228 protein-coding genes, 2 pseudogenes and 1 CRISPR repeat array (2 of these 231 only partly in view) are annotated in these 228,101 nt (G+C 47.8%); of the genes and pseudogenes, 116 read left to right on the forward strand and 114 right to left on the reverse strand.

Annotated elements, in window-relative coordinates; genetic code table 11:
• Nucleotides 1–695, reverse strand: partial view of a baseplate J/gp47 family protein gene (locus AC3B6P_RS03605; RefSeq protein WP_489804766.1) — the 5' portion only. The gene continues 403 nt to the left of window position 1, outside the view; the window shows 695 of its 1,098 coding nt (coding positions 1–695); it begins with the start codon at nt 693–695; its stop codon lies off the left edge, out of view.
• A complete protein-coding gene (locus tag AC3B6P_RS03610) occupies nt 692–1,180 on the reverse strand; it encodes a phage GP46 family protein (RefSeq protein ID WP_489804767.1) in 489 nt (162 codons plus the stop codon). The genes AC3B6P_RS03605 and AC3B6P_RS03610 overlap by 4 nt, the downstream gene beginning before the upstream one ends.
• A 463-nt stretch (nt 1,181–1,643) precedes the next feature.
• Here AC3B6P_RS03610 and AC3B6P_RS03615 point away from each other — a divergent pair, with 463 nt between their 5' ends.
• On the forward strand, nt 1,644–2,927 hold the full coding sequence (locus AC3B6P_RS03615; protein WP_489804768.1) for a phosphoethanolamine transferase: 1,284 nt from the start codon (nt 1,644–1,646) through the stop codon (nt 2,925–2,927).
• A 125-nt stretch (nt 2,928–3,052) separates the two neighbouring features.
• Here the strand turns inward: AC3B6P_RS03615 and AC3B6P_RS03620 are convergent, their stop codons facing one another.
• On the reverse strand, nt 3,053–3,760 hold the full coding sequence (locus AC3B6P_RS03620) for a hypothetical protein (protein WP_489804769.1): 708 nt from the start codon (nt 3,758–3,760) through the stop codon (nt 3,053–3,055).
• Between the two features lie 265 nt (nt 3,761–4,025).
• Here AC3B6P_RS03620 and AC3B6P_RS03625 point away from each other — a divergent pair, with 265 nt between their 5' ends.
• Nucleotides 4,026–4,688, forward strand: a complete 663-nt coding sequence (locus AC3B6P_RS03625; protein ID WP_489804770.1) for a hypothetical protein — start codon at nt 4,026–4,028, stop codon at nt 4,686–4,688.
• On the opposite strand, the gene AC3B6P_RS03630 is transcribed toward AC3B6P_RS03625, so the two are convergent.
• Nucleotides 4,685–4,945, reverse strand: a complete 261-nt coding sequence (locus AC3B6P_RS03630) for a hypothetical protein (RefSeq protein ID WP_489804771.1) — start codon at nt 4,943–4,945, stop codon at nt 4,685–4,687. The two genes, AC3B6P_RS03625 and AC3B6P_RS03630, sit on opposite strands and share 4 nt — an antisense overlap.
• A gap of 190 nt (nt 4,946–5,135) precedes the next feature.
• Between AC3B6P_RS03630 and AC3B6P_RS03635 the strand changes: the two genes are divergently transcribed.
• Nucleotides 5,136–5,798 carry a hypothetical protein gene (locus tag AC3B6P_RS03635; protein WP_489804772.1) on the forward strand — a complete coding sequence of 221 codons (663 nt, stop codon included), beginning with the start codon at nt 5,136–5,138 and terminating at the stop codon, nt 5,796–5,798.
• Here the strand turns inward: AC3B6P_RS03635 and AC3B6P_RS03640 are convergent.
• Genes AC3B6P_RS03640 through AC3B6P_RS03650 form a run of 3 tightly spaced genes read right to left on the reverse strand, consistent with a single transcriptional unit; the run spans nt 5,795 to nt 8,126 of the window.
• Nucleotides 5,795–6,343: a phage baseplate assembly protein domain-containing protein gene (locus tag AC3B6P_RS03640; protein WP_489804773.1), complete on the reverse strand. Its 549-nt coding sequence runs from the start codon at nt 6,341–6,343 to the stop codon at nt 5,795–5,797. The genes AC3B6P_RS03635 and AC3B6P_RS03640 overlap by 4 nt on opposite strands.
• Before the next feature lie 57 nt (nt 6,344–6,400).
• Complete coding sequence (locus AC3B6P_RS03645) at nt 6,401–7,735, reverse strand: phage baseplate assembly protein (protein WP_489804774.1); 1,335 nt, start codon at nt 7,733–7,735, stop codon at nt 6,401–6,403.
• Entirely contained in the window at nt 7,725–8,126 is a 402-nt protein-coding gene (locus AC3B6P_RS03650) for a hypothetical protein (RefSeq protein WP_489804775.1), read from the reverse strand. The genes AC3B6P_RS03645 and AC3B6P_RS03650 overlap by 11 nt, the downstream gene beginning before the upstream one ends.
• A gap of 256 nt (nt 8,127–8,382) precedes the next feature.
• On the opposite strand from AC3B6P_RS03650, the gene AC3B6P_RS03655 reads away from it, so the two are divergent.
• Nucleotides 8,383–9,048 (forward strand): hypothetical protein, encoded by a 666-nt coding sequence (locus AC3B6P_RS03655; RefSeq protein WP_489804776.1) that lies wholly within the window; start codon nt 8,383–8,385, stop codon nt 9,046–9,048.
• Nucleotides 9,049–9,080: 32 nt separating this feature from the next.
• On the opposite strand, the gene AC3B6P_RS03660 is transcribed toward AC3B6P_RS03655, so the two are convergent.
• The gene (locus AC3B6P_RS03660; RefSeq protein WP_489804777.1) at nt 9,081–9,629 is read right to left on the reverse strand and encodes a phage baseplate assembly protein domain-containing protein; all 549 of its coding nucleotides are present in this window, start codon (nt 9,627–9,629) and stop codon (nt 9,081–9,083) included.
• A 428-nt stretch (nt 9,630–10,057) separates the two neighbouring features.
• Between AC3B6P_RS03660 and AC3B6P_RS03665 the strand changes: the two genes are divergently transcribed.
• Together AC3B6P_RS03665 and AC3B6P_RS03670 are read left to right on the forward strand one after the other, a co-directional pair.
• Nucleotides 10,058–10,471 carry a hypothetical protein gene (locus AC3B6P_RS03665; RefSeq protein WP_489804778.1) on the forward strand — a complete coding sequence of 138 codons (414 nt, stop codon included), beginning with the start codon at nt 10,058–10,060 and terminating at the stop codon, nt 10,469–10,471.
• Nucleotides 10,461–10,706 carry a hypothetical protein gene (locus AC3B6P_RS03670; protein ID WP_489804779.1) on the forward strand — a complete coding sequence of 82 codons (246 nt, stop codon included), beginning with the start codon at nt 10,461–10,463 and terminating at the stop codon, nt 10,704–10,706. The genes AC3B6P_RS03665 and AC3B6P_RS03670 overlap by 11 nt, the downstream gene beginning before the upstream one ends.
• Here the strand turns inward: AC3B6P_RS03670 and AC3B6P_RS03675 are convergent.
• From AC3B6P_RS03675 to AC3B6P_RS03685, 3 genes are read right to left on the reverse strand one after another with little or no spacing between them, the layout of a single operon-like run.
• A complete protein-coding gene (locus AC3B6P_RS03675) occupies nt 10,703–11,251 on the reverse strand; it encodes a phage baseplate assembly protein domain-containing protein (protein WP_489804780.1) in 549 nt (182 codons plus the stop codon). The genes AC3B6P_RS03670 and AC3B6P_RS03675 overlap by 4 nt on opposite strands.
• Nucleotides 11,248–12,564, reverse strand: coding sequence for a phage baseplate assembly protein (locus AC3B6P_RS03680; RefSeq protein WP_489804781.1), 1,317 nt, complete (start codon nt 12,562–12,564; stop codon nt 11,248–11,250). The genes AC3B6P_RS03675 and AC3B6P_RS03680 overlap by 4 nt, the downstream gene beginning before the upstream one ends.
• A complete protein-coding gene (locus AC3B6P_RS03685; RefSeq protein WP_489804775.1) occupies nt 12,554–12,955 on the reverse strand; it encodes a hypothetical protein in 402 nt (133 codons plus the stop codon). The genes AC3B6P_RS03680 and AC3B6P_RS03685 overlap by 11 nt, the downstream gene beginning before the upstream one ends.
• Before the next feature lie 298 nt (nt 12,956–13,253).
• On the opposite strand from AC3B6P_RS03685, the gene AC3B6P_RS03690 reads away from it, so the two are divergent.
• Both AC3B6P_RS03690 and AC3B6P_RS03695 read left to right on the forward strand, forming a co-directional pair.
• The gene (locus AC3B6P_RS03690; protein WP_489804782.1) at nt 13,254–13,829 is read left to right on the forward strand and encodes a hypothetical protein; all 576 of its coding nucleotides are present in this window, start codon (nt 13,254–13,256) and stop codon (nt 13,827–13,829) included.
• Nucleotides 13,830–13,917: 88 nt separating this feature from the next.
• Complete coding sequence (locus AC3B6P_RS03695; protein ID WP_489804783.1) at nt 13,918–14,538, forward strand: hypothetical protein; 621 nt, start codon at nt 13,918–13,920, stop codon at nt 14,536–14,538.
• A gap of 33 nt (nt 14,539–14,571) precedes the next feature.
• Here AC3B6P_RS03695 and AC3B6P_RS03700 read toward each other — a convergent pair whose 3' ends face one another.
• The gene (locus AC3B6P_RS03700) at nt 14,572–14,661 is read right to left on the reverse strand and encodes a hypothetical protein (protein WP_489804784.1); all 90 of its coding nucleotides are present in this window, start codon (nt 14,659–14,661) and stop codon (nt 14,572–14,574) included.
• Between the two features lie 143 nt (nt 14,662–14,804).
• Between AC3B6P_RS03700 and AC3B6P_RS03705 the strand changes: the two genes are divergently transcribed.
• On the forward strand, nt 14,805–15,386 hold the full coding sequence (locus AC3B6P_RS03705; RefSeq protein ID WP_489804785.1) for a hypothetical protein: 582 nt from the start codon (nt 14,805–14,807) through the stop codon (nt 15,384–15,386).
• A 32-nt stretch (nt 15,387–15,418) separates the two neighbouring features.
• On the opposite strand, the gene AC3B6P_RS03710 is transcribed toward AC3B6P_RS03705, so the two are convergent.
• From AC3B6P_RS03710 to AC3B6P_RS03720, 3 genes are read right to left on the reverse strand one after another with little or no spacing between them, the layout of a single operon-like run.
• A complete protein-coding gene (locus tag AC3B6P_RS03710) occupies nt 15,419–15,967 on the reverse strand; it encodes a phage baseplate assembly protein domain-containing protein (RefSeq protein ID WP_489804773.1) in 549 nt (182 codons plus the stop codon).
• Between the two features lie 57 nt (nt 15,968–16,024).
• Complete coding sequence (locus tag AC3B6P_RS03715; RefSeq protein ID WP_489804774.1) at nt 16,025–17,359, reverse strand: phage baseplate assembly protein; 1,335 nt, start codon at nt 17,357–17,359, stop codon at nt 16,025–16,027.
• Entirely contained in the window at nt 17,349–17,750 is a 402-nt protein-coding gene (locus tag AC3B6P_RS03720; protein ID WP_489804786.1) for a hypothetical protein, read from the reverse strand. The genes AC3B6P_RS03715 and AC3B6P_RS03720 overlap by 11 nt, the downstream gene beginning before the upstream one ends.
• A 256-nt stretch (nt 17,751–18,006) precedes the next feature.
• Between AC3B6P_RS03720 and AC3B6P_RS03725 the strand changes: the two genes are divergently transcribed.
• Nucleotides 18,007–18,417 carry a hypothetical protein gene (locus tag AC3B6P_RS03725; protein WP_489804787.1) on the forward strand — a complete coding sequence of 137 codons (411 nt, stop codon included), beginning with the start codon at nt 18,007–18,009 and terminating at the stop codon, nt 18,415–18,417.
• Nucleotides 18,395–18,652 (forward strand): hypothetical protein, encoded by a 258-nt coding sequence (locus tag AC3B6P_RS03730; protein ID WP_489804788.1) that lies wholly within the window; start codon nt 18,395–18,397, stop codon nt 18,650–18,652. Before AC3B6P_RS03725 ends, AC3B6P_RS03730 begins: the two co-directional genes overlap by 23 nt.
• A gap of 33 nt (nt 18,653–18,685) precedes the next feature.
• Here the strand turns inward: AC3B6P_RS03730 and AC3B6P_RS03735 are convergent, their stop codons facing one another.
• Nucleotides 18,686–18,946 carry a hypothetical protein gene (locus tag AC3B6P_RS03735; RefSeq protein ID WP_489804789.1) on the reverse strand — a complete coding sequence of 87 codons (261 nt, stop codon included), beginning with the start codon at nt 18,944–18,946 and terminating at the stop codon, nt 18,686–18,688.
• 190 nt (nt 18,947–19,136) lie between these two features.
• Here AC3B6P_RS03735 and AC3B6P_RS03740 point away from each other — a divergent pair, with 190 nt between their 5' ends.
• Nucleotides 19,137–19,547: a hypothetical protein gene (locus AC3B6P_RS03740; RefSeq protein ID WP_489804790.1), complete on the forward strand. Its 411-nt coding sequence runs from the start codon at nt 19,137–19,139 to the stop codon at nt 19,545–19,547.
• Entirely contained in the window at nt 19,525–19,782 is a 258-nt protein-coding gene (locus AC3B6P_RS03745; RefSeq protein WP_489804791.1) for a hypothetical protein, read from the forward strand. Before AC3B6P_RS03740 ends, AC3B6P_RS03745 begins: the two co-directional genes overlap by 23 nt.
• Here AC3B6P_RS03745 and AC3B6P_RS03750 read toward each other — a convergent pair.
• From AC3B6P_RS03750 to AC3B6P_RS03815, 14 genes are all read right to left on the reverse strand, one after another.
• Nucleotides 19,779–20,327 (reverse strand): phage baseplate assembly protein domain-containing protein, encoded by a 549-nt coding sequence (locus AC3B6P_RS03750; protein ID WP_489804792.1) that lies wholly within the window; start codon nt 20,325–20,327, stop codon nt 19,779–19,781. The genes AC3B6P_RS03745 and AC3B6P_RS03750 overlap by 4 nt on opposite strands.
• A gap of 57 nt (nt 20,328–20,384) precedes the next feature.
• Nucleotides 20,385–21,719 (reverse strand): phage baseplate assembly protein, encoded by a 1,335-nt coding sequence (locus AC3B6P_RS03755; RefSeq protein WP_489804774.1) that lies wholly within the window; start codon nt 21,717–21,719, stop codon nt 20,385–20,387.
• Nucleotides 21,709–23,100, reverse strand: a complete 1,392-nt coding sequence (locus AC3B6P_RS03760; RefSeq protein WP_489804793.1) for a DNA circularization N-terminal domain-containing protein — start codon at nt 23,098–23,100, stop codon at nt 21,709–21,711. Before AC3B6P_RS03760 ends, AC3B6P_RS03755 begins: the two co-directional genes overlap by 11 nt.
• A complete protein-coding gene (locus AC3B6P_RS03765; protein ID WP_489804794.1) occupies nt 23,100–25,118 on the reverse strand; it encodes a phage tail tape measure protein in 2,019 nt (672 codons plus the stop codon). The genes AC3B6P_RS03760 and AC3B6P_RS03765 overlap by 1 nt, the downstream gene beginning before the upstream one ends.
• Nucleotides 25,119–25,252: 134 nt before the next feature.
• Nucleotides 25,253–25,582 (reverse strand): phage tail assembly protein, encoded by a 330-nt coding sequence (locus AC3B6P_RS03770; RefSeq protein WP_489804795.1) that lies wholly within the window; start codon nt 25,580–25,582, stop codon nt 25,253–25,255.
• Nucleotides 25,583–25,942, reverse strand: a complete 360-nt coding sequence (locus tag AC3B6P_RS03775) for a phage tail tube protein (RefSeq protein ID WP_489804796.1) — start codon at nt 25,940–25,942, stop codon at nt 25,583–25,585.
• A 2-nt stretch (nt 25,943–25,944) separates the two neighbouring features.
• Entirely contained in the window at nt 25,945–27,429 is a 1,485-nt protein-coding gene (locus AC3B6P_RS03780; RefSeq protein ID WP_489804797.1) for a phage tail sheath subtilisin-like domain-containing protein, read from the reverse strand.
• The gene (locus AC3B6P_RS03785; protein WP_489804798.1) at nt 27,429–27,638 is read right to left on the reverse strand and encodes a hypothetical protein; all 210 of its coding nucleotides are present in this window, start codon (nt 27,636–27,638) and stop codon (nt 27,429–27,431) included. The genes AC3B6P_RS03780 and AC3B6P_RS03785 overlap by 1 nt, the downstream gene beginning before the upstream one ends.
• A gap of 15 nt (nt 27,639–27,653) precedes the next feature.
• On the reverse strand, nt 27,654–28,259 hold the full coding sequence (locus AC3B6P_RS03790; protein WP_489804799.1) for a hypothetical protein: 606 nt from the start codon (nt 28,257–28,259) through the stop codon (nt 27,654–27,656).
• On the reverse strand, nt 28,253–28,675 hold the full coding sequence (locus AC3B6P_RS03795) for a gp436 family protein (RefSeq protein ID WP_489804800.1): 423 nt from the start codon (nt 28,673–28,675) through the stop codon (nt 28,253–28,255). The genes AC3B6P_RS03790 and AC3B6P_RS03795 overlap by 7 nt, the downstream gene beginning before the upstream one ends.
• A gap of 2 nt (nt 28,676–28,677) precedes the next feature.
• Complete coding sequence (locus AC3B6P_RS03800) at nt 28,678–28,908, reverse strand: HI1506-related protein (protein ID WP_489805535.1); 231 nt, start codon at nt 28,906–28,908, stop codon at nt 28,678–28,680.
• Nucleotides 28,908–29,864, reverse strand: a complete 957-nt coding sequence (locus AC3B6P_RS03805) for a Mu-like prophage major head subunit gpT family protein (protein WP_489804801.1) — start codon at nt 29,862–29,864, stop codon at nt 28,908–28,910. Before AC3B6P_RS03805 ends, AC3B6P_RS03800 begins: the two co-directional genes overlap by 1 nt.
• 13 nt (nt 29,865–29,877) lie before the next feature.
• Nucleotides 29,878–30,309, reverse strand: a complete 432-nt coding sequence (locus tag AC3B6P_RS03810) for a hypothetical protein (protein ID WP_489804802.1) — start codon at nt 30,307–30,309, stop codon at nt 29,878–29,880.
• Nucleotides 30,309–31,298, reverse strand: coding sequence for a phage protease (locus tag AC3B6P_RS03815; protein WP_489804803.1), 990 nt, complete (start codon nt 31,296–31,298; stop codon nt 30,309–30,311). The genes AC3B6P_RS03810 and AC3B6P_RS03815 overlap by 1 nt, the downstream gene beginning before the upstream one ends.
• Nucleotides 31,299–32,063: 765 nt before the next feature.
• On the opposite strand from AC3B6P_RS03815, the gene AC3B6P_RS03820 reads away from it, so the two are divergent.
• The 3 genes from AC3B6P_RS03820 (at nt 32,064) to AC3B6P_RS03830 (ending at nt 34,424) form a co-directional block, all read left to right on the forward strand.
• Entirely contained in the window at nt 32,064–32,300 is a 237-nt protein-coding gene (locus AC3B6P_RS03820) for a phospholipase D-like domain-containing protein (protein ID WP_489804804.1), read from the forward strand.
• Nucleotides 32,301–32,670: 370 nt separating this feature from the next.
• Nucleotides 32,671–32,826 carry a hypothetical protein gene (locus AC3B6P_RS03825; protein WP_489804805.1) on the forward strand — a complete coding sequence of 52 codons (156 nt, stop codon included), beginning with the start codon at nt 32,671–32,673 and terminating at the stop codon, nt 32,824–32,826.
• A 1,058-nt stretch (nt 32,827–33,884) separates the two neighbouring features.
• Complete coding sequence (locus AC3B6P_RS03830; RefSeq protein ID WP_489804806.1) at nt 33,885–34,424, forward strand: type III toxin-antitoxin system ToxN/AbiQ family toxin; 540 nt, start codon at nt 33,885–33,887, stop codon at nt 34,422–34,424.
• Here the strand turns inward: AC3B6P_RS03830 and AC3B6P_RS03835 are convergent.
• The 12 genes from AC3B6P_RS03835 to AC3B6P_RS03890 form a co-directional block, all read right to left on the reverse strand.
• Nucleotides 34,392–34,556: a MobA/MobL family protein gene (locus AC3B6P_RS03835; protein WP_489804807.1), complete on the reverse strand. Its 165-nt coding sequence runs from the start codon at nt 34,554–34,556 to the stop codon at nt 34,392–34,394. The two genes, AC3B6P_RS03830 and AC3B6P_RS03835, sit on opposite strands and share 33 nt — an antisense overlap.
• A gap of 151 nt (nt 34,557–34,707) precedes the next feature.
• On the reverse strand, nt 34,708–34,917 hold the full coding sequence (locus AC3B6P_RS03840; protein ID WP_489804808.1) for a hypothetical protein: 210 nt from the start codon (nt 34,915–34,917) through the stop codon (nt 34,708–34,710).
• 36 nt (nt 34,918–34,953) lie between these two features.
• Nucleotides 34,954–35,287: a CRISPR direct-repeat array (repeat unit 29 nt; unit sequence CGGTTCATCCCCGCGTGTGCGGGGAACAC).
• A gap of 145 nt (nt 35,288–35,432) precedes the next feature.
• The gene (locus tag AC3B6P_RS03845; protein ID WP_489804809.1) at nt 35,433–36,704 is read right to left on the reverse strand and encodes a DUF935 domain-containing protein; all 1,272 of its coding nucleotides are present in this window, start codon (nt 36,702–36,704) and stop codon (nt 35,433–35,435) included.
• Between the two features lie 41 nt (nt 36,705–36,745).
• The gene (locus AC3B6P_RS03850) at nt 36,746–36,985 is read right to left on the reverse strand and encodes a hypothetical protein (protein ID WP_489804810.1); all 240 of its coding nucleotides are present in this window, start codon (nt 36,983–36,985) and stop codon (nt 36,746–36,748) included.
• Complete coding sequence (locus tag AC3B6P_RS03855) at nt 36,972–37,190, reverse strand: hypothetical protein (RefSeq protein WP_489804811.1); 219 nt, start codon at nt 37,188–37,190, stop codon at nt 36,972–36,974. Before AC3B6P_RS03855 ends, AC3B6P_RS03850 begins: the two co-directional genes overlap by 14 nt.
• Nucleotides 37,191–37,197: 7 nt before the next feature.
• Nucleotides 37,198–38,781, reverse strand: a complete 1,584-nt coding sequence (locus AC3B6P_RS03860; RefSeq protein ID WP_489804812.1) for a terminase large subunit domain-containing protein — start codon at nt 38,779–38,781, stop codon at nt 37,198–37,200.
• The gene (locus tag AC3B6P_RS03865) at nt 38,778–39,407 is read right to left on the reverse strand and encodes a phage protein Gp27 family protein (RefSeq protein ID WP_489804813.1); all 630 of its coding nucleotides are present in this window, start codon (nt 39,405–39,407) and stop codon (nt 38,778–38,780) included. Before AC3B6P_RS03865 ends, AC3B6P_RS03860 begins: the two co-directional genes overlap by 4 nt.
• The gene (locus tag AC3B6P_RS03870) at nt 39,364–39,672 is read right to left on the reverse strand and encodes a hypothetical protein (protein WP_489804814.1); all 309 of its coding nucleotides are present in this window, start codon (nt 39,670–39,672) and stop codon (nt 39,364–39,366) included. Before AC3B6P_RS03870 ends, AC3B6P_RS03865 begins: the two co-directional genes overlap by 44 nt.
• A gap of 309 nt (nt 39,673–39,981) precedes the next feature.
• A complete protein-coding gene (locus AC3B6P_RS03875; protein ID WP_489804815.1) occupies nt 39,982–40,341 on the reverse strand; it encodes a hypothetical protein in 360 nt (119 codons plus the stop codon).
• Nucleotides 40,342–40,418: 77 nt separating this feature from the next.
• Nucleotides 40,419–41,141, reverse strand: a complete 723-nt coding sequence (locus AC3B6P_RS03880) for a glycosyl hydrolase 108 family protein (protein WP_489804816.1) — start codon at nt 41,139–41,141, stop codon at nt 40,419–40,421.
• A 139-nt stretch (nt 41,142–41,280) separates the two neighbouring features.
• Complete coding sequence (locus tag AC3B6P_RS03885) at nt 41,281–41,670, reverse strand: hypothetical protein (RefSeq protein ID WP_489804817.1); 390 nt, start codon at nt 41,668–41,670, stop codon at nt 41,281–41,283.
• A 396-nt stretch (nt 41,671–42,066) separates the two neighbouring features.
• On the reverse strand, nt 42,067–42,501 hold the full coding sequence (locus AC3B6P_RS03890) for a hypothetical protein (protein WP_489804818.1): 435 nt from the start codon (nt 42,499–42,501) through the stop codon (nt 42,067–42,069).
• A gap of 132 nt (nt 42,502–42,633) precedes the next feature.
• On the opposite strand from AC3B6P_RS03890, the gene AC3B6P_RS03895 reads away from it, so the two are divergent.
• On the forward strand, nt 42,634–42,777 hold the full coding sequence (locus AC3B6P_RS03895) for a hypothetical protein (protein WP_489804819.1): 144 nt from the start codon (nt 42,634–42,636) through the stop codon (nt 42,775–42,777).
• A 787-nt stretch (nt 42,778–43,564) separates the two neighbouring features.
• Here AC3B6P_RS03895 and AC3B6P_RS03900 read toward each other — a convergent pair.
• From AC3B6P_RS03900 to AC3B6P_RS03920, 5 genes and pseudogenes are all read right to left on the reverse strand, one after another.
• Nucleotides 43,565–43,873 (reverse strand): annotated as a pseudogene (locus tag AC3B6P_RS03900) (hypothetical protein); the annotation flags it as partial.
• Between the two features lie 306 nt (nt 43,874–44,179).
• Nucleotides 44,180–44,432: pseudogene (locus tag AC3B6P_RS03905) on the reverse strand (IS5/IS1182 family transposase); the annotation flags it as partial.
• 287 nt (nt 44,433–44,719) lie between these two features.
• Nucleotides 44,720–45,118: a hypothetical protein gene (locus AC3B6P_RS03910; protein ID WP_489804820.1), complete on the reverse strand. Its 399-nt coding sequence runs from the start codon at nt 45,116–45,118 to the stop codon at nt 44,720–44,722.
• 136 nt (nt 45,119–45,254) lie between these two features.
• Nucleotides 45,255–45,809, reverse strand: coding sequence for a DNA-binding domain-containing protein (locus tag AC3B6P_RS03915; protein ID WP_489804821.1), 555 nt, complete (start codon nt 45,807–45,809; stop codon nt 45,255–45,257).
• 2 nt (nt 45,810–45,811) lie between these two features.
• Nucleotides 45,812–46,120: a helix-turn-helix domain-containing protein gene (locus tag AC3B6P_RS03920; RefSeq protein ID WP_489804822.1), complete on the reverse strand. Its 309-nt coding sequence runs from the start codon at nt 46,118–46,120 to the stop codon at nt 45,812–45,814.
• A gap of 572 nt (nt 46,121–46,692) precedes the next feature.
• Here AC3B6P_RS03920 and AC3B6P_RS03925 point away from each other — a divergent pair.
• Complete coding sequence (locus AC3B6P_RS03925; protein ID WP_489804823.1) at nt 46,693–47,769, forward strand: S24 family peptidase; 1,077 nt, start codon at nt 46,693–46,695, stop codon at nt 47,767–47,769.
• Between the two features lie 27 nt (nt 47,770–47,796).
• On the opposite strand, the gene cysE is transcribed toward AC3B6P_RS03925, so the two are convergent.
• Both cysE and AC3B6P_RS03935 read right to left on the reverse strand, forming a co-directional pair.
• Nucleotides 47,797–48,570, reverse strand: coding sequence for a serine O-acetyltransferase (gene cysE / locus AC3B6P_RS03930; protein WP_489804824.1), 774 nt, complete (start codon nt 48,568–48,570; stop codon nt 47,797–47,799).
• 12 nt (nt 48,571–48,582) lie between these two features.
• The gene (locus AC3B6P_RS03935; RefSeq protein WP_489804825.1) at nt 48,583–49,794 is read right to left on the reverse strand and encodes an FAD-dependent monooxygenase; all 1,212 of its coding nucleotides are present in this window, start codon (nt 49,792–49,794) and stop codon (nt 48,583–48,585) included.
• Between the two features lie 151 nt (nt 49,795–49,945).
• On the opposite strand from AC3B6P_RS03935, the gene AC3B6P_RS03940 reads away from it, so the two are divergent.
• The 4 genes from AC3B6P_RS03940 to AC3B6P_RS03955 all read left to right on the forward strand — a co-directional run bounded on the left by AC3B6P_RS03940 (nt 49,946) and on the right by AC3B6P_RS03955 (nt 52,512).
• The gene (locus AC3B6P_RS03940; RefSeq protein ID WP_489804826.1) at nt 49,946–50,284 is read left to right on the forward strand and encodes a P-II family nitrogen regulator; all 339 of its coding nucleotides are present in this window, start codon (nt 49,946–49,948) and stop codon (nt 50,282–50,284) included.
• On the forward strand, nt 50,281–51,555 hold the full coding sequence (locus tag AC3B6P_RS03945; protein WP_489804827.1) for an ammonium transporter: 1,275 nt from the start codon (nt 50,281–50,283) through the stop codon (nt 51,553–51,555). Before AC3B6P_RS03940 ends, AC3B6P_RS03945 begins: the two co-directional genes overlap by 4 nt.
• A gap of 17 nt (nt 51,556–51,572) precedes the next feature.
• On the forward strand, nt 51,573–51,914 hold the full coding sequence (locus tag AC3B6P_RS03950) for a YnfA family protein (RefSeq protein WP_489804828.1): 342 nt from the start codon (nt 51,573–51,575) through the stop codon (nt 51,912–51,914).
• 109 nt (nt 51,915–52,023) lie between these two features.
• Nucleotides 52,024–52,512 (forward strand): hypothetical protein, encoded by a 489-nt coding sequence (locus AC3B6P_RS03955; RefSeq protein ID WP_489804829.1) that lies wholly within the window; start codon nt 52,024–52,026, stop codon nt 52,510–52,512.
• A gap of 84 nt (nt 52,513–52,596) precedes the next feature.
• On the opposite strand, the gene AC3B6P_RS03960 is transcribed toward AC3B6P_RS03955, so the two are convergent.
• The gene (locus AC3B6P_RS03960; RefSeq protein WP_489804830.1) at nt 52,597–53,505 is read right to left on the reverse strand and encodes a 4-(cytidine 5'-diphospho)-2-C-methyl-D-erythritol kinase; all 909 of its coding nucleotides are present in this window, start codon (nt 53,503–53,505) and stop codon (nt 52,597–52,599) included.
• Nucleotides 53,506–53,655: 150 nt separating this feature from the next.
• On the opposite strand from AC3B6P_RS03960, the gene AC3B6P_RS03965 reads away from it, so the two are divergent.
• The 7 genes from AC3B6P_RS03965 (at nt 53,656) to AC3B6P_RS03995 (ending at nt 63,516) form a co-directional block, all read left to right on the forward strand.
• Nucleotides 53,656–54,459 carry a uracil-DNA glycosylase gene (locus AC3B6P_RS03965; RefSeq protein ID WP_489805536.1) on the forward strand — a complete coding sequence of 268 codons (804 nt, stop codon included), beginning with the start codon at nt 53,656–53,658 and terminating at the stop codon, nt 54,457–54,459.
• Between the two features lie 303 nt (nt 54,460–54,762).
• The gene (locus AC3B6P_RS03970) at nt 54,763–56,559 is read left to right on the forward strand and encodes a transglycosylase SLT domain-containing protein (RefSeq protein ID WP_489804831.1); all 1,797 of its coding nucleotides are present in this window, start codon (nt 54,763–54,765) and stop codon (nt 56,557–56,559) included.
• A 653-nt stretch (nt 56,560–57,212) separates the two neighbouring features.
• Complete coding sequence (locus AC3B6P_RS03975; protein WP_489804832.1) at nt 57,213–58,805, forward strand: MFS transporter; 1,593 nt, start codon at nt 57,213–57,215, stop codon at nt 58,803–58,805.
• A 25-nt stretch (nt 58,806–58,830) separates the two neighbouring features.
• On the forward strand, nt 58,831–59,916 hold the full coding sequence (locus tag AC3B6P_RS03980) for an HlyD family secretion protein (protein WP_489804833.1): 1,086 nt from the start codon (nt 58,831–58,833) through the stop codon (nt 59,914–59,916).
• The gene (locus AC3B6P_RS03985) at nt 59,913–61,448 is read left to right on the forward strand and encodes an efflux transporter outer membrane subunit (RefSeq protein ID WP_489804834.1); all 1,536 of its coding nucleotides are present in this window, start codon (nt 59,913–59,915) and stop codon (nt 61,446–61,448) included. The genes AC3B6P_RS03980 and AC3B6P_RS03985 overlap by 4 nt, the downstream gene beginning before the upstream one ends.
• 82 nt (nt 61,449–61,530) lie before the next feature.
• On the forward strand, nt 61,531–63,123 hold the full coding sequence (purH, locus tag AC3B6P_RS03990; RefSeq protein ID WP_489804835.1) for a bifunctional phosphoribosylaminoimidazolecarboxamide formyltransferase/IMP cyclohydrolase: 1,593 nt from the start codon (nt 61,531–61,533) through the stop codon (nt 63,121–63,123).
• Nucleotides 63,124–63,129: 6 nt separating this feature from the next.
• Complete coding sequence (locus tag AC3B6P_RS03995) at nt 63,130–63,516, forward strand: hypothetical protein (protein ID WP_489804836.1); 387 nt, start codon at nt 63,130–63,132, stop codon at nt 63,514–63,516.
• Between the two features lie 114 nt (nt 63,517–63,630).
• Here the strand turns inward: AC3B6P_RS03995 and AC3B6P_RS04000 are convergent, their stop codons facing one another.
• Nucleotides 63,631–63,972: a hypothetical protein gene (locus AC3B6P_RS04000; protein ID WP_489804837.1), complete on the reverse strand. Its 342-nt coding sequence runs from the start codon at nt 63,970–63,972 to the stop codon at nt 63,631–63,633.
• A 171-nt stretch (nt 63,973–64,143) separates the two neighbouring features.
• Between AC3B6P_RS04000 and AC3B6P_RS04005 the strand changes: the two genes are divergently transcribed.
• Nucleotides 64,144–64,905: an NAD kinase gene (locus AC3B6P_RS04005; RefSeq protein WP_489804838.1), complete on the forward strand. Its 762-nt coding sequence runs from the start codon at nt 64,144–64,146 to the stop codon at nt 64,903–64,905.
• Between the two features lie 52 nt (nt 64,906–64,957).
• Here AC3B6P_RS04005 and AC3B6P_RS04010 read toward each other — a convergent pair whose 3' ends face one another.
• Together AC3B6P_RS04010 and AC3B6P_RS04015 are read right to left on the reverse strand one after the other, a co-directional pair.
• On the reverse strand, nt 64,958–65,893 hold the full coding sequence (locus AC3B6P_RS04010; RefSeq protein WP_489804839.1) for a 2-hydroxyacid dehydrogenase: 936 nt from the start codon (nt 65,891–65,893) through the stop codon (nt 64,958–64,960).
• Nucleotides 65,894–65,926: 33 nt separating this feature from the next.
• Entirely contained in the window at nt 65,927–66,391 is a 465-nt protein-coding gene (locus AC3B6P_RS04015; protein WP_489804840.1) for a low molecular weight protein-tyrosine-phosphatase, read from the reverse strand.
• Between the two features lie 731 nt (nt 66,392–67,122).
• Between AC3B6P_RS04015 and AC3B6P_RS04020 the strand changes: the two genes are divergently transcribed.
• The 5 genes from AC3B6P_RS04020 to AC3B6P_RS04040 all read left to right on the forward strand — a co-directional run bounded on the left by AC3B6P_RS04020 (nt 67,123) and on the right by AC3B6P_RS04040 (nt 72,782).
• The gene (locus AC3B6P_RS04020) at nt 67,123–67,617 is read left to right on the forward strand and encodes a DUF3576 domain-containing protein (RefSeq protein WP_489805537.1); all 495 of its coding nucleotides are present in this window, start codon (nt 67,123–67,125) and stop codon (nt 67,615–67,617) included.
• 6 nt (nt 67,618–67,623) lie between these two features.
• Entirely contained in the window at nt 67,624–70,239 is a 2,616-nt protein-coding gene (gene leuS, locus AC3B6P_RS04025) for a leucine--tRNA ligase (RefSeq protein WP_489804841.1), read from the forward strand.
• Between the two features lie 29 nt (nt 70,240–70,268).
• Complete coding sequence (locus AC3B6P_RS04030; RefSeq protein WP_489804842.1) at nt 70,269–70,964, forward strand: hypothetical protein; 696 nt, start codon at nt 70,269–70,271, stop codon at nt 70,962–70,964.
• On the forward strand, nt 70,961–71,959 hold the full coding sequence (gene holA / locus AC3B6P_RS04035) for a DNA polymerase III subunit delta (RefSeq protein ID WP_489804843.1): 999 nt from the start codon (nt 70,961–70,963) through the stop codon (nt 71,957–71,959). Before AC3B6P_RS04030 ends, holA begins: the two co-directional genes overlap by 4 nt.
• Before the next feature lie 139 nt (nt 71,960–72,098).
• Nucleotides 72,099–72,782 (forward strand): Fe2+-dependent dioxygenase, encoded by a 684-nt coding sequence (locus AC3B6P_RS04040; RefSeq protein ID WP_489804844.1) that lies wholly within the window; start codon nt 72,099–72,101, stop codon nt 72,780–72,782.
• Nucleotides 72,783–72,847: 65 nt separating this feature from the next.
• Here AC3B6P_RS04040 and minE read toward each other — a convergent pair whose 3' ends face one another.
• The 3 genes from minE to minC all read right to left on the reverse strand — a co-directional run bounded on the left by minE (nt 72,848) and on the right by minC (nt 74,872).
• Nucleotides 72,848–73,141 carry a cell division topological specificity factor MinE gene (minE, locus tag AC3B6P_RS04045; protein WP_489804845.1) on the reverse strand — a complete coding sequence of 98 codons (294 nt, stop codon included), beginning with the start codon at nt 73,139–73,141 and terminating at the stop codon, nt 72,848–72,850.
• The gene (gene minD / locus AC3B6P_RS04050) at nt 73,138–73,953 is read right to left on the reverse strand and encodes a septum site-determining protein MinD (protein ID WP_489804846.1); all 816 of its coding nucleotides are present in this window, start codon (nt 73,951–73,953) and stop codon (nt 73,138–73,140) included. The genes minE and minD overlap by 4 nt, the downstream gene beginning before the upstream one ends.
• 130 nt (nt 73,954–74,083) lie before the next feature.
• Nucleotides 74,084–74,872 carry a septum site-determining protein MinC gene (gene minC, locus AC3B6P_RS04055; RefSeq protein WP_489804847.1) on the reverse strand — a complete coding sequence of 263 codons (789 nt, stop codon included), beginning with the start codon at nt 74,870–74,872 and terminating at the stop codon, nt 74,084–74,086.
• A 103-nt stretch (nt 74,873–74,975) separates the two neighbouring features.
• Here minC and AC3B6P_RS04060 point away from each other — a divergent pair, with 103 nt between their 5' ends.
• From AC3B6P_RS04060 to rplQ, 44 genes are all read left to right on the forward strand, one after another.
• On the forward strand, nt 74,976–75,644 hold the full coding sequence (locus AC3B6P_RS04060; RefSeq protein WP_489805538.1) for a glutathione S-transferase family protein: 669 nt from the start codon (nt 74,976–74,978) through the stop codon (nt 75,642–75,644).
• Nucleotides 75,645–75,672: 28 nt separating this feature from the next.
• Nucleotides 75,673–76,878 (forward strand): BaiN/RdsA family NAD(P)/FAD-dependent oxidoreductase, encoded by a 1,206-nt coding sequence (locus AC3B6P_RS04065; protein WP_489804848.1) that lies wholly within the window; start codon nt 75,673–75,675, stop codon nt 76,876–76,878.
• A gap of 15 nt (nt 76,879–76,893) precedes the next feature.
• Nucleotides 76,894–78,093 (forward strand): DNA recombination protein RmuC, encoded by a 1,200-nt coding sequence (locus tag AC3B6P_RS04070; RefSeq protein WP_489804849.1) that lies wholly within the window; start codon nt 76,894–76,896, stop codon nt 78,091–78,093.
• Nucleotides 78,094–78,202: 109 nt separating this feature from the next.
• On the forward strand, nt 78,203–78,913 hold the full coding sequence (locus AC3B6P_RS04075; RefSeq protein ID WP_489805539.1) for a response regulator transcription factor: 711 nt from the start codon (nt 78,203–78,205) through the stop codon (nt 78,911–78,913).
• Nucleotides 78,900–80,345: a sensor histidine kinase gene (locus AC3B6P_RS04080; protein ID WP_489804850.1), complete on the forward strand. Its 1,446-nt coding sequence runs from the start codon at nt 78,900–78,902 to the stop codon at nt 80,343–80,345. Before AC3B6P_RS04075 ends, AC3B6P_RS04080 begins: the two co-directional genes overlap by 14 nt.
• Before the next feature lie 161 nt (nt 80,346–80,506).
• Nucleotides 80,507–83,701, forward strand: coding sequence for an efflux RND transporter permease subunit (locus AC3B6P_RS04085; protein WP_489804851.1), 3,195 nt, complete (start codon nt 80,507–80,509; stop codon nt 83,699–83,701).
• On the forward strand, nt 83,698–85,074 hold the full coding sequence (locus AC3B6P_RS04090) for an efflux RND transporter periplasmic adaptor subunit (protein ID WP_489804852.1): 1,377 nt from the start codon (nt 83,698–83,700) through the stop codon (nt 85,072–85,074). The genes AC3B6P_RS04085 and AC3B6P_RS04090 overlap by 4 nt, the downstream gene beginning before the upstream one ends.
• Entirely contained in the window at nt 85,071–86,657 is a 1,587-nt protein-coding gene (locus AC3B6P_RS04095) for an efflux transporter outer membrane subunit (RefSeq protein ID WP_489804853.1), read from the forward strand. The genes AC3B6P_RS04090 and AC3B6P_RS04095 overlap by 4 nt, the downstream gene beginning before the upstream one ends.
• A gap of 107 nt (nt 86,658–86,764) precedes the next feature.
• Nucleotides 86,765–87,199, forward strand: coding sequence for a 50S ribosomal protein L11 (rplK, locus tag AC3B6P_RS04100; RefSeq protein ID WP_489804854.1), 435 nt, complete (start codon nt 86,765–86,767; stop codon nt 87,197–87,199).
• A gap of 4 nt (nt 87,200–87,203) precedes the next feature.
• Complete coding sequence (rplA, locus tag AC3B6P_RS04105; RefSeq protein ID WP_489804855.1) at nt 87,204–87,896, forward strand: 50S ribosomal protein L1; 693 nt, start codon at nt 87,204–87,206, stop codon at nt 87,894–87,896.
• A 279-nt stretch (nt 87,897–88,175) separates the two neighbouring features.
• Complete coding sequence (rplJ, locus tag AC3B6P_RS04110; RefSeq protein ID WP_489804856.1) at nt 88,176–88,700, forward strand: 50S ribosomal protein L10; 525 nt, start codon at nt 88,176–88,178, stop codon at nt 88,698–88,700.
• 64 nt (nt 88,701–88,764) lie between these two features.
• On the forward strand, nt 88,765–89,139 hold the full coding sequence (rplL, locus tag AC3B6P_RS04115; protein WP_489804857.1) for a 50S ribosomal protein L7/L12: 375 nt from the start codon (nt 88,765–88,767) through the stop codon (nt 89,137–89,139).
• Between the two features lie 239 nt (nt 89,140–89,378).
• Complete coding sequence (gene rpoB, locus AC3B6P_RS04120; protein WP_489805540.1) at nt 89,379–93,548, forward strand: DNA-directed RNA polymerase subunit beta; 4,170 nt, start codon at nt 89,379–89,381, stop codon at nt 93,546–93,548.
• 82 nt (nt 93,549–93,630) lie between these two features.
• On the forward strand, nt 93,631–97,947 hold the full coding sequence (gene rpoC / locus AC3B6P_RS04125; protein WP_489804858.1) for a DNA-directed RNA polymerase subunit beta': 4,317 nt from the start codon (nt 93,631–93,633) through the stop codon (nt 97,945–97,947).
• Between the two features lie 333 nt (nt 97,948–98,280).
• Nucleotides 98,281–98,652 carry a 30S ribosomal protein S12 gene (gene rpsL / locus AC3B6P_RS04130; RefSeq protein ID WP_023979007.1) on the forward strand — a complete coding sequence of 124 codons (372 nt, stop codon included), beginning with the start codon at nt 98,281–98,283 and terminating at the stop codon, nt 98,650–98,652.
• Nucleotides 98,653–98,664: 12 nt separating this feature from the next.
• Nucleotides 98,665–99,141: a 30S ribosomal protein S7 gene (rpsG, locus tag AC3B6P_RS04135; RefSeq protein WP_489804859.1), complete on the forward strand. Its 477-nt coding sequence runs from the start codon at nt 98,665–98,667 to the stop codon at nt 99,139–99,141.
• A gap of 116 nt (nt 99,142–99,257) precedes the next feature.
• Complete coding sequence (gene tuf / locus AC3B6P_RS04140; protein ID WP_489804860.1) at nt 99,258–100,448, forward strand: elongation factor Tu; 1,191 nt, start codon at nt 99,258–99,260, stop codon at nt 100,446–100,448.
• A gap of 119 nt (nt 100,449–100,567) precedes the next feature.
• The gene (gene rpsJ, locus AC3B6P_RS04145) at nt 100,568–100,876 is read left to right on the forward strand and encodes a 30S ribosomal protein S10 (protein WP_141450932.1); all 309 of its coding nucleotides are present in this window, start codon (nt 100,568–100,570) and stop codon (nt 100,874–100,876) included.
• A 10-nt stretch (nt 100,877–100,886) separates the two neighbouring features.
• Nucleotides 100,887–101,570 carry a 50S ribosomal protein L3 gene (gene rplC / locus AC3B6P_RS04150; protein WP_489804861.1) on the forward strand — a complete coding sequence of 228 codons (684 nt, stop codon included), beginning with the start codon at nt 100,887–100,889 and terminating at the stop codon, nt 101,568–101,570.
• A 5-nt stretch (nt 101,571–101,575) separates the two neighbouring features.
• Complete coding sequence (gene rplD, locus AC3B6P_RS04155) at nt 101,576–102,190, forward strand: 50S ribosomal protein L4 (RefSeq protein WP_489804862.1); 615 nt, start codon at nt 101,576–101,578, stop codon at nt 102,188–102,190.
• Complete coding sequence (locus AC3B6P_RS04160) at nt 102,187–102,528, forward strand: 50S ribosomal protein L23 (RefSeq protein WP_489804863.1); 342 nt, start codon at nt 102,187–102,189, stop codon at nt 102,526–102,528. The genes rplD and AC3B6P_RS04160 overlap by 4 nt, the downstream gene beginning before the upstream one ends.
• A gap of 17 nt (nt 102,529–102,545) precedes the next feature.
• Nucleotides 102,546–103,376: a 50S ribosomal protein L2 gene (gene rplB, locus AC3B6P_RS04165; RefSeq protein ID WP_489804864.1), complete on the forward strand. Its 831-nt coding sequence runs from the start codon at nt 102,546–102,548 to the stop codon at nt 103,374–103,376.
• A gap of 14 nt (nt 103,377–103,390) precedes the next feature.
• Nucleotides 103,391–103,669, forward strand: coding sequence for a 30S ribosomal protein S19 (gene rpsS / locus AC3B6P_RS04170; protein ID WP_489804865.1), 279 nt, complete (start codon nt 103,391–103,393; stop codon nt 103,667–103,669).
• 2 nt (nt 103,670–103,671) lie between these two features.
• Nucleotides 103,672–104,100, forward strand: a complete 429-nt coding sequence (gene rplV / locus AC3B6P_RS04175) for a 50S ribosomal protein L22 (RefSeq protein ID WP_489804866.1) — start codon at nt 103,672–103,674, stop codon at nt 104,098–104,100.
• 3 nt (nt 104,101–104,103) lie between these two features.
• Nucleotides 104,104–104,781: a 30S ribosomal protein S3 gene (rpsC, locus tag AC3B6P_RS04180; protein WP_489804867.1), complete on the forward strand. Its 678-nt coding sequence runs from the start codon at nt 104,104–104,106 to the stop codon at nt 104,779–104,781.
• Between the two features lie 57 nt (nt 104,782–104,838).
• On the forward strand, nt 104,839–105,255 hold the full coding sequence (gene rplP, locus AC3B6P_RS04185) for a 50S ribosomal protein L16 (RefSeq protein WP_489804868.1): 417 nt from the start codon (nt 104,839–104,841) through the stop codon (nt 105,253–105,255).
• A gap of 1 nt (nt 105,256) precedes the next feature.
• Nucleotides 105,257–105,490, forward strand: coding sequence for a 50S ribosomal protein L29 (gene rpmC / locus AC3B6P_RS04190; RefSeq protein WP_489804869.1), 234 nt, complete (start codon nt 105,257–105,259; stop codon nt 105,488–105,490).
• Nucleotides 105,491–105,503: 13 nt separating this feature from the next.
• The gene (rpsQ, locus tag AC3B6P_RS04195; protein ID WP_489804870.1) at nt 105,504–105,779 is read left to right on the forward strand and encodes a 30S ribosomal protein S17; all 276 of its coding nucleotides are present in this window, start codon (nt 105,504–105,506) and stop codon (nt 105,777–105,779) included.
• Between the two features lie 12 nt (nt 105,780–105,791).
• Nucleotides 105,792–106,160 (forward strand): 50S ribosomal protein L14, encoded by a 369-nt coding sequence (gene rplN / locus AC3B6P_RS04200; protein ID WP_489804871.1) that lies wholly within the window; start codon nt 105,792–105,794, stop codon nt 106,158–106,160.
• The gene (rplX, locus tag AC3B6P_RS04205; protein WP_489804872.1) at nt 106,160–106,480 is read left to right on the forward strand and encodes a 50S ribosomal protein L24; all 321 of its coding nucleotides are present in this window, start codon (nt 106,160–106,162) and stop codon (nt 106,478–106,480) included. The genes rplN and rplX overlap by 1 nt, the downstream gene beginning before the upstream one ends.
• Before the next feature lie 10 nt (nt 106,481–106,490).
• Entirely contained in the window at nt 106,491–107,054 is a 564-nt protein-coding gene (gene rplE / locus AC3B6P_RS04210; protein ID WP_489804873.1) for a 50S ribosomal protein L5, read from the forward strand.
• 123 nt (nt 107,055–107,177) lie between these two features.
• Nucleotides 107,178–107,483 (forward strand): 30S ribosomal protein S14, encoded by a 306-nt coding sequence (rpsN, locus tag AC3B6P_RS04215; protein WP_489804874.1) that lies wholly within the window; start codon nt 107,178–107,180, stop codon nt 107,481–107,483.
• A 13-nt stretch (nt 107,484–107,496) separates the two neighbouring features.
• On the forward strand, nt 107,497–107,895 hold the full coding sequence (rpsH, locus tag AC3B6P_RS04220; RefSeq protein ID WP_489804875.1) for a 30S ribosomal protein S8: 399 nt from the start codon (nt 107,497–107,499) through the stop codon (nt 107,893–107,895).
• A gap of 11 nt (nt 107,896–107,906) precedes the next feature.
• Nucleotides 107,907–108,443, forward strand: a complete 537-nt coding sequence (gene rplF, locus AC3B6P_RS04225) for a 50S ribosomal protein L6 (RefSeq protein ID WP_489804876.1) — start codon at nt 107,907–107,909, stop codon at nt 108,441–108,443.
• Nucleotides 108,443–108,805 (forward strand): 50S ribosomal protein L18, encoded by a 363-nt coding sequence (rplR, locus tag AC3B6P_RS04230; RefSeq protein WP_489804877.1) that lies wholly within the window; start codon nt 108,443–108,445, stop codon nt 108,803–108,805. Before rplF ends, rplR begins: the two co-directional genes overlap by 1 nt.
• A 12-nt stretch (nt 108,806–108,817) precedes the next feature.
• Nucleotides 108,818–109,387 (forward strand): 30S ribosomal protein S5, encoded by a 570-nt coding sequence (gene rpsE / locus AC3B6P_RS04235; protein ID WP_489804878.1) that lies wholly within the window; start codon nt 108,818–108,820, stop codon nt 109,385–109,387.
• On the forward strand, nt 109,380–109,571 hold the full coding sequence (gene rpmD, locus AC3B6P_RS04240) for a 50S ribosomal protein L30 (protein ID WP_489804879.1): 192 nt from the start codon (nt 109,380–109,382) through the stop codon (nt 109,569–109,571). Before rpsE ends, rpmD begins: the two co-directional genes overlap by 8 nt.
• A gap of 1 nt (nt 109,572) precedes the next feature.
• Nucleotides 109,573–110,061, forward strand: coding sequence for a 50S ribosomal protein L15 (gene rplO / locus AC3B6P_RS04245; protein WP_489804880.1), 489 nt, complete (start codon nt 109,573–109,575; stop codon nt 110,059–110,061).
• Nucleotides 110,062–110,155: 94 nt separating this feature from the next.
• Nucleotides 110,156–111,517 (forward strand): preprotein translocase subunit SecY, encoded by a 1,362-nt coding sequence (gene secY / locus AC3B6P_RS04250; protein ID WP_489804881.1) that lies wholly within the window; start codon nt 110,156–110,158, stop codon nt 111,515–111,517.
• 2 nt (nt 111,518–111,519) lie between these two features.
• The gene (locus AC3B6P_RS04255) at nt 111,520–112,098 is read left to right on the forward strand and encodes an adenylate kinase (RefSeq protein WP_489804882.1); all 579 of its coding nucleotides are present in this window, start codon (nt 111,520–111,522) and stop codon (nt 112,096–112,098) included.
• Nucleotides 112,099–112,315: 217 nt separating this feature from the next.
• A complete protein-coding gene (gene rpsM / locus AC3B6P_RS04260) occupies nt 112,316–112,693 on the forward strand; it encodes a 30S ribosomal protein S13 (protein ID WP_489804883.1) in 378 nt (125 codons plus the stop codon).
• Nucleotides 112,694–112,742: 49 nt separating this feature from the next.
• Complete coding sequence (gene rpsK / locus AC3B6P_RS04265) at nt 112,743–113,135, forward strand: 30S ribosomal protein S11 (RefSeq protein ID WP_160618958.1); 393 nt, start codon at nt 112,743–112,745, stop codon at nt 113,133–113,135.
• Between the two features lie 132 nt (nt 113,136–113,267).
• Nucleotides 113,268–114,287 (forward strand): DNA-directed RNA polymerase subunit alpha, encoded by a 1,020-nt coding sequence (locus tag AC3B6P_RS04270; protein ID WP_489805541.1) that lies wholly within the window; start codon nt 113,268–113,270, stop codon nt 114,285–114,287.
• Between the two features lie 44 nt (nt 114,288–114,331).
• Nucleotides 114,332–114,748: a 50S ribosomal protein L17 gene (rplQ, locus tag AC3B6P_RS04275; RefSeq protein WP_489804884.1), complete on the forward strand. Its 417-nt coding sequence runs from the start codon at nt 114,332–114,334 to the stop codon at nt 114,746–114,748.
• A 319-nt stretch (nt 114,749–115,067) separates the two neighbouring features.
• Here rplQ and AC3B6P_RS04280 read toward each other — a convergent pair whose 3' ends face one another.
• From AC3B6P_RS04280 to AC3B6P_RS04295, 4 genes are read right to left on the reverse strand one after another with little or no spacing between them, the layout of a single operon-like run.
• A complete protein-coding gene (locus AC3B6P_RS04280; protein WP_489805542.1) occupies nt 115,068–116,588 on the reverse strand; it encodes an efflux transporter outer membrane subunit in 1,521 nt (506 codons plus the stop codon).
• 8 nt (nt 116,589–116,596) lie between these two features.
• Nucleotides 116,597–119,890 (reverse strand): efflux RND transporter permease subunit, encoded by a 3,294-nt coding sequence (locus AC3B6P_RS04285; protein ID WP_489804885.1) that lies wholly within the window; start codon nt 119,888–119,890, stop codon nt 116,597–116,599.
• Nucleotides 119,887–123,066 carry an efflux RND transporter permease subunit gene (locus AC3B6P_RS04290; RefSeq protein WP_489804886.1) on the reverse strand — a complete coding sequence of 1,060 codons (3,180 nt, stop codon included), beginning with the start codon at nt 123,064–123,066 and terminating at the stop codon, nt 119,887–119,889. The genes AC3B6P_RS04285 and AC3B6P_RS04290 overlap by 4 nt, the downstream gene beginning before the upstream one ends.
• A gap of 36 nt (nt 123,067–123,102) precedes the next feature.
• A complete protein-coding gene (locus tag AC3B6P_RS04295) occupies nt 123,103–124,284 on the reverse strand; it encodes an efflux RND transporter periplasmic adaptor subunit (protein WP_489804887.1) in 1,182 nt (393 codons plus the stop codon).
• Nucleotides 124,285–124,621: 337 nt separating this feature from the next.
• On the opposite strand from AC3B6P_RS04295, the gene AC3B6P_RS04300 reads away from it, so the two are divergent.
• The 4 genes from AC3B6P_RS04300 to AC3B6P_RS04315 all read left to right on the forward strand — a co-directional run bounded on the left by AC3B6P_RS04300 (nt 124,622) and on the right by AC3B6P_RS04315 (nt 127,800).
• Nucleotides 124,622–124,906, forward strand: a complete 285-nt coding sequence (locus tag AC3B6P_RS04300; protein WP_489804888.1) for a CsbD family protein — start codon at nt 124,622–124,624, stop codon at nt 124,904–124,906.
• A 234-nt stretch (nt 124,907–125,140) separates the two neighbouring features.
• Nucleotides 125,141–125,920 (forward strand): DUF4339 domain-containing protein, encoded by a 780-nt coding sequence (locus AC3B6P_RS04305; RefSeq protein WP_489804889.1) that lies wholly within the window; start codon nt 125,141–125,143, stop codon nt 125,918–125,920.
• Between the two features lie 159 nt (nt 125,921–126,079).
• Nucleotides 126,080–126,718: a ribonuclease HII gene (rnhB, locus tag AC3B6P_RS04310; RefSeq protein WP_489804890.1), complete on the forward strand. Its 639-nt coding sequence runs from the start codon at nt 126,080–126,082 to the stop codon at nt 126,716–126,718.
• Entirely contained in the window at nt 126,715–127,800 is a 1,086-nt protein-coding gene (locus AC3B6P_RS04315) for a site-specific DNA-methyltransferase (RefSeq protein WP_489804891.1), read from the forward strand. The genes rnhB and AC3B6P_RS04315 overlap by 4 nt, the downstream gene beginning before the upstream one ends.
• Nucleotides 127,801–127,831: 31 nt before the next feature.
• Here the strand turns inward: AC3B6P_RS04315 and AC3B6P_RS04320 are convergent, their stop codons facing one another.
• From AC3B6P_RS04320 to AC3B6P_RS04340, 5 genes are all read right to left on the reverse strand, one after another.
• Nucleotides 127,832–128,500, reverse strand: a complete 669-nt coding sequence (locus tag AC3B6P_RS04320; RefSeq protein WP_489804892.1) for an ankyrin repeat domain-containing protein — start codon at nt 128,498–128,500, stop codon at nt 127,832–127,834.
• Nucleotides 128,501–128,573: 73 nt separating this feature from the next.
• Nucleotides 128,574–130,661, reverse strand: a complete 2,088-nt coding sequence (locus tag AC3B6P_RS04325; protein ID WP_489804893.1) for a VWA domain-containing protein — start codon at nt 130,659–130,661, stop codon at nt 128,574–128,576.
• Nucleotides 130,658–133,432: a DUF4159 domain-containing protein gene (locus AC3B6P_RS04330; protein ID WP_489804894.1), complete on the reverse strand. Its 2,775-nt coding sequence runs from the start codon at nt 133,430–133,432 to the stop codon at nt 130,658–130,660. Before AC3B6P_RS04330 ends, AC3B6P_RS04325 begins: the two co-directional genes overlap by 4 nt.
• A complete protein-coding gene (locus AC3B6P_RS04335; protein ID WP_489804895.1) occupies nt 133,429–134,331 on the reverse strand; it encodes a DUF58 domain-containing protein in 903 nt (300 codons plus the stop codon). The genes AC3B6P_RS04330 and AC3B6P_RS04335 overlap by 4 nt, the downstream gene beginning before the upstream one ends.
• An 18-nt stretch (nt 134,332–134,349) precedes the next feature.
• Nucleotides 134,350–135,378, reverse strand: a complete 1,029-nt coding sequence (locus AC3B6P_RS04340) for an AAA family ATPase (protein WP_489804896.1) — start codon at nt 135,376–135,378, stop codon at nt 134,350–134,352.
• 255 nt (nt 135,379–135,633) lie between these two features.
• Between AC3B6P_RS04340 and AC3B6P_RS04345 the strand changes: the two genes are divergently transcribed.
• From AC3B6P_RS04345 to AC3B6P_RS04355, 3 genes are read left to right on the forward strand one after another with little or no spacing between them, the layout of a single operon-like run.
• Nucleotides 135,634–136,173 (forward strand): DUF1285 domain-containing protein, encoded by a 540-nt coding sequence (locus AC3B6P_RS04345; protein ID WP_489805543.1) that lies wholly within the window; start codon nt 135,634–135,636, stop codon nt 136,171–136,173.
• Between the two features lie 21 nt (nt 136,174–136,194).
• Nucleotides 136,195–137,382, forward strand: coding sequence for a CCA tRNA nucleotidyltransferase (locus AC3B6P_RS04350; protein WP_489804897.1), 1,188 nt, complete (start codon nt 136,195–136,197; stop codon nt 137,380–137,382).
• Nucleotides 137,383–137,403: 21 nt separating this feature from the next.
• On the forward strand, nt 137,404–139,164 hold the full coding sequence (locus AC3B6P_RS04355; protein WP_489804898.1) for an ABC transporter ATP-binding protein: 1,761 nt from the start codon (nt 137,404–137,406) through the stop codon (nt 139,162–139,164).
• Here AC3B6P_RS04355 and AC3B6P_RS04360 read toward each other — a convergent pair.
• The 4 genes from AC3B6P_RS04360 to gpmI form a co-directional block, all read right to left on the reverse strand.
• Entirely contained in the window at nt 139,131–139,649 is a 519-nt protein-coding gene (locus AC3B6P_RS04360; protein ID WP_489804899.1) for an RNA pyrophosphohydrolase, read from the reverse strand. The two genes, AC3B6P_RS04355 and AC3B6P_RS04360, sit on opposite strands and share 34 nt — an antisense overlap.
• The gene (locus AC3B6P_RS04365; protein WP_489804900.1) at nt 139,646–141,085 is read right to left on the reverse strand and encodes a S41 family peptidase; all 1,440 of its coding nucleotides are present in this window, start codon (nt 141,083–141,085) and stop codon (nt 139,646–139,648) included. The genes AC3B6P_RS04360 and AC3B6P_RS04365 overlap by 4 nt, the downstream gene beginning before the upstream one ends.
• Nucleotides 141,086–141,250: 165 nt before the next feature.
• Complete coding sequence (locus AC3B6P_RS04370; protein WP_489804901.1) at nt 141,251–142,516, reverse strand: murein hydrolase activator EnvC family protein; 1,266 nt, start codon at nt 142,514–142,516, stop codon at nt 141,251–141,253.
• The gene (gene gpmI, locus AC3B6P_RS04375; protein ID WP_489804902.1) at nt 142,503–144,041 is read right to left on the reverse strand and encodes a 2,3-bisphosphoglycerate-independent phosphoglycerate mutase; all 1,539 of its coding nucleotides are present in this window, start codon (nt 144,039–144,041) and stop codon (nt 142,503–142,505) included. The genes AC3B6P_RS04370 and gpmI overlap by 14 nt, the downstream gene beginning before the upstream one ends.
• 206 nt (nt 144,042–144,247) lie before the next feature.
• Here gpmI and msrB point away from each other — a divergent pair, with 206 nt between their 5' ends.
• From msrB to upp, 3 genes are all read left to right on the forward strand, one after another.
• Nucleotides 144,248–144,628, forward strand: coding sequence for a peptide-methionine (R)-S-oxide reductase MsrB (gene msrB / locus AC3B6P_RS04380; RefSeq protein ID WP_489804903.1), 381 nt, complete (start codon nt 144,248–144,250; stop codon nt 144,626–144,628).
• Nucleotides 144,629–144,717: 89 nt separating this feature from the next.
• The gene (locus AC3B6P_RS04385) at nt 144,718–145,206 is read left to right on the forward strand and encodes a DUF2938 family protein (protein WP_489804904.1); all 489 of its coding nucleotides are present in this window, start codon (nt 144,718–144,720) and stop codon (nt 145,204–145,206) included.
• Between the two features lie 134 nt (nt 145,207–145,340).
• The gene (gene upp, locus AC3B6P_RS04390; protein ID WP_489804905.1) at nt 145,341–145,973 is read left to right on the forward strand and encodes a uracil phosphoribosyltransferase; all 633 of its coding nucleotides are present in this window, start codon (nt 145,341–145,343) and stop codon (nt 145,971–145,973) included.
• A 57-nt stretch (nt 145,974–146,030) separates the two neighbouring features.
• Here the strand turns inward: upp and AC3B6P_RS04395 are convergent, their stop codons facing one another.
• The 8 genes from AC3B6P_RS04395 to carA all read right to left on the reverse strand — a co-directional run bounded on the left by AC3B6P_RS04395 (nt 146,031) and on the right by carA (nt 157,717).
• Nucleotides 146,031–147,422, reverse strand: a complete 1,392-nt coding sequence (locus tag AC3B6P_RS04395; RefSeq protein WP_489804906.1) for an NAD-dependent succinate-semialdehyde dehydrogenase — start codon at nt 147,420–147,422, stop codon at nt 146,031–146,033.
• Nucleotides 147,423–147,971: 549 nt separating this feature from the next.
• On the reverse strand, nt 147,972–149,390 hold the full coding sequence (locus AC3B6P_RS04400) for an NAD(P)(+) transhydrogenase (Re/Si-specific) subunit beta (protein ID WP_489804907.1): 1,419 nt from the start codon (nt 149,388–149,390) through the stop codon (nt 147,972–147,974).
• Between the two features lies 1 nt (nt 149,391).
• Nucleotides 149,392–149,727 carry an NAD(P) transhydrogenase subunit alpha part 2 gene (locus tag AC3B6P_RS04405; RefSeq protein ID WP_489804908.1) on the reverse strand — a complete coding sequence of 112 codons (336 nt, stop codon included), beginning with the start codon at nt 149,725–149,727 and terminating at the stop codon, nt 149,392–149,394.
• The gene (locus AC3B6P_RS04410) at nt 149,727–150,875 is read right to left on the reverse strand and encodes an NAD(P) transhydrogenase subunit alpha (RefSeq protein ID WP_489804909.1); all 1,149 of its coding nucleotides are present in this window, start codon (nt 150,873–150,875) and stop codon (nt 149,727–149,729) included. The genes AC3B6P_RS04405 and AC3B6P_RS04410 overlap by 1 nt, the downstream gene beginning before the upstream one ends.
• 359 nt (nt 150,876–151,234) lie before the next feature.
• Nucleotides 151,235–152,455: a threonine ammonia-lyase gene (locus tag AC3B6P_RS04415; protein WP_489804910.1), complete on the reverse strand. Its 1,221-nt coding sequence runs from the start codon at nt 152,453–152,455 to the stop codon at nt 151,235–151,237.
• Nucleotides 152,455–152,928 (reverse strand): transcription elongation factor GreA, encoded by a 474-nt coding sequence (gene greA, locus AC3B6P_RS04420; protein WP_489804911.1) that lies wholly within the window; start codon nt 152,926–152,928, stop codon nt 152,455–152,457. Before greA ends, AC3B6P_RS04415 begins: the two co-directional genes overlap by 1 nt.
• Nucleotides 152,929–153,073: 145 nt before the next feature.
• Nucleotides 153,074–156,328, reverse strand: a complete 3,255-nt coding sequence (carB, locus tag AC3B6P_RS04425) for a carbamoyl-phosphate synthase large subunit (RefSeq protein WP_489804912.1) — start codon at nt 156,326–156,328, stop codon at nt 153,074–153,076.
• Between the two features lie 3 nt (nt 156,329–156,331).
• Complete coding sequence (gene carA / locus AC3B6P_RS04430) at nt 156,332–157,717, reverse strand: glutamine-hydrolyzing carbamoyl-phosphate synthase small subunit (RefSeq protein ID WP_489804913.1); 1,386 nt, start codon at nt 157,715–157,717, stop codon at nt 156,332–156,334.
• A 210-nt stretch (nt 157,718–157,927) separates the two neighbouring features.
• On the opposite strand from carA, the gene AC3B6P_RS04435 reads away from it, so the two are divergent.
• A complete protein-coding gene (locus AC3B6P_RS04435; protein ID WP_489804914.1) occupies nt 157,928–158,380 on the forward strand; it encodes a GatB/YqeY domain-containing protein in 453 nt (150 codons plus the stop codon).
• A gap of 20 nt (nt 158,381–158,400) precedes the next feature.
• On the opposite strand, the gene AC3B6P_RS04440 is transcribed toward AC3B6P_RS04435, so the two are convergent.
• Together AC3B6P_RS04440 and AC3B6P_RS04445 are read right to left on the reverse strand one after the other, a co-directional pair.
• Complete coding sequence (locus AC3B6P_RS04440) at nt 158,401–159,366, reverse strand: DMT family transporter (protein ID WP_489804915.1); 966 nt, start codon at nt 159,364–159,366, stop codon at nt 158,401–158,403.
• Nucleotides 159,367–159,463: 97 nt separating this feature from the next.
• Nucleotides 159,464–160,423, reverse strand: a complete 960-nt coding sequence (locus AC3B6P_RS04445; protein ID WP_489804916.1) for a DMT family transporter — start codon at nt 160,421–160,423, stop codon at nt 159,464–159,466.
• Nucleotides 160,424–160,524: 101 nt separating this feature from the next.
• On the opposite strand from AC3B6P_RS04445, the gene dnaG reads away from it, so the two are divergent.
• From dnaG to AC3B6P_RS04480, 7 genes are all read left to right on the forward strand, one after another.
• On the forward strand, nt 160,525–162,387 hold the full coding sequence (gene dnaG, locus AC3B6P_RS04450) for a DNA primase (protein ID WP_489804917.1): 1,863 nt from the start codon (nt 160,525–160,527) through the stop codon (nt 162,385–162,387).
• A 156-nt stretch (nt 162,388–162,543) separates the two neighbouring features.
• Nucleotides 162,544–164,532 (forward strand): RNA polymerase sigma factor RpoD, encoded by a 1,989-nt coding sequence (gene rpoD / locus AC3B6P_RS04455; RefSeq protein ID WP_489804918.1) that lies wholly within the window; start codon nt 162,544–162,546, stop codon nt 164,530–164,532.
• A gap of 321 nt (nt 164,533–164,853) precedes the next feature.
• Nucleotides 164,854–165,309 carry a hypothetical protein gene (locus AC3B6P_RS04460; protein WP_489804919.1) on the forward strand — a complete coding sequence of 152 codons (456 nt, stop codon included), beginning with the start codon at nt 164,854–164,856 and terminating at the stop codon, nt 165,307–165,309.
• Between the two features lie 162 nt (nt 165,310–165,471).
• Complete coding sequence (gene rpsF, locus AC3B6P_RS04465) at nt 165,472–165,927, forward strand: 30S ribosomal protein S6 (RefSeq protein ID WP_489804920.1); 456 nt, start codon at nt 165,472–165,474, stop codon at nt 165,925–165,927.
• A 5-nt stretch (nt 165,928–165,932) separates the two neighbouring features.
• Nucleotides 165,933–166,217, forward strand: a complete 285-nt coding sequence (gene rpsR / locus AC3B6P_RS04470) for a 30S ribosomal protein S18 (RefSeq protein WP_489804921.1) — start codon at nt 165,933–165,935, stop codon at nt 166,215–166,217.
• A 10-nt stretch (nt 166,218–166,227) separates the two neighbouring features.
• The gene (rplI, locus tag AC3B6P_RS04475; RefSeq protein WP_489804922.1) at nt 166,228–166,815 is read left to right on the forward strand and encodes a 50S ribosomal protein L9; all 588 of its coding nucleotides are present in this window, start codon (nt 166,228–166,230) and stop codon (nt 166,813–166,815) included.
• Nucleotides 166,816–167,037: 222 nt separating this feature from the next.
• Nucleotides 167,038–168,246: a class I SAM-dependent methyltransferase gene (locus tag AC3B6P_RS04480; RefSeq protein ID WP_489804923.1), complete on the forward strand. Its 1,209-nt coding sequence runs from the start codon at nt 167,038–167,040 to the stop codon at nt 168,244–168,246.
• Here AC3B6P_RS04480 and rsmA read toward each other — a convergent pair.
• The 8 genes from rsmA to cysQ all read right to left on the reverse strand — a co-directional run bounded on the left by rsmA (nt 168,243) and on the right by cysQ (nt 177,676).
• Nucleotides 168,243–169,088, reverse strand: a complete 846-nt coding sequence (rsmA, locus tag AC3B6P_RS04485; RefSeq protein ID WP_489804924.1) for a 16S rRNA (adenine(1518)-N(6)/adenine(1519)-N(6))-dimethyltransferase RsmA — start codon at nt 169,086–169,088, stop codon at nt 168,243–168,245. The genes AC3B6P_RS04480 and rsmA overlap by 4 nt on opposite strands.
• On the reverse strand, nt 169,089–170,567 hold the full coding sequence (locus AC3B6P_RS04490; RefSeq protein ID WP_489805544.1) for a peptidylprolyl isomerase: 1,479 nt from the start codon (nt 170,565–170,567) through the stop codon (nt 169,089–169,091).
• Nucleotides 170,568–172,901, reverse strand: coding sequence for an LPS-assembly protein LptD (locus AC3B6P_RS04495; protein WP_489804925.1), 2,334 nt, complete (start codon nt 172,899–172,901; stop codon nt 170,568–170,570). It lies immediately after the preceding gene.
• A complete protein-coding gene (locus AC3B6P_RS04500) occupies nt 172,901–174,097 on the reverse strand; it encodes an LptF/LptG family permease (RefSeq protein ID WP_489804926.1) in 1,197 nt (398 codons plus the stop codon). The genes AC3B6P_RS04495 and AC3B6P_RS04500 overlap by 1 nt, the downstream gene beginning before the upstream one ends.
• Entirely contained in the window at nt 174,094–175,248 is a 1,155-nt protein-coding gene (locus tag AC3B6P_RS04505; protein WP_489804927.1) for an LptF/LptG family permease, read from the reverse strand. Before AC3B6P_RS04505 ends, AC3B6P_RS04500 begins: the two co-directional genes overlap by 4 nt.
• Nucleotides 175,249–175,316: 68 nt before the next feature.
• Nucleotides 175,317–175,823, reverse strand: a complete 507-nt coding sequence (locus tag AC3B6P_RS04510) for a hypothetical protein (protein WP_489804928.1) — start codon at nt 175,821–175,823, stop codon at nt 175,317–175,319.
• A 4-nt stretch (nt 175,824–175,827) separates the two neighbouring features.
• Nucleotides 175,828–176,832 (reverse strand): L-threonylcarbamoyladenylate synthase, encoded by a 1,005-nt coding sequence (locus AC3B6P_RS04515; protein WP_489804929.1) that lies wholly within the window; start codon nt 176,830–176,832, stop codon nt 175,828–175,830.
• Nucleotides 176,833–176,857: 25 nt separating this feature from the next.
• Nucleotides 176,858–177,676, reverse strand: a complete 819-nt coding sequence (gene cysQ / locus AC3B6P_RS04520; protein ID WP_489804930.1) for a 3'(2'),5'-bisphosphate nucleotidase CysQ — start codon at nt 177,674–177,676, stop codon at nt 176,858–176,860.
• Between the two features lie 147 nt (nt 177,677–177,823).
• Between cysQ and AC3B6P_RS04525 the strand changes: the two genes are divergently transcribed.
• Genes AC3B6P_RS04525 through AC3B6P_RS04560 form a run of 8 tightly spaced genes read left to right on the forward strand, consistent with a single transcriptional unit; the run spans nt 177,824 to nt 185,737 of the window.
• A complete protein-coding gene (locus AC3B6P_RS04525; protein WP_489804931.1) occupies nt 177,824–179,329 on the forward strand; it encodes a leucyl aminopeptidase in 1,506 nt (501 codons plus the stop codon).
• Between the two features lie 26 nt (nt 179,330–179,355).
• The gene (locus tag AC3B6P_RS04530; RefSeq protein WP_489804932.1) at nt 179,356–179,868 is read left to right on the forward strand and encodes a DNA polymerase III subunit chi; all 513 of its coding nucleotides are present in this window, start codon (nt 179,356–179,358) and stop codon (nt 179,866–179,868) included.
• Nucleotides 179,865–181,214 (forward strand): hypothetical protein, encoded by a 1,350-nt coding sequence (locus AC3B6P_RS04535; protein WP_489804933.1) that lies wholly within the window; start codon nt 179,865–179,867, stop codon nt 181,212–181,214. Before AC3B6P_RS04530 ends, AC3B6P_RS04535 begins: the two co-directional genes overlap by 4 nt.
• A complete protein-coding gene (locus AC3B6P_RS04540) occupies nt 181,211–182,083 on the forward strand; it encodes a hypothetical protein (protein WP_489804934.1) in 873 nt (290 codons plus the stop codon). Before AC3B6P_RS04535 ends, AC3B6P_RS04540 begins: the two co-directional genes overlap by 4 nt.
• A complete protein-coding gene (locus AC3B6P_RS04545; RefSeq protein ID WP_489804935.1) occupies nt 182,080–182,616 on the forward strand; it encodes a hypothetical protein in 537 nt (178 codons plus the stop codon). Before AC3B6P_RS04540 ends, AC3B6P_RS04545 begins: the two co-directional genes overlap by 4 nt.
• On the forward strand, nt 182,616–183,773 hold the full coding sequence (locus AC3B6P_RS04550; RefSeq protein WP_489804936.1) for a hypothetical protein: 1,158 nt from the start codon (nt 182,616–182,618) through the stop codon (nt 183,771–183,773). The genes AC3B6P_RS04545 and AC3B6P_RS04550 overlap by 1 nt, the downstream gene beginning before the upstream one ends.
• A complete protein-coding gene (locus AC3B6P_RS04555) occupies nt 183,770–185,209 on the forward strand; it encodes an NADH-quinone oxidoreductase subunit D-related protein (protein WP_489804937.1) in 1,440 nt (479 codons plus the stop codon). Before AC3B6P_RS04550 ends, AC3B6P_RS04555 begins: the two co-directional genes overlap by 4 nt.
• A 12-nt stretch (nt 185,210–185,221) precedes the next feature.
• Nucleotides 185,222–185,737 (forward strand): NADH-quinone oxidoreductase subunit B family protein, encoded by a 516-nt coding sequence (locus tag AC3B6P_RS04560; RefSeq protein WP_489804938.1) that lies wholly within the window; start codon nt 185,222–185,224, stop codon nt 185,735–185,737.
• Here the strand turns inward: AC3B6P_RS04560 and AC3B6P_RS04565 are convergent.
• A complete protein-coding gene (locus tag AC3B6P_RS04565; protein ID WP_489804939.1) occupies nt 185,668–186,564 on the reverse strand; it encodes a CDP-alcohol phosphatidyltransferase family protein in 897 nt (298 codons plus the stop codon). The two genes, AC3B6P_RS04560 and AC3B6P_RS04565, sit on opposite strands and share 70 nt — an antisense overlap.
• 21 nt (nt 186,565–186,585) lie before the next feature.
• Complete coding sequence (locus AC3B6P_RS04570; RefSeq protein ID WP_489805545.1) at nt 186,586–187,263, reverse strand: phosphatidylserine decarboxylase; 678 nt, start codon at nt 187,261–187,263, stop codon at nt 186,586–186,588.
• 107 nt (nt 187,264–187,370) lie between these two features.
• Between AC3B6P_RS04570 and gloB the strand changes: the two genes are divergently transcribed.
• Nucleotides 187,371–188,090 (forward strand): hydroxyacylglutathione hydrolase, encoded by a 720-nt coding sequence (gloB, locus tag AC3B6P_RS04575; protein ID WP_489804940.1) that lies wholly within the window; start codon nt 187,371–187,373, stop codon nt 188,088–188,090.
• A 105-nt stretch (nt 188,091–188,195) separates the two neighbouring features.
• Here the strand turns inward: gloB and nadC are convergent, their stop codons facing one another.
• From nadC to AC3B6P_RS04625, 10 genes are all read right to left on the reverse strand, one after another.
• Nucleotides 188,196–189,059, reverse strand: a complete 864-nt coding sequence (gene nadC / locus AC3B6P_RS04580) for a carboxylating nicotinate-nucleotide diphosphorylase (protein WP_489804941.1) — start codon at nt 189,057–189,059, stop codon at nt 188,196–188,198.
• Nucleotides 189,052–190,551: an FAD-binding protein gene (locus AC3B6P_RS04585; protein ID WP_489804942.1), complete on the reverse strand. Its 1,500-nt coding sequence runs from the start codon at nt 190,549–190,551 to the stop codon at nt 189,052–189,054. The genes nadC and AC3B6P_RS04585 overlap by 8 nt, the downstream gene beginning before the upstream one ends.
• Nucleotides 190,548–191,483: a quinolinate synthase NadA gene (nadA, locus tag AC3B6P_RS04590; protein ID WP_489805546.1), complete on the reverse strand. Its 936-nt coding sequence runs from the start codon at nt 191,481–191,483 to the stop codon at nt 190,548–190,550. Before nadA ends, AC3B6P_RS04585 begins: the two co-directional genes overlap by 4 nt.
• A gap of 144 nt (nt 191,484–191,627) precedes the next feature.
• Nucleotides 191,628–192,509, reverse strand: coding sequence for an NUDIX hydrolase (locus AC3B6P_RS04595; RefSeq protein WP_489804943.1), 882 nt, complete (start codon nt 192,507–192,509; stop codon nt 191,628–191,630).
• Between the two features lie 18 nt (nt 192,510–192,527).
• Nucleotides 192,528–193,691 (reverse strand): hypothetical protein, encoded by a 1,164-nt coding sequence (locus AC3B6P_RS04600; protein ID WP_489804944.1) that lies wholly within the window; start codon nt 193,689–193,691, stop codon nt 192,528–192,530.
• 184 nt (nt 193,692–193,875) lie between these two features.
• The gene (locus tag AC3B6P_RS04605) at nt 193,876–194,649 is read right to left on the reverse strand and encodes a lysophospholipid acyltransferase family protein (protein ID WP_489804945.1); all 774 of its coding nucleotides are present in this window, start codon (nt 194,647–194,649) and stop codon (nt 193,876–193,878) included.
• A gap of 58 nt (nt 194,650–194,707) precedes the next feature.
• Nucleotides 194,708–195,310, reverse strand: a complete 603-nt coding sequence (locus tag AC3B6P_RS04610; protein WP_489804946.1) for a YdcF family protein — start codon at nt 195,308–195,310, stop codon at nt 194,708–194,710.
• The gene (locus AC3B6P_RS04615) at nt 195,303–196,208 is read right to left on the reverse strand and encodes a hypothetical protein (protein WP_489804947.1); all 906 of its coding nucleotides are present in this window, start codon (nt 196,206–196,208) and stop codon (nt 195,303–195,305) included. The genes AC3B6P_RS04610 and AC3B6P_RS04615 overlap by 8 nt, the downstream gene beginning before the upstream one ends.
• Before the next feature lie 12 nt (nt 196,209–196,220).
• Nucleotides 196,221–196,946 carry an ATP-binding cassette domain-containing protein gene (locus AC3B6P_RS04620; protein ID WP_489804948.1) on the reverse strand — a complete coding sequence of 242 codons (726 nt, stop codon included), beginning with the start codon at nt 196,944–196,946 and terminating at the stop codon, nt 196,221–196,223.
• A gap of 42 nt (nt 196,947–196,988) precedes the next feature.
• The gene (locus AC3B6P_RS04625; RefSeq protein WP_489804949.1) at nt 196,989–197,453 is read right to left on the reverse strand and encodes a hypothetical protein; all 465 of its coding nucleotides are present in this window, start codon (nt 197,451–197,453) and stop codon (nt 196,989–196,991) included.
• A 153-nt stretch (nt 197,454–197,606) separates the two neighbouring features.
• Between AC3B6P_RS04625 and AC3B6P_RS04630 the strand changes: the two genes are divergently transcribed.
• The 5 genes from AC3B6P_RS04630 to AC3B6P_RS04650 are packed head-to-tail and all read left to right on the forward strand — an operon-like array spanning nt 197,607 to nt 203,909.
• Nucleotides 197,607–199,490, forward strand: coding sequence for a hybrid sensor histidine kinase/response regulator (locus tag AC3B6P_RS04630; RefSeq protein WP_489804950.1), 1,884 nt, complete (start codon nt 197,607–197,609; stop codon nt 199,488–199,490).
• Nucleotides 199,491–201,473, forward strand: a complete 1,983-nt coding sequence (locus AC3B6P_RS04635) for a response regulator (protein WP_489804951.1) — start codon at nt 199,491–199,493, stop codon at nt 201,471–201,473.
• A gap of 45 nt (nt 201,474–201,518) precedes the next feature.
• Nucleotides 201,519–202,100: an ATP-dependent protease subunit HslV gene (gene hslV / locus AC3B6P_RS04640; protein ID WP_489804952.1), complete on the forward strand. Its 582-nt coding sequence runs from the start codon at nt 201,519–201,521 to the stop codon at nt 202,098–202,100.
• Nucleotides 202,100–203,419, forward strand: coding sequence for an ATP-dependent protease ATPase subunit HslU (gene hslU, locus AC3B6P_RS04645; protein ID WP_489804953.1), 1,320 nt, complete (start codon nt 202,100–202,102; stop codon nt 203,417–203,419). The genes hslV and hslU overlap by 1 nt, the downstream gene beginning before the upstream one ends.
• Before the next feature lie 40 nt (nt 203,420–203,459).
• The gene (locus tag AC3B6P_RS04650) at nt 203,460–203,909 is read left to right on the forward strand and encodes a SufE family protein (protein ID WP_489804954.1); all 450 of its coding nucleotides are present in this window, start codon (nt 203,460–203,462) and stop codon (nt 203,907–203,909) included.
• A 93-nt stretch (nt 203,910–204,002) separates the two neighbouring features.
• On the opposite strand, the gene AC3B6P_RS04655 is transcribed toward AC3B6P_RS04650, so the two are convergent.
• Together AC3B6P_RS04655 and AC3B6P_RS04660 are read right to left on the reverse strand one after the other, a co-directional pair.
• Entirely contained in the window at nt 204,003–204,305 is a 303-nt protein-coding gene (locus tag AC3B6P_RS04655) for a hypothetical protein (protein ID WP_489804955.1), read from the reverse strand.
• A gap of 212 nt (nt 204,306–204,517) precedes the next feature.
• Nucleotides 204,518–206,965 (reverse strand): membrane-bound PQQ-dependent dehydrogenase, glucose/quinate/shikimate family, encoded by a 2,448-nt coding sequence (locus AC3B6P_RS04660; RefSeq protein ID WP_489804956.1) that lies wholly within the window; start codon nt 206,963–206,965, stop codon nt 204,518–204,520.
• A 413-nt stretch (nt 206,966–207,378) separates the two neighbouring features.
• On the opposite strand from AC3B6P_RS04660, the gene rpmI reads away from it, so the two are divergent.
• From rpmI to lpxB, 5 genes are all read left to right on the forward strand, one after another.
• The gene (gene rpmI, locus AC3B6P_RS04665; protein WP_489804957.1) at nt 207,379–207,582 is read left to right on the forward strand and encodes a 50S ribosomal protein L35; all 204 of its coding nucleotides are present in this window, start codon (nt 207,379–207,381) and stop codon (nt 207,580–207,582) included.
• Nucleotides 207,583–207,598: 16 nt separating this feature from the next.
• On the forward strand, nt 207,599–207,952 hold the full coding sequence (rplT, locus tag AC3B6P_RS04670; protein WP_489804958.1) for a 50S ribosomal protein L20: 354 nt from the start codon (nt 207,599–207,601) through the stop codon (nt 207,950–207,952).
• Between the two features lie 136 nt (nt 207,953–208,088).
• Nucleotides 208,089–209,156 carry a phenylalanine--tRNA ligase subunit alpha gene (gene pheS, locus AC3B6P_RS04675; protein ID WP_489804959.1) on the forward strand — a complete coding sequence of 356 codons (1,068 nt, stop codon included), beginning with the start codon at nt 208,089–208,091 and terminating at the stop codon, nt 209,154–209,156.
• A 1-nt stretch (nt 209,157) separates the two neighbouring features.
• Nucleotides 209,158–211,620: a phenylalanine--tRNA ligase subunit beta gene (gene pheT, locus AC3B6P_RS04680; protein ID WP_489804960.1), complete on the forward strand. Its 2,463-nt coding sequence runs from the start codon at nt 209,158–209,160 to the stop codon at nt 211,618–211,620.
• Nucleotides 211,621–211,655: 35 nt separating this feature from the next.
• Nucleotides 211,656–212,942, forward strand: a complete 1,287-nt coding sequence (gene lpxB / locus AC3B6P_RS04685) for a lipid-A-disaccharide synthase (protein ID WP_489804961.1) — start codon at nt 211,656–211,658, stop codon at nt 212,940–212,942.
• Between the two features lie 55 nt (nt 212,943–212,997).
• Here lpxB and trpS read toward each other — a convergent pair whose 3' ends face one another.
• The 13 genes from trpS to lepA form a co-directional block, all read right to left on the reverse strand.
• The gene (trpS, locus tag AC3B6P_RS04690) at nt 212,998–213,987 is read right to left on the reverse strand and encodes a tryptophan--tRNA ligase (protein ID WP_489804962.1); all 990 of its coding nucleotides are present in this window, start codon (nt 213,985–213,987) and stop codon (nt 212,998–213,000) included.
• 83 nt (nt 213,988–214,070) lie between these two features.
• Entirely contained in the window at nt 214,071–214,571 is a 501-nt protein-coding gene (locus tag AC3B6P_RS04695) for an FKBP-type peptidyl-prolyl cis-trans isomerase (protein ID WP_489804963.1), read from the reverse strand.
• 67 nt (nt 214,572–214,638) lie between these two features.
• The gene (locus AC3B6P_RS04700; RefSeq protein ID WP_489804964.1) at nt 214,639–215,871 is read right to left on the reverse strand and encodes an argininosuccinate synthase; all 1,233 of its coding nucleotides are present in this window, start codon (nt 215,869–215,871) and stop codon (nt 214,639–214,641) included.
• 174 nt (nt 215,872–216,045) lie between these two features.
• Nucleotides 216,046–216,321, reverse strand: a complete 276-nt coding sequence (locus tag AC3B6P_RS04705) for a hypothetical protein (RefSeq protein WP_489804965.1) — start codon at nt 216,319–216,321, stop codon at nt 216,046–216,048.
• Between the two features lie 966 nt (nt 216,322–217,287).
• A complete protein-coding gene (gene rlmN / locus AC3B6P_RS04710; protein ID WP_489804966.1) occupies nt 217,288–218,520 on the reverse strand; it encodes a dual-specificity RNA methyltransferase RlmN in 1,233 nt (410 codons plus the stop codon).
• Between the two features lie 109 nt (nt 218,521–218,629).
• Nucleotides 218,630–219,091 carry a nuclear transport factor 2 family protein gene (locus tag AC3B6P_RS04715; protein ID WP_489804967.1) on the reverse strand — a complete coding sequence of 154 codons (462 nt, stop codon included), beginning with the start codon at nt 219,089–219,091 and terminating at the stop codon, nt 218,630–218,632.
• 377 nt (nt 219,092–219,468) lie between these two features.
• On the reverse strand, nt 219,469–220,233 hold the full coding sequence (locus tag AC3B6P_RS04720) for a TlyA family RNA methyltransferase (RefSeq protein WP_489804968.1): 765 nt from the start codon (nt 220,231–220,233) through the stop codon (nt 219,469–219,471).
• Nucleotides 220,234–222,183 carry a 1-deoxy-D-xylulose-5-phosphate synthase gene (dxs, locus tag AC3B6P_RS04725; protein WP_489804969.1) on the reverse strand — a complete coding sequence of 650 codons (1,950 nt, stop codon included), beginning with the start codon at nt 222,181–222,183 and terminating at the stop codon, nt 220,234–220,236.
• Between the two features lie 7 nt (nt 222,184–222,190).
• Nucleotides 222,191–223,090: a polyprenyl synthetase family protein gene (locus AC3B6P_RS04730; protein WP_489804970.1), complete on the reverse strand. Its 900-nt coding sequence runs from the start codon at nt 223,088–223,090 to the stop codon at nt 222,191–222,193.
• Nucleotides 223,091–223,363 (reverse strand): exodeoxyribonuclease VII small subunit, encoded by a 273-nt coding sequence (locus AC3B6P_RS04735; RefSeq protein WP_489804971.1) that lies wholly within the window; start codon nt 223,361–223,363, stop codon nt 223,091–223,093.
• Between the two features lie 219 nt (nt 223,364–223,582).
• Nucleotides 223,583–224,914: an NCS2 family permease gene (locus AC3B6P_RS04740; RefSeq protein ID WP_489804972.1), complete on the reverse strand. Its 1,332-nt coding sequence runs from the start codon at nt 224,912–224,914 to the stop codon at nt 223,583–223,585.
• 79 nt (nt 224,915–224,993) lie between these two features.
• Complete coding sequence (locus AC3B6P_RS04745; protein ID WP_489804973.1) at nt 224,994–226,391, reverse strand: glycosyltransferase family 2 protein; 1,398 nt, start codon at nt 226,389–226,391, stop codon at nt 224,994–224,996.
• Between the two features lie 6 nt (nt 226,392–226,397).
• A protein-coding gene (gene lepA, locus AC3B6P_RS04750; RefSeq protein ID WP_489804974.1) for a translation elongation factor 4 crosses the window boundary here: on the reverse strand, nt 226,398–228,101 show its 3' portion. It continues 99 nt past the right edge of the window; the window shows 1,704 of its 1,803 coding nt (coding positions 100–1,803); its start codon lies off the right edge, out of view — the gene reads right to left on this strand; its stop codon occupies nt 226,398–226,400.

Here is a 228,101-nt window from a genome sequence, read left to right on the forward strand (position 1 = left end):
CCTGTATAAGAGGGAACAATATTGACGAATTTTGCGCCGGCATTGATCGCCCATTTGCGGTAATCATTGGCGTCTCCGCCATTATAGGGCGAGCGTATGGTGTCAATAATGCGCGCGCGCCAATCCTCGACCGCTTCGAGATCGGCCCCTCCTGCCAGACCGTCCTGATCTACAATAATGCTATCAATACCAGCTACAGGACTTACGAGAGAAAGAGAAGACCCTGCCGGCAGGTTTCCTGCGCTGCCAGTATTCTGACAGATCACGGGAACACTCCTGCTTTCTCCTGCTACAAGTGAGACAGGCAGAGACAGCTTCCATTGGACAGAGCCATCTTTGGTCAGCATAATGTCTTGCGGAAGAGAGATGTCCTGCACAGCCTGGATGACAACCTTGCCCACTGCTGATTGTGGTGCATTCCGGGAAACACCCCAAATCTGCCCATGTTGGGGCAAGAGACCATCCACACCTGCTGTGGCAGTGGTGGGAAGAAGTTCAAGCAGGCGGTCCCTGATATAGAGATAAGTCTCATAGTCGGCGAGTGACTTGGCTGAGACCAGAACCTGCTCAAAACTTGAAGGGGCAGTCGGGTCCAGCGTGACCATACTGCCATCTTCTGCCCTGAATGTTGCCTGGGCAAAAGACGCCATATAACGCTGTGCAATATCAGAGGGTGAGGGAATGCGTGCGCTCATAACGTCTCCACAAATTGTGTGACAGAAGTCTGGGCACTTTTTACCGTGACCATTAAAGTTTTTTCCTTCCACTGAGCTGAGACGGCCATTTCCTGGCCATGATAAGCCCCGATTGGGTCCACTGCGGCCTGCGCATAATCTTCGGCGGTGATACGTGTGCCATCGCTTTTCTTGGCGCGCTCTAAGAGCCAGAGCTTTGAGCCAAGGCGCTGGCCTTCCTCCTGCAAAATATCACCAACCCAGCCCCGCTTTCCGCCTAGGGGGATCATTGTGCCATCAGGTTCGGTCAATAAAGAGGGAATGACATCATCAGGATCTGCGCGACGGTGGGAGCCAAGCGCGATTAACAACGCTGAGGCAATACTCATGTCAAACGCAATTCTGCCTCGCCCTTCACTCATAGAGGTGATGACAAGGTCAGTCTGCCCGCTGGAATCCGGGCCAATATGGAGGGTGCCAATATTCATACTGAAAGTGATAAACACATCCCCAAAAAAACTTCAGGGGACAGAACAATCCCCCTTATTTCAGAAAGTCTCATAAAAGTACAAAATATAGTGAAGTTATTTTGAAAAAATTTAATAAATTATATCTTGATTGCAGGTATAAAATTCACTACCAGACGGAAGTATGAAATTGTGTCTCATCAGAGAAGGCAACATGAAAAATAGATATATATTTATTTCAATATATGCTGCAATAATTTTTGCTCTTCAGTTTTATATAGTCGCTCACTCTGATATAAATTATAATAAAAATATGATTCTTGTTATAAGTTTTATTATAACATTCCTGTTTTTTAATATGGGAAAGACTCTGTCCGTTATATTAAACGTGACATCCTTATTCTTTATACTATTTGATGTCGTTATTTCCTATAAATGCAAGATTCTTACAGATGGTAATATTATAGCTGTTGTAGGGAGTGATTTGCATCAAAGCCTTTCAATGATACAAACAGTTCCTGTGTCAGTTCTTATTGATACAGTTTTTCTCTTATCGTTATCTGGATATATTTCTTATAAATTTGGCTCTTTCAATAAGAAAGGAATCATTCTTTCCTTACTTCTTATGATGTTCCCATCTTTTAGTATTGTGCATAATGTAACATCTTATTTGCATAGTTCAGGACGCGTTTATAGTAATAGATTCTTGGATATTGCAGCTAATATTAAATATCGCATGTCTGGCATGCCGGGTGATCTGCTATTTGGAACGGCAGTTGCCCTTCATCCATGGGATCCTATCTATACGCAACCTGTCGTAAGGCATACAGTGACCAATCCTTCTCTTAAAGGTAAAGAAGGGGCTAAAACCCATAATGTCGTGTTTGTTATGGGAGAATCTTCCTTGGGGAAACGATACGGCATATATGGATATCAGGGGGCTGATACAACCCCAATGCTAAACAGGTTGCAAAAAGAAGGGAAGATCTGCGTCATCAGGAACTCTCATTCCGCTGCGAATATAACGCGTCTGTCTGTGCCGATGTCATTTTCTTTCTATAGTCCCCAAAGTCAGGATGCTCTATTGGGAGAGAAGAATATTTTGGAACTCGCACAAGAGCATGATTACAAGACATTCTGGATATCATCACAAGGCGGGACAGGACCATATGCCCGTAATGCAGGCTATATTTCTGAATTCAGTAATTATGTAACGCGCGGCGACTTAAATAATGAACATAACGGTATCAAAATAGAAAAAGATGATACCCTTCTCCCTGTTATTAAAGAAAAATTTGCAGAAAAGTCTCCTTATAAATTCTATGTCATTCATCTTTATGGCAGTCATCTTCATTATAAAGATAGAGTCAATCCTGAAGATAGAGCAGCCCTGCCACAAGCAGATGATTATGATCAATCCATTCATCATACAGACCGGGTCCTCGGACAGATTATCCAGCTCGCTGACGAGGAACTTGGTGATTATACACTGATCTACACATCAGATCATGGTGAGGTGGTAGAAGAAGGTCATGGTTTGCAGTTGGGGGGCTATGATCAGTACGATGTGCCTTTCGTTATACATGACCCAAGCCATAAATATTGCGATATAGCAACAAAATTTGAGGAAAATAGAGGGTATTATACAGCCTTGGTTAATAAATACCTTTTACTTTCTATGACAGGTTACCCATTCTCGGAAGACGAAATAGAAAAACTTATCCCAGAGGAAAATGTTTTGCACTCTGACTTTAGAACCTATAAATATAGTGAGATTCCAAGGTAAGAATGATAACAAAAATAAAGGGATTTTTTCGTTGGGGTAAGGATAATTCGTTTATTTTGTAAATATTTATTCAAGTAATAATTTATGAGTCTTATTTCTTGTTAGTGTAGAATGGATGTTAAGTATCAGTATCTGTTTATTGATATTATAAGAAAAAAGCTCCCGATGCGGGAGTTTGCATCAGCAATCAACCCCGCTCGCAAAGCCTGCGCCCCTGTATAAAGCCCACCCAGTGACTGCGACGACCCAGCAGAAGCAGCCTCTTCGATAGAAGCACCCAGCTCATCAATCGCCGCCACAATCTGGTCCCGCGCGTTCTCTGCCTCCTGATTACTGGCAAAGTCAGACGCCGCCCATGAAGAAGCCATCTGGCTCACCACAAAAGCCTGCCTAGCAACCCCAATCGCCAGAACCGTGCCGGGGTCTGGATTTAAAGACGCCAAATCAGATGACGCCTGCTTTGTCTTCTGGGCCGCATCAAGTAAAAGCTTGGTGGCAGTCTGCCCCGTAACCTGCTCACCCTGAGGTGTAGTGGAAGGGCTGGCAATCACAGAACGGTCCGGTTCCGTAATGGATGAGGCGATGGAAGCAGGGAGCCCTGCCATAATATCCACGACCTGCCCGGCATAATTGGGCCGTGAGGGAGAAACACCTTTTGAAGCCTGCGTCAGAACAGGAGCAACGCTGCTTTTAACCGGCTCCGGGGCGCTGACGGTCAAAGAGTCATAAATACCCTGACATTGAGAGACGAGCGATGTAACACCATTAACCAGAGCGAGCGGCATACTGGCAACAGACAGCACATCAGAGATCGTGCTCTGCGCCTCATCCATCAGCTCATCCGCCTTCTCAAGGACATTATTGATGGTGTCATTAATACGCCCAAACAGCCCCTTCTTTGCCGGTGGATCAGGGTCACGAACCAGCTCTACCTGAAAGGTCGTTGGTAAAATGAGAGTATCATGATTGTTGAAATATGTATTTCAACCAATGATTATGTATATTCTTGATTTTGTATGGACAGTCAAAATGGTTTGGCGGTCATAAAGCTTCTCTTTAATGACAAGTAATGCATTATGCTCAAGCTCATCAAGAGACATGGTTTTATCATTTTGTTCTGATGATAAAATGGTGTATGAGTGTTTTAACTATTACAGGGACTTTGAGGGTAATATGGCTGGTGGGTATAAAGAAACGCTCAGGGGTGTCATTACGCTTTGTGCGGTGATAATTGTGGCCTTTATTGGGGGGATGGCTTTTATGGGGGAACATAAAGGGACCTCAGAGCCGGATCGAGAGAAAGCGATTCAGTATTTTGTTGATAGGATAGAATTTCCCGATATTCCTGATGATAAGAAACCCCCGATCAGGGTGTCTGTTGCTGCGCTTTTGAGGGAGTGTCCGAGGATTCTGGACATTATGAGGCCAGGGGATAAATTTTTAATTGATTATTATTTTGGTGATAATCAACATAGGTGGTTTGGTAGTGACGCTCCTTTTGGAGCCATGCTCCTTTTGGAGCCTGACAGTGAAGCAAGATTGCCCTCTGATATAGAGACAAGGGGCATCCCACAATTTGGTTTCAGAGGAGGATCGAAGCCGGGTGTATTGCTGTTAAATGAACTACCTCACTGGTTCTGTAATATGAAGGCGACTATGTCTGATGACGAGATAATAAGGCGCAGTAGTAAGGAAGATGTGCCCTTAAGGGATATGATGCACTTCCTACCCCTAAAAGACATTCCCCCCAATAGTTTCTAAGATGGTTTCCCGGTATTTCCACCGCCGGGTTGGATGCCGGAATGGGTGTGGTTATTGAGGGAGACCTTGGCGGTGACATCCCCACCAGCGTGTATGTTGCCTGAGACGGTAAGATTGCCGGTGATGGTGACACCGGATTGGGTGAGGTCAAGTATTTCAGTTCCTTTTACTTTGACGATAAATGAATTGACCACATCAACTTCAGCAATAACCCCATCCCGGAAGATCAGTCTCTGCCCTGCAGCATCATAGAGCACCGTTTCCCCCTCCTTGAGGTTCCCCATCCGTGCTGCCGCCGGGTTAGAAGTATCATGATTGTCAAAATCTTTATTTCAACCAATGATTATATATATTCTTGATTTTGTATGGACAGTTAAAATGGTTAAGCAGTCATAAAGTTGCTCTTCAATGACAAGTAATGCATTATGCTCAAGCTCCTCAAGAGACATGGTTTTATCATTTTGTTCTGATGATAAAATGGTGTATGAGTGTTTTAACTATTACAGGGACTTTGAGGGTAATATGGCTGGTGGGTATAAAGAAACGCTCAGGGGTGTCATTACGCTTTGTGCGGTGATAATTGTGGCCTTTATTGGGGGGATGGCTTTTATGGGGGAACATAAAGGGACCTCAGAGCCGGATCGAGAGAAAGCGATTCAGTATTTTGTTGATAGGATAGAATTTCCTGATATTCCTGATGATAAGAAACCCCCGATCAGGGTGTCTGTTGCTGCGCTTTTGAGGGAGTGTCCGAGGATTCTGGACATTATGAGGCCAGGGGATAAATTTTTAATTGATTATTATTTTGGTGATAATCAACATAGGTGGTTTGGTAGTGACGCTCCTTTTGGAGCCATGCTCCTTTTGGAGCCTGACAGTGAAGCAAAATTGCCCTCTGATATAGGGGCAGGAGGCATCCCACAATTTGGTTTCAGGGGAGGATCGAATCCGGGTGTATTGTTATTAGATGAATTGTCTTTCTGGTTCTGTAATATGAAGGCGCCTATTTCTGATTATGAGCAAATAAGGCTCAATAGTAAGGAAAATGTCCCCTTAAGGGATATGATGCAGTTTCTACCCTTAAAAGACATTCCCCCCAATAGTTTCTAAGATGGCTTCCCGGTATTTCCACCACCAGGTTGGACGCCGGAGTGGGTGTGGTTATTGAGGGAGACCTTAGCAGTAACATCCCCGCCGGCGTGGATGTTTCCTGAGACGGTGAGATTGCCGGTTATAGTAACGCCACTCTGCTCAAGATTTAATATTTCAGTTCCTTTTACTTTGACAATAAATGAGTTTACTACATCGACTTCAGCGATAATCCCGTCCCGGAAGATCAGTCTTTGTCCAGCAGCATCATAAAGAACCGTCTCCCCCTCCTTCAAATTCCCCATCCGTGCTGCCGCCGGGTTGGCGGGCGGCAGGGCGACGAGATCAGCAGGGTCAGCACCGGTGCTGACAATATGGGTAATGGCGCCATCAATTGGGACGTGTGAGGAGAAGCCGAAGGGCTGATGAACGGGGATCTTTGTCCTGACTTGCCCGGCATGGATGTTGAGGTCCAGCATCTGTTCCGGCCCGTTATCATAAACAGCGCCGACAACACCGCGTGAGATCTGGGAGCGTATGGCGTGGTAAATATCTATAATATTCATGAGGTTACTTTTCTCTTCTGTCTTGATAAAAGATCTGATCGTTATTGAAGAATGACGTCACACTTCAATAAGATCATTCTTATTATAAGAGACTTTATTATTAGATCTTCGCCATGCGGTGCTTGTCTTCCGTCTGACCTGCCCTTTTGTGGGGGTGTGTTCTTCTTCGCCGGTCAGGTCATAAGCATCGGGCGGGACGACGGAGATGCGTGTTTCACATTGCGATCCCGTAACATTCCAGGTCACAGCGCCGATCAACATATCCCCATCCACCCCGCAGATCTCATCCTTGACCCGCACAAGCTGATTGGGCCGCCAGAGGGTTTTTTTGTTTGTCAGCAGGCGCGGCATTGTATAGACACGCGCCGAACTCTGGGCACGGTTGGTGCGCATGCGCCAGGCGGCCTGATCATCCAGACTGAAGGGCGCCCCTGCCTCACGCGGCGGGGTGGCCTGCTGGGAAGGGGGCGCCTTCCTGCTCCATCCAGCACGTGGCGTAATTTGTGACTGTTGCAGGATGGTGGCGAGATCACCCCCCCTATGAGAGACCTGCTGCTGCCCCTTGCTGGTCGTTCCGGCAACGTAAACTTTTGGCCGGTAGCGACCCACTTTGGCATCATAACAATAGCCAAACGCACAGGCGGCTTTCTTCTCATGAGCGGTATGGCCCTTGGTCAGAGGGCGGCTCCCGGCGGCAGAACCGGCCGAAAGGGGGCTTTCAGTGCCCCTCTCTTCAGAACGCCCCTGCGCCTTGACGATATGGTCTGAGTAATTCTGGCTCAGACGCTCCTCAAATTGCAGCACATTGCCACTGGGGAAGATAAGATCCTCATCAGCGCGTGTGTTGCCAGGCTTTGTCAGAAGGATGTTGCCCAGCCCGTCAGACGTAACCAGCACGCCACGCTGGCGGCTCTGTTTCTCAATCGCATCCAGCACGGAAGACCCCGCCTCAAAGGCGACAACTTCAAAGGGAGCACCCGTATCAACCACTCTTTTGACACTGAGACCGTAAGGATTGGCCAGAGACCCGACGACCGTTTCCAGCCGGACATTATCCATCCGCCCCGGCCCCTCAGGCTGGGCGGTACAGTCAACAATATCTCCAGCGAGATCACGCCCCGAGATTGTAACGGAAAGAGAATGTTCATCCCCACGGGAATTGATCGCCTCAATCCAGCCCTTGAGAACGGGAAAGTTGGCGATATAGATCTCCACCGCCGCCCCCATGGAAGGGCGCTCCCCGGGTTGGGGAGGAAAGGATAACGCCAGCTCTGCACGGAAGATACCCGCAAGATTGGCGAGGTCCATCCCCACTTCAAGGCTGGTCCAGCGGTCATAAAGCTGCCCTTCAATGACAAGCAACGCATTGCGCTCAAGCTTCTCAAGAGACATGGTTTATCTCCAGCATTTCAAGCAGACCGGCAGGGGTGAGGGCAGGATGGCGAATACGATTGCGCGAGACGGCATCATCAAACATGGTCTGCATGGAGGAGGGGTCATCCCCCCCCATGGCATAACAGAGCGACCAGAGCGAAGACCGCGCCGCAACGGGAACTTCCATCACTTGAGGGAGGCTCCCAATGCGGGAGTTTGCATCAGCAATCAACCCCGCTCGCAAAGCCTGCGCCCCTGTATAAAGCCCACCCAGTGACTGCGACGACCCAGCTGAAGCAGCCTCTTCGATAGAAGCACCCAGATCATCAATCGCCGCCACAATCTGGTCCCGCGCGTTCTCTGCCTCCTGATTACTGGCAAAGTCAGACGCTGCCCATGAAGAAGCCATCTGGCTCACCACAAAAGCCTGCCCCGCAACCCCAATCGCCAGAACCGTCCCGGGGTCTGGATTTAAAGACGCCAGATCAGATGACGCCTGCTGAAAGGTGGTTGGTAAAATGAAAGTATCATGATTGTTGAAATATGTATTTCAACCAATGATTATATATATTCTTGATTTTGTATGGACAGTCAAAATGGTTTGGCGGTCATAAAGTTGCTCTTCAATGACAAGTAATGCATTATGCTCAATCTCCTCAAGAGACATGGTTTTATCATTTTGTCCTGATGATAAAATGGTGTATGAGTGTTGTAACTATTATAGGGACTTTGAGGGTAATATGGCTGGTGGGTATAAAGAAACGCTCAGGGGTGTCATTACGCTTTGTGCGGTGATAATTGTGGCCTTTATTGGGGGGATGGCTTTTATGGGGGAACATAAAGGGACCTCAGAGCCGGATCGAGAGAAAGCGATTCAGTATTTCGTTGATAGGATAGAATTTCCTGACGCTCCGGATGATAAAAAACCCTCAATCAGAGTGGCTGTTGCTGCGCTTTTGAGGGATTGCCCGAGGATTCTGGACATCATGAGGCCGGGGGACAAATTTTCAATTGATTATCAATTTTATGAAATGGACCATCGAGGCTGGATGGGAAGCGACGCTCCTTTTGCAGCGACGCTCCTTTTGCAGCCTGAAAGTGCAGCAAAATTGCCTCCTGATAATGATAATGATATTGATCCAGTATTCGGTTTCAGGGGGGGGGCGGAGCCGGGCGTATTGCTATTAGATAAATTGCCCCACTGGCTCTGCAATATGAAAGGTACTATATCTGTTGATGAGAAAATAAGGCTCAATAGTAAGGAAAATGTACCTTTTAAAGATATGATGCATTTCCTACCCTTAAAAGACATTCCCCCCAATAGTTTCTGATCGCGTGACCCTCCTTACGGGTTTTTATCCCGTCAGGATGGCTTCCCGGTATTTCCGCCACCGGGTTGGACGCCGGAGTGGGTGTGGTTATTGAGGGAGACCTTGGCGGTCACATCCCCACCGGCGTGTATGTTTCCTGAGACGGTGAGGTTTCCGGTGATGGTGACACCGGATTGGGTGAGGTTAAGTATTTCAGTTCCTTTTACTTTGACAAGCAGTTCATTAACTACGTCTATTTCTGCGATTGTCCCGTTTTTAAAAATCAGTCTCTGCCCTGCAGCATCATAGAGCACCGTCTCGCCCTCCTTGAGGTTCCCCATCCGTGCCGCCGCCGGGTTGGCGGGCGGTAACGCCACCAGGTCAGCAGGGTCAGCACCGGTGCTGACGATATGGGTAATGGCGCCATCAATTGGGACGTGTGAGGAGAAGCCGAAAGGCTGATGAACGGGGATCTTGGTCCTGACCTGCCCGGCATGAATGTTAAGGTCCAGCATCTGTTCTGGCCCGTTATCATAAACAGCGCCCACAACACCGCGTGAGATCTGGGAGCGTATGGCGTGGTAAATATCTATAATATTCATGACGTTACTTTTCTCTTCTGTCTTGATAAAAGATCTGATCGTTATTGAAGAATGACGTCACACTTCAATAAGATCATTCTTATTATAAGAGACTTTATTATTAGATCTTCGCCATGCGGTGCTTGTCTTCCGTTTGACCTGCCCGTTTGTGGGGGTGTGTTCTTCTTCGCCGGTCCTCTTCAAGGACGTTATTGATGGTGTCATTAATACGCCCAAACAGCCCCTTCTTTGCCGGTGGATCAGGGTCCCGGACAAGTTCTACCTGAAAGGTTTTTGGTAAAATGAGAGTATCATGATTGTTGAAATATGTATTTCAACCAATGATTATATATATTCTTGATTTTGTATGGACAGTCAAAATGGTTTGGCGGTCATAAAGCTGCTCTTCAATGACAAGTAATGCATTATGCTCAATCTCCTCAAGAGACATGGTTTTATCATTTTGTCCTGATGATAAAATGGTGTATGAGTGTTTTAACTATTACAGGGACTTTGAGGGTAATATGGCTGGTGGGTATAAAGAAACGGTCAGAGGTGTCATTACGCTTTGTGCGGTGATAATTGTGGCTTTTATTGGGGGAATGGCTTTTATGGGGGAACATAAAGGGACCTCAGAGCCGGATCGAGAGAAAGCGATTCAGTATTTTGTTGATAGGATAGAATTTCCTGATATTCCTGATGATAAGAAACCCCCGATCAGGATGGCTGTTGCTGCGCTTTTAAGGGATTGCCCGAGGATTCTGGACATCATGAGGCCGGGGGACAAATTTTCAATTGATTATCAATTTTATGAAATGGACCATCGTGGCTGGATGGGAAGCGACGCTCCTTTTGGAGCCTGACAGTGAAGCAAAATTGCCCTCTGATATAGGGGCAGGAGGCATCCCACAATTTGGTTTCAGGGGAGGATCGAATCCGGGTGTATTGTTATTAGATGAATTGTCTTTCTGGTTCTGTAATATGAAGGCGCCTATTTCTGATTATGAGCAAATAAGGCTCAATAGTAAGGAAAATGTTCCCTTTAAGGATATGATGAAGTTTCTACCCTTGAAAGACATTCCCCCCAATAGTTTCTAGGATGGCTTCCCGGTGTTTCCGCCGCCGGGTTGGACGCCGGAGTGGGTGTGGTTATTGAGGGAGACCTTGGCGGTGACATCCCCACCGGCGTGGATGTTTCCTGAGACGGTGAGATTGCCGGTTATAGTAACGCCACTCTGCTCAAGATTTAATATCTCTGTCCCTTTTACTTTGACGATAAATGAATTGACCACATCAACTTCAGCAATAACCCCATCCCGGAAGATCAGTCTCTGCCCTGCAGCATCATAGAGCACCGTCTCCCCCTCTTTCAAATTCCCCATCCGTGCTGCCGCTGGGTTGGCGGGCGGTAAAGCCACCAGATCAGCAGGGTCAGCACCGGTGCTGACAATATGGGTAATGGCGCCATCAATTGGGACGTGTGATGAGAAGCCGAAAGGCTGATGAACGGGGATCTTTGTCCTGACCTGCCCGGCATGGATGTTGAGGTCCAGCATCTGTTCTGGCCCGTTATCATAAACAGCGCCCACAACACCGCGTGAGATCTGGGAGCGGATGGCGTGGTAAATATCTATAATATTCATGAAGTCTTTCCTTTATCATTACTTGAACGCCTCCAGGATTGACCTCCCTTCCGTCTGACCTGCCCTTTTGTGGGGGTGTGTTCTTCTTCGCCGGTTAGGTCATAAGCATCGGGCGGGACGACGGAGATGCGTGTTTCACATTGCGATCCCGTAACATTCCAGGTCACAGCGCCGATCAACATATCCCCATCCACCCCGCAGATCTCATCCTTAACCCGCACAAGCTGATTGGGCCGCCAGAGGGTTTTTTTGTTTGTCAGCAGGCGCGGCATTGTATAGACACGCGCCGAACTCTGGGCACGGTTGGTGCGCATGCGCCAGGCGGCCTGATCATCCAGACTGAAGGGCGCCCCTGCCTCACGCGGCGGGGTGGCCTGCTGGGAAGGGGGCGCCTTCCTGCTCCATCCAGCACGTGGCGTAATTTGTGACTGTTGCAGGATGGTGGCGAGATCACCCCCCCTATGAGAGACCTGCTGCTGCCCCTTGCTGGTCGTTCCGGCAACGTAAACTTTTGGCCGGTAGCGACCCACTTTGGCATCATAACAATAGCCAAACGCACAGGCGGCTTTCTTCTCATGAGCGGTATGGCCCTTGGTCAGAGGGCGGCTCCCGGCGGCAGAACCGGCCGAAAGGGGGCTTTCAGTGCCCCTCTCTTCAGAACGCCCCTGCGCCTTGACGATATGGTCTGAGTAATTCTGGCTCAGACGCTCCTCAAATTGCAGCACATTGCCACTGGGGAAGATAAGATCCTCATCAGCGCGTGTGTTGCCAGGCTTTGTCAGAAGGATGTTGCCCAGCCCGTCAGACGTAACCAGCACGCCACGCTGGCGGCTCTGTTTCTCAATCGCATCCAGCACGGAAGACCCCGCCTCAAAGGCGACAACTTCAAAGGGAGCACCCGTATCAACCACTCTTTTGACACTGAGACCGTAAGGATTGGCCAGAGACCCGACGACCGTTTCCAGCCGGACATTATCCATCCGCCCCGGCCCCTCAGGCTGGGCGGTACAGTCAACAATATCTCCAGCGAGATCACGCCCCGAGATTGTAACGGAAAGAGAATGTTCATCCCCACGGGAATTGATCGCCTCAATCCAGCCCTTGAGAACGGGAAAGTTGGCGATATAGATCTCCACCGCCGCCCCCATGGAAGGGCGCTCCCCGGGTTGGGGAGGAAAGGATAACGCCAGCTCTGCACGGAAGATACCCGCAAGATTGGCGAGGTCCATCCCCACTTCAAGGCTGGTCCAGCGGTCATAAAGCTGCCCTTCAATGACAAGCAACGCATTGCGCTCAAGCTTCTCAAGAGACATGGTTTATCTCCAGCATTTCAAGCAGACCGGCAGGGGTGAGGGCAGGATGGCGAATACGATTGCGCGAGACGGCATCATCAAACATGGTCTGCATGGAGGAGGGGTCATCACCCCCCATGGCATAGCAAAGCGACCAGAGCGAAGACCGCGCCGCAACGGGAACTTCCATCACTTGAGGGAGGCTCCCAATGCGGGAGTTTGCATCAGCAATCAACCCCGCTCGCAAAGCCTGCGCCCCTGTATAAAGCCCACCCAGTGACTGCGACGACCCAGCTGAAGCAGCCTCTTCGATAGAAGCACCCAGATCATCAATCGCCGCCACAATCTGGTCCCGCGCATTCTCTGCCTCCTGATTACTGGCAAAGTCAGACGCTGCCCATGAAGAAGCCATCTGGCTCACCACAAAAGCCTGCCCAGCAACCCCAATCGCCAGAACCGTGCCAGGGTCCGGATTTAAGGACGCCAGATCAGATGACGCCTGCTTTGTCTTCTGGGCTGCATCAAGTAAAAGCTTGGTGGCTGTCTGCCCCGTAACCTGCTCACCCTGAGGTGTAGTGGAAGGGCTGGCAATTACAGAACGGTCCGGCAGCGGCAGCGATCTTTACAGTATATCGTTTATAATTTTTCTTGTAATGGTGGATGTGACGTGTAAATGAAGATGCATTGATATATTTGTAGGATGAAGCACTATGTCGATCAGGGTAAAAAATATAATTTACGGTATTTCATTATTATTTATGACGAATATGTTTATTGCGTCATCAGAGGCATATGCTGAGAAGAAAAGCATTCTCGATGACCCTGATTACCCTATGGAAACCCGGGCGGAAACTGAGAAACGTCTGATGGAGACCATAGACTATGCGGAGAAGGGAAATGCCCAACAGCAAGATATGATCGCCAAGGCTTTATTAAAAACCTGTCCTCGAATTCTCGATATTTCCAAGAATGCTGAGATATTCACATTCATATATAATCCAGATGGATGGGAGAATACAAAGGCTAAATATGAACTGGTTTTTAATATAAGGCAAGGCTCTCAATTTAATATGCCTGAGAATTTAAGGGGAATGAGCGATTACAGTCTGTATCCATTTTATTTTCTAGGTGGTGCGAAGCCTGGTATCTTGACGCGGTCTCCTTTTTTTATCTGGTTATGTAAGGCCATGCCTGATGATGAAATCATTAAAAAATGGGAAAAGACGCATGAGGGTTTTGACATGAAGTTTATTCCTCTGAAAAATGTTCGACCTAATAGTTTTTAATGTCAGTCTTGTTCAGATAGGAATGTCACGTCTTTTTGAACGGTGTTTCAGATATAAGTCTGTATCATGAAAATAAGGGTAAAATATTATGACAAGTAACATGGTGAGTAAGAGGCAAAGAAGCAAAGCCAGGTATATTATAGTGGCATGTTCTCTATTATTTATGACGAATATGTTTCTCCTTTCATCTGAAGCACGTTCTGCGGCGACAGAGAGTTCGGAAGATCGTCAGTCTCATATTGAAACCCGTGAAGAAACGGCAATACATCTGATGAGAAGCATAAAGTATGCTTCGGGTTATGATGATAAAGAGAATCTCCAAAGAAATCTGGCCAGATCTTTATTGAAAGCCTGCCCCCGTATTTTGGATGTAGCTAAAAATGGTGAGGAGTTGGTTTTTTATCAAATTTCAGAAGAATGGAGGAAAAGAAAAAAAATACCAGTCAAATTTGATATGGACTTGCCCTTAAAAGAAAAAAGTAGGGTTGCTCTGCCTCCGGATGTAAATGATATGAGTAAATATGATATTGCCGAATTTGATTTTATAGATGGTCCTCAACCAGGTGTATTAATGAAGTCTCCTGTTTCTATCTGGTTATGTAAGATCCTGCCTGATGATGAAATCTTTGATAGATGGGAAGAAAGTCATCCTTATGAATTTGAGATGAAGTTCCTTCCCCTATATGATTTGAAACCCAACAGTTTCTGATTGCATAACCCTCCTAACGGGTATTTCATCCCGTCAGGAGGGTTTCCCGGTGTTTCCGCCGCCGGGTTGGACGCCGGAGTGGGTGTGGTTATTGAGTGAAACCTTGGCGGTCACATCCCCCACCAGTGTGGATCGAGAAACGCCAGATCAGAAGCAGAGATTGTTATAGTATATAGAAGCTTATATAATCGTCTATAATTTTTCTTGTAATAGTGGATATGATGTGTAAATGAAGGTGCATTGATATATTTGTGGGATGAGGCACTATGTCGATCATGGTAAAAAATATAATTTACGGTATTTCTTTATTATTTATGACGAATATGTTTCTTCTTTCATCTGAAGCACGTTCTGCGACGACAGAAAGTTCAGAAGAGCGTCAGTCTCATATTGAAACCCGTGAAGAAACGGCAATACGTCTGATGAGAAGCATCCAGTACGATGGTGATCAAAGGATTCAAACAGATCTGGCCAGATCTTTATTGAAGGCCTGCCCCCGTATTCTGGATGTGGCTAAAAATGGTGAGGAGTTGATTTCTAACCAAATTTCAGACGAATGGAGGAAAAGGAAAAAAATACCAGTCAAATTTAATATGATTTTGCCTTTAAAAGAAAAAAGTATATTGGCATTACCTCCCGATCTAAATGATATGAGTAGACAGGTTATCGCTGATTTTGATTTTATAGGTGGCCCTCAACCAGGTGTATTAATGAAGTCTCCTTTTGCAATCTGGTTATGTAAGGTCATGCCTGATGATGAAATCTTTGATAGATGGGAAGAAAGTCATCCTTACGAATTTGAGATGAAGTTCCTTCCCCTTTACGATCTGAAACCCAATAGTTTCTGATCGCGTGACCCTCCTTACGGGTTTTCATCCCGTCAGGATGGCTTCCCGGTATTTCCACCACCAGGTTGGACGCCGGAGTGGGTGTGGTTATTGAGGGAGACCTTAGCAGTAACATCCCCGCCGGCGTGGATGTTTCCTGAGACGGTGAGATTGCCGGTTATAGTAACGCCACTCTGCTCAAGATTTAATATTTCAGTTCCTTTTACTTTGACAATAAATGAGTTTACTACATCGACTTCAGCGATAATCCCGTCCCGGAAGATCAGTCTTTGTCCAGCAGCATCATAAAGAACCGTCTCCCCCTCCTTCAAATTCCCCATCCGTGCTGCCGCCGGGTTGGCGGGCGGCAGGGCGACGAGATCAGCAGGGTCAGCACCGGTGCTGACAATATGGGTAATGGCGCCATCAATTGGGACGTGTGAGGAGAAGCCGAAGGGCTGATGAACGGGGATCTTTGTCCTGACTTGCCCGGCATGGATGTTGAGGTCCAGCATCTGTTCCGGCCCGTTATCATAAACAGCGCCGACAACACCGCGTGAGATCTGGGAGCGTATGGCGTGGTAAATATCTATAATATTCATGAGGTTACTTTTCTCTTCTGTCTTGATAAAAGATCTGATCGTTATTGAAGAATGACGTCACACTTCAATAAGATCATTCTTATTATAAGAGACTTTATTATTAGATCTTCGCCATGCGGTGCTTGTCTTCCGTCTGACCTGCCCTTTTGTGGGGGTGTGTTCTTCTTCGCCGGTCAGGTCATAAGCATCGGGCGGGACGACGGAGATGCGTGTTTCACATTGCGATCCCGTAACATTCCAGGTCACAGCGCCGATCAACATATCCCCATCCACCCCGCAGATCTCATCCTTGACCCGCACAAGCTGATTGGGCCGCCAGAGGGTTTTTTTGTTTGTCAGCAGGCGCGGCATTGTATAGACACGCGCCGAACTCTGGGCACGGTTGGTGCGCATGCGCCAGGCGGCCTGATCATCCAGACTGAAGGGCGCCCCTGCCTCACGCGGCGGGGTGGCCTGCTGGGAAGGGGGCGCCTTCCTGCTCCATCCAGCACGTGGCGTAATTTGTGACTGTTGCAGGATGGTGGCGAGATCACCCCCCCTATGAGAGACCTGCTGCTGCCCCTTGCTGGTCGTTCCGGCAACGTAAACTTTTGGCCGGTAGCGACCCACTTTGGCATCATAACAATAGCCAAACGCACAGGCGGCTTTCTTCTCATGAGCGGTATGGCCCTTGGTCAGAGGGCGGCTCCCGGCGGCAGAACCGGCCGAAAGGGGGCTTTCAGTGCCCCTCTCTTCAGAACGCCCCTGCGCCTTGACGATATGGTCTGAGTAATTCTGGCTCAGACGCTCCTCAAATTGCAGCACATTGCCACTGGGGAAGATAAGATCCTCATCAGCGCGTGTGTTGCCAGGCTTTGTCAGAAGGATGTTGCCCAGCCCGTCAGACGTAACCAGCACGCCACGCTGGCGGCTCTGTTTCTCAATCGCATCCAGCACGGAAGACCCCGCCTCAAAGGCGACAACTTCAAAGGGAGCACCCGTATCAACCACTCTTTTGACACTGAGACCGTAAGGATTGGCCAGAGACCCGACGACCGTTTCCAGCCGGACATTATCCATCCGCCCCGGCCCCTCAGGCTGGGCGGTACAGTCAACAATATCTCCAGCGAGATCACGCCCCGAGATTGTAACGGAAAGAGAATGTTCATCCCCACGGGAATTGATCGCCTCAATCCAGCCCTTGAGAACGGGAAAGTTGGCGATATAGATCTCCACCGCCGCCCCCATGGAAGGGCGCTCCCCGGGTTGGGGAGGAAAGGATAACGCCAGCTCTGCACGGAAGATACCCGCAAGATTGGCGAGGTCCATCCCCACTTCAAGGCTGGTCCAGCGGTCATAAAGCTGCCCTTCAATGACAAGCAACGCATTGCGCTCAAGCTTCTCAAGAGACATGGTTTATCTCCAGCATTTCAAGCAGACCGGCAGGGGTGAGGGCAGGATGGCGAATACGATTGCGCGAGACGGCATCATCAAACATGGTCTGCATGGAGGAGGGGTCATCCCCCCCCATGGCATAACAGAGCGACCAGAGCGAAGACCGCGCCGCAACGGGAACTTCCATCACTTGAGGGAGGCTCCCAATGCGGGAGTTTGCATCAGCAATCAGACCCGCTCGCAAAGCCTGCGCCCCAGTATAAAGCCCACCCAGTGACTGCGACGACCCAGCAGAGGCAGCCTCTTCGATAAAAGCACCCAGCTCATCAATCGCTGCCACAATCTGGTCCCGCGCGTTTTCTGCCTCCTGATTACTGGCAAAGTCAGACGCCGCCCATGAAGAAGCCATCTGGCTCACCACAAAAGCCTGCCCCGCAACCCCAATCGCCAGAACCGTGCCAGGGTCAGGATTTAAAGACGCCAGATCAGATGACGCCTGCTGAAAGGTGGTTGGTAAAATGAAAGTATCATGATTGTTGAAATATGTATTTCAACCAATGATTATATATATTCTTGATTTTGTATGGACAGTCAAAATGGTTTGGCGGTCATAAAGTTGCTCTTCAATGACAAGTAATGCATTATGCTCAATCTCCTCAAGAGACATGGTTTTATCATTTTGTCCTGATGATAAAATGGTGTATGAGTGTTGTAACTATTATAGGGACTTTGAGGGTAATATGGCTGGTGGGTATAAAGAAACGCTCAGGGGTGTCATTACGCTTTGTGCGGTGATAATTGTGGCCTTTATTGGGGGGATGGCTTTTATGGGGGAACATAAAGGGACCTCAGAGCCGGATCGAGAGAAAGCGATTCAGTATTTCGTTGATAGGATAGAATTTCCTGACGCTCCGGATGATAAAAAACCCTCAATCAGGGTGGCGGTTGCTGCGCTTTTAAGGGAGTGCCCGAGGATTCTGGATATCATCAGGCCAGGGGATAAAATTTCAATTGATTATTATTTTGGTGATAATCAACATAGGTGGTTTGGTAGTGACGCTCCTTTTGGAGCCTGACAGTGAAGCAAAATTGCCCTCTGATATAGGGGCAGGAGGCCACCCACGATTTGGTTTCAGGGGAGGATCGAATCCGGGTGTATTGTTATTAGATGAATTGTCTTTCTGGTTCTGTAATATGAAGGCACCTATTTCTGATTATGAGCAAATAAGGCTCAATAGTAAGGGAATTGTCCCCTTAAGGGATATGATGCATTTTCTACCCCTAAAAGACATTCCCCCCAATAGTTTCTGATCGCATAACCCTCCTGACGGGTCTTTCATCCCGTCAGGAGGGCTTCCCGGTATTTCCGCCACCGGGTTGGACGCCGGAGTGGGTGTGGTTATTGAGGGAGACCTTAGCAGTTACATCCCCGCCGGCGTGTATGTTGCCTGAGACGGTAAGATTGCCGGTGATGGTGACACCGGATTGGGTGAGGTTAAGTATTTCTGTTCCTTTTACTTTGACAATAAATGAATTGACCACATCAACTTCAGCAATAACTCCATCCCGGAAGATCAGTCTCTGCCCTGCAGCATCATAGAGCACCGTCTCGCCCTCCTTGAGGTTCCCCATCCGTGCTGCCGCCGGGTTAGAAGTATCATGATTGTCAAAATCTTTATTTCAACCAATGATTATATATATTCTTGATTTTGTATGGACAGTTAAAATGGTTAAGCAGTCATAAAGTTGCTCTTCAATGACAAGTAATGCATTATGCTCAATCTCATCAAGAGACATGGTTTTATCATTTTGTCCTGATGATAAAATGGTGTATGAGTGTTGTAACTATTATAGGGACTTTGAGGGTAATATGGCTGGTGAGTATAAAGAAACGCTCAGGGGTGTCATTACGCTTTGTGCGGTGATAATTGTGGCCTTTATTGGGGGGATGGCTTTTATGGGGGAACATAAAGGGACCTCAGAGCCGGATCGAGAGAAAGCGATTCAGTATTTTGTTGATAGGATAGAATTTCCCGATATTCCTGATGATAAGAAACCCCCGATCAGGGTGTCTGTTGCTGCGCTTTTGAGGGAGTGTCCGAGGATTCTGGACATTATGAGGCCAGGGGATAAATTTTTAATTGATTATTATTTTGGTGATAATCAACATAGGTGGTTTGGTAGTGACGCTCCTTTTGGAGCCTGACAGTGAAGCAAGATTGCCCTCTGATATAGAGACAAGGGGCATCCCACAATTTGGTTTCAGAGGAGGATCGAAGCCGGGTGTATTGCTGTTAAATGAACTACCTCACTGGTTCTGTAATATGAAGGCGACTATGTCTGATGACGAGATAATAAGGCGCAGTAGTAAGGAAGATGTGCCCTTAAGGGATATGATGCACTTCCTACCCCTAAAAGACATTCCCCCCAATAGTTTCTAAGATGGTTTCCCGGTATTTCCACCGCCGGGTTGGATGCCGGAATGGGTGTGGTTATTGAGGGAGACCTTGGCGGTGACATCCCCACCAGCGTGGATGTTGCCTGAGACGGTGAGATTGCCGGTGATGGTGACACCGGATTGGGTGAGGTCAAGTATTTCAGTTCCTTTTACTTTGACGATAAATGAATTGACCACATCAACTTCAGCAATAACCCCATCCCGGAAGATCAGTCTCTGCCCTGCAGCATCATAAAGAACCGTCTCCCCCTCCTTCAAATTCCCCATCCGTGCTGCCGCCGGGTTGGCGGGCGGCAGGGCGACGAGATCAGCAGGGTCAGCACCGGTGCTGACAATATGGGTAATGGCGCCATCAATTGGGACGTGTGAGGAGAAGCCGAAGGGCTGATGAACGGGGATCTTTGTCCTGACTTGCCCGGCATGGATGTTGAGGTCCAGCATCTGTTCCGGCCCGTTATCATAAACAGCGCCGACAACACCGCGTGAGATCTGGGAGCGTATGGCGTGGTAAATATCTATAATATTCATGAGGTTACTTTTCTCTTCTGTCTTGATAAAAGATCTGATCGTTATTGAAGAATGACGTCACACTTCAATAAGATCATTCTTATTATAAGAGACTTTATTATTAGATCTTCGCCATGCGGTGCTTGTCTTCCGTCTGACCTGCCCTTTTGTGGGGGTGTGTTCTTCTTCGCCGGTCAGGTCATAAGCATCGGGCGGGACGACGGAGATGCGTGTTTCACATTGCGATCCCGTAACATTCCAGGTCACAGCGCCGATCAACATATCCCCATCCACCCCGCAGATCTCATCCTTGACCCGCACAAGCTGATTGGGCCGCCAGAGGGTTTTTTTGTTTGTCAGCAGGCGCGGCATTGTATAGACACGCGCCGAACTCTGGGCACGGTTGGTGCGCATGCGCCAGGCGGCCTGATCATCCAGACTGAAGGGCGCCCCTGCCTCACGCGGCGGGGTGGCCTGCTGGGAAGGGGGCGCCTTCCTGCTCCATCCAGCACGTGGCGTAATTTGTGACTGTTGCAGGATGGTGGCGAGATCACCCCCCCTATGAGAGACCTGCTGCTGCCCCTTGCTGGTCGTTCCGGCAACGTAAACTTTTGGCCGGTAGCGACCCACTTTGGCATCATAACAATAGCCAAACGCACAGGCGGCTTTCTTCTCATGAGCGGTATGGCCCTTGGTCAGAGGGCGGCTCCCGGCGGCAGAACCGGCCGAAAGGGGGCTTTCAGTGCCCCTCTCTTCAGAACGCCCCTGCGCCTTGACGATATGGTCTGAGTAATTCTGGCTCAGACGCTCCTCAAATTGCAGCACATTGCCACTGGGGAAGATAAGATCCTCATCAGCGCGTGTGTTGCCAGGCTTTGTCAGAAGGATGTTGCCCAGCCCGTCAGACGTAACCAGCACGCCACGCTGGCGGCTCTGTTTCTCAATCGCATCCAGCACGGAAGACCCCGCCTCAAAGGCGACAACTTCAAAGGGAGCACCCGTATCAACCACTCTTTTGACACTGAGACCGTAAGGATTGGCCAGAGACCCGACGACCGTTTCCAGCCGGACATTATCCATCCGCCCCGGCCCCTCAGGCTGGGCGGTACAGTCAACAATATCTCCAGCGAGATCACGCCCCGAGATTGTAACGGAAAGAGAATGTTCATCCCCACGGGAATTGATCGCCTCAATCCAGCCCTTCAGCACGGGAAAGTTGGCGATATAGATCTCCACCGCCGCCCCCATGGAAGGGCGCTCCCCGGGTTGGGGAGGAAAGGATAACGCCAGCTCTGCACGGAAGATACCCGCAAGATTGGCGAGGTCCATCCCCACTTCAAGGCTGGTCCAGCGGTCATAAAGCTGCCCTTCAATGACAAGCAACGCATTGCGCTCAAGCTTCTCAAGAGACATGGTTCATCTCCAGCATTTCAAGCAGACCGGCAGGGGTGAGGGCAGGATGGCGAATACGATTGCGCGAGACAGCATCATCAAACATGGTCTGCATGGAGGAGGGGTCATCACCCCCCATGGCATAGCAAAGCGACCAGAGCGAAGACCGCGCCGCAACGGGAACTTCCATCACTTGAGGGAGGCTCCCAATGCGGGAGTTTGCATCAGCAATCAACCCCGCTCGCAAAGCCTGCGCCCCTGTATAAAGCCCACCCAGTGACTGCGACGACCCAGCTGAAGCAGCCTCTTCGATAGAAGCACCCAGATCATCAATCGCCGCCACAATCTGGTCCCGCGCGTTCTCTGCCTCCTGATTACTGGCAAAGTCAGACGCTGCCCATGAAGAAGCCATCTGGCTCACCACAAAAGCCTGCCCCGCAACCCCAATCGCCAGAACCGTCCCGGGGTCTGGATTTAAAGACGCCAGATTAGATGACGCCTGTTTTGTCTTCTGGGCTGCATCAAGTAAAAGCTTGGTAGCAGTCTGCCCCGTAACCTGCTCACCCTGAGGTGTGGCAGAAGGGCCGGCAATCACAGATTGGTCCGGTTCCGTAATGGATGAGGCGATGGAGGCGGGAAGCCCTGCCATAATATCCACGACCTGCCCGGCATAATTGGGCCGTGAGGGAGAAACACCTTTTGAAGCCTGCGTAAGAACAGGAGCAACGCTGCTTTTAACCGGCTCTGGGGCGCTGACGGTCAAAGAGTCATAAATACCCTGACATTGAGAGACGAGCGATGTGACACCATTAACCAGAGCGAGCGGCATACTGGCAACAGACAGCACATCAGAGATCGTGCTCTGCGCCTCATCCATTAGCTCATCCGCCTTCTCAAGGACGTTATTGATGGTGTCATTAATACGCCCAAACAACCCCTTCTTTGCCGGTGGATCAGGGTCCCGGACAAGCTCTACCTGAAAGGTTGTGCAACGAATGGCATTTTCACGGAACTGAAAGGTCGCTGGTGACATGAGGCGAACCTTCATCGTCCCCCACCATGGGTGCACCAATGTCACCTTTCCGGTCTTCATCAGAGCGGTGCGCATTCGTTTCGAACGAACAACATAATCATCGCCGACAATCACACCGCTAATGGAAAGCGGGGTGTCAATCGCGCCGAAATCCTGAAAGAGCTGCTTATCCGGGTCCTGATTGGGGAAAAGGATCCGGTTAATGCGCCGCCCGGCCTGCTCACGGGAGTCAATAATGGAGAAAGAAACACCTGCAAGCGTGCTCTGCTGCGTCAGGCGGGCAAAAAGCCCCCCCGCCAGACCACTGCCCAGCTGCGCAATCTCGGAACCAGCGAGGCCACCAAGGCCCTGTGTGTCAATCAAAGACATTACGGTCTCCCCATCATTAAGCCATGGTCAATAGAAATATTCGGATGACTTGAATAAGCAGTTGCTTTTAATCCTTTCTCGGCTTCAATTTTAACTCTGATGGTGTGTTCCTGCTTTTGTTGCATCTGATTTGCTGTAGGATAATGTTGTGCCAGATTATGTTGCCATTCCTGATAAGCATTTTTTTCGGCTTCAGCATTCCGCCGGTACCTTTCCTGATAATCTATTGGAGGGCTTTCTGACTGGGGGTTATATTGAGGTTTGGAATGGTGCCACCATTCAGTCATATTATGCCACCCTTTTGACAGGGCATCTGGAACAATGTCGATAAGATGTTCAATAAATTTGCCTATTTTACCACCTAAATTGTCAAAAAATTCACCGACCTCATCAAAATGCTTCCAGAGTTCATAAAGACCGAATAATACAGCTCCTATTGTTGCTACAATAATAGCTCCCATACCCTCGAAGGGAGCTCCAACGGCCGCTATAACGCCACCAACAAGCTCCATGATACCTTCCAATGAGATAAAACGGGTAACAAGAGAGGTAAATATTCCGATAAGAGGTCTTATATATTTAAGAACAAAGCTAAATGCTCTGGATAATAAAGAGAACATTGACCGAAGGCTGAATATCTTTCCACCGAAATATTTTATATATACCATTATTCCGCCAATAACAGAAATAAAGATAGCCGTAAAATGAGGGACTATCTTATCCATATAGTCAAAGAATCCGTTAAGGTAATGAATGCCACTTGTTGCAATTCTGACAACTGGCATAAAAGCATCACCAATATGGCGTATTAATTTCGTAAACTCTTCATTAAACTTATTGAGTGTTACGGTTTCACTAATTAGATTTTTATTGAAATCCTTATCAATAGATTTTGAAGAAGCATCTGAAGTTTTTGTCTGAAAACTCTTATTGTTACCTAAACTAGTTAATAATTTTTTAATGGCTGCCATATCATTTACGTTATGAGAGCCTGCCAGATTAGCCAGATATTTATCGGGGTCTTTCGCTTTATCCAACCCTTCCTTCAGCACTTTCAGAGTAGCCAGAAAAGGGTTTTCTCCTCTCTTGCGGGCGTCTTCAGTAAATTTACTATAATCTTTATATTGTTTGGGGACTACCTTTTTCCAGAAATCAGGTTCCTTAGCGGACATTATTTTTTTTGCGAAATCCTTAGAATGATCAAAAACGGTTTTGTCATGTCTGGAAGCGTTTTTCAGGACTGATACTAGAGTTAATATCTCATCAAGACCGTTCCTTCCCTTTAATTCAGAGCCTCTATCTGTGCTTAAGAGGTCTGTGACGGAAGATTTCACATCCTCAAATGACGTACTTGTTTTTCTGGCAATATCCTGGATTTCGGCGATTGAAGCTTTTATAGCGTCACTATCTGTAATGCCCATCCTGTTATGAAGCATGGCAACCAAATCGCCGGTTTTGTCGAGGTCGATATGAAAGGCAGTGGCTGTGCGTGCTACGATTTCAACCAACGGGTTTAATTCATCTTTACCGATCCCGTTAAGTACCAATGAATCTGCTGCTTTGGCAAGGGATTCACTGGCTTGTGCAGTGGCGTGGGCTAGGTTGTTCAGAATTTCTTTTTCAGTAGCAACAAAATTGTTATAATCCTTATCAAGTGTATTTGAATGAGTCGCTATATCACGGACTTGTTGATCAAAGCTGGCGGCTTTATTAAAGGGCTGTTGGGCGAGAACTTTTTGGGCGACTGAAGAGGCGCCTTCCGTGATTTTTTCCCCAATCTTTTTATGCTCAGATTTTTCTTCCTTCCCGCCGGAGCTGCTGGAATCCCCACCATTACTGCTTTCGTGAGAGGAGAAATTAATGGTTCTCAATTTCTCAGTGGTCTTGTCTATGAGGCCATTCAGTTTTTCTGTGCTGTCTGTATATCTTTTGAGAATTTTTTGCAGAGGAACGACGATCTTGTTTGTTAATTCCTTCTCAAATTCTGCCGATACGTCGCCTGTTATTGTTGCGGCCATGGTTTAATCCTCTGCGTTTTTGACCTGATCTACATATTGATTTTGAGCTGCGGTCCAGAAGTGGATTTCCCGCAGCGTTAAAGCCCGAAGGTCGCTGCGGTTAAACCGCAGCGTGTTGGCGAGAGAGGCCAGCCTTACTGGCCAGTCATCTCCCCATCGTCCAAAAAACTGGACATGATTTTCTGGCAGCGCACATAATCACGTGCACTCATGGCTCGCAGAAGCTTTTCGCCCACAATGCCTTTATTGCCTGTGCAGCGTTGCAGCATGTCGAGCGAGGTTTTCGCATTGACGCCACCCGTGCTGCTGTCAATCAGGTCGCCAGCAGTTAGTTCACGGAATGTCAGCTCTGAAAGCTCTTTTTTATCCCCGCCCTGAAATTCGAGCGAGACAGGGTGTGAGAGTGTATAGATGACGGAGCCATCTTCCTGTAACTCTGCACCCTGAGGGAGCTGCTCTGTCATTTATTTGACCTCCTGATAAGTATTGAATGTAAAGGTGATTGTGGCAGGCTTGCCGCCACCAGCCCATTCCGGCTGCTCACGTACCCATGCGTCAGAGACGACAATGGTGCTGCCGAGGTCCGTCTGGAGCTGAAGCTCCCCTTCACCCTGAGAAGGATCAAAGTCATTGAGCGACATGCCGCTCGTCATACTGACATTTACCTTGACCTGCCCGCCCTGATATTCAGAAGAGCGCAGGGTGCGGAAGTTCGCATGGACGTCATTATTCTTGACGCCGCTCAATTTGACAGAAGAGCTTTTATCCGTGTCATACTGTTTGCCGCGCCAGAAAAAGCGGATAATACCAAGTGTCTGTGCCATTTTTATACCTGTAATTGCAGTGAGTTCGCCAGGACAACAAGGCTGCCCATGGGTTTAACGGGAAGAGAGGAATCAACGCGGGAACGGTCTTCAGCATTGCGGCTGAACACAGCCTGCGTCCCTGTGGTCGCAACATCATCAATCCAGCCCTGGTTCTGATAGAGCAGGCACTGCGCAATCCATGAAGCCTTGAGCGTCTTTGCGGTGACGACCCCATCCGCATTGGCCAGCGGGCTGTCATCATCAGCAAGCTTGGCGCGGGCATATGTTTCGTTTACGTAAGCATTCCACTCAAAGCGGACACGGGCTGCAATAGCGGGGATCATAACATCCCACACACCCATGGACTGGCCCGTTTTGGGGTCAGAAGTACGGGCTGTGACCACACGCTCAAGCGCCATTGTGCCGTCACGCTGAACTTTCACAGTGGAGCAGCCATTGCTCAACAGGACAGAACGCTGCGTGTCAGAGAACTGGTTCGCTGTTTCCGGGCCGAGGTTAGCCAGCGTGTTAAGCGGCAATGTGCGGAGCTGACGGGCAGGGTCGTTATTGAGCGACTGTGCTACCTGCGCGCCAAGAGCGGCACCAATCTGCCATGGGCTGCAACGGGGAGCCTGAAGGGGCAGCATGATCAGCTCTTCAGACGTGATAAATGCCTGCTGCATGGCCAGAGCCTGACCCTGTGTGGCACGCAGGCCAACAAAGACACGCATATCCTTGGCGACCATCGCATCATTGCGTCGTTTCGCTTCAGCAACAGCAGCAGAAATGGCTGCGGCATCACTCTGGCAGAGAATGACGTCTGTGTACCATGTCTCACCCAGAGCCAGCAGAGCAGGGGCAATATCAACTTCACCCGTGCCGCCTGCCATGGCCTTGACTGTGACGCTCACACCAGAAATCTGGTCACTGATGGCGCTGGAATAGCGGATATCAATATTATTTGTGAGCGAGCCACCTTCACCAGCCGTGACGCTCACTGTGTTTTTATCATCATTGCTGAGGGCAATCTTCAGCCCCGTTAATTTCAGTGCTGAACTTGCCTTGGCAGCCTCAACCAGGCCAGAGGCGATTTCTTCTGATGTCGCACCGACAATGACACTCCAACTGACCCGCACACCAGCCAGAACGACCGCAGCCGTTGTGGCTGAAGTTGCTGTGCCTGCAAAGGTGATGGCCCCGGTTGCAGCTGTGGCATCATCAGGCAGGGCAATGCCAATAACATCTACGCTTAAAGTGGGTTTTTCATTAATAAAGCCACGGACCGTCTGTGCAAGGATGGAGCCTGCTCCATAAAGCTGCTCTGCCTGCCCAGTTGTCATATATTCATGTATAATCGCTGAAGCTGCTTTATTGCCAGTCTGGCCAATAATGACAGGGCGCAACGGCATGCCTGCCAATGAGCCGGGTGCCGGCACATAACTGACCTCTGTATAAGAGCCGGGAACAGACCATTCACCCGGGATTTCCTGAAAATCAACCGTCATTATTTATCGTCCTTTTTTGCAAATGCTGAGGCTGTTGAACTGACAGGGACTGTTTCTGGTGTGACAGTCACCAGATCACCCGCCCGCAAGGCACGCGCCCAGTAGGGGTCATTCTTATTCACCTTGAACGCACCGCCCGGCACGTCCTGGCCACGTGGTGTAAGCACGCGCCTTCCTTCTCCGGTTTTCACCAGAATTGTTTCATCCATTCTTTTTCTCCTGTTTTAGCGGGTGCCGGATGAGGGGTCCGTTGTCTCAATCCGGTTTGTCTGCTTGATAAAATCATCCAGCAGGGCCAGTGTTTCCGTGTTGCTCAGACTGACATCATGAAACACTATCTCTGCCCAGATGATTGCGCTGCGTTCGTCAAACCAATAGGTCGTTGGTGGAATATTGAGATTGCGGACGCAGCACGTGCCAATGCCAGGGACGGTCCAGTTATGCATGCCACCAGCAAGAGCGGCCATCACACCCGTAATGCCCATCCCACGGAGCTGCCCTGTGCCCAGATAGAGATCCTCTCCCGTTAACTGAGTCAGCATCACCCATACCGGGAACGCAACATTCCCCGTAAAATTGGCACCAATCTGCTCTGAACCATGCCAATTGCCGAAACCTGTCGCCACAGTCGCCCCATTTTTAGCCAGAGCCTGCCATGTTGACTGGTCCGGGTTGGGCGGCAGGACAGTATGGGCAAAGACCGTCTCCGGCAGTAAAAGCTTGAGGCGTGCCTGCACAGCCCTAAAAAGCTCTGCCAGAACATCCCCTTTCAGGATCGCCTCAGGGTAACCTTGCGGGGTCAAAGCCACGTCTTTCATATCACTCACCATAAGGTGTTCGCCTTTATCGCTGACTCTCTTGTGGCGATCCGGGACCAGTTCTGCCCATTTTCAGCAGCAAGCTGGGCATCAAGCGTTGCCTTTCCTGTGCCGATATCGGACAGCCAGTCCATGGCAGCCTTCTGGCCGGCCTTGATCTGTTCAGAGGGGATATTGTCCCCCCCTGTTGCCAGATCAAACCGCGCAAGCTGGCAGCATATACGCACCAGAACGGGCGTAACCGGGCTGACTGGCAGTTGGTAGCGGCGCTGGAGGTAGCTATCTATCACGGCTGAGACATCGTCCAGAACCTGCGTTATACGTGTTACGTCCAGTGTGCCACGTGGCACATCCAGATTATGGGTTGTGGCAGCGATTTCATCCCGGCCATAACGGGCTATGAGGTCATCCAGCGTCGCATAAGCCATGATTACCGAACCTCTATGACTGTAAGTTCCGGTTCGCCTCTCATGGCGTTGATCTGCTCTTCGTTTAATTCACGACGAGACCAGATTTTTACCCGCTCATGGGTGATACCTGCACGCCTGAAGCCAGGTGTTGCACATACAACCAGTACAGAGCCGACAGCCAGGGGGAGGTTCCCCTTGGAAGTGAGTATCTGCACTTTTGTGAGGGGGTTTTTTTCTTCTGTTTTGTTCATCACTCATTCACCGCCAGAGGGTTGAGGTAAGGGCAGACAACCAGCTTGACGGTGCCAGCCCACGGGTTGGACCCTGTGACATAAGTCTTGTTGTCAGGTGCCAAGGTCGGCAGAAAGTCCTTTTCAACTAACTGACGGGCTGAGCCTTCCAGAGATGTTGGCACGTAGAGTGTGTCTGGCCGTGTGTTATAGGGTGTGCCGTCACGTCTGAACTGTGCCTGCATCTGCGCAATAGCAGCGCCCAGATTTTCAGCGTTCAGTGGGGCTGTAGAGCGGAAGGCAAAGTTATGGAGGCCAAAACCAGCCGCACAACGCCCATCAGCACCCCAGACAAACTCATTGCCGTTAAAGACATTATCCTGCGTCAGCTGCGTGCGCGCCTGAATGGTAAAGGGGCGCCGGCGCTGATAGATCATTGGCTTTAAAGGCTGTCTGGTATTGAACAGATACCAGGCTGGCACAGCCCCTGTGCTTCCTGTCGGGCGTTGGATATTGGAGAAAATACTTTCCTTGCCATTCTGATCATAGGCTTCGTGATCTGTGTCAAAGAAATATTGTCCGTCCATCCCTTTCTGCTTATGGCCGTTTTCTAGCAGCTCAAAGACAAGCTTGTCCGGCAAATTAGCTGCATCCGCCGCTAATTGCTGGGTGATGGGTGTCAGAAATCCTAATTGATCATCCTCAATATCTTCACGACGGATCGAGAATGTCTGCTCAAAGGTCTTGTTACGGATCGTGATACGTTCCGCTTCACCAATGCGGTGCACAATGCGCTGGCCGAACCATTCCCGAAAGCCGGGCAGTTCCAGCAGGCGGGGGTAAACTTCCTCCCCGGCAGATGAAGGGACATCCAGCGTAAAGGGTTTGTAGTGTGTTTCGACCGTCTGGATATATTTGTTGAATGCCAGATTAATACGCGCAGTCAGGGCGTTAATTTTACCGATTGAAATATCCACGATGCACCTCTCTTCAGGAAATCAGAACGTAGGCGATACCGGCCTCAATACCGGCGAGAATGCCAACTTTCAGCCTTGTTGCAGGGTTGTGAGTCTGTGGGTCTCCAGAGGGGGAAGCACCATTACTGAGTGAAACTGTCTCATCATCCACTGCATAAACGTCCTGTCCGACAGAGGCCCAGCCCGGTGCTGTGTCAAAGCTCAGGGCGTAACAGCCTTTACGGACAGAGATGATCTCACTACCTTCGCTTCTGCGTGAGGCAATTCCGACAATGGAGACCAGTGGGGACGGCGCGTTTGTCACTCCGGCGGGGACGATCGTTCCATCCTCACAGACAGCGACAAGTGCGCCACGATAAATCTGAAAGCCATCTGCTACATTATGTGCAAATTCCGGCGCGTGGGGCGCTGTTTTTTCAGAAAGGGCGCGGTCAGTATTTAACATCAGAGCAATCCTCCTGCTTTCAGGTCAGACTCTGTCAGCCCAAGTGCTGTTTCGACTGACCTCATTGAGTGTGCGTCTACCCCGCTCACGGACTGGCCCAGTGGGGCACCGTGCAGTGTTGTCGTGGCAAAAGGGGCCTCAGGCAGGCAGGTAATAATATTTTGTGCCAGTTCAGGATTAGTGGCAAAGAGAGCCATTAACTGGTTTTTTAGTGCGTCAGTGATGATTTTTCTGCGCCCAGCCTGCTCAATAAAGCGTTCACCGGCCATTTTGGCATTACTGGCCTTCAATGCCGCGATCTGTTCCTGCAAGTTCTGTTCGGAGTCGGAATGAAATGTCATCTGCTCCTGCCGGTTTTGTAATTGTGCCAGGATCGCGTCATCAGAAGCAGAACTATCCAGCCCGGCAAGCTCCGCTGCTTTCATATGGAGTGTGATGTGGTTTCTTGCCGCATCAAGGGCTGTATTGATTGCTGCTTCATCCGCCCCGGCTGGTAGGCCAAGACGTGAACACAGCGCAGAAAGTGGATACGCCAACGCATCCTCCTCTATCTGTTGTGAATGAAGGGTTGTGAGCGAGAGGTCCGGGTTATTGGTTAGCGCTGCCCGCAAAATTTGCAGGACTGTCCCATCAGGGCGTGTTTTCAGCGTGGGCGAGATTGCCCGATAGGCACGGTCTTCCATTGTTGTTCTGCCGCGTTTGGTCCATTCAACCCGCCCCCATATGCCGTCAGGGCGACCTTGCATCTCAGTAATCCACCCCATGGCAGGAGCAGACTTTCCCCTTGGCGCGGCGAGGTCTGTGCTATGATTTTCATCAAGCACAATCTTGCCACCCTGCATGGAGGCCCTGATGATTGAAAAAATATCTCCCGCCCGGTAGGTTTTAGACCCACCAACAGCGGGAAACGTGCCAGAAGGCAGCACATGCACCCATTCAGGTGCATGATCTTTCTGTTTAGGAAGAGGGAGTAATGTCATCTCGTTCATGCAGGGCAGAATGCAAGAAACGATCTATTTTATTCAGGGGGCAAAACCACCCCCCTTTTAAAAAGGGCTATAGGGCTGATAAATGGAAAGGGGAGTGAAAAGAGTAAGAAATTTAGAGTTTTTCTTTTTTAATTTAATGAAGGATTAGATAGTTTTTATATCGAAATTATTTTGGGTAGAGTCTATAATAGCCTGAGAGATAATTTTATAGACCATAAATCCGGTTTTTGTTTTTATGATAATTTAGAGACGTTGTAATAAAGAGTTATTTATAAAAAAATTTTATTTATTTTATAAAATAATCACTAATGACATTATTAATTTTTTACATTTTATGTGGTCGCTCTCCATATTTATGGGGAATTATAAAAATAAGAAAAATAAGAACTTCCCAGCATATTTTGCTACCTAAAAAAGTCCAGATTTCTCGGATTTTCTTGCTTTATATGCTTCTTGATGTATTTAGTACTGATAAGAAATTCGTACCGATTGGAAGATTGATGCCTATGATCGCATAGCTAACCTGGTTAAAGACTTAAAAATTGGTGGCACTTTAGAATATAATATGATTTTAAAACGGTTTTACGGGATTCTCGATGTCGTGGTTCATATGGGAAATCGCAATATCATCGAAGTTCTGTATGACCAGTTGCAAAAACAGAGAATATTATCCGGCCAGGTTGTCTTAAATTAAACTATGAAAAACTATTTTTTGATCTTAGCTGTACTTTTTTAGTTTATTGTCCTTAAGCACATTCTAAAGCAATGGCTCAAGTTGGTTTTTCTCCCGAGGGTTCTGCAAGGGCATCGGTATTGAATGTCATTGATAGTGCTCAATCAGAGATTAAAATTCTGACTTATAGCTTTACAGCAATAGATATTACCCGTGCCCTTATCAGGGCAAAGCGGCGGGGTGTTGAAATTAAAGTGATAGCTGATTTTCATGGCAAAAAAATAAGTACAGCCATCACGCTTTATCCTCGTTCATTACCGCAGGAATAGAGGTTCGCTCTGATAGCAATTATCCTATTCAACACGACAAAACGATCATTGTAGATAAAAAACTGTTGAAACGGGGTCATTTAATTACACTTCGTCAGCGGAAAAAAGAAACAGTGAAAATGCTTTAGTCATTTGGGATGCCCTGGAACTGGCATCAGAATATCTTGAACATTGGAAATCGCAGTGGGAACAAGGCAACCTGCATTTCAATAGTAAGATGACTTGAAAAATAACTTCACTTTAGCATATCTTAATATGTACGGAGTGCCAAAGGTCTTATTCAGCAAAAACCAGAGAAGCAAAACTATTCAGGAATAATAAAAGTCAGGAATTACGTGTTCCGGCAGAGTTTCAGTTTCCAGGAGACAAGGTGCTCATTATCAAAGACGGTGAAAATTTGATTATAAAACCTTCTCCTCGAAAAGGATTAGTTGCTACCCTTGCTGGTATGAAGCCTCTGTCATCTGAAGATTCTTTCCCGGAAATTGACAGTACGTTACTTCCTGTAAGTGATGTGGATTTATGAATAAGCTTTATATGCTTGATACGAATATAGTATCTGAATTGGTAAGAAATCCGCATGGTAAAATTTTCGATAAAACTAAGACAGGTAGGTGAGGATGCTATTTGCATAAGCATTATTACTGCACCAGAATTACGATATGGTTGTGTCAAGAAAGGTTCACCTAAATTAACCGAACAAGTTGAGACTATTCTTGGTATTGTGGAAATTATTCCTCTGGATATTCCAGTTGATAGCCACTACGGAGACATTAGATATCAACTAGAACGTGCAGGAATACCTATCGGGCCTAATGATTCTCTTAATTGCTGCCCATGCACGGGCATTGGGTGCAGTTATTGTAACTTCTAATATTAGAGAATTTGGAAGAGTTAGTAATCTTGTGGTTGAGAACTGGATTTAATATTCAATATTTATTTTGACATAGCTTTCCTTTCTTCGCCTCGCTCATTCAATTTTGGAGGCATTTGAAGCTTTGTTTCCTGTTTGCGTTTCGTTTGAAGGTTTTGTAAATTTTCCAGCCATGACGGCTTGATTTACCGTTTTGGGAGCAATGACAGAGCATTAGTTTTTTCCTTTGCTCTTGATACGCTAACATAAAACACCTCTTTGGTGGTTGTTCGGTTCATCCCCGCGTATGCGGGGAATACTGAAGTCGTAAATATGGCCTACATATTGTAATCATACATTTAAACGGAATGGTCGGGGAAACCAGGCCATTTCATGTGGATTAGTGCCGTTAATCAATATTACGGCAAAGTTGAGGAAGCGGGCGATCATGGAGCATCTGGATAAGCGAGCAATATTAAATAGGCTCATATGATAATGACCAGAGAGAACGGGTTAAAACTTTCATGAAGTCCTCATTATGGTGATGCCTTAATTGCTGTGGGGGAAACACTTCAAAATTAGTCTCTTGAAATACCGTTTTAGTTAGAGTATATTCCTCATTGAGCGTTCCACGGCTCTGATCGAGGATTGAAATTTTGGTGTCCCACAACCATAAGCGTGGGTAAAGTGGCTGCCATATAAGCAGCCATTTTGCTTTTTGGTGTGTTGATATGAAGTTTTATTGGGTAAACGAAGATTATTTATACTATTTACATAGTATAGATGATAAAGTTTTCTATCATCCACATCATGATGACAGAAGAGAAAAACATATAGATGGATATGATTCTCGACCCTATATTGGTGTTTTAATAGAAATTAATGAAGCTAGTTTTATAGCTCCTCTATCATCTCCTAAAACATGGCATAATGATATTAAAAAAGGAGACAATAGATATTTGAAAATATTTCATAAAAAGGAAAAGTCAGAAGATTATTTAGGGTTGGTTAGAATATGTAATATGATTCCTATAAATGATAAAGTTTGTCACGAGATTAATTTTCAAGAAATAAAAAAATTAGACGAAAAATATTACTTTCTACTTCAAGACCAGTATGAATTTCTTGTAAAAGAAATAAATAAAAACAAATTAGAAAAACGATCTAAAAAGATTTATGATATTTCTAAAAACCCAACGCATGTTTACTATGAAAGCTGTTGTAAATTTGATTTGTTGTCAGTAGAAATTAATAATTTCTCTATTAAATAATATACTATCAGTGGCTTTTGCTTCCGGTCCAAGGTGAACACCCAGCATCCGGTCGATTCCCTTTGTGGCATAGCTGCACGACTCAATGCGGGCTTTCTGGTGGTTCTTTTCCAGTGCCTCGTTGCACTGCATGCCCACAATCCCCTTGTTCTTTGGGATGGCTTACTCTATCAAGTGTCTAGGAAAAGCTCTGATCTCCTAATCAGCGTTTTTTCATTTTATTTAAAATAAAAGTGTTACTCAGGCCCCGTCTCTCTTTCGAGTGGGGTTTGCTTATTTTACCTCAATGATGCGTGACGAACCAGGCACCGAGAATAATCAGCCCACTGAAAATACCGCCACCTAACGTATCAAGAATTGCAGAGCGGACTATTTTAGCCGACAGGTCAGAACAGTATTCTGAAAAGTTCTTGGCAAATGTCAGACAGCTTTCTGTTGCCTTTCGATCTAGTGTTTCATATCGTTTAAGCACGGACGTTGCAGGAAACTGCAACGTCTAACCTGTAAATTCTAAAGATCGTGCAGTCTCCCATTCATCCCCGCGTGTGCGGGGAGCACGGGTCAGCTGTCCCCCATGCATGAATTGCGGATGGTTCATCCCCGCGTGTGCGGGGAACACCTAAAAACTCGGTGGCTAGTCGCATCAAAGGCCGGTTCATCCCCGCGTGTGCGGGGAACACCATGGCCGACACCCTCTTCCTCCAACGTCTCACGGTTCATCCCCGCGTGTGCGGGGAACACTTTATGCCGATGAACGCGCTGTCCGACAAAGCCGGTTCATCCCCGCGTGTGCGGGGAACACTCTCAACCGCCCCGCAGGAAGAAGGACAGTTCCGGTTCATCCCCGCGTGTGCGGGGAACACTCTTCGTGGAACTTATTGTTATTGCTGGTAAAAAACCATGTCAAGAAATCTACCGAAATTTTGCTTACAGAAATAGGGGATATTTTTCCTGGATAGGGGGCTTTTTTGAACGACTTTTATGTATGTTCTGGTCCCACGTCTTAACCTATTCTCTTCCCACAGTTTCTTCGTCTTTTACGGGGGCTTGCAGGTTCAGGCGTCCGTAAAGGTCGGTTGCGCGGGCTTTAAAGCCTTGGGGGCCAAGTTTTTCTATGGCATCAATCAGCACTTCGACAGGGACTTCATCGGGGCGACCGATAAAGAGGGTGGGGTATCTGCCATTTACTGGTGTCCCGAAGCTGTAATCAATCATTGGCTTGATGATCTGGCTATTAATTGTGAAGGCCAGAAGAGACGCGTCTGAGCGTTCAATATCTTCCTGCACAAGGCGGTGTACACTTGCGGCTGCATGAGTGCCCTGCCGGGCATCAGTCGTGCCAGTCTGGCCCAGCACGGCTTTTGAGGTCTGCTCATCGAGCCATTTTATTCTTTTTTCATGTGTATCGCTTGAGCCGGGGCCATTTTTAGGTTCAATAAACTCAAGCTCCATGGATTTGGGGATCAAACAGCCGAGAGAGCCAGCCACGTCAGAAACAGCGCGCCAGAGGGTCTGGCGGTCTTCCTTTGTGCTGGCTTGGTCGAATTTACCAACACGGATGGGAATCCCGAAAGACTGCACAAACAAGCCCCAATCGCGGTTTGAAAAGAGTTTGAACAGGGTATTGAATACAATTGAACGTGTTAGTCCAGAACGGATGGTCAGGCCAGACCATGAAGGGTGTTTGTGCACAACTGCTCTGCTCGGGTCGAGTGCTTTCATGCCATCTTCAGCTACGGCCCCGGCAATATCTGGTGTGGCAGAAGAATTTTCATCACGGAGCCAGATCGTTTCTCCATCCTGATAGGAAATTTCAAACCAGCGCTGGGGGCGGTAAATCAGGCGTTCAGGATAATAATTCCCTGCTTCACAATGCCAGATTATCTCATGGACGGAAAAACCTTTGGCAATGGCGTCCAGCATGTCAAAAGAAGCGCGCTGGATTATGCCGCGATTAAGCCAGCTCTTTACGAATTCAGCCTGTTTTTTCTGTAGTTCTGACCCGCCTGCGGCTTCAATCGTAAATGGGAGCTGCATGACAGAACGCTTGCGCGTGCCAATAACGCCCAGATAATGCAGGTCACGTTCTTCAATGATTTCACAGAGAGTCTGCCAGTCGCTGGAGCTGCCATGTGATGCAGCATAGAGAAGGGCGCCAATATCGGCAGGGTTAAGACCGAGTGTTGCGACAGGGTCAGACAGTGCGGGCCGCGCTCCAAGGACGGATGCGCCCATTGTCTCTGTCATCCTGAAAGAAGGCGTGGAAGATAAATCGGTCATAATGGTTGTTTCCTTAAAAAGGGGGGGAGAATGACGGGCTGTTAAGGGCAGATAATTTTAAGGGCTGCCCGTTGCCTGCCATAATCCCGTAAGAAACGATAAGTCTGGCTCTGGGGAAGTGAGGCGGCTTTAGCGGCTTCAAGCTCGCTCAGCAGAGCCTTTTGGTCCTGCGCGCTATAGGTCACATAAGCAGGGCAGATCCCTTCAATTTTGGGTTCTGCACAATTTGAAAGTGCAAGGAAGGTTATTATTGAGAGGCAGGAAAACTTAGAATTGACCATTTTCAAGGGCCTCCTCCAGCGCCTCATCAGTCATGCAGCTATTGATTGCGGCTTGCTCTGCCTTTTGAACAATATCTGTTGTCCGGCGGGCCTGTTCAGCTTCTGCCTGTGTGCTGCCAGCCTTGCTGGCGCGCCAGGAAAGCCAGGCAAGGCCTGTCAGGGCGAGGAGGACGGTTACGATTATTGCAAGCACCTCTTTCATCATTTTTCCTTCACATTATGACGTTTCCAAAGGGGTTGAATCTGGTTGTGCCGCTTGCATGGAAACTCTCAGAGAATCTTCTTCTGTCACGCTCTTCTTCTTCACGTGCAGTTAAGGGGCCATCATAAAAGGCATTACAGGACCCAGCCGTGGGGTGCGGAATGGGAGTGTAGTCATAAAAAAATCTTTCAGAGCGGCTGGCTGCATAGGCCAGTGCCAGGGCAATGGCAGCGTCACCATGGCGTTTTCCTGTAGCGCCTGACAGGCGTCGGTCGGGAATGCGTGCAACGCCCCGTACCAAGGTTAAGGCGCGTAGGTCGTCAGTGATTTCCCGGTCTTGAGGAAGAGTGATAAGCCTGTCTTCAAAGGCAGCTTTTAAAGCGGGCATATTTTCGCGGTACCAGCTTTCAGACAGCATGACGGCTTCAATATGAGAGCCATATTTCTGCACTGTGACTTCTGCGAGATATTGCCCGTTTCCGCGTCCATCTAGCGCCCCTGAGCGCAGTTGTGGCAGACGGTCCAGCACGTAATGGAGAATATATTTCTGCTGTTCAAAGGGCACATTCCTCAATTCAATGACGAAGGCTGTACGGCGGGTCTGGTTACTTTCCAGAGCAAGCACCCATATGACTGTCAAATCATTTGAACGACCAAAATCCACTCCGAAAATATGAGGTGTGTTCTTATCAAGACGTTCCAGGATATCTGAAAGTCCAGAGTGAATAAATTCGTCACTCTGGCGAAGGCGAATTGTTTCCGGCAACAAAACAAATTCATTATCACAGCCCCAGCGTATCACCTGTGAGGCTGGATCACACCGTGCTTCAATCAGGGCTAGAGGAAGGTAGGCCCCATTGCCTGAAGCAGGAATACAGAAAAGTTCTTCATCTGCTTCTGGCCCGTAATTGGTGATTAATGTCTCGCGCCAGCTTTCCTGTTCTTCAGCGCACCATTCTTTCCCGGTCTGTTCACAAATCTTGTGGTAAAGTCCGTCTGAGAGTGCGTCATCAAACGTGACTCTTAGCAGGCGATAAGGCTTGCGGCCTGAGCGTATTTCAGTCACCAATGTATTAAAGGGGTTCTGTTCGCCATTATGGGTGCTGATGATCAGCACCTTGCCTCCCCACATCAGCAGGGCCATGGCGGCTTTGAGTAATTCTTCCAGCTTGTCATGAAAGGCAGCTTCATCAATGATGACCAGTCCCTGCATGCCACGTAAAGCGCGTGGACGTGCGGGCAGGGCCAAGATTTTGTGGCCTGAGGCAAAGTCAATGCGAAAAACCTTGATATCTTTTTCTTCTTTTCCGGGGTCTTTCCAGAAACTTTCCTGCACTGTAATGGCAACAGGCTGCATAATTCTGGCGTGTTCAGCGCAATAATCAATAAATTCCCGTGCCATATCGAGATTGTAACCAAGATAGAAAACATCCATCCCACCGGCTTTTTTTGCCGCACCTGCCATTAGATCTGCAATGAAGGAAGCAGCCCAGCTGATTCCTGTACGGCGGGATTTTTCTATGACTGTGACCTGATGATCCCTCACAGACTGCATCAGTACGGTCTGATAAGGCAGGAAAATCGGTTTTTTCATGACTTAACCCCAAAAGCGGCATTCATGATCTGTGTTATTGTTTCAGGCGATAGACCCTGCCTTGTTTCTTGTTTCGAATGAGCAACTTTTTTGCCTGTCCTGTTCCTGCTTTTCCTGAATGTCAGTTCGTCTTCTGTTTCAGTCGGTTCTTCTGTTGCATCCATTGTCAGTTTCTGCACGCGTACCAGAGTGTGCAGGCTATTAACCAGTAGAGAAAGGTCCTTGGGGGTCGTCTTGAGGATGGAACTGTTTTCCACAGAGCCATTTTTCTTTTCCGTGGTGAGAAAAAGGTCAAGCATGGCACTATGAAAAAGTTCGATGAGCAGTTTTTGCTGCTGGCCTACCGTCTGATCACCCAGATGGGTCACCAGTGCCTCAGCAATTTCGCGTGAACGCCGCAGTTCCAGGGTAAGGCGGTTTCTTTTGCGGATATGCCGGCCTAGAGAGTGACGGCTGACAGGGTTACCGAGGGAGGAAAGCACAGCACTTATTTCATCAAGAGTGCGTCCTTCCTCACAGAGTTGATATATCTTTTCGCGGAGGGGGGGCGACAGGCGTGCCACTGTACTGATACGGGCCATGTCAGAGAGGCTTTCTGCTGCAAATGCCAGGTACTGCACGTTCACATTGCCATGTCTGTAGCCCCTCAGAAGTTAATTGTGCGACGAGAAGGTAGCGTGCATGTTCCAGACGATATTGCATCAGGCGCACGCAGTCTTGTCGTTCAAGATAATCAAGGTCGTGCCTGAGTTCAGTTATATCAATGGGAAAGCCGAGTTCACGGAAGCAGAGCAACAGCACATCTTCATTCAGGCTGCGGGCTGGCACATCTGCCAGAAAAGACAGGATCCGCCAGCGACGCTCCTCAATCAGTTTTTGAATAATAGACATTGTTAAATCCTGTAATCCTCACCAATAGGGAGGGTGAGGGCGGTCATCGCTGGCGAGTAAAATGACGATCACAGCGAGAGCGACAATTGCCAAACCCCAAAGGAAGAGGTTACCGTTTAGCATCGAGATGGCTCCGTATGATTGTCATAACCAGTTCCCTGAGATGTTTCATTTCCTCAGTCTGATTCTGTATTTGGCCATCGAGACGGTGCGCCCAGAGTGCAAAAACCGCGAGAAGAAGACACAGCATTAAAAGCAGTAAACTGCCTACACCGATAAAAACATTCCAAGGCACCATCCCGCTCATCATCACTCTGCTGATTTTTTATCAGAGTTGCTGGTTTCAGGCTGAATGAAGATACTTGCCAGGTCGTGTATGGCTGCCTTGACATGTGTTTCCACAATGTCGGCATCAGGGGTAATCACGCCTGCAACCTTCAATAATTTGCAAGCTCCATCAATCGTTTCCTGTACCAGTGGATGGTTGCTTTCATATTTGCGGTAGACGCTCAGTAAATGGTCAGCGCCATTGTCAATTTTGGTTAAAGCTGAACGAAGGGCTGTTTTTGCTGTTTCGTCATATTTAGATAGAGTGTCTTTAATCACAGGTTCTATTGCTGTTGTAAAAGCTGGGAGTAATGTGCCAAGCCAGTCTAGAAGTTTCATCATTCCTCACAATGCGCTGCGTCTGCGCTCAAGATTGCCAGCCTGTCGCGCCCGTCAGGTTGGAAGAGGGGGGAGGGTGATCAGCTTGTTTGTGCTGTCTGGTCTGCTCTGTGTGTGGGGTTCAATCGGGCTTCCCGGCAGAGTGCCAGTGCCGCTATGGCACGTTGGCGAACCCGGGAGAGCCAGCCCCGGCCAAAGTTGCTGAAATTACGTTTTCGGCGGTAATCAACTGCCTGCATGGAGGCCAGGGCACAGCACCACAGACTGGAACGCCATTTGAGGCAATTCAGCTTTGCCCGCATATCAGTGCTGATGATGCCTGTTTCATCAATCATCATTTCCTGCTGAAGAAGGATGATCATGTCATGAGCAAGATAGGGGATCAGCGTGACTGGGTTTGTATTCGCAATGGTTTTTACGGTCGCAGGGCCAATGACACCATCTGTCTCAGTGCCTGCAACTTGTTGTACCAATCTGGCTGAGCCGCTTAGACCGGTATTAAAGCCGTGGTCAAATACAAGAAGGTCCAGTCCAATGGGCAGCTCATCACAATGGAGAGGATCCCAGAACTGTTTCTGAGCCAGGCGTTTGAAATCATCCAGACTGACAAGTCGCATTTTCTGCGCTGTCAGGTCTGGTATTTCCCCAGATAGCAAAGAAGCAGAGAGTCCGTACTTTGTGCCGACAAGCTGCCCGGAGCCTACGCGTCCACCAGTCCAGTTGCCAGGATCTGAGCGGAGGCATTGATAGTCCCCTTCAGCCTGGTGTGTAAAATCGAGGGAGGGTTCAAGACTTTGTTTCATAGAAGCAAGCTAGAAAACTTGCCTTTGAATAATCAGGGGGCAAAACGACCCCCTATTTATGAAAAATGCCCATTCAGAGGTTATTACTCCTCAGAATGGGCATTCAGGATATGTTTGAGAAATTTATTGACCAAACTGCCTAGAGTAGATGTGACGACTGTTCTTCCCGCGCTGGCTGTGCACGTTTGAGGTCATCACGAATATTCTGGAGTGTATGTTTGACGTAGCTCCGCCCAACACCGACGCGGGCAATGATTTCATTATTTGAAAGCCCCAGAAAGGCCAGCCGTCTGATACGCCAGGATTTGAGCATAGGCACCTGCCATTGTTCCCCGCCATAACGCTCTGCCAGGCAATGGGCAAGTGTGCTCCCCCAGGCCTGGGCAAGGTTAGACTGTTCAATCCGCACGCGGGGGATCCATATTTTTTGTCCCGCCATGGCTTCAATAAAATGAAAAGTCGTCTCTTCACCAACAATTTCAGCCATCCAGGCAATCTCAACTGGCACTGGAATTTTAAATGTACCCATGATTATCCTCTAATTTTTATATTGAATTTATGATTTTTGATAATATCAAAAGGTATAAAATTATATAAGCATAAATAATGAATTACATTAATATTTAATGACATAATTTATTATACGCTTTTTATTGTAATTAAATAATACGTTTGTTAAAGCGTTTTAATAAATATGATATTTTAAATTATTTATATTATCTCTTATGACGAGAAATTAAGACCTAAACCACCCTCGTGGTGAAATGTTCACCACGTTGCATTAACCATATAGCCAATGAAAAACTTTATATTAGTGAACCGGGTCAGAAGATTGGCTGATTGTTTCTAGGCGTTTGAGGCCTTTTTCAGTAATTCTGAAATAATGATTACTGATCTCTTCGCCAGAATTTTCACGTAAAAGGACTCATTTGCGGTTAATACATATTTTCATGAGTACGCCCCAATAACCATAAGGATTGGGAGCGGACTCATCTAGCCCTTTATAAGGAGTAGATGAGAGAGACCTGCCTGTAACTGTGGCATGAGCGTGCAATCTCTGGGCGATATCCTCCCATTTCAGGTAATGTTGTAATCCCATGGTTTGGGAATAGAGGGGGAAATAAGTGTCGCGTTCATCTTTTAATATTTCAAGCACAGCATAGCAGACTGGAAGCATGCGTGCTTCTGATAAAAACTCCTGTAATATTTTCTTAATAAGTTTTTTTACCTCACTATATTTATAATGATCGTAGGCAGGCGGTTCTCCTTCATAATTACTATAATGCAAGCGGTAATTTTCAGGCGATATATTTACAAACTCATTATTATAGCCATCTTTGTCTGCTTCGCTAAGCAGCATGACAAGCAGCGTTATTAATGCTGTTATGTCAGGAGTCCGGTTAGTGTCAGAGCCAATGTCTGGGGAGGTAATTGGGCAAGGGGGACTTTCTCTTCGTCTTGCGGGCAGGAAAGTTCATAAGCTCTTGAAAGCATGGTTTGCAGCGTGGATTGGACCGTTTTCTTTTCTTTTTCTGTAATTCACAAACGCCTTCATGTTCTTCTTTCCGCTTTGAAGGGCGTGTTATTTCCTGCCTGTTGCGCTGGCGTACGCCATCCTGCTGCGCTTGATGAGTAAATCTTTCAGCTTAGTTATTTGCTCATCTGAAAGTTTCTCGGACAGTAAATGTGCCAGAAACTCTGATTCTATAGAGAAGATCGTGGCGATCCTTCTGATAACATTGGCATTCTTTTACATAAAGATCATCACGTCAGGGAAAAGAAGGATTTACTATATCTAAAAACAGTTACTATATAATAACCTGTACTATTATTATATCAGGTACAGATAAGTATTATATAAGACAATGATAATTAAATTTTTTTCGTTTATTATTTTCAAGTTTAACCAGAAAATTGTTCTTTTTAGCAGTCGTGCGAAGGAAAGGTGTATATACAGCCTAACTTTATAGCCATAGATAAGGCTGCCTTGACTGTGAATTATTGGAGGGAGGTTCATTTCCAAATGAATCAATGAAATGACGAGCATGGTTGAAATTGGCGTGATCGAAAAACCGTTAATTAAAGTTTTAAAGAACTGATTTTAGGCTCAATGAACTGATCTTGAAGGTTTTTGGATTTGACTTTAGGGATATATTCCAACTGGAGCGTTAAATATTGGCTCTCGGTAGCTACGCTGCGGCGTTTATTTTCTCCAGGAAGAGAAAATGGCGTATATTATAGATATATTGGCTAGCTCATCCTCATATTAGTTTGGGGGTTCCCTCCCGCCATGACAAAGAGTTCTGTCTGTGGTTTTGATCTGCAAAGATATGCTGATACGGGACTGGATAATGGAGTTTCTAGTTGATAGGAAATTTATAGCCAAAGAACAGGATGATAATCTCAGCTGACGGCCTTTATGAGACAATTTCGACTTTTAGGCTTTTGAAAAAGGTCTCGACCACGGCGCTGTCGTAGCAGTTTCCCTTGCCGGGCATGGAAGGTGTCGTCTTGTATTCCGTCAGTTTCTTTTGGAAATCATGTGAGCAGTATTGGCTGCCGCGATCAAAATGGAAAATACAGCCAGATTTCGCCGGTCCAGATATGACTGATGTCGCCTGCTCCTTTCTGATTGGCGGCAGCCGATGATTACGCACGGGACGAATATTGTTAGCTTTTATCAGTTGCCCCACGCGACGCTTGCCAACATCAAGCCTTACGTCCTTGAGTTCTATGTCATTCACCCACGGCAATAGGTCCGGTGGCTCAGGGCATAATGCTTGCAGATACGCGCCAGAATTCAGGTCTGTGCGTTGACGCTCGCACAGAGGTCTGGAAGCCAATGCCTGATAACCACGCCTTGAGACCTGCAAAACCTGACATAAACGCATGATGGGCTAACGATTACGATGTTCCCTGATAAATGCGTACCTTCCACTCTTTTGGCTCGCGAAGAACTGTGTGGCTTTTTTAATATTTCCCTCTCCTCCTGCAGGACAGGGTTTTTCAGTCGAAGACGCTCATTCTCCCAGATAAGGTCCGTCTTCCTGCCGATTTGTTTTTGTAAACTTGAGTGCCCAGTGTGCATGATAGCCCTTATGAGACAATTTTAGCTTGTAGGAATACGCCCTTCCCGAAGATCAGCTTTCTCAGCGTTAATATTGTGCTGCTTTGGAGCCGCCACCAATGTTGCATCCAGAATCTGACCTGACATTGGTAGATAAGCCGGTTCCCCAAATGGTTAAACAGAATTTCAATTGCTCCGGCCTGGGTCAATTTCTCACGAAACAATTCTCACGGAATAACCAGACCGCTCAACCGAGATAATCGCTTCTCAACCTTAACAAAAACGAGCTGCTTTATTATCTATCCTCCCATTTAACGTAAGAAAAATGAAATCACAGAGCATATCCCAAAAATAACAGTTTTTTTTATGATCCTTCACTTAATAATGTTAATAAAATTGTGATCAAACGCAAATTATATAAAATATTTACATTCTATCGCAATATTATTGATTACCATTATTTATCAGTTATTGATAAACACCATAATATTAATGTCATTTAATGAAGAATTCAGTGTATGTTGCTAATGATTTCACGTTGTCGTGCACGACGTGCTGCTCGCCAGAAACGTAATTTTTGATGGGGCCAGAAGGTTCCTTTAGCATCCTGTTTAAAAAGTTCAGAGAGGGTAGGGGGCCTGGCTTCACGTTGAAGCTGCTGATAAAGTTCAGAAAGGAGCAGCGTACGGGGCAAGGCTTCAAGATAAAAGATCAGGATGTTTCGGAGTCTGCAATGAGGGGGCAGGTCATACACATCCTGATGCGAAATCAAGGCATTTCTTAAGACACCTACAGTGCCGAAAGAAGGGGCGATTTTCTCCATAAGTTCAATGATTTCCGTGCGTGTTAAGACTACATCTTCAGAAAGTGCCAATATGTGAGAAAGGCGCTCAGTTAATATATGTGCCATCAATCAGGTTCCTGTGAGATTTTATTCTGTAGGTGGTAGATGTTCACGTTTGTGTTTTCGTAAGGCGCTTGTGATTGCATGAGGGATAAGTGAACCCTCATAAAGAAGGTCTCACCGCATTATTGTTTTTGATAAATTACATGGTGCACAAATCAGAGTGGTTTTTCTTCATTTCAGGAACAGACTTTTTACGGGAAGTCAGTTCTTCATGAATTGGTACCATATTCTCGTTAGGGAGATAGGCCAGCCAGCGTGAGAAAGTTTTTTTAGAAGGGATAACCCAGCCATTACGCTCAGCAGCAATTGAAACCCTACGATAACAAGCTGAAATGGTTGGTTTTTTAGCTCTTAACCAGTCCCTTTTGAGAAAGGACCATGCCTCTTCTGAGCATTGATAGCGAGGGCCTTTGGGGCCCCTTTTGCGGGGCGTGAGGTAAGCCAGCCAATGTTCATGAGGTACATTCTTTACAATTTTTTGCCAACGCATGAGAGAAGCGCGGCTTATTTTATCGTCTGCTTTTAAGGCCATAATGGCATCATCAATGTTCCAGCCTGCTTGCCTGAAATTTTGTAACCTGGTCAGAAGGGACAGAGCACGCAGGGCAGCCTTCTTCTGGTTTTCAGTGGTTTTTTCGAAGGCCTCCCAGGCCAGATCATGCCTGGGAGGAGAGGATGTTACAAAAGCGCGCATTGTCAGTTTACTTCCTGTTCCCTACGCAATTTTTCGGGAATGTCCTTGAATTTTCGGGAAATGAGCGTCCGTCTGACAGCTGTGCCATCCTCGTTAAAGCGTTCTGCGCCCCAAACATCAAAAGGCGATTTTCCCAGAAGTTCGGCTATGATCCGTTCGAGTTGAATGGAATAACCTGAGACACGAATTGCAGAGCTGACAGCATTTTTATTAAAGCCAAGCTTTTCAGAAATTGCTGTCAAAGGGCCATAGGTCTTCCGCAGAGCACCCTTTATATCTTCAATGTCCATTCCGTTGGTGTTTTTGTTCATGATTGTAAACCCTAACTGAGGGAGAGAAACTCCCTTTTGCTACGAGAACACGCAATTCCATTTTTATAAAATGCGTTTCATGGCTGCATCATAAGGGCATGTTCTCAAACAGCAATATAAAACGCGAACAATTTATATTAAAATAATTGTAATGTTTCTGTTCGTGTTTTTTTGGAAAGGAGAATTTTTGGGGGATAAGTTCAAAAGAAGATATTTATAAAGTTTCCATATTTCGTTTTGTGGTTGTTATATATTTTTATTATGCAGTTTTTATCATGTTTTATTAGAGAAAATCTGATATTATAGAAGTCATTTGAAAGAAAACATCTTTTAAGTCAGGGTTTTTTTAATAATTCATAAACATAGATTCTGGCATTAAAAACGGAACCTCTGTTCCTTTTCGTCCCCAAAAACGCGTTTTAACATTCTCTCTTCTATCGCGTTTTCAAGCCATATAATATACGCTATCATACAGGTGACGACGGGTAACGCGAACGGTCAGCTTAAAAATTTCCGTAATGTTTTTTGTCTATATTCGTTTTTTTTGCGGAAAACTATGCATTTGAGGGGCTATGTCAGCACAATCAATTACTCCAGCTAATAGACTCGTTTATGAAAAAAAGAAGTCTGTGGAAGATCGTTGTTCACGTTTGAAAAAGGCCATTCAAGCAGGTGGTGGTAATAGCAATGTCGCAAAAGCAACGGGGATTCCTAAACCTACATTGAGCACTTATGCTTCTGGAAGGGATATGAAAGCGAGTGCGGCTGTTGCAATAGCTAATGCTTGTGGCGTTTCTCTTGAATGGCTACTTGCTGGCACGGGGCCAATGCTAAATGAGGAAATGAAAACCCAAACGATGAAGAGTGATGAAAAAGCTTTTCAAAATAATGGGAATACTGTTTCTGAAGCGGAAAAAGGTCCAGACGTTCAGGAAAGAATAAAACGGCTTAAATTTGCCATTCAGCGATCGGGGGGGAGGGATGTTGTGGCAGCTAAATCAGCGGTCTCCTCTTTCGCTTTAGATGGCTATATGGCTGGGCAGGATATCACTGTTGGTGCATTGAGCGTGATCGCAGAAGCCTGTGGGGTGTCGCTTGACTGGCTGGTCCGTGGTGGAGAGATGGAAAGGACTTTACCTCGGGGATTTTCTGACCCGGTTTATGGTGCTGGTCAATATAGTGTTGATCGGCGTCTTCAGAATCATGATGATACACTGACAATCCCTTTTTTCCAGACTGAAGCTTCGGCAGGGGCGGGAATTGTTTCGGGAGACTGGGAAGAAGCAGAAGAGATCCATATATCCAAAGGGTTCTTGCGCTCCATTTTTGGGTATACGCCTAAAAATGTCCTGCTCATGCGCGCCCGTGGTGACAGTATGCAGCCAACAATCCAGTCGCAGGATGTACTGATTGTCAATTATGCTGATAATGATATCAGGCCGGGTATTTACGTCATGGCGATTGGGGATATGATTCTGGTGAAACGACTGGATATTAAAAATCCGCAAACTTTTGAAATTATCAGCGATAATAAGGAATATAGTAGCTTCGAGGCGTCGATAGATTCTGTTTGCTGGGGGAATGCTGTGCCCGATGCCGCCGTTCGGATCATCGGTAAAGTCACCGGGCATATCCATCTTGATAAATAAAGGACATTCTGCCCGCAGCAGGTAGTTTTAAGAGGGGGATGGTTCTATGCGCACAATTCTCGCAGGGTTGCCGACAGCAGTAGCGTAGGCTGGAATATCTTCTAGTACGACTGAGGCGGCACCTATTCGGGCATAGGCGCCAATTTCCACGCGCCCCAAAATTTTGGCACCAGCGCCAATCATGGCTCCTTTTCTGATAACAGGATGCCGCTCTCCTTCGTTTTTGCCCGTTCCTCCCAAGGTCACATCTTGGAAAAGAGAGACATTGTCTTCGATGATGCAGGTCTCACCAATAACGATCCCGGTGCCATGATCAATAGTCAACCCTTTACCGAGTCGCGCTGCTGGATGAATATCAATGCTGAATTGTTCGTTAATCCGGCTCTGTATATGATAAGCCAACGGCCGCCTCCCACGTTTCCATAAGAAATGACTGATGCGATAGGCTTGCAGTGCTTGCCAGCCTTTGAAAAACAGAAAGGGCGTTACGAGATCTGTACAGGCAGGGTCGCGTTCATAAGTGGCGAGAATATCTTCCCGGGCAGCTTCTGCAATCGTGATGTCTTCCTCGATGGATTTTGCAACAAGGCGTGTAAGGGTGCTTTCTGTTATGGAGCGGTCAGCCAGTTTCGTTCCTAAAAGAGAGGCTAAAGCTGAAGGAAAATCACTATGATCGCATATATTGACGGCATAAAGGTCGCTGATGAGCGGATCGGGACAGCCGCAGGCCTGGGATTGTACCTGTGACCAGAATTGGCTTAGATCAGGTATTTCTTGTGAAGAACAATGACTATGTCGCATGATGAGTTACGTTTAAAGCCCCATAGCCTGCTTGACAAATGACTGTCTGAGACGGGGGCTACGCTGTAGGAAGCGTAATCCACCTTGCCGGATAAGTTGCAAGAAAGGCTTGTCATTGCTGAAAAGTCTTTCCATGAGATCGCAGCCTGCAAGCATAGCCAGATTATGTGGGCGTGTGCTTCGCTGATATTCTTTCAAAAGCTCTGTTTCCCCAAGATCACGCTTATCTTGAAACGCTTTGCGTAGAAGAGGGGCAAGGATTTTTACGTCTTTAAAACCTAGATTCATGCCTTGTCCTGCGACAGGATGCAGGCCGTGAGCAGCATCTCCAATAAGAATCATACGTTGGCTGATATAGCGGTGAGCATATTGAGAGGCGAGGGGATAAAGCCATTTTTGGCCGATAATTTCGAGGTCACCAAGATGTTCATCGGCCAAACGAGCCTGGATATTTTCAATAAAACTGCTGTCAGGGAGGTTTTTGAAATATTCAATGCGGTCTGGTCGGTCTGTCCATACGATGGCTGAACGGTGTGGGTGAGAAGATGTTGGTGGAAGAGGAAGGCGTGCAAATGGACCTTGAGGAAGAAAATTTTCTAAAGCGAATCCGTTATGGGGAAGTTTATGGGAGATGAGCGTGACAAGTGCTGATTTCTGATATGGAATGACTGTCAGTCCGATACCGGCCTGTTCACGAAGTTTCGAGCGGCGTCCATCAGCAGCCACAACCAGGCTGGCTGTTACGACTTCTCCTGAGTCTAAGGTGATGCTGACATGATCAGGAGAAAAGGTAAATGTACCCTGTATTGGAGCACAAAGCCGGAGTGAGGGATGTTTTTTTAGGGTTAAGCCTATAGCTGCCAATAATGTGTTGGCCTCAACCATCCAGCCAAAGGGTTGATGTTCAGGGGCATCGTCTGGCGAAAAAATTAGGGTTGTCTTGGGAGAGCGGCGGGGGAAGTGGCCTTCACCGTCAGAAACGCTTATATTATTGATCGCTTGTGGAGCTGTTGAAAGATTCTGCCAGAGACCTGCTTCTTTCAGAATGGGGCGTGAGCCTTCCGTCAGAGCGTAGGCACGGCCGTCCAGAGAGGGTAAAGGCTCAGTGATCATGGCTTGTTTTTCAAGCAGGAGAACGCGCATGCCTGTCTGTAGCAATAGGCAGGCCAAACTGCTTCCTACTGGTCCAGCCCCGTTAATGCAGACATCATAGTGCTGAGTCATGATTACGTCCTTTTATGTTCTCTTCCTCCTAGCCCGGCTTTAAGAGAAAAGAAAGTCTTGTCTATATCGTTGCGATAGTGATACGATTTGTAAAAATCAAAAAATTTTCCTGGAATATAGATTTCCGAGGCTATCATCAGGGAGTTTTACTATGAAATTGGTCACAGCAATTATCAAGCCATTTAAGCTGGATGATGTACGAGAAGCATTAACTCAGCTGGGAATTCAAGGGCTTACAGTTTCGGAGGTAAGAGGATTTGGGCGCCAGAAAGGTCAGACGGAAATATATCGTGGTGCCGAATATCACGTGAATTTTGTGGCAAAAATAAAGATCGAGATCGCTGTTCGCGAAGATATCGTTCCCGAAGTTGTGGAAGCCATTACGCAGGCTGCCCGTACGGGCCGTATCGGAGATGGCAAGATTATGGTGACTCCGTTAGAGCAAATTATCAGAATTCGCACAGGCGAAAGTGGAGAATCAGCATTATGACACAGGCGATTGACACAGGTGACACTGCCTGGATGCTGACGAGTACTGCCTTGGTCATTATGATGACGGTGCCGGGAATTGCCCTGTTTTATGCAGGTATGGTGCGCCGGAAGAATGTGCTTTCGACGATGGCACAGTCATTTACTGTGTGCTGCTTAGCATCTGTTGTCTGGATGGTGTGCGGCTATAGTCTGGCTTTTACTCCCGGGACAAGTTGGATTGGAGGAATGTCACGTTTCTTTCTGAATGGGATAGTCGATCAGTTTCATAATGGTATTGATCACGCTTTTACATTGGGGGCTGGCACTTCAGCGGCTACGGCTATGACCATTCCTGAAAGTGTCTTCCTGATGTTTCAGATGAGTTTCTCGATTATTGCCCCGGCAATTATAACGGGTGCTTTTGCTGAAAGAATTAAATTCTCAGCCATGTGTCTATTCATGATTTTATGGGGATTATTCGTCTATGTGCCGGTGGCGCATTGGGTCTGGAGTCCGAATGGATGGGTAGCGGCTTTAGGAGCGGTAGATTTTGCAGGTGGCACGGTCGTGCATATTAATGCGGGCATTGCAGGGCTTATCTGTGCTCTAATGATCGGTCAGCGCACAGGTTACAGGCGGGAAGATATGTCCCCTCATAATCTCGCTTATGCTATCATTGGTGCTGCTTTATTATGGATAGGCTGGTTTGGCTTTAACGCAGGTTCTGCTTTCGGAGCGAGCGGGCGGGCGGGTATGGCGATGCTAACGACACAAATTGCCACAGCAGCAGGGGCTTTGGCCTGGATGGTGATAGAGTGGCTTTATACAAAAAAACCCACAGCTCTGGGAATTATCTCAGGAGCTGTCTCTGGACTTGTGGGAATTACGCCAGCGGCTGGATTTGTTCTTCCTATAGGAGCACTGGTGATTGGTGCGGTTTCTGGAATAATTTGTTTTGCGTCTGCCAGTGTGATTAAACGTAAACTTGGTTATGATGACAGCCTTGATGCTTTTGGGATTCATGGCGTTGGTGGTATTGTCGGGGCTCTCCTGACTGGTATCTTTGCCTATGGGCCACTTTCAGCAACTGAGCTTTCTCCTGGAGGTATCGTTGGTAGCCTTTCACAGCTTTTGAAACAGGCTGAGGCTGTCGGTGTTACAATTATCTGGTGTGCACTGGTAACAGCTCTTATTGTTTTTATTCTTGATCGGACGATTGGTATGCGTGTCAGTCGTGATGAAGAGCTTGAAGGGCTGGATATGACCCAGCATGGAGAGCGTCTCAATTAAAGAGGAAAACTAGTTTTATGGCAGCAGTATTTTTAAAGATGATTCTTGTTTATATTTCTGCTGCCATAGCTGAGATTTTTGGGTGTTACGCTTTCTGGCTCTTCTTTCGGGGGGGTAAAAGCTGGCCATGGCTTTTCCTTGGGGGTGTTTCTCTTGCCTGTTTTGCATGGATTTTAACATTCAGCCCTTCAGATGAGGCTGGACGTGCTTTTGCCGTTTATGGAGGTATTTATATTATTGCCTCCCTATTCTGGATGTGGATCGTTGAGAGAAATCAGCCTAATTTAGGAGATATGATCGGGGCGTTTCTCTGTCTTGCTGGCGCCTGCATTATTTTTTTCTCTCCGCGTTTATCTTAGATTTTTTCTGTTCGTTAGAATTTAAGGAAAGTTGTATAATATATCGGGTGCGACTCTTCCGGCTTCTGAAGATTCTGGGTGTCGGACCATTATCTGAAGGAGTGATTTGATGAAATTATCACATTTTTGTTCAGTTATGGCCCTGGCGGCTGCTATGACAGGTGGTTCTGCCCTGGCGGCATCCTCTGCGCAGGATAGCGGGTCTGCTATGTCAGGCAGGGATTGCCGTAAGGCTTTTTTTGCAGCCAAAAAAGACGGCACGTTAAATGGAATGGACTATAAAGCCTATAAAGCTTCAAAATGTGCCAGCAATACATCTTCTAAAACAGAAGAGCAGAAACCAGAAGAAAAAGCTGACAGCAGCGAGCATGAATCTGCGTCAGTAGCACCTGTTGTTAATGGTAGCATTGTTTTCCCTGATAAGATTGACCCTCAATTTGCATCCTTAACGCCGGGCAAAGCACGTATGAAAACCTGCGTAGCTCAATATAATGCCAATAAGGAAAATGGCGGCAATGGCTCTCTGAAATGGATCCAGAAGGGAGGCGGTTACTGGTCACAATGTAATGCCCATCTCAAAGGGTCCCAGCCAGAATAAGACCTTATGAAATTAAGAAAGGTCTGCTTTTTAAGGGCGGACCTTTTTTATTAAGAAGCTTAGGGAAGGATTTTATTAAGAAGCTTAGGGAAGGACCTCCCCGGCCCAGCTCCACCAATTTAGGGAGGAGATGCGTTTTAAAAGTGATTTATGGGCCTCAAAAGCATTTTCTGGTGTTTCGAAAAGAGCAAAACAGGTTGCCCCTGAACCGCTCATTCGACTTAGAAGAACTCCTGGCAGGGAGGAAAGGGTATCCAGCACGTTTTCAATGACAGGAACCTGCTTTATGGCAGCTGGCTGGAGGTCATTGCGGGTTGTTTTCAGGAAAGTCACGAAGTCCCGTGCATTTTCCCACCCGGTTTCAGGGAGATTTATATCATTCGTTTTTGAAAAACCTTTGGGCAGATTTAAATCCTGAAAAATAACAGGTGTTGAAACGGCGATGCGGGGATTGACCAAAATCATGCCTAGTGAGGGTATGGGCGGGGCAGGGGAGAGATGATCTCCTATATTTTCCATATGCTGGGCTGTCTGTTTTAAACAAACAGGGACATCAGCACCCAGTGAGGGAGCGATGGAAGCGGCTAATGAAGCAGGGAGCTTCCAATATTGGGTTAGTAATCTCAAAGCGCAGGCGGCATCGGCTGAGCCACCTCCTATCCCTGAAGAAACAGGAAGGTTCTTTTCTAAAGTGAAGATGACCGTTTCTGGGAGTTGAGAGGTTTCTTCGAAAGCCTTTTGCCTTAGATTACGGGCAGCCCGTAAGACGAGATTATCATCTTCTGCTTTCAGCCCTTCAGAAAAAGGGCCGGTTAAAAAAAGGGAGGTTGCCTCTTTTGCTTTAGAAGGACTGTGTGGTGTTAATGAAAGTTTGTCTCCTGCCCCTGCAAATACAGCAAGGCTGTCAAGCAGATGGTAACCATCTTCCCGCCTGTCTGTGATATGAAGATAAAGATTGATTTTTGCATGGGCTATATCTTCGAGCAGAAACATTATGGGGCCTTCTTGTAAAATCCTGACCTTTTGCGATCATGGATGACACGTTTAGGTTTATGTGGAAGGTTTCTGGGAAAACTTCCTTTGCTGGTCAGGACGATGTAACAAAAGAAACCAGGAATAGCTATCTTTGAGAAAATGTAAGTGATGATGTCTTCGGCGAATTCAACATATCAGGCAAGCCTGAAGGCAGCTCTTGAACTTCAGTACGAATGGGGTGTGGAAAGCATTACAGAATCTTTCCCCTGGACGCCTTTTGAGGAATCGGTCACCTTATCAGACGTGCCAAAGCTAAAGTCCCATAAGACTGACTTACCTTATAACAGAATGAGAAAGGCGTCTCTACCTGCTCCCGGAAGAGAAAAAGCATCTGAGTTTAAAGAGGTCTTTGACAACCAATCTCTCATAGCATTTATCCATCAGTTCAAAGATATCCCTCTCGCCCGAACAGCGACACATTATCTGACTCCTGAATGGCATCAGAATGCGCGTTTTACAATTATTGGAGAGATACCTGATGCAGATGAAGACCGATCAGGCACGCTATTTTCAGGTGAAGCAGGTTTTTATCTTGAAAAGATAATGCGTTCATTGGGGATGCGCCGTGATGAGATGAATATAATTCCCTCTATTCCTTGGCGACCGCCCGGTGGAAGACCACTTTTAGTGTCTGAGCTGGAAATTGCGACACAAATTTTACAGAAAGCGTTGGGTCTGGCAAGGGAAAGTCCTGTTATAACAATGGGGACAACGCCTTTGCGGCTTCTGAAAGGGAAGGCTACTCATATTACAAAAGCCAGAGGCGCGTGGCACGAGCTTATTTTGGCAGTACAAAACGATAAAATTCGTTTTTTGCCAACTTACCATCCCTTACAGTTAAAAGCAGGTGCTGTTGTTAGGCGAGGACTTTGGGAAGACATGCTTCTATTGTCAGATATTCTAAATATATAATAAACAAAAAGTAATATAGCGTTCATATTTATGTGACTTCTGAAAAGAATCTGCATCATAAATGAGACATTAATAACACAGTGAAAATCATACATCTCTCATAAGCTTGATTTTTGAAAGTGTAATCCTTATGTAACCTCGGCTATGAATAAGAGACGGTCAATAGTATTTATATTGGCAGCATTTTTTACTGTTATAAGTGCTGTCATAACATTGTGGGATTCAGTTCTTAACCCATTGATAAAAGACGAATTTCGTAGTCGGATATCTGTAACTACCGGGGGTAAGGAGTTGGGTGCAGCTGTGGTATCTGATGATGTAAACAGATACTCACATCTTTTCCCTCATCCGCTGTCAGATGAAACGGCAGGAAATTACAAAAAATTATTTGAGACTGTCAGAAGTGAGGATTTTACGTCTCTTGATGCGTCTTTAGAAAAGATTGCCGACCCTCTTTTGAAATCTGATATTCTTGCGGAATATTACCTCCATAGAGGTGTTATTGCCCCTTTACCCGCCGTGCGGAGCTGGCTGGAGCATTATCCACGCTTACCTGATGCACACCGTATTTATGCGCGTATGAAAGAGCTTTATCCGGCCCCGGTCGGCTTGGTGCTCTCGCCTCAGCCTATGTTGGCGCCAGGGCAGATTGAGATTGATTTTTCTTCTGGTGATGACGACATGGTGATCGCTAGAAATGCCCGTATCGATCATATTGTCCAGCCGCAATTAAATAAGGGATTGTCTGGAGCGAAGTTGGCTTTGGCCTACATCCAGAAGCTTTCTGGCCTGCAAAATGATTACAGAGCGCAGTTGGAAGGTGAAATAGCTCTGACTTTTCTGAGCCAGGGGGAAGTCAGTCTGGCACGTTCTCTTGCGCGTTCTGCCTTTTCAGATGGGAGAAGGCAGATAGGTCTGCCGGCTTATGTAGAAGGTCTGGCTTTATGGCAAGAAGGTAAATGGCAGGCTGCTTCAGTGTCTTTTAAAGATGCTGCCAATGCTCCAAAAACGGATCGGTATGTTCAAGCCGCTGCGGCTTTCTGGGCAGCAAGAACGGAAGAACGTCTTCAAGCTGAGAATGATTACAAATTCTGGTTGAAACGTGCTGCCTCCTATAGTGATTGTTTTTATGGAATCCTGGCATCAGAGGCGTTGGCGCGATGGGAAGGTCAGCAGGAAGAGGTTACAGAGGTTTCAGAATCTGAGGCGAAGGCTTTGCGCCATCAGCGCATGAACCGCAATGATGTTGAGACTGTTCTTAATGCTCCCGAGGGGAAGCATTTCTTTGCTTTGCTTCAGATTGGAGAGCAGGGAAGAGCAGAGGCTCTGGCACGTTATATATGGCCAATTCTTGTAAAACAGGGTCTTGTAAGAGCACATTCTCTTGCTTTGGTTGTCCGTAAAGCAGGTATGCTGGGGCTTTCTGATCAGATGGAAAAAGCAGAACAGCACCAAACTGCACCGCAGTTAAAAACCGTTCAGTCTGATTTACCCGAACTGAAGCCCCAGCATGGTTTCCGCCTTGATCCCGCTTTGATTTATGCTGTGGCACGAATGGAGTCCAATTTTAATCCCAATGCAGTTTCTTCTGTTGGGGCGAGAGGGCTTATGCAGGTTCAGCCTCGCACGGCAAGCTTTGTGACAGCGGGCCATATTAAATTTGACACACACGGAGAGGCTATTATCAAGGTTCCTGATAATATGGCTCAGCGTTTGCATGATCCGGCCTATAATCTGGAAGTTGGACAGCTTTATCTTCTCTATCTTGCAGAAACAGCCGTTCAGATGGAAAATAACAAAGACGAGTTTGTCATTCAACGTAACAGAAATGGCGATCTTCTATCAGTTCTGGCTGCCTATAATGCGGGGCCAGGGGTTATTCTGCATTGGCAGTCTCTGCATCCTCATCAACATGATCCGCTTTATTTTATTGAGACCCTTCCAACCTACCAGACCAGAAATTATGTTCATGATGTTTTGAAAACAACATGGCTTTATGCCAGGAAAATGGGTCTGGAAACGCCCTCATTGGTGTCTCTTGCTGAGAGGCAATGGCCTTCTGTTTCATCTGAAAAAGAGGTCGGAACCTCTCACGGTTAGTTGAAGATCATGACGGTGAGGTGGCGTTTTTTCATATCACCGTCATGATGATGTAATCCATATCACGAACATATGGATTACTCTTTTTAAGGGCTGGATGAATCTTTTTTATGTACAATCAAAGGAAAATAACAATTCTTTATTTTTCTCTTCCTGATTCTGATTAAATTTACTGAAATCATGAATTATAATTTATTTATAACATATTAAATGTATTTAAAATTTAATTATATTAATTCAATGTAATGTATGAAAAAATAAAATATATAAATTTACATTACTGTTGCAATAGTGTTTGTTCCGAAGTATTTTTTAATGTTATCATTTTAATGGTATTTATTAATTTGGTATATTTTTCTGATCTATATGTTGGCATACTTATTGAAGTTATAAAAATTTTCTTAATGTCATGAAGGTCTGTTTTTAATAATCCGATAATCTGCTGTTAATAAATCCTATAAACGATGCTGAGGTAATGGGTTGGCATCAAGCTATCTTTACAAGCATTGATTATGATGAGATATCCACTTGTCTGTTTCACATCGGAATCGGACAAGTAGGGCGTAAGCTCCTTTCTTTATCTGAAGCAGGTTCTCTGTTGCTATGTTAGAACAGCGCACGATGGCTATGGTTAGCACGTTGGTAAACAAACAGTGACTCCTCAAGCCCGTTCCTTATTTGGTCTGGCGGGGATTATCTGTCTGGCCATGTCGACTTCGTTTAATGAGCAGGTTTCCTCGCAGGGTCTGGGTGATATTCTAGGCGGGATGGGGATCAGCCATGATCCTGGTACATGGTTTACAACTGTGTATAGCGCGACAGAAGTCGCCGGGATGGGCGTTGCCCCATGGATGGCTATGACCGTCGGTATGAAACGTTTCGTACTGATTGTGGCGGCTACGGCAATTATCAGTACATTGCCCCTGGCTTTTACGACGAATCTGACACTTCTTTATGCCTTGAGGGCTGTGCAGGGATTTGCTGGAGGGTGTAGTATCCCCCTTCTGATGGCAATTGCTCTCAAAGTGCTGGCACCTGATATCAGACTTTTTGGTCTGGCGGCTTATGCGCTGACAGCAACGTGTTTCCCATATTTAAGTACTGCTCTTGCAGGATTATGGACTGACCTTGTGGGGTGGAGATTCATCTTTTTTCAGATTTTGCCTATGGGTGGTGGTGCTATGGCCCTGCTTTATTTCGGGTTGCCTGATACTGCGGGGCGAATGGAGCGGTTTAAGGAGCCACGGATGTGGCTCAGTGCGGCTCTTCTGTTTATTTCGACGGTTCCTTTAGTCGTTATGCTGGCGCAAGGAGATAGGCTGGACTGGTTTAACTCAAAGCTGATTTGTGTCTGCGCCTTGATCTCAGCTGTGACCTTGCCACTTTTTGTAATGAACGAGCTGAAAAGACCGGAGCCTTTTTTTCGCTTCTCTTTGCTAAGACGTCGGAATTTTCTCTATGCCGTGGTTGGCCTGCAGATTTTTGTGCTTTTATCAATTTCAGGCTCAGCCATTCCAAGCCAGTATCTGACGGTTGTTGCAGGATATAGACCGGAGCAGATTTATCTCGTAACAGCAGTTATTGCGTCTCTGCAATTGATTTTCCTGCCTTTTATGGCCATTCTCTTGAATTATGAATGGGTTGATTCACGTGTTGTCAGCTTTATCGGTCTGGTATTGATGATTTCAGCCTGTATAGCGAATTCTTTCGTAACAGCTGAATGGAACCGCAATGAGTTTTACGCCTGGCAGGTGGCCCAGGCACTTGGTGCCGCAATGGTTGTTATGCCCATTCTTATGGGGGCGACCAATGCCGTTATGCCGCAAGAGGGGCCATTTGCCGCAGGAATGGTGAATGCACCGCGAGCGGTTGTCCAGGTGATGGGAACATGGCTTGTCCAGCTTGCTTTTCATTGGCGCGGCAATCTTCATTCTGAACGTCTGACAGACCGTCTGGGACAAAATCATTATGGATTATTTCAGGGTGCAAACCCTGATTGGCAGCATCCTGCTCCGTTATTACCGAACGGGACTAGTACCTCGCCTGGTGCTGTAGCCGCCTTGACGAAGCAGCTTCATCATCAGGTATCAACTTTGGTGATTGAAGATCTCTTCATGATTATGGCTTGCATAGCGGGGCTTTTACTGCTCTGGCTTCTGGTTGTACCTGTGCGGGCTTATCCACCACGTATTGCTCTGGCGGGCATGATTCCCCCGGCTGAGCCTGTTTCTACGCCGTCAAAATAATGGTTATTGTAAGGGTTACTCTCTAATGGCTGAACCTAGTAAAACCGCTCGCTGGCCCTATTTTCTGGCTGGAGGCGTCGTGGTCGTCTTTATAGCTATTGTGCTGGCGATTATTTTTGTGCCGACCTCACGGGTCTGGACAAATGATGCGTATGTCACGGTCCATCATACTGTGATTGCACCTCGTGTTTATGGCCAGATCGTTGCTGTGAATGTCACAGATAACCAGTCTGTCCATAAAGGGGATGTGCTTGCTGAGCTTGATCCTAATGACTATCAGACAGCACTTGATGAAGCTCGCGCGACTGAGGCAGATGATAGGGCAAAAGTCATGGATGCCGCGGCGAATGTTGCTCGTCAGCCAGCATTGATTGATGATGCACAGGCACGGGTCGATCAGTTGCAGGCTGAGTTGGTTTTTGCGCGTCAGGATGCAGACCGTTACGGGCATCTGGCACGTACTGGCGCAGGGAGTTTACAGGAAGGGCAGAAGACACACGCAACACTTGCGGAAATGACGGCCTCTTATAATGCTGCCAAAGCAGAACTAGAAGCAGCACGTGATGAGCTGATTGTTCTGAAAGCAAAAAATGCGGCTGCAGAGAAACAGGTGATGGTTGATATGGCTCGCGTCCATCAGGCAGAGCTTAACCTGTCCTATACAAAGCTTAGAGCGCCATTCGATGGTATGGTCGGTGAACGTAATGTGCAGGTAGGCAATGTTGTGCCTGCCGGGACGCCCATTATGGCTCTTGTGCCGATTGATGATTTGTGGATACAGGCAAATTACCGTGAAGTTGCACTTCGTCACGTGAAACCGGGGCAGAAAGTCGATATTCACGTTGATGCTTATGATATTGATCTTAAAGGGGTCGTTGATAGTGTCCCTCCATCTTCTGGAGCAGCCTTCGCGCCGCTTGCTCCTGAAAATGCAACAGGGAACTTTACCAAGATTGTCCAGCGTCTTCCGGTGAAAATCACCCTCCTCCCTGGGCAGCCTCTTGCCAAATTACTGCGTATGGGCTTTTCCGTCGAAACGACAATTCACACTAATATGGCCGATATTGTAGAGGCACAGCGTCATTCCAATCGCTCGGTGACAGCGCGATGAGCGGAACAGGTTTAAAACTTACAGGAAAAGTGTTTGGCGCACGCCTTGTGAGCCTGACCCTCATGACGACGGCTTTAGCTGGCTGTATCAGAATGGGGCCTGATTATAAAACACCCGTTTCCCCAGAGCAGCCTGCCCAATGGTCTAAAGCGGCTGATGCTCCCAAAAACCAGACAGCAGGTCTGACTTACGGGGGGGAGGTTGATTTTACCTGGTGGCGGCGGTTTAATGATCCGACCTTAAATCAGCTGATTGAAACATTGGGAAAGCAAAATCTTGATATTCAGGAAGCTGCGACGAGAGTCAGTCAGGCAAAAGGGCAGTTAAAGGTTGCTGCTTCGGCGGGGCTGCCTCATGTCGGCTGGGCTGGCAGTTATGCCTGGACGCAACAGAGTGAAAAAGGCATGTTCGGCACGGTTCAGCCAAAGCCGGGAGCGAATTTGCAATATGAGGAATATAGCAATATCGGTTCTGCCACCTGGGACCTTGACCTCTTCGGCGCCATTCGTCGGGCTGTTGAAGCCAGCAACGCTGATCTTGTTGCTGTTGAGGCTGCCCGTAAGGCTGTGGTTCTGGCAAGCCTCTCTGACCTTGTTGATAGTTACATGCGTCTCAGAGGTGTGCAGGAGCAGCTTGATTATACGGAAGAGCATCTCAGGCTTGTTGAACGTGACCTGAAACTTGTGCTTCAGCGTCAGAAAGAAGGGGCTTCCAACGCGTTAGAGGTAGCCCAGGCAAGAGGACAGGTTGAAAAAACAAAGAGTGACCTCCCTCCCTTGAGGCAGTCTCAGGCTGCTTTGGTGAATGCGATCGGTTATTTGTTGGCACTGCCACCACGTAAGCTTGAGGAAGAACTTCTGCCACGCAAGGGGCAACCGGTTGCGCCGGTTTCGGTCGGGGTGGGTGTGCCATCGACATTGGCGCAACGTCGCCCTGATATTATGCAGGCTGATGCTTCCCTTCATGCAGCAACAGCGCGTATTGGCGCTGCGACGGCAGCTTTTTACCCTGATATCAACCTCGTAGGTGATCTGGGGTCCCAGAGTTTATCTGCGGGTGACTTCTTTATGCCTTCCGCGAAATATTTCAAGTTGGGCCCAACTGTCAGTGTGCCTGTCTTTCAGGGCGGACGGTTGAGCGGCACTCTGAAATTACGCAATCAACAGGCTAAGGAAGCAGCTTTTGAATTCCGGCGTGTCGTTCTGAATGCCTGGCGTGAAGTGGATGATGCTATTACAGACCTGGCTCATGTGCAGGTTCGTTATAAGGATTTGCAGGAAACAGTCCATCAGAACAAGCTGGCTTTGTCCGCAGCACAGGACCAATATAAGGAAGGGGCGGTTCCTTTCCTTGAGGTGGATCGTGCTGAATCCATGCTTCTGGCTAACGAAATCCTGATGGCTGCCAGCAGGACAGATACAAATATTGCAACGGTTAATTTGTACAGAACATTGGGTGGGGGCTGGCAGCCTTTTGTTCCACCTGATAAAGAGGAAAAAACCGGCCTGGCCAACCTGGGTAGCTTCTTCTAAGGGCGCCCAGGAAGCCGTAAAGACGCCTACCGGCCAGAAGATAAACAGTAAAAGTTAGAATACAGGACAATAGTTCCAGGATATGACCACCGAACAAAGATTACCCCTCCGCCGCGCCCTTCTTTCCGTTTCTGACAAGGAGGGATTGGTTGATCTTGCGCGTGCACTCATTGCGCAGAATGTCGAAATTCTCTCAACGGGTGGTTCAGCCCGCACCCTGCGTGAAGCTGGAGTGCCGGTAAAGGAAGTTTCTGAACATACTGGCTTTCCTGAAATTCTTGACGGCCGCGTCAAAACATTGGTCCCCTGGATTCATGGCGGGATTTTAGGGCGCCGCGATAATCCTGAGCATCTGGAGCAGATGAAGACACACAAGATTGAGCCGATTGATCTCGTTTGTGTCAATCTTTATCCTTTTTCGGCAACTGTTGCGTCTGGCGCTGATGTTGAAACCTGTATCGAAAATATTGATATTGGTGGCCCAGCCATGGTGCGCGCCGCTGCCAAGAATTTTCAGCATGTCGTGATTTTGACCTCACCAGTACAATATCAGGGCTTCCTGTCTTCTCTCTCACAAGGGGGTACGACATTATCTGAGCGCCGTAACTGGGCGCAATCTGCTTATGCGCATACAGCCGCTTATGATAGCATGATCGCGAACTGGTTTGCCCAGCAGGAAGCGGCACCAGGTGAGGTGGTTTTACCCGAGGTGCTCACTCTGGCCGGGAAACGTGACAGCCTCTTGCGTTATGGCGAAAACCCTCATCAGAAAGCTGCTTTTTACCGTGATGGAAGCAGACGTCCCGGTCTGGCAACAGCACGCCAGATTCAGGGTAAGGAGCTGAGCTATAATAATCTGAATGATACAGATGCCGCTTTTGAAGCGGTTTCAGAATTTGCAGAGCCGAGCGTGGTGATTGTAAAACACGCTAACCCTTGTGGTGTTGCTACGCGTTCCAACCTTCTGGAGGCTTGGGAGGCGGCCCTGCAATGTGACCCGGTTTCTGCTTTTGGCGGGATTGTGGCCCTGAACCGCACTCTTGATGAAGCAACAGCACAGCAGATCAGCACGATCTTTACGGAAGTTGTCGTTGCGCCGGATGCAGATCAGGCTGCCATTGAGCTTATGGCCAAAAAGAAGAACCTTCGTCTTTTGTTGACAGGGGGTGTGCCTGACCCGGCGGAAGCAGGGCTGGTTGTGAAGTCGGTCTCTGGTGGTTTTCTGGCTCAGAGTCGCGATAACGGCCATGTCAGTCTTGAGACCCTGAAAGTTGTGACCAAAAGGGCACCTTCAGAGCGGGAAATGGCAGATATGCTCTTTGCCTTCCGTGTAGCCAAGCATGTGAAGTCCAATGCTGTGATCTATGTGAAAGATCAGGCAACAGTCGGGATTGGTGCCGGTCAGATGTCACGTGTTGACAGTGCACGGATCGCAGCCCGTAAAAGTGAGGATGCCGCACAGGCTGCGGGGCTGAAAGAGGCTCTGACAATTGGTTCAGTCGCAGCGTCTGATGCTTTCTTCCCCTTTGCTGATGGTCTGGAAAGTGTCGTGGCAGCAGGTGCTACGGCCGTCATTCAGCCTGGTGGTTCTATTCGCGATCAGGAAGTGATTGAGGCAGCCGATAAAGCAGGTATTGCCATGGTCTTTACAGGAATGCGTCATTTCAGGCATTAATAGAGGATGACAGTGCGTTTTCTGACAAGTCTTGTTCTGGTTACTGGTGCTATGTTTCTCATCAGAGAAGCACAGGCGGCGCCATGTCATTATGATATGAAAGCCTTACCTGCTATCACCGGTGATGTTAGTAGAGTGACGCCGCAAGGCATTTTACTGGCTGACGGAACAGAAGTTCTCTTGTCAGAATCGCTTCTGCCCCGTATTCGCCTGGATCATGAAATCACAGCGCGCGGTCTTCATAGTCTGGAAGGCCGTAAATTCCTAGCTCTGGCTTTACAGGAAGGCAGTACTATGGTCTGCCCTTCTAATGTTGATGTAGAAAAAGGCCCTTATCCAGGTTCTTCTTCCTATGACGTTATTGATAATGATGAAGAACAGTCCGAGAAATAGGGGCTTTCTGCTGTCACGTCCTCTGACCGATTATTCCAAAATCCAAGAACGGATTTCCCGTTAAGGGAAGTGCGTGAGAGATCATATAAGGGGCAGAGGGGACTTCAGTTCTTTTTAGTCAAGCTTCCAGCAGCGTGAAGTTGGGACGTTCTGATCTGTAGCAGAGCCTGGGGCAGGAGCATCGAGGATGCAGAGGATCATGTCTTTGCTATGTTTTAACGTAAAAAGCAGTCCCGCATTGCCATAATTGGATGTTGTAACAACATGGAAGTTCTGTTCTTTCATTAAATCAGCCATGGAAGTTTCGACAGGTTGTAATGTCGTTGGGACAGCGGGGGCACTATAGGATGATTTAACGCCGGCATCAGGAAGCCAGCTTCCTGTTGATTGTGCATAAGAAGATAATGGTGCACAAAGAGCGAGACCGAATATTAAAGTGAAAAACTGTTTTTTCATGGTAATCTATCTCCATTATTGCGACGATTCTTAATAATTTATTATAATATTTCTTATTTATAAAGATATTTCATCAATTTGTTAAAAACTTACCTCTATCTTGATAGAACGTAGACAAAAATTCATAATATCCCCCTCTTAATAAACACGCCTTGAAAGTTGCTTTGTGTTATGAAAATCGCTTTCGCCGCAGCTTCTACCGAGCAGGCACAGAATGCTTTTTCACATTTGACCAAATATTATGGAAGTGTCCCGCTTGATGAGGCAGAAGTTCTGGTCTGTCTCGGGGGGGACGGTTTTATGCTTGAGACCTTGCTTGAGACATTGAATAGTTCTGTCCCGGTTTTTGGGATTAATTACGGGACAGTCGGTTTTTTGATGAATGATCGTGATCATCATGATTTGATAGAGCGTCTGGCTGTTGCTGAACCAACAATTATTTCCCCTTTACATATGACAGCGAGAACCTGCAAAGGTGAGATTCATCAGGGCTTAAGCTTCAATGATGTTTATCTTTATCGTGAAACGCGGCAGTCTGCGCGAATTACAATAGAAATTGATGGCAAGCGTCGTATGGATTCCCTGGGCTGTGATGGAGTGATTTTAGCGACTCCAGCGGGATCAACAGCTTATAATCGTTCTGCTCATGGTCCTATTATTCCTTTGGGGGCTGATTTATTATCTCTCACACCAATCTCTCCCTTTTCGCCCCGTTCCTGGCGGGGGGCTCTTCTGCCGGCAGAGGCGAAGATTCGCTTTCTTATGAACCAGCCAGAAAAACGTCCTGTATCAGCTGTTGCGGGAGCGCAAGAGATACGCGATGTCGAAGAAGTTACGATTTATGAAGAACGCAATATTAAAGCGACGCTTCTTTTTGATCCCGGTCATAGTCTGTCAGAACGTATTATTGCTGAGCAGTTTGCAGGGGGATAACAGGGTCTGGAAAAGCACCGGAGAGGCTCAGAATGTCCGGTGCTTCTGATTTTTAAAAGAGTGGAGTGATGAGGGGTTTGCCGTTAAAATAGGCTACCAGATTGGCGACGACATTTTCTCCCATATTCTGGCGCGTCTCTTCTGTTGCAGACCCCTGATGAGGCTGCAGTGTGACGTTCCCAAACTTCAGAAAAGCCGGGTTGATTGCAGGTTCGTTGCAGAAGACGTCTAAGCCAGCTCCGGCGATTGTTCCATTCTCAAGCGCTTCAATCAGATCTTTTTCATTGACCACAGAACCTCGTGCGATATTGATCAACACACCTTGTGGCCCAAGGGCATTAAGGATGGATGCGTCAATAAGGTTTTTTGTTGCAGCACCACCTGGCACAGCCAGTGTCAGGACATCTGCCCATTGAGCCAGTTTCAGTAAATCCGGCTCATAATTACATGAACTTTCGGGCCGGGGGCGTCGGCTATAATAAGCAACTTCCATTTCACTGGCTTGTGCACGGCGGCCAATAGCCTGCCCGATCGCACCAAAGCCGACGATCCCCATACGTTTCTTTTCCAGTGTGTGAGAAAGAGGCGGGTAACCCTCACGTGCCCAACGTCCGGCTCTGGTATAATCCTCATTAAAGCGGAAGTTACGCTTCAATGTCATGAGGAGCATCATAGCGAGGTCTGCCACATCATGTGTGGTGCTGTTCGTTGTGACACTGACGGGAATCTGGCGCTGTTTGGCCTGTTCGAGGTCAATCTGGTCCGTTCCGACACCATTGACCGAAATGACCTTCAGATTTGGAAGAGCTGCCATCACCCCAGTGGGGATCCCGGCAGCTCCCGTTGTGGCGATGGCTTTTATCTGGTCTGCGATTGGAGCGAGGCTCGCTTTATCTTTATAATGATGGAGCGTGAAATGCTCCGAAAGCTGTTTCAGTATAGAAGGTGCATAAGCATCAATAACAAGAATATCAGCGAGAGAAGACATAATCATATCCTCAGAGGCAAGTGGCGGGGACAGTCAGAGTGCCTCCTTCGCCAGAGCTTGACAAGCCTGCTGTACATCACACCACGTTGTTTCAAAATCCTGCTCTGTGCCATAATAGGGGTCGGCAACATCTTGTCCTTCACGGCCTTCAAGACAATCAAGTAATAGAAATATCCTGGCTTTTGACGTTGCGGGTCGAAGTTTTTTTAGGGTGCTGTAATGCGTATGATCAAGCGCAATAATATGGGTAAATTCACTGAAATCACTTACTCTGACTGCTCGTGAGCGATAATGCGAAATGTCATGTCCTTCCCGTCGGGCAATAGCCTGTGCCCGTGGGTCTGGGGGATAGCCAAGATGCCAGTCTCCTGTCGCAGCGGAATCAATTCTGATTTCAAGTCCTCTTTTGCGTGCTTCCTCCCTCATGGCCAATTCTGCCAAAGGAGAGCGGCAGATATTGCCCGTGCAAACAAAAAGAAAAGAGGGGGTAGTTGTCATTCAGCAGTCTTTCACAGCGAGCGGTATATATTAGGTCAACAAGATGAAGATAAGAACGGTTTTTTCTAAAGGAAGATATAGAGTATCTATTCCCTCAGTGGATGATTTCCGTTTATGGTTAAAAAGAAAACATCTCATAATTACGAGGGTGTGTTCTTAAAAAATAAAATCAAAACCTGAAATGGTGTCCACGAAAGGATTCGAACCTTCGGCCCCAGGATTCATCCCACTACTATTTTCATAGCCACCTCACAAAAGTGAAGTGTTTGTGAGCTGGACTGTCTCTTTACCTTAAACCTTTAGGAGAAACACCAAAGGTTCTTAGGTATCGCCCGTTCAGTCTCTACACCTTCTTTCCGCCTTTAAGGCTGAAAGCTTGGCTCGGGATTGGCACGGTAAAACCAGAGCTTTCCCCGAATTTGAGCGAATCCACTGGGGGGTTTCCCACTCCCAGCGCCCAATTAAACTAGGAATCCTGTGCTCTATCCTGCTGAGCTACGTGGACACACCCGTGTTCAGTAACCTTAAATGGACTATGCTGCAAGTATGGATTTTCAACTCATGACTTGGCCTTGCGCGTCTGGCGTTCTATGAAGGTAGAGAATCATTGTCTGTCAGGTTTGCCATCCTGACGATTTACTTCCATCTTCTTGCCCTGGCACGGCCGTAACAGGATTATCATGTCCCGAATATCACAGACTTCCAACAGAGTGTTGCGTCGATTAAAGGGAATGTCTTTACCCCGCACGTCGACTTTTTTAGCCAGTCTTGCCGTTATTAGCCTGTGTGGTCTTTCTGCTTGTGGGGGAGGTGCTCGAAATCCCGACAGCCTGTCACGTCCTCGTAACCACCTTTTAGGGTCTGACCGTGGTGCACATGGAGGGAAGGATCAGCTGAAGGGAGGGGTAAATGCCTATTTATGGCGTGGGGCGATTGATACGCTTTCTTTTATGCCCATGCTTTCAGCCGATGCGCAGGGGGGCGTCATTCTGACAGACTGGTTCCAGCCGCCCAGTACGCAGGATGAGCGTTTTAAGATTGCTGCTTATATTCTTGACCGGCGTTTGCGTTCTGATGCCCTAAGGGTGACAATTTTCCGCCAGACCCGGTTGAATGGAGGAGAATGGTTGGATGCCCCCGTGGCACCGACAACAGTTTCTGATATTACAGCACGTATTTTGGAACGTGCACGCCAGTTAAGATCTGAAAATGGCGGTGGAAAGTAAATTTTAATGAGCGATCATACAGCATCACAAGCCGCTTCGGCACAATTTGACTTTCATAAATGTGAACTTCATTGGCAGAAATGCTGGGAAGAAAAGAATGTTTTTAAAGTGCCTGACGTACCTCCGGCAGACTGTCCTAAATATTATGTCCTGGAGATGTTTCCTTATCCTTCAGGGCAGCTTCATGTCGGTCACGTAAGAAACTATGCGCTTGGTGATGTTGTCGCTCGTTATAAACGCGCACAGGGTTTTTCCGTGCTTCATCCCATGGGGTGGGATGCTTTTGGCCTACCGGCAGAAAATGCGGCGCGGGAACGTGGTGTTCACCCGGGTGAATGGACAATGCAGAACATCGCTGCGATGCGTAAAACATTGCAACGTCTGGGCTTCTCTCTGGATTGGTCGCGTGAAATTGCAACGTGCCAGCCTGAATATTATGGGAAACAGCAGAAGCTGTTTCTTGATATGCTTAAGGCGGGTCTGGTAGAGCGGCGTGACGCGTCTGTTAACTGGGATCCTGTTGACCATACCGTTTTGGCCAATGAACAGGTTGTTGATGGGCGTGGCTGGCGTTCGGGTGCTTTGATTGAGAAAAAAACCCTTTCTCAATGGTTCCTGAAAATCAGTGATTATGCAGAACCTTTACTGGAAGGGCTCAAAAGCCTTGATCGTTGGCCTGATCGGGTTAAGATCATGCAAGAACGCTGGATTGGTCGCTCTGAAGGAGCAAAAATCTGTTTTCCTCTGCATAATCCACCAGTCGGTTTTGATGCTGAAGAGGACTCACTGGAAGTCTTTACCACAAGGCCCGATACGCTTTTTGGTATGAGCTTTGTTGGTATTGCGGCAGACCATCCTCTGGCGGGAAAACTTGCGGCACAGAATTCTGAAGCAAAGGCATTTATCGAAGAATGTCGCCGTCTGGGAACCTCTGAGGAAGCTCTGAACACAGCAGAGAAACGTGGTTTTGATACGGGCCTGACGGTTGTCAATCCTTTCAAACCTGAGCAGGTCGTTCCAGTCTGGATTGCTAATTTTGTTTTGACTGAATATGGCACAGGAGCAATTTTTGGCTGCCCCTGTGGCGATCAGCGTGATCTTGATTTTGCGCGTAAATATGGCCTCGAAACACCATCTATTCTCCTTCCTCCTGGTGAAGAAGAAGCTGCTTTCAAGCTTGGAAATAAAGCCATTACCGGTGAAGCGACCCTCTATAATTCTGGCTTTTTGAGTGGCAAGGACACGAAAACAGCTAAAAAAGCAGCGATTCAACGTCTTGAAGATCTCGGAATTGGTGAGAAGGTTACAAACTGGCGACTGCGAGATTGGGGTGTTTCGCGTCAGCGTTACTGGGGTTGCCCAATTCCCATAATCTATTGTGATACATGTGGTGTGGTGCCTGTACCGGAGGAGCAGCTTCCTGTCACATTGCCGCAGGATGTTACTTTTGAGCGTTCTGGCAATCCGCTGGACCATCATCCGACGTGGAAGCATGTTCATTGCCCGAATTGTGGCAAAGAAGCACGTCGTGAAACAGATACATTTGATACATTTGTTGATAGTTCCTGGTATTTTGCGCGCTTTACCAGCCCCCATGCGCTAACGCCGACTGTGCCGGATGCTGCGAATGGCTGGCTGGCCGTGGATCAGTATATCGGGGGCATAGAACATGCGATCCTGCATCTGCTTTATTCACGTTTCTTTACCAGAGCGATGCATAAAACGGGCCACCTTGCTGTAGATGAGCCTTTCAATGGCCTTTTCACACAGGGAATGGTCACGCATGAAAGCTATCGTGACGGGCAGCAATGGCTTTATCCTGAAGAGGTTGAGCGGCGGGGTGAACAAATTGTCCGTAAGGACAATGGCGCGCCAGTGACTGTCGGGCGTTCAGAAAAAATGTCCAAATCCAAGCGGAATACGGTTTCACCAGTCGATATTATCGAGCGTTATGGCGCTGATACAGCGCGCTGGTTTGTTCTTTCCGATAGTCCGCCTGAGCGCGATATGGAGTGGACAGCTGCTGGTGTGGCTGCCGCGGCCCGATTCATGCAGCGTCTCTACCGTCTGGTGCAATCTATTGCAGCGCAGGATCAGTTTGGCGTGGCTCATGGTAAGGGTGGGGACGAACTCCGCCGTGTAACACATCGGACCATAGCGGCCGTAACGGAAGCTTTGGAAGGTTTCAGCCCCAATGTAGCGGTGGCACGTATTCATGAATTAACCTCTGCTCTAGCTGATGCTGAGAAAAAACAGGGCGAGGGACTGGGTGCAGCAAGGCGGGAAGCTGCGACGACATTGGCAATGCTGATTTCGCCTATGATGCCGCATTTGGCTGAGGAATTAATGGCACTTCTTGAGCCCGGCGGAATTCTGGTTGCTGAGCGTTCATGGCCAAAAGCTGAGAAAGAATGGTTGGCTGTCAATGAAGTGACACTTGCTGTACAGGTATTGGGTAAATTAAGAGGGACAATCACGTGTCGTCCGAATGCTCCGAAAGAGGAAGTTCTGGCTCTGGCAAAATTGGAGCCAAATGTCGTCAAGGCGCTTGAAGGACAGACCATTATAAAGGAGATTCACGTTCCTGACCGGATTGTGAATTTTGTCGTGAAACCAAAATGAACCAATGTTGTCTGCCCCTAAAACGGATTTTGTTTAAACGCTGTGGGAAACTGTCTCTGCTTGCTCTGGTGATTATGAGCATGCAGGGGTGTGGATTTCATCCCCTCTATGGCGATAAATCAGTTCAGGATATGGGGGCAGATGCTTCTTATGAGCTGAAACGTGTTTACGTGGAAAATATTCCAACACGTTTTGGCCAGACGATGCGCCTTGCCCTGCAGCAGGATATGGCAGGCGATGGGTCAGTTCAGCCTGATGGTTATACACTCAAGGTCGATGGAACAGCTTCTTTTGAATCAGTTGACATCCATCTTGATAATACCTCAGGCCGCTCTCGGGTGATTGGTCGGGCAAACTGGAAATTATATAGTGTTGGAGAAGAGCCAAAATTATTGGCGCAGGGTTTTGCCCGGACGCTTGATGGTTATGATCCGACAATCCAGCAATATTTTGCCCAGACCTTAAATGATGAGACCATCATGAAACGGGTTTCGGAAACATTGGCCCATGATATTACGCAGCAGGTCGCGATCTGGTTCAAGGCACATGTAGCTCCAGGGGCAACAAAAGAACCAAATCGCGGACAGTATATAGATACTGATGAGATTCAGGATGATCATAGCGGACGCTTCCGTCATCTCGATAGTGACGGGTTCCCGGCTATGGCGACAGGCCGTGTCAAACGTGATTACTCGACCGATGATTTGTATGATCAGCAGCCTTGAAAATTGAAACACGCCATATTGACCGCACTCTGGCCGATTGTGGTGCCTGGCGCGCTCTCCTTCTTTATGGAGAAGATACGGGTCTGATTCGGGAGCGGGCAGTAAAAGCGGCAAAGCAAATAATAGGTGATTTGCAGGATCCTTTCCGTTTGACGCGGCTTGAGGGGGATGAACAGGCCAGAGTTGAAGAAGAAATGGCCGCTTTATCGCTCATTGGGGGGCGGCGTGTCGTCTGGGTGAGTGAGGTGCAGGATAACTTTGTCTCCCAGCTTGAACGTGTCATGGCAAGCGAGACAGATAGTTTGCTGATTATGGAAGCAGGTAGCTTGTCCCCACGTTCGAAATTACGGATTTTTGCAGAAAAACATTCTCAAATTGCGTCTATTGCCTGTTATGCTGAAGAGGGGCGTGTCTTAGCGCAGACCATTCAGGAGAGTTTGCAGCAGGATCATATCCGTATAGAACGCACGGCTCTTCAGTGGTTGCAGGCTCGTCTGGGGGCTGATAGAGCGCTTGTGCGCAGTGAAGTTGAAAAGCTTAAATTATATGCCCGTCCCGGTGAAACGCTTGAATTGGATGATGTAAGAGAGTGCATCGGGGACTCAGGAGGGACTTCGTTAGAAGAAGCAGTTTACGCGGCTTTTGCAGGCTTATTTCCCCAAGCTGATCTTTTATTGACAAGGGCTTTGGCTGATGGTGCTTCATCCATCTCATATGCCAGGTCGGTTTTTCAGGTTGCTGATAAAATTTATAATGTTCTTCTGAATGAGGCAGAAGGGCATTCCCGTCAGCAGGCAATCGCGATGCTCAAGCCGCCTCTTTTTTTTAAAAGAAAAGAATTATTCCAGAAGGCCTTACAGCGTTTTTCCTTGCAGATGATTGATAAGGTTTATCATGAGACGCAGACACTTGAGATAAGATGTAAGATGACAGGGGCGAGCGATTGTCTTTTATGTCAGAGGCATTTGATGTTTTTATCGAAAATCAGGAATTAGGCTTTTTCAAATAAGATAGTTTCGCCATAATAATCATAATAGTCTGTTAATCACTGTGGTGAGCCTGCTCCAGGAAGACTGTCTCTGGCAGACTTACTTATGAATAGATCGCCCTTTTTACGACAAAGGAACTTTAATAATGCTTTTACATATAGAAAAAGTTCTTACACAAGAGGAAGTGACTCAGCTACGTACGAGGTTACTTGCAGCCCCCTGGGTTGATGGTAAAGGGACAGCAGGACAGCAGTCAGCAGCATCGAAACATAATTTACAAATTGCTCCAGATAGTCCTTTAGGGCGTGAATTTTCGACGTTTATTTTAAAGAAACTTGGCACAAATCCACTCTTTAATAGTGCTGTTCTGCCTTTCCGTGTCGTACCTCCTCTGTTTAATCGTTATGATGAGGGTATGTCTTTTGGGGCACATGTGGATAATGCACTCCGTCCTATTCCAGGAATGGGGCAGCGTATCCGTACAGATGTCTCAAGTACCTTATTCCTGACAGACCCAGAGGAATATGAAGGAGGAGAGCTGTTACTTTATGGTCCTTCTGAGCAGCAGGCTGTGAAATTGCCAGCGGGCGATATGATCATTTATCCAACCACGGCGCTTCATGCTGTGCTTCCGATTAAACGTGGAAGCAGACTGGCGTCATTTTTCTGGACACAGTCTTTTGTACGTTCACAAGAAAACCGCTCAATACTCTTTGATCTGGACCAGGCGATTCAGAGACTTACAGCAGAACGGGGACCAAAGGATAGCGAAGTCTTAAATCTGACCAATATTTACCATAATCTTTTGAGATGCTGGTCAGAGCTATAAATAATTTATTTTTAAAAATGAGAGGATAGGGCCTCTGAAGAAGAGGAAATAACTAACTGTAAAACTCACGGAGATGTTTTTTTCTTTTTCTTCTTGGCCACTTCTTCAGGGACTTCAATATCAATTTCCAGAGTAGAAAATTGCTGTCCACGATCAAGCTTGACCTGCACCTTGTCCTGATCCACAGAGACATGCCGCGATAGTACTTCAAGAATCTCCTTATGTAATTTGCGGATCAGATCCGTATCTCCCTCACTGTCTGAACTACGTTCATGAGAGAGAAGAATTTGCAGGCGATCCCGAGCAACATTGCTGGAAGAGGGCTGCTTGCGTGAGAAGAAACTATCAAAAAAACTCATGCGCCCCTCTTTTTGAATAGGAAGTCAAATAAACCACGTTTTTCAGCTGGAATTGTGACATCAAGTTTCTCACCTTCAAGGCGACGGGCCGCTTCCAGATATGCCTGTGCACAAATGCTTTCAGGAGCGGATAGAGTGACAGGACTCCCGACATTGGATGCCTTGAGGATATCCTCACTTTCTGGAATAACCCCAATCAGCGGGACAGAAAGAATTTCCAACACATCGTTTATATTGAGCATTTCACCTCGCGCAGCACGTGCGGGGTCGTAACGGGTGATTAGGAGATGCTTTTCAACCTGTTCACCTTTTTCCGAGTGTGCGGTCTTGCTGTCGAGCATTCCAATGATACGGTCCGAGTCACGCACAGAACTGACTTCAGGGTTCGTCACGATCACAGCGTGGTCGGCATGGTACATGGCAAGCTGGGCACCTCGTTCAATCCCGGCAGGGCTATCACAGAGAATCCAGTCAAACTTCTCTTTTAATTCTTCCATGATCGCGGCAACCCCTTCTGGAGTCAGGGCGTCCTTGTCGCGTGTTTGCGATGCTGGAAGGATCGAAAGTGTTTCACAGCGCTTATCGCGTATCAGTGCCTGAGAGAGTTTGGCATCTCCCTGAATGACGTTTATGAGGTCAAAAACGACGCGACGTTCAACCCCCATAACCAGGTCGAGGTTACGCAAACCGACGTCAAAATCTACTACGACGACATTCTGTCCATTACGTGCGAGAGCAGCGCCTAAAGCGGCAGTTGTAGTCGTTTTGCCGACGCCCCCTTTTCCCGACGTTACAACGATAATCTTTGCCATAGACTTGTTAACCTTCTTTTACATCATCGAGAGAACGCCGGAAACAAAAACCCAGTAATTACTGTGTATTTTACATGCACAAACGCTATCTTATTATTAACGAACTGATTTTTTAAGTATTTTTTTTAATTTATTTTATTGTATCTGCTGTCCCGGCATTATCCTGAAGGCGTTTTCCAAGAAGAGCCTGAACTCTGATACGACCCTCTTCAAGAAAAATCTGTGCGGAATGACCAATGCGGGAAGGATCGATTTCTTCAGCTACAAGATAGTAGCCATCGATAGCGAGTAATTCTGCTTCAAGCCGCGATGTGTAGATTCGGGCTTCCGGGTGGTGGTTAATGCCCGCAATCACGCGTCCTCTCAGAGGGCCATATATATGGACCGAGCCACCGGCAATAATTTCAGCGCCAGAAGAAACGCCACCGATAATCACAACATCGCCTTCCAGATTCTCAATTGTCTGGCCTGATCGGACAGGACGGTCAATAATGAGTGTTCCGGAAGGAAAAGAAGAAGGTTCTTCTGCTGATGAAGGCGCTTCCTCAGGAGCTTCCGGCATGGAGACGGATCCGCTAGGTCGTCCCCCTTGCAGGGCTGCGGGCCAGTCCCATCCTACTAATGCAGGCCATGAGCGGTCCCCCCCTTCTATGCCGATAATGTGAATATGACGTTCTTTTAAAGCGGAAAGAAGGGTCGATAATCCTTCAGTTTCAGCCTCAAGAAGACCAAGGTCCAGAATAACAGGCCGACTGCTGAAGAAATTGACTGAATGACTGATCTGCACATCAAGACCTCTGAGCCATGCTTCAAGAGGTGCTTCAGGAGATAAGACAAGAGCCAGAAATGACCGCCCTCTGGCGCGAATACGCGGTGGAGGAGAGGGATCAGCTGCGAGCGGAGAAGGGTCATGGGTCATGAAATAATTTATAGCATGATTTTAGAGCAAATCCATCGGGTTTTCAGCAGGTTTTTGCAATAAGAGGCTTGGACAATTCAGCCTGGTGCCTTAGATAGAAGTGATGCGCATATTGCACCATCTACCCCTGTCTCCGCAATCTCGTTTTGTCCGGCTGTTGCTCGGAGAAAAACGCTTGCCCTGTGAACTCATTTACGAAAAAATCTGGGAACAGACAGATTCCTTTCGTGCCTTGAATCCGTCAGGGGAGGTGCCTGTTTTGGTCGAAGATAGTGGGCAGGTTGTTCCGGGCGCGACAGTGATTGCTGAGTACCTTGAAGATGTTTATCCTGATGTGTCCCTGCTTGGCCGTACGATCGCTGAACGTGTTGAGGTCCGGCGCCTTCTTGATTGGTTTGACAGATTGTTCCAGCAGGAAGTCAGTTTGAATCTTTTGGGGGAGAAAGTTGAAAAACGCCTGTTTGGTTTGGGACATCCTGATGGAACAATCCTTCGGGTTGGCTACAAGAACCTGCGTTTTCACCTTGATTATATCGGATATCTGGCTGAAACTAGAACATGGCTGGCTGGGTCTTCTCTCTCTGCTGCGGATTTTGCTGCGGCAGCCCATCTTTCAGCCTTGGATTTTCTGGGCGATATTAACTGGGCGCAGGCACCTTCAGTAAGGGACTGGTACGCCCGTGTTAAATCCCGGCCCTGTTTCCGTACATTATTGGCAGACAGGGTCAGTGGTTTTGTCGCTTCTCCGCATTATGCAGATCTTGATTTTTAAAAAAGCATTATAGAAAGCTGCGACATTAATGAAAATGCCTCAGAAAGACTGGGATGTTATCGTTCTGGGAGCCGGCGCTGCGGGCATGATGGCAGCCTCTCAGGCAGGGCAGTCAGGGGCACGTGTTCTGCTGCTTGATCATGCAGAAGAACCAGGGCGAAAGATTCTGATTTCTGGTGGGGGGCGCTGCAACTTTACCAATTTAGAGGCAAAAGATAGCGCCTATTTATCACAAAACCCCCGTTTTGTGCGTTCCGCTCTGGCCCAATATACACCCTTTATGTTTTGTGACCTGCTTAAACGTCATCAGATAAAATGGGTCGAGAAAGAACAGGGACAACTTTTTTGTCAGGACTCTGCCCGGGATATTGTTGATCTCCTGATCGCTGAGTGCCGTAAAGGGCGGGTTGAGATCCAGCTTTGTTGCCAGATTATCTCAGTTAAGCGCCATGAAGGAGGTTTTGAAGTTCAGACCTCACGGGGTGCTGTGCGGGGACGGGCCCTTATTCTGGCAACAGGAGGCTTGCCAATTCCGAAATTGGGGGCGACTGATCTCTCTTTAAGGCTTGCACGGCAATTCGGCCTTAAAATCATTTCTCCGTCTCCAGCGCTTGTGCCCCTTGTGCTTGAACAGGCCTACCCTGATCTTGCGGGGGTTTCACTGACGGTTGAGGCCTCTTTGGGAAAGAAAAAACCGAAATTTACCGGAGGGATGGTTTTTACGCATAAAGGCATTTCTGGGCCGTCTATCCTGCAAATTTCTTCTTATTGGCACAAAGGTGACCCATTGACGCTGAGGCTGTTGCCGGAAGTAAAGGTGGAAGACATGTTTGAGGAGATCAGAAAGCGTCGTCCCCATGCCCAGCCTTTGGCACTATTGGAAAAATTACCTCAGAGATTGGGGCGTGTTCTGGTTAATGGGGTCTGTGATGACCGTCCCTTGATTGAGCAGCCCATGAAATCACTGCGGGCCCTGGCATCCCTGATTGAACGCTGGGAAGTAACACCGACTGGTTCTGAAGGCTATGCAAAAGCAGAGGTTATGAGAGGCGGAATTGATACAAGGGGCCTTTCTTCCAAAACGATGGAAGCTTTGTCAGTGCCCGGCCTTTATGTTGTGGGTGAAGCCATAGATGTGACAGGATGGCTGGGTGGTTATAACTTCCAATGGGCATGGTCGAGTGGTTATGTTGCGGGAAGGGCTGCGTCTCATTATGCGAGACAAGAAAGCTGAAGTCAGGACCCTGTTATGACAGAAATTATACTTCCCTGGGTTGTGACAGGCTGTATTGCCTTTCTGGCGATGATTATTTTCCTGCGTGGCCGTGGCAATGGCCAGTTTGTTGAAAGAGAGTCCCAGAGGCAGGCTCAGGAAGCTGAATATCAAAGGCAGCAGATCGTCGCACTGGAACGTGCCCTTGGCGGCCGTCTTGAGCAGATACGTCTTGAAAATAGACAGCTTTTTGATGAGACACTGCAAAGAACGCAGAAAGATCAGGGTGATATGCGGCTGTTATTGTCTGAATCACTGCGTGAGATGGCGGAGCGGCAGCAAATGCAGATGACGGCTTTGCAGCAGAGTGTTAATGAGCGCTTGCAGGGTGCTGTCAAACAACAGATGCAGAGTAGTTTCCAGCGTGTTGTCGAACAGTTTGCCATGATGCAGAAAGCCTTGGGAGAGGTAAGACAGGCAACCGCCCAGATGAACGACCTCAAGCGTCTTTTCACCAATGTCAAAACCAGAGGTGGTTGGGGCGAAACACAATGCCGGTCTATTCTGGACGATATTTTATCTCCTGATAATTATGAATGTAATGTCAGACTATCTCCTGATAGTAATGAGATTGTTGAATTTGCGGTAAAAATGCCCTCTCACGGTCAGAAAGATGCCCCTCTTCTTGCCATAGACTGCAAATTTCCGACTGAAGCCTATGAGCGGCTTATACAGGCATCGGAAGTGGGAGATCAGGAGGCAGAAAAACAGGCTATCAAGGCTCTTGAACAGACAGTAAAGCTCGAGGCAAAGAAAATTTCCCAGAAATATATCCGTCCCCCAGTTACGGTTGATTTCGCTGTACTCTATGTGCCAACGGATGGGCTTTATACTGAAATTGTCCGTATGCCTGGTGTTATTGATGAAATTGGCCGGTTACACCGTATTTTGATTATGGGGCCTGCTTTATTGCCAGCCCTGTTGAGGACAGTTCATTTGGGATATGTTACGCTGGCTCTGGAAGAAAGGACGGAGATGATTGCAGCTCTTCTGGGAGAAACACGCCAGGAAATGCTGAAAATGGATATGGTTCTGGAAAAATTGCAGCGTAATGCCGGAACAATGGGCAATACGATTGAAGAGGCCAGACGGCGCTCACGTGTGCTTGGACGTAAATTGAACGCTCTGGGAGAAACGTCCCCAGAGGATGAGAAAAAAATTACGAAGGCAGACTGAATTTAGGGATGGGTTTTCAGACTCTTTAGAAAATTACGGCCGTCCATAAGCCTGTTTGCGATTTAAAAAGAGGTGAAAGAAAAAAATGGATAAAGCGTTGTATGAAACGATGAGCCTCTCTGAAGGTCGTGATAAAAGTAAAATCAGCCTGTTACTTGTTGAAGATGATATAGAGCTGGCGGCCGAGATTAAAGCTGATATGGAAGAACGCGGCTATCAGGTTGAGCATGCATCTTCTGGAATTCAGGGTTTGGAACTGGCCCGTGAGGTTCCTTATAACCTCATGATTATTGATCGCATGCTTCCTGGTATGGACGGTCTGACGGTTGTTGCAACACTGAGAAATGAAGGGGTGACAATGCCGGTGCTTGTACTCTCCGCGCTCTCAGCAGTTGATGATCGTGTCACTGGGTTGAAAGCAGGGGGAGATGACTATCTGACCAAGCCATTTGCCCCTGAAGAATTGGCAGTTCGGCTTGAGGTTCTTTTGCGCAGGCCTCTGACTGATACGCGTCAGACGATCCTGCAAGTAGGACCTCTCAGAATGGATCTCATTGAACGCAAAGTCTGGCGTCAGAATCGTGAGCTTGAACTATTGCCACGTGAATTTCGCCTTTTGGAATATCTGATGCGTCGCCCTGATACAGTGGTAACGCGTTCAATGTTACTCGAAGAAGTATGGAATTATCGCTTTACACCACAGACGAACCTGGTGGATGTGCATATCGGTAAGCTGCGCCGTAAGGTTGATGCAGAGGATGAGATTCCTTTGATTAAAAGCATCAGGGGGGTTGGGTTTAGTCTGAATGTTGCGCCGTAACCCCTTTCAGACCCAGGCATTTCGGTTTGCAATTACGTTAGTTGGTATCGTGATACTGGGTATGGCCATACAGCTCTTTATTATTTATGAGCAGGTCAAATCGAATGAAGATGAAGTTTCATACGGTCTGTTATGCCGGACGGCCAATCTATTGCTTCAGGATACAGAGGCTGACCTTGAAGCCAAGGTCAGAGACCGTAGCACCAATATTTTACAGATTGCCTTGAATGGAGCAGGTCTTTTTGATCAGGACCGGCATTATATCGCCGGTGATATTTCTCAATGGCCCCAGAAACTAGGCATTTCGTCACAGGTCCAGACCGTAAAATTTCATTTTAAAGACGGTAGGGTCTCGTTAATGCATGTCATGGTGGTACCTGTCCAGAAAGCGGCAAAACCGCGTTATCTGGTTCTGGCGCAGAGTGACCTGATTGGGAGAAATTTCTCTCATATTGTGGCGCATCTCGCCATATTATCAATGCTGCCTGTTATTATCATTGCGCTTCTGTCAGCTTTTCTGATCAGCCAGCGTATTTTAAGGCGTGTTGAACGTGTTCATGACACGATCAGGCGGATCATGAACGGAAACTGGCAGGAACGCCTCTCAGTTGGCAAAGACCGAGATGGTATTGAGTATATTGCCGAGACGATTAATCAGATGCTTGATCGCCTTGAACGATTAATGCAGGCTGTCCGTCACGTAGGTAATGATATCGCTCACGATTTGCGGACGCCTCTTGCCCGTTTGCAAGCCCGAATGGCCCGTCTTTCTGAATTGCCGGATCTGCCTCTTCCCTATGAAATAAAAAGATTTAACAGAGCCCTTGAGAGGAACAGGGCTGATATTGGGCAGTGTCTGGCTATGATAAAGGCACTGCTAAGGATTGCCGAAATAGAAAGCAGCCGCCGGCGTGAAGGCTTCGCCGTGTTGGATGCGGTCTCGTTGATCGTGAATATGGTTGATCTTTATGAACCGATTGCCGAGACGAAAAATGTCTCGTTAACTATGATGATTCCCTTCAAGGAGCGTGAAATTTACGCCGATCTGGATCTTCTTAACGAGGTTATGGCCAACCTTGTGGATAATGCCATAAAATTTACACCGCCAGGGGGACAGGTCTGCATCGCTTTGGGAGAAGATATGACGCATCGTACCTGGATTGAGGTGCGTGATACTGGTGCCGGAATCGCTGAAGAAGAAAGGGAGTCTGTTCTTGGCAGGTTTTACCGTACAGATAAAACGCGCATGATCCCGGGGCATGGTCTTGGTTTAAGTCTGGTTATGGCTATTCTTGATTTGCATGATGCGACATTGGAGATTAACCATAATGTCTATAATCAGGATGCAAAAGGGAGTATTTTCAGAGTAGTGTTTCCGCCTTTTTGGGATAAAGATGGTTTAAACTCCCAGAGCAACGAGGTGAAAACTTAAAACCTTATTAATGAAAATGGGATACCTCCCCTGATGAGAGTACATTATATCAGAATACTTATTTATGACATAATGTGTAATCCGACGGGAAAATTACGTGTGAAAATTTCAGTAGCAGAGTTTTATAGAATGTTGATCTCCGTAGAGAGGTTGTATAGACAATGAAGGCGATTGTCATTACGGCGCTCAAGCGGCCATATACCTTTGTTGTTCTGTCAATTTTTATAATAATATTTGGCGTAAGGGCAATTATTAATACGCCTACTGATGTTTTTCCGAGTATCCGTATCCCTGTTGTTGCAGCTATATGGTCTTATACTGGTCTGATGCCAGAAGAAATGTCAGGCCGCATTGTCTATTATTATGAGCGTGCCCTCACGGCGACTGTCGCGAATATCGAGCATATAGAGAGCGATTCCTATTATGGACGCGGGATTGTTAAGATATTTTTCCAGCCCGGGACAGACTCATCTGTTGCCCAGACGCAGATTACCTCTATCTCTCAGACAATTATCAAGCAATTACCAACAGGGGCTACGCCACCCTTGATTCTGGCGATGGATGCTTCCTCCATCCCTGTGCTGACCTTGCAGATTAATAACCCTAAGATGTCTGCGTCAGAAGTTTACAATATGGCGATGAACTTAATTAGGCCAGAGCTTGTTTCGGTGGCAGGTGCTGCTATTCCCCATCCTTATGGTGGGCAGGCTGCAAACATCATGGTAGATCTGGACCCTCTGAAACTTCTGGCACATAGGGTATCGCCACAGGATGTCTCAGTAGCCTTGAACCGGCAGAATATTGTCCTGCCCGCGGGGGATCAGCGCATCGGAGGGCTGGACATGATGGTGCGGACAAATTCTGCACCGATGGATTTGCAGGCTTTTAATAATATGCCGATTAAACAGGTTGGAAATGCCGTTGTTTATCTGCGTGATGTTGCCTGGGTTCATAAAGGAGGCCCCCCTCAGACAAATGCTGTGCTTGTACGGGGCAAGCAGGCTGTCATGATGGTCATTCTTAAAAGTGGTGATGCTTCAACATTATCAGTGGTGAGTGGTATCAAGAAACTTCTGCCACAAGTTGAGAAAACCTTGCCTGAAGGGACGACTCTGAGTGTTTTGACTGATGCGTCAGAATTTGTGAGAGAGTCCATCATAGATGTTGTGCGTGAAATGGTTATGGCGGCGATCCTGACCAGCCTCACCGTACTTCTTTTCCTCGGTTCGTGGCGGTCAACAGTGATTGTCGCAACATCCATCCCACTGGCAATTCTTTCTGCTCTGATCGGTCTTTCTCTGGCAGGACAGTCCATTAATGTGATGACACTGGGTGGTCTGGCTCTCGCGGTTGGTATTCTGGTTGATGATGCAACCGTCATGATTGAGAATATTGATGCGCATCTTCATATGGGCAAAGAATTGGAAACAGCGATTATTGATGCTGCCAACCAGATTGTTGTTCCGACTTTTGTCTCAACGACCTGTATCTGTATTGTCTGGTTGCCTCTCTTTGAGCTGACGGGCATTTCCGGCTGGCTCTTCATGCCTATGGCAGAGGCGATCATTTTCGCCATGCTTGCCTCTTTTATCCTGTCTCGTACGTTGGTTCCGACGATGGCAAACTGGCTTCTATCTTCCCAGATGCATCAATCTCATCAGTCAGGTCAGAAACAGGGTCTCAATCTGGCGCAGCGTTTTCAGAAGAGTTTTGAGACATCTTTTGAAAGATTCAGGGACGCTTATCAGGACTTACTGATAGGTCTGGTCGCGATAAGAGGGCGTTTTATCTCCCTTTTCCTGGCACTTTCACTGGCTTCGACGTGTTTATTATTTTTTACGGGACAGAATTTCTTCCCGGAAATTAAATCAGGGACGCTTCAATTTCATATGAGAGCTCCGATCGGGACACGTCTTGAAGAAACAGCCAAGATTAATGGACTGGTAGAAAAGCAGATCCGCCAGCTTTTACCGGGCCAGGTTGAAACAGTTGTTAATAATTGTGGATTGCCCGCGAGCCAGCTGAACCAGGCAATGCTTCCGACACCGACAGTCGGAACGCAGGATTGTGACGTGACCGTCCAGCTTAAAAATTCAGAAAGCCCTATCCCTGACTATCGGCGTATCGTGCGCAAGGGACTAAGAGAATCCTTTCCGGGTACGTCGATCACGTTCCAGCCGGGCGACTTGACGGCACGAATTCTGAATTTCGGTCTTCCAGCGCCTATTGATGTCCAGATTGTAGGGACAAACTTGCAGGAAAATTATGCCTTTGCCGTCAAGTTTGCCAATAAAATGCGTCATATAGCTGGAATTACTGACGTTTCTGTTCAGGAGCCAATGACGGAACCAACGCTTAAAGTAAATGCACGTCGGAGTTTTGCCCTTGGTACCGGGATTACCGAGAGAGATGTTGCCTCCAATATGTTGATTGCCCTTTCAGGAAGTTCACAGGTCGGACAGACATATTATCTCAATCCCCAAGGTGTTTCGCAGCTAATCGATGTGCAGATGCCTGCCCGGTATTTGCAGGGGATGAATCAGCTTGAGATGATTCCGGTTGATAAAGGTGATGGTAATCCAAAGGGCCAGACAATGCAGATTTTAGGAGGGCTGACCGATATTACCGCAACAGGAACGCCTGCCGAGGTCTCCCATTATAATATCATGCCCGTATTCAATATTTATGCTTCTCCCGAGGATACGGATCTGGGATCAGTTTCACGTGCCGTGAAAAGACTGGTCGAGAAAGAAAATAAAAATCTTCCTCATGCGGCGACTATGACTGTCAGAGGGCAGGCTGTCACCATGAGCAGCGCTTATATTCAATTGATAGGGGGGCTGGCTTTGTCTATTGCCCTTGTCTATCTGATTATCGTTGTTAATTTCCAATCCTGGCTGGATCCTTTCGTGATTATTATGGCTCTTCCGGGAGCGCTCGCTGGTATTTCTTGGAGCCTGTTTTTAACTCATACGACTCTGTCTGTTCCGGCTTTGACAGGGGCGATCATGTGTATGGGGACGGCAACAGCTAATGCCATTCTGGTTGTTGCGTTTGCTCGTGAAAGATTGGAGGAGCATGGAGATGCACTTAAAGCAGCTGTTGAAGCAGGTTATGAGCGTATTAGGCCTGTCCTCATGACTGCGCTGGCCATGATGATTGGTATGATTCCCATGTCTGTCAGTAATTCTGATAATGCGCCTCTTGGAAAAGCCGTGATTGGTGGGTTGATGGTTGCAACAATTGCCACGCTTTTACTGGTACCCTGTGTTTTCGCCTTGCTACATCATAAACAAACTCCTTCAAACGCCCCCTTAAAGTCAGAAGGTTCGTCATCAGAAGGAGAGGCAGCATGAAGTCCGTCCATCATTCTAAGGCTGGTTCATCACGTGTGCGAGGCCGTCTTATTCTTCTGGGGATTTTATTATTGGCCCTGATCCTGGCCGGGTGGGGGATTATCCAGAGAAGTATTCATAGCCATAATGTGGCCGTGGAAACAGAAGATGCCTCTATTCCAAGAGTGGCGCTGATTTCACCCCAACCAGGGCCTCCAACACGGACTGTCCATCTGCCGGCAAATCTGGCGGCTTGGTATGAAGCACCGATTTATGCCCAGGTCTCCGGCTATGTTAAAATGTGGTATAAAGATTACGGTGCTCACGTCAAAAAGGGAGATGTACTGGCTGAGATTAGTACCCCTAGTCTGGATGCCCAATTTGCAGCAGCCAAGGCTCATTATGACGTGGTGATGGCGCGTTATAAACTCGCCCTGATTACGTCAGAACGCTGGAGCGCTCTAAAAAGTACCCAAGCGGTTTCTCGTCAGGAAGTTGATGTCCAGATTGCTAATGCTGCTGCACAGAAAGCTGAACTTGAGGCTGCTGCCCATGACGTGGAACGCTTCCAAGCCCTTGAGAACTTCAAGAAGATTGTCGCGCCATTTGATGGAATTGTAACGTCACGTCTGGTCAATGTCGGTGATTATGTGAATGGCGAAGGCGGTAATCTCAGCTCACGTGGGAGTATTGCAGAGCTTTTTTCTGTAGCAGACGTTCATAAAATACGCGTATTTGTGTCCGTTCCACAGGATTATGCCAGTGTTATTTCATCTAAAATCAGTGCTGATCTGACAGTACCACAATATCCGGGGCGTGTTTTTCATGCGAAGTTTCTAGCAACAGCAAAGGCTTTTAATGCGGCAACCCGTACTGTGACAACGGAATTGTGCCTCGACAACCCGGCAGGATTATTGTGGCCAAATTCTTACGCTACAGCGAAGATTATGGCGCCAGGGGATCCGTCAATTCTGATTGTGCCGACTGGTGCGCTTATTTTCCGTGCTCAGGGGACACAGCTTGCCAAAGTGGTTGGAAATCACGTGCATTTGCAGAATGTGGAAACAGGGATCAATTTCGGCACGACCCTACAGATTTTAAGTGGCATCAAGGCCACGGATATGATTGTTGCTAATCCGACAGCTGATCTTCTGGATGGGGATCAGGTTAGGATTGTTCCGACAACGCACGGTTATAATTCACATGCTAGGTCAAAAGCTGCCCCTAAACCTCTTGAAAATAATACGCCTGGAGATATGCGGCGTGCTGCAGCCTCTTCTCCCGAAGATACGACAGCCAATGATAATAAGAAATCTCTTGATGATAAAGCATCATCAGTGAAAGGAAACGGTCATAGTAAGGCATTGGAACAAATGAAGAAACAAAAGCCATGATGTTTTTTCTTAAACATCTGCGCCTGACCTCCCTGTTGCTGGGTTCTGTCTCTCTAGGGTTGACCTCCTGCGATTTGGCGCCTGCCTATAAACCGCCTCATTATATTTATCCAGATGGATGGGCAGGGAAGGGGATCATGAAAAACGCCCAGCCGGTTGATGCTGAACCACGCGGTCATTGGTGGACTGTTCTCAAGGATCCTGTTCTTGATGAACTCGAAGAAAGAATGCTTGCAACAAATCCTGATCTGCAGGCAGCAGCTGAAAGCTTTACGCAGGCAAGGGATGTTGCGCGTGAGAGTGAAAGTCAGCTCTACCCGCAATTAACAGGTTCAGGGCGGATGAGTAAGAACAAGTCTTCTGAAGGCCGTTTGTTTCGGCGCAATAATGGAAATTCCATTATCTATGAGTCAAATGAGGCTTATAGCGGCGCAGCGACGTGGGAACCTGATTTCTGGGATTCCATCCGTAATGCAACAAGAATGGAAAAAAATCTGGCTCAAGCCAGCGCTGCTGATTACGTCTTGACGCGTCTTTCCCTTCAGGCCGAGCTTGCAAGTGACTATGTGGCATTGCGTGGGTTGGACGCCCAATTATCAGTCTATGAAGATTCAATTCGCTACTTCCAGGCAGCTGTTGAAATCACGCGCATGAGGCAAGGTGGAGCGATCGGAGCGGGGTTGGATGTGTCCCGTGCGGAAAACCAGCTTTATTCTGCCCAGGCTGAGCATGATAATGTACAAGCTGCCCGCGAAGTTATGGAGCATGCCATTGCTGTGCTTCTCAATACAGTGCCAGCTGCATTCCATATAAAACCCGTCAAGGGGTCTCATCTGAACTTTGATGTTATGGCGGTCAAGGCAGGATTGCCATCCGATCTGCTGGAGCGCCGGCCCGATATTGCTGTGGCGGAGCGTCAGATGGCAGCAGCAACCCGCGCCATTGGTGTTTCTCGTGCGGCTTTTTATCCACATATCACTTTCAGTGCTACAGGTGGATTTGAAGATGGCGGATTTGACCTGGCGAGTATCTCAAAGGCGTTCTGGAGCATTGCAGTGCAGGCTGTTGAGCCTGTTTTTACCGGTGGGTTGCGCAGGGCGGCCCTTCAGAGGGCCTGGTCACAATATCGGCAGGCTGTGGATGACTATAGAAGTGTCGTGTTGAATGCTTTTGGTGATGTGGAAGATGGTTTGAGCCAGATCAGACTATTCCATCAGGAACAGCTTCATCAACATCAGGCTGTTGATGCGGCTCTGAGAACGCAAAGCATGACGATGGCTCTTTATACAGGTGGCCTTTCGAATTATCTCGATGCTTTAGTCGCACAGCAGGATGCTCTTCTGGCGCGGCTGCAAGAAGTCAGGGCGCAGACAGCGCAAATCCAGGCCGGTATCAGGTTGATTCGTGCCCTTGGAGGTGGATGGAAAAAGGATGATCTGCCCAAGGTTAAGGAAATTGATCCCTTTGGCCCCCTCCAATATGAGAATCTTGATCACCCGAAAGTCGTGGGTGGGGTAGAGAGCCAGACGAAACTGGATGTGAATGATTTTTCACCCAAGGCTGTTATGGGACATAAATCTTGACAGAGTCTTTATTCTCATATAGGCGCAGTCATACATCGAACGTGGGAGGGGGATTCTGTCTCCTGTCAAGACCACGGTTCGGGAACAAATTATAGGGAGTCCCGGATATGGCCAAGAAAATCGTTGGCTACATCAAATTACAAATTCCGGCCGGCAAGGCCAATCCATCACCACCAGTAGGTCCAGCTCTCGGTCAGCGTGGTCTGAACATTATGCAGTTTTGCAAAGAGTTCAATGCCAAAACGCAGACTCTTGAGCCAGGTATGCCGATTCCTGTTGTAATTACGGCCTATGCGGACCGTACTTTCAGCTTTATTACGAAAACGCCGCCTAATACATATTTCTTGCTGAAAGCTGCCAAGATTTCTAAAGGCAGCCAGACAGTTGGTAAGTCTGCTTCTGTTGGTTCTGTCAAAATCTCTCAGCTCCGCGAGATCGCAGAGACGAAGTTTAAAGACATGAACGCCAATGATATTGATGGTGCCGTGCGTATGCTTGCCGGTTCTGCCAAATCAATGGGTCTTGACGTGGTGGAGGGCTAAGTCCATGGCAAAGAATAAACGTCTGGCTGCAATCCGCGCAACGATTGATGCCAATAAGAATTATGCCGTTGACGAAGCAATTGCTCTTGTAAAAAAGAACGCAACAGCCAAATTTGACGAAACAGTAGAGATCTCCCTGAATCTGGGGATTGATCCTCGTCATGCTGACCAGATGGTTCGCGGGCTCGTTTCTCTTCCTCATGGCACAGGTAAAACCATCCGCGTTGGTGTGTTTGCTCGTGGTGCTAAAGCAGAAGAGGCACAGGCTGCAGGTGCTGATGTTGTCGGCGCAGAAGATCTGGCTGAGAAAATTCAGGCTGGTGAAATTGATTTCGACCGCTGCATTGCAACACCTGATATGATGGCTCTGGTTGGTCGTTTGGGTAAAGTTCTTGGTCCACGCGGGCTTATGCCCAACCCTCGCCTGGGCACAGTGACCATGGATGTTAAATCCGCGATTGAAGCAGCAAAATCAGGTCAGGTTGAATATCGTGCCGAAAAGGCTGGTATTGTTCATGCTGGTATCGGTAAGGCTTCTTTCACTGAAGCGCAGCTTGCTGATAACCTGAAAGCATTTGTTGGTGCTGTCCAGAAGGCACGTCCAGCAGGTGCAAAAGGGACATATCTGAAAAAGGCTGCTCTGGCATCCACAATGGGTGCTGGTGTCTCTCTGGACGTTTCTGGTCTGGAAGGCTAATAAAGGGCCTTGATAAAGAGATCGCTGCCTTTAGGGGTGGTGTCCGGGGCAGGTGACTGCCCCATTCCTGTCCAAGAGCGTACGTAAAATTCCTTCAGGAATTTTCTAAGGATCGGTAAGATCGCGGGCGTCAGATAGGTGGAAACCGTTTTGTGCTTGATAGTGCATCTGGCGGATTTCCCTTGTTATGGACAGGCGAGCGGATTGGGTTTTTGAATTTTCAAAGCTCAATCTATGGGTAATCCGATCTGTGAAGACAGATCAACGAGGAGACAGGTTTTGGACCGTACGGAAAAACGGGCCTTTGTTGACTTCCTCGCAAAGGTGTTTGGCAGCGCAAACATTGTAATCGTGACTGAAAATAAAGGTCTCACGGTTGCTGATGTCACTGAGCTTCGTCGCAGCATCCGCGCGGTGGGAGCCTCCTACAAGGTCGCGAAAAACCGGCTGGTCAGCCGTGCTCTGGATGGGACCCCATTCGACAGCATTGCGCCATTGCTGAAAGGGCCGACCGCGCTTGCGTGGTCCGATGAGCCTGTGGCAGTGGCCAAGGTGTTGGTCGAGTTCGCCAAGAAAAATGAGAAGCTCGTCGTCCTCGGTGGTGCGCTTGGCGGTCAGGCACTTAGTGTCAATGCCGTTAAAGCCCTTGCCGAGCTGCCGTCGCTTGATGAACTGCGTGCACAGCTGGTGGGTATGATCAATACACCTGCCACGCGTATTGCAGGTATCACTCAGGCTCCGGCTGGTCAGCTTGCTCGTGTTCTTGGTGCCTATGCCAGAACCGGCGGGACAGAAGCCGCTTAAACACAATCTTGGCCTTCCTTGAGGAAGGTCATAACAGATTTATTGCATTATTAAGGAAACTCACATGGCCGACTTGGCAAAACTGGTTGACGAACTGTCAGCCCTGACCGTTCTCGAAGCTGCTGAACTCTCCAAGCTTCTCGAAGAGAAATGGGGCGTTTCTGCTGCTGCTCCAGTTGCAGTTGCTGCTGCTGCTCCTGCTGCTGGTGGCGAAGCTGCTGCTGATAAAACAGAATTTGACGTCATTCTCGCTAAATCTGGCGACAAGAAAATCAATGTCATTAAAGAAGTTCGTGGTATCACAGGTCTTGGCCTGAAAGAAGCGAAAGACCTCGTTGAAGGCGCTCCAAAAACACTTAAAGAGGGCGTTTCCAAGGACGAAGCTGAGAAAATCAAGAAACTTCTTGAAGAAAACGGCGCTACAGTCGAAATTAAATAAATCTCGGACAGGGGGTATTCTGTTCAGGAATACCCAATGGAACGAAAAGCAGGCGGGTGCTGGAATCAGTGCCCGCTTTGTTGCCGTTTGCAAAGAAAGTGCTTATATAAGTACCTCTTTGATTTTTTGTGTTTAGAACCAGAGCCAGTCGTTCAAGTCGTCTGACAAAGGACAGCATTTCTCATGGCGGGGGATGTACAGGCAGGCGACTCGGAGGTCTGGTGCAGAGGCAGGAAGAGATGAACGCAATTACGAAATCGTTCACAGGTCGTAAAAGAATTCGCAAAAGCTTTGGGCGCATTCCCGAGATTGCGCCTATGCCCAATTTGATAGATGTGCAACGCGCTTCTTATGAAGCGTTTTTGCAAATGAATGTGCGTCCTGACAGCCGCCGGATGGAAGGTCTTCAGGAAGTATTCAGTTCTGTTTTTCCAGTGCATGATTTTGCTGGGAAAGGGCGTCTCGACTTCATTAATTATGAATTTGAAGAGCCTAAATATGATGTGGAAGAATGCATTCAGAGAGGGTTGACCTATTCAGCACCTCTGAAGGTCGTTTTGCGTTTAACAACATGGGATATTGACGAAGATACAGGTACACGTTCCATCCGTGATCTGAAAGAACAGCCAGTTTATATGGGCGACATGCCTTTAATGACTGAAAATGGTACTTTCATCATCAATGGCACAGAACGTGTGATCGTGTCTCAGATGCACCGTAGTCCGGGTGTTTTCTTTGACCATGATAAAGGAAAGACACATTCTTCGGGTAAGTTCCTTTTTGCTGCCCGTATTATTCCTTATCGTGGTTCGTGGCTGGATTTTGAGTTTGATGCGAAAGACATCATCCATGTCCGTATTGACCGTAAGCGCAAATTGCCTGTTACAACTCTGTTGTATGCAATGCGGGGCGAAAATTACCTCAATAAAAGTGAGGAAGTGCGTCTTGAAGGTGGGGATGTCGACGCGATTGAAGTTTCAGGGATGGACGAAGATGAAATCCTGGCGAACTTCTATGGCGTGGTTCCCTTTACCCGTCAGGGGGAAGACTGGGCCCGTCCATTCGAGCCGGATGCTTTCCGTGGCCTGAAATTGTTGAGCCCTCTGGTTGATGCTGATACAGGCGAGGTTGTTGCAGAAGCAGAGACGAAACTGACAGCTCGCACTGTCCGCAAGATTGCTGAAAAGACAAAAATTGTCCGTGTTGGTCGCCTTGACGTTATTGGCCGGTTTATCGCTCGTGACCTCGTTAATGAGCAGACAGGCGAAATCTATGCCGAGGCTGGGGAAGAGCTGACTGAAGAGTTGCTTGAAACACTCGAAGGTCTCGGAATTACAGATCTGCCTACACTTGCTATTGACAGCATGCATGGTCCCTGGATCCGTAACACTATGATGGCAGATAAAAACAATTCGCGTGAAGAAGCGCTGATTGATATCTACCGGATTATGCGCCCTGGTGAGCCACCAACCCGTGAAACGGCTGAAGCCATGTTGCATGGCTTGTTCTTTGATCCAGACCGTTATGACCTCTCCGCTGTCGGTCGCGTCAAGATGAATATGCGTCTTGATGTTGATGTCGAGGATTCTTATCGCACTCTGCGTAAAGAAGACATTATCCGCACGATCAAAATCCTCTGTGATTTGAAAGACGGGCGCGGTCAGGTTGATGATATTGATAATCTGGGTAATCGTCGCGTTCGTTCTGTTGGCGAATTGATGGAAAATCAGTATCGCATCGGCCTGCTCCGTATGGAGCGCGCGATCCGTGAGCGTATGGGTTCTGTCGATATTGATACAGTTATGCCTCATGACTTGATTAATGCCAAACCAGCTGCGGCAGCTGTGCGTGAGTTCTTTGGTTCTTCACAGCTCAGCCAGTTTATGGATCAGACCAATCCGCTCTCTGAAGTGACGCATAAGCGTCGTCTTTCAGCGCTTGGCCCAGGTGGTCTGACGCGTGAGCGTGCCGGTTTTGAGGTGCGTGACGTTCATCCAACGCATTATGGTCGTATCTGCCCGATTGAGACACCTGAAGGCCCGAATATTGGTTTGATCAACTCTTTGGCAACATATGCCAAAGTGAATAAGTACGGCTTTATTGAAACACCTTATCGTCTGGTTAAGGATGGCGTGTTGCAGGATGGGTGGAAATACCTCTCTGCAATGGAAGAAGAAAAGCTCGTTGTGGCACAGGCTGATGCCAAACTTGACGGAATGCGTCTGACTGATGACCTGGTGACAGTGCGTCAGCAGGGGGACTTTCGTCTAGTGCCGCCTGAGCAGGTCACGGCTTGTGACGTGTCTCCAAAACAGCTGGTTTCTGTTGCTGCGGCTCTGATCCCGTTCCTTGAAAATGATGATGCTAACCGCGCCCTTATGGGGTCGAACATGCAACGTCAGGCCGTGCCTTTGCTGAAGGCGGATGCGCCTTTGGTTGGTACAGGTATGGAGGCAGCTGTTGCCCATGATTCAGGAGCAACCATTATCGCCAAGCGCGGCGGTATTGTTGATCAGCTTGATGGTGCCCGTATTGTTGTACGCGCGACAGATGAGCATGGTGCAACACTTGGTGTTGATATTTACCGCCTGCGTAAATATATGCGTTCCAATCAGTCAACCTGCTTGAATCAGCGTCCACTGGTCAAGGTGGGAGACAGGGTCGCTGCTGGCGATATCATTGCTGATGGTCCTTCCACAGAGCTGGGTGAACTGGCTCTCGGTCGTAACGTGCTTGTCGCGTTTATGCCCTGGAATGGCTATAACTACGAAGACTCAATTCTGATTTCCGAGCGTATTGCCCGTGATGACGTCTTTACTTCAATCCATATTGAAGAATTTGAAGTCATGGCACGTGATACAAAACTGGGTCAGGAAGAAATCACACGCGACATCCCTAATGTTGGTGAAGAAGCGTTGAGAAATCTTGACGAAGCCGGTATTGTCTATGTCGGGGCTGAAGTGAATCCCGGTGATATCCTCATCGGAAAAGTGACGCCAAAGGGCGAAAGCCCAATGACGCCAGAAGAGAAGCTTCTTCGCGCGATTTTTGGTGAAAAAGCATCTGACGTACGCGATACTTCTCTGAAGCTTCCTCCAGGAACAAGCGGTACGGTTGTTGACGTTCGTGTGTTCTCACGTCGTGGTGTGGATAAAGATGAGCGCGCCATGGCGATTGAGCGTGCTGAAATCGAACATCTCGCAAAAGACCGTGATGATGAGCGTTATATTCAGGAGAGAAGTTTCTATAACCGCCTGAAAGAACGCCTGACGGGTCAGGTTGCTGCTGCTGGCTTTAAGGGCCTTAAGTCTGGAACGGAAATTACAGTTCAGGTTCTTGGGGATATTCCCCGTGGTGGCTGGCGTAATATTCCTGTAGCAGATGCGGCAGTAACGGCTGAGCTTGAGACGCTTTGTCGTGAATTTGACAGCGCCATGCGCCGGATCAATACGCGTTTTGACAATAAGGTCGAAAAACTTCAGCGTGGTGATGAGCTGCCACCTGGTGTGATGAAGATGGTCAAGGTCTTTATCGCTGTGAAGCGTAAGCTTCAGCCTGGTGATAAAATGGCTGGTCGTCACGGTAATAAGGGTGTGGTTTCACGTGTTGTTCCTGTCGAGGATATGCCATTCCTTGAGAATGGTCAGGCTGTCGACCTCGTTCTCAATCCGCTCGGTGTGCCATCACGTATGAATGTCGGTCAGATTCTTGAGACACATCTTGGCTGGGCCTGTGCCAATATTGGTCAGAATATCGGTGAGCTGGTGGATGAGTATCAGCGCACGGGTGAGCGCCGTCAGGAGTTACTCGACCGTTTGAAAGATGTTTATGGTGAGCGTGTCTATAATGACGACATTGCAACCTTATCCAACGAACAGCTGATTGAGTTGTGTGAGAACCTTCGTAAAGGTGTGCCCATTGCGACACCAGTCTTTGATGGAGCCTCAATCCCTGATATTGAGCAGATGCTTGAAAAAGCAGGTGTTGATAAATCAGGGCAGTCACAACTGATTGATGGTCGCACAGGTGAGCCTTTCGAGCGTAAAACGACAGTAGGCTATATTTATATGCTGAAACTACATCACCTTGTTGATGACAAGATCCATGCACGCTCCATCGGTCCTTACTCACTGGTTACCCAGCAACCTCTTGGTGGTAAGGCCCAGTTTGGTGGACAGCGCTTTGGTGAGATGGAAGTGTGGGCACTTGAAGCTTATGGTGCTGCTTACACACTTCAGGAAATGTTGACGGTTAAGTCTGACGACGTTTCCGGTCGCACGAAGGTTTATGAAGCGATTGTGCGTGAGCAGGATGATTTTGAGGCCGGGATACCAGAGAGCTTTAACGTACTTGTTAAAGAGTTGAAGTCACTCGGTCTGAATGTTGAACTTGAGCAGGGGGCATCGTAAGACCGGTGCTTTCAGCTTTCTCTCTACAGTTCTCTTTTAACGTGCCGGCGGGACGCCGTCTGGCACAGCGGGGTTTCGGTGCATGAACGAACTCATGAAGATTTTGGGGCAATCTGGTCAGTCCGTTTCTTTTGACCAGATCAGGATTCAGCTTGCTTCCAGCGAGCAGATTCGTTCCTGGTCTTACGGCGAGATCAAAAAGCCGGAAACGATCAATTACCGTACGTTCAAGCCTGAACGTGATGGGTTATTCTGCGCGCGTATCTTTGGTCCTACCAAGGATTATGAATGCCTGTGCGGTAAATATAAGCGGATGAAATTCCGCGGTATCGTTTGCGAAAAATGTGGTGTTGAAGTCACTCTGGCCAAAGTGCGTCGTGAACGTATGGGGCATATTGAGCTGGCTTCTCCAGTGGCTCATATTTGGTTCCTGAAGTCGCTGCCCAGCCGCATTGCAACGATGCTTGACCTTCCTCTCAAGGATGTTGAGCCAGTACTTTATTTCGAGAAATTCCTTGTTCTCGATAAAGGTGTTTACGAATCGGACGAGATCGAATCTTATAAACTTGGTAAACGCCGTGATCAGTACCTTCTTGATGAGGTGCGTTGTGAAGAGCTGCTCGACACCTATCCTGATGCCGGTATTGAAGTCGGGATCGGTGCTGAGGCCATTAAACGTGCTCTGGCAAGCTATGACTGGGGTATTCCCAATGCTCAGGAGCGTGAATTAAGCGCAGCAGCAAAAGAACGTGGTGAGCCGGATCCTTTTGACTATGACGCTGAAGTCATGGAAGGCGATTCCGAAAAAACCATCATGCGCAAGAAATTGCGTAAGGCGACGTCTGAAGCGGCTCGTAAAAAGCTCGTTAAACGCCTTAAGATGGTGGAGTCCTTTGTCGAGAGCGGTGCTCATCCTGAATGGATGATTATGGACATTGTTCCGGTCATTCCTCCTGAATTACGTCCGCTTGTGCCTCTGGATGGGGGGCGTTTCGCCACATCAGATCTGAATGATCTTTATCGTCGTGTTATTAACCGTAATAATCGTCTGAAACGTCTGATCGAACTGCGTGCGCCTGATATTATTGTTCGCAATGAAAAGCGCATGCTGCAGGAAGCTGTTGATGCGTTGTTTGATAACGGCCGTCGTGGTCGGGCCATTACAGGTGCGAATAAACGTCCGCTGAAATCTCTTTCAGATATGCTGAAAGGGAAGCAGGGCCGTTTCCGTCAGAACCTGCTGGGTAAACGCGTTGACTATTCAGGCCGTTCCGTGATTGTGGTCGGGCCTGAGCTGAAACTGCATCAATGCGGTCTGCCCAAGAAGATGGCGCTTGAGCTCTTCAAGCCGTTTATTTACTCCAAACTGGAGAAATATGGCCACGCGACAACCATTAAAGCTGCAAAGCGTATGGTTGAAAAAGAGCGTCCAGAAGTTTGGGATATCCTCGAAGAGGTTATTTCCGAACATCCTGTGATGCTTAACCGTGCGCCTACGCTTCACCGTTTGGGTATTCAGGCGTTTGAGCCTATTCTGGTTGAAGGTAAGGCTATTCAGCTTCACCCGCTGGTCTGTACCGCCTTTAATGCGGACTTTGACGGTGACCAGATGGCTGTTCACGTGCCGCTATCTCTGGAAGCACAGCTTGAAGCGCGCGTGTTGATGATGTCAACCAACAACATCCTCAGCCCTGCTAATGGTAAGCCGATTATCGTGCCATCTCAGGATATTGTGCTTGGGCTTTATTATCTGAGCCTTGAAGTGCCTGAATACGCCCTGACTTCAGATGAAGCTGAGATCAAGGACGGCAAGGTCGTCAAAGCAGGACCTCCTGCCTTTGGTAGTGTCGCTGAGATTGAATCCGCCATTGCATCAAACGTTCTGAAGCTACATGACAAGATTCGTCTGCGTATGGATACGGTTGATGAAAATGGCCAGGAAATTCGCAAGACCTTTGTTACAACGCCTGGTCGTGCGCTGATTGCCCAGGTTCTTCCGCAGCATGCAGCCATTCCTTTCAGCCTGATCAACAAGCAACTGACGAAGAAGAACGTGTCTGATGTTATTGACGCGGTTTACCGTCATTGCGGTCAGAAAGAAGCGGTTATTTTCTGTGACCGTCTGATGGCACTTGGTTTCCGTCACGCTGCCAAGGCAGGAATTTCCTTCGGTAAGGACGATATGATCGTACCAGCCGAGAAAGCAGTCCTGGTTGATCGTACGGCAGCTGAAGTTAAAGAGTTTGAGCAGCAATATCAGGAAGGTCTGATCACTGCTGGCGAGCGTTATAACAAGGTTGTTGATGCCTGGTCACGCTGCACGGATGAAGTGCAGGCTGCCATGCTGAAGGAGATTTCCAAGCAGGTTATCGGTAAACCAACCAATTCCGTGTGGATGATGAGTCATTCTGGGGCCCGTGGGTCGCCGGCTCAGATGAAACAGCTTGCTGGTATGCGCGGTCTGATGGTGAAGCCGTCAGGTGAGATTATCGAACAGCCGATTATTGCCAACTTTAAAGAAGGTCTTTCGGTTCTCGATTACTTCACGTCAACGCATGGTGCCCGTAAAGGTCTTGCAGATACTGCGTTGAAAACGGCTAACTCCGGTTATCTGACGCGTCGTCTGGTCGACGTGGCGCAGGATTGTATCATTACTGAAGAGGATTGCGGTACTGAGCGCGGTCTGACAGTTCGTGCTGTTATGGATAGTGGTGAAGTTGTCTCTTCTCTTTCTGAGAGGACACTTGGCCGCACATTGGCGCGTGATGTTATGCATCCAGCAACTGGTGAGCTTCTTCTGGAACGCAACACACTTCTTTCTGAAGCCGATGTTGAGATTCTGGAGAATGCCAATGTCGAGAGTGTTGAAATCCGTTCAGTGCTGACATGTGACAGTCGGGTGGGAATTTGCGGGCGCTGCTATGGCCGCGATCTGGCTCGCGGTACACCAGTCAATATTGGTGAAGCTGTCGGCGTTATTGCTGCGCAGTCCATCGGTGAGCCAGGAACACAGCTGACGATGCGTACCTTCCATATTGGTGGGGCTGCGACACGTGGTGCTGAACAATCAATGGTTGAGGCTCTTCGTGATGGTAAAGTGAAGATCAATAACTTTAACGTTGTTGAGAATTCACAGAAAGTTCCTGTCGTCATGTCAAGAAACTGTGAAATCCTGCTTCTTGATGAAAATGACGTTGAACGCGCTCGTTATCGCGTACCTTATGGTGCCCGTTTGATGGTCTCTGAAGGGCAACAGGTTACACGTGGCCAGAAAATGGCCGAGTGGGATCCATATACCCTCCCAATCATTACCGAGCAGTCAGGAACGGTTGAATATCTTGACCTGATTGACTCTATCACCCTCGTCGAGCGTATGGATGAGGTGACCGGTCTGACGTCACGTGTTGTGGTGGATTATAAGCAGTCTTCTAAAGGCGTTGACCTTCGTCCACGGCTTCAGCTTAAAGACGAGAAGGGTAATGTGGTTCATCTTGCCAACGGCAATGAAGCTCGCTACTTCCTGTCTCCAGATAGTATTCTGTCTGTTGAAAATGGTGCGACGGTTCATGCCGGTGACGTGCTGGCCCGCATTCCGCGTGAAGGCTCCAAGACCCGTGATATTACGGGCGGTCTTCCACGTGTTGCAGAGCTCTTTGAAGCACGTCGTCCCAAGGATCATGCAATTATTGCCGAAGGTGATGGTCGCGTTGAATTCGGTAAGGATTATAAAGCCAAGCGCAGCATTATCGTGAAAAACGATGAGACAGGCGAAGAAACAAGCTATCTGATCCCGAAAGGCAAGCATATTTCCGTGCAGGAAGGTGACTTTGTCCGTAAGGGTGATCCACTGGTAGATGGCCCTCGTGTCCCTCATGATATCTTGAAAGTTATGGGTGTTGAGGCATTGTCTGATTATCTCGTTAATGAGATTCAGGATGTTTACCGACTGCAAGGTGTGAAGATCAATGACAAGCATATTGAGGTCATTGTTCGTCAGATGTTGCAGAAAGTGGAGATTACAGAGCCGGGTGATACAACATATCTCATCGGTGAAACTGTAGATCGCGTTGAGTTTGAGAGAGAAAACGAAGATCTGCTCGCAAATGGCCGCCGGCCTGCGCAGGCACTTCCTGTCTTGCAAGGGATTACAAAAGCCTCATTGCAGACAAATTCATTTATCTCTGCGGCGTCCTTCCAGGAAACCACACGTGTTCTGACTGAAGCGGCAACATCTGGTAAAGTCGATTCACTTGGTGGCCTGAAAGAAAACGTTATTGTTGGTCGCCTGATTCCAGCAGGAACAGGTGGTACAATGCGGCGCCTGCGAGCAATAGCTGCTTCACAAGCTCAGCAACAAATCACGCAGTCTCCCTCAGATATAGAGGATGCTGCTGAGTAATCTGTGCACGTTAAAGCCTCTCTTTCCACAAGAGAGGCTTGACTTCAGGGACGTGCCCTTTTAGGGTCCGCTCGAAAAGACGATTCCTTTACGCTTTCATAGATGAAGGAATCGCTCACAGGTTAACAAGTCGTGCCCGAATCTACGCTTTCTTTTTCTTGAAGAAAGAGGTAAAGACCGGGCATATTTAGAGTGGTCCGGGGAAGATGAGAAATCATTCCCTTGGGCTTTTTGTGCAAGGACAGGCGGTTTAGACCGCGTGTCGGTTTAAACGGATGTCATGACAGGGGATTGTCTCCTGTCAGCATATGGACAAAGGATTGGGAAGGGCGCATGCCGACCATCAACCAGTTGATCGCAAAGGGCCGTGAGCCGGCCGCCAAGCGGAACAAGGTTCCTGCTCTGCAGGGATGTCCGCAAAAGCGTGGTGTTTGCACGCGTGTCTATACAGTAACACCGAAGAAACCGAACTCCGCCCTGCGTAAGGTTGCCAAAGTGCGTCTGACCAATGGGTATGAGGTGGTTAGTTATATTCCCGGTGAAGGGCATAACCTCCAGGAACACAGTGTCGTTCTGATTCGTGGTGGACGTGTAAAAGACCTTCCGGGCGTTCGCTATCACATTCTTCGTGGTGTGCTTGACACACAAGGTATTGCCAAACGTCGTCAGCGTCGTTCGCTGTATGGCGCGAAGCGGCCGAAATAAGGGGTATTTGGAATGAGTCGCCGTCATCGCGCTGTAAAGCGTGAGATCCTTCCTGATCCGAAGTTCGGAGATGTCGTCATTACACGTTTTATGAACGCTCTGATGTACGACGGGAAAAAATCAACTGCTGAACGTATTGTTTATGGGGCGCTTGAAGTTCTGCGCCGCCGTGGTGGTGCTTCAGCAGATCCTATCGCAATGTTTCACTCAGCGCTTGATAATGTAAAGCCGGCTGTTGAGGTCCGGTCCCGCCGTGTAGGTGGTGCTACATACCAGGTGCCAGTTGAGGTGCGTGCAGAACGCCGCCAGGCACTGGCTATCCGGTGGCTGATTGATGCTTCCCGCAAGCGTGGTGAAAACACCATGCAGGACCGTCTGTCGAATGAATTGATGGATGCGGTTAATAATCGCGGTGCTGCCGTTAAAAAGCGGGAAGATACGCACCGTATGGCTGAAGCGAACAAGGCGTTCAGTCACTATCGCTGGTAATTATACCGGCGATCTTGTTGCCAGTATTTGCGAAAACTGACGTGGAAGCAGATACTGGATTGAAGTTTTTAGTCTTATCCCTTGTTCATAGTGGATAAGGGTTATGGAGAGAGACGATGGCAAAGGCTAAATTTGAGCGGAATAAGCCGCACTGCAACATCGGCACCATCGGTCACGTCGATCACGGCAAGACCTCGCTGACTGCTGCTATTACAAAAACACTGGCTAAAACAGGTGGCGCTGTTTACAGCGCTTATGACCAGATTGATAAAGCTCCTGAAGAGCGTGCACGTGGTATCACGATTTCTACAGCTCACGTTGAGTATGAGACAGAGAAACGTCACTATGCTCACGTTGACTGCCCAGGTCACGCTGACTATGTGAAGAACATGATCACTGGTGCTGCTCAGATGGACGGCGCTATTCTGGTTGTGTCTGCTGCTGACGGCCCAATGCCCCAGACACGTGAGCATATCCTTCTTGCTCGCCAGGTTGGTGTGCCTGCTCTTGTTGTCTTCCTGAATAAAGTTGACCAGGTTGACGATCCAGAGCTTCTTGAACTGGTTGAGATGGAAGTTCGCGAACTTCTTTCTTCCTATCAGTTCCCAGGCGACGAAATTCCTGTCATTAAAGGGTCCGCTCTTGTGACTCTTGAAGACGGTGACCCAGAACTGGGTGAAAACCGCGTTCGTGATCTGATGGATGCTGTTGATGCATACATTCCTCAGCCAGAGCGTCCAGTTGACCGTCCGTTCCTGATGCCAATCGAAGACGTGTTCTCGATTTCAGGTCGTGGAACTGTTGTTACTGGCCGTGTTGAGCGTGGTGCTATTAACGTTGGTGACGAAATCGAAATCGTTGGTCTTCGTGACACGACAAAGACAACAGTTACCGGTGTTGAAATGTTCCGCAAACTGCTTGATCGTGGGGAAGCTGGCGACAATATCGGCGCTCTTCTTCGTGGCACGAAGCGTGAAGACGTTGAGCGCGGTCAAGTTCTTGCAAAACCAGGTTCAATTACGCCTCATAGCAAATTCAAAGCTGAAGCTTATGTGCTGACGAAAGAAGAGGGTGGACGTCATACGCCATTCTTCACAAACTATCGTCCACAGTTCTACTTCCGTACAACGGACGTTACCGGTGTTGTCCATCTACCAGAAGGTGTTGAGATGGTCATGCCTGGTGACAACGTCACTATGGATGTCGAGCTGATTGCTCCGATTGCTATGGATGAAGGCCTCCGTTTCGCTATCCGTGAGGGTGGGCGTACGGTTGGTGCTGGCGTGGTTGCCTCAATCACGGCTTAAGTCCCCTGATTAGCCATTGACTCTGGGGCCCCGGTCGATTTTTTGTCGGCCGGGGTTCCATTTCACTTGAAATGGCTATAAGAGGACAGTCGGAAAATTTAGTTGGATAAAAACAGACCATGGACGACCAGAACATCCGAATTCGCCTTAAGGCTTATGATCACCGTGTGCTTGATAATAGCACAAGGGAGATTGTTAATACGGCGAAACGTACGGGTGCGCGGGTTCGGGGTCCCATCCCGCTGCCTACGCATATTGCACGGTTTACCGTGAATCGTTCACCTCATGTGGATAAGAAAAGCCGCGAACAGTTCGAAATGAGAACACATCGCCGCCTGCTCGACATTGTTGAGCCAACGCCGCAGACCGTGGACGCCCTCATGAAGCTCGACCTCGCCGCTGGCGTTGACGTCGAGATTAAACTTTAAGGTCCAGACGATGCGTACCGGATTGATTGCAAAAAAGCTGGGGATGACCCGGCTCTTTAAAGAAGATGGCACACATGTGCCTGTGACGGTGCTGTACCTCGATAATCTCGAGGTTGTTGATGCACGTACCAATGACCGTGACGGCTATACCGCTGTGCAGCTTGGTATTACAAATGCAAAGACGAAACACGTCACGAAAGCGAACCGCGGACATTTTGCTCGCGTAAAAGTTGAACCCAAGCGTAAGCTTGTTGAGTTCCGTGTTGCTGAGGATGCACTTCTGACGCCAGGCACAAAAATTTCTGCTGCACATTTTGTTGTTGGTCAGAAAGTTGACGTGACAGGTCAGAGTAAGGGTAAAGGTTTCGCTGGTGTTATGAAACGCCACAACTTTGCTGGTCTGGAAGCAACGCACGGTGTCTCAATCAGTCACCGCTCTCATGGGTCTACGGGGCAACGTCAGGATCCTGGCAAAGTCTTCAAAGGTAAGAAGATGGCCGGTCATCTTGGTGATGAACGTGTAACGACACAGAATTTAGAAATTGCGGCTGTCGATGAAGAACGTAACCTGATTATGGTTCGTGGTGCTGTTCCTGGCGCCAAGAATGGTTATGTCCTGGTTCGCGATGCAATCAAGAAAGCCCGCCATGCGGACGCACCCTATCCGGCTGCGACCGTTGGGGCTGCCGGGTGAGGGATATGGAATACGAAGTCAAAACCCTCGATAACGGGAGTGCTGGCACAGTCGCACTGCCGGAAGAGATTTTCGGAATTGTTCCGCGTCAGGATATCATGGCGCGTGTCGTTCATTGGCAGTTAGCCAAGCGTCGTGCTGGTACGCATGCTACAAAAGGCATGGGTGCAGTTTCTGGTACGACAAAGAAGCCTTATCGTCAGAAGGGAACAGGCTCAGCCCGTCAAGGGTCTTTGAGAGCGCCTCAGTTCCGCACTGGTGGTGTGGTTCATGGTCCAGTTGTGCGTGATCATGGTTACGACCTTCCTAAGAAGGTTCGTCGTCTTGGTCTTCTTTCTGCGCTTTCTCAAAAAGCAGCTGAAGGCAAGCTGGTTGTTCTGGACGGTGCACAGGGTATCTCCAAGACACGTGAAGCTTCAGAAAAACTGTCAGCTCTTGGCTGGAAGTCTGCCTTGATCGTTGATAAGGACGTTGACAGTGCTTTCCTGAGAGCGGTTTCCAATCTGCCAAAAATTGATGTTCTGCCGACAGTTGGGGCGAATGTTTACGATATTCTGAACCATGAAACGCTGGTTATTACCCGTTCTGGTCTAGAAGGGCTTAAGGAGCGTCTGGCATGACAACAAACGCTGTGATGAATGCGCGCAAAAGCGCAGCCGCTCTTTCAGATGAAGCGATTTTTGATGTCGTTCGTGCTCCTCTGATCACGGAAAAGGCAACGCTTCTTTCTGAACGTAACCAGGTCGTTTTCAAGGTCGCTCTTTCAGCTACAAAGCCCCAAATTAAGGCTGCTGTGGAAAAACTTTTTGATGTCAAAGTGTTGGCTGTCAACACTCTGGTTCAGAAAGGGAAGACCAAGCGTGTCAAAGGACGTCTTGGACGTCGCTCTGATATCAAGAAGGCGTATGTCAAGCTAGCTGAAGGTCAATCAATTGACCTGACCGCGAAAATTAGCTAACGCGCGGGGAAGATACAATGGCATTAAAGCACTTTAATCCCACGACGCCGAGTGCGAGAGGCACAGTACTCATCGACCGTAGTGGTCTCTGGAAAGGTAAGCCTGTCAAGCAGCTTACTGAAGGAAAGAATCATTCTGGCGGTCGTAATAACTACGGTCGTACCACAGTCAGATTTCGTGGTGGCGGGCATAAACAGTCCTATCGCTATGTGGATTTTAAGCGTCGTAAATTCGATGTTGCAGCCACGATTGAACGTCTGGAATATGATCCTAACCGTACGGCCTTTATTGCGCTCATCCGTTATGATGATGGGGAACTCTCATACATTATTGCGCCGCAGCGTGTTAAAGAAGGAGACCGCGTTGTTTCCGGTTTCCAGGTTGACGTTCGCCCAGGAAATGCAATGCCACTAGCAGCTATGCCTGTTGGGACGATTATCCACAATATTGAGTTGAAACAGGGAGCAGGTGGCAAATTGGCTCGCTCTGCTGGTAACTACGCTCAGCTCGTGGGTAAGGACGCTGGTTACGCTCAGATTAAGCTTCAGTCTGGCGAATTGCGCGTCGTTCGTGGTGAATGCATGGCTACAGTTGGTGCCGTCTCTAACCCAGACAATATGAACCAGCATTTTGGCAAGGCAGGTCGCAGTCGTTGGTTGGGCCGTCGTCCACATGTGCGTGGTGTTGTCATGAACCCAGTCGATCACCCACATGGTGGTGGTGAAGGACGTACATCGGGTGGTCGTCACCCAGTTACGCCTTGGGGTGTGCCAACAAAGGGTTACAAAACCCGTGTTAATAAGCGGACGGACAGCCTGATTATCCGTCGTCGCAAGTCTGGTAAGTAAGAGAGGGCATTAAGATGGCACGTTCCGTCTGGAAAGGCCCGTTCGTCGACGGGTATCTATTTGGCAAGGCCGAAAAAGCACGGGCTTCTGGTCGTAACGAAGTGATCAAAATCTGGTCACGTCGTTCTACCATTCTGCCTCAGTTTGTCGGCTTAACTTTCGGTGTCTATAACGGTCATAAGTTCCTGCCTGTTCAGGTTTCGGAAAATATGGTTGGTCATAAGTTTGGTGAGTTCTCACCAACCCGGACCTATACCGGTCACGGCTCCGATAAAAAATCGAAGCGGGGCTGATTATGAGCAAACCGAAGCATATTCGTACATTGGCCGAGACAGAGGCCCAGGCTGTTGCTCGCAATATTCGCGTTAGTCCTCGCAAGCTTAATCTGGTTGCGGCTCTGATCCGTAATCAGCCTGCTGATAAGGCAATTGCTGCTCTGACATTTTCTCGTCGGCGTATTGCTCAACAGGTGAAAAAGACTCTTGAGAGCGCTGTCGCAAATGCTGAAAATAATCATCAGCTTGACGTTGATCGTCTGGTTGTTAAGTCGGCAGAAGTTGGCAAATCAATCGTCATGAAGCGTTTCCATGCGCGCGGACGTGGTCGTTCTGCTCGCGTTGAGAAGTTTTTCAGTCATCTGAAAATTGTTGTCGCTGAACGTGCTGAAGCTCCTGAGGGAGAAAAAGCATCTAAAAAAAGCGTCAAAGAGCAGAAGGCGGCCTAAGTCATGGGACATAAAGTTAATCCAATCGGTCTTCGGCTGGGTATTAATCGTACTTGGGACAGCCGTTGGTACGCAGGAAATGACTATGCACGTCTTCTTCATGAAGATCTGAAGCTGCGTAATTTCCTTCGTAAGAAATTAAACAGTGCGGGTGTTTCTCGCGTTGTCATCGAACGTCCTGCCAAAAAGCCACGTGTGACCATTTACGCTGCTCGTCCGGGTGTGGTTATTGGTAAAAAAGGTCAGGATATTGATGCGCTGCGTAAAGAACTCAGCCGTATGGCGAATGCAGATGTTGCGCTGAACATCGTCGAAATTCGCAAACCTGAAATTGATGCGACGCTTGTTGCTGATTCTATTGCTCAGCAGCTTGAACGTCGTGTTGCTTTCCGTCGTGCGATGAAACGTTCAATTCAGTCAGCAATGCGTCTTGGGGCCCAGGGGATCCGTATCACTTGTAGTGGTCGTCTTGGCGGTGCCGAAATTGCTCGTGATGAAAAATATCGTGAAGGGCGCGTTCCTTTGCATACATTGCGTGCAGATATCGATTATGGGACCTCAACAGCCCATACAACTTATGGCTCATGTGGTGTGAAGGTGTGGATCTTCAAAGGCGAGATTCTCGCTCATGATCCTATGGCCCAGGACCGTAGAGCTGCGGAGCAAGCACCTCAGCGTTAAGACGAAGCACAAAGTCTTCGAACTACGTCATTGGTGTTTAAAATGAGGGTATAAAACATGCTTTCTCCAAAGCGGACAAAATTCCGCAAGGTCCGTAAGGGCCGCATCCACGGTTTGGCAAAAGGGGGCACCCAGCTAAACTTTGGAGCATACGGTCTTAAAGCGCTGGAGCCTGAGAGAATCACGGCTCGGCAAATTGAGGCAGCTCGTCGCGCTGTTACACGTGCGATGAAACGTGCTGGTCGTGTCTGGATTCGTATTTTTCCAGACCTTCCGGTCTCGACAAAACCTGCAGAAGTGCGTATGGGTTCCGGTAAAGGTAACCCTGAGTACTGGGCAGCTCGTGTAAAGCCAGGTCGTATCCTTTTCGAAATCGAAGGGGTTCCGCCTGACGTAGCGCGTTTAGCTCTCAGTCTGGCAGCTGCAAAACTGCCGATTAAGACGAAGTTTATTCAGCGCATTGAGGAGGCTTAATATGGCTGAAGCTTATAAAGTTTCTGATTTGCGTGCAAAATCTGCTGATGAGCTGAAGGCTCTTCTTGTAGAGCTGAAGCGTGAGCAGATTAATCAGCGTTTCTCAGCCGCCACTGGGCAGGCTGAGAACACCAGCAATGTAAAAAAGGTGCGTCGCGCTGTTGCTCGTATCAAAACATTGCTGCATCAATCGAAGAACAGCACGGGCGCACAAACGTCCGCGCACAAGTCCTGAGAGGAGACGGACGATGCCAAGGCGCGTCCTGACAGGCCGTGTGACAAGTGACAAGATGGACAAGACGGTTACCGTTCTTGTCGATCGTCGCGTCATGCATCCCCTGTATAAAAAGTTTATCCGCCGCTCCAAGAAATATGCAGCGCATGATGATGCGAATGCATGCAAAATTGGCGATGTGGTTCGTATTGAAGAATGCGCCCCCATTTCCAAACGCAAAACATGGACGGTCGTTTCATGCAATGGTGTTGATGTTGTAAAAACAACGTCAGCTTCAGCAGGCGCGTAAGGGAGCTGACAGATGATTCATCCCGAGACCAACCTTGACGTTGCTGACAACTCTGGCGCACGTCGGGTGCAGTGCATTAAAGTACTGGGTGGTTCCAAACGGAAGACTGCTTCGGTCGGCGACGTTATTGTCGTGTCCGTTAAAGAAGCCATTCCCCGTGGGAAAGTGAAGAAAGGCGATGTTCACCAGGCGGTGATCGTGCGTACTTCCTACCCTGTGCGCCGTCCTGATGGTTCAGCGATCCGTTTCGATCGCAATGCTGCTGTGTTGATTAATAAGCAGCAGGAACCGATTGGAACACGTATTTTTGGCCCGGTTGTTCGTGAATTGCGTGCACGCAAGTTTATGAAGATCATCTCCCTGGCTCCGGAGGTGCTGTAATGGCTGCACGTATTAGAAAAGGGGACCAGGTTCTGGTTCTGACTGGCCGTTCAAAAGGCGTACGTGGCGAGGTTCTTTCTGTTTTTCCGAAAACAGAAAAAGCGTTAGTTCGCGGTGTTGCTGTGGCGAAACGCCATACAAAGCCAAATCGTATGGGTGAAAATGGTGGCATCATCGATAAAGAAATGCCGATCCATCTTTCTAACCTTAAGTTGATTGATCCGAAAAGCGGTAAGCCAACACGTGTTGGTTTCCGTGTGCTTGAGGATGGTCGCAAAGTGCGTGTTGCGAAAGCAACAGGCGACGTGATCGAAGGCTAAGGAGCAGACGATGAGCAACAATCAAAATGTGCTGCCCCGTTTGCAACAGCATTATCGGGACGTTTTAAAGGCAAAGCTGAAAGAGCAGTTTGGTTATCAAAACGATTTCCAGATCCCCAAACTTGAGAAAATCGTCCTGAATATGGGCGTTGGTGAAGCTGCTGGTGATCAGAAGAAACTTGATGCCGCTGTTGCTGAAATGACACTCATTTCTGGGCAGAAGCCAGTCAAGACTTTGGCTAAAAAGGCTATTGCCGGCTTTAAGATCCGTGAAGGCTTGCCAATCGGCTGTAAGGTTACGCTTCGTCGTGCCCGTATGTACGAGTTTCTTGATCGTTTCGTGACGATCGCAATGCCACGTATCCGTGATTTTCGTGGTTTGCCAGGAAATAAAGGCTTTGATGGTCGTGGTAACTTTGCCATGGGTATTAAAGAGCAGATTGTTTTCCCTGAAATTGATTACGATAAAATCGATTCCGTACGCGGGATGGATATTATTTTTGTTACTTCAGCGAAAACGGATGCAGAAGCAAAAGCTCTCCTGAAAGCTTTTGATCTGCCCTTCCTGTCCTAACTCTGAAGTTTAATAATCATTTTAGCGAGATTGGGGGTTTATCTTATCTCCGAATCTCGCTAAATGATGACTAATTGGAAAACCGTTGGGATTGTCCTGACAGGTTCCGGGAGAAAATTCGAGATGGCGAAGACCTCTGCGATTCTCCGCAACGATCATCGCGCGGCATTAGCTAAGCGCGATCGTGAGAAGCGGACCGCATTAAAAGATATTATTAAAAATCGCTCACTTTCTATGGAAGAGCGTTTTGAGGCGACTTTGAAGCTTGCACAGCTTCCTCGTAATGGGTCTCAGACCCGTGTCAGGCTGCGTTGCAAAGTTACTGGTCGTCCCCGTGCGAATTACCGTAAGTTTGAATTGTGCCGTATTGCATTGCGCGATCTTGCTTCTACGGGGCAGATTCCCGGTATGGTAAAATCCAGCTGGTAAGAGGATAGTTTAAATGTCTATGTCTGATCCGCTGGGTGATATGCTTACCCGCATCCGTAACGCGCAGCGCGCTCGTCATGCTGCTTGTGTTGCACCTGCTTCAAAATTACGTGCCAGCGTTCTTGAAGCTCTGAAACGCGAAGGTTATATTCGCGGATACCAAACTGAAGAGATCCGTAAAGGTATTTCTCAGCTGCGTATTGAGCTGAAATACAGCGAAGGCCTGCCTGTTATTCGTGAGATTCACCGTGTTTCACGCCCTGGACGTCGTGTTTATTCCAAAATTAAGGAACTGCCGCGCGTCTATGCTGGGCTAGGTGTTTCTATTCTTTCCACCCCGCGTGGCGTTCTTTCTGATATTGAGGCTCGTGCTGCCAATGTTGGTGGTGAGATCCTCTGCCGCGTCTTCTAAGGGAGGGAAGCATGTCTCGCGTAGGTAAAAATCCTGTTGAGCTCCCTGCCGGTGTGCAAGCGACGATTGCTGATGGCGTCGTTTCTGTCAAAGGTAAGCGCGGTGAGCTTAAATTTCCTGTTTCTTCTCAGGTAGATGTGAAGATTGAGGATGGGAAGATCGTCGTATCGCCGTTAGGTGGTCGTTCTCGTCAGAGCTGGACTTTGTGGGGGACCACACGTGCTCTGTTAGCCAATATGGTTAAAGGTGTTTCAGAAGGCTTTTCAAAAGGTCTCGAAATTCAGGGAACGGGTTTCCGCGCAGCGGTACAAGGTTCAAATCTTGTCATGAATCTCGGCTTTTCTCATGATGTAATTTATCCGATTCCTTCGGATGTTAAAATTACTACGCCGCGTCCAACGGCGATTATGGTCGAGGGAAATGATAAGCAGCGTGTTGGTCAAGTAGCACTGGATATTCGCAATTTCCGTCGCCCTGAGCCTTATAAAGGCAAAGGCGTTCGCTATGAGACTGAAGTTCTGCGTCGTAAGGAAGGTAAGAAGAAGTAATGGCATCGCTGCAAGGATTGCAGGAGCGTCGCCGCCGGCGGTTACGTTTCCAGCTTCGTCGCAAGAGCGGCGGCCGGCCGCGTTTGTCGGTCTTCCGTTCTAGCAAACATATTCATGCTCAGGTCATTGATGACGCGCATGGTCACACCTTGGCAAGTGCTTCAACACTTGAGAAGGACATTCGTAGTGCTGGTAAAACAGGTGCGAATATTGAGGCTGCTGCTGTTATTGGTAAGCTTGTTGCAGAGCGTGCTCTTGCAGCAGGCGTCAAGGAAGTCGTTTTCGACCGTGGCGCATATCTTTATCATGGCCGGGTGAAAGCGCTGGCTGAGGCAGCCCGTGAGGGCGGGCTTTCGTTCTAAGGAGGATCACACATGGCACGTGAGCCAAAAGAAGGCGGCCGTGGTGGTCGTGAGCGTGAGCAGGGTGATGAGCTTGTTGACAAACTCGTAACCATTAACCGCGTTGCTAAAGTCGTTAAGGGTGGACGTCGTTTTGCCTTTGCTGCGCTTGTTGTTGTCGGTGACCAGAAAGGTCGCGTCGGTTACGGTGCTGGTAAAGCGCGCGAAGTTCCTGAAGCGATCCGTAAAGCAACTGAGCGTGCACGTCGTCACATGATTCGCGTTCCTATGAAGGAAGGCCGTACTCTGCATCATGATGCTTTCGGGCATTTTGGCGCTGGTAAAGTGACGATTCGTGCAGCTGATGCTGGAACTGGTATCATCGCTGGTGGCCCGATGCGTGCGGTATTCGAAAGCCTTGGCATTAGTGATGTTGTTGCTAAAAGCACAGGAACGCGTAACCCGCATAACATGATCAAGGCTACATTCGACGCTCTTGAGCGTGTTGCGAGCCCCCGTCAGGTTGCTGCTCGTCGCGGTAAAAAGACATTTGAGCTTTTCGGTCGTCGTGAAAATGCTGAAGCGGAGGCTGCTAATGTCTGAGTCACAAGGTAAGACCGTTCGCGTTACACAGATTTATTCCGTGATCGGGCGTAAGCCTGGTCAGGCTGAAACAATCAAAGGTTTGGGGCTGCGTGGCATCGGGACTTCCCGTGTGCTTGAGGATACTCCTTCAATTCGTGGGATGATCCGTAAGGTCGCTCATCTTTTGAAGGTGGAGGACTAAGATGAATCTGAATGAATTACGCGACAATGAGGGCGCTCGCTATCGTAAGAAGCGTCTGGGTCGTGGCATTGGATCCGGTAAGGGTAAGACATCCGGTAAAGGTCATAAAGGTCAGAAAGCCCGTGAGGGTGTTGCTCTGAATGGCTTTGAGGGTGGTCAGCTCCCGATTTATCGCCGTATGCCCAAGCGTGGCTTTGTGAATATTTTTCGCAAGGAATATGCTACGGTTAATCTCGGTGCTGTTTCCAAAGCCCTTGAGGATGGAAAGCTCTCTGCTTCCGATGTGGTAACAATTGAGGCACTGCGTAAGGCAGGTCTTGTTGGGTCTCACAAGGTGGCAGGTGTTCGTCTTCTCGCAAAAGGCGAGCTGACTTCCAAGCTTAACTTTGAGGTTGCCGGCGCTTCTGCTTCTGCTGTTGCAGCAGTTGAAAAAGCTGGTGGGACTGTAAAAGTTTTAGCTTCTGAAGGCGCAACTCAGCCTGAGGCTTAATATGTTCACCATAACCCTTTCTGGGGTTTAGTGATTGTTGAAACAGCGTCCCGTACTATGTGCGGTGGCGCTGTTTTCATGAAAGGACGGGGAGATGGCTTCTGTAGCCGAGCAACTTGCCGCGAACCTGAATTTCAGCTCTTTTTCTAAAGCGACAGAGCTGAAAAAACGTATCTGGTTCACCCTTGGGGCACTGATTATTTATCGACTAGGAACATTCATTCCAGTCCCTGGGATTGATGCCTCTGTTCTGGGTGAAATTATGTCCCAGAACCAAGGTGGCATTCTGGGAATGTTTGATATGTTCTCAGGTGGGGCATTAGGGCGTATGACTATATTCGCCCTGAATATTATGCCTTATATCAGTGCGTCCATTATTATTCAGCTTTTATCGACGGCATTGCCTTCAATGGAAGCTTTGAAGAAAGAAGGGGAAAGCGGGCGTAAAAAGCTTAATCAATATACGCGCTATCTTACAGTGCTTATTGCTATTGTACAAGCTTATGGTTTCGCAATGGGGCTGCGAAGTCTTCATACTCAAAGTGGCCTTAGTGCCATTATTTCTCCTGGCCCAAGTTTTGTTTTCTCTTATGTTGTCATGTTAGTAACAGGTACCATGTTCCTGATGTGGGTGGGTGAGCAAATTACGTCCCGGGGGATTGGAAATGGTATCTCCTTGATTATTTTCTCAGGGATTGTAGCCAATTTGCCTCATGCGACAGCAAGTCTTTTCGAATTAGGTCGGACAGGGGCACTTTCTCCTTTATTCGTCGCTATTTTTCTAGTTATGGCTTTGGCTGTAGTTGCCTTTATTGTCTTTATGGAACAGGCACAAAGACGCGTCATAATTCAGTATCCTAAAAGGCAGGTTGGGAATCGTATCTATGGTGGTGATTCCACGCATATGCCTTTAAAGGTAAATACTGCTGGTGTAATTCCGCCTATTTTTGCCTCATCAGTATTGTTGATTCCTGCAACTCTGGCAGGGTTTCTGCATAGTAATACTGGGTGGCTTGGAAAGGTTGGGCAGCTTTTCTCTCAGGGACAGCCCCTTTATATGGCTTTTTATGCCCTGATGATCGTGTTTTTCTCTTATTTCTACGCAGCGGTGACTTTTAATCCGGAAGAGACAGCAGAGAATTTGCGTAAGCAAGGGGGGTTTGTACCTGGGATACGTCCTGGAGCAAATACAGCACGTTATTTTGATAAGATCCTGTCACGCCTGACAACAATTGGGGCTGCTTATATGGTCCTGGTCTGTCTATTACCGCAGATTTTGATTAGTCATTATAATGTGCCATTCTATTTTGGTGGAACGAGTTTGATCATTATCGTATCGGTTACGATTGATACGGTAACGCAGATTCAGTCTCATTTAGTGGCTCACCAATATCAGGGCCTTATCCGCAAGCAACGCGGACGGAGTGCCTATCGAACGAAAGAAAGAGGAAAGTAGGAATGAATATCATTCTTCTCGGGCCTCCAGGGGCAGGTAAGGGTACTCAAGCCAAGAGACTCGAAACTGAACGTGGCATGAAACAGGTTTCTACCGGTGACATGCTCAGAGCCGAGGTTTCTGCCGGTTCGGAAATTGGCCTGAAAGTAAAAGCCATTCTGGAATCAGGACAATTAGTGCCTGATGAAATCATGGTTGCGATGATCGAAAAGCGGATCAGTCAGCCTGATTGTGCAAAAGGGTTTATTCTTGATGGATTCCCAAGAGCAACGAGTCAGGCCCTGGCACTCGATGAGATGCTGAAAAGGAAGCATATTGCTATTAATGCGGTCATCCTGATTGATGTGCCGCGTGAAGAGCTTATGAAACGTATTGCAGAGCGTGTTGGCGATGATGGCTCGAAACGTTCTGACGATACGCCTGAGGTGTTAAAGTCACGCTTGGAGGTCTATGATGCCCAGACGAAACCTATTTTGCCATATTATGAGCAGGATGGGCGTTTGAAAAAGGTCGATGGATTACAGTCAATTAGTGATGTAGGTCATGCCATTGATCGAATTCTGGACGTTGCAGGAAAGTGACATTTCCGCTATGATCACGAAAAAGTGATCAATAAAATTTGACTAAATCTGCAGGGCAGTATATTTCGCGCTGCAGATATTGGGCGTAGCTTTTATAGTTGAAAGCTGGAATCGCCTTTAAGGGGAGAGTATCCTGGCGAGACTGTCGGGAACTTTCCAATAGGGCACGAAATTAATGGGAACGCGGTGAAAGTGCCGCGTTGATTGGAGAATTGGCGTGGCACGTATTGCCGGCGTAAACATTCCGACCAACAAGCGTGTGGTCATCAGTCTGCGCTATGTTTATGGCATTGGACCGTCGAGCGCGCAGGCGATCTGCAGTAAGCTCGGGATTCCTGATGCTAAGCGCGTAAACGAACTTTCTGACGACGAAGTTGTCAAGATTCGTGAGCTTATTGATAGCGAATATCGTGTTGAGGGTGACCTCCGTCGTGAAGTTGCCATGAGCATCAAACGTTTGATGGATCTGGGTTGCTACCGCGGTCTGCGTCATCGTCGTGGGTTGCCTGTCCGTGGGCAGAGAACCCATACGAATGCTCGCACACGTAAAGGTAAGGCTGTGGCAATCGCTGGTAAGAAAAAAGTAACGCGTTAAGCTGTTACTTTTCTTTCAAATATCTGCGAACTGATAGGACAAGTATAATATGGCCAAGGCTCCTGCCCCACGTCTTCGTAAGAAAGAGCGTAAGAACATCATTTCTGGTGTTGCGCACGTTCTCTCTACATTTAACAACACAATGATTACGATCTCTGATGCCCAGGGCAACGCAATTGCGTGGTCTTCTTCTGGAGCACAGGGCTTTAAAGGTTCACGTAAATCTACGCCTTATGCTGCACAGGTTGCTGCTGAGGATGCAGGTCGCAAAGCACGTGAACACGGGATGGAAACACTTGAAATTGAAGTGTCAGGTCCTGGTTCCGGGCGTGAGAGCGCTCTGCGGGCTTTACAGGCTGTCGGTTTCACGATCACATCTATCCGTGATATGACGCCAATCCCGCATAATGGTTGTCGCCCTCGTAAGCGCCGTCGCGTTTAATAGGGTTTGAAAAGGGGTGGAGGCTGTTTCTAAAAAATAGTTTCCACCATGGTGTAGTTATTACCGCACGATTGTGCGGGCCAGGCACCGCCTTATTATAAGGTGGGCTTCGTTGTTTGAAAGGCCATGACCTTGGTTCTCCAGAAAAACTGGCAGTCCCTCATCAAACCGGAGAAGCTTGAAGTCGAGCCCGGCCCGGTTCCCTCACGTATTGCAACCATCATTGCTGAGCCGCTGGAACGTGGTTTCGGCCTGACAATGGGCAATGCGCTTCGCCGTATTCTTTTATCCTCCTTGCAGGGTTCTGCTGTTACAGCCATTCAGATCGATGGTGTGCTGCACGAGTTCGCCTCAGTGGCGGGCGTACGTGAAGATGTTACTGACATCATTCTTAATGTTAAGCAGCTTGCCATCAAAATGCACGGTGAGGGGCCAAAGCGTATGGTTCTGACCGCGACGGGGCCCGGAGAGGTTAAGGCAAGTCAGATACAGACAGGTCATGATATTGAAATCATGAACCCGGATCTGGTGATTTGTACTCTTGATGACGATGTTAAATTCGGCATGGAGTTTACGGTTGATTCGGGTAAGGGCTATGTTCCTGCTTCAGCTAACCGACTTGAGGATGCTCCGATCGGATTGATTCCGATTGATGCGATCTATTCTCCTGTTCGTCGCGTCTCTTATAAAGTTGACCCTACCCGTGTTGGGCAAGTGACTGATTATGACAAGCTGCGTCTTACAGTTGAGACAAATGGCGTTGTCACGCCTGAAGACGCTTTGGCTTTAGCTGCGCGTATTCTTCAGGATCAGCTTCAACTTTTCATCAATTTTGACGAACCACGTCCTGTTCAGCAGGAAGAGACAGAAGATGATCTGCCATTTAGCCGTAATCTTCTTCGTAAGGTTGATGAGCTGGAGCTTTCAGTCCGTAGTGCGAACTGCCTGAAAAATGACAATATCGTCTATATTGGTGATCTTGTACAGAAAACAGAGCAGGAAATGCTGCGCACACCGAACTTCGGTCGTAAGTCACTTAATGAGATCAAAGAAGTGCTGACAGGTATGGGACTTTCGCTAGGTATGAGCGTACCTGAGTGGCCTCCTGAAAGTATTGAAGATCTTGCTCGTCGTCTTGATGAGACATTCTAACAAGCCTCAGCTGGGAAGCTTTGGGTAAGGATTAGGAATATAAAATGCGTCATAATCTTAGCGGACGTAAGTTAAACGTAACATCAACTCATAGAGCGGCGATGTTTCGCAATATGGCTGTTGCCCTGCTTAAGCATGAGCAGATCACGACGACTTTGCCAAAAGCGAAAGAACTCCGTCCAGTTGCTGAAAAACTGATTACATTGGGCAAACGCGGTGATCTTCATGCTCGCCGTCAGGCTTATTCACTTTTGCGCGATGATGCCATTGTTGCAAAGCTGTTCTCAGCTCTGAAAGATCGTTATAGCAGCCGTAATGGTGGTTATACACGCATTCTGAAAGCTGGTGTGCGTTATGGTGATAATGCTGATATGGCTGTAGTCGAACTTGTCGAACGCGATATTGAAGCCAAAGGCAAAGATAGCGGCCCTGTTCAGACACCTTCTGAAGAAGCTGCTTGAGCTTTTTCCCATAAGGGCAGATAATAAGAGGACGGCACTTAAAGTGGCCGTCCTTTTTTATTAAGGCGAATAGTTTTCGTTCAGCATGAAAGGTTAGTGTGATGAATGATTTTCAGAAAGATACATGTTGCCCTATGACTGGTGAAAAAAAATGCCTGGTTAAGGATATGGTGAATGACCATCCTTGGCTATGGGTTGCAGCTTTGTTTTTCGTCGGAGTTCTCTTGGGACGTCATCGTTGCTGCCGTAAGAAGAATAAAAAGAACTGAGTTTTTTCAGGCTTAAACTGATGCCTTTCCCAGTTAAGGGAGGAGAGGTGTCAGTTTTTGTCTTTTTGTATGAAGCTTGGGATGATCGGGTTGTCAGATTGCAGAGTGTCCTTGTCGGGTAGCTCGTTGACGCTCCAGCCGCCGCCTAAGTCTGTTATGAGGCGGATTTCTGACAGTAGGCGCTGTTGCTGTATCTGTAATTTGGTTTCTTCATATTGTAGGGCTGTCTGTTGTGCTGCAATCACGGTCGTATAGATCTGGGTGCCTGCAAGATATTCATTCATCGAGACCCGGATGGCTTCTTGTGCGCTTTTAAGTGCCATTTCCTGATAGGTCATCTGGTCTTCCAAATAATGTAGATTAGATAATTGATCTTCTGTATCCTGTAGGGCTGAGAGTACGGTTTGCCGGTAGGAGGCAACAGCATTATCATAGTCAGCTTCGGCTTCGCGTACGGCGGCGGATCTGGCACCTCCTGCAAAAAGTGTTTCACTTGCTCCGGCTCCAAGAGACCAGGTGCGCATGGCTGTCTGAATGAGTTTATTTAATGGATTACCGCTATAGCCATAGCTAGCATTGAGGGTGAATTCTGGATAGAAACTCCCGATCCTGTAACCAATTTCAGCATTATAGCTTTCCATCTGGCGTTCAGCCTGAGCAATATCTGGCCGTCTCTGCAATAAGGTTGAAGGCAGGGCTTGTGGTGGCGGAGGGACGGTCGAAGGCAGGGGCGCTTCCGGAAGGGTAACATCGGCAGGAGGGCGTCCTGTTAGCACAGCAATGGCATGTTCATATTGGGCGCGCGTAATATGGGCGTTAGCAAGGCTTGCCTGAGTAGATTGCAGTTGGTAACGTGCCTGGAGGACACTGGTGGGATCGGCGACACCAGCACTAAGCTGATTTTGTAGAATATCAAGATTGTGACGATATAGGCCGACATTACGTTTAAAAAGGGCAATCAGACTGTCCTGATAGCGTAAATTAAAATAATCGGTTCCAAGTTCAAGTTCGTAAGAAAGACGCATATTGGCAAGTAGGGCAGCGCTGGATTGTGCAGCAGTTACCTGTTGCTGCACCTGCCGCCTGATGGCTCCCCAAACGTCAACTGTCCAACTGGCGCTGGGACCTGTTGACCATGTGTTGGTGGCAAGATTTTTGGTGTAAGTGTCCCCTTTACCATCAGGTAGCACAGTGCCTTTGCCATTACGGTTGAAGGTAAATTGGCCATTGACGGTGGGGAAGAGATTGGCTCTGACTGAGTCAATCATTGCGCGGGCCTGTCGATATTGCGCTTCATATTGTTTTAGGGACTGGTTTGAGTGATCTACCCTTTCTTCCAGATCATTGAGTGTGGGATCATTAAAAATCAGCCACCATTTTCCTTTTGGAATGGATGCCATATCTGGCTGGCCTTTGACCCACCCTCGGGGAGGAGGGGCTTCTTTAAAATGATCTGAAATGATTGCCTTGGGACGATGGTAATCCGGTCCTACCATGCAACCTGTCACGACGGGGAGTATGGGACAAAGCAGTAAAAGAGTGCAAAGAGATGGACGAGACACGTAATGAATTCCCGGGATTAAAGAAGCGATTTATTTAAAATAAAGTGGTTAAGAATTTTGCGGCATAATCCTGTTGAAAAAATACTGAAGCGCTCAAGATAAAGATAGATTACAGGTGTTGTATAAAGTGTCAAAAGTTGGCTGAAGCACAGTCCTCCTAAAATGGAAACACCTAGAGGGTAACGCATTTCAGTGCCATAACCCTCACCTAAAAGCAGCGGTATGGCACCGAAAGCTGCTGCCAGAGACGTCATGAGAATAGGTCGGAACCTGAGGAGGCTGGCTTTTAGAATTGAGTCATAGAGGGCGGTGCCTTTTTTCTTTTCCTGCAAAGCGAAGTCAACCAGCATGATGGCATTCTTCTTAACAATGCCAATCAGAAGAATGATACCGATCAGTGTCAATAGCGAAAAGGGTTGTCCACAAAGGAATACTGCAATCAGCGCGCCTACTCCTGCTGAAGGAAGAGTAGAGAGAATTGTTAAGGGATGGATAAGACTTTCATAAAGGATACCCAGAACGATATAAATAGCAGCAAGGGCACCAGCAATCAAAAGGGGCTCCTGATTAACGGTTTTTTTGAACTGGGCTAGATTTCCGGTAAAGCTTCCCTGAATTGATTGAGGGAGGTGGCTGCTGACAAGGGTTTTCTCAATAGAGTCTACAGCACTGCCGATTGTGGCACCGGGGGCCAGGTTAAAGGAAATTGTTGCTGAAACAAATTGTCCCTGATGATTGACCGCAAGAGGTGTATTTACTGTCTTTATTTCACCTAAAAGAGGCAGCGGAATCATGGTTTCCTGGGCTGTTGTTACAGCAGCACCATTAGAAGCTGACTTTCCTCCTGCAAGAGCATTGGCCATCGCATTGCGGTAAGAAAGCTCACTTTGACTGAAGGCAGATTTATTCTGATTAGCCGCTTTTACACGTAGATTATTAGAGGCAGTTCCTCCCTGGGCAGTGCCTCCGGCAATACTGACCCACATTTGTCTAAGAAAAGCAGAATTGCGTGAAAAATATGGATTGGCTTCCATAATGATATGATATTGATTGAGTTTTCCATAAATAATCGAAGCCGTACGCTGGCCAAAAGCATCATATAACGTCTGGCTGACAAGCTGCGGTGTTATTTTATAGCGTGCCTCAATATCACGATTTAGGAAAAGCATGGTACTCTGGCTATTTTCAATATCTGTAGTGATATCGGTCAGGAAGGAAAGCTGGGAAAAAGCCTTGACGACTTTAGGTGTCCATTCTGCAAGCTCTTCGGCTGAGCTGCTTTGGAGACTATATTGATAAGCTCCGTCGGAAGCCCGGGCGCTGCCTCCGATAGAAGGAGGGAGATGCAATCTCAGACGTGCGCCGGCATAATGTGAAAAATGTCTGTTTAAACGACTAATGGTGGCGTTAATTGTGTCCTTACGGTTTTGTCGCGAGTGTAAAGAGATAAAAAAGTCCGAGGCATTTGACGTATCGCGCCCTATTCTTGTGACGACACTCCGAATGTCTGGATCATCCCGCAACTCACGCTGGATTTTATCAGTTATTGTTGAAAGTGCCTGAAAAGAGATAGATTGGTCTGCCACCAATCTTCCCATGATCATTCCCTGATCTTCCTGTGGGAAAAGCTCTTTCGGCAATAAAAAGAAGAGAAGAATGGCAGCGAGTAATGTTAGCGGTAAAGAAAGCGCAACGATACGTGAATGCTGAAGGGCTTTAATGAGAGAGTGCTCGTAGCAGATTGATACTCTGTTAAAACCAGAGGTTAGAAGATGCTGAGCAGAATATAGTATAACGCCTGTTTTTCTACTGGGAGGAGAAAGAGCTTTCCGTTTATGGGTAATGAGATAAGCACACATCATGGGTGTGAGGCTTAGGGAAAGCAGAAGTGACAATGTCAGGGCGATTATAATTGTTATGGCAAATTCATGAAAAAATAACCCGGTTAGTCCTTCCATGAGTAAGATGGGCAGGAAGACGACAATCAGGGAAACTGTAATGGATATTACCGTAAAAGCGACCTCTCCTGCGCCTGTAATGGCGGCTTTATGGGGTGGAAATCCTTTTTCATGATAGCGGGTGATATTTTCCAGAACGACAATGGCGTCATCAACAATAAAACCGGTTGCGATTGTCAGAGCCATAAGAGAGAGAGTATCAAGCTGGTAGCCTGCAAGATACATAATGCCAAAAGTTCCAATTGTCGTAAGGGGCACAATAAGTGCTGGAATAATGGTCATCTTAAGGTCATGAAGGAAAATCAAAACGACAAGTACAACCAGGAAAACAGAGAGAAGAAGGGTTCTCTCTGTGTCTTTCAAGGCAGCACGGATGGCATTGGAACGATCAAGTTTTATGGAGAGCTGACTATCGCCGGGTAAACTGGCATTGATAACAGGGAGCCGCGTTTTGATCTGGTCAATGGTCTTGATGATATTTGCACCACTCTCGGCAAACACGGCGCAGATAATAGCAGGTTTCCCATCAGCAAAACCTGCCTGTCTAACATCTTCTGAGCCATCAATAATGTCAGCAACATCGGAGAGTCTGACAGGCTGATTATTACGATAGGCAATAATTAAATCATGGTAGGCCTTAGCCTTTGAAACCTGATCGTTTGTAGCAATGGTAAATCTATGCCCTTCCAGCGTGATAAATCCCTTAGGTGTATGAGCATTGGCAGAGGCAAGTGCTGCACGAATATCTTCGAAACCAATGCCGTAGCGGAAAAGTCTCAAGGGATTAATGTCAACACGAATGGCCGGAAGAGCACTTCCACCTATGATGACATTTCCTACACCCTGGACCTGACTTAACCCTGTCATGATGATGTTATTGGCAAAATCATAAAGTTGCTGCGGGGTGTGGGTTGTTGATTGCAAGGTCAGGATCAGAATAGGCGGGCCATTTGCATTGGCCTTTTTATATTTGGGGTCTTGTCTTAAACTGGTTGGCAGGTCCTGGCGGGCGGCTCTTAATGCAGCCTGAACGTCACGGGCGGCGCCGTCGATATTTCGTGAAAGTTCGAACTGAAGAAGAATATGAGCCTGTGTTGCCGTTGAGTGTGAGGTGATTTCCCTTATTCCGGCAATGGCACCAAGATGGCGTTCAAGAGGGCCAGCGACAGTGCTGGCGATTTCAGAAGGGGAACCACCAGGCTGTGTGGCTGTAACCATTATGACAGGAAAGTCTACGGTAGGAAGGTCTGCAACAGGGAGAAGTCTATAGCCTAGTAACCCGCCTAGTAATATTGCCAGGGCCAGGAGGGTTGTCCCGACGGGACGATAAACAAAAAAACTTATGAGCTTCACGAAGGGTCAGTTTCCCGACGATAAGGCGGAGATTCAGGAAAATGGAGAGATTTTTTGACCTTATAGGCCAACCTGCCCATGAAGAGATACATGACGGGTGTCGTAAAAAGTGTAAGAAGCTGCGATAGAATCAGACCGCAGACAATCGCCACACCAAGGGGGCGGCGTAACTCTGCGCCTGTTCCACTACTCAGCATGAGGGGTAAGGCTCCAAAAAGGGCTGCTAATGTTGTCATCATGATCGGGCGAAAACGCAGCAAAGCCGCCTTATGAATGGCCTCCTGTGCAGAGAGGTGCTCGTGGCGCTCGGCAGTCAGGGCAAAATCAATCATCATGATTGCATTTTTCTTGACGATGCCAATCAGGAGCACAATGCCGATGATCCCCATAATATCCAGCGGCATGTTAAAAATATAAAGCCCTATCAAAGCCCCGATTGCCGCTGAAGGCAGGGTTGAAAGGATGGTGATGGGGTGAATGAAGCTCTCATAAAGCATTCCGAGAATGATATAAACGGCAATGATAGCGGCAATGACCAAAGCCAGTTCATGTCCTAAAGAGGTCTGGAACGCGGCGGCAGTACCCTGGAATGTTGTCTGGAAGCTGGCAGGAAGGTTTATTTTATCTTTTGCCTCTTCAATGGCTTTCGTCGCATCTCCCAAAGCGTAACCTGGAGTCACGTTGAAAGAAATCGTTGCCGCCGGAAATTGCCCGAAATGCGTGATGAGCAAAGGCGAGGTTGTACGGCTTAGCTGAGTGACCTGTAAAAGGGGGACTAAGCCCGAAGTGGGTTTTCTGGTCGGGCCAGAAGTGCTGCTCCCTGCTTCAGATGAGATACCAGGAAGGTAAAGCTGGGAAAGGCTGCTCATGTCTTTTTGCAGGCGTGGAGCAGCTTCTAGGATAACACGATACTGATTGGCCTGCGTATAAATAGTGGAAACCTGCCTCTGCCCAAAACTGTCATAAAGGGCATTATCAACTGTTTGCGGGGTGATGGAATAGCGGGCTCCGTTTGTACGGTCCAGGGTGATCATGGCCGTCAGTCCATCCGCCTGCTGGTCAGATATTGTGCCTGCTATGGAAGGAACCTGCTTCAGAATATCCATAAAACGGGGAAGCCAGATTTTGAATGCATCATAATCAGGTGTTTCGAGCACGAATTGATAACGCATCGCTGAAACGGTTGAATCAAGTGAAATATCCTGGACAGGCTGGACATAGAGTTTCGTGCCAACCAGATCATGACCGGTGTGACCAAGTCTCTGCAAAATAGTGTTTAGAGACGAAGTACGTTTTGATCTCGGTTTGAGATTAATAAGGAAACGACCAACATTAAGGGTCATGTTCTGGCCATCAACGCCTATAAAGGAGGACAGACTTTCGATATCAGGGTCTTTCAGCAAGCGTTTCCCAAGGGCAGCCTGACGTTCTTTCATACCTTCAAACGAAATGGTCTGAGGCATGATTGAAACACCCTGTATGACGCCCGTATCCTGTTCTGGGAAAAACCCTTTGGGAATAGACCAGGCTAGAATACCGGTCAGAAATACAGTTCCCGTCGTGATGAGTAATGTCAGTTTCTGATGATTGAAAACGACCCTCAAAGCGCTGTCATAATGCTTGATTGCCTTATGGATGAGCAGAATCATGTGATCTGAGAAAGTGGTTTTCTGATTTGTTGTAGCAGCAGATTGTTTTTTTTCACTAAGCATCCGTGCACACATCATGGGCACGAGCGTGATGGAAATGGTCGCTGATATGACAATTGTGACAGCCAATGTCATGGCAAATTCATGAAAAAGACGCCCGACAACATCACTCATGAACAATAGGGGAACGAGCACGGCAATGAGCGAAACGGTGAGAGAGATGATGGTAAAACCAATTTCCTGTGCACCTTTTAACGCAGCTGTGAAGCGATCCTCTCCTGCTTCGACATAACGGGAAATATTCTCAATCACGACGATAGCATCATCAACAACAAAGCCTGATGCGATTGTTAAAGCCATTAAGGAAAGGTTATCGAGTGAAAACCCTAGAAGATGCATGACAGCCAGAGTCCCGATAAGGGAAAGAGGAACTGAAAGGCCGGGGATGAGCGTCGCAGGGATATTCCAAAGAAAGAGAAAAATAACGGCAATAACAAGAATAATGGCCAGAGCAAGCTCAAATCCAACATCATGGATGGAAGCACGAATTGTTGTCGTGCGGTCTGTCAGGGGCGTAATTTCAATACCGGGAGGCAGGTCACGTTTTAAGCGGGGCAGCATGGCCCGGACATTATCAGCAACTGAAATGACATTGGCACCAGGCTGTCTTTGTACGTTCAAGATTAAAGCTGGTTTATCATTTGCCCAGGCAGCCAGTTGGTTATTCTCTGCGTCTTCCACAACGGTGGCCACCTCGCGTAACCTGATGGGGCCATTATTCTGATAGGCAATGACTTGGTCAAGAAGTTGCCTTACAGACTGTATCTGTCCATCAATGCGTAATGAAGTTGCGTGTTGCGGGCCATCAAATGTGCCGGTAGGGGAATTGACATTGACTGTTCCGATAATCGTGCGGACAGTATCAATTGCAATGCCATAGGAAGTTAGTTTGGGGATATTGATTTGAACACGGTAAGCCTTACGGTTGCCCCCTGACAGGCTTACCAGCCCAACACCGGAAATCTGACTGATTTTTTGTTCGAGCCGGGTATTAACGTAATCTTCTACCTCTGGAAGAGGTATGGTCCGGGAGGTGATCCCTAATGTCAGGACGGGCGTGTCAGCTGGGTTGACCTTGGCATAAATGGGAGGGGTAGGCAGATCATTAGGCAGAAGAGACCCGGCATTATTGATGGCAGCCTGCACTTCCTGCTCTGCAACATCGATGTCCATATCCAGCCCGAAACGGAGGGTTATGACCGAGGCTCCCCCTGATGATTGCGATGTCATCTGCTCCAGCCCTGCCATCTGGCCTAGTTGGGTTTCAAGAGGGGCGGTTACTGACGTTGCCATCACATCCGGGCTGGCTCCGGGGTAGAAAGTCGAGACCGTAATGGTAGGATATTCGACTTCTGGCAATGCGGAAATGGGAAGGAAATGATATCCCAACAAACCTGCCAATAAAATTGCCACCATCAGAAGGCTTGTCGCAACAGGGCGGTTAATGAACAGGCGGGAGGGATTCACGGAAATATGCTTTCAATCAGATAATGATATAGAGACCTATGGTGATGGAGCGGGCTGAGTGGCAGCAATCATCACCTTACTTCCTTCTTTGAGGTGGTTAATACCGTCAGTAACAACTTTTTCGCCCTCTTTCAGGCCATTGATAATGATAGTATTCTGGTCATCGCTTTCCCCCGTTTTTACCGTACGGATTCCAATGGTTTTATCGTCTTTGACGATATAGAGGAAAGCCCCGTCAGGTCCCGTCTGAACAGCGCTACCAGGAACAAGTATCACGTCATGAAGTGTTTTGACCAAAAGATGAGCATTTACGAACTCATTCGGAAAAAGTCGTTCATTCTCATTTGTGAAAATACCACGAAGACGTACAGTTCCGGTAGATGTATCAATCTGGCTATCAAGGGTTTTGACAGTGCCTAAAGCTAGTTTTTGTGTATTATCGCTGTTCCAGGCTTCGACAGACAGGATTTTGTGTGTCGAGAGTTGGTCCTGTACTGCTGGCAGATTGTTTTGTGGCAGGGTAAATATAACGGAAATAGGCTGCATCTGTGTCAGTGTTGTCAGGCCGCCTGATTGTCCGATTGTGACATAATTCCCGATATCAAGCGCCCGGATTCCGACGCGTCCATCAACGGGTGCGAGAATATGGCAGTAATAAAGGTTGAGTTTGGCATTTTCGACGCTGGCTTCATCAAACTTTACCTGTCCTTCCAGCTGTTTGACGGTGAATTCCTGGTCTTTGGCCGTCATTGCCGAGGTTGAATCCTGTTTGATAAGTCTTTGATAGCGGGCATTATCAATGCGGGCGCGTGCCAATTGCGCGCGATCAGCCTCCAGGGTACCTTCATATTGCTCAAGAGTGGCCTGGTAAGGCCGCGGATCTATGAGTTCCAGCTCATCACCGGCTTTTACATGCTGGCCTTCTTCATAATAGATCTTGAGGATATGCCCGTTGACACGAGGCGTGATTGTTACATTGGCGATAGGAACAACAGTGCCCAATAATTGTAGGATGACAGGCATGTCTCCCTTATGGGCAATAGCTATGGCCACTGCCTGAGGATGGGCGTGATCATGGTTTTTCGCAGCTCTGAAAGGGTTATGTGTAAAAACAAGCCCGCTTACGATAAGGACTGCGATTATTATGCCTAGAAGAATAATCTTCTTACGTTTTTTTGTTGTTGCTGAACGAGGCGTTACAGGGTCTTGTGCTGTCATAAAGGCCAGTGCGCTCCGGAAACAGGGTGGAGGGGGGCTTGCTGATTTACAGAAACTATAATCTGTTCTGAAAATGAATGCACCTGAAGGGAATGACTATTTTATCAGGATCTTTGAGAGGAACGCAAAATGGCCTCATCAGTCAGATTATGGTTTTCGATGGTCGTATGAAGAGTCATTATAATATCTATTCGCGCCTTGATATTGGTTACAGTAAGTTTAGCCTGATTCCTCTTGCAGTTCAGGTTAAAAGTCCCATATCATAAGAACTGTAGGATAAAGGCTGTCATTCCTGAATCTGTCTGCCTTTATCAGTCATTATGAAAAGGATTATCTCATGGTTGACTCAATCGGTACAAAAGCAGAGGGTCTTCTTGATGAGGCCAGCGGTCGCGTAAAAGATGCCGTTGGTGGTCTGACAGGTGACCTCGGTCAGCAGGTTGGAGGTAAGGCCCAGGCTTTTAAAGGCCAGGCTAAACAGGAATTCTCCGATCTTTATGATGCCCATGAAACGAAGCTTGAGGCAGCGACCAGCTTCATTCAGGACCGTCCCATCGTTTCTTTGTTGATTGTCAGTATTGTAGGACTGGTGATTGGTCGCCTTCTTTTTAGAAAACGCTGAATTTTTATAAGTTCTTTTTTTGAAAAGCAGGCTCTTGAGAGCGTTTAGGCGCTCAGGGCCTGTTTTTTATTTCTATCGTAGGTTTTTTACGGCTCAGAAAAATGGAAAGTAGCTTTTGCGCGTAAAGAGGAGAAGAGGTATTTTCTCTTTATAGATGCTTCCTTATATTAAAGAGCAGTAAAAGCTCATTTTTATGAGACTGGAATGGTTTGAAAACAGGATTTGATTTGATTTATGGAGTGGTATTACGAGCATAACGGTCAACAGGCGGGGCCGGTGTCACGGGCAGAGATCATCCGTTTGATTCTTCAGCGGCGTATTCATCCTCATACTCTGGTCTGGACACCTGAATTTGGTGATCAATGGCGCCCTGCCGCCAAGGCCGGGCTGATTGCGCCTCTGTCAGTCAAATTCATGACATCGGGAAATAAAGCTGAATCGTCTGCAGCATTGCCGGCAGTGGGTAAAAAAGCTGACCCCAGCCAAGTGCCGGTTTTATGGAGCTGGTTTATCTTGCTGCCCGGTTTGCTGAATTACCTGCTCTGTGGGCTTGCTTTTCTGAAAGGGCAGGAGCTTTTCAGAGGTTCAGTAATCGAGATTTTCTTTATCGGCATGATCCTGATGACGGCTCTGATTTTAGATCGGAAAACGCTCGTTCAATATGGCTATAAACCCCCGAGTTTTTTGTGGTTTTTCCTATGGGGGCTTTGCCCACCCTGTTATTTATGGTGCCGTTATTCTATCCTGAAAAAGGGGATAGCTCAGCTGATTATAGCCATTTTGATGTGGGCAGGTATGGTCGGCCTACAGGGTTATTATTTCTATCAGCATCCTGGCCTTTTCAGATTACAGTTTGAGCAGATTCAGGGTAGTGGGGGCCAGGCACCTTCATGGATGCAGACTCATAAGGATGGAAAACAGGGTGATTCACTCTCTTCTCCCAAAGGAACAGAAACCCAAAAGAGTCCAGAGAAAGATGGTGATTCATCAGAACAAGGTGAAATTCAGCTCTGACAATTTTTTTGGAGCGTTGCTAACTCTGTGAAAAGATTCAATTTTTCTTGACTCAAGATTTTTTTTCATTTTAGGCCTTTTCTTTCGATTCGATCTGATTCAAAACCTAAGCATAACGGTTTGATGTGCCGTCAATAACGTGATGTCTTAGGAGAGGGAATGCCGGATTACAGCCTTGAATCAGCCTATCAAGGGCTTGTGGCTGGTGTCGATGAGGTCGGGCGCGGTCCTTTGGCTGGTCCCGTTGTCGCAGCAGCCGTTGCTTTTATCTCTCCGCCCAAGGCAGAGTTGGCAGCTTTATTGGATGACTCTAAAAAACTGACAGCATTAAAACGCGAAAAAGCATTCACGGCACTTTATGAAGCTGATAATGTTTATATCGCGCCTGGTGCAGCTTCTGTTTCTGAAATTGAGATATTGAATATCAGTGGCGCGGCCCATCTGGCAATGCGCAGGGCACTGGAACGCCTGATGCGTTTAGCTGGAAGGGCGCCGGTGATTGCCCTGATTGATGGGAAGCATGCTCCCAAATTTATGCCATGTCCGGTAGAAATGGTGATTAAGGGTGATGGTATCAGTCTTTCCATCGCAGCTGCCTCTATTATTGCAAAAATTCTGCGGGACCGGCTTATGTCCCGTCTTTCGGATCGTTACCCGGGATATGGTTGGGGACGGAATTCCGGGTATGGCACAGCCCTTCACCATGATGGGTTGGAAAAGCATGGCATAACGGCACATCACCGGCGTTCTTTTGCTCCTATACGTCATTTACTTCCGCTTGAGGCTTATTCTTTATGAAAGAAGATTTATTTCTTGATCAATTACTGCATGGCGAATGTATAGACGTTATGAAAGGATTGGCATCAGGGAGCGTAAATTGCATCTTTGCTGATCCTCCTTATAATTTACAACTTAAAGGGGAGTTACGTCGCCCGGATGAAACGATCGTCGATGGGGTTGATGATGATTGGGATAAATTCTCAAATTATCAGGCTTATGATGAGTTTACGAGGGGCTGGCTTTCTGAGGCACGGCGTCTGCTCGATAAGGATGGCACGATATGGGTGATTGGCTCTTATCATAATATTTTCAGGCTGGGGACAATTTTGCAGGATTTGGGCTTCTGGATCCTGAATGATATTATCTGGCGTAAAGCCAATCCGATGCCGAATTTTAGGGGCCGGCGTTTTACGAATGCCCATGAGACATTGATCTGGGCTGCCCGGAGCGAACAGAGCCGTTATTGCTTTAATTATCAGGCGATGAAAGCTCTTAATGACGATTTGCAGATGCGTTCTGACTGGTATTTGCCGTTATGCACGGGAAAAGAGCGCCTGCAGGATGATTCTGGATTAAAACTTCACCCAACCCAGAAACCAGAGAGCCTGCTTCATCGTGTTCTTCTCGCTTCTACGAAGGCAGAGGACGTCGTCCTAGATCCTTTTTGCGGGACGGGAACAACTCCTGCTGTGGCAAAAAAATTGGGGCGTCATTATCTTGGTATTGAACGCCATCTGCCTTATCTGGAAGCAGCACGTAGGCGCGTAGAGCAGGTGGAGGTTCTATCGCCTGATAAATTAGCCATTACACCTGCAAAGCGCGAAATGCCGCGTATTCCTTTCGGATTTTTTGTCGAGAATGGCGCGTTACCTGCAGGGACATATGTTTATGACCGTCAACGTCGCCTTCGGGCCTCTGTATCACCTGACGGAACATTGGTGTCAGGCAAGCAGCGTGGTTCCATTCACAAGCTTGGCGCTCAATTGACCAATGCTCCTTCCTGTAATGGATGGACATTCTGGTATTTTGAGAGAGAGGGAAAGCTTTACCCGATTGACCTATTAAGGCAGGAAACACATACTCTCAGGCAGACAGCCTGAGAGGTGGAACAGTAGAGCAGAGACGTAAGGTTTAACGTCTTTTTGTTCCGTTTTTTTCCTGTGTGATGGGGTGGGAACTTTGTGGGCCATTAAAGCCCAGAAAGCCGACACCGGGTTGGGGATGGCCACCGTCACTGACAAAATGAACTTTCTGGGCTGTTCTGGTTATACCAGCCCTTCCGGTGATAACGACCTTCTTGTTTCCCTGCTGATCCGTAATTGTCTGGTGATCTGCTGAGGTAATGAGACGTCCGTCCGGATTATAGCTCTTCATGGAAAGCAGGAGGAACATAATGTCATTACGGCCCAGATCAATTGCCAGATCTAATGGAGTCTGATCCAGGGCATTTCTGGCATTGATATCAGCGCCACGGCTTAAGGCTTCCTTGGTTGCAAGGCTTGAGCCTTTATTTACGGCATCGAATAAGGCGGCGGTGGGGTTCAGATCAAGCCGTGAATGGCTGCTATCTTCACCCCCCTGATCTGCCCCGGGAATGGCAGAAGGGGGAGCTGCGTGCTTGGCTTTTTTCTGATCTTCCGCGCGTTGCTGGGCTGCCATGGCGTCCTGCTCAGCTTCAGCTTCATCTACAGCCTGGGCGTATGCTGGGTGAGGATGAGACAGGACAAACGGCCCGCTAACCAGAAAGGTAGCGAGAATGGAGCGAAGCAGACAAGGCCTGATAGAATTGAACAAACGCATCTTCTCTTTTTAGCCTCTTCTAATGTCAGTGGCGAGTCATGAGATGTGTAAATATATAAATCATCTTTCTGGATTAGCGTCCTTCGCGCCACCAGCCAAGTGATAATAAGGACAAAACAAGAAGTAAAGCTAGCCATGCGGGTAAAAGAGGGTAAAAATGATCAGCACCAGGAAGTTTTTGCTGATGGAAAGGTAATCCTGCCCAGTCTGTTCCTGACATGATATTGCCCTGTTTAATTTCCTTAAGGTCAGGTAATGGTTTTTCCCCGAGCCAGAAAATACCGCCTCCTGATGATTCGATAAATGGAGCCAGATTCAGAGCTGTACTGCGTAAATCCTTATTTTCAACAGTTTGTGGTGTCGTATCAGCTATTGCTGTGGTTAAGTCAGCCTGCTGAATGGTCCATATTCCCAGATTATCTTTATCATTGGGCGTTAAAGTCAGAGAACCACGTAAATGATAGCGGTCATTATGCAGAGGGATCATCTTAACGTCGTAATTTTCTTGTAGGGGGGAAAGGACATTGGCGGTAAGAAAATCACGTGCAGTAAGACTATAGCGATCTATAATAATTTTATGATTTTCCAGATGAGCATTGAGTCTTTCGCTTTCCAGGTCAGGCTCCTTCATAAGCCAATGAGATAAATGTCTGAGGAGCTCCTGCTGGGGGCCGCCGCCATTTCCACCACGTGACCAAAGCCATATCTGGTCTGACAGTACCTGGGCTATGCGCCCTTTATCTGCCTTGTCGAGGAGGAGGAGAGGATCATGATCCTGGGTTGTTAAAAGGACAGATCCTCTGACATGGTCTGCCTTCAGGAAGCGGTACCAGGGTCCCCATTTTTTGCCCCATGGACCTTTCTGCGCCAATAAGCTTGTGACAGGATGTAATTGTCCGAGAGAAGAGAGTTGCGGGACAATGAAAGATGTTTTTACACCGTCGAAAGTGACATGGGCTGGAAGGATACTGCCTAAAGAGGTGTCTTGCAGACTACCTGGTTGAGCAAGCTCTTTACTTGAGATAACCAGTAATCCTCCACCTTCTCTGACGTAGTGGGTAATATTATCGATATAGGACTCAGGTAAAAGATTGGGGTTATCGAATCCATCAAGTATGATCAGGTCGAACTGGTTTATTTTTTCGACAAATAATTCATGGGTCGGAAAAGGAATTAAGGCTAATTCAGAAACAGGTGTATCATCAACCGAGTCAGGTGAACGAAGAATGACAAAATGGACGAGATCTACAGAAGGGTCCGCTTTCAGTAAATTCCGCCAGACACGAGCACTGGAAGATGGCGCACCAGAGACCAGCATAACTTTGAGGTGATTTTGTATTCCCTGAATAGATACGACCACCCGATTATTCAGCGATGAAACCTCACCTGGTAAATCGGAGCTAAAGAGTTCAAGCAGGTTTACGCCGCTATGAGAAATTTTTAGCGGAATATCAAAAATCTGGCCAGTCGTGCCTTCGGCGAGAGGCTGGGGCTGGTCATTATTCTGTCTGCCATAAATTTTTACTTTCTGTGGTGTCTTACTGCCCAGATCATTGATGCGGATACGGATATGTACCTCTGTCCCAACCATTCCATAGGGTGGAGCAGAGAGGATTTGCATGGTGCGGTCTGTTTCTTCACCCTTGGCTGTGAGCAGTAAATGAACCGGTAACGGATGAAGCCTGGAGGCAGGCAGTACTGTCTCCAATGAGGAGGGGATGTCATGATTCATACCATCTGTCAGCAGAAAAACAGCTGACAAATCGGGATGATTCTGAGCTTCCTGCCTGAGTGTTTCGAAAAGGCGGGTCTCTTTACTTTCAGGACTGGAAATAAGGATACGATGCGTTGTGATACCGGGCAGTAAATGCAGCTTGTTTTCCAACGCGTTGGCAGCCTCATCTGCTAGCTCCTGCCTATGGTTGAGTGCCATTGAGGGACTGTTATCAATGGCAATAAGCACATTTTGTGGCTGCGTCTGATAGCTCGCCTGGCGTAAACCAGGGCCTGCCAGAAAAAGGGTTATAAGAAAAAGTGCCAGGGCTTTAGGGATCTGTCCCTGAACCTTCCTCAATAAGCCTAAAAAGGCAAAAATGAAAATCAGAACGCTGAGCGTAATCAATAGCCAAAGAGGCAGGGAAGGAGACCAGGTCAGACTCATGGTTCTTCAGACTCCGGGTCGGACAGGTTTTCTTCATTCTGGCCCTGATCAGTACGAAGTGGTGTTTTCCCGCCAAGTCTTTTCAGCATTTCCGGGTAAAAACGCTGATCATATTTATAATTACCAGTCAGGGCATAAATAACGACATTCATACCAAAGCGATATGCGTGGGCGCGTTGTTCCTCATCATCAGGGATGACGGCATAAAGCGTGTGGCCTTCATCATCAATGGCCCAGGCATGTGCCCAGTCATTATTGCCGATGATTATTGTGCTGACATCCTCACCCTCATCAAAATGCGTTCGGGTACTATAGACACTCTGGCCTGTAATACGGCCGGGAAAATCATGTAGAAGATAAAAAGTCCGGGCGATGAGGGAATCGCCAGTCAAGACATCCAGAGATGGAATTGGCATGTGGTGACTGATCTGATTCAGAATGTCTTTAATTGTGCCCAGATTCGTCTCATTGATAATTGTGCCTGCACCCATTTCATCAATCAGAAGCAGGCCATTATGGGTTATGTAATCATTCAGGGCGGCTGCCTGCTGGTCATCAATATGTGTTGAAGCAGAAAGGGGCCAGTAAAGAACAGGATAAAAAGCAAGATTATCCCGTCCAGGTACAACACCGCGCGCAGGGCCGAGATGCGTTGTGCTACGTTGATTAATATAACGTGTCAGCCCGTTCAGTCCTTCTTGAGAAACCTTATCCAGATCAGAGTCTCCTGAAAGAATATAACCAAGACCTGGCTGCAAAGCTTCAGAAGGGACTGGAATAGCCAATGCAGGATGATACAAGCCTATAGGGCAGAGGATCGCGAGAAGCATTGCTCGTGAGGCATGTCTCCAGATACCAGCTTTTGTGAAGCTGAAAATCATATCAATGAAAAACAGGACCAATGCGCATAAAAGAAGGAATGGCCCCAGGAAGATGCGTGATGGGCGGAGATCAGGTTTTGTCAGCGCGCCCAAGGGAGCTTCTTTTGGAAGTGGCCCTTCTTTCTGAATGAGATTTAAAGGAATATTTACAAGGGGTGTTCCGTAAAACCCGGCTGGATGCTCAGCGCTGACAGTAACATTTTCATTGATTTTGAAAGGCAGTACAAAAGGTGCGGGACTGCCTAACCTACCTTCAGGAGAAAGGATTTTCCAGGCACTTAGCTGATGTTCCATATTATCCGAAGAGAGGTTTAATGACGAATCATCACGAGGGGTATGCTCGACTAGCCGTTCCAATATTTGTGGGAACAGGCCGGAAAGTGGCAGATTCGACCAGTTTGCTGTTGGCGTAATGTGAAAAAGGATAATACGCCCTTTTTCTTCCTGCCGGGTGGTGATGAGGGGGGTGCCATCCTTGAGGGATGCCCATACATGGTGAGGAAGATCTTCTGAAGGTTCGGCAATTAATTGTCGTCTGACAGTAACATCCTGGCTGATTGATAATCCTGAGAGAGGCGTATTATCGGCAAAAGGCGCCAATGTCTGTGGAGAGTTCCATGACATGGTTCCCCCTAGGGAGCGGGCTTCTGGCAGCAAGGGAACCGTCATCAGGGCGTGGGCAATGGCATCGTCAGGATTGGCGGCGGTTTTGGCGAGTTCCGGCCCTGCGAAGCGGATGAGGATCCCCCCTTTTTTTACCCATTCTAGCACTATTTTACGTGTATCGTTGGTATCAAGTGCTTCGTCAGGGGCAATCAGTACAGAAACAGGGTGTTCCTTAAGAAGCACCGGAGTAATGTTCTGACTGTTTATGAAGTCTTTCAGGGCGCGTTTAAGATAAAAGACGTTTCCTGTCAGAGGTCTGTCGTCTCCGTTCTGACGGAGTAATCCCACAGTGAGGAGAGATGAGGGAGCTTTGAGCAAGGAAAAGCCTGCGGGAGAAGGAACACCTGGTAAAGTCAAGGCCTGGAGAGAGGGATAAAGGGCAGAGTCTATGGTAAGGGTCTGTAATTTATTACTTTGAAGTGACCAGTTTGCCAGAGTGGTAAAGAGACCATTATTTGCCAGGGTGAGGCCTTTGAGGGAGAATGTCCTTGGAGAACAATTTTCCATTGTCTCGGCCATGACCTTGATTTGTGTATTGTGAAGAGCTGCATAGAGTCCGATGAGGGAGCAGTCAGGCCAGCGTATGTCAGATATATGAGCGCTTTCCGAAAGGGTGCGGCGCAGGATGGAGTCAGCCTGCTGGGCTAGACCGTCTGAAATGACGGCAGTTTCCGCTTCTTTCATAAAATCATGCAGGGGAGCGCGCGATAAGAGCCATGCGAGATGAGAGCGGTCAGAAGGCCAGGGAGAAGGTTTTAATTGATGGATGAATGTTTCAAATTGTTGTGGGTCAGTTGTCTGAAATGGCTCCGGCCATAGTCCGTTTTCTCCTTTCGCGGTGAGAAGAAATGTAACCATTCCATCATGATGCAGGGTTTGCAGCCCGAGATGGAGAGCTGCCTGCTGGCGTTCACTCCATTGAGGCATGGAGGCCCAGCCATTATCCATAATAAGCAGAAGTTTCCGCGCAATATGCCCTCTATGTGGGGGTGTTTTATATAGTCCGGCCAGACCGAGGATCAGGCAGGCTACGGCAATCAGGCGTAGAAGCAGGAGCCACAGAGGCGTGTGGGTGGCCTTTTTCTGGTGAATGGAAAGTCTTTTGAGCAGAATGAGAGAAGAGAAAGACTGTAAATGGGCGCGTGGCGGCAGCGAGCGTATCAACCACCAGAGTAGAGGTAGGGTAACGAACGAAACCAGAATCCATGGAGAAAGGAAACTCATGCCTTATCTCCAATCATGGTCTGCAGAGCTAACAGGGATGGAAGAAGGGGGGATTCATTATGGTGTAAATAATAGAAAGCACCGGCAAGTTTATGACTGATCTGTGATAATCTTTCAGAGCTTTGATGTAATATTGTCTGATATTGTTTCTGTATATCCTCATTGATGCTCAGATCCAGAGTTGGTTCATTTTCCTGACTGGTGAATTTTAAAAACCCCTTATAGGGAAATGAACATTCTGCTGGGTCAAGGATTCTGAAAAAAACTGTTCTGCCGGGGCGTTTCTGGCATTCCAGAGTGAGTTTTTCCAATAAAAAATCTTCCCAGAAAAAATCGCTAATGAGAATAACCGTAGCATGGGGGGGGATAAGCCGGAAGTTAGGAAAATCATCGTTAATCTGGCTTAGATCCAGTGCCAGTTTCGGCAGAAAATGAGAGCCGTTTACGAAACGTTTTCGTCCTGAAGTGGTAACGGATTCTCCAGCATGTAAGGCGGCCTGCCCAAGTGCCAGGGCGGCGATCATGGCTGTTTCGTATTTTGTCGGTAAATCCTGCGAAGAATGCCATTTCATTGAGGGGGAAGGATCGACCCATAAATAAAGAGGTCGCGGAAACTGTTTTTCCCGTTCCTTAACCCATAACATCATATCATCGGGGGAGCGTGCGGATTGCTTCCAATCAATAAGAGAGGCTGGCTCATACGGATTATAAGGCCTGAACTGCCAAAAATCCTCCCCTGTTCCATGCCGCTTCTGCCCATGCCGCCCTGTCTGGAGGATGAAAGCGAGTTTCCCTGCTGCCAGAATAAGGTCAGGCAGGAGAGGAAGCTCCTTTTGAGAATTTGAAGGGGCTTTCTTTTTCTTTCGAATGCGGTTGAGAAAAGAGAAATGGCGTAACACGTCAGCGTGATACTCCGGTTATGAGAAACGAGACAGGTGGTTCTGGATGATTTGTGTAGCACTCATTCCTTCAGCCTGTGCGGCAAAGGACAAGCCAATGCGATGAGACAGGACGGCGGGAGCAAGAGAATAAACATCGTCCAGATCAACTGAAAGACGGCCATTTAATAAGGCACGCGCGCGTGTCGCCATCATCAGGGCCTGAGAGGCTCTAGGGCCGGGGCCATAATCAACGGATTGTTTTATAATGTCAGAGGCGGTTTCATCTTGTGGACGAAGCCCTCTTACGAGAGAGAGGATAACCTCAATAATTTTTTCACCGACCGGAAGTTTGCGCACAAGATTCTGGGCTTCAAGTAAACGTTCTGCGCTTAAAATGGTTTCGGGCTCAAGCTGGGTGGTTCCAGTGGTTTGCATCAGCATATCGCGCTCTGCGTCTAATGTTGGAAAATCCATGGGGATTTGCAACATGAAACGGTCAAGCTGTGCTTCTGGAAGAGGATAAGTGCCTTCCTGCTCAATAGGGTTCTGCGTGGCCAAAACATGAAAAGGGCGGGGAAGGAGCCAGTTTTTGCCGCCTTGTGTGACAGTTCCTTCGGCCATGGCCTGCAAAAGCGCAGATTGTGTCCGGGGGCTGGCACGATTGATCTCATCAGCCAGAACAAGCTGGCCAAAAAGAGGTCCTGGAAGAAAACGAAACTGCCTTTGACCTGTCTGGTTCTGTTCAAGGATCTCAGCACCGGTAATATCGGAGGGCATCAGGTCAGGTGTAAACTGGATGCGTGAATTCTGTAGCCCCAGAATTTTGGAGCAGACATTCACCAGAAGCGTTTTCCCGAGTCCAGGAGCGCCTACCAGAAGGGCATGGCCACCTCCTAGCAGCGTGACGAGGACCTGTTCAATGACCTTTTCCTGACCCAGGACGAATTTACCGATCTCCCTTCTCAAGGCCTCGAGGTCTGGCGCGAGTGCATCAACATTATTGATAATATCCTGTCCCTGGTTCTGTATGGGGGCTTGCAGGTCAGTCACATTCTGTTCAGTCATATGCCCTCTGGATAATATCTTGTTTCATAATTTCCGGGTTCAGGATCGGAAATATAGTGCCTATCCTCTTATTAAAGCCAGAGTTTGGACCTATATCAAAGACACTTAATAGGCATTTAATGCAGAAAAGCCATAATTTGAATAAATTTTAAGCCCAGAAAGCTGTGAAGCTGGTTGTAATATTGCAAGGGAAAGGAGTGAGCATTGGGACGTAAAACGGAGGTTTCCTGCCTTTCTGCAGTTGCTGATGTATTATTGGAATCTGATTCTCCAAGAGAGACGCAATTAAATGAACCCTTTCTACCATTTCAGATTCGTCGGGATGGTGTCTGGCTTTATCGGGGTAAACCGATCAGGCGCAAAGAATTGGTCTGTCTTTTTGCCTCTTTGCTTGAGAGGGATGAAAAGGGACGCTACTGGCTTCATATGCCTGATGAATCCGGCTTGATCCATGTCGAGGACGTGCCTTTCCTCGTTACGGAGCTGGATTTTAAAGGGAAATGTGATCACAGCCAGACTCTCTGTTTCAGGACAAATATTGATGAGCTAATCTGTGCAGGGCCTCGACATCCTTTATTATGTGACTGGGACCATCCGGTTGAAGAAGGCATTGTTCCTTACCTGCAAGTGCGCAATGGCGAGGGAAACGAGCCAATCCTGGCGCGGGTCAGCCGTGCAGTGTTATTGGAATTGTCTGCCCTGGCTAAGCCTGGTTCTGTAGGAGGGAAAGCCTGTCTTGGTGTGTGGAGTCAGAACTGTTTCTTCCCGCTTTCGCGTATATCACTCAAAGATTAGTTCATATTAAAAGAGACTTTCATGAAAAAGGAAATCAGAAACCTGCCAGGGTATGCAGGACTTGAATGTCTCTGGATGGCTTTACCGAATGCGCGCCTTGTTGGTGGTTGCGTGCGTGATCTTTTAGCGGGTCGTGAGGTTCACGATATTGATCTTGCTGTACCATGTGAACCTGAAGAGACGATGAGGCAATTAGGAGCTCATGGGATCAGGACCATCCCTACAGGTCTGGAGCATGGGACGGTGACAGCACTTATTGCTCATGTGCCTTATGAAATTACAACCTTGCGGCGTGATGTGGAAACTGATGGCCGCCACGCGATTGTGGCCTGGACTGATAGCTGGATTGAAGATGCGGAGCGGCGTGATTTTACCATCAATGCCATGTCGTTGGATCAATATGGGCGGCTTTATGATTATTTTGGTGGTCAGGAGGATCTAAAACAGGGTCGTGTACGCTTTGTCGGAGAAGCCCGGAAAAGGATAGAAGAAGATGCTCTGAGGGCATTACGGTTTTTTCGCTTTCAGGCAAGATACGGTCGGGGTAAGGCAGATGAGGAAGCGATGGCAGCAATTCATTACCGTCGCGCCTTGGTACATTCTCTTTCCATTGAGCGGGTTGTCTCAGAGTTTTTCAGAATTCTTGAGGGTCCACAATTATGTCCAACCCTTTCCCTGATGGAACAGTCAGGTTTGCTGAAAGAAATTCTGCCCGATGCTGATCTCTCTTTTCTAGAACGTTTGTTAAATTGCCAGTCTCCCCCTCATGCCTTGACGCGTTTATTTGCATTGACTCCAGATCCCTCTCTGGGAAAGCATTTTAAATTATCGCGTATACAGCAGGCAGCGTTACAGGCTTATGGGCAGGTAGAACCCCGTCTTTTTCCCGAAGCTTCCGAGGATGAGCTACGACGTTTGCGGTTTGGGCAGGATCTTTCCGTTCTGATAGAGCGTTCCTGGCTTATGCAGGCACATGATGTTGGACAGGAGAGCGCATTATGGTCACGTTTTCGGCAGCGTCTGGCAGCGCTTCCACAGCCGGTTTTCCCTTTGGCGGGGAAAGATGGGTTAGCATATGGGCTGAAACCGGGTCCTGAACTGGGCCTATGGCTAAAAAAAACACAGTCATGGTGGCTTGAACAGGGATGCCGCCCGGAGAAAGAAGATTGTCAGAGATGGCTGAAAGAACAGCTTTCTTTCAATGATTAAAGTGGCTGGAGCAAGGCTGTTATGAAATCTCGTTCTTCTGGGTCAAAAGCCACTTTTCTGCTGTTAAGACATTTATGGCAGGATCATATTCGTTTCCAGACAGCCAGGCTTCTGTTGATTTTGGTTTTAACGATCGTAATGGCCCTTCTGACAGCGGCCTATCCTGTCGTGATTAAGCGGGCGATTGATCTTTTTACAGCGCATGATCCACGTATTCTGTATCAGATTCCCTTTATTGTCATTGTGATTACAGGAGCCAAGGCTCTTTCCCAATATGCACAGAATATTTCCGTTCAGTCCCTGATCTGGAGCATTATCCGCGGCTTGCAGGAGAGGATGTTCGATCATTGTCTGAAAGCTGATATTGCAACGCTTGAAGCAGAATCCCCAGCTCAGTGGGCTGCCCGATTTACGACAGACGCCTTGAGTATGAGAGAGGCCCTTACCCGGGCAGTCAATGCCTTGGGCGATGTTGTAACGCTTTTGGGTCTTGCGGTTGCTATGGTCTGGGCAGATTGGGAATTAAGTCTTATCGGACTTATTCTGTACCCGTTAGCGATTATTCCCGTGCAAAAACTGGGCCGGCGTATCAGGCGGGCATCACGGGGAATGCAGGAGCATGTCGGGGTTGTGGCTGCCTTGCTGACGGAGACATTTTCCCTCGCACGTCAGGTAAGGGTTTACCGTCTCGAAGGACAAGAGAAAAAGCGCGTAGCCAAGGCTCTGAACCAGCTTCATGATACATATCTTCATATAGCCTGTTCCCGCGCCCGCCTTGACCCGATGTTAGAAGCGATTGGAGGCGTTGCTATAGCTTTTGTTCTGGGTTTTGCAGGATGGAGGGCGGCAACGGGTGGGGCTACCCTGGGAGGGTTTACGGCATTTATTGCCGCACTCTTTGCAGCGTCGCGTCCTCTGAGGGCTTTAGGGTCGCTCAATGCAGCCATGCAGGAAGGGCTTGCAGGAATGGAGCGTATTTATGAAGTTTTGGATGAACCGCTGAAAATCATTCAGCAGCCTGATGCGATTGCCCTGCCTGAAGGGGAGGGGGCAATTGATTTTAATGACGTTTCCTATCGTTATGCTGATGGACGTATTGGGCTGGATCATCTGACGGTTTCATTCAAGCCTGGTCAGATGATTGCTCTGGTAGGGGCTAGTGGTTCTGGCAAATCTACGGCTCTTTCCCTGATTCCCCGTTTATATGATACCAGTACAGGTATGATACGTCTTGAGGGTGCGGATCAGAAGAACCTGACATTGGAAAGTCTGCGTGAGTCAATTGCTTATGTAAGTCAGGAAACGGCTCTATTTGACTTGACGATTGAGGAAAATATTCGTCTTGGTAAGCCTGAGGCAGATGCAGATGAGCTTAAAATGGCCTGTGAAGCTGCTGCATTGGATTTTCTTTCCTCATTGCCTGAAGGGTTGCAAACACGGGTTGGCACGGCTGGGCAGGGTCTTTCTGGAGGACAGAGGCAACGTGTTGCGTTAGCGCGTGCATTATTAAGTAATCCGCGTATTTTGCTTCTTGATGAAGCAACCAGTGCACTGGATTCAAAGACAGAATCCCGAATCCTGTCTGCTCTGGGTTCTTTACGCCAGAACCGCACAACGATCATGGCAGCTCACCGTCTTTCAACGGTTAGGCAGGCAGATCTGATTATCGTTATGGATGAGGGTAGAATAGTAGAAAGTGGCTCCCATCAGGAGCTACTTTTAAAAAATGGTATTTATACCCGGCTTGTTCATGCCCAGTCTTTAGATGACGTTGTGAGTTGAAAAAGCTGCTCTAATTCAGGAAGAAGAGCTTCATACATTTCTTTCTTAAAACCAAGATTATATCGTCCGCTCAGAGCTTCCTGAACGGTCAACCATTTCCAGTCATTAAATTCAGGAGGGGTTTGGGCATCAAGCTTTATGTCCGAATCCTGCCCTGTAAAGCTGAAAACAAGCCATTTTTGTCTCTGACCCCGAAATTGTCCTCCCAGAGCATGCCCAAGCAGGTGGGGAGGTAGATCATAAGTGACCCAATCAGGATGCTCAGCCAGTAAAACAGCCTTATTGGTTCCGATTTCCTCTCTCATTTCGCGCCAGGCTGCTTCGTGAAGATCTTCTCCCTGATCAACGCCGCCTTGTGGACATTGCCAGACATTTCCCGCCAGATCGGCTCTACGTGCGAAGAGAAGCTTGCCTTCTTTATTAAAAAGAGCCAGACCGACATTGGGACGATAGGGCAAATTCAAGCTTGCAGAAGACTTTGTCATTTCTTTTCCTTCACCGACTCATTATGGGCTGCGGTCTGGGGAGCAGATTTTAATGTATTCAAGCTATTCAGAAGGTGAATGGCCTGCTGGAGCTGGAAATCCGTTTCGGGCTTTTCAGGGTTGAAATTTGGCCATTTTTCAGGAGGCTCATGGGGGATCGTCTTAAGGAGGCTTTCTGGAATATTTTGTCCCGAACCATCTTCCTTTTCTGTGCCTCCAATATTACTCAGTACGTGAGCCAGGTCAGATTCGCGGTATGTATAAAGCTCATCTTCACCATGGGAGGCCGCAACCGTAATGTCTGGAGTGACACCGCGTCCCTGAATGGAACGGCCTGAAGGGGTATAATATCTCGCAGTTGTCAGGCGTATGGCGCCTTGGTCAGCGATAGGGATCAAGGTTTGCACGGAACCTTTGCCAAAAGTGCGTTCACCCATAATGATGGCACGTTTATGATCTTTGAGAGCGCCAGCCACGATTTCGCTCGCAGAGGCTGAAGCGGAATCAGTCAGGACAACCATAGGTAGTCCATGTGTAATATCTGTACCTTTAGCGTGCCAATGCTGATTATTTTCAGGGTGGCGGCCTCTTACAGAAACGATTTCTCCTGATTTGATGAAATCACGTGAGACAGCAATCGCCTGATCAAGCTTGCCGCCGGGATCGGCGCGGAGGTCAAGAACAAGTCCGATCAGTGTTTTGCCAGCAGTCTGAGAGACTTTCTTGACGAGCTTTTCATAATTGACACGGAGTTCATGCTCGCTTGTGTCGTCAAATTCAGCAAGGCGGATATAGCCTACGCGGCCATAAAGGGCAGAGCGGACAACCTGAACATGAATGATTTCGCGTGTCAGCGTATAATCGATTGTCTTGCCGGTTTTGGGGCGTAGGACCGTAATATTGATTTTAGTTCCGGGATTGCCACGCATTTGGCGTACAGCCTGATCAAGGGTCAGGTCTGCAATATTCTTATGATCGATCATGGTGATGACATCACCAGAGAGGATGCCAGCGCGTGCAGCGGGTGTGCCATCAATGGGGGCAACAACACGGACATGGCCTGCATCAGCCTGGACTTTAAGGCCCAACCCACCAAATTGCCCCGAAATTTCATCCTGCATCTGTTTGAACTGTTCAGGTGTCATGTAGGAAGAGTGGGGGTCCAGATTACCTACAAGTCCATCAAGAGCATTATTGATCAGTTTTTTATCGCTGATAGGCTCAACATATTCGGAATGGACAACATCCATCACCGTTCCGAAGAGTGTCAGCAGGCGCACTGTTTCAGCGTTGTTATTTTCATCCTGAGAGGATGTAATTTCTTTCGCCAGGGCAGGTGAAAAACCGCCGGAGGAATGAAGTGAATAAAGAGTACTGGTCAAGCCGATGCCTGCGGTAAAGGCAAATCCCATCAGCAGGGTCGTTTTAAACTTCATAAACGTGTCATCCTCGCAAAAGCGGAAGAGCGTGGTGATAAAGGATAGAGAAAACCTTGTCACATTAACGCAGCAGTTTACAGTTTTTACGTCATAGCTCCAAGAGTTAATCTTTATGATATTCTGAACTTCTTCTCCTGTTCTGTGAAAATATTCATAAGGGCATTAGCGTAGGAATGGGGTTGGATTTACAATATGTGTGCCTTGCCTGAGCTGGACAAAAAGTGTTCCTCCGCCGCTAGGCATGGTACCTATTGTCTCTTTTTTGCTGATATGTTGTCCTGTTGAGGCTGAGATTGTGCCAAAACCTGCCAATACAAAACGCTGGCTATGACCACAATCCAGAATGACCATGTTTCCAAAGGAGCGGAATACGCCGCTATAGAGAAGCCTGCCATCACAGGGTGCTACAACCTGTGCAGCATTTGTGGTTCTGTAAGTAAGCCCTGTTGCAGGCCCAGCTTCAGTATTTTGTTGCCAGTTCGTTATGAGTGCTCCCTGGACGGGTCTGAAACCTTGTCCGTGTGTTATGCCTTTTCCTGTGCTTAGAGCCTGGGCGGCTCGTTCGACTTTACGAGCCTGAGCAATTTTATGGTGCTTGGACAGGCGTTTTGCTTCTGCTTCAAGACGTTTTTTCAGCGAGGCTTCACGTTGGGTGATGTGCTCAATCTCGCTTGTGAGGTCCTGCATGTTTTTGCGTGCCAGTTCGAGTTTGTTTTTTTCAATTTCAAGATTTTTCTGGTCAGTCAGTGTTTGTTCCAGGGCTTGCTGCGTCCGTTCTTCCCCCTGTTTCTTACGCTTTTGCTGGATTAAACTCTGATGCTGGAGCGTATCTGTTTGATGATCAAGAACTGCCTGTTGATGGTGAATGGCATTTTGAGCCTTTTCCAAATGCGCGGCCTCCTGTTGAGTCAGGCTTAGCTGCGCCTGAAGCAGTGAAGGGGTCAATAAAGCATCGGCTTCTCCTTGTGGCGGAGAGAGGAGAAGCAGCTCAGGTGCTTTCTGTAAGTTTTCAGCAGCAGGAAGTGTGCGGGCGAAATTAAGGGCTGTCTCGTTCTGCTGATTCTGAAGGGAAGCCTCTCCTTTTTCTAAGCGCTTTTGGCGTTGGGTCAGGTCTTCCAGACGCTTTTTCATGCGTTGAAGCGTCAATTCCAATCTTTTCTGTTTTCTGTTAAGGATCTGTAACTGTCTTTTGCTGACTTGTGCTTTCGATGTTGCCTTACGCATCAGGGCTTCATGCTGTGTGACAGCATCTTGTTGTGCCTGAAGTGTTTTTTGCAAATCATTGCGTGCTTTCTGGATTTGCCGGAGTGTATCCTGCGCAGGACTTGCTTCTATTGGTGAAGAAAAACCACTACCTAAAATAAAACAGGCCAGAAGGAAGAAAGCTCCCAGCCTGTTTGTGCGTATGAAAAAATTATGCGTTATCAATCAAAGATTGACCCGTCATTTCAGGAGGTTGTCTGAGGTTCATTAATTGGAGGATAGTTGGCGCAATATCTGCCAGTCTTCCATCGTGAACGCTTGGATTTTCCTTATCATAGGCGAGAATAAAAGGCACCTTATTGATGGTATGTGCTGTATGAGGTCCTCCCGTTTCCGGGTTTTTCATAGTTTCACAATTTCCATGATCTGCTGTAACGAGGAGAACCCCTCCAGCTTTTTCAATAGCCTCCCCAATCCGCCCCAGTCCTTCATCAACAGCTTCGACAGCTTTGATTGCCGCTTCCAGAGAGCCTGTATGGCCGACCATATCGGGATTGGCAAAGTTCAGGATAATCATGTCATATTTGCCTGAGGAAATTGCCTTGACCGCCTGATCGGTCAATTCAGCAGAGGACATTTCTGGTTGCATATCATAAGTTGCGACTTTGGGAGAGGCGACAAGGATACGGTCTTCTCCCTCCAGTTTGATTTCCTGCCCACCATTAAAGAAATAAGTCACATGGGGGTATTTTTCGGTCTCGGCCATGCGCATTTGATGGAGCTGCGCTTTTGAGACGATTTCTCCGAGAAGGTTTTTCAGAGTTTCAGGAGGGAATAAAACGCTAACATAAGGTTTTAATGTATCTGAGTAATATGTCATGGTGCAGACACCTGCAAGTAACAGGGGCTTGCCACGGTCAAATCCATCAAAATCAGGCAAGAGGAAAGCATTTAGAAGCTGTCGAATACGATCTGCTCGGAAATTGGCAGATAAAATCCCATCTCCGTCTTTCATGCCATGATATTCGCCAATGATGGCAGGGGTTACAAATTCATCACCCCGCTTGTCTTTGCTATACTGGTCTTTCAGAACTGCCAGTGGATCTGAAAATTTAGCGCCTTTGCCATAGCGAATGGCGTCATAGGCTTTTTCAACACGATCCCAACGGTTATCACGATCCATGGCATAATAACGGCCACTGACAGTGGCAATCTCTACACCTTGTGGCAAGGCGGCAATGATCTCGCGAAGAAATGCCTCTCCTGATTGTGGTGGAACGTCACGACCATCTGTGAAGAGATGTAGTTTTACAGAAATGCCTGCATCATGGACGATTTTTGCGAGAGCAATGATATGGTCCTGATGGGAGTGGACGCCACCTTTGGAGGCTAATCCCATCAAATGGCATGTCCCCTCCGAGAGTTTCAGTTTTTCAATAAAACTCGTCAAAACACTGTTTCTGGCTAGAGAACCATCGGCACAGGCCTTACTGATGCGCGGCAATTCCTGCATGACCACGCGTCCTGCACCGATATTTAGATGCCCAACTTCCGAATTGCCGATCTGACCATCGGGCAAGCCGACATCTTCGCCACTGGCTTGAAGGAAACTATGGGGACTTTCTGCCCATAATTTCGTGAAATGAGGCATTTCAGCCATTCTTGTTGCATTATCTGCGGCATCTTCACGCCAGCCAAAGCCGTCAAGAATGACGAGCATAACGGGACGGGGTGTTGTGGATTGGGACATCTTAACCGCTCCTGCCAACGTTCATAATCATTAGAAAGGAGAAAATTTTCCCCTTATATGGAATACAGAGATTATTACCGTATTCTATGGCGGAAAGCGACCGGCTAAAACAGAATTTAACCCAGCTTCGCCACACCGGTCTTTATGATCTCTCCTATGTAATTATATGTTTCTGTAAGGTAATTTTCACAAGAGGGGCATTTTTTATGACGAAGAATTTATCCTGTATGCCACTTAGTCTGATGCAGGAACAGATTATGAATGATCATGGAACAGAGCCTCCTGGTTCAAGCCCCCTGAATTATGAAAAAAGGGCAGGGACTTATTATTGTGCTCGATGCGGAGAGCCTCTCTTTTCATCAGAGACAAAATATGAGAGCGGCTCAGGCTGGCCTTCTTTTTACGATGTTAAAAAAGGTGCAGTTGGTACTGTCGAAGATAAAAGTCATGGCATGAGTCGTATAGAGGTACATTGCGCGCGTTGTCAGGGGCATTTAGGACATGTCTTTCCTGATGGTCCCCAACCAACGGGGCAGCGTTATTGTATGAATGGTGCCGTGTTGGATTTTCGTCCTGAAACAAAATGAATTGTGGTATTATAATGTCCTCTTTCCGAGATACCTATAAAGTAACGATTTTTTGTGACATTACTGGGACTGATTAAAAGAGGCGCATTATGATTCGAGGTCCGGGCATTTTTGAATTTATAGCGATTGTCGGGGTCGGTTCGACTTTTATCCTTGATGTATGGTTGTTGCTTGTTAGTAAAGTGACGAAAACGCCCGTGATGAATTGGGGTTTGCCGGGGCGCTGGCTTATGGGACTCTGTAAGGGACAATTTGTCCTGCGGGATGGGCATCCAGAAACAACAGCTACTGAAAGAGCTTTAGGCTGGTTGTTCCACTATATTATCGGTGTCATTTATGCTGCAATGCTGATTCTGTTTTGGGGTAGTGCCTATAAACAACACCCGACATTTATGCCTGCATTTCTGATTGGTGTCGTTCTGGCGACCTTTGCTGGTTTGTTTATTATGATTCCCGGACTTGGAGGAGGAATCTGCGCTTCTAAGGTTCCTACACGATTTAAGGAAATAAGATTATTAATACTTTCCCATTGTGTATTTGCCCTTGCTCAATATGGTTTAGCGCTCAGTATGGTGTGATTTAATTACTGTCATTGTAATTAATAGACTTCTGAAAACATTTTACAGTCACATAAACATATCTTTTTTCCTACATGAAGCTGTGCTCTATAAGGACATGATAGCTAGTCAGACTTTAGGAAAAATATCTGCTCATGTCCTCATATTTACAGATTATTGATCACCCCCTTATTCAGCATAAACTTTCCTTTTTGCGGGATCGTTCCCTTTCTATTGTTGAATTTCGGGCTCTTGTGAAAGAGTTAAGCTTGCTGCTGGCTTATGAGGCGACGAGGGAGCTGCCTCTAAAAGAGAAGAGCATCATATTGCCTGATGGATCTTCCTGTTTGACCCATAAGCTTGAGAATAATTCGTTGTGTCTGATTCCGATCCTTCGGGCTGGGAGTGCTCTTCTGGAGGGGATGCTTGATTTTGTGCCGACGGCGGGTGTTGGGCATATTGTTGTGCAGCGCCATCATGCCACGCTGGAGGCTGAAGAGTTCTATTTTAAAGTCCCGCCTGAACTTGATAAGCGCCTGACCATTGTGCTTGACCCGATGCTGGCAACAGGTCATTCCGCGGTGGCTGCGATAAAGCGGCTAAAGCAGGCAGGAGCTAAAGATATTATTTTTACGTGTCTTGTTGCTGCGCCTGAAGGGGTTGAGCATCTTCATAAGGCGCACCCTGATGTGAAAATTATTTCCTGTGCCCTGGATAAAGGACTGGACTATAATAGCTATATTATACCTGGTCTCGGAGATGCAGGAGACAGATTTTACGGTACCTAATAAATAAAAAGGGCAGGCGTTTATCGCGCCTGCCCTTAAAGCGTAAAGCTTTATGGATCAGAATTCTGAATCGATATCAGCAACGCCGATCAGCTTGGCATTAGCAAATTCCTTGAGACCCAGCTCAAGCAATTCCCGGCCAAAGCCTGAGTTTTTGACGCCACCGAAAGGCAGGTCTGACTTAACCATGGTTGGATGATTGATATAAACCATGCCTGTATAGATCTGACGAGCCAGACGAACGCCTTTTTCCTCATCTTTTGTGAAGATAGAGCCGCCCAGACCATAAGGTGAGTCATTGGCGATTTCGATCGCATGTTTCTCATCTTTCGCCTTGAAGAGAGAGGTAATAGGACCGAAGAATTCCACGTGACGGGCTGGGTTCTTTTCATCAATATTGGTCAGGATAACAGGGCGGAAGAAGCAGCCTTTTGAGGGCATATCCAGTTTGATTTCTTCTGCATGGGCACCGTGAGCAACAGCGTCTTTAAGCTGTTTCTGCAATGTCTCAACAGCACCGCGTGAAGAAAGGGGAGCCAGTGTTGTCTTCTCATCCATGGGATCACCCATGCGCAGTTCCTGGACATATTTACGGTAAAGATCAAGGAACTTATCATAAACACCAGCTTCAACAATCAAACGTTTGGAGCTGACGCAAACCTGACCGGCATTCCAGTGACGTCCAAAAGCGGCCCATTTTGCTGCTTTTTCAATGTCAGCATCATTCAGGACAACAAAGGCGTCGGCCCCACCGAGTTCCATTGTGCATTTTTTAAGGGCTTTACCGGCCTGTGCTGCAACAATTGCACCGGCTTTTTCTGAACCTGTCAGAGCAACACCACGGACGCGTGGGTCTGCAATGATATTTGCAAGATGGTCATGAGAGGCATAGAGATTCTGGAATGCCCCTTTTGGCAGGCCGGCTTCATGCATAAGTTCCACAAATTTGGCGGCACATTGTGGCACGTTTGCTGCGTGTTTCAGAAGCATAACGTTACCGACTGAAAGCTGCGGCGCAATGATGCGGGCGATCTGATAATAAGGGAAGTTCCATGGCTCAACGGCCAGTAAGATGCCCTGAGGTTCATACACAATCTGGGCACGTGTTCCGCGAGCATTGGCAACGGGCAGAATATCGGCAGAAAGCTGGCTCTCGGCATGAATAGCGTAATATTCAAAGATTTCAGCTGAAAGCTCGGTTTCTGCTTTGGCCTCAGCAAATGTTTTCCCCATTTCGAGGGTCAGAAGCTTTGCATATTCATCTTTCTTCGCGCGTAGAATGTCCGCTGCTTTCTGCATGACATTTGCGCGTTCTTTGAAGGATGTTTTTTTCCACTGATGGAAAACTTTCTCTGCTGTATCGAGCGCGTGATTAATTTCAGCATCTGTTGCATTAGGGAAAGTTTTGATTTTTTCTTCTGTAAAAGGGTTTATTGTCTGATAAGCCATTTTTAAATCCTCTTATTAAATTAATATTCAAAGATTTAAGAATATGGCGGGACTTTGCAAGGCCCTTCAAGATTTCGTTACGCCGATTTCCTGTGTCAAAAGAAACAAAAATCATAATATTCTACTGTATATTAAAAAATTATGAGAATATAATTTTAAAAAATAATAAATTTCACATAACTTTTTTGTCAAAAAACAATCTAATATATTTATTTTTGTATTATCTAAATATATAGATTGTCAATTATTTTATATTTATATTGATTAAATTTTAATAATATATGTTTTCATATATTTTAAGTATATATTATTATTGTATTTATTTATTATTATATACGTTATTATATTTGTTTTGTGTAATAATCAACTTATCGTGTGACAGATTAACTCTTATTCATGCTGTTTTAAAAGCTGTAATTTGTGACGTTGTCGGAGCTGAGAGATTCTTTTTCAGGCTGTTTTTTACAGAATCTCTTTTCAGAAAGCAGGAAAATAAAAAGGAGAGACCTTAATGGTCTCTCCCTTGATTTTAGAGCTATGTCAGCTTTTTTAAGCGTGACCGAGCGCTTTAACGGCTTCAACCATTTCAGACATGACTTTCTGGGCGTCACCATAGACCATGGTGCAATTCTCTTTGAAGAAAAGAGAGTTCTGCACACCGGAATAACCTGTTCCTTGTCCACGTTTAATGACGAATACCTGACGGGCTTTATAGGCATTCAGGATCGGCATACCGTAAATCGGTGATGATTTGTCCGTTTGGGCATCAGGATTGACGACGTCATTGGCGCCGATAATGAGGGCAACATCGGTATTGGGGAAGCTCTCATTAATATCGTCCATATCGTAAATCATGTCATAAGGCACGCCAGCTTCAGCCAGAAGCACATTCATATGGCCTGGCATACGTCCTGCAACAGGGTGAATGGCGAATTTAACATCGACCCCATCAGCCTGGAGCAGTTTGACAAACTCGTAGAGTTTCTGCTGGGCCTGGGCGACAGCAAGACCGTAACCGGGGACGATAATAACGCTGGAGGAATAATTCATTGACGTTGCGGCATCAGCAGCATCAACAGATTTCATTTCTCCTTCAGGCCCTTTCGCACTGCCAGAGCTATCACCAAAGTTGCTAAAGAGGACATTTGTCAGTGAGCGGTTCATGGCTTTTGCCATCAGGACTGTCAGCAATGTACCAGCCGAACCGACCACCATACCTGCAATCATGAGGGCTGGATTATCGGTCACATAACCTTCAAGTCCAACAGCCAATCCCGTAAAGGCGTTATAGAGGGAGATGACAACCGGCATATCAGCACCACCAATGGGCAGTGTCATACAGATGCCGAAGAGGAGCGCTGCGACGAAGAACAGAATCCCCGGTAAAAGTGCTGTGGAGGTGCCGTAGCTGACAATCGTGAAAACCCCGAGTGCCAGTGTGGCTACAAAAACCAGTCCATTAAAAAGTCGTTGGCCAGCAAAGCGTGTTGGTTTTTTGATCGTACCATTCAGCTTAGCCCAGGCGATAACAGAGCCAGTCAGTGAGATGGAGCCAATCAGGGCACCAATAAAGGTAATGCCAAGATGCAGGCTACTCACATCCGCTTTGTTTGCCATAAGTGACACGGCAGCGAGAGCAGCGGCAGAACCACCACCCATACCGTTATAAAGGGCCACCATTTCTGGCATTTCCGTCATCTGGACCGTCTGGCCTTTACGACCGGCCCACAGGCATCCTGCAACCAGAGCGATGACCGCTAACCCTAGATTGACCATCAGATGCGGATGAGCATCCGGGCTGATACGGAAGATATTCAGGAATGAAACGGCAATGACCAGGATCATGCCATAACCGGCAGTCACAATTCCCTTGACTGCGGTTACAGGAGAAGACATGGCCTTCAGGCCGTAAATGAACAGTCCAGCCGCAACGAGCCCTGCAAGGCCAACAATATATTCAATCCACATATTACTGTTGACCTTTCTTTTCTTTGGTTGAGGTTTTGTCTTTTGCACTGGGGCGGAACATTGCCAGCATACGGTCTGTTACGACGTAGCCTCCCATGACGTTCGCAGCGCCTAAAAATACGCCGAGAAAGCCTATCAGCTGTGCAGGCCATGTTGTGGCATTGAATAAAGCTTCAAGTGCCCCGACAACCACAATGCCATGGATGAAGTTTGAGCCAGACATGAGGGGGGTGTGGAGGATGGAGGGTACCCGGCTAATCACCACGAAGCCGGTAAAAGCGGCGAGCATGAAGATATAGAGGGCAATGATGAACGTCATGGACGTGGCAGTGACCATTATGCTTTCTCTCCTGTTGTGCCTTCAACAGCTTTTTGCGCAGCTTGATTGGTAATTTTGCCATCATGGGTCAAGGTGGTGCCGCTGATGACTTCATCCGTAAAGTCGGGGCTCAGAACACCATCTTTCAGAACCTGTTGGAGCAGATTAAGAATATTCTTGGCGTAAAGCTCACTCGCCTGCTGTGCGAGGGCAGAAGGCAGGTTTGTGGGGCCGATTAAGGTGACAGGGCCGATCTTGACAATTTCACCATTTTGGGTGCCTTCACAGTTCCCGCCATTGGGGGCGCCCATATCAACAACGACGGAGCCTTCTTTCATGGCAGAAAGCTGTTCTGCATCAATCAGGCGAGGGGCCTTGCGACCGGGGATGGCAGCGGTTGTGATAATCAGGTCAGCCTGGGCAATATGCTGTGAGACGACCTGACGAACAGTTGCTTTTTCTTCTGCTGTCAGTTCGCGGGCATAACCGCCTTCGCCTCGGGCATCAATGCCGGTATCAACAAATTTAGCACCGACAGATTCAGCCTGTTCGCGTGTTTCAGGGCGTACGTCATAGCCCTCACAAACAGCTCCAAGACGTTTGGCGGTTGCCAAAGCCTGAAGCCCGGCCACTCCAAGACCCATAACCAGCACGCGGGCAGCGCGAAGTGAGCCTACAGCGGTTGTCATCATAGGCAGGATTTTCTGCATATGGGAACTGCCGAGCAGAACTGTGTAATAACCAGCAAGTGCAGCCTGACTAGAGAGCGCATCCATTGCCTGAGCACGACTGATACGAGGGACAAGCTCCATGGCGAAGGTTGTAATCTTGCGGTCGCGGAGTGCCTTTGTGATCTCTATATTTGCCTGGGCGTGTATAAAAGAGACGAGTAATGCCCCTTCTTTCATTTTCTGGATGGTGTCAACCGGAGGGGGTTGGACAGCCAGTATAATATCTGCATCAGAAAGGAGGGTGGTAAGGTTTTCTTCTGTTTTAACCTCTACCTTGTCATAAGCATCATCAGTGTATGTGGCGGCGGTGCCTGCGCCTTTTTCCAAAACGAGTGTAGCCCCGAGTTTGGAAAGACGCTGGGCGACAGCAGGGATCATGGCAACCCGTTTTTCATCGGGTAGCGTTTCCCTTAAAATGGCAATTTTTATAGTCACGTTTTTCCCCTAGGCAAAAATATAAAGGGAGAAAGCATCTCGCATGCTGTAACGCAGGGAAACACTTTCTTTAGTTTTATCAATATGAGCATGAGAAACTCATATGAGTAAAGCAGGATTCATGAGGCTTTCCTGAATCCCCCCAGGTGTGTCTCACAAAGCGGCGGAATATATTAAAATTTAAATTGTCAGGAAAGACCTTAAAAGGTGATAATTCGCTGTTTGCTGCGGCGAACAGGCATCATAACTAAAGAGAATATCTTTCCCTTCTGGAGAAGAAACTCTCTGGAAAGTGATGAGGCTTTATGCACCAAACAGCATTCCTCCGAGATCTTAGAGGAACGCTTACATTCAAACGCTTATTTCTCTCTTGTCACAGTATAATGGCGCGCAAGTTCTGCTTCAATTTCCTTGGCGTGCTGCGTATCACGTGCTTCAATCATAACAACCAGTTCGGCAGTCTGTACTGAAGGGGCGGCAAAGAGACGGTGATGGGAAACTTCAATGATATTCCCGCCTAAATCACCAATGCGTTTGGCAATGTCAGCCAGCAGGCCAGGGCGATCAGGGATCTGGAAGACCAGCCTTAAAATACGTCCTTCATTGAGAAGGGAGCGGAAAATGACATGAGAGAAAATACGGGCGTTGATGTTCCCGCCTGAAAGAGGGAGGCCGACTTTTTTGTCCTTGAAGAGCTCAAGATTAGCGACCAAAGCTGCTAATGGGGCGGCGCCAGCACCTTCACAGACCTGTCGAGCTTTTTCTGCCAGCATGGTGATGGCGCTTTCAATCTGTAGCTCATCCACGACAAAGACTTTTTCCAGCTCATGGTCAAAAACAGGGATACATTGATCCCCCGGTTGTACAACAGCGATCCCTTCAGCCAGTGTAGGGCCTCCTTTGGCCGTCCGGAGCGGGCCGGGATAGTCTCCGAATGGGGAATAGGAAGCGACCTGAACACCATAAATCTTTGTTTTAGGACTGAGGGCTTTAAAAACCGTTACAAACCCTGCCATGAGTCCACCACCGCCAATGGGGATAATGACGGCATCCAGGTCAGGGGCATCCTGCAGGAGTTCAAGCGCGCATGTCCCCTGACCGGCCATAACGGCGGGGTCGTTAAAAGGATGGATGAAAATGCTTCCCTGTTGTTTTTGTAATTGAGCAGCCGTTGCGCAGGCCTCATCAAAATTCTCACCCGCCAGTACTACTTTAGCGCCCCAGCTTTCTGTCGCGGCGATTTTTGTTGCAGGCGTGAAACGTGGCATAACAATCGTCGCATTCAGACCAAGAAGGCTCGCTTGCCGTGCGACACCCTGTGCATGATTGCCAGCAGAGACCGTAATCACGCCACGTTTTCTTTCTTCAGGCGTGAGAAGGGCAATGCGGTTTGCGGCCCCCCTTTCTTTGAAGGAGCCGATGGCCTGAAGGTTTTCCAGTTTTAAGGTAATATCTGCCCCGGTCAAACGTGAGAGCGCAATGCTCTTGATGGTGGGTGTCTTTGTAATGGTTGCAGAAATGCGTTTCTGCGCATCATAGACATCATCAAGGCTCAGACGGTGCGGGGTAGAGTGTGTCATTATTGATAAACCACTTTCAGTATTTCGTAAGTTCTGTCTCCACCTGGAGCAGGGACTGAAACAGTATCGCCAGTTTCCTTTCCAATGAGTGCCTTGGCTATGGGGGAGGAGACGGAAATCCGCTTGTCCTTGATGTCTGCTTCATGCACGCCGACAATCTGATAAGTATTTTCCTTATCGGTCTCTTCATCAACGAGTGTGACGGTCGCACCAAATTGTACACGTTTGCCTGAAAGTTTGGAGGGATCAATGACTTCGGCTGTAGAAATCAGGGATTCCAGTTCTAATACACGGCCTTCGATGAAAGACTGACGTTCGCGTGCGGCGTGATATTCCGCATTTTCGGAGAGATCACCATGAGCACGTGCTTCTGCGATGGCGCGAATCACAGCGGGACGATCTTCTGACTTCAGGCGCCAGAGTTCGTCCTCCAGTCTTTTTAGTCCCTGTGCGGTCATTGGACTTTTCTGCACATTTTTTCCCCAAATTAAAGAAAAACATCAAGTTTTGAACAGAAAAACCCTCTCCCCCTTCTGTATAGAGGGGGAGAGGGAGTTCCAGGTTATTTCGTCGTGGTAGAATACAGCAGATTAAAGAAGCTGCAAGTTTTTCAGTACATTAAAATGTGTGGCTGAAATAGGACTGTAATGGTGCTACATTTTCTTTGCCATTCTTCAGCGCTATAATGGCATAGATTGCAGCACGCGCTCCGGCAATTGTCGTATAATGAGGAATGCCCATTGTTAGTGCAGAACGGCGAATATCAAAACTATCGCGCGTTGATTGTCCGCCGCGGGCTGTATTGATGATCATCTGTACGTCACCGGAACGAATGGCATCGACACAATGAGGGCGCCTTTCTGCAACCTTGTTGGTGACGATGACGTCAATCCCAGCTTCCTGCAGGCGGGCGGCCGTACCGCGTGTGGCCATGATCTTGAAGCCGGCATCAATCAGTCTGCGGGCTAGTGGCTGGATATGGACCTTGTCGCTATCACGTACTGAAAGGAACACGGTTCCTTCCCGTGGTAGATTGACACCTGCTGCAAGCTGCGATTTGGCGAAGGCCATTTCAAAACTTGTATCAAGTCCCATAACTTCGCCAGTAGAGCGCATTTCAGGACCTAGAATAACATCAACACCGGGGAAGCGGTTGAAGGGGAAAACAGCTTCCTTAACGGCAACGTGAGGAAGAATAGGACGTTCATCAAGATTGAAGTCTGAAAGTTTTGCTCCAGCCATAACACGGGCACCAATTTTGGCAACAGGCACACCTGTCGCTTTTGCGACAAATGGGACTGTACGTGAAGCACGGGGATTGACTTCAAGTACAAAGATTTCATCATTCTTAATGGCGAACTGTACATTCATCAGTCCTTTAATGCCTAGTTCACGGGCCATGGCTTCTGTCTGGGCGCGCAGCTCTGTGACGAGAGCGGGAGAGAGTGTGTAAGGAGGCAGTGAACAAGCAGAATCACCTGAGTGAATTCCGGCTTCTTCAATATGTTCCATCACACCGGCAACATAAACGCTTTCACCGTCAGCAATACAGTCCACATCTGCTTCAATAGCATCATTGAGATAATGATCGAGCAGAATGGGGCCGGTGGCGATTTCTTCGCCCGCCTGACGCAGGACTGTATTGAGGTAATGGGTCAAACCAGCCTGATCGAACACGATCTCCATGGCACGACCACCCAGAACATAAGAGGGGCGCGCAACAATGGGGTAACCCACTTCTTCAGCCAGTCTCAGGGCTTCTTCTGGACCACGAGCAATGGCGTTACGTGGCTGACGTAGCCCCAGCTTACGAAGCATAGCCTGGAAACGTTCGCGGTCTTCTGCTCGGTCGATGGCATCTGCCGGTGTGCCTAATAATTTGATCCCAGCCTCTTCCAAAGCGTGGGAGAGTTTTAACGGCGTTTGGCCACCATATTGTACGATACAGCCCAGAACGCGACCATTTTGCATTTCCGTACGGATCAGGGCTATGACATCTTCGGCGGTTAAAGGTTCAAAATAGAGCCTGTCTGATGTGTCATAATCGGTTGAAACCGTTTCAGGGTTGCAATTAACCATGATGGTTTCAAAGCCTGCATCCCGTAGGGCGTAGGCTGCATGAACACAGCAATAGTCAAATTCAATGCCTTGACCGATCCTGTTGGGACCACCACCCAGAATAATGATCTTGTCACGATCAGTCGGCTGGCTTTCGCAGAGAGGTGTGCCGAACCCACCTTCATAAGTGGAATAGAGATAAGGCGTATCAGATGCAAACTCGGCTGCACAGGTATCGATCCGGCGATAGACGGGTTTTACCCCAAGGCTTTCTCTTAATTTAACGACATCTTCTGCCGTTTTGCCACTTAAACGTGCAAGCTGCCGGTCAGAAAAACCCTGTGCTTTCAGCTGACGTAGCGAAATGGCCTCTTGAGGTAAGCCATTGGCTTCAACGTCGCGTTCAGTTGCGACGAGTGCTTCGATCTGCCGGAGGAACCATGGCTCAAACTGGCAGGATTCCTGAATTTCTTCAAGGGAAAGGCCAGCACGGAAAGCCTGTGCAACCATTAGGATCCGTTCAGGGCGTGGTTCTGAAAGAGCGGCCTTGTAAGCTTCATGAGATCCATCACCCGGGGCGGGGACAGGGTCAAGCCCCGTCAGTCCTGTTTCCATGGAGCGCAGCCCCTTTTGCAGTGATTCTGCAAAACTGCGTCCCACAGCCATCGCTTCTCCCACTGATTTCATGGAGGTGGAAAGGAGGGCGGGTGTGTTCGGGAATTTTTCAAAAGTAAAACGGGGGATTTTGGTCACAACATAATCAATGGTCGGCTCAAAGCTGGCCGGTGTGGTTTTGGTTATGTCATTTTTTAGCTCATCAAGCGTATAGCCTACAGCCAGTTTGGCTGCAATTTTGGCAATCGGGAAGCCTGTCGCTTTTGAAGCAAGGGCAGAAGAGCGTGAAACGCGTGGATTCATCTCAATGACGACCATTCTGCCATCCTTGGGATTGACGCCGAATTGCACGTTAGAGCCGCCAGTCTCCACACCAATGGCTCTCAGACATGCGATGGAGGCATCACGCATGCGCTGGAATTCCTTGTCCGTAAGGGTCAGGGCAGGAGCAACGGTGATTGAATCCCCTGTATGGACACCCATCGGGTCAATATTTTCAATGGAGCAGACAATGATGCAGTTATCAGCAACGTCGCGGACAACTTCCATCTCGAATTCTTTCCATCCAATGATGGATTCCTCAATCAGGACTTCTGTTGTGGGGGATGCATCCAGACCACTACGGACGATCTGATCAAACTCCTCCTTATTATAGGCAATACCGCCGCCAGAACCACCCATTGTGAAGGAGGGGCGGATAATGGTGGGGAGACCGACCATTTTCAGAGCTTCGCGTGCTTCTTCCAGCGTATGGGCAATGGCGCTACGAGGGCTTTCAATGCCGATGGCATCCATTGCCTCGCGGAATTTTTGCCGGTCTTCAGCACGGTCAATAACGTCTGCACGCGCACCAATCAGTTCGACATTATGTTTTGTCAGGAAGCCTGATTTATCAAGCGCCATGGCAGCATTGAGTGCGGTCTGTCCTCCCATGGTAGGGAGAACGGCATCGGGTTTCTCCTTGAGGATAATCCGTTCAACAAATTCCGGTGTAATTGGCTCAATATATGTCGCATCTGCCAGTCCCGGGTCTGTCATGATGGTCGCCGGGTTTGAGTTGAGCAGAATGACGCGGTAGCCTTCTTCTTTTAAGGCTTTGCAAGCCTGTGCGCCGGAATAGTCAAACTCGCAAGCTTGTCCGATGACAATAGGCCCGGCCCCGATGATGAGAATGGATTTGATATCAGTGCGTTTGGGCATGGTTCAGGCTCCTGCGACTGAAGAGGTGTTGAGAGAGTCGGCGCGTTGATCCATCAGGGAAACAAAGCGCTCAAAGAGATAGAAGCTGTCGCTGGGGCCGGGACTTGCTTCAGGGTGATATTGCACTGAAAAAGCGTCTTTCGTTGTAGAGGCAATGCCTTCATTTGAACCATCAAACAAGCTGATATGTGTGACTTTAACGTCATGAGGCAGGGATTTTTCATCAACGGCAAAGCCGTGATTCTGGCTGGTGATTTCGACTTTTCCTGTTGTGAGGTCTTTAACAGGCTGGTTGGCGCCACGGTGTCCCTGTTCCAGCTTATAGGTCTTCCCGCCAAGCGCCTGGGCGAGAAGCTGGTGCCCGAGACAGATACCAAAAATGGGGATGTCAGCATCAAGAACCGCCTTGATCGCATCCAGAGCATAGGTCGCTGTTGCGGCTGGATCGCCTGGGCCATTGGAGAGGAAAACCCCTTCAGGTTTCAGCTCAAGGATTTCCTTGCCTGTTGCCGTTGCCGGCAGCACATGGACCTCACATCCGGCGGTGACGAGGCACCTCAGGATATTATCTTTTGCACCATAATCAATTGCAACGACCTTGCGTTTAACGGCGCGTTCAGGGTGCTGGTTGTGCCAGACTGGCTTGTCCCACGTGCGTGCTGGACGGGTCACTTCTTTGGCGAGGTCCATACCTTCAAGTCCTGGCCATGAGCGTGCCTGCTCTAATAATGACTGAGGCGAGATCATACCATTTGAAGGGAAGGATAGCACAGCAGTCTGCGGTCCTTTTTCACGCAGGATATTTGTGATAGCGCGTGTATCAATACCACTGATCCCGCTTTTTTTCTGGTTTATGAGCCACTTTTGAAGGGATTGGTGTGAGCGCCAGTTGGCGGGGGCGGTGATATCCTCTTTGACAACAAGGCCCAGTGCCGCCATATGCGGCGCTTCATTATCTTCAGAGTTCGTGCCGACATTACCAATATGGGGGAATGTGAAGGTGATAATCTGACCTGCAAAGGAAGGATCAGTCAGAGTCTCCTGATAGCCGGTCATGCCCGTGCAGAAACATAATTCGCCCACAGCATGATCGTTATGGGCTCCAAAACCACGCCCCCAGAAGATACTTCCATCAGCCAAAACAAGAGCCGCATTGGTACCGGGAGGCTGTTGGGGAAGTGTGGAGTCAGACATTGTGTCAGAGCTTTCGGATGGGGGGCGGTTAAGGTCAGCGAGAGTAATGCCGGGTATAGCAAGCAGAGCAGGCCAATGGCGGGTGGGAATTGCGCTTGCCTGACGCCATTTACGGACCGCTTCTGTGCCGACTCCTGTTAGTTCAGCAATGCGGGCCGCACCACCTGCCTTTGTGATAAGATCGTCAATATCCATTGGAGACACTCTGCTTTCTGGAACGGGATAATCGTCTCCTTATATATGGGATAAGATGGGAATATGGGAAGTTTTTTCCGACCATGTAAAAATTAATTTCCGGTCATTGGTGTGGGAAATTTTTTCCCATATTTTCCTTCTCACTTATTTATGGGCTATAAATCCCACTGAGAGAGATTTTTTGATTTATCATATTTTACAGGAGCTATTATGAGCTTGCGCACGCGAATTATGGATGATCTCAAGGCCGCCATGAAGGCTGGTCAGTCTGAAAAAGTAGCCCAGTTGCGTGGGATTACCGCCAAAATAAAAGATCTGGATGTTGCTGCCAGAGCCAAACAGGCTGAAGTGACGGAAGAAGAAATCCTTTCAGCTCTACGTTCTATGATCAAGTCACGTTCAGAATCCGTTGCTCTTTATCTTAAAGGCGGACGGCCTGAACTTGCAGAGAAAGAAGAGGGGGAGATTAACGCCATTCGCCATTATCTTCCCCCAGAGCTTGATGAAAAAACACTTTCTGATGCTCTTGAGACGATTGTGACGGATCTGGGTGCGAGCAGTATGAAAGATATGGGTCGTGTTATGGCGGCTCTGAAGGAACGTTTTGGCGCTGCACTTGACCCCGCCAAAGCGAGCGCCCTGGTGAAAAGCCGTTTAAGCTGAGACTAAAGGATTGAGGGGCTTTATTCGTGTCCCTCAATCCCCGATTCCTCAGGTTTACGGTGGGCATGCATACAGGTGATGACGCTGCTGCCTACAAGGAAGATGGCCAAAGCCTCGGAAGGGGCAGGAAGTCTCTTTTCATAAAGAAAGCTGTAAGTCAGGGCAAAGAGTGTCTCGAATAAGATCATCTGCCCGACCATTGTTAAAGGAAGGAGCCGGCTCATTTTATTCCAGAAGCCATTGCCAATGATGGAAGCGAGCAGGGCGGCAGAAAAACTGACAGTCAGAAACCACCACCATTCCTCTTTTGGGTAAGAGGAACTGTTCAGGAAAAAACTGACGGGAATGAGGCAAAGTGCCAGTAATCCTGTGACAAGCCCGGTCAGAAGATTCCAGTCATATTCTGAAGTATGGTGCAGTCGGTTTAGCCATCGGGCATTCTGGATGGCATAAGTGCTCCATGATAAGAGGGCGCCAACAGCACAAAGTAACCCAATAACGAGTTTAAAAGCGTCGTTCTGATGCGGAGCATGTTGGGCAAGTATGTAGGCATGCCAGGCAATACAGCTCATGCCGCCGATGCTGAGTAAAATAGAAGGAGTCAGTTTCCGTAAAGGTACAGCACCATGTTCAAGAGAACCGATGACCGTCACCGTAACGGGAAGAAAGCCGACAATGAGGCTCGGCATGGCAGGTCCGGCAAGCTGGACCCCTGTCCCGAACAGAACGTAATAAATAATATTGCCAAAGAGGCTTAGAAATAACAATCCAAACCATTCTTTCCGGCCAATAAAGGCGAAAGCTTTTTTCCAGCGGGGCAGAATGAGCAGACCTGCCAGAATTCCATAAAAAGTAAAACGTGCAGCAGCCAGTTGCAAAGGAGAAAAAGGGCGGATTAACGCGGGGGCTAATAAAGCCAATCCCCATAGGGCGCCAGCAGCTACGCCACAGAAAAAGCCCAGAACCGTTTTACGTTCTTTTATCAAAGACAATCTCCGCTAAACATAATTGTGATTATCTTGTATGAAGAGATAAAAGCCGTTTCAATACCAAATCGAAATAAATTATGAAAACTTAAAGTAACTATGTGCCTAACTGATTGTTTTTCTGTAAAATTTCATGTTGCTGATGAGCGTGTACTGAGCTGAGAATACTTAGGGCGATAAAGCTGATTGCCATAATTTCTGGGAAAACAGGGTGCCTCTGTTCATAGAGAAAGCCATAAAGCAGGCCGAAAAACGTTTCGAACAAAATAAGCTGCCCACCCATGGTCATGGGAAGTAGACGGCTCATTTTATTCCAGCATATATTTCCCAGAATGGAGGAAAAAAAGGCAGTCATAAGGGAGATGCCCAGAAACCAGCCCCATTGTGGTAATTGAAAAATGCTGTGACCAATAAAAGCAAAAGGCAGAATGCAGAGGGATAGCCCTCCTGTCACTAGACCTGTCAGCAGGTTCCATTCATGTGCGGAAGTATGATTCAGACGGCGCAGCCATCTTGTATTGCTAATTGTATAATAGCTCCAGGAAGCGAGGGCTCCGCAGGCACAGAATAAACCGAGAACCATATGCAAGGCATTTTTGCTCTCTTCATGGTGCGCTAGATGATATGCGTGAAATGCGACGCATGATAGCCCGGCAATACTGAGCAAGATCGTCGGGGTCAGTTTTCGCAAGGGTACAGCACCTGGCTCAAAAGACCCAATAACCATCACAGAGACGGGAAGAAGGCTGTCTATAAGGGTCGGCATTGTGACGCCGGCTAATTGTATGGCTGTTCCAAGCAGTGCGTAATAAATGATATTACCTGTCAGGCTGAGCAGGATAAGACCCACCCATTCTTGATGTCCCAGAGAGGAGAAGAGTTTTTTCCAGCGTTGCAGGCTTAATAATCCGGCGAGAAGGCCGTATAATAAAAAGCGCATGCAGGCGAGTTGAAATGATGTAAAAGGGGTGACAAGTAGAGGGGCCAGAAGTGCGAACCCCCATAAAGCACCTGCACTCACACCGTAAAACAAGCCCAATGCAGATTGAGACCCCACCTTAAAACCCTTTTTCCAGAACTGGTGATATAGTGAAGCACGCTCTGTGGCATAGAGGGCGTTTCTTTTCAATTTTAATTTGAGTATCAGATATAAAATTTATGGCCTTAAACTCTGTCTTTCTTGATGAATTACGTCAGAGAGTTCCTCTTTTTTCTCTGATCGGGCGCAGCCATAAACTAGTGCGCTCTGGTAGGCACTGGAAGACATGCTGCCCGTTTCATGAGGAAAAGACGCCTTCTTTTTATATTTATGAAGATAATTTTCACTGTTTTGGCTGTGGCGTGCATGGAGACATATTTTCCTATGTCATGCAGAGCGAGGGGCTAAGTTTTCGTGATTCTGTAGAACGTTTGGCGCATGAAGCAGGACTGGAAGTTCCTAAAGAGGATCCACGCGCTGAGGAAAGAGCGCGCCAAGCAGCTTCTCTTGAAGAGATTATGCAGCATGTACAGGCTTATTATCGGCGTAATCTTTCAGAAAAACAGGGTGAAGCAGCCCGTCATTACTTATTGAAAAGAGGATTGAGTAAAGAAACGGTTGAGCGTTTTGGTCTTGGTTGGTCCGGTGATGGACGTTCTATGCTGGAAGCGCTTAAGCCGTATGAAATTACGCAAGAGCAGCTTGCCCAGTTAGGGTTGTTACGGCGTGATGAACAAGGTGCCATTCGTGGAGAATTGTTTTTCAACCGCCTTATGTTTCCAATCCATGATCGTAAGGGAAGATTGATTTCTTTTGGGGGGCGGATCCTTGGGGATGGGCAACCCAAATATCTCAATGGTCCTGAGACGGTTCTATTTTCCAAGAAACGTACGCTTTTCAATCTCAACCGTGCTTCTGAAGTGGTCAGAAAAGGAGCAGAGCTAGTCGTGGTTGAAGGTTATATGGACGTGATTGCGCTAGATCAGGCTGGTTTTAAAGGTGCAGTTGCTCCTCTGGGAACAGCTCTGGGAGAAGAACAGCTGGCTCTTTTATGGCGTCAGAGCAAAGCACCTATTATTTGTCTTGATGGTGATGCAGCAGGGCAAAGAGCAGCCTTGCGTACTTGTGAGCTGGCCCTTTCGCTTATAACACCTGAAAAGACTCTGCGTTTTTGCCGTCTGACAGGGGGAGATGATCCTGATAGTCTGATACAGCGGGAAGGGGCGCAGGCTTTTAATGCTTTTCTGCATGCTGCCCGCCCGTTATCTGAAGAATTATTTGCCTTGATGACGGCAGGGAAAAATCAGGCAGGGCCTGAGGAACGTGCTGCCTTGCGTAACAGGTTTGTTGAGCTGACGCACCAGATACCTGATCGTGCACTCTCAGGGGAATATCGGAGCACATTGCTGGATCTGTTTTTTAAGCATTTCCGTAATCATCCAAAAAAGCAGGGATATGTGGGTGATAAAAGAGAGAATTCGTACAGGGATCGTTCTGTGCAAGCTCGTGAGGTGCCTCGTCTGGTTTCTGAAGGGGCGTCAGAACGGTTAAAAATTCTGATAGCTTTGCTGATAGCGCATCCGGAGATCCTGCCACAGGTGGAACAGTCTTTTTATCAATTAACTTTGCCGGGAGAGCTGGCTTCCTATCGTTCTATGTTTCTGGAATGGGCAAGTCAGGCAGAAAGAATCACCTCATCGTCCTGCCGGGAGTGGATGGAACAGAACGGGCAGAAAGCACTCACCAATGAGCTTCTTGAACGTTATCTTCCCCAGGCTGCCAGTAGCAAGCCTGTCGTTAAAGAGATGCAACAGGAAGAAAAAGAGGACCTCTTTTTTGTCACTGTTGCTGAAATGTGGTGGCATTTTTACGGGCTGGTTAATTTTGCTGCCTTTAAAGAAGATGTGGACCGGACAGTAAGGGAAGCGATCCTGAAATCATATGAGCGACCTTTAAGCGAATCGACTCAGGAAGCCACTTTCCCTTCCGAGGTAAAGGCAAAAATCCAGGCTTTAAAGAAGCTACAACAGGGAGAAGGCTGAAGGCCGAAATCTCAAGGATAAGCCAAAAAAAATTACGAATCTCTTTATGGAGGTTCTTTTTAGATGAGAACGGTCTTGACTTGTTGGCAGGAATTGCCCACTTGCACTTTGGCCTCATATTTTTTGTTTTTGAGTAAGAACGTAACGGAGAGACGAATGGCGACGAAAACAGCTTCTGGATCTGGTCAGAATGTTCCGGAGCAGGATGGTTCGCCTTTAGATATCCAATCCGCTGCGGTTAAGAAACTGATTCTCAAGGGTAAAGAAACCGGCAATATAACCTTTGATGAGCTGAATGCTGTCCTGCCACAGGACAAAATGACGTCTGAACAGATTGAAGATGTCATGGCAGCTTTATCAGAGATGGATATTCAGGTTATCGAGAGTGAAGAGCGCGATGAAGAGTCTGCTTCCTCTCATGATGAAGATGATGATTCTGCAGAAGATTCCTCTATTTCCGAAGAGAGTGATGGCGATACAGACGAGGCTACGGGCGGCAATGTTAATGCTGAGACAGCCAGCCGAACAGATGACCCTGTACGTATGTATCTGCGTGAAATGGGTGCTGTGGAGCTTTTATCCCGTGAGGGAGAAATCGCGATTGCCAAGCGTATTGAGGTCGGTCGTAGTGAAATGATCGGCGGCCTTTGCCGCAGCCCCCTGACATTTGCGGCTATATTGAGCTGGTATGAGAGCCTGCAGGCAGGCTCTATGTTATTGCGTGATATTATTGATCTTGAAGCCAGCCAGAGTGACCCTGAGGCAGAAGAGGGTCTGGGTGAAGATCTTGAAAATGACAGTGATGAGGATGAAGGAGATGATCCTGATTCTGACTCTGTTGGGGATGATGGCGATGGTAGCAATGGCGAGGGGAATAACCTCTCCCTCGCAGCGCTGGAAGAGAAACTAAAGCCAGAAATCATGCTCCTCTTTGAGGAGTTTGGAGTTCTTTATCAGAAGCTCTCTTCTATGCAGAGTGAGCGTATCAAGTCACTTGCCGAAGGTCAGGAGACCTCTGATGAAGCAGAGACACTCTATAATCAGTTCCGTAATGAACTGGTCGCCATTGTTGAGCGCATGCATCTGCATAATAACCGTATTGAAGAGTTGGTGGAGCTGATTAAAGCCCAGGTGCAGCGTCTGAACGGACTCGAGGGGCGTATGCTGCGTCTGGCTGAGAGCTGCAAGATTTCACGTGATGAGTTCATGTCCTATTACCGTCACCATGAAATGGACCCGAACTGGATTGATGAAATTATTGCTTTGCCTGGTAAGGGCTGGAAGCTTCTGACCACTAAATATCTTGAACCTCTCAAACGTTTGCGGCAGGAGATCAAGGCTCTGGCTTATGAAATGGGTCTGCCTGTTGATGAGTTTAGGGTTGTTTATCAGAGTATTTCAGGTGGTGAGCGTGATTCAACGCGTGCCAAGAAGGAAATGATTGAGGCGAATCTGCGCCTTGTGATTTCTATTGCTAAGAAATATACTAATCGTGGCCTGCAGTTCCTGGATCTGATTCAGGAAGGCAATATCGGCCTGATGAAAGCGGTCGATAAATTCGAATATCGCCGTGGTTATAAATTCTCAACCTATGCCACCTGGTGGATCCGTCAGGCTATTACGCGCTCTATCGCCGATCAGGCCAAGACAATCCGTATCCCTGTGCATATGATTGAGACGATCAACAAGCTTGTGCGTACGTCTCGCCAGATGCTTCACGAAATTGGCCGTGAACCTGCACCAGAGGAATTGGCCGAGAAGCTTGGCATGCCGCTTGAAAAAGTGCGTAAGGTTCTCAAAATTGCCAAAGAGCCGATCTCACTCGAAACCCCGATTGGGGATGAAGAAGACAGCCATCTTGGGGACTTTATTGAAGACAAGAATGCGGTCATTCCGCTGGATGCAGCTATTCAGACTAATCTGCGTGAAGCAACGACGCGCGTTCTGGCATCCCTGACACCACGTGAAGAACGTGTCCTGCGTATGCGCTTCGGTATTGGGATGAATACAGATCATACGCTTGAAGAGGTTGGGCAGCAATTTAACGTGACGCGTGAACGTATCCGCCAGATTGAAGCTAAGGCTCTGCGTAAACTAAAACACCCAAGCCGCAGCCGGAAATTGCGCTCGTTCCTCGATGATTGAGGTTAGCGTGTATTTCTAAAAGTAAGAACCCGATGTCAGTCAATCTGATATCGGGTTTTTTATTATATTCAAAAATTAGAAAATATTTATTATTTTATAAAATAAACCTATATCTTATTATGGGTAAGTAGAGATTGTGGTCAATAAATTTCTAAATATTATAAAAATAATCTCATAATTACGTTATTTAATAGTGCTTATAATATCTCTATTAAAGGGATTCCTGGAGGTATCTCTGCTGACGAATTGGCAAAAAAATATCTGACATATTCAGAGCCATCCTATGAAGCGGTAAATGCTCTTATCAGATAGCAAAAAGCCATGGCGGCGATAGTTGGTTTTACACCCAATTTGGGTGGTGTAATAACATTACTGGTTTCTCTTCCTGCTAATTTTATAATTAATATTTATTTGCAGCGGCGCATGATTACGGCAATTGCTTCTATAGGAGGAGAAGATTTACAGTATGAGCGAGTAAGAACCATGGTTTATGGGTGTCTCTTAGGAAACGGAATGGATGAATTATTTAAAGAGCTAGGCGTTCAGTTAACAACGAAAGTGGCAAGCTCAGCTTTACAAAAAATTTCGTGGAAAATGTTTATCGAAATTAATAAAGCTGTGACATCCCGTTTAATTGAGAGACTAGGCGCTGAGGGTCTTGCTCATTTGGGTAAAGCTATTCCTCTTCTGAAAGGAATTATTGGCGGTTCCATTGATTTTACAGCGACATATATAATTGGAAGGACAGCCCGCGAGCAGTTTATCAAACCTCTATGATGAAATAAGAGGATTGCTTATTATTTTGTTTTATGCCTATAAGGCACCCTTTCCCTGCCGCACATTATGGCGATGTTCGGCTATACCCGCGGTCTGGTCTCATCAGACTGAGTGAGGCTGGCGTAGGGCTGGCCCGGGTTGATTTTATCCGAAGGGGTTTACATGCCACTTTATGAGACCGTGCTGATTGCACGTAATGATGTCTCTCAGGCTCAGGTTGAAGGCCTGGTCGAGACCATCACAGCCCAGCTTGCAGAGCAGGAAGGCAAAGTCCTTAAACGTGAGTTCTGGGGTCTGCGTACACTTGCTTATCGTATTAAAAAGAACCGTAAAGGACATTATGTCCTCCTCGGAATTGATGCACCGATCGCTGCTGTACGCGAAATGGAGCGTCAGCTTTCCCTGAATGAAGATGTGCTCCGCGTTCTGACACTTCGTGTGGAAGAGATTGACGATACACCTTCTCCGATCCTGTCTCGCAAGGGTGATGATCGCGGTGAACGTGGATCTTCCCGTGGGGGGGCACGTTCCGGCGGTGGCCGTTTTGAGAGCGGTCGTGGTCGCCGTAACAATGAGTCTCCTGAGGCTCGTGATCTTGCCTTTGAAGACGGGGAGTAATATTCATGTCTGATACGACAAATTCAGCCGAAGTGAATCCCGCTACACGCCGTATGGCTGTCGGGGCACGTCGTCCTTTCTTCCGTCGTCGTAAATCATGCCCATTCGCTGGTGCGAATGCGCCCAAGATTGATTATAAAGACGTAAGACTTCTGAGCCGTTATCTTTCTGAGCGTGGCAAAATTGTGCCAAGCCGTATTACGGCTGTCTCAGCAAAGAAACAGCGTGAACTGGCGCAGGCAATCAAGCGGGCACGCTTCCTTGCATTGCTTCCTTATGTTGTAAGCTAAGGAGCGCGTTATGTCACAGACAGAAATCATTCTCTTGCAGCGCGTTGAAAATCTGGGCCAGATGGGCGATATCGTCCGTGTAAAACCAGGTTATGCACGTAACTTTCTCCTGCCACAGGGCAAGGCTCTTCGCGCGAATGCGGCTAACCGCAAGCGCTTTGAAACAGAGCGTGCTCAGCTAGAGGCTCATAACCTTCATAAACGTGAAGAGGCAGAACGCCTTTCTGAGCGTATGGAAGGTCTGAGCGTTGTCATTATCCGTCAGGCTGGTGACAGCGGCAGCCTTTATGGCTCTGTTACAACGCGTGATATTGCAGCAGCGACAACATCAGCTGGTCTGACAATCACACGTCAGCAGGTCGTCCTTGATTCTCCAATCAAGTTCCTTGGTCTGTCTGAAGCTAAAGTTGTTCTTCATCCGGAAGTTTCTATCAAAATCGTGGTCAATGTTGCCCGTTCTGAAGAAGAAGCTGAGCGTCAGGCTCGTGGTGAAGAAGCTGTTGTGCATGAAGAAGAGGAAAATATCCTCGGCGAATTACATGCTGAGCAGCTTGCAGAAGAACAGGCAGCTGAAGAAGCTGAACTTGCTGCATCCTAAGTAGTAAGTAACATAAATCAGTTTCTCGGAAAGAGGGACTAGGTTTGTGTAACGGGGAAACCCGGTAGAGAAATTCTACCGGGTTTTTTTTATGTGATTTGTTTTATTTAATAAGAATATATTTCCACAATTAATATTTAATGTGGTGTATGGTTTGTAAAGCTTATTTTTATAAGCTGAATGTTATGTATATGATGAAAACATAATTATCGGGATTTAGTTATGAAACGCGTACTAGATATCCTTCTTAAGAATTTTATTCAGACTGGTGCCTTAACTGTTACTTATAGTGATGGTTCTGTTCGTCATTATGTGGGCCAACAACCTGGAGATGAAGCTGCTTTAGAAATTACGACCCTGAAAGCTGAACATGCCATAGCATTAAATCCAGCACTTTCATTTGGAGAAGAATATATGAACGGGCATGTTTTGCCCAAAGACTGTTCTCTCGATAAGCTCCTTCATGTCGTGATGCAGAATCTAGGAAATCATACATTGCTCAGTAATGAGGTTGGTGCGCGTCTCAGGCAGTTATGTCGTTTGCTGAAACCATTTAACTCATTAAGCCGTTCACAAAAGAATGTAGCACATCATTATGATCTTAACGGTGCGCTCTATTCCCTGTTTCTTGATAAGGACCTGCAATATTCATGTGCCTATTTTGAGCGTGATGACATGACGTTGGAAGAGGCACAGATAGCAAAAAAACGTCATATCGCAGCAAAATTATGTCTCGACCGCCCTGGATTGGAAGTTCTCGATATTGGGTGTGGGTGGGGAGGGATGGCTCTTACGCTTGCCCGTGATTATGGGGCAAGGGTGATGGGGATTACCCTCTCTGTTGAGCAATTGACTGTAGCACGTCAGAGGGCAAAAGAGGCAGGTCTTGAAGAACAGGTGCGCTTTGAGATGATGGATTATCGTAATTTGCACCGTACATTTGACCGCATTGTTTCAGTCGGGATGTTTGAGCATGTTGGTCTTAAACAATATAAGACCTTTTTTCAGGATATTAAACGTTGTTTGAAACGTGAGGGAGTAGCACTGATCCATTCTATCGGGCGGATGGATGGCCCCGGTACCACCAATCCCTGGATTGCGAAATATATTTTTCCCGGTGGGTATTCACCAGCTTTGAGTGAAGTTTTTGCAGCAGTTGAAAAAACGGGATTATGGGTCACAGATTGCGAGATACTGCGCCTGCATTATGCGAAGACAATTTCTGAATGGTATAGGCGTTTTGTCCAAAATCGTGAAAAAATCAGAGCTCTTTATGACGATCGTTTTGTCAGGATGTTCGAGCTCTATTTATTGGCAAGTGAGCAGGCATTCCGCGTTCAGGGGCACATGAATTTCCAGATTCAGCTAACAGCAGATATAGAGGCTGTGCCCTTAACGCGTGATTATATGTTCGTTCAAAAGGTAAGCTAGACTTTACGGGCAAGATGCTCGGTAGCGAGGCGGTCAAACTCCTCAATGCTGAGTGTCTCTGCTCTTCTCGTTGGGTCAATACCTACTTTATCAAGCAGGCTTTCGCCTCCAATCACTTTCAGAGAAGCGCGAAGCATTTTGCGTCTTTGCCCAAATGCAGCAGCTGTAACCTGTTCCATAGCCTTGAAGAGTTCTGAAGAGGGCTGGTTTTTATGGGGGATAAGGCATGCAACTGCGGAACTGACCTTAGGGGGAGGAGAAAAGGCGCCAGGCGGCAGTGTCATTGCAATGGAACATTCTGCACACCATTGCGATAGTACCGCCAGCCGGCCATAAGCCGAACTTCCCGGTGCAGCGCAGATCCGCTCAGCAACCTCTTTCTGGAACATGAGAATAAGCCGTTCCCATTGTGCAGCCTGTCTGAGCCACCCGACGAGAAGAGGCGTTGCGACATTATAAGGTAAATTGGCAATAATCTGCCGTGGAGCAGGTGCCAGGGTTGTGGCATCAAGCGTCAAGGCATCTTGTTTTATAAGCGATAACCGATCCGGGAAGACTGAAGAAAGCTCGTCCAGAAGCGGCCAGGCCCGTGGGTCAATTTCAACAGCATTGATTGTTTCAGCCTTGCTGAGAAGAAGCGCTCGCGTTAATCCACCCGGTCCAGGGCCAATTTCAATAACATGGCGTCCCTCTAGATTCCCCCCCAAGGCGGCAATGTGGGAACATATACCGGGATCAAGCAGAAAATGCTGACCAAGGGCTTTGCGCGCTTCAAGGCCGTGCTGGAGAATGGAGTCTTTGAGAGAGGGGAGTGTTTTTAGTCTTTCTGTTACTAGGTCCATTCAATTATCTTTTTGAGTAAGCTCTTTGGTTTTTTTATGCGTATCTTTAGCCGCCTTTTCAGAGGCTGGCCCAGATTGTGTGGTGTCAGAGGACTGATCCGTTTTTTCCTCTTTGGAGCGTTTCAGGAATTCCTGCACGCTCGGGCGGATTTTAATCACAGCTCGGCGATGAAGCGCACGCTGTAATTGCTGGGCGGTCTGTTCAATACGCTCATTCATAAGCTGGTCGGCAATCTGACCGGGTGATTGCTGGGCAAGGTTTTTTTGTTCACGTGAACACACCATGAGTAATGCAATGCCATCACGTGCAACAAGGGGATGTGTCGATCTGTTCAGGGGTAGTTTTTCAAGAACTGCGCGCATCTGTGGTGCGAGCCGCTCCAATACTTGTGTGCCGGGATTGGCAGGGCGCTTTTCTCCAAGCGATTTATTTAAAGATTCCATTGCGTCACAACTTGCAAGTGTCTGTGAAGCATGTGTCGCCTGCTGCAAGATTGTCTTTTGTGAATCTGTCGGGTTCTGAGGGTCAAGAAGGGTCTGGAATGGGAAGAAGGCCTGACGTAAGCTCAGCAATGTTCCCATTTGTTTGCCGACCTGCCTGCGTGCCTGAACCGTGGCAATGACATAGCCCCCCGGTACCTTAATTGGGTTTGAAATAGCTCTGTCAGGCATCTGGCGTACGATTTCGACAACAGCAGGATCCAAATGGTCTTCCTGAACCCATCCCATAGAGCCACCATCAAGTGCGCTCTGATCCTGCGAGAACTGGGCGGCAACAATGGGGAAGGGAGCACCTTTGCGTAATTGGCTGATGATTGTCTGGGTAAATTCCAGTTCAGCTCCATCATGACGCGGGTCTTCAACAGGAACGAAAATTTCATTTAAAAAATATTGCGTGCGGCCAGACTCAGCCTGAAGAGCTTTTTCACGTTGGACAATTTGTTCGGGAGTGACACGGCTGCGTGGTCCCAGCTCCTGCCTTAGAACCTGCATCCAGGCAATTTGCACACGAATCTGATCTATAAGGGTAGTGAGAGAGATGCCATCATTGGAGAGACGTTGGCGTAAGGCCCCTTTCGGTAAGCCGTTGCGGGCTTCAATTGTGCCAATGGCTCCAGCAATCTGTTCTGGCTCAACATTGATATGACGCGCCAGAATCTCCTGCATCTTCAGTTTTTCATCAATGAGCTGATTGATAATCTGCCCACGCATACGTTGCATAATTTCAGGACTGACAGGCAGACCGGTCGAAAGCACAAAGAGCTGGGCGCGATCATTAACATCACGTTTGGTGAGAACCTGTCCGTTCACAACAGCAATGATTTCCTCTTCCTCTTCTGGATGAGAGGAGAGGCCAGTTTCCGTGACGGTCCTGTCGTCAGGGCGGTGAGCAGCCTTCAGGGGCTGGGAAAAACTTAATGCAGCACAGGAAAATGCTGTAAATGTAAGGAGAGCGGAACGTAAAGATATGAACATAATTCAACCGTTAACCCCGAATGTGCCAATGGTCTTGAAGTAGAAATTCAGTAGAACTGTCGAACCTCTTTTCTCACCACCAACATAGGTGTACTGCTTGATGTAAATTACGTCCAGTCCGAAACAGTCATTTTCATAACCAATATCACCACCATAAGCGATTGCTTTATTGGCTTGGAGGCTTCGTCTTGTATAAGCTGAAATATGATATTGGCCAAACTGCGAAGTAACACGTCCTGTAAATTCGCTTGTTGGTTTCAGGTAGGGCATATTCCGTAACTCACGGTAATTCATGCGGTACATGTAATAAGGCGTTACAGGCTCATAGACATAACCGCCTGTCAGACGGAATAAGGGAACACCAACTGAAGCGAGTGCCTCGCCATAATCAAGATTGCCACGCCATGGGTTGTAGCGGCCCCTAGCCGTCAGATCGACATATTGGTTGGGGGTAATGGTAATACGCCCAACCGGATCAGAAATATGGTGGTCAAGACCGGAATAGGGAATCCGGTTATGGTCAATATGTTCCTGAAAGCTTTCACCTACAAGCATATCAATGCTATGGCCATTCCAGCTCCAGTTCTGATGGATTCCGACATTGGCACGTAATCCACTATCTAGACGGTCTGTGCCCATATAGCGGTTAAGGGCAAAGAGTGTTGTATCGCTGAATTCATATGAAAAGCTGTCTTCATTGGGTATATTGCGATTGATCGAATTTCCCATATTCGGCGCAGCGATCAGCTGTATAATCGGTTCAAAGACTTCACTGCCCTGGCCATGGGCGAATGTTCGCAGGAAGGGCCAGTTCATTTTCAGGGCAAGTGTTGGCAGAACTGTTCCTCTGACGTGGCTGCCGCCATGGCCATAGCCAGGTTGCTCTTCAAGATGTTTGGCGTGGTAAAGGGTTGTATCCAACCGCGCTGTCAAAAGCCAGTTCTGACCCAGGCTGTTTGTAAAAGGGCGATCCCATTGCATGGCAAGCTCACCACGCTGATCGACAGTGCCTTTGGAACGATAGACAAAGAAATCAGTCGTGTGAAGGCTGAACCGTCCCCCAAGTGCGTCCGGCTCTCCCTGAAATTCATAAGTCAGGCGGGGAAGGGCAAAAGGAAGGGCAGAGTTATTGATAATCCCACGGTTCAGACCCTGATAGGCTTGGGCATCAGCCCGGAGGTAGGAGCCAACCCCGTACCCTTCTACGTAAATATTGGATGTCAGAACGTCATTACCATATCCGGGGACACGATAATCACGCATATAATTAGCAGAACTCGCAATATCAGCTTGAAAACCTGCTCGCCAATGATCAGAGACCGAAAAGTCTCCATTAGCGAAAATATATCCCTGGGCACCATGTCTTCCTGAACGGTCGAGTTGGTCACCGAATGTGTTGATATAAGGTTGGTTACGCCTTGTATCATCGGCGATGCCACCTTTGATATTCAAACGCCCGAAATTCATCCAGTTACGGTAAAGAGCCGTAAGCTGTGGGCCTGTCTTTGTCGCAATTAAGGGGTCAAGAGTCAGGTCCTGTTGGTCATCTAGCACCAGAAAATATGGGATGTTAAAATAGGTGCCAAGATAACGGTCGTGGGGGTTAACATTGGGCATCAGAAAACCGCTATGGCGCTTTACGGTCGGATCAGTGACAAGAAAATAGGGGAAATAGAACACAGGAACCCCAAGCATTTTCAGCCAGGCATGGTTGAATTCCACATTCACATGTTCTTTATCCTGCGTTGCCCCATAAGCCTTGATTTGCCAGAAAGGCGGAATGTCAGGATGCTCTTCGCAAAGGTTACAGGCCGTATAAACGACATTTGAAAAATCAGTTATCTGTTTGCTGGTGCGTCTCATCCCTGTCGCTGCAAGTTTGGCATTTTGTTGCATCTTCATATAAATTGAGGAGCCAATGCCATTTTCGAGACCATTTGTGAACTCAACGTGATCGGCATAGGTCGTGCTGCCACTTTCCTGGACGAGCGCAACGTGACCTTCTGCTTTCATGACCCCGCTGGCACGGTCATAGGTGATCTTATCTGCCCGTAAAGCCTGCGTTCCCTGCCAGACACGAACATTTCCCTGCCAGATGACCAATCCGGTTTTATCATAACTTTCATGATCTGCCAGATAGGTCAGTGGTTCCTGTGAAGACGTATGTCCTGGGAAGGTTTCTTTTGTGACTGTTTTGCGTTTTGCGGAGTCTGCCTGACTTTCCTGCCCATAGGAAACAGGCGCTAACAACATGCCTAAAGCCGTGCCTGCAAGGGTAAAACAAAGAAACGAGAGCCGCTTCTTTATACCGGACGGATAAGTTCCGGGCTTCGGCATTAACCGTCCTCCATAAATAAAAGCAAGGTCACAGCAACGCACAACCCTGCCAGTGTGGGCGCCCAGGCCGCCATAAGCGGGGGCAAAGCACCTGACTTTCCCAATTGCTCAGCAATCTTGGAAACTGCAAATAACGCAAATCCCGTTAAAACACCACTTGCAAGGAGCCGAGCGATACCACCCCTTCGGGCAGGGCGCATCGAAAATCCTGCTGATACCAGTACCATTGTACCAGCTAGGAAGGGAAGAGCCAACAGGGATTGAAAACGTAATTTCATTTGTATCGTAGAAAAGCCTGATCTTGCCAACAAATGAATGACATGAGGAAGTGCCCAGACCGAGAGGGTATCAGCAGGTGCAGCACGTCTGAGCATTTGTTTCAAACTTAAATGTGCAGGGATGAAAATCGTTCCTAAAGAGTGTGGTCTGGCGGTAGCAGAAAGGCTGACACAATTTTCAAAAGACCATTTATCTTTAAAGAGCTCTCCCCGGGTAGCTTCAATATGCTGACGGATATGATGATGGGTATCAAGCTCGAAAAGCGTGGATTGCAATACTTTGAGGTGGTTATTTTCAAGATGAAGATATCTGAGGTGAAGGAGTATATCGCCTTGGTTTGAATCATTTTTTTGCCATATCCATAGCGAATCCTGTTTGAAATCCAATGTAGAGGTTTCATTTTTCAGATAGCGGCTATCAAGCCGGTCTGCCTTGCTATACATGAGCGATGAGAGTGGCGAGACGAGCATGGTAAATAAAAGACCGATAAAGAACGCACATAAAGCGGGGCTTATGAGAATCTGCCAGGCTGAAATACCAGCTCCGCGTGCAACGACCAGCTCTGAAGAACGGGCAAGACGGGAAAAAGCAATAATTCCTGCCAATAGCATAGCAAAAGGCAGAACATATAAGGCGTAATAGGGAACGTGCAGTCCGGCAATTTCAAGCACTATTGCAAAACTAGCGGCTGGATGACTGGCAGCTCGTCTTAAAAGATCAATGAAATCAAAGAGTGAAATCAGAAAGGTTAGTGCAAGGATAATCAGTGTACTGGTTGTAAAAAAACAACGGGCAACATAGCGGGCAAATGTGAGGGAATACCCAAAACTATCGGAAATCTCCTGCTCTTCAAGCGTGCGGTAAAGCTGATTGAGCGAGGAATGCCTAAAGCGCCATGCTCCCAAAAAGCGGCTCATGACGGTGAATACCTATTACTGTTTTCTCCTGAAATGCGCCGGGACATAAAGGCCAGAGTAGAAAGTGCTAGAAAGGCTGGAAATATGGCTTCAAGAGCGAGTAGGAAAATCAGCTCATTATGACGTTGTGCCACGCTCTTCAGCATCAAGGAGAGAGTCAAAAGGCCAACAACAGTTAGGATAGCGATAAGAGACAGGAGGAAGCTGCCGCGGCGTGAGAAACGGCTGCTTAAAATGCAGATCACGCCGATCATGCTATAAGAGAAGGTGAAAAGAGGGGCAATAAGGCGGTTCCAGCCTTCTAGTTTTAGTTTGTGGCGTAATATTAACGGTGTTCCCTGAGGGGGAGAAAGAAGCGTTCTGAGAGGCAGTTCCGAAGCATCTTCACTCAAAGTTGCCTCATGTTTGGAAGAGCGAGTCAGATCAAGCGTATCATTCTCAAACTGTAATTCATTGATTCTTAGGCTATGGCGGTTGAGCTGTTGCCTAGTGCCATTTGAGAGGATCAGGCGAGGTCCTTCAGGGCGGGAGAAAAGTATGCCCCGCTCAGCAAAAATCGTGACAGGATTATTGGGGTCCCTGTCATCCTGTATCATGACACCACGAAATTCATTACCGTTCTTTTTTTCATGAATATAAATCGTCATGCTTGAAGAAACTGGCGTAAAAACGCCTTCTTCAAGCAAAAAGGCGGCAATCCGGTTGCGGATCTGAAATTCATAACGATGAAAGGCATGATAAGAGGCGGGAGCCATCCATAATGTCAGGATATATCCCATAAGGGTGGCAAAAAGACCGCAGAAAATTGCCGGTCTGGCAAGTCTGAGAGGGGAAAGTCCCATAACACCCAGTACGACAATCTCACGGTCATGGGTAAGTTTCTGGTAGATAAAGAGAATAACCAGAAAAGTGCTGACAGGCAGGATGACAGATGCAAAAGAGGGCACCATAAGCAGGGTCAGGTGCAGAAAAGCCCGGAGTGACAGGCCGTGCTGAACGATGAGCGAAATGAAATGAAGAGATTGCGTCAGCCAGATAAGAGCGATGGCCCCGGACGTTAATCCCAGAAGGCCGATAAATAGCTGACGGAGCACATATAGATCTATGAGCTGGAAAAAACGCCTCTCCGCAATGTTATCCAAATTCGCCATGAATCTCTTTTACGTCCAAGGGGAAAGCAAAAAAAGAGTAAATTTAAGTAAAGTACCATCCGGTTTTATTATGGCGATATATCCGAAAGCGGTTTAGGCACACATAATGACCGGTCTATTTTGTGAGAGCTGCCCATATCATGAACAACCTGACTGGCAGCGATACCAATCAAAAGTCCTGTGATTAATGCGAGAACAAATTTGATACGTTGCCAGGGAAGAAGATCGCTCTGGGCGTTGTTATAACGCAGAATCTGGTTATCCTTTTCCAGATAGGAAACATATTTCTGCAATTTCCTGTGCTGTGCGCCAAGCTCCTCCATCATTTCCTGATAACGTTTTATTTCCAGCGCATGCCGTTTTTTAAGGAGGTCAGATCGTCCCTCTGAAGTTTCGGCCAATGTGATGATGAGGTTTTTAAATGATCCGCCAGAAATATCCTGTTTTCTGGCTCTTTCGCGTAATCGCTCCAGCGCTGCCTGGGCCTGTCCGACTTCATCATCAAGGACGAGCGCTAGAATATCGGCAAGAAGGCGGAGTTCCTTAGGGTCAAGAGGGAGGGGGTCGCCTGCCATGATATTATGTTTCTGGAAGAATCCGTGGGGCGGCTGCCCGTTTCAGGCGGTCCATAATGGCTTCCCCAAGTCCTTGGTCAGGGATTGATTGTACAGCGATGGCAGTACAGCCTTGCGCGATACCTTTTTCATCCAATAAGCGAAGGCCGGTATAAAGTCTGGCAGCCGCCTCACTCAAATCACCTTTCGGGCTCAGGTTCCAATGAGGAGTATCTGTCTGAGCAGCAGTAGAATGACCAAAACTGAGCCATGCTTCATTTATTGCTGGAGCTTCAGCTTCAAGGCGTAGGGGAAGGGTCGGTGCATAATGAGAGCTTAACTGACCAGGAGCCTGGGGTGTCTGATCATTTTCAGCCAGAGGGGCTGCCCGTTCAATAGGGCCAATAACAGCTTCAAGGCATTGCTGTGTTAGCCCCCCAGGTCTTAATAAACGTGGTTTTTCGCCACTCAGATCAAGAACAGTGCTTTCAAGGCCAATGGCGCAAGGGCCTGTATCAAGGATGGCATCAATGCGCCCATTAAGCTCTTCCCTGACATGAGCTGCACAGGAAGGGCTGACGCGGCCAGAACGATTGGCTGAAGGGGCGGCAACAGGAGCATCTATCAGGCGCAGCAATTCCTGCACAACGCGTCCACGGGGGACACGGAGTGCCAATGTAGGGAGTGCCGCGCTGACAGTATCGCAAATGCGACTATCTGGACGGCGGGGAAGGATGAGGGTCAGAGGGCCAGGCCAGAATTGAGCAGCGAGAATCTGCGCTTTCTCTGCCAAGGGGCCTGAAAGATCAACTTCTTCGAAAGCTTTTTCTGCTGTGGCGAAATGGCTGATGAGAGGGTTAAAGGAAGGCCGCCCTTTTGCCTTGTAAATACGGCTTATGGCCGAAGAAGAACGAGACAGCCCTCCAAGACCGTAAACTGTTTCAGTGCCGAAGGCTACGATCCCTCCCTGACTTATGATGTCAGCAGCACGGTGAATATGGTCAAAACCTACATCAAGCCATTCAGTCACAGGCGTTCAGGGTCCTTGTTAATAGTTAATCGTTTTCCCTAAGGGATGGGGGAGGAATCATAACAGGACCGGAACAATAAAAAGCGGGGTTACGCCTGTCTTTCTTATCGTAGGTCATACGATTTCCGTCTTCTGTATAAAGATGCCCTCCTGCTGCTTCAAGGACGGCTTGTGGTGCTGCTGTATCCCATTCCATAGTGGGGCCAAAGCGGGGATAGAAATCAGCTTTTCCCTCTGCAATCTGTACGATTTTTACTGATGACCCCATATGATTGATGGACTGGATTTTTTGCCCTGCAAGATAGTCATGCAGTTTTTGTTCAGAACCAAAATGACGGGAAGCAAGGACGCGTATACCTTTTTCGGGAAGAGGTACAGTATGGATTTTACGCCGCCCGTTACTATCTTGTAAGAAAGCCCCGAGGCCTTTTCCCCCGCAGTAAATTTGCCCGGAAGAAGGGATGGCAACAGTCCCCAGGACAGGTTCACCCCTATAAATAAGGCCAATATTGATGGCATAATCATTCCCGCCATCAGCAAAGCCACGCGTGCCGTCAAGAGGATCAATCAACCAGTAAAGGTCGCCGGTTTCTGGGTGTATATTCGAACAGAACTCCTCTTCAGAAATAGCGGGGATAGTAGGGTAAGCCTTGCGTAGATGTCCCAGAATACAGGCTTCCGAAGCGTGGTCAGCCTCCGTTACGGGAGAGGCATCAGATTTCTGCTCGGTCTGGAAGCCTCTTTTTCTGATGTCGAGAATAATGGAAGACGCTTCTGAGACGGTTCTAACAGTCAATTCCAGAAGAGCTTGGAGGTCAGGCATTGCAGCAGGAGAAGAGTTCATTTTATGTAGGCTATCCTATTTATGACTGTTCGTCACGAAACACTTATCTGATACGTTGTGAGAATTGAATGTCTATGCGTTCTTTAACGCCCTGAAAACAAGTTCATCAAGTTAATGTGAACTGTCTGAAGAAAATGAGGTCCAAGAATGATATCTGTTGATTTTAAAGGTTATTCACTTCCCCTGTCAGAGTATAGCCGTTCAATAGTGCTGTTTTGTGACGGGAAGTCCTTTGCTCAGGAAGAGAATTTTCAGCTTTTTGACAAGATTATGCAGGGGCGTTTAAGTCAGGCGGCCGCAGCACAGGAATTTAAGGGGGAAAGCGGTCAGACGCTTGATCTGTTTGCTCCAGCAGAAACAATCATTCAGTTTCATCTGGTCGGAGTTGGTAAAAAAGAAAGAGAAACTCTTTCTGACCGGGTGCGATTCCAGCAGGCAGGAGGGAACGGATTTCAGGCTTTGAAAAGAGCGAAATTAAAAGAAAATGATGCAGTTTTTATTATTCCAGAGTCTTTAGGAGCAGAAGCTGCTTTTATTGCCTTTGGCGCACGGTTGGGGGCGTATGAGTTTTCGCTTTACCGTTCTGAAAAGAAAGAGACAGCCCCCAAGAACCTGACGATATTATATCCGTCAAGTTTTTCAGCTTCAATGCTGACAGAGCAATGGAAAGAACTCAAAGCACTTGGTGACAGTGTTATCCTGACCCGTAATTTCGTCAGTGAGCCAGCAAATATTCTATATCCCGAGAGTTTTCGTGCCCGTATTGAGACCTTGCAGACTTTGGGGTTAGAGATTGATGTTCTGGACCGGGCGGCCATGAGTGATCTTGGATTTGGCGCGTTGCTTGGTGTGGCACAGGGAAGCTCCAAACCGCCTTTCACCGTTATTTTACGGTACCAGGGTGCTGATGATAAAGATGAAGCACCGCTGGCCTTTATTGGTAAAGGTGTTACCTTTGATTCAGGCGGCATTTCCATCAAACCCGCTGCCGGGATGGAAGAGATGAAAACCGATATGGGGGGGGCTGCGGCCGTTGTTGGGGTCATGAGTGTTCTGGCGCGCCGTAAAGCCAGGGTTAATGCAGTCGGAGTTGTCGGGTTGGTTGAAAACATGGTCTCAGGCGATGCGCAACGCCCCGGAGACGTGGTGAAAAGCTATAGTGGCCAGACGATTGAAGTGCAGAATACGGATGCGGAAGGACGTCTGGTTCTGGCTGATCTGCTTGCTTATACAAGAGATAAATATGCGCCCTCTCTGATGATTGATCTCGCAACATTGACAGGGGCTATTGTTGTGGCATTGGGCCATGAATATGCGGGCCTTTTCGGTAATGATGACGCGTTGAGCAAAGAGCTTGAACGGGCCGGATCTGAAACAGGTGAAAAATTATGGCGTATGCCAATGGGAGAGGCCTATAACCGTCGGATTGATTCAGATATCGCGGATATGAAAAATATCGGAGGCCGTCCGGGAAGCTCCAGCCTTGCGGCGGAGTTTTTAAAACGTTTTGTCGGAGACACCCCTTGGGCGCATCTTGATATTGCCGGCACAGCCTGGTGTGATAAAGGTTCAGCCTGTATTCCCAAAGGGGCCAGTGGCTTCGGGGTCCAGCTACTCAATCAGTTTGTAGCAGAACGGGAAAACAAGTCTTAGACGGCTGAATTTCTGGAGAGAAATTTATGGTGGCAGAACAGGAAGATCTTTCTGCACAGGTCGAAAAGGGAAGAGAGGGAAAAGCGTCTCTTCCCCAGATTGGTTTTTACCATCTGACACGATCAACTATGGAGGAAGCTCTTCCTGCTCTGCTTGACCGTACCCTCTCAAGTGGGGAACGTGCTGTTATTTATTGTGCCAGTGCAGAGGAAATGAAGCAGCTGGACAAGAAATTGTGGGAAAGCACACAATATTTATGGCTTCCACATGGTGTGCCGGGAAGTGATCATGCTTCCCGGCAACCAATATGGCTGACCTCCCGAAGTGACCTCCCTCCAAACAAGGCAGGTTTCCTCTTTCGCCTTAATGGGGCAGAGATACCCGATTTAAGTAGTTTTAAACGTATTTTTGACCTTTTTGACGGACATGATGAGCAGTCGGTCATTCAGGCCCGTTTACGCTGGAAATTATTTAAAGAACAGAGTTATGACCTTGCCTATTGGAAGCAGGAAGCTAAAGGCTGGCGGCAGGCGGGATGACGGGAACCATGTGGTATCGTGATCCTTTTCTGATTTACCTGATTGGCCTTCTGGCAGTAATCTGGGGCAAGCAGCTTTTTCTCTTTTTTAAAAAAGGAAACCTCAAGGACAGGGGAAGTCTTTATACGCTTTTCTCATCTCTTGCAGCTTGTTTTAGCCTGTTTTCGATAGGTTTGTTTTTTCAGGTTTTTTGGCTTGGTGTGTATCTTGCTTTTATAAATTGGCAGAACGTCCGTTACTCGCCTTTGCCTTATAGCATGATTGCCTTACTGTTTTTTGGGCTTTATCCTTCAGTCTGGAGCATTTTTCCTGTCATAGCGGTCTTATTCTGGCTGGAGGCTGGGAAAGGAAAACCTGTTTGTGATGAAGCTGGCATATCCTATATTCTGGTCATAGGATATGCTTTCAAAAATGGTATTAGTGACTCATTTTCCTGGTTTTTAGGCGTTGCGATTCTGGCTCTTCTGGTCATTTTATGGAGTATTTACAAACGCTCTGAAAAAAATTTTCCTTTTCTGATACAATTTTGTGCTCTGATACGGTCCTTATTGCTGGTTGGGCTTTTGCAGATTGCTCTTCATGAGACGCTATATGGCTGTGCCCAGATTGCCTTCTGTGCTTTGTTGCTGGATGTTACATGCCAGGTTGGTGCTTCATGGGGGCCGCAATGGCGTAGTCTTGCGCTGGCATTTCCGCTTTTGCCGGGTTTTACGGTATTATGGCTCGGGCTTCATGCTGCTCTTCTGATTGCCGGTTCGCACAATTCCCAGACTTTGCTGGGTTTGGCATTGGGTCTTGCGATTGGATCATTATCCATTATTGAAACAGTAATTGTTGTGGTAACGCTTCCCCCCCTGCGGGTAGATGGCTCTTTTATGACAGTGACTGCCATAGTTTCATCTGTGCTGCCAGCCCTTGCTCTATGCCTTGCACCGCATGATGGAGGGGTCACTTTCCTGCGTTATGATGAAATGGGTCAGTGGGTTCGCTCTTGGTATGAAACAGGAACAGACGCAGCTTTTTTACTTCAGCCATTGCTTTGGGTTTTATGGACTATTATCTGGTTTTTATTTATTAATCCGCGTCTGACATGGCATAAGCCCTCCATATTCCTCTCATGTCCCTTAGCAGTGAAAGTAAAATTCAAAGAGTTTTTTTCCCTTTCCTTGCCCCGTTTCTTTAAACCGCATCATTCTTTGACAAGACACGTAAGTCTTCTGAAGCGCCAAGGCAGAGTGATCAGACTCTCTTTAAATGACTGGTGGGATGGACAGCCAGATATCAGTCTGTTCGTCTGGTTGTGTGCCATGGCGTTCCTGTTTCTGATGATTGGGTTATCATCATGACCGGTTCAAGTCCTATATTCAGCTTTATAGCAGGTTGGGGGGCGGAATTATCTATTCTATTGGTTCTGATGCCTTTGATGAGTTGGCTGGTTGAAGCAGCACCTGTTTTCTGTTCTGGGCAAAGAGGATTTCCGCTTCGCTTGAGTTATAAAAGGGCTTTTGATTTCGTAGAGCAAAGCTGCAAAAGGGGAATGGATCTCAAGGAAGGCTTGTGCTGTGCTGCTCTGGCCTTGGTATTTTTATCATTACCTGGTTTTTTTATACCGCATATCCTTTTGCAGAAGATTCCTCTCAATCTCCTTTCTGATCCCCTTTTGACAGGTACAGCCCTCTTATTGGTCAGATTCTATTTAATGGGTGATAATGCCCTTCCTGTGACAATATGTGGCGCATTTACCCTTCTTTGGATGTATCTTCTGCTTTTGTTGATGGCGCCTCATCATTACGGTCTTTTTACATTACTGAAGCATGCAAATACATCTTTAGATGGTGTCTCGATGGCCTCTTTACTGGCTTTAATCATTTCTGTTCCTCTTCCCATGGCTTCTGAATTACGGCGTGTTCCGTGGAATGAAGCAGAGTTCAGAAATTATGACCGCTTTGGAATTGACCGGAAATATGGGTTGCTTATCTTTTTTCAGGCAATCTGGCTTATGTTCCTGAGTGACTTAATCGTGTTTCCTGCCAAAGCAGGAGAATGGACTGGATTGTCTGAAAGTTTTTCAGAAAGTTTTTTCTGGCGGGTGTTTCTTGTCATAACGGGGATTACAGTCTGCCGTCTGACAAAAATGGAGAGAAACTTTCACTGTGTCGTACTTTTTTGGGGGTTAGGACTTTTATTTGCCCTGTCAGGACGGTTGGGATCGTGAGCTTCGGATTTGCCCTGAATTTTGTGTTCCTTTTTCTGTCACTGGGAAAAGGTGCAAAATGGCTTGCTTTTTATGGAGCTTCCTGCGCCGTGACAGTAGCAATGGTCGGAAGGGGTGCGTTATCAGGCCCAGTCTTTTTCATGCTTTTATTTCTCAATGGTTTTGCCTGGTATTTCCTGAATGATTTTACAGATCGTGATGAGACTTATGGTTTCAAAAAGCTGACATTTCTGATGTCCATTATCCTGATGGTTGCTTTTTTACTTATTGTTGCCCTGGGCGGGGCTGGTATGGGCGGCGTATCAAATCTTGTATTAGGTCTGGTACTTGCCAGTCTCTGTGTTGTAGCTAGTGGTGGCCCATTAGTGCAGTTCTGTGGGCTCCTGATGGCGGTTGATGGCCTCATGATGGAGGCGGTTATGCTGTCTTCATGGCCACTTTGCCTGACAGCGCTCGGTTTATGGTGTGTTATGACTGTGCTGGGTACTATTTTACTGCCCCGCTTAGTCTGGCGGAAAAGTGAGGATTTCTGATGTTTTCCTCTTTTTCGGCAATTTTACCCTCTATCGGGCTTTTTGCTGTTTTATGTTGGCCTTTTCTGGTTGCCTGGCTTTTATGGGCGTCGCGGCGGACAGGTCGTGTGCATAGCCTTGCAATCGCAGGGGCAGTTATGACAGTCGGAGCTTTATGCCTGTTTCCTTCAAGGCTTGATATATTGGGGAAAGTCTCTGTCGGGCTGGCAGGCTTTCTTCCCCTGATATTTTTTTATTTTGCGCCGCATTATTCATCAGGAGCAGATGGCAGGACAGAAGAGCTGGAAGTTATGGCAAGAGGCGAGCGCCTGCCATTTTTGATTACTGGCTGTATCTTGATGGCGCTGAGTTTGTTTTCTGCTTTGCTGGCGAGCCTGTTTATTGGGGCGGGCTGTGTTATCCTTGCTTGGTGGGATGGTTTATCTCCCCGCAGGGCCATGGCTGCATGGTCCATGGTCAGACTCAGATTATGCGGTGTTATTCTCGCTGTTTTAGGCGCTGCTTTATTACAGGTGGCAGCAGGCCCCGCAGAGCAGCTTCTTAAAACCCAGTGGGGACTGGTTTTTCTGGTCATTGGGTTGGGTATGATGGCAGGTCTTGGGAGTATTACAGGGCAGAAGTCCTCTTTTGCCTTACTAGATTCAGGGCTGCGCTTTGCAGCTTTATGCCTGATGGTAAGACTTGGCCATTATCCCCTCGCTCATGGGATTCTTCTGGGGGCAGGGTTGATTGGACTGATATTCAGTGCTGTGATTAGAGAGCGTGCTGGAGCCTTTCTACCCTTTCTGGCAGCTTTGGCGACGGTTGCTGCTTCAACGCAATCCTCGGTGGCATTTTTCATGTTAATGGTTGCAGCCTTTGGAGGAATCGGTTTTCGGCGGGAAGAAGAGCGCATAAACTCTTCTGTTATCCCCCTGATTTTTGTAGCGTTACTATTGATAGGGCAACATCTTTCACCTTTCTCTATGCTTGTCTTGATTATTTTGGCAGGGCTGAATTTCAGGTCACTGTCACATGTCTATTTTTGCGACATGTTTATGAAAAAGGACCGGTATTTTTCGCTTAAAGAGAGTTTAATCCCCGTTATGATGCTGGCTATAAGCCTTGCGGGTCTCTCTCTGGGAGGACAGTCATTTCCTATTAGGTGGCATCCATGAGTGAAATGATGGCCTTTTTGCGCTCCAAACCGCGTGCGGGACTGTTTCGCTATATTTTGGAGCCTGATGAGTGGGTCAGGTTTCTGACTCTGACAAAGCGTCCTGTGCCTCTGCTGGCGGCGTGGGCCGATGAGCAGAAAGCGACAATCATGCTCCTGGAGGGCGAACGGCCAGTTCTGGTCAGTACTGCCCTGGAGTTGCGGCGTTATCACGCTTCTTCAAGTCTTTATCCAGTAGCCGCATGGGGTGAACGCATAGCGCGTGATCTATGGGGGGTGGAAGCCCTTTATGCTACAGAGGATGCGCCCGCTCTTGATGACGGAAGCTGGTCTAAAACCTGGCCTCTATCAAGGGATATGATCACAATAGAAGGGACTGGGCTGACTGAACCACAGGAGCCTTATATCGCCCCTTGCTGTACCGGACTCTCGGGATTGTTGGGGTTTGAATATGGTCTCAAGGCAGGGCATATTGAAAAAGTAACCCCCTCTCTGGCTCCCGCACACCGGGGCGTTTTGTCGCAATTAAAGGGTATGACGCCTCAGGAAGCTCTGCCTTTGATATCGAAAGTCAGTGCAGGGGGGTTTATTGCTCATCCAGTAGCGTTTTTACGGGCTCTAGAACAGGCTTATGGTTTTTATCCTGTGCCACATGAACGGGATACCCGTTTATTATTGCTAGAAATTGAGCGGGTTAGTCTTCATCTTTTTGATCTTTCCCAGACAGCCCGTTTCGTTCAGGCGGACTTATTTGCAACACAATGTGATCAGGTGCGCGAAATCATAGCCTCTCTTTGTGAAGCGTATGGATTTTCCCGTCGCTTGACAGAAATCATAACACTTGATGAAAAAAAGCGTGAGACCATGGAGATTGTTCCTTTGGTGCAGGCTATCAGAGAGGCTGTAGACACAAAGCTTGCGCTTATTTCTGATCTTTATCCTCTTTATGAGGACCGTTTCAAAGGGTTAGGTTTTTTGTCCAATGATACAGCCTGGCATTATGCTATTGGCGGCGTGACGGGTCGGGCCAGTGGCCGTTATATTGATATGCGTCGGGGCGATGTTGGGATGAGGGTAGAGGTTTTGCGTTCATCTGGGGGGCATGGAGGTGATGCTCATGGACGTAATGTGCAGCGTCTTTCTGAAATCAGGGATTCCTTAGCTTTAATGGATGAGATTATTGCAAGTTTTGCTCTTGAGGATGAAACGGCATTATTCAGCGCGACACAGGAGGGGCTTGGGGTTGTTGAGACAGCGAGAGGTGATCTTTGGTATTGGGTAAACCTTAAAGAGGGGCGTATCGAAACAATCCAGATCCGGGATCCTGCCTTACCTGTCCTGACTGCATTTGGAGAAATTTTTCACGGCGCCCTGCCAGAGCAGGTGCCTGTTATCCTGGCCTCTCTGGGGTTTTCATCGGCTGGTCTGGCATTATAGGAGCATTGGGCAATGTCTTCACATCTGACAGCTGTGACGTGGCTACAGGCTTTATGGGATGCCCGGCAGTTTAAACTTTCTCAGCCAGAAAAGAGAAAAGCGTCTTCATTGATCCGGCTTTATGCTCTCGAAACGGGAAGCTGTGAAGGCTGTGCCATGGAGCTGAAAACACTGGCTGGAGGTGCTTTTTCTCTGAAAGCCAACGGGTTTGAATTTGTCGCCATGCCGGGCGAAGCGGACTGGCTGTTAGTGACAGGTGCTGTAACCAGAAGCAATGCTGGCACTTTGCTGGAAGCATGGCAGTCCATGCCAGCCCGTAAAATGATGGTCGCTGTTGGGGGATGTGCTCTCAATGGGGGCCCTTTTACAGCTTCTTACGCCGTATTAGGGGGGGTTCAGTCTCTGAGTCGTCATTATCAAGTGATTAAAGGCTGCCCCCCTGCACCACAGGATATATTTCAAGCTTTGGGCATATTGGCGGAAGAAGTCTGGGGAGACTCTTCCTCAGTTGTCAGAGCGGCAGAGTGAGTCTCTTCGGCTTCCTTGCGTAAACGCCAGTAGGAGCGGCGGGAAAACGGTAATAAGCATAAATAGAGAAGCCCGGCTCCAGCCAAAGCTGCCCAGGGAGCTGCGACTAGGAAGGCAGCATAGAGGCCTGTGCCTAATAATAAAGGCAGGATTGCAGGTGACGGTACCTTAAAGTTTTTGAAAGACCAGACAGGCAGGGTAGAGACAAGCAGACAGGCGACCAAAATCAGACAGGATGCCACGAGATATGGCGAGTGAGAAAAAGCCTCAATCCTGCCCCAGCCATTATGATGCGCTTCCAGACCCAGAAAAACAGGGAAAAGTGCCATACCTCCACCAGCAGGTGCTGGAACACCAGAGAAAAAACCCGCAGCGTAAGAGGGGGTATCGTCATCAAGGGCTGCATTAAAACGTGCCAAACGCAGAGCCATGCAGACTGTGAACATTACACAGGGAATGAAGGCAAAGCGTTCAGTAAAAGGAAGACCCCACATTGAAAGGACAATAGGAGGTGCTACTCCAAAACAGACAAAGTCAGAAAGGCTGTCAAACTCAGCGCCAAAACGAGAGGTTCCTTTCAGCATGCGGGCAATACGTCCGTCCAGTCCGTCGATGCAGGCTGCAATCAGCAAAGCGATGACAGCATGCTGGAAATTATGAAGGAACGCGAATTTGATTGCATTTAATCCTGCACAAAGGCCCAGCATGGTCAGAAGATTGGGAATCAGCCTGTTGAAGGAAAGTCCCCTGATCCGAGCACGCCGTCTGATATGGCGAGATGTTTTGTTACTGTATTTTGGTGCTGGGGAGGAATCGTTTGCAGCCATATAAAGTTGCCGATGTTGCAGTTACAGATGCGCTATAATCGTTTCCCCACCAATCATGGTCTGGCCTTCTAGGACACAGGGGACAACATCGGGTGGGAGATAAATATCAGTGCGGGAACCAAAGCGGATTAACCCGAACAGATCACCGGCTTTCAGTGTATCGCCTTCATGAGCCTCACAGAGAATCCTGCGGGCAATCAACCCAGCAATCTGTACAACGGCAACCTGACGGCCATCCTGCATGGTAACGCGGAGCTCATTGCGTTCATTTTTCTCAGATGCCTTGTCCAGACTGGCATTAAGGAACTGGCCTTTATGATAGGCGATTTTCGTCACTTCGCCGCTGACAGGCATACGGTTGACATGGACATCAAGCACAGAGAGGAAGATTGAAACCCGCCAGACCGGAGCTGACCCCATTTCCAGCGCAGCGGGGGGGGGGACTTGCGCAATCCCTGTCACACGGCCATCAGCCGCCGCAATAACGAGCTTATCCCCCTGGGGTGTCACGCGTTTGGGATTACGGAAGAAATAGGCACTGAAAGCCGCAAACCACAGGCTGGCACACCCTAAAACCTTGGTAAAACGCCAAGGAGTTACCTTCCCTGTCACAGCCCCCAATATTCCCCCTATAATGAAGGGAAGGCCGGCAGGGTGTGGCCTTGAAATAACAAGTTTGAGGGATTTTAACAGGGACATGGCAATCAGGCTCTCAGTAACCTGCCCGTTCACAGAAGGGCAGCGGGTCAGTCTTTATGTGATATATAGAATATTAAGGGAATAGCCTTTTAAGGGGAGTATTGCAAATGCCAGTGAAAATTGAGCCAATCAGTATCCTTAAGGATAATTATGCGTGGCTTTTATATTCTTCAAAATCCGCATTGCTTTTCGATCCGGGGGAAGTCGTACCAATTGAGCAAAGACTTCAGAATAGGAAACTGACAGCGATCTTTATAACCCATCATCATGGAGATCATATGGCAGGGGCTACTCGTTTGGGTGAGATATATAAGGCCCCAGTTTATGGCCCGGAAAATTGTAATCCTACTTGCGGTCATGCGTTACAAGGGGGAGAAGTGTTTGAATTTGAGGATATTACCCTCAGGGTTCTTGCCTCTCCAGGTCATGCAAAAGGGCACCTTACATATTATAACCCGCAAATTCCGGCTTTAATAAGCGGTGATGTGCTTTTTAGTGGTGGTTGTGGGCGTCTTTTTGAAGGAACGGCATCAGAGCTTTTTAAAAGCATTAAAGCTTATGATGCCCTTCCTGATGAAACGCTCTTATGTGCCGGGCACGAATATACACAAGGAAATTTGGAATTTATTAAATCACTCCCGCCCTCAGTTTCTTCTGTCGATCATAAGGTTTTTCAGGAAAGGGAAGAAGAGGTCAGAAAGCTGCGACTAGAACAGAAACCAACCCTGCCTGTACCCTTAGGAACAGAGCGGGCCTATAATCCGTTCATCAGGGCAAAAACATCAGAGGAATTTGCTTATATCAGAAAGCTGAAAGACCAGTTCTGAAGGTCTGTGTTGGCAGGTAGCACTCTCAGTGCTCGTTTTAAGGCCTGATCGAAACAGGGTGGCTCTTTCTGTTTTGATCAGGCCAGTCTATGAGAAGCGTTATAATTACGGCAGAGAATCAAGCCCGATATCCAGGGCTTTTACACTATGGGTGAGCCAGCCGAGTGAGAGCACATCAACACCAGTTTCTGCGATAGAGCGCGCTGTTTCAGGTGTGATGCCGCCTGAAGCCTCAGCAATGGCACGGTGATCGATCATTCTGACAGCCTGTCGCAGCGTATCGGGGCTCATGTTATCAAGGAGATAAGCATCAGCAATACTGACAGAAAGAGCTGTTTCAAGTTGTTCAAGAGAGTCAACTTCAAGCTCTATCTTCATAAGGTGGCCCGCTCTTTGTCGCGCAGCTTGTAGGGCAGCGATAAGGTCACCTTCAAAAAGGGCAATATGATTATCTTTTAGCATGATAGCATCATCAAGGCGGTGGCGGTGATTGCTTCCTCCTCCTGCACGGACGGCATATTTTTGCAGGGCCCTTAATCCTGGCAATGTTTTGCGTGTGCAACAGATATCTACAGGACAACCTTCAACAGCTCTGACAATTTGTGCTGTGGTGGAAGCAATGCCACTTAAATGTGAAAGCAGGTTAAGGGCAACACGTTCACCACCTAACACTGCCGCAGCAGGACCTTCAATAGTGGCAATCACATCGCCTGGCGTAATGATATCGCCATCACGTCTCAGATAATGGAAATGCACGTCCTGATCGAGAAGCTGGAAGGCCAGGCGTGCTCCGGGAAGCCCAGCAACGACACCGTTTTGCCTTGCTTTGAAATAGGCTTTCAAGCGTTTTTGTGGTCCTGCTAGTAAAGACTGTGTTGTGACGTCACCCCCTGTGCCGAAATCTTCGAGTAATGCTGTCCTGATAAGGGGTTCCCATAAGAGATCAGGGAGGAAAAGCGTTTCAGTCATGATGCACGAACTCCGTACAATTGGGTAAATCACTGATCGTAAAGCTTTGTCTTTTTGCAATGGTTTGTGTTTCAGGATAGTCACTTCGCCAGTGCCCCCCGCGTGACTCCTGACGTTTGAGTGCCGCTAAGCCGACAAGGGCGGCTGTCAGAGCACAATCATTAAAGGGCGCCAGGGGAAGGATGTGCTCAAGAAATTGGCTGAGACCTGTTGCATCACGGATGATTCCCAGGTGACGTTCCATGAACGCATTTTCTGTCCAGCCGGATGAAGCGAAATAGGGAATCGAGGAAGATTGCATTATGGAAGTTGATTGCAGAAACAGGCCCTGAATATCTTCTGCGACCCATTTTCCTGCTACCAATGCTTCAAGCAAGGAATTGCTTGCCAGACGATTAGCACCATGCAGGCCAGTACAGGCAATTTCACCACAGGCCCAGATGCCATTCACTGATGTCCGTCCCCGTAAGTCTACTTTAAGCCCGCCCATATGATAGTGCATGGCAGGTTGAACAGGGATCGGCTGCGTGTCCGGGTTAATGGCTATCGCGCGGCATGATTCCGTAATTCCGGGGAAAAGCGTGCTGAAACGTCCTTTTGGTAGTGACATTGCCTGAAGGAACACTTCATGTCCTTGGCTGATTTGTGCTGCGATTGCACGGCCTACGACATCACGTGGAGCGAGTTCATTGACAAAGCGTTCTCCTGTTTCTGTGGTGAGGAGCGCCCCAGCACCGCGCACAGCTTCACTAATAAGAGGCAGGCGGCCAGTCAGAAGAGGGCTTCGAAGGGCAGTGGGATGAAATTGGGTAAATTCCAGATCTATTGCCTCCAGACCTGCCCGTAAGGCTATTCCTAAAACATGCCCTTTATTCGCCAGAGGAATGGTTGTGTGATGATAAAGGCCCCCTATGCTGCCAGCAGCGAGAATGCAGCATGACGTAGCGATATAGCCTGCACTGGTCCAGATTCCTCTAAGGCTGCCTTCCTGAACATCAAGTCTTAAAAGACGGTGGGGGGAAAGATGATGGATGTTGCTTCGCATCCGGGCCTGTTTCAACACACTTTTCATGATGCTTGCCCCGGTGCGGTCCCCCCCCGCGAAAACGATCCGGGGATGTTGATGTGCTGCTTCCAGGTGCAGGGCCAGTCTGCCTTTATCATCATGTGCCAGAGGGACGCCCCAGTTTAAAAGGGTCTTTACAGCTGACGGTCCTGCTTCAGTAAAGGCTCTGACGGCGGTTTCGTCGCATAAGCCTGCGCCTGCCTTCAACGTGTCTTCAGCATGGCAGTGAGGGCTATCCCCCGGCCCTATTGCCGCGCACATGCCTCCTTGGGCCAAGTGGCTGGAGGTCAGCTCTGCCTGAGCATCGGGTGTGACGATCAGACAAGGTTTGTCGAGATGTAATGCCGCAGAATAGGCGGCAAGTCCCCCTCCGATAATAATCGGCCAGTCTTTATAAGCCTCAAGGATGGCAAGAGACTGGCTCACACCTGCAACATCCGTTCAACAGCGCGGCGGGCAGGAGCCTGCAAGTTGGGATCAATTGTTACTTCAGGGGAGAGTGTCTCAAGTGATCGTCTGATGTTTTTCAGGGTGATTCGCTTCATATGCGGACAGAAATTGCATGGCCCTATAAATTGGGTCTGAGGATAGAGGGCTGCTAGATTACGCGTCATGGAACATTCCGTAATCAAGAGAACTCTTTCCGGTTTTTTCTCAGCGACATAATGCAGCATCTCAGCAGTGGAGCCAGACATATCAGAGGCAGCAACGACCTCTGGGCTACATTCCGGATGAGCAATGACGGTTACAGGGGCAAAATTTTTCCGGTAGGTAGCAATCTCTTCTGGTGTAAACTCTCTATGGACTTCGCAATAAGCAGGCCAGGTATACATTTTGATACCTGTTTCTTTTTCGATATTACGGGCCAGATTTTCGTCTGGGATCATAATAACTTCTGGCACACCAAGACTTTCAACGACTTTGCGTGCATTTCCCGAGGTGCAGCAAATATCGGTCTCAGCTTTAACGGCGACAGTACTATTCACATATGTGACGACAGGTACACCAGGATGTGCAGCCTTGAGGGCACGCACATTTTCAGCCGTAATGCCTTCAGCGAGGGAACATCCTGCCTTCAGATCAGGGATCAGAACCGTCTTTTCTGGGTTCAGCAATTTCACGGTCTCTGCCATGAAATGCACACCGGCCATAACCACGACCTGTTCTTTTAGGTTCTGTGCTTCACGGGCCAGTGCCAGGCTGTCTCCCTTAATATCGGCAACAGAGAGGAAAATTTCCGGTGTCTGGTAATTATGGGCCAGAATAACGGCATTACGTTCTTTTTTAAGTCTTTGGATCGCTTCTGCGTCTTCTGCATAATCGGATTCCCACTTTTTGGGTGAAATTGATCCGGTCATGGAAAGGAAAGAAGCGGCGGAAGAGGGTACCGTGTTATCTCGAAGCATCGAGTTGTTCCTGAGAAAAAATCATGTAGGGGTATTTATACTCAACTTGAGTATAAGATAGGGACAAAAAAACAAATAACCAGATATAAAAAGATATTATTTTTCTTTGAGGGGCAAATTAGCACCAGCGAGGTAACAACTCACATCACGTTTTTGGCAAAAGCGGTAAAAACGCGCCGGGCGACCAGGTGATGATCCTTTAAAATGGTTGGTTTCCTCCAGTAATTTCTGATTAAGGACCAGCCTTCTGAAATTTGATTTATGAATCAGTCTGCCTGTGACAGTTTCCATCGCATGCTGAAGCTGATTGAAAGTAAAAATGTCGGGGAGGAAGCTGAAAATCATAGCGCTGTAACGTACTTTACTGCGGATTCGTGAAAGGGCCGTTGCCAGGATGCGTCTATGGTCATGCGCCATGGGTGTTCCGCTGAAAGGTTTTGCCTGCCCGCAGGCAGACTCGCCAACGAGACCTGCCTCCCATAGGAGTTCGTAACGATCAAGAACCTTTTCATCGTCCCAGCCATTATTCTGTAAGCCAAAATAATGATGAATCCGCGCCATTTTTTGCGGGTGATTATCTGCCCATCTTATGAGTTGCTCAGTCAGTTCTGTCAGGGACGCGGCATTTCTTCTGGAACGCCGGTCTTCCCAAGGAAAATAATTATAAAATGATTTGAGTGCATTTCCTTCATCAGATAAGGCTGGTGAAATGGCGAGATAGGAAATGCTGATAAGGCGCCGTGCAGCGCCTTCTGCCGTCTGGTCAGCGAAAGTATAAAGCTGTTCCATGGTATGGATCGAGCTGCATCCCGTCAGTTTCGCGGCCCAATGATGAAAGCCGCGCTGAAGTGAGGCGCGTTGTGCATCAAGAGGACCGGAAGGCAGGGTATTTTCATCTCTTACCAGAACCATAGGCGCTGCATGTCCCAATGTTACGAGGATGGCAATTAGGTCAACTTCGCAAAGCATTGAGGACATAGGAACGTTTTGAAACCTTTATGGAGCGTTGGAGGCCGCATTGTTAGCGTCGGCAAATAACTGGAAGAGCGGTTGAAGACTGCCCATATCAAGCTTTTCCATTTTTCCATTCCTCATAGAGGCAGATATGACCAGTGGTTTTTCAGCATCATCATGATCGCTCCTTAGGAGTTTGTCTAATAACGCTTCAGAGAAGGGGGAAATTTCTTCTCCTGTAATTGCTTTGCCAAAATGATGATAGGTTGATTTGATTAAATCACGCCATGCATCAACCTTAAGTGTAAGTTCACCTGATTTTGTGTCTGGCGAGAATTTACCTGACAGTGCAATGGCCGGTATGGGAGATTTTTCCTGTGTGTTCTTATCATGCGATGTTGAGGGGAGAGCCATTGAAGGGAGCTGAAAACTGTAATCCTGCAATGTAAAGGCAGGGTTATGTGAGTCCTGAAGAGCGTTAAAAGCCAAGTGCATATGGCTGATCTCAAGGTTTATGGGGCTGCCAGGATTATGGATGAGGGTTTCAGCACGTTCAGCAGAGGCGTCTAAGGCGAGTGAAGCGGACTGGGGGTCTGTCCCTTCATTGTTTTTGACGATACCTTTAATCTCATGAAGCGTTAATGTGTTGACGGGAATATCATTTTTTTTGAGGTCGAACTGGATCTGCTGGAGAGAAAATGGTACTTTTGCCCCTTTATTACGGGCTCGATCTGTCGGTTTATAAAAACGCACATTTTCTAGGAAAATAATGGCTGTATAGGGTTCATCTGATATGGCGATGACATTTTTACCGACCAGGGTAAAGGGCACAGCATGATAGCGGGTAAATCCCTTGAACCAGTCTTCCCATGTTCCTCCGATACGTGTAGCTGTGCCGAGAAATGAAACAAAGGGTTCCTGTTCTGTCTGGCTGAATTGAGGAGAGTCGATTTTAACCCATGCACCAAAGGGCCATCCACCTCTTTTGGTAATCTCGAAACGAATTTTCTCTCCATTTGAACGTGCCTGTGCCTTGATGGCTTCTACCTGATGGGTCATGCGATGCTGAAGTTGAAAATAGGCAACGGAATCAATGATCAGAAGAGTCGCAATGAGAGCGCTAATAACACCGGTAAGAATAAAAAACTTCAATCTGGAAGGTGCGTCTTTTTGATATTCTGTATTGTTCGAATAATGATCTTCCATAATTTATCCCCAGTTCTTATTAAGTGCTTGTAATAACTAAATTGTGTAGATGGAAAATTATAGACCTATTTGTCAAGAAGATTCCTGAAAGATAAATTGTTAATCTCTTGGCAGAATTCTGCGGCTTTTAAACGCCCTAAAGAAAGGAGCATAAAGAGGGCTTTTTTGTTGTAGACGGCAGATTTTACACTGGTTCCTGAGTTCCAGGTTTTTTTATTATTTTTGAGTCCACAGAGTTATCCACAGGATAATAGGCAATATTGTGGGTTTTGCACAATTCACTCCATGCAAGATCAAGGGTTGTGATCAGTTCTCGTCCTTTTGTCGGGGGGAGGGCTTTCCCGATGGCAACAATTAAGGTGCCTGGATATTTGCGCCAGGGAGAGCGGGGCCAGAAAAATCCAGAATTGGTTACAACGGGAATGACCGGTCCTTCTATCTGCCTAGCGATAGCAACAATTCCGTTCTGGATAGGTGCTTTTACACCAGGAAGTGTGCGTGTTCCCTGGGGAAAAAGAATAATCTGTCTGCCGTCCTTCTGTGCCTCTGAGGTGGCATCCATCATATCTCGAAGTGCTTGTGAGCCTCCCTGTCGATCCACGGCAATCATACCGCTTAGAAGGAGCATGGGGCCAACGAAGGGAATGCGCGTAAGTTCTTTTTTGATAATATAGGCAGGGTATGGAACAGTATTCATCCATATAAACCCATCAAAAAAAGACTGATGCTGGGAAGCAATCAGGCAGGGACTATCAGGGAGGTTTTCACGTCCTCTTATCTCGATTTTAATAGAGCAGATATGGCTAAGACCCCACAGAACCGCACGAGACCATGTTTGTGCATAACGCAGGGCAAGGTTTTTCTGATGGAAAAAGCGTATAGGGAGTGCTCCCAACCCCATCGTAAGGGTCAGAACTAGCAGGTAAAGATTAAAAGCGGCACCACGAAGAAAGCTCATAATATCTCCTGCATGAAGGGAATGTCATCATTTTGGGTTTTAGAAAGAGGCCCTGATTTTAAAGAAAATTTCGCAGGATCACACCTGTAAATTTTATATATTCCCCGCAGAGAATTTTAAAGCGGTTCAATGTAAAGACCTGTTCGGGATCGGATGAAAGGACCCTATAGGGAATGAGCTGTAGATCAGGTCCGGCTTTTCGGAGTTCAGCTAATGCGCGGGGCATATGGTAGGCGGAGGTCACGATTAAAAGGGTATGGCTATGATTATGCATCACCCATTCTGCTGTTTCCTGAGCGTTTCCTATCGTGCTGAGGGCGCGATGGCCTAAGGTAATGTGGGTATATAAACTGGTAGGGAATAAAATGTTCTCTGTGCTGTAGAGAAGCTGGTGCAGCCCGGTTTTAGCGTCTACGCCAGAAATGAGCAGCTGGGCTGAAGGATTTTTCTCTAGAAGGGAAAGGGCTGTTTTAACCCTGTCCTTTCCTCCCGTGAAAACGACAATATCAAAATTGCCCGATGGAGGCGTCACAGGAGGGGCAGAGTGCCTGGTGACGGAATAGGAAAAGAAAAGGAAACCGGAGAGATAGAGCGCCGACAGGCTGAGCATGGCCCATAACAGATAGGTGGAGAGTTTGGGCTTCGTTGCCTGATTATTCATAAAAGCGCCTTGAAGGGTGCCGAAGGAAACAGGCGGCTAGTCCCCATCCGACCAGGCAGTTCAGAACAGGCCATAAAAGCAGGGAAAAAGTGAGGAATGGTCCAAACGGATTATGAAAAAAAATATTATCCAGACGGTCAGGTTGAGTGGGAAGGTGCATGAGAGGCCGTAAGATGGATGTCATGATATTGAGGAAGGGTACCATAATCATGAGACCTGCGTAACCGCCTGCCAGACAGCGCCACCCTATCTGACGTTGCAGGCTGCGAAAAAAAATCTGCTCAGAGCAACCGCTATGGAAAAGGATTTTCAGGCTGGTAAGATGTTTTTGCCAGCCGTGGGAAAGAGATAATATGAAGCTCAGAATAAAGACTGCTTCGCCTGTCAGAATAAGGAACAGTGAAACAAAATTCCCTGCCAGTTGAAGAGGACGAAGAATGGAGGAGAGTCCCTGTGTGACATCAGGGGGAAAAACGACCATCGCATCTGGAAGTTTCCGTCTGACAAGTTCTTCAAGATCCTGCTGTTTGCCTTCATAGGGAAAGCTGACGATCAGAGGGAAAGGGGCTGTCCATGAACTGCCCCATTGTGACATGAGGTGTTTCATTTCGGCCTCTGTCATGATTTTTACATCTCGTATTTTCGCGTCATTACGCAGAAGCTGGAGAAGGATTTCTTTCGGAGGTAAAGCATCTGCCTGCTCTGGAGGGGAGGCTTGTGGCAAAGTGATAAGGACACGATGAGCCAGACGCTGTTGCCAGTTTTTGACAAGAATATGGGTGCCAACCGTAACATTCAGCCCTGAAGCGGTGAGTAAAAGAGCCAATGCTGCAAAAAAAGGAAGAAAATTCGAGCAAAGACGGGGGATAAGGGGGGGAAAGGTTTTGAGTGCTCTCATTACACCTTGATTTCACCGGCTTTGAGGATCTGGAGAAAAAGGCCTTTCTGTCGAACGGGCCTCCAGCTCATTATGAATACTGCTGCCGAGGCTGGGGAGGGTTATAAGAGGGGCTGGCAAGGCTTTGATAATGTCTGTTGTATCCGTAGCGGTAACGATAATGGTCCTGCCGGAACGGATCATATCTTTTAGCAGGATCATGAGTTTATTACGCAGGGCGGGGTTTATGCTCAGAGCCAACTTGTCAATGAGCAATAAGGCTGGTCTGATGATAAGGGCACGCGCAACGGCTAATTTCAGCCTTTCTGTATGTGAAAGGTTTTTGGGTAGTGTCTGTGCTATATTGTCCAGCCCCAGCCATCTGAGGATGCTTGTCGTATCCCGCAGGATGGTTTTTCTGTCATAGTGATTAAGACGCATAGGGAGGGCGACATTATCAAATAAGGTCCAGGTTTCAATAAATTCCGGCTGGTCGGCGATATAACCTGTGCGGGCCCGTAAGAGCGACAGGGTTTTGGGTGGGAGCTTTCTGTTAATCTCAAGGCCGAACATACTGAGAGAACCGGACGTAAAGTTACGTTGCAGGGCGAGGATATCAAGCAAGCTTGTTTTTCCGCTCTCAGGTGGTCCTGCAAGCCAGTAATGAGCACCACTTTCAAGGCGAAGAGAGAGTGTCTGCTGCTTTTGCGGATGATAATCCTGCGAAAGGGGTAAGGTCAGATTGCGCAGCTCGATCATAAAGTCGTCGTCAGCAAGGCGGAAAGCGGAGCAGAATGGCTATTAGAGGCGGCGTCCCAGCCACGTGGCGGCTGTTGCACAGAAGGCAGCTGCGGCCATGAGAAGGAAACCGTCAAAAATCAATCCATGTGGCGTGATGATATGTCCCATAAATTCCAGTTGTGTTGGGACAGACTGGGTAATATGGCCAACCAGGTCTTTTGTCTGGGGGTCGTTACTAACAGTTGATACATTTTTACTTACAACTCCAATCAATGCGGGCAAACAGCTCCAGCCGAAGCCAATAATCAGGAGCAAGGGGGCAAAAAGCTCGCAAATCTGGAGTAAAAAACAGAAAGAAAAATGGAAAATAGCCCAGAGTGTCGTTCTGAACCCTGTCAGGATGAAAGATCCAGCGGTAGGGGAATGAGGATGAGATGGCAGACGAGGAAAGGAAGAACCAGACCCAGAAGGTTGAGTCATACGTTCGGGCTTTGATGTCGTCTGTTGAGATGAAATCTGGTCCATAAAGAATATATCCTGACCTTATCCATAAGGGCTTTATATCACAAACCCATCATTGTTTCTTAATGATGGGTTTGTGATTCTAGCGCAGTTATAGTTAACTGCAAGTTCTATGAGCTCGTTCTTATCTCTTGCCTGGTAGATAAAGGGGTTATTATGCAAATATTTTCTCCCTCTGAAGTAGAAAAAACAACCATTCTGCTTGTTGAACCCGAGGGGGAGGAAAGGGGAAAAGTCAAAGAGCTTTTCCTGGCACAGGGCTTCACTGTCGCTTGTGTTGAAACAGCGGAAAATGCTCTGCCGGAGCTGGAAAAGGGTCTGAAGGCTGATTGTCTGCCTGACCTTCTTGTTGTCTGTACATGGCTTGAGGGCATGAGTGCCGGCCAGCTTGTGCGTCGTCTTCGCCTCGATTCCCGTTTCCGTTCAGTGCCTGTCCTGATGCTGACTGAAGACGTTCTTTCAGGCATGGAACGTGATGGTCTGGAAAGTGGAGCAGATGCCTATATTTCGCGCTCTGCCCACCCGGATCTGTTATTGCTCCGTATTCGTGCCCTGCTGCAGTCAGGTGTAGAACGAATCCCCAAAGATACGTCGCCTGAGTTGCGTCGTGCCCGTATCGTTATTGTGAATCCTCCCACAGATGATTCCCTGCAAAGTTTCTGGGATAACCCTCAGCTTGAGCAGCTTGATAGCGAGCAAGATGAGGATGACGAGGTTGAAGGGCCTGGTCTGGGCGAGCTTCTCTGGCGTGATGGCTATACTGTTACATCGGTTGAACGCTCTTCTGATCTGATTGAAGGGGGGTGGCTAGGTGGTAGTGCCGCTCCTGATTGTCTTGTGTTGGTCGATCTTGGTCAGAGTGAACATGATCTTGCTTTCTGTCAGTTACTTGAAAGACGCAGGAAAGCTATTCAGGAAGCGGGAGGGACACCCTTTCGTATATTAGGCATTGTTGAAGCAGGCCAGTTCCGCCAGCAATCTTCAGTTGTTTTCCTTGAGGCCGGGATTGATGATCTTGTTCCCAGCGATATTTCCCTGGATGTCCTGGCTCTGCGTATCCGCACATTGGCACAGCGGCGCATGGCTGAAGAGAGTTTTCGCCAACAGGAGGCAGAGCGTCAGATAGCTGCCATTACTTATGAAGCGGCTCGGGCAAAGGCTGAAATGGCTGATGCTCTGGAGCGTGCCAATCAGGATCTCGCCCATACAAATTCTGAACTGATTCAGACGCAGGCAAAACTCGTCCATACAGCCAAAATGGCTTCTTTAGGGGAGCTAGTTGCCGGTATTGCTCATGAAATTAATAATCCACTGGCTTTTACGATCAGCCATGCTGAAACTGTGGCAAAAAATCTGAGCTTATTACAGAAAGAGCCCTTACCTGATGATGTCCTTAATAAATTAAAAAAAGGGTATGACCGCCTGAAAGCGATGAAAATCGGCTTGCAGCGTATTCAGAACTTGGTGCTGGGTTTGCGGCGTTTTTCACGTCTTGATGAAACAAGTTTCCAGAAAGTTGATGTTGCAGATGCTCTGGAAACCACTTTGACACTTCTGGCGCATAAACTTGGCAAGGGAATTATCGTTGAACAAAAACTTGAAGCCCCCCCTTATCTGATCTGTCAGGCATCGCTGATTAATCAGGCAATCATGAATATTATTTCCAATGCAGCAGATGCCATTGCGTCTGTCAGTGAACCAGGGAAAATGCCTTCGGGCCATATTGAGATCAGGACATATTTGCAGGATGGGCTATATGTGATGTCTGTCTGTGATGATGGACCTGGTCTTGATGAAAAAGTCCGTCACAGGATTTTTGACCCTTTCTTTACGACAAAAGCAGTCGGTGAAGGGACCGGACTGGGACTGGCGATCGCCCATGGTGTGGTGGAAGCGCATGGAGGAACGATTGAAGTCGGGTCAGGAGCAGAAGGATGTTCTGGTGAAATAAACGAAAAACGTAAGGGAACTTATTTTAAATTCTTGATTCCGGTTGAAGAAACACCTGAAGGATTAAAAGCAAAGGGGCGTGTGAAATAAATGGTTAAAGATTCGGCAAAAAGGGGAAATCCATTCCTGTTGCCTGATGATTACAGGCCAACCATTCTTTTAGTTGATGATGAAGAAGAGATCCTCGTTGCCTTAAGTGATATTCTCGAAGAGCATTATACGCTCTTAAGCACCACCAATCCTCTTGAAGCTCTTAAGCTTCTGGCCCAACATCCTGAGATTGTAACAATTATTTCCGACCAGCGTATGCCAGGCCTGATGGGAGACCGTTTTCTCGCAAAAGCGGGAGAAATCTCAGATGCAAGAAGCATTTTATTGACAGGTTATGCAGACCTTGAGGCGGTTGTCTCTGCCCTCAATGAGGGGCATGTTCAGGCTTATATTCACAAACCCTGGGAGGCTGATGCGCTCTGCACGCTGGTTGCAGAAGTGACGCAGCATTGTTTGTCACAAAGGGCTTTGCGCACTGAGCAGGCTCTTTTAAGGGGGTTGATGGATGCCCTACCTTTGCGTCTGGTTTTTTCTGACGCAGATGGCCATGCGATCAGAAGCAACGTGCCTGAGACGATGGTTGAAAACTGGTCTGAAGAGTTAACACATTATCCTGAGAGCCTGCGTCAGGATATTCTGGAAATGCGGGAAGAAACACGCCGGAAGGGACAGTCTGAACGTTTGGTGCCTGAAGTTATTGAGACTCAAAAAGGTGCCAGTAAAACGCGTTGGCATGAATTAAGCCGTCTTTCACTTGCCTGGCCAAGAGATGTCTCTCAGGATCGGGCCTGGCAGGTATGCCTTGATCGCGACGTGACACGTCGCGTGATTGTTGAAACGCAGTTGCGTCAGGCAGAGCGCCTTGAATCTTTAGGAACCCTGGCAGGAGGGGTTGCACATGATTTCAATAATCTTCTGGCTGCGATTTCCGGGTCTCTGGAGCTTCTGGAAGATGATATTGGAGAAGATAACAAGCAGGGCCACCAAATTCTCTCTCAGGCGCAGGACGCTATAAAACGTGGCGCTGCCTTAACGCGGCGTCTCTTGCAATTTGGTCGCTCGCGGCAGGATGACCTGAAAGATGTACCAATCAAGCAGTGCCTTGAGGACTTGCAGGATATATTGGAGCAAAGTCTTCGTGGCACTGGCCAGAAATGCCAGCTGGTCATTCATTCCATTCCTGAGGGAATTCCTCCTGTTCTGACAGATCCACAACAGCTTGAAATGGCGTTGCTGAATCTTTGTGTTAATGCACGTGATGCCATGCCTCATGGGGGAAAAGTCGAAATAAGAGTGCGTCTTGTCGAGCACCCTCTTGAAAACGTACCACCATCATGCTCGTCCTGTCACGCAGTTGCGCTGGATGTGAGCGATGAGGGAGAGGGAATTCCACCAGAGATTATTGACCGTATTTTTGACCCGTTCTTTACAACCAAAGAGGTGGGGAAGGGGACAGGGCTGGGACTTTCTGGCGTATATGGTTTTATTACGCGTTGTCATGGCGATATTCAGGTCCAGAGCAAGGGCGGACATGGAACAACCATGACTCTATATCTGCCAATTACCGCTGAAATGCCTACTGAAACAGGTTCAATAGGTGGATCCCGCCATGTTCTTGAGAGTGACGTAAAGCATGGCGCTGAAAAAGCCATTCATACAGCTATAACAGAAACAAGACGAGTTCTGGTGCTGGATGATGAAGAGATGATCAGGCTGGTTGTTGCCAATTTCCTGAAAGCGGATGGCTTTCTTGTAAAGACGGCTGGTACATTTGAAGAGGCTCTGGAAGTGATCGGGCAAGGCTATATTCCCGACCTGGCTGTACTGGATGTGCGCATGCCTGGTCATGATGGGCCAAGTTGTGCACGTTATTTCAAGGAAAATTTTCCTGAAATGAAATTTCTTTTTATGAGCGGCGATGTCGCTCAGTTTGATCTTGAAGGGGTGCCTCTTCTTTCCAAACCTTTTACGCAGGAGCGCCTGTTGCGTGCTGTGCAGGATGTGATGGAAAAAAACCCTTAAAGGCCCCTCTTGAGTTATGGCGGGGACGTATTATTTAGGGAGGCAATGATGACATATTCTTCGCATGACCCGATTGGGTGGCACGGTACGACCATTTTATGTGTTCGTCGTGGGAAGCAGGTTGCCATGGCTGGGGATGGCCAGGTAACTCTTGGACAAACTGTTATTAAAGGCAATGCACGTAAAGTTAGGCGTATAGGTCAGGGTGGGTCCATTCTGGCTGGCTTTGCAGGTGCAACGGCTGATGCCTTTACACTTCTTGAACGGCTTGAAGCCAAGCTTGAGCGTTACCCAGGCCAGCTTGAACGTGCCTGTGTCGAGCTGGCAAAGGACTGGCGGACAGATCGTTACCTGCGCCGGTTGGAAGCGATGATGGCAGTTGCAGATAAAGAGCGTTCTTTCACCCTGACCGGGAACGGCGATGTACTGGAACCTGAAGATGGGATTGTCGCGATTGGTTCGGGAGGGAATTACGCCCTGTCAGCGGCGCGTGCGCTTTTACCTTTTGAAGAACTCTCTGCTGAGGATATTGCCCGTCGGGCGATGAAAATTGCAGGCGATATCTGCGTTTATACAAATTATTCTGTAAGGGTGGAAACTCTGGGCATTGGAGAGGAAAATAATTGATGAAACATCAGGAATTAATGCCCAGAGACATTGTTACTGAACTTGATCGTTATATTGTCGGTCAAAATGATGCCAAACGTGCCGTGGCCATCGCGTTGCGCAATCGCTGGCGTCGTGAGCAGCTTGATGGCACAATGCGTGAAGAAATTGTGCCCAAAAATATCCTGATGATCGGGCCTACAGGGTGTGGCAAGACCGAAATTGCGCGTCGGCTTGCTCGTTTGGCGAATGCTCCTTTTATCAAGATTGAAGCGACGAAATTTACTGAAGTTGGTTATGTGGGGCGTGACGTTGATAGTATTATCCGCGATCTGGTGGAAGTTTCACGTTCCATGTTGCGCAAACAGAAACGCGAAGAGGTGAAGCCGCAAGCTGAAAAAGCAGCGGAAGAACGGCTCCTTGATATTCTGGTCGGGAAGGAAGCTTCAGCTGATACACGTACGCGTTTTAGGCAGATGCTCCATAATGGAGACTTCGAGAATAAAGAAATCGAAGTAGAACTGAGCAGCGATAAAGACTCTCAAGTGGGGAATGGTGATCTGCCTCCCGGACTGGTTCCCGGTCAGGTCATTAATCTGGGCGACATGATGCGTGGAATCATGGGCAAGAAACCAGCCAAGAGAAAAATGACCGTAGCGCGTGCTAGAGAACAGATTTGTCGTGAAGAAGCGGATAATCTGCTTGATGATGAGGTGCTCGATCATGAAGCCCTACTTCATACACAGAGCAACGGCATTGTCTTTTTGGATGAAATTGATAAGGTTTGCGCTTCTTCTGAGCAAGGGGTTCGTAGTGGAAATATTTCACGCGAAGGCGTGCAGCGTGATCTGCTTCCCTTAATTGAGGGGACGACGGTTAATACAAAATATGGTCCTGTTAAAACGGATCATATTCTATTTATTACTTCTGGTGCCTTCCATCTTGCCAAACCATCTGACCTCCTGCCTGAACTTCAGGGGCGTTTGCCAATCCGGGTTGAGTTATCTGCCCTTGATCGTGATGACCTCCGTCGCATTCTGATTGAGCCGGAGCATTCTCTGATTAAACAATATGTTGCTCTATTGGGGACGGAAGGGGTTACGCTCACATTCAGCGAGGATGCGATTGATGCCCTGGCTGATCTGGCTGCAGAGATTAATGAGCGCGTTGAGAATATAGGAGCTCGTCGTTTGGCAACAGTGCTGGAGCGGCTGTTGGAGGATGTTTCCTTTACAGCATCTGAACGTTCAGGTGAGAAAGTGATGATTACTGCTCAGGAAGTGAAGGAAAAAGTATCCCCATTGGCTGAAAAGGGTGATCTAAGCCGTTTCATTCTGTAAAAGACACGGTTTTTAGTCTCATAAGAAAAGAGGATTTGTCATGACAGATCAGCCTTCCTCCCCTTTTGTAAAAGCTGAAGAACAAAGTTGTCAGGAGGCGATTGCAGCGATTAGTGATGAATTGATGCTTTTTGATGACTGGATGGAACGTTACCAATATATCATTGAGCTGGGGAAGAAATTGCCAGATTTCCCGGCTGAATGGCAGAATGATGCCCATCGTGTGCCAGGATGTCAAAGTCAGGTCTGGCTTGAGGGCGTATTTGTTGGTGATAAAGCCTTTTTTGCTGGCGCTTCCGACGCGGCCATTGTGCAAGGGTTGGTTGCGCTTCTTCTGCGGGTTTATTCAGGCAGGACACGTGAAGAGATTCTCAAAACAGGTTCAACATTTCTTCATGATCTTGGCTTGGTAAAAGCCCTTTCAACAAATAGAGGTAATGGCGTTGAAGCCATGGCCCAGGCCATTCAGCGTTTTGTTCATTCCCAGTGAGCGTAATTTTTTTTAGAAAGAACATTTCATATAAAAAGCCTGCTTCTTAGTGAAAGAAGCAGGCTTTTCTCAAGACTCAGTTGAGTCTCTGGATTATTCTGCGCTCTGAGAAGATGATTCAGGAGCAGCAGGAGCAGCTGCTGACTCAGCAGGAGCTTTAGCAGGAGCAGCCATGTCTGATTTCATAGTATCAGGAGCTGTTTTGGCTTCATCACCCTGAGCTTGCTGAGGAGCGGCTTCTTTAGCATCGTTAGCAGCGTCTTTTTTGTGATGAGCTTTTTTATGAGCGTGGTGTTTATGGTGCTTTGGAGCTTCAGAAGCATCCTGTGCAAGAGCTGCCTGACCACCAAAAGCGGCAACAGCAAGAGCAGCAACAGCAAAACGGCGTAATGTCATGATAAATCCCCTTATGAGGAATAAGAAAATAACCCCTGTAGAATCACAGGATTCTCTGATTCTAGGACGGTTTTTTTAAAAAGAATAATTAAAGCTCTGTAATGTATGGAAAGAATTTTTTCAGTAAAAAAAGGGGACTTAATTACCTAGGTTCCCTGAGTTTCTGAAAATATCTTCGAAGTAAAAGTTGACGTAAAATTAAATCCGTCTGTCTATTTGGAGGATGTGTCTATATTCTCCAATGTATAGGCAATCAGGTAATCTCCCATTTTTGTTGAGAAAGACGAGTGTCCTCCAGCATAAGTAACGATAAATTGTTTGCCATTAACTGCGTATGTCATGGGCGTTGATTGTCCGCCTGCAGGGAGGCGATCATGCCAGAGGATCTTGCCTGATGTCAGATCATAGGCCCTGATATAATAATCCATCGTTGAAGTTACAAAGGCGAGGTTCCCCGCCGTTACGAGAGGTCCGCCGAGGGAAGGGACCCCTATTGTGAGAGGAGGGAGTTCAACCGGAAGGCTAGAGCCATAGAGTGAATCTCGTATTGTACCATTGCGGTGACGGTAGATGACTTTGTTACTTGTCAGGTCAATTCCGGCAATTTCTCCCCATGGAGGCGTGCTACATGGAATTCTGAGACCAAGTTTAAGGAGAACAGGGTTCATAAAGGGTGACAGTTTTACGGCATAAGGGATTCCGTAATTATGCTGTAAGCCATTTTCACTACCCTTGCCTTTTGCAGTGCTGGAAGAAGGCCAGAGAGGATTATCAGGGCCACGAGGTACTAATTGTGAAACGAAAGGCAGGCTGATCGTATTTGCGAAAGCAACCTGACGTTGTGGATCTACGCCCAGCCCGCCCCATTCAAACATGCCAAGATCGCCGGGAAATACCAGTGTTCCCTGGAGTGATGGCGGTGTAAAGGGGCCCTCATAACGGAGGGAGTGGAAGTAAATGCTGCATATCATCTGGTCTAATGTGCTGCCACCCCAGACATTTTTATCTCCAAGGGGAATTATAGGCTGTAAACTCAAAGAAGAATGAGGTTGGGTCGGGCTTGTGTAATCACCTGCAACGGGATGGCCTGGTACATTTATTTCAGAAGTTTCAATAATTGGTTTCCCTGTTCTGCGATCAAGAGCAAAGATATCGCCTGTTTTTGTAGGGATATAAATCGCTGGTATTTTTGATCCGTCTTTTTGTACAATATCTACCAGGCTTGGTTGTGAGCCTATGTCCATATCCCATAGATCATGGTGAATTGTCTGATAGAACCAGACCAGCTTTCCATTATCAGCATTCAGAGCAAGGATCCCTGGTACGTACCGTTCAGCGTCTTTAGTGCGATAGCCTCCCCATTGGTCAGGCGTGCCAATACCCATGGGAATATAAATCAGGTTCAGTTCCTTGTCATAAGATGAAATACTCCAGGAATTTGGCGAGTTTGGATGAAAAAGAGGATGGCTTTTGCTCGGCATTTCATTCGGGTCAGGGTTCGCTGCATCGAAAACCCAGGCCAGTCTGCCCGTATAAACGTCATAAGCCCGTGTGGCACCCGATGGCTGGCGGATCGAGCCATTATCCGTGATGGCACTATTAACAATTATGTATCTGTCAGTAATAACGGGTGGAGAGGTCGGCTCATAATCACCGAGAGTGCTATAAGGCTGGTGGCTGAATCTGAGATCAAGCTCCCCATTCTTGCCAAAGGCTGCGCATTTTTGGCCTGTTGCGGCATCAATTTCGATAATCCTACCGTCATTAACAGGAAGAATCACTCTTCTGGTGCATTCTGTCATTGAAATGGGGGTGCCAGTTGAATCTACAGCCTGAGCGGGCGTTGTGTGAACACTGACGCCGCGGCATGTCAGATGCTGGAAGGTGGGATGTGATTCCAGTTTTGGGTCAAAAACCCATTTTTCTTTCCCCGTACTGGCATCAACAGCAAAAACTTTCTGGTGGAGCGAACAAAAATAAAGCGTGTTGTCAAATTCAAGGGGCGTTGCTTCATTCGTCGCTTCAGCAGAATCGTGATCTGTCAGAATGTCTCCTGTTCTCATGACCCAGGCACGCTTCAATTTTTTGACTGTTTTATCGTTGATTTGGTTTAGAGGAGACCAATGGTTCCCTTCATAAGTGCGTCCATAAGCAAGCCATTCCGTGTCTGGGACCTGGCCGGCATTATGAGGGGAAGCATTGGCGATCTCGGTTGGCAGTTTTCCAGGAACGTCAGAAGGATCCTCTGACCAGCTTGCAGTTAGGATAATGATTGTGACGATAATCATAGCCGCTAGTGGGGCTGTGGTCATGACTCGGGCAGAAAGGGGACGTGTGACCCAAGGAAGGGCGATGATAATGCCTATGATAAGGGCAACATCAAGTAACGGAAGAAGGGACCAGAAATCAAATCCGACAAGTATAATTGCCCAGCTGAGTGTGCCCAACATAACGAGAGCAAAAAGGACCAGCCCGCTTGCTTTTCTTTTAAAAAGGCAAAACCCGGTCAGGAGATAACCAATTCCAGCTATGAGATAATAAACAGGGCCGCCTATGATGACATCCCACAGGCCCCCGATCATGAAGAATATGCCAATTATTGAGACGATAAGGGCAATGACGGAAAGCCAGACATGTCTTTTTTTAGATGGAGTTGTCATATTGCCCTCTTTTTATGTGTTATTATTGAAAAATACGCTCTTTATATTTGAGGTATGTCTGCTTTAATACTATTCACTTTGGAGGTGAATTTAAATAAAAGTTTTTTATTTTAAAAAAATCATAAATGGTTTTTTAATTATTTATCTTTTTTATTTTTATAAGAAAAAGCTTTATTTATTATTAATTCTTGCTCCTAATATTCATTTTATTCTCAACGAAGGCGGTTTCTGGAGTGCCGTTAGTATGTATCATTCCATCGATGACGGCTCTTTTTAGCTTGCTCTGAAAGGAAAAGCTTTTTATAAGCACACCGAAACCAGCCACGCGTCTGGGCGAAATGTGGCATGCCTAGCCGTGGAGCTTTCTATTTTATGAAATAGAAGGTTTGAATGAATGTTACAGGGAGAGCAAAATGCCCAAGATGAAGACCAAGTCTTCGGTCAAAAAGCGGTTCAAGATTACCGCGACCGGTAAAGTCATGTGCGGACCCGGCAATAAACGCCATGGCCTGATCAATCGTCCACAGAAGATGAAACGCTCCAATCGTGGTCCTCAGACCATGACGGAAATGGATGCGCGTACAATCAAACAGTGGGCGCCCTACGGGCTGTCATAAGGAGAGATAGGATACCATGGCACGTGTAAAACGGGGCAAAACCTCCCACGCCCGTCACAAAAAGGTTCTGGAACTTGCTAAAGGCTATCGCGGCCGTTCCTCTACCAATTACCGTATCGCTCTGGAGCGCGTTGAGAAAGGCCTCCAATATGCGTATCGCGATCGTCGCAACAAAAAGCGTGATTTCCGCGCTCTCTGGATTCAGCGTATCAATGCTGCAGTGCGTGAGCATGGCTTGACCTATAGCCGTTTTATTAACGGTCTGGCCAAAGCTGGCATTGAAATTGACCGTAAGGTTCTTGCTGCGATTGCCTTTGATAATTCTGAAGCTTTTGCTGAGATTGTCCGCAAGGCTCAGGCAGCTCTGTAAGAGTAATTTTACAGATAAATGTACATTATTTCCCTTCTGCCTTGTGCTGAAGGGGGTGTATCAGGCGGGCCGTCCTTGTATAAAGGGTGGCCCGTTTTTGTTATGGTTAAAGAATTCCGGGGGAGATGCAGGGTAAATGGCCAATGATCTCGAGCTTTTAAGGCAGGAAACGCTTCAGGCTTTAAAAAACGTCACGACACAAAGTGAGTGGGACAATGTGCGTGTTGGTACGTTGGGACGTTCAGGGAAGTTGACAATGCTCCTGCGACAATTGGGGCAGTTTCCTGCTGAGGAGAGAAAGGCCCGAGGTCAGGATCTCAACCGTTTACGCGATGAGCTTACCGTTTTGATTGAACAGCGTGGTGAGGAGATCGAAGAGCTGTCCCTACAGGCTCGCCTTGAAGCAGAGCGCGTTGATGTTACCTGTCCGCCCCCTGTTATTCTGCAAGGTTTGATTCACCCGATCAGCCGCACGATTGAAGAAATGACAGCTCTTTTTGCCAATATGGGGTTTGTCGTTGCCGAAGGGCCCGATATTGAAACGCAATGGCATAATTTTTCTGCTTTAAATACACCAGATCATCATCCTGCCCGTACAGAGCAGGATACATTTTACCTTCCCGCATTGAATGGTGAATCAGAAGCTCCTGTCTTGAGAACCCAAACGTCAGGGGTGCAAATCCGTACCATGTTAAGTCAGGAACCGCCTATCCGCATCATTGCGCCAGGTCGCACTTATCGTGCTGATCACGATGCGACCCATTCTCCCATGTTTCATCAATGTGAAGGACTTGTGATCGACCGTAATATCACACTGGGCCACCTGAAATATTGCCTGATTGAATTTTTGCGTGCCTTTTTTGATAAGCCTGATCTGCCTGTTCGTTTCCGTCCCTCTTATTTCCCTTTTACGGAACCTTCAATGGAAGTTGATATTGGCTGGTCGCGTCAGACGGGTGAATTGGGGGCTGGCTCTGACTGGCTTGAAGTTCTTGGCTCTGGCATGGTGAATCCGCGTGTTTTGGCAAATTGCGGGGTTGACCCCTCAGAATGGCAGGGATTTGCGTTCGGGATGGGGATTGAACGTCTGGCGATGTTGAAGAATGGTATTGCTGATTTGCGTTCCTTTTATGAGAGTGATCTGCGCTGGCTCCGTCATTATGGATTTTCGTCGTTAAATGCTGTTGGCGCAGGAGGGTGCTAGGATGAAATTTTCACTATCATGGCTTCGTGAGCATCTAGATTATACAGCCTCTCTTGCCGAAATCTGTGCGACCTTGAATAATATTGGCCTCGAAGTTGAGTCTGTTGATGAGCCAGCAAAGAGACTGGCTGGCTTCCGTACTGCAAAAATTCTTGAAGCCTCGAGACATCCTGATGCAGACCGTCTTCAGGTCTGCCGTGTAAATGCAGGGGCGGGGTTTGAAAATATTCAGGTTGTTTGTGGTGCGCCAAATGCGCGTGCAGATTTGCACGTTATTTTTGCACCTCCCGGCACATATATTCCTGGCAGTGATATCACGATTAAAGCAGGCAAGATCCGGGGGGAGAAGAGTGATGGGATGCTTTGCTCCCTTCGTGAACTTGGTCTGGGAGAAGAGAGTAACGGCATTGCCGAACTGTCTCCGACAGCACCAATCGGTGTTGATTATGTTGATTATGCCGGGCTTGACGACCCTGTCATAGAGATTGCGATTACGCCTAATCGGGGGGACGCTTTAAGTATAAAAGGTATTGCTCGCGATCTCGCTGCAGCAGGATTGGGGCGCTTGAAACCCTGGTTGGTTGAAACGATTGAGGGGCAAGGCTCTTCAGAGCGTAACTGGAAAATCCAGCATCCTGCATGTCTTTTCGTAACAGGACGCCTTATTCGTGGTGTAAAAAATGGCCCAAGCCCGCAATGGCTTCAAAGTAGGCTTGAATCAGTCGGCCTTACCCCACGTTCTCTGGTCGTTGATATAACAAATTATGTGATGTTTACGCTCGGTCAGCCTTTGCATGCCTTTGATGCTGCAAAGCTTGATGGTGATGTACTATATGTCACACAGGCACAACCTGGCGATTTTCTCGCTCTGGATGGAAAAGAATATGCCGTGACACCAGACGATATGGTGATTGCGGATTCCCGCAAGATTGTATCACTAGCCGGGATTATCGGTGGGCAAAATAGTGCTGTTGACGAAAATACAACGGATATTTTCCTCGAATCAGCCTATTTTAATGCTGTGCAGATAGCTCTTACTGGCCGCAGGCTTGGTGTGCAGACTGATGCCCGTTACAGGTTTGAACGGGGTGTCGACCCTGCCATGGTGCGGAATGCTCTGGAGCAGGCCACAGCTCTTATTTGCTCTTTAGGAGGTGGGGAGGCAGGTCCCGTTATTGAAGCCGGGGAAGAGATACATATACAGCGTAAGGCTTCCATGAGGTTTGAGCGTCTTAAAACGCTTGCTGGTCTAGATATGGATCCTGCGGAAGCTGTGCATTACCTTGAGCATCTAGGCTTTGAAGTCATTGACCAGAATGATGAAACAGTGTCTTTCAAAGTGCCTTCCTGGCGCCATGATATTGCTGCAGCCCAGAGTTTGGCTCAGGCTCCTGTCCTCTCGGAAGAGCAGGCCCGAAAAGCGGCTCTGCATGTCAATGAGCTTGAAGCAGAATGTGATCTGATCGAAGAAGTTCTGCGTCTGAAGGGGCTTGACCATGTTGCGCCTGTAGCGCTTCCTCCTATAAGCAGACAGAAGAGTGTTTCTTCACAGAAAACACCTCTTTCCATGATACGTGCTCTTTGTGCCGGTCGTGGTCTGATGGAAACGGTTGGCTTTTCCTTCGTGTCAGGGCAGGATTCTTCTTTATTCGAAGAACCTGTAGCGCAGGAGCATCTGGTCAATCCAATCGCTTCTGATCTTGACCAGTTGCGCCCGACCTCATTGATAAATTTGTTACGCACGCTTGAGCGCAACCTCGCCCGCGGGTTAGGCCAGAATGGTGAGGCAGCCTTTTTCGAAATTGGTCCTGCTTTTGGCCGTAATGGCACACGTTCACTTCTTGCTGCCGTCCGGGGCGGAGTGACAGCGCGTTATCCCGGTCATTCTGCACAGGAGCCAGATTGGTTGCAGGCCAAGTCTGACCTCATGGCCGTGCTTGAGGTGCTGGGTGTGCCTGAACTTTCTCTTTCCACGACGGCTGATGCTCCTTCCTATTATCATCCAGGTCGGTCCGGGCAGTTACGTCAAGGCCCGAAACTGGTTCTGGGAGCTTTTGGTGAGCTACATCCCCGTTTGGTTAAGGCTTTTGGTCTGACCGGGAAGGTCGCAGTTTTTGAGCTTGATCTCAATAAGGTGCCTTTGCCGAAGGTGAAGCGTAAATCTGTGCCGGAGCTATCTTCTTTGCAGCCTGTGAGGCGTGACTTTGCTTTCCTTGCAGGGCCTGACGTTTCTGTGCAGGATGTCATTAGGGCGGTTCGTCTGGCTGACCGCAAGTTGATTAGCGACGTTAGGCTCTTTGATATTTATGAAGGCGATAAACTTCCTGAAAATTATAGATCCTTAGGCATTGAAGTCACGCTTCAACCTAAAGAGGAAAGCCTGACAGATCGGCAGCTTGAGGCGCTTGCCCAATCGGTTGAGCAAGCTGTGCAAAAAGCAACAGGGGCAACATTAAGACGCTAGGGTCTTTCTAGGGAGGCGGGGCAGGGAGGTCCACCATGGGGGCAAGAATTGCCGTTCAAGGCCAGATGCAGATGGAGAATAAGGGTCGTGTGGTCTGGATTCTCGCTGGAGAGGCCAGTGGGGACGTCATTGGTGCTCGCCTCATGCATGCTCTTCATGAGCGTGATCCCGAGCTTGTTTTTGCAGGTGTCGGTGGAGGGAGAATGGAGGCTCTGGGTCTAAGAAGCCTTTTCCCGATGGATGATCTTGCTGTTATGGGTTTTTTTGAAGTTGTTCCCCATCTCAGATTATTATCCCAACGTCTCTTGGAAGCCGAGTTTGATATTAGACTAAGGCTTCCTGATGTTGTAGTGACAATTGACAGTCCTGGTTTTTCTTTCAGATTACTGAAACGTATAAGGTCTCTTGGGCTTAAGAGGGTGCATTATGTTGCTCCACAGGTCTGGGCCTGGCGTGAAAACCGTCTGAAACATTATAAGGGTTTATGGGACCGGCTTTTATGCCTTTTCCCCTTTGAGCCGGAATGGTTCGCTGAACGTGGGTTTGAGGCACGTTTTGTCGGGCACCCTGTTTTGCAGGCTGGGGTTGCGCAGGGAAAGGCGCATCGTTTTCGTCTGCGTCATGACGTTAGTGAAACGGCGCCTGTCCTGATTTTGATGCCCGGAAGCCGTCGTTCTGAAATACCAAAGTTAATGCCGGTATTCCACCATATGACGAAATTGCTTCTCAAGGATTTTCCTGACCTTTGTCTGGTGATTCCTGTTGTGCCAGCGATGGCAATGCAGGTGCGTCACTATGTTGAGAAATGGGAAATCCAGCCACGTATTGTGACAGACCTTCAGGATAAGCATGATGCTTATGCTGCGGCCCAATGTGCTGTGACAAAATCAGGAACCTCGACGTTGGAATTAGCCGTCGGACGTGTGCCGATGGTTGTGACCTATAAGGTCAATAAACTCTCTGCCATGCTTATCCGGCGGATGATAAAAGTGCCCTATGTAGCAATGGTTAATTTGCTGATGGGCACAAAAGTCGTTCCCGAATTATTGCAGGAAGACTGTAACCCTGAAACCCTTGCCCAAACAGTCGGAGAACTTTTGCGAAATCCTATTAAGGCAGATATGCAGAAAGGTGTCTTTGGGCGCTTATTATACAAGCTCGAACAACCATTCGGGACAACACCAGCCGATGCTGCTGCCCTCGAAATTCTGGCTTTGCTGGATGGAAAGGATCAGGTTGAGCAGGTTCAGGAAGCCCCTTTAATGGGAGCCGTTACAGAGTTTGTCAAAAAAGAAGAGCCTGAAAAAGACGTTTTGAGCTGAGTTAGTCTCAGGAAAATAAGCTTTCAGGCTCAATTTTGAAGGGGATATTCAGATTTTACCGAATAAACCCTACCAGACGTTCAGCTTCCTGCACGATAGGTTCTGAAACCTCGGAGGCGGCGTGAGCGCCTTTGCGGAGGAGGGCGATGATGTGGGCTTCATCATTTAACAGATCGTTTGTTTTATGGGCGATGGGAGCGATCTTTTCGACCATTAGTTCTGTCAGAGCCTTTTTGAAATCGCCAAAGCCTTTCCCACTAAAATCATTTAACACATCTTGCGGTGTTTGATCTGAAAGAGACGCATAAATCGTAACAAGGTTCAAAGCTTCTGGACGACCTTCCAGCCCGGTGATTTCATCAGGAAGAGGGTCGGAATCTGTTTTGGCGCGGCGGATTTTCAGGGCAATTTCGTCTTCATTATCTGTCAGAAGAATACGGCTTTGTTCTGATGGGTCTGATTTGGACATTTTTTTTGTCCCGTCACGCAGATTCATGACACGCGCTGCATGGGGAGGGATGAGCCCTTTGATTTCTGGGAAAAATTCGACGCCCATATCATGGTTGAATTTCTGGGCAATATCATTGGCAAGCTCAATATGCTGACGTTGGTCATCGCCTACAGGAACGTGCGTTGCGTGAAAGGCTAAAATATCAGCAGCCATTAGATTGGGGTAAACGTACAGCCCAGCTGAATGATTTTCCCTGTTCTTGCCGGCCTTATCTTTAAATTGTGTCATTCGGTTGAGCCAGCCGAGGCGGGAGATGCAATTAAAAATCCAGCCAAGTCGTGCATGTGTGCTGACGGCAGACTGATTATAAAGATGCTTTGGATCCAACCCGCATGCAAGAAGGCAGGCCGCGGTTACGAGTGTCTGGCGACGGAGTTTTTCTGGCTCCCAGGGCATGGTGATGGAATGAAGATCAACCAGGCAGAAGAAACTCTCATATTCATCCTGCAACGCGATCCAGTTCCTGATGGCCCCAAGATAATTACCGAGATGAGGGACACCTGTAGGCTGAATACCGGAGAAAACACGTTGCATAAAATACCTCAATGAAGGAAGAAAGCCGCCCTTCCCATGGAGAAGAAAGAGGCGGCTTTATCAATAGAAAATAATGGGGGTTTTTATAGCCCGGAACCGTCATCAAGTCCTAAAAGCTGGATCTTGAAGATCAGAGGACTGTTAGGTGGAATGATGCCCATTGAGCGTTTGCCATAAGCAAGCTTGGCAGGGATGTAGAACTCATATGTATCACCTACATGCATGAGCGGTAGCCCTTCCATCCAGCCTTCAATCACACCGTCAAGAGGCATTTCCATATAGGCTGCGCCGGTGTGCATTTCGGAACTGTCGAAAATCCCGCCATCTGGCAGACGACCTTCATAAATAACCATCATCATGGAACCCTGATGAGGTGTGGGTCCATTTTTAGGACCTGCTTTAAGAACTTTATAGGCTAAGCCACTTTTCAGGGTGGTGACACCTTTCTGCTGACTAACTTGAGCCATGAATTGCTCACTGGTCAAAGTTGGTTTGGGGGGAGCACTGCATGCTCCCAATCCGATTAAGCCCGTAAGGGCTAAAGCGGGGATGATCGTTCTGGCGGAGCGTTTCAGACTGCGCATAAAAGATATCCTTTTTGAAAAATAATCTTACTAAAGATTAGAAGATGGAAGATAAAAGGGTAGCGCGTTAAAGCGCTCCACCCTTGCGACCAATCTGTGCGCCCAGGCGTAGGCGCAGCGCATTGAGACGAATAAAGCCTTGAGCATCAACCTGATTATAGGCGCCTTCATCATCTTCAAATGTAACGACACGAGCATCATAAAGGCTATTGGGGCTTTCGCGTCCAATACAGATAACATTGCCTTTATAAAGTTTCAGGCGGACACGCCCAGTCACAGAGTGCTGGCTCGTATCAATCAGAGCCTGCAACATGCGGCGTTCAGGAGAGAACCAAAGGCCGTTATAAATCAGTTCAGCATAACGAGGCATAATGCTGTCTTTAAGGTGGCCAGCATCACGATCAAGTGTAATGGTCTCCATAGAGCGATGGGCCATTAGCAGGATCGTGCCGCCCGGTGTTTCGTAAATTCCACGTGACTTCATGCCGACAAAACGGTTTTCAACCAGGTCAAGACGCCCGATCCCATTAATACGGCCAAGTTCATTAAGGCGGGTCAATAGTGTTGCAGGGGAGAGTGTTTCACCATTTAGAGCAACGGGGTCGCCACTGACAAAATCGATACTGATTTCGGTTGGTTTATCAGGTGCTGCTTCTGGAGAGACTGTGCGCTGGAAGACAATTTCATCCGGCGCGATGGCAGGGTCTTCAAGCAGTTTTCCTTCTGATGAGGAGTGAAGCAGATTAGCATCTACAGAGAAAGGCGCTTCACCACGCTTGTCTTTTGTAACAGGGATCTGGTTTTTCTCAGCAAAATCCAGCAATTTGGTGCGTGAGGTCAGGTCCCATTCACGCCACGGGGCGATGACTTTGACATCAGGTTTCAAAGCATAATAGCTGAGCTCAAAACGAACCTGATCGTTCCCTTTGCCTGTGGCGCCATGCGCAACAGCATCAGCACCGACAGCTTCAGCAATTTCAATCTGTCTTTGGGCAATTAAAGGACGGGCGATGGAAGTGCCGAGAAGATACTGTCCTTCATAAAGCGTATTTGCCCGGAACATGGGGAAGACGAAGTCTTTGACAAATGTTTCGCGCAGATCTTCAATAAAAATTTCTTTAACGCCAAATTGTTCTGCTTTTTTACGAGCAGGTTCCAGCTCCTCTCCCTGGCCAAGGTCAGCAGTAAAGGTGACAACTTCGCACCCATAATGCTGCTGTAGCCAGCGTAGGATTACTGATGTATCCAATCCGCCGGAATAAGCCAGCACAACTTTTTTAACATCTGACGTCTTAGCCATCTAACGCCTGTCCTTTTGTTTAATTTTTCAACAAACTACCGGACGCATATTATCATAGCAGGTGGGGAAACCACCAGAGTGTAAAAAATTGTATTTATAAATATGGAAAAAGCTTCTTTTACAGAAAAGAGGATCCTAAAACAGCAAAGTGAAATACGGGTTTTAGGGAAAGAGCTATTTCTTCACCTCAATAGAGGTTGCAGGCGGGGCGGATATATTGAACTCGTTCAGTAAATCAATCTGACAGACAATAAAATCCACTTGTTTGAGAAGGATATGAAGCATGATAATATCTTCGGTCACGGTTTCATCCTGTTCTACAAAACGGTTGAAAAGTTTTTCGAGGGCGTAGGTCAGAAGGGCGAGATTATACATGACGTCTGAACTAACTTGATAATAAAGAGGGGGTTCCGACTGCCACCTCGTAATTTCGTAAAAAGAAAGTGCCATAATTATAATCTTTTGGAAGAAATCGGTTTGATGGATCCAGAACCTAATGTGCCAAGTTGTTCAAGTATGGACGTCGTATAAATATCCCCGGAGTGCGTAAGACACTGGCGTAGGGAACTTAAAATAATACTAAGTGTAAAGAGTTGCTTAAATGAAATCTCTTGACAGGGTTTATCAAAAGGTAACGTCTCAATGAGACTCGCGCAATGATAATGCAACTTTTGGAGAGATTGAAGAGAAATCTGGCATGTGTTTTGAAACTCACTGTTTTTCATGAGAGTAAATGAATCCTGTAAAAAATACTTAAAAGAGTATCTGGTGTATTAATTATTTATTAATCACTTTTTGTGTCTGTGAAAAGTTTTTTGGTTAAACCTACGATTTTATGAGGTATTAAAAAAATATTTAGGAGTTATCTCTTATTTTTCACCGTAAGCGTGTCTTAATTACATTGATAATAAAAGCAACGAAGAGGCTGTATGGAATTATTTATATCGCAGATTGTTAATGAATAGTATGCGAATTAAAAATATAGATGTAAAGAGATGATATATCTGTAAGGCATAAACTGTTCTTAAAATGCAGGATAGAGAAATGTATTCCTATCTATCTTACTTGTTCATAATTTCAAGCAATGTCATTATAGTTAATATTGTAAATATTCGTTTTTACTTATGTAGTGTATAAAGATCTTTACTAAAAAATGATTCCTGTATTGCTATTTAAAAACTAGCAAAGATATTTCCAGAATGAAGTATGAGCCTTCATGTTGCAAAGCATAGAAGATAAAAATTACAGATCGTCTATCAAGTCAAAATTAGCACAGGAATATAAGAAATAGGCCGTATTAAAATAATTTTATGTTGTAGCTGATAAATTCTTAACTCTTTATCTATGGAGTAGTCTATATGCCCGTCTCAGGGGTGTAACCTCTGACATGCAAGGGTTACACATCTTCGGTTTAACTTACACGCCGCCTAACATTTCATTATAGATGTCATTTGCGTTGCGTCGTAATCTCTCGCTTTGTGTCTTCAGCTGTCCGCAGGCAGCGAGGATGTCGCGGCCTCTTGGCATGCGGATGGGGGCGGAATAGCCGGCATCCATAACGATCTGGGCAAAGCGGGCCAGGCGTTCCTTGGTGGAGGGTTTGAAGTCTGAGCCAGGCCAGGGATTGAAGGGAATAAGATTTACCTTGGCAGGAATGCCTTTTAACAGACGCACAAGCTCTCTGGCATCTGCATCGCTGTCATTAATGCCGCGCAGCATAATATATTCAAATGTAATGCGGCGTGAGTTCGAAGCAGCTGGATAACGGCGACAGGCAGCCATCAGCTCTTCAATGGGATATTTCCGGTTTAGCGGAACGATCTCATCGCGCAGTTCATTTGTGACGGCATGGAGCGAGATTGCCAGATTGACGGCAAGCTCTTCACCACAGCGATCCATCATCGGCACGACGCCAGAGGTTGAAAGTGTGATGCGCCTGCGGGAGAGGGCTATGCCTTCGCCATCCATCACGATTTTCATGGCTTTAGCGACATTCTCGTAATTATAAAGCGGCTCTCCCATACCCATCAGCACAATGGTTGAAAGCAGGCGGGGTATCTCTCCTTTCGGGCTGGGCCATTCGTGGTAGCTATCACGTGCCGCCATGAATTGCCCGACAATTTCAGCCGCTCCTAGATTGCGTACCAGTTTTTGCGTGCCTGTATGGCAGAATGTACAGGAAAGCGTGCATCCAACCTGGGAGGAAATGCAAACGGCTCCTCTGTCTTCCCGGCGGTCAGGGATATAGACGGTTTCAGCTTCCTGACCGTCGCGGAAGCGGAAAAGGAATTTCCGTGTTTCGTCCTTGGAGGTCTGCTCGGTCGTGATGGAAGGGCGCCCCACTATGAAATGTTCTGCCAGTTTTGCCTGAAGCGGTTTGGCAATGGTGGACATGAGGGAGAAATCGGTTACGCCCTGATGATAAATCCAGTGCCAGAGCTGCTTTGCCCGAAATGGCTTTTCCCCGATTTCGACGAGAACCTCAGCAAGCTCTTCGCGTGATAAGCCGACAAGATCACGTCGTCCATCCTCTGTGATAGCGGAAGGTGGCGCAAAAAGGGCAGATTTTGCCAGAATACGTTTACGCTCTGCGTCATTAAGGTCATGCAAAGCATCAGAAGAAAGGGGAGAAACGGCTTTATTTGTCATAGGCGCGTCCCATAGCATATGAGCAAGCAGAAACGCTATCATTATTGGGGGCTAGGGGTGTGTGAATTATTAAAAAGCTGCCTTTCCGTTTAATGAATCCTCTATTTCTTCATAAGCCCAGATCGGAAAGAGAGGGATAATCATTCGGCCGTTGAGGCCCGTCCCACAAAAATTTTCGTTCATCGGGCGTTATGGAAATGTCATTGATAGAAGCATGACGAGAGGACATAAGGCCTTTTTCGTCAAATTCCCACATTTCATTTCCATAAGAACGCCACCATTGCGCGGTTTCGTTCTGCCATTCATAGGCAAATCTGACCGCAATACGATTGTTATGAAAACTCCATAATTCTTTTATGAGACGGTAATTTCTTTCCGTAGACCACTTCCGGGTTAGGAATGATATGATCTCATTTCGGCCTTTAATGAACTCATTTCTGTTACGCCATGAACAATCAGGACTATAGGCAAGAGAAACCGTTTCAGGATTACGGCTATTCCAGGCATTTTCAGCAGCGCGGACCTTGAGAAGGGCAGTTTCATTCGTAAAAGGTGGTAAAGGGGGTCTCATAAATAGTTTTATTCCTTGATAAATTCACATAAATATCCGTTTATCGGTATTATTAAAGGTATATTTTATGTATTCTACTATATTGGGAAGTGTTTTGTTTTAGGGAACGATTCAATATAGACAATTCCTTTTTTAATATGGAAATACTCTTCTTCTTTGGAAATTTTGAATAATTTAAAGTCGTTCTGGAAAATGTTATCTTGATAGGGTTGGTTATTATACTAGCTATATTAGTAAAATAAGTGCAATATGTTAGTATTTAATATTATTTTTAAAAAATATTTGGCAGCAAAGCGTTACAGTGGCATCAGTTCTTTTTTACGGATTATCCTGGATAAGAACTGAATTCGTTTGAGATGGAAAATTAATGATGGATGTCAGATATTTTCCGGCAAAGCGTTTTTCTGTGCGCAGATCAGGAATTCAACATTTCCTTCCGGTCCGGTAATCGGGCTGGTATCAAGCCCTATGACATTCCAGCCGGGGAGGGAGCCGAACCATTCTGTAATTTCCTGACAAACGCGTTCATGAACAGCAGGGTCTCTTACAACCCCTTTAGGACCAATATCGGCACGTCCTGCTTCAAATTGTGGTTTGATGAGAGCAACGGCGTAAGCCCCGTTCTTTGCTAAATCCAAAGCAGCAGGGAGAACTGTTTTCAGGCTGATAAAACTGGCATCACAAACTACGATATCTATCGGTTCGGGAATGATTTCGTTATTTAAGTAACGTGCATTTGTTTTTTCAAGCACGATGACCCGTTCGTCAGAACGAAGTTTCCAGGCAAGTTGACCATGACCAACATCAACGGCATAAACTTTCTGAGCGCCGTGTGTAAGAAGCACGTCGGTGAATCCGCCTGTTGAGGCGCCAACGTCAAGTCCGATCTGATCCTTTACATCCAGCTTAAAAGCTGTGAGTGCGTGATCAAGTTTCAGTCCTCCGCGTGAAACCCACGGATGATCCTGTCCTTTGACACAGAGTGGTGTTTCTTCAGGAAGCTGATCGCCCGCTTTTTTGACTGGTTTGTCCCCATCAGGACCAGCGTAAACCAGTCCAGCCATAATTAAAGCCTGGGCACGAGTGCGACTTTCGACCAGCCCCCGTTCAACGAGAAGCTGGTCTGCGCGACGTTTAGACATTTAGCGTGAAGAAGAAAGGGCTTTACGTGCCGTTTCAACAATATGAGGTGCTGTTAGTCCAGCCTCTTCATATTGTGCTTCAGGCGTATTGTGATCAATCCAAATATCGGGAAGCGCCATAGGGCGGAACTTTACCTTATCCAGAAGGCCTGTTGCCGCAAGATGCTGCACGACCTGTGAGCTGAACCCACCCGTTGCACCTTCTTCAATAGTGATGAAGACGTCATGTTTTCTGGCGAGTTCCTCAATCAACGCCGTGTCAACAGGCTTGGCGAAACGGGCATCAGCAACCGTGACGGCAATGCCTTCATCTTCTAGCAGGGAAGCGGCTTTAAGTGATTCCTGTAAACGTGTTCCCAAAGAGAGGATTGCGACACCGGCTTTATCGGTATCCTTTATGATACGGCCTTTTCCGATTTCCAGAATCTCTCCTTCAGCGGGCAGATCAAGACCAATGCCTGACCCACGCGGATAACGCACAGCACTTGGTCCAGAATCATGGGCCCATGATGTTGCTGTCATATGCACAAGCTCTACTTCATCAGAAGGAGCCATAATGACCATATTGGGCAGACAGCAGAGATAATTCAGGTCAAAAGATCCAGCATGGGTTGCGCCATCAGCGCCAACCAGACCAGCGCGATCAATGGCAAAACGAACTGGTAGGTTTTGTAGTGCTACATCATGCATGACCTGGTCATAAGCACGTTGCAGGAATGAAGAGTAAATAGCGCAGAAAGGTCGCAGCCCCTCAGTTGCAAGCCCAGCCGCAAAAGTTACTGCGTGCTGCTCGGCAATGCCAACGTCAAAGAAACGGTCAGGAAATTTGTCTGCAAAAAGATTTAAACCTGTGCCAGAAGGCATTGCTGCGGTGATAGCCACGACACTGTCATCCTGAGCGGCACGATTAACCAGCTCTTTGGCGAAGACCGATGTATAGGTTGGCGGGCCTGCGGGACCTTTTTTCTGCTTGCCGGTTTCAACGTCAAATTTCGCCACGGCGTGATATTTGTCACCTGCTGCTTCAGCTGGTTTATAGCCACGTCCTTTTTCTGTGATGACGTGAAGGAGAATGGGGCTACGATGTTCAGCATCGCGCAGATTGCGCAAAATAGGCACAAGCTGGCTCATATCGTGACCGTCAACCGGGCCGACATAATAAAAGCCAAGTTCTTCAAAAAGCGTGCCACCCGTAATCATGCCACGGGCATATTCTTCAGCTTTTTTCGCAGTCCGTTCAATTCCAGAAGGAAGGCGCTTCGCCCATTTTCCGGCCAGGTCACGAATGGAAAGGAAACGGTGTGATGACATGAGACGTGTCAGATATGTTGACATCGCCCCTACAGGGGGAGCGATGGACATCTCATTGTCATTGAGAATGACGATCAGTCGGTCAGCACCCCGTTCACCCATATAGCCAGCATTATTCATGGCTTCATAAGCCATCCCTGCGGAGATCGATCCATCACCAATTACAGCGATGACGTTACGGTCTTCATAGCGGGGGTCTTTTTTAGCCTGGATATGATGGGCTGCTGCCATGCCCAGACCTGCTGAGATGGAGGTCGAGGAGTGAGCGGCACCAAAAGGATCGTACTCACTTTCTGAACGACGTGTAAAACCTGAAAGCCCCCCAGGCTGTCGTAAGGTGCGGATGCGTTCACGACGGCCTGTTAGGATTTTATGCGGATAGGCCTGATGTCCTACATCCCAGATAAGACGGTCATCAGGTGTGTTAAAAACAGCATGAAGTGCTACTGTCAATTCTACCACACCAAGAGATGCCCCTAAGTGACCGCCTGTCGTGGAAACGGCGTCAATCGTTTCAGCCCGTAATTCATCAGCAAGTGTTTTGAGCTGATCAACAGACAGATTGCGCATATCAGAAGGATAATGGACGCGGTCCAGTGTTGGGTAACGACCAAAAGTGGGAATGGTTGAATGACTCATGAGAGGCTTAGCTCCTGCGCTCAACAAAATAATCCGCAAGAGAGCGGAGGGTTTCTGCACGTGGCCCAAAAATGGAAAGGGATTCGCGTGCCTGTTCACTAAGGCGACGTGCCTCTGCACGTGCCCCATCAATCCCTAAGAGGGCGACATAATTGGATTTATGGGCATTTTCATCCTTGCCAGCCGTTTTGCCCAGCTCTTCAGTGCTAGCAGTACTGTCAAGAATATCATCAGCGACCTGAAAGGCTGTCCCGATATCTGCACCATAACGTTGCAGGGCTTGCCGCCGCGGGTCACTGACTGGGATAGCTGCCAGTATGGCTCCTGCTTCAGCAGAGTAGCGGATCAGGGCACCGGTTTTCAGGGCGTGAAGTCTTCTCACTTCGTTTAACGGAAGCGAACGGCCTTCTCCTCGGATATCAATAACCTGACCTCCGACCATACCTGCGGCACCAGAGGCTTTGGCAAGACTTAAAGCCAGTTCCGCGCGGACAGAGGCATCCAGGCCGGTAGCAGGGTCGAGTATGACCTCAAAGGCGCTGGTCTGAAGAGCATCGCCAGCCAGAACGGCAATGGCTTCATTAAATTTCTTATGGGTTGAGGGCTGTCCACGGCGTAAATCATCATCATCCATGGCTGGGAGGTCATCATGAACGAGTGAATAAGCGTGCAGAAATTCAACTGAAGCAGCAGCTCTTAAAGCCGCTTCGCGTGAAGCACCAAAGAGAGAGGCGGTTTCAAGCACGAGAAAGCCACGAAGACGTTTGCCTCCACCAAGAGAAGCGTAACGCATAGCTTCGATCAGAAGACTTTCATCGCCGTCCACCATAGGAAGAAGGGCATCAATTGTCTGTTCAATTTCATGACAGGACTTGCTGAGAGCTTCTTTCAGGGGAAGGGCGGTCATTCAGGACGTCTCCTCAGGAGCGATAAGAGTGGAAGTCAGATCCTCAACTGCCCGGGATCCGTCACTTTTTTGTACAATAGCTTTAACACGCATTTCTGCTTCACCCAGCCGTGCTTCACAATGTTGACGCAATAGAGCGCCTCGCTCATAGGCGGTAATGGCTTTTTCCAATGTCAGTTGCCCACTTTCCAGATCACGCACAATGCGTTCCAGCTCAGAAAGGGCTTCTTCAAAAGAAAGGGATCTCAATGTTTTCTGCTCAGACTGGGACATGGCAAATTACGAATAAGCTCGCATGCTATGAAAAAAAGATAAAAGAGCATTGAATCTACAGCGATGCAGCATTTTTTTCCAGCCCCTGAATGGCTCCCAGACTGACACTTAAATCATTAAATGCCTGGTCGGGTTTGAGAAATCAGCTCTTCATTAAAGCCTGTTAAAGATTCAGTCCAGAGCTGATGCCATATTTCTCTTGATTGTTTAATTAATGTTTCAGAAATGGCTCTGTAAGATCAGATAAAGAATAAAGAGGCTGTCTAGCCCGATTATAATAGGTGTGAGGCGATAAAATTTCCCGGAAAGCAGGGCCAGAGAGCTGTAAAATAGCATTCCAAGTGTCAGGCTAAGCATAAAGTTGCCGGTTACGGCAGCGATAAGAAACATCAATAGAGGCGTGATCATATCATCTATTGTGTTTGAGAGCTGGCCTAAACAGCTCGCCATGCTCAAGCCTACCATTATGAGGACAGGCGCTGTAGCCAGAGCAGGAATGGCCGTAATGAGCGGCCATAAAAAACAGGAACCGAGAAAAAGAAGCGCTACAATTAAGGCAGTCAGCCCTGTACGGGCGCCAATTTCGGCGCCTGTCAGATTTTCAACATAAGCAGAAACCGTGCTGGTCCCCAGGCTGGAGCCCGTTACGCTGGCCAGTCCATCAGCGATAAAAGCGCGGGCATTTAATTTTAGGGGTGTCGCGTCACTATGAGCGTTCGAACGTTGTATGACGCTCATCAAGGTGCTGGTTGCATCAAAAAAATCACTCAGCAGAAGGTAAAGTGTAATGGGCAGGATTATTCCAATATGGCTGAAGAATCCTGCAAAATCGAAGGGGAAGAGGAGATGGGTGGGGTAGTCTGGCCAGTCGAGAAAGTGGTCTGGTAACTGGGTGATAAAATGTCCGTGAGCATCAGGGACAAAAAGCCCGATTATCGTGATTAGGGCGATTGTGATTAAAAAACCCGCTGGAATTTTACAAACCAGAAATGCGCCACACAGAACGATTCCCCCCATGGTGAGGAGGAGCGAAGGATCTGAAAAGGAACCAAAACTCAGACCTTCAGGAGAAGGAATTGCGATGCCGGCTGTAGTCAGGCCTAGTCTTGCAGCAAAGGCGCCGATAGAAGCCTGTATGCCGATAATGATCACAGGAGGAAAGGCACTGATAATCTTTTGTCTTATATGTGTCAGTGACAGGGCAGTGAAACATAACCCACTGAAGAGAACGGCGGTAAAAGCAATCTGGGGAGAGAAATGCTCTTGTACGATAATGACCTGCGTAAAAAGGACATTGCTGCTCATGGTCGGCGCAAGGGCGATAGGCAGCTTCGCCCATAGGGCCATGATTAATGTCCCGGCAACTGCCCCGGCGATGGTCGTCATGACCATATCATGGCGTGCAAGGCCAGTTGCTGACAAAATGGAAGGATTTACAGCAACGATATAGGCCATCGCGCTGAAAATCGTTAGACCTGCAGTCAGCTCACGTTGAATTGTAGAGCCTCTTTCAGAAATATGGAAGAAACGGTCAAGCCATGAGCTTATCATGGGATCATTTTCGTAAAGGTCATTTCGGAGAAATATCTAAAAATAGTGGTTTGATGCGTGTCATGACTTCTGTCTTTTCTCAGGATTTGAGCGACACATGGAATATACCCTTAAGATAAGGGGGAAGCAGCATGGCTCTTTCTGTTTCAGGAAGAGCAAACAAAGCTGAGGCCAGTAATGAAGGAGAAATCCAGGCATTTTCTTTGAGGGCTTTTGTCACACCAAAGGCGGAGAACCCGTAACGAAGCAGATTTGTCCAGTTTTTAAGGAGTGCAGGTGCTTTCGGAAAAAGAGTCTCATCAATTTTTACAGGCTTGAGCCAGAAAGCCGGATCTTCTGGCAGGATTGTGCTTTGATCCAGTCTATTAATCAGCGAAACTTTCCGGGCATATTCCACAATATGGAGTGGGATAAGCTCAAGAAATGCTCCTAGATATCCACTTCCAGATTTTTGTGAGATGAGATGAGGAGTGTTTCCGCGAGGTGGAGACCAGCCCCATAGAAACAGGCCTTCCCTGGGAATATCCTCATCTTTGACGTCACCAATCAGGTAAAATGGACTGAATCTTGTTGCTGGAATTTTATCCTTTTCAACCCAGACCATTGTCTTTTTATCCGGGTCGAAAGCCAGTTGTGAAGTTTCTGTAACGACTGCAAAAAACCTGAAGGAAGAAGGCTGTATAGGACCTGGGTCTGGGAAAAGGTTCAGGCCTTCTTTGATCCTGTAAGCGAGAGCCAGGAGAAAAGCGTGAATGAGAGAGAGGACTATGGCATAACTTTTATCAAGGAACCGTTCTGTGCCTGCGAGATGTTCATTGTTCCGGTTATAATAACGTCTTGCAATGTTTTGGGAACTTGCAGCCGCATCATGTAAAATACGTCCATAAGACCAGTCTACTTCATGGTCGATCCAACTGAAGGGATCTGGTAATTTCTCAAAAAGGGCTTCTGGTCTGCAAATAAAGCGGACGATTTTATGATCGTTAAAATCCTGAGGGGCATGACGGGTAAAAAGAACTCTTGGTGACAGGCACTGACTGTCCAGTTTGTTACTGTCATTCTGACCCAGACCCATAATACACCAGTTGATGGGGAAAGACATGGTCAGGTTAAAAGTCTCTTCTCCATATTTTTCTTTCAATTGGGTTATGAAATTATGGACAGAGTCGTTTTCGGGGTAAAAATATTCGTCAAGGGCTAAGGGTAAGATCCAGTGAAGGGATTGGCCAGCCTGACGGACCAGCTCTTTTTGGGCTGTTTCACGGCGTGTTATCGTGTCCTCGAGCGCAGGGTTTGTGCGCATGATCCTGATGTCGTAGCGATGAGCGGCATTCTGAAGAAACTCCCATGTGCCGTCATCTGATTGATCATCGCAAATAAGTAAGGCGTCGAATCCTACAGAGAGATGATGTGCAATCCACCAGTGAAGGTCTTTAAGTGCATTATGAACACAAAGCAGGACTGCACATCTACTCATAAGGTTCTAGTCCATTTTTAGAGCGGCGAGGAAGGCGCTTTGGGGAATTTCAACCTTACCAAATTGCCGCATCCGTTTTTTGCCCTCTTTCTGTTTATCCAGGAGTTTTCTCTTGCGAGAAATATCTCCTCCGTAACATTTGGCCGTAACATCCTTTGACAAGGCACCAATTGTCTCACGTGCGATCACCTTGGAGCCAATAGCAGCCTGAATGGCAATTTTGAAAAGCTGTTTGGGAATCAAGTCTTTCAATTTAGCACAGATCGCACGTCCCCGCATTTCAGCGGCAGAGCGATGGGCAATAAATGAGAGAGCATCAACAGGCTCGTGATTTACAAGGATGGAAATACGAACGAGGTCACTCTCTTCATAGCCGTCCATTTGATAATCGAAAGAGGCATAGCCACGTGTCAGGGATTTCAGACGGTCATAGAAATCAAAGACAACTTCATTGAGCGGCAGGCGGTAGACCGCCATGGCACGATTGCCAACATAGGTCAGGTCTTCCTGAATACCGCGTCGTTCACTGCATAGACTTAATACAGAACCAAGATATTCGTCCTGAACAAGAATAGAGGCCTTGATCCATGGTTCCTCAATTTTTGCAATCTGGGAAAGGTCAGGCATATCGGCAGGATTATGCAGCTCTTCAGTTGTACCGTTAGTGCGTTCGATCTTATAAACAACGGACGGCGCTGTTGCGATCAGATCAAGGTCAAACTCACGTGAAAGGCGTTCCTGTATAATCTCAAGATGCAAAAGCCCCAGAAAACCGCATCGGAAGCCAAAGCCAAGGGCTGCAGAGGTTTCTGCTTCAAAATGAAAGGAGGCGTCATTGAGGCGTAATTTACCCAGACTGTCACGTAGTTTTTCAAAATCATCTGCATCAATCGGGAACAACCCGCACCAGACAACCGGAATGGACGGTTTGAAGCCGGGCAGGGCCTTGTCGGCCGGGCGGTTATCTAGCGTAATTGTATCACCGACATTACAATCTGCTACGGTCTTGATGGCAGCATTAATATAGCCGATCTCACCAGGGCCAAGAGAGTCCACAGCCTTCATTTTTGGCAGGAAAACGCCAACCTGATCGACATGATAAGTAGCGCCTGTCTGCATCATGCGGATTTTGTCTCCGCGTTTCAGACGCCCTTCCTTGATACGGACGAGAATAATAACGCCCAGATAGGAATCATACCAGCTATCAACTAGTAATGCCTGAAGAGGGGCTTTTTCATCGCCTGTAGGGGCAGGGAGTTTCTGCACCAGAGCTTCAAGAACACCTTCGATGTTGAGGCCTGTTTTGGCGCTGATTTCAACGGCGTCATCAGCCGGTATTCCAACGACCTCTTCAATCTGTTCGCGGACCCGTTCAGGTTCGGCTGCTGGAAGGTCCACTTTATTGAGAACGGGCACAATTTCATGATTAGCATCAATGGCCTGATAGACGTTCGCCAGCGTTTGTGCTTCTACCCCTTGGGAGGCATCAACGACGAGGAGCGACCCTTCGCAGGCAGCCAGGGAGCGGCTGACTTCATAGGCAAAATCCACATGGCCAGGTGTGTCCATGAGGTTGAGGGTATAGATCTTGCCATCTTTTGCAGGGTAGGTCAGACGTACTGTTTGGGCTTTGATGGTGATACCGCGTTCCTGTTCCAGCTCCATGGAGTCAAGAACCTGTCCCTTCATTTCACGGGCGCTCAGAGCGCC

The sequence above is a fragment of the Aristophania sp. ESL1142 genome (assembly GCF_058107345.1).

Excerpts from the sequence above, each read along its gene's own strand:
- AC3B6P_RS04385 (WP_489804904.1), top strand. The coding sequence starts at position 144,718 with ATGATTCGAGGTCCGGGCATTTTTGAATTTATAGCGATTGTCGGGGTC.
- rsmA (WP_489804924.1), bottom strand. The coding sequence starts at position 169,088 with ATGGACCTAGTAACAGAAAGACTAAAAACACTCCCCTCTCTCAAAGAC.
- AC3B6P_RS04355 (WP_489804898.1), top strand. The coding sequence starts at position 137,404 with ATGAAATCTCGTTCTTCTGGGTCAAAAGCCACTTTTCTGCTGTTAAGA.
- AC3B6P_RS04015 (WP_489804840.1), bottom strand. The coding sequence starts at position 66,391 with ATGACAACTACCCCCTCTTTTCTTTTTGTTTGCACGGGCAATATCTGC.
- AC3B6P_RS04525 (WP_489804931.1), top strand. The coding sequence starts at position 177,824 with ATGATATCTGTTGATTTTAAAGGTTATTCACTTCCCCTGTCAGAGTAT.
- AC3B6P_RS04065 (WP_489804848.1), top strand. The coding sequence starts at position 75,673 with ATGAAAATGCCTCAGAAAGACTGGGATGTTATCGTTCTGGGAGCCGGC.
- AC3B6P_RS04605 (WP_489804945.1), bottom strand. The coding sequence starts at position 194,649 with ATGAGCTTTCTTCGTGGTGCCGCTTTTAATCTTTACCTGCTAGTTCTG.
- rpmC (WP_489804869.1), top strand. The coding sequence starts at position 105,257 with ATGGCTGAAGCTTATAAAGTTTCTGATTTGCGTGCAAAATCTGCTGAT.
- rnhB (WP_489804890.1), top strand. The coding sequence starts at position 126,080 with ATGCCGGATTACAGCCTTGAATCAGCCTATCAAGGGCTTGTGGCTGGT.
- AC3B6P_RS03810 (WP_489804802.1), bottom strand. The coding sequence starts at position 30,309 with ATGTTAAATACTGACCGCGCCCTTTCTGAAAAAACAGCGCCCCACGCG.
- rpsS (WP_489804865.1), top strand. The coding sequence starts at position 103,391 with ATGGCACGTTCCGTCTGGAAAGGCCCGTTCGTCGACGGGTATCTATTT.
- AC3B6P_RS03615 (WP_489804768.1), top strand. The coding sequence starts at position 1,644 with ATGATACAAACAGTTCCTGTGTCAGTTCTTATTGATACAGTTTTTCTC.
- gpmI (WP_489804902.1), bottom strand. The coding sequence starts at position 144,041 with ATGTCCCAATCCACAACACCCCGTCCCGTTATGCTCGTCATTCTTGAC.
- AC3B6P_RS04700 (WP_489804964.1), bottom strand. The coding sequence starts at position 215,871 with ATGGCTAAGACGTCAGATGTTAAAAAAGTTGTGCTGGCTTATTCCGGC.
- AC3B6P_RS03885 (WP_489804817.1), bottom strand. The coding sequence starts at position 41,670 with ATGGGTACATTTAAAATTCCAGTGCCAGTTGAGATTGCCTGGATGGCT.
- AC3B6P_RS04480 (WP_489804923.1), top strand. The coding sequence starts at position 167,038 with ATGAAACGCGTACTAGATATCCTTCTTAAGAATTTTATTCAGACTGGT.
- rpsQ (WP_489804870.1), top strand. The coding sequence starts at position 105,504 with ATGCCAAGGCGCGTCCTGACAGGCCGTGTGACAAGTGACAAGATGGAC.
- rpsF (WP_489804920.1), top strand. The coding sequence starts at position 165,472 with ATGCCACTTTATGAGACCGTGCTGATTGCACGTAATGATGTCTCTCAG.
- AC3B6P_RS04325 (WP_489804893.1), bottom strand. The coding sequence starts at position 130,661 with ATGAGTCTGACCTGGTCTCCTTCCCTGCCTCTTTGGCTATTGATTACG.
- rplO (WP_489804880.1), top strand. The coding sequence starts at position 109,573 with ATGAATCTGAATGAATTACGCGACAATGAGGGCGCTCGCTATCGTAAG.
- AC3B6P_RS04610 (WP_489804946.1), bottom strand. The coding sequence starts at position 195,310 with ATGAATAATCAGGCAACGAAGCCCAAACTCTCCACCTATCTGTTATGG.
- AC3B6P_RS04330 (WP_489804894.1), bottom strand. The coding sequence starts at position 133,432 with ATGAGTTTCCTTTCTCCATGGATTCTGGTTTCGTTCGTTACCCTACCT.
- rplE (WP_489804873.1), top strand. The coding sequence starts at position 106,491 with ATGAGCAACAATCAAAATGTGCTGCCCCGTTTGCAACAGCATTATCGG.
- rplF (WP_489804876.1), top strand. The coding sequence starts at position 107,907 with ATGTCTCGCGTAGGTAAAAATCCTGTTGAGCTCCCTGCCGGTGTGCAA.
- rplT (WP_489804958.1), top strand. The coding sequence starts at position 207,599 with ATGGCACGTGTAAAACGGGGCAAAACCTCCCACGCCCGTCACAAAAAG.
- AC3B6P_RS03760 (WP_489804793.1), bottom strand. The coding sequence starts at position 23,100 with ATGTCTTTGATTGACACACAGGGCCTTGGTGGCCTCGCTGGTTCCGAG.
- AC3B6P_RS04570 (WP_489805545.1), bottom strand. The coding sequence starts at position 187,263 with ATGTCCCTGTTAAAATCCCTCAAACTTGTTATTTCAAGGCCACACCCT.
- rpsN (WP_489804874.1), top strand. The coding sequence starts at position 107,178 with ATGGCGAAGACCTCTGCGATTCTCCGCAACGATCATCGCGCGGCATTA.
- AC3B6P_RS03980 (WP_489804833.1), top strand. The coding sequence starts at position 58,831 with ATGGCTGAACCTAGTAAAACCGCTCGCTGGCCCTATTTTCTGGCTGGA.
- AC3B6P_RS04095 (WP_489804853.1), top strand. The coding sequence starts at position 85,071 with ATGATGTTTTTTCTTAAACATCTGCGCCTGACCTCCCTGTTGCTGGGT.
- rpmD (WP_489804879.1), top strand. The coding sequence starts at position 109,380 with ATGTCTGAGTCACAAGGTAAGACCGTTCGCGTTACACAGATTTATTCC.
- AC3B6P_RS03995 (WP_489804836.1), top strand. The coding sequence starts at position 63,130 with ATGACAGTGCGTTTTCTGACAAGTCTTGTTCTGGTTACTGGTGCTATG.
- AC3B6P_RS03855 (WP_489804811.1), bottom strand. The coding sequence starts at position 37,190 with ATGATGAAAGAGGTGCTTGCAATAATCGTAACCGTCCTCCTCGCCCTG.
- AC3B6P_RS03720 (WP_489804786.1), bottom strand. The coding sequence starts at position 17,750 with ATGGCTTCTTCATGGGCGGCGTCTGACTTTGCCAGTAATCAGGAGGCA.
- trpS (WP_489804962.1), bottom strand. The coding sequence starts at position 213,987 with ATGCAACGTGTTTTCTCCGGTATTCAGCCTACAGGTGTCCCTCATCTC.
- AC3B6P_RS04595 (WP_489804943.1), bottom strand. The coding sequence starts at position 192,509 with ATGTCCTCAATGCTTTGCGAAGTTGACCTAATTGCCATCCTCGTAACA.
- AC3B6P_RS03955 (WP_489804829.1), top strand. The coding sequence starts at position 52,024 with ATGAAATTATCACATTTTTGTTCAGTTATGGCCCTGGCGGCTGCTATG.
- AC3B6P_RS03830 (WP_489804806.1), top strand. The coding sequence starts at position 33,885 with ATGAAGTTTTATTGGGTAAACGAAGATTATTTATACTATTTACATAGT.
- purH (WP_489804835.1), top strand. The coding sequence starts at position 61,531 with ATGACCACCGAACAAAGATTACCCCTCCGCCGCGCCCTTCTTTCCGTT.
- hslU (WP_489804953.1), top strand. The coding sequence starts at position 202,100 with ATGAAACATCAGGAATTAATGCCCAGAGACATTGTTACTGAACTTGAT.
- AC3B6P_RS04255 (WP_489804882.1), top strand. The coding sequence starts at position 111,520 with ATGAATATCATTCTTCTCGGGCCTCCAGGGGCAGGTAAGGGTACTCAA.
- AC3B6P_RS03675 (WP_489804780.1), bottom strand. The coding sequence starts at position 11,251 with ATGAATATTATAGATATTTACCACGCCATCCGCTCCCAGATCTCACGC.
- gloB (WP_489804940.1), top strand. The coding sequence starts at position 187,371 with ATGCCAGTGAAAATTGAGCCAATCAGTATCCTTAAGGATAATTATGCG.
- AC3B6P_RS04160 (WP_489804863.1), top strand. The coding sequence starts at position 102,187 with ATGACAACAAACGCTGTGATGAATGCGCGCAAAAGCGCAGCCGCTCTT.
- AC3B6P_RS04460 (WP_489804919.1), top strand. The coding sequence starts at position 164,854 with ATGGCGGCGATAGTTGGTTTTACACCCAATTTGGGTGGTGTAATAACA.
- AC3B6P_RS03640 (WP_489804773.1), bottom strand. The coding sequence starts at position 6,343 with ATGAATATTATAGATATTTACCACGCCATACGCTCCCAGATCTCACGC.
- AC3B6P_RS03750 (WP_489804792.1), bottom strand. The coding sequence starts at position 20,327 with ATGAATATTATAGATATTTACCACGCCATACGCTCCCAGATCTCACGC.
- AC3B6P_RS03790 (WP_489804799.1), bottom strand. The coding sequence starts at position 28,259 with ATGGTGAGTGATATGAAAGACGTGGCTTTGACCCCGCAAGGTTACCCT.
- AC3B6P_RS04010 (WP_489804839.1), bottom strand. The coding sequence starts at position 65,893 with ATGTCTTCTCTCGCTGATATTCTTGTTATTGATGCTTATGCACCTTCT.
- AC3B6P_RS04715 (WP_489804967.1), bottom strand. The coding sequence starts at position 219,091 with ATGAGACCCCCTTTACCACCTTTTACGAATGAAACTGCCCTTCTCAAG.
- AC3B6P_RS04500 (WP_489804926.1), bottom strand. The coding sequence starts at position 174,097 with ATGAGCCGCTTTTTGGGAGCATGGCGCTTTAGGCATTCCTCGCTCAAT.
- AC3B6P_RS04635 (WP_489804951.1), top strand. The coding sequence starts at position 199,491 with ATGGTTAAAGATTCGGCAAAAAGGGGAAATCCATTCCTGTTGCCTGAT.
- rplP (WP_489804868.1), top strand. The coding sequence starts at position 104,839 with ATGCTTTCTCCAAAGCGGACAAAATTCCGCAAGGTCCGTAAGGGCCGC.
- AC3B6P_RS04555 (WP_489804937.1), top strand. The coding sequence starts at position 183,770 with ATGAGTGAAATGATGGCCTTTTTGCGCTCCAAACCGCGTGCGGGACTG.
- AC3B6P_RS04655 (WP_489804955.1), bottom strand. The coding sequence starts at position 204,305 with ATGACATTACGCCGTTTTGCTGTTGCTGCTCTTGCTGTTGCCGCTTTT.
- AC3B6P_RS03875 (WP_489804815.1), bottom strand. The coding sequence starts at position 40,341 with ATGATGAAACTTCTAGACTGGCTTGGCACATTACTCCCAGCTTTTACA.
- AC3B6P_RS03920 (WP_489804822.1), bottom strand. The coding sequence starts at position 46,120 with ATGAACAAAAACACCAACGGAATGGACATTGAAGATATAAAGGGTGCT.
- AC3B6P_RS04740 (WP_489804972.1), bottom strand. The coding sequence starts at position 224,914 with ATGATAAGCTCATGGCTTGACCGTTTCTTCCATATTTCTGAAAGAGGC.
- AC3B6P_RS03770 (WP_489804795.1), bottom strand. The coding sequence starts at position 25,582 with ATGACAGAGCAGCTCCCTCAGGGTGCAGAGTTACAGGAAGATGGCTCC.
- AC3B6P_RS03625 (WP_489804770.1), top strand. The coding sequence starts at position 4,026 with ATGGTTTTATCATTTTGTTCTGATGATAAAATGGTGTATGAGTGTTTT.
- rpoB (WP_489805540.1), top strand. The coding sequence starts at position 89,379 with ATGAACGCAATTACGAAATCGTTCACAGGTCGTAAAAGAATTCGCAAA.
- AC3B6P_RS04660 (WP_489804956.1), bottom strand. The coding sequence starts at position 206,965 with ATGACAACTCCATCTAAAAAAAGACATGTCTGGCTTTCCGTCATTGCC.
- rpsC (WP_489804867.1), top strand. The coding sequence starts at position 104,104 with ATGGGACATAAAGTTAATCCAATCGGTCTTCGGCTGGGTATTAATCGT.
- rplX (WP_489804872.1), top strand. The coding sequence starts at position 106,160 with ATGGCTGCACGTATTAGAAAAGGGGACCAGGTTCTGGTTCTGACTGGC.
- AC3B6P_RS03785 (WP_489804798.1), bottom strand. The coding sequence starts at position 27,638 with ATGGATGAAACAATTCTGGTGAAAACCGGAGAAGGAAGGCGCGTGCTT.
- AC3B6P_RS04360 (WP_489804899.1), bottom strand. The coding sequence starts at position 139,649 with ATGACAAAGTCTTCTGCAAGCTTGAATTTGCCCTATCGTCCCAATGTC.
- AC3B6P_RS04615 (WP_489804947.1), bottom strand. The coding sequence starts at position 196,208 with ATGAGAGCACTCAAAACCTTTCCCCCCCTTATCCCCCGTCTTTGCTCG.
- AC3B6P_RS03695 (WP_489804783.1), top strand. The coding sequence starts at position 13,918 with ATGACAAGTAACATGGTGAGTAAGAGGCAAAGAAGCAAAGCCAGGTAT.
- AC3B6P_RS04350 (WP_489804897.1), top strand. The coding sequence starts at position 136,195 with ATGAAAAAGGAAATCAGAAACCTGCCAGGGTATGCAGGACTTGAATGT.
- AC3B6P_RS04400 (WP_489804907.1), bottom strand. The coding sequence starts at position 149,390 with ATGTGGATTGAATATATTGTTGGCCTTGCAGGGCTCGTTGCGGCTGGA.
- AC3B6P_RS03845 (WP_489804809.1), bottom strand. The coding sequence starts at position 36,704 with ATGACCGATTTATCTTCCACGCCTTCTTTCAGGATGACAGAGACAATG.
- AC3B6P_RS03665 (WP_489804778.1), top strand. The coding sequence starts at position 10,058 with ATGGTTTTATCATTTTGTCCTGATGATAAAATGGTGTATGAGTGTTTT.
- AC3B6P_RS03950 (WP_489804828.1), top strand. The coding sequence starts at position 51,573 with ATGGCAGCAGTATTTTTAAAGATGATTCTTGTTTATATTTCTGCTGCC.
- rplR (WP_489804877.1), top strand. The coding sequence starts at position 108,443 with ATGGCATCGCTGCAAGGATTGCAGGAGCGTCGCCGCCGGCGGTTACGT.
- AC3B6P_RS03940 (WP_489804826.1), top strand. The coding sequence starts at position 49,946 with ATGAAATTGGTCACAGCAATTATCAAGCCATTTAAGCTGGATGATGTA.
- rplA (WP_489804855.1), top strand. The coding sequence starts at position 87,204 with ATGGCAAAGAATAAACGTCTGGCTGCAATCCGCGCAACGATTGATGCC.
- rplK (WP_489804854.1), top strand. The coding sequence starts at position 86,765 with ATGGCCAAGAAAATCGTTGGCTACATCAAATTACAAATTCCGGCCGGC.
- AC3B6P_RS04530 (WP_489804932.1), top strand. The coding sequence starts at position 179,356 with ATGGTGGCAGAACAGGAAGATCTTTCTGCACAGGTCGAAAAGGGAAGA.
- AC3B6P_RS04540 (WP_489804934.1), top strand. The coding sequence starts at position 181,211 with ATGACCGGTTCAAGTCCTATATTCAGCTTTATAGCAGGTTGGGGGGCG.
- AC3B6P_RS03685 (WP_489804775.1), bottom strand. The coding sequence starts at position 12,955 with ATGGCTTCTTCATGGGCAGCGTCTGACTTTGCCAGTAATCAGGAGGCA.
- AC3B6P_RS04070 (WP_489804849.1), top strand. The coding sequence starts at position 76,894 with ATGACAGAAATTATACTTCCCTGGGTTGTGACAGGCTGTATTGCCTTT.
- AC3B6P_RS04620 (WP_489804948.1), bottom strand. The coding sequence starts at position 196,946 with ATGATCGAGCTGCGCAATCTGACCTTACCCCTTTCGCAGGATTATCAT.
- AC3B6P_RS04075 (WP_489805539.1), top strand. The coding sequence starts at position 78,203 with ATGAGCCTCTCTGAAGGTCGTGATAAAAGTAAAATCAGCCTGTTACTT.
- pheS (WP_489804959.1), top strand. The coding sequence starts at position 208,089 with ATGGCCAATGATCTCGAGCTTTTAAGGCAGGAAACGCTTCAGGCTTTA.
- AC3B6P_RS03650 (WP_489804775.1), bottom strand. The coding sequence starts at position 8,126 with ATGGCTTCTTCATGGGCAGCGTCTGACTTTGCCAGTAATCAGGAGGCA.
- AC3B6P_RS03780 (WP_489804797.1), bottom strand. The coding sequence starts at position 27,429 with ATGACGGTTGATTTTCAGGAAATCCCGGGTGAATGGTCTGTTCCCGGC.
- AC3B6P_RS03815 (WP_489804803.1), bottom strand. The coding sequence starts at position 31,298 with ATGAACGAGATGACATTACTCCCTCTTCCTAAACAGAAAGATCATGCA.
- rplL (WP_489804857.1), top strand. The coding sequence starts at position 88,765 with ATGGCCGACTTGGCAAAACTGGTTGACGAACTGTCAGCCCTGACCGTT.
- leuS (WP_489804841.1), top strand. The coding sequence starts at position 67,624 with ATGAGCGATCATACAGCATCACAAGCCGCTTCGGCACAATTTGACTTT.
- rpmI (WP_489804957.1), top strand. The coding sequence starts at position 207,379 with ATGCCCAAGATGAAGACCAAGTCTTCGGTCAAAAAGCGGTTCAAGATT.
- AC3B6P_RS04550 (WP_489804936.1), top strand. The coding sequence starts at position 182,616 with ATGTTTTCCTCTTTTTCGGCAATTTTACCCTCTATCGGGCTTTTTGCT.
- AC3B6P_RS03945 (WP_489804827.1), top strand. The coding sequence starts at position 50,281 with ATGACACAGGCGATTGACACAGGTGACACTGCCTGGATGCTGACGAGT.
- AC3B6P_RS03710 (WP_489804773.1), bottom strand. The coding sequence starts at position 15,967 with ATGAATATTATAGATATTTACCACGCCATACGCTCCCAGATCTCACGC.
- AC3B6P_RS03960 (WP_489804830.1), bottom strand. The coding sequence starts at position 53,505 with ATGTTTCTGCTCGAAGATATAGCCCATGCAAAAATCAATCTTTATCTT.
- AC3B6P_RS04650 (WP_489804954.1), top strand. The coding sequence starts at position 203,460 with ATGACAGATCAGCCTTCCTCCCCTTTTGTAAAAGCTGAAGAACAAAGT.
- AC3B6P_RS04005 (WP_489804838.1), top strand. The coding sequence starts at position 64,144 with ATGAAAATCGCTTTCGCCGCAGCTTCTACCGAGCAGGCACAGAATGCT.
- rplC (WP_489804861.1), top strand. The coding sequence starts at position 100,887 with ATGCGTACCGGATTGATTGCAAAAAAGCTGGGGATGACCCGGCTCTTT.
- AC3B6P_RS03800 (WP_489805535.1), bottom strand. The coding sequence starts at position 28,908 with ATGAACAAAACAGAAGAAAAAAACCCCCTCACAAAAGTGCAGATACTC.
- AC3B6P_RS03820 (WP_489804804.1), top strand. The coding sequence starts at position 32,064 with ATGGCTCAAGTTGGTTTTTCTCCCGAGGGTTCTGCAAGGGCATCGGTA.
- AC3B6P_RS04730 (WP_489804970.1), bottom strand. The coding sequence starts at position 223,090 with ATGACCGCCCTTCCCCTGAAAGAAGCTCTCAGCAAGTCCTGTCATGAA.
- AC3B6P_RS03870 (WP_489804814.1), bottom strand. The coding sequence starts at position 39,672 with ATGTCTATTATTCAAAAACTGATTGAGGAGCGTCGCTGGCGGATCCTG.
- AC3B6P_RS03860 (WP_489804812.1), bottom strand. The coding sequence starts at position 38,781 with ATGAAAAAACCGATTTTCCTGCCTTATCAGACCGTACTGATGCAGTCT.
- rlmN (WP_489804966.1), bottom strand. The coding sequence starts at position 218,520 with ATGACAAATAAAGCCGTTTCTCCCCTTTCTTCTGATGCTTTGCATGAC.
- rpsE (WP_489804878.1), top strand. The coding sequence starts at position 108,818 with ATGGCACGTGAGCCAAAAGAAGGCGGCCGTGGTGGTCGTGAGCGTGAG.
- AC3B6P_RS04365 (WP_489804900.1), bottom strand. The coding sequence starts at position 141,085 with ATGAAGTTTAAAACGACCCTGCTGATGGGATTTGCCTTTACCGCAGGC.
- minC (WP_489804847.1), bottom strand. The coding sequence starts at position 74,872 with ATGACCCATGACCCTTCTCCGCTCGCAGCTGATCCCTCTCCTCCACCG.
- AC3B6P_RS04020 (WP_489805537.1), top strand. The coding sequence starts at position 67,123 with ATGTCTTTACCCCGCACGTCGACTTTTTTAGCCAGTCTTGCCGTTATT.
- rpsJ (WP_141450932.1), top strand. The coding sequence starts at position 100,568 with ATGGACGACCAGAACATCCGAATTCGCCTTAAGGCTTATGATCACCGT.
- AC3B6P_RS04510 (WP_489804928.1), bottom strand. The coding sequence starts at position 175,823 with ATGGCAGGCGACCCCCTCCCTCTTGACCCTAAGGAACTCCGCCTTCTT.
- AC3B6P_RS03935 (WP_489804825.1), bottom strand. The coding sequence starts at position 49,794 with ATGACTCAGCACTATGATGTCTGCATTAACGGGGCTGGACCAGTAGGA.
- AC3B6P_RS03705 (WP_489804785.1), top strand. The coding sequence starts at position 14,805 with ATGTCGATCATGGTAAAAAATATAATTTACGGTATTTCTTTATTATTT.
- AC3B6P_RS03915 (WP_489804821.1), bottom strand. The coding sequence starts at position 45,809 with ATGCGCGCTTTTGTAACATCCTCTCCTCCCAGGCATGATCTGGCCTGG.
- rpsL (WP_023979007.1), top strand. The coding sequence starts at position 98,281 with ATGCCGACCATCAACCAGTTGATCGCAAAGGGCCGTGAGCCGGCCGCC.
- rplV (WP_489804866.1), top strand. The coding sequence starts at position 103,672 with ATGAGCAAACCGAAGCATATTCGTACATTGGCCGAGACAGAGGCCCAG.
- AC3B6P_RS03890 (WP_489804818.1), bottom strand. The coding sequence starts at position 42,501 with ATGCTGCTTAGCGAAGCAGACAAAGATGGCTATAATAATGAGTTTGTA.
- AC3B6P_RS03620 (WP_489804769.1), bottom strand. The coding sequence starts at position 3,760 with ATGGATGAGGCGCAGAGCACGATCTCTGATGTGCTGTCTGTTGCCAGT.
- AC3B6P_RS03635 (WP_489804772.1), top strand. The coding sequence starts at position 5,136 with ATGGTTTTATCATTTTGTTCTGATGATAAAATGGTGTATGAGTGTTTT.
- rpsK (WP_160618958.1), top strand. The coding sequence starts at position 112,743 with ATGGCCAAGGCTCCTGCCCCACGTCTTCGTAAGAAAGAGCGTAAGAAC.
- dxs (WP_489804969.1), bottom strand. The coding sequence starts at position 222,183 with ATGAGTCATTCAACCATTCCCACTTTTGGTCGTTACCCAACACTGGAC.
- AC3B6P_RS03835 (WP_489804807.1), bottom strand. The coding sequence starts at position 34,556 with ATGCAGTGCAACGAGGCACTGGAAAAGAACCACCAGAAAGCCCGCATT.
- AC3B6P_RS04535 (WP_489804933.1), top strand. The coding sequence starts at position 179,865 with ATGACGGGAACCATGTGGTATCGTGATCCTTTTCTGATTTACCTGATT.
- AC3B6P_RS03985 (WP_489804834.1), top strand. The coding sequence starts at position 59,913 with ATGAGCGGAACAGGTTTAAAACTTACAGGAAAAGTGTTTGGCGCACGC.
- AC3B6P_RS04745 (WP_489804973.1), bottom strand. The coding sequence starts at position 226,391 with ATGAGTAGATGTGCAGTCCTGCTTTGTGTTCATAATGCACTTAAAGAC.
- carA (WP_489804913.1), bottom strand. The coding sequence starts at position 157,717 with ATGGATATTGACGATCTTATCACAAAGGCAGGTGGTGCGGCCCGCATT.
- AC3B6P_RS03775 (WP_489804796.1), bottom strand. The coding sequence starts at position 25,942 with ATGGCACAGACACTTGGTATTATCCGCTTTTTCTGGCGCGGCAAACAG.
- cysQ (WP_489804930.1), bottom strand. The coding sequence starts at position 177,676 with ATGAACTCTTCTCCTGCTGCAATGCCTGACCTCCAAGCTCTTCTGGAA.
- AC3B6P_RS04395 (WP_489804906.1), bottom strand. The coding sequence starts at position 147,422 with ATGGCTTATCAGACAATAAACCCTTTTACAGAAGAAAAAATCAAAACT.
- AC3B6P_RS03765 (WP_489804794.1), bottom strand. The coding sequence starts at position 25,118 with ATGGCCGCAACAATAACAGGCGACGTATCGGCAGAATTTGAGAAGGAA.
- AC3B6P_RS03910 (WP_489804820.1), bottom strand. The coding sequence starts at position 45,118 with ATGGCACATATATTAACTGAGCGCCTTTCTCACATATTGGCACTTTCT.
- minE (WP_489804845.1), bottom strand. The coding sequence starts at position 73,141 with ATGAGTTTTTTTGATAGTTTCTTCTCACGCAAGCAGCCCTCTTCCAGC.
- AC3B6P_RS03690 (WP_489804782.1), top strand. The coding sequence starts at position 13,254 with ATGTCGATCAGGGTAAAAAATATAATTTACGGTATTTCATTATTATTT.
- AC3B6P_RS04735 (WP_489804971.1), bottom strand. The coding sequence starts at position 223,363 with ATGTCCCAGTCTGAGCAGAAAACATTGAGATCCCTTTCTTTTGAAGAA.
- pheT (WP_489804960.1), top strand. The coding sequence starts at position 209,158 with ATGAAATTTTCACTATCATGGCTTCGTGAGCATCTAGATTATACAGCC.
- nadA (WP_489805546.1), bottom strand. The coding sequence starts at position 191,483 with ATGACCGGATCAATTTCACCCAAAAAGTGGGAATCCGATTATGCAGAA.
- AC3B6P_RS03715 (WP_489804774.1), bottom strand. The coding sequence starts at position 17,359 with ATGTCTCTTGAGAAGCTTGAGCGCAATGCGTTGCTTGTCATTGAAGGG.
- AC3B6P_RS04080 (WP_489804850.1), top strand. The coding sequence starts at position 78,900 with ATGTTGCGCCGTAACCCCTTTCAGACCCAGGCATTTCGGTTTGCAATT.
- upp (WP_489804905.1), top strand. The coding sequence starts at position 145,341 with ATGTCCTCATATTTACAGATTATTGATCACCCCCTTATTCAGCATAAA.
- AC3B6P_RS04560 (WP_489804938.1), top strand. The coding sequence starts at position 185,222 with ATGTCTTCACATCTGACAGCTGTGACGTGGCTACAGGCTTTATGGGAT.
- AC3B6P_RS03680 (WP_489804781.1), bottom strand. The coding sequence starts at position 12,564 with ATGTCTCTTGAGAAGCTTGAGCGCAATGCGTTGCTTGTCATTGAAGGG.
- AC3B6P_RS04000 (WP_489804837.1), bottom strand. The coding sequence starts at position 63,972 with ATGAAAAAACAGTTTTTCACTTTAATATTCGGTCTCGCTCTTTGTGCA.
- nadC (WP_489804941.1), bottom strand. The coding sequence starts at position 189,059 with ATGACTGAAACGCTTTTCCTCCCTGATCTCTTATGGGAACCCCTTATC.
- AC3B6P_RS03880 (WP_489804816.1), bottom strand. The coding sequence starts at position 41,141 with ATGAAACAAAGTCTTGAACCCTCCCTCGATTTTACACACCAGGCTGAA.
- AC3B6P_RS03645 (WP_489804774.1), bottom strand. The coding sequence starts at position 7,735 with ATGTCTCTTGAGAAGCTTGAGCGCAATGCGTTGCTTGTCATTGAAGGG.
- rpsG (WP_489804859.1), top strand. The coding sequence starts at position 98,665 with ATGAGTCGCCGTCATCGCGCTGTAAAGCGTGAGATCCTTCCTGATCCG.
- hslV (WP_489804952.1), top strand. The coding sequence starts at position 201,519 with ATGATGACATATTCTTCGCATGACCCGATTGGGTGGCACGGTACGACC.
- AC3B6P_RS04625 (WP_489804949.1), bottom strand. The coding sequence starts at position 197,453 with ATGGACCAGATTTCATCTCAACAGACGACATCAAAGCCCGAACGTATG.
- AC3B6P_RS04300 (WP_489804888.1), top strand. The coding sequence starts at position 124,622 with ATGGTTGACTCAATCGGTACAAAAGCAGAGGGTCTTCTTGATGAGGCC.
- AC3B6P_RS04600 (WP_489804944.1), bottom strand. The coding sequence starts at position 193,691 with ATGGAAGATCATTATTCGAACAATACAGAATATCAAAAAGACGCACCT.
- AC3B6P_RS04695 (WP_489804963.1), bottom strand. The coding sequence starts at position 214,571 with ATGCGCAGTCTGAAACGCTCCGCCAGAACGATCATCCCCGCTTTAGCC.
- AC3B6P_RS03740 (WP_489804790.1), top strand. The coding sequence starts at position 19,137 with ATGGTTTTATCATTTTGTCCTGATGATAAAATGGTGTATGAGTGTTGT.
- cysE (WP_489804824.1), bottom strand. The coding sequence starts at position 48,570 with ATGCGACATAGTCATTGTTCTTCACAAGAAATACCTGATCTAAGCCAA.
- rpsR (WP_489804921.1), top strand. The coding sequence starts at position 165,933 with ATGTCTGATACGACAAATTCAGCCGAAGTGAATCCCGCTACACGCCGT.
- AC3B6P_RS03965 (WP_489805536.1), top strand. The coding sequence starts at position 53,656 with ATGATGTCTTCGGCGAATTCAACATATCAGGCAAGCCTGAAGGCAGCT.
- rplI (WP_489804922.1), top strand. The coding sequence starts at position 166,228 with ATGTCACAGACAGAAATCATTCTCTTGCAGCGCGTTGAAAATCTGGGC.
- lpxB (WP_489804961.1), top strand. The coding sequence starts at position 211,656 with ATGGGGGCAAGAATTGCCGTTCAAGGCCAGATGCAGATGGAGAATAAG.
- msrB (WP_489804903.1), top strand. The coding sequence starts at position 144,248 with ATGACGAAGAATTTATCCTGTATGCCACTTAGTCTGATGCAGGAACAG.
- rplD (WP_489804862.1), top strand. The coding sequence starts at position 101,576 with ATGGAATACGAAGTCAAAACCCTCGATAACGGGAGTGCTGGCACAGTC.
- dnaG (WP_489804917.1), top strand. The coding sequence starts at position 160,525 with ATGGCCTTAAACTCTGTCTTTCTTGATGAATTACGTCAGAGAGTTCCT.
- rplB (WP_489804864.1), top strand. The coding sequence starts at position 102,546 with ATGGCATTAAAGCACTTTAATCCCACGACGCCGAGTGCGAGAGGCACA.
- AC3B6P_RS04705 (WP_489804965.1), bottom strand. The coding sequence starts at position 216,321 with ATGGCACTTTCTTTTTACGAAATTACGAGGTGGCAGTCGGAACCCCCT.
- AC3B6P_RS04720 (WP_489804968.1), bottom strand. The coding sequence starts at position 220,233 with ATGTCTAAACGTCGCGCAGACCAGCTTCTCGTTGAACGGGGGCTGGTC.
- AC3B6P_RS04060 (WP_489805538.1), top strand. The coding sequence starts at position 74,976 with ATGCGCATATTGCACCATCTACCCCTGTCTCCGCAATCTCGTTTTGTC.
- AC3B6P_RS03755 (WP_489804774.1), bottom strand. The coding sequence starts at position 21,719 with ATGTCTCTTGAGAAGCTTGAGCGCAATGCGTTGCTTGTCATTGAAGGG.
- AC3B6P_RS04085 (WP_489804851.1), top strand. The coding sequence starts at position 80,507 with ATGAAGGCGATTGTCATTACGGCGCTCAAGCGGCCATATACCTTTGTT.
- AC3B6P_RS04295 (WP_489804887.1), bottom strand. The coding sequence starts at position 124,284 with ATGACAGCACAAGACCCTGTAACGCCTCGTTCAGCAACAACAAAAAAA.
- rplQ (WP_489804884.1), top strand. The coding sequence starts at position 114,332 with ATGCGTCATAATCTTAGCGGACGTAAGTTAAACGTAACATCAACTCAT.
- AC3B6P_RS04435 (WP_489804914.1), top strand. The coding sequence starts at position 157,928 with ATGAGCTTGCGCACGCGAATTATGGATGATCTCAAGGCCGCCATGAAG.
- AC3B6P_RS04090 (WP_489804852.1), top strand. The coding sequence starts at position 83,698 with ATGAAGTCCGTCCATCATTCTAAGGCTGGTTCATCACGTGTGCGAGGC.
- AC3B6P_RS04415 (WP_489804910.1), bottom strand. The coding sequence starts at position 152,455 with ATGACACACTCTACCCCGCACCGTCTGAGCCTTGATGATGTCTATGAT.
- AC3B6P_RS04305 (WP_489804889.1), top strand. The coding sequence starts at position 125,141 with ATGGAGTGGTATTACGAGCATAACGGTCAACAGGCGGGGCCGGTGTCA.
- rpsH (WP_489804875.1), top strand. The coding sequence starts at position 107,497 with ATGTCTATGTCTGATCCGCTGGGTGATATGCTTACCCGCATCCGTAAC.
- AC3B6P_RS03725 (WP_489804787.1), top strand. The coding sequence starts at position 18,007 with ATGGTTTTATCATTTTGTCCTGATGATAAAATGGTGTATGAGTGTTGT.
- rplN (WP_489804871.1), top strand. The coding sequence starts at position 105,792 with ATGATTCATCCCGAGACCAACCTTGACGTTGCTGACAACTCTGGCGCA.
- AC3B6P_RS03850 (WP_489804810.1), bottom strand. The coding sequence starts at position 36,985 with ATGGTCAATTCTAAGTTTTCCTGCCTCTCAATAATAACCTTCCTTGCA.
- AC3B6P_RS03655 (WP_489804776.1), top strand. The coding sequence starts at position 8,383 with ATGGTTTTATCATTTTGTCCTGATGATAAAATGGTGTATGAGTGTTGT.
- AC3B6P_RS03895 (WP_489804819.1), top strand. The coding sequence starts at position 42,634 with ATGGTTTGCAGCGTGGATTGGACCGTTTTCTTTTCTTTTTCTGTAATT.
- tuf (WP_489804860.1), top strand. The coding sequence starts at position 99,258 with ATGGCAAAGGCTAAATTTGAGCGGAATAAGCCGCACTGCAACATCGGC.
- AC3B6P_RS03795 (WP_489804800.1), bottom strand. The coding sequence starts at position 28,675 with ATGGCTTATGCGACGCTGGATGACCTCATAGCCCGTTATGGCCGGGAT.
- secY (WP_489804881.1), top strand. The coding sequence starts at position 110,156 with ATGGCTTCTGTAGCCGAGCAACTTGCCGCGAACCTGAATTTCAGCTCT.
- AC3B6P_RS04565 (WP_489804939.1), bottom strand. The coding sequence starts at position 186,564 with ATGGCTGCAAACGATTCCTCCCCAGCACCAAAATACAGTAACAAAACA.
- AC3B6P_RS03660 (WP_489804777.1), bottom strand. The coding sequence starts at position 9,629 with ATGAATATTATAGATATTTACCACGCCATACGCTCCCAGATCTCACGC.
- rpoD (WP_489804918.1), top strand. The coding sequence starts at position 162,544 with ATGGCGACGAAAACAGCTTCTGGATCTGGTCAGAATGTTCCGGAGCAG.
- AC3B6P_RS04630 (WP_489804950.1), top strand. The coding sequence starts at position 197,607 with ATGCAAATATTTTCTCCCTCTGAAGTAGAAAAAACAACCATTCTGCTT.
- AC3B6P_RS04405 (WP_489804908.1), bottom strand. The coding sequence starts at position 149,727 with ATGGTCACTGCCACGTCCATGACGTTCATCATTGCCCTCTATATCTTC.
- AC3B6P_RS04505 (WP_489804927.1), bottom strand. The coding sequence starts at position 175,248 with ATGGCGAATTTGGATAACATTGCGGAGAGGCGTTTTTTCCAGCTCATA.
- AC3B6P_RS04040 (WP_489804844.1), top strand. The coding sequence starts at position 72,099 with ATGCTTTTACATATAGAAAAAGTTCTTACACAAGAGGAAGTGACTCAG.
- rpoC (WP_489804858.1), top strand. The coding sequence starts at position 93,631 with ATGAACGAACTCATGAAGATTTTGGGGCAATCTGGTCAGTCCGTTTCT.
- AC3B6P_RS04320 (WP_489804892.1), bottom strand. The coding sequence starts at position 128,500 with ATGCGTTTGTTCAATTCTATCAGGCCTTGTCTGCTTCGCTCCATTCTC.
- minD (WP_489804846.1), bottom strand. The coding sequence starts at position 73,953 with ATGGCAAAGATTATCGTTGTAACGTCGGGAAAAGGGGGCGTCGGCAAA.
- AC3B6P_RS03925 (WP_489804823.1), top strand. The coding sequence starts at position 46,693 with ATGTCAGCACAATCAATTACTCCAGCTAATAGACTCGTTTATGAAAAA.
- AC3B6P_RS04315 (WP_489804891.1), top strand. The coding sequence starts at position 126,715 with ATGAAAGAAGATTTATTTCTTGATCAATTACTGCATGGCGAATGTATA.
- carB (WP_489804912.1), bottom strand. The coding sequence starts at position 156,328 with ATGCCCAAACGCACTGATATCAAATCCATTCTCATCATCGGGGCCGGG.
- AC3B6P_RS04495 (WP_489804925.1), bottom strand. The coding sequence starts at position 172,901 with ATGCCGAAGCCCGGAACTTATCCGTCCGGTATAAAGAAGCGGCTCTCG.
- AC3B6P_RS04340 (WP_489804896.1), bottom strand. The coding sequence starts at position 135,378 with ATGACTGAACAGAATGTGACTGACCTGCAAGCCCCCATACAGAACCAG.